General features: G+C 59.4%; 188 protein-coding genes and 2 tRNA genes. 102 read left to right on the top strand and 88 right to left on the bottom strand.

The features are described 5' to 3' along the window. Nucleotides 1–77, top strand: a tRNA-Asp gene (locus BMX75_RS06465). A gap of 130 nt (nt 78–207) precedes the next feature. On the opposite strand, the gene BMX75_RS06460 is transcribed toward BMX75_RS06465, so the two are convergent. The 5 genes from BMX75_RS06460 to BMX75_RS06440 all read right to left on the bottom strand — a co-directional run bounded on the left by BMX75_RS06460 (nt 208) and on the right by BMX75_RS06440 (nt 6,397). After that, entirely contained in the window at nt 208–609 is a 402-nt protein-coding gene (locus BMX75_RS06460) for a heme-binding protein (RefSeq protein ID WP_092826340.1), read from the bottom strand. A gap of 72 nt (nt 610–681) precedes the next feature. After that, the gene (gene glcF, locus BMX75_RS06455) at nt 682–1,911 is read right to left on the bottom strand and encodes a glycolate oxidase subunit GlcF (RefSeq protein ID WP_092826338.1); all 1,230 of its coding nucleotides are present in this window, start codon (nt 1,909–1,911) and stop codon (nt 682–684) included. 14 nt (nt 1,912–1,925) lie between these two features. Further along, the gene (glcE, locus tag BMX75_RS06450; protein ID WP_092826336.1) at nt 1,926–3,026 is read right to left on the bottom strand and encodes a glycolate oxidase subunit GlcE; all 1,101 of its coding nucleotides are present in this window, start codon (nt 3,024–3,026) and stop codon (nt 1,926–1,928) included. A gap of 33 nt (nt 3,027–3,059) precedes the next feature. Next, complete coding sequence (glcD, locus tag BMX75_RS06445) at nt 3,060–4,559, bottom strand: glycolate oxidase subunit GlcD (RefSeq protein ID WP_092826334.1); 1,500 nt, start codon at nt 4,557–4,559, stop codon at nt 3,060–3,062. Nucleotides 4,560–4,699: 140 nt separating this feature from the next. Then, the gene (locus tag BMX75_RS06440) at nt 4,700–6,397 is read right to left on the bottom strand and encodes an L-lactate permease (protein ID WP_092826332.1); all 1,698 of its coding nucleotides are present in this window, start codon (nt 6,395–6,397) and stop codon (nt 4,700–4,702) included. Nucleotides 6,398–6,786: 389 nt separating this feature from the next. Between BMX75_RS06440 and BMX75_RS06435 the strand changes: the two genes are divergently transcribed. Beyond that, nucleotides 6,787–7,482, top strand: a complete 696-nt coding sequence (locus BMX75_RS06435) for a glutathione S-transferase family protein (RefSeq protein WP_092826530.1) — start codon at nt 6,787–6,789, stop codon at nt 7,480–7,482. A 126-nt stretch (nt 7,483–7,608) separates the two neighbouring features. Next, entirely contained in the window at nt 7,609–7,965 is a 357-nt protein-coding gene (locus tag BMX75_RS06430; protein WP_092826330.1) for a phasin family protein, read from the top strand. Between the two features lie 105 nt (nt 7,966–8,070). On the opposite strand, the gene uraD is transcribed toward BMX75_RS06430, so the two are convergent. Further along, the gene (gene uraD / locus BMX75_RS06425; protein ID WP_092826328.1) at nt 8,071–8,619 is read right to left on the bottom strand and encodes a 2-oxo-4-hydroxy-4-carboxy-5-ureidoimidazoline decarboxylase; all 549 of its coding nucleotides are present in this window, start codon (nt 8,617–8,619) and stop codon (nt 8,071–8,073) included. Nucleotides 8,620–8,742: 123 nt separating this feature from the next. Between uraD and uraH the strand changes: the two genes are divergently transcribed. From uraH to BMX75_RS06410, 3 genes are read left to right on the top strand one after another with little or no spacing between them, the layout of a single operon-like run. Then, entirely contained in the window at nt 8,743–9,096 is a 354-nt protein-coding gene (gene uraH, locus BMX75_RS06420) for a hydroxyisourate hydrolase (RefSeq protein ID WP_092826326.1), read from the top strand. 15 nt (nt 9,097–9,111) lie between these two features. After that, complete coding sequence (locus tag BMX75_RS06415; RefSeq protein WP_092826324.1) at nt 9,112–10,323, top strand: urate hydroxylase PuuD; 1,212 nt, start codon at nt 9,112–9,114, stop codon at nt 10,321–10,323. A 16-nt stretch (nt 10,324–10,339) separates the two neighbouring features. Then, the gene (locus BMX75_RS06410; protein WP_092826322.1) at nt 10,340–11,053 is read left to right on the top strand and encodes a GntR family transcriptional regulator; all 714 of its coding nucleotides are present in this window, start codon (nt 10,340–10,342) and stop codon (nt 11,051–11,053) included. An 82-nt stretch (nt 11,054–11,135) separates the two neighbouring features. Here BMX75_RS06410 and BMX75_RS06405 read toward each other — a convergent pair whose 3' ends face one another. After that, nucleotides 11,136–11,423 (bottom strand): helix-turn-helix domain-containing protein, encoded by a 288-nt coding sequence (locus BMX75_RS06405; RefSeq protein ID WP_092826320.1) that lies wholly within the window; start codon nt 11,421–11,423, stop codon nt 11,136–11,138. Further along, on the bottom strand, nt 11,416–11,727 hold the full coding sequence (locus BMX75_RS06400; RefSeq protein ID WP_092826318.1) for a type II toxin-antitoxin system RelE/ParE family toxin: 312 nt from the start codon (nt 11,725–11,727) through the stop codon (nt 11,416–11,418). Before BMX75_RS06400 ends, BMX75_RS06405 begins: the two co-directional genes overlap by 8 nt. 73 nt (nt 11,728–11,800) lie before the next feature. Here BMX75_RS06400 and BMX75_RS06395 point away from each other — a divergent pair, with 73 nt between their 5' ends. Next, the gene (locus tag BMX75_RS06395; protein WP_092826316.1) at nt 11,801–11,947 is read left to right on the top strand and encodes a CcdB family protein; all 147 of its coding nucleotides are present in this window, start codon (nt 11,801–11,803) and stop codon (nt 11,945–11,947) included. A 154-nt stretch (nt 11,948–12,101) separates the two neighbouring features. On the opposite strand, the gene BMX75_RS06390 is transcribed toward BMX75_RS06395, so the two are convergent. From BMX75_RS06390 to BMX75_RS06380, 3 genes are all read right to left on the bottom strand, one after another. After that, nucleotides 12,102–13,583 (bottom strand): NCS1 family nucleobase:cation symporter-1, encoded by a 1,482-nt coding sequence (locus BMX75_RS06390; RefSeq protein ID WP_092826314.1) that lies wholly within the window; start codon nt 13,581–13,583, stop codon nt 12,102–12,104. Nucleotides 13,584–13,611: 28 nt separating this feature from the next. Beyond that, nucleotides 13,612–14,982, bottom strand: coding sequence for an NCS1 family transporter (locus BMX75_RS06385; protein WP_092826312.1), 1,371 nt, complete (start codon nt 14,980–14,982; stop codon nt 13,612–13,614). A gap of 119 nt (nt 14,983–15,101) precedes the next feature. Continuing rightward, nucleotides 15,102–15,860 (bottom strand): aspartate/glutamate racemase family protein, encoded by a 759-nt coding sequence (locus BMX75_RS06380; RefSeq protein ID WP_281244517.1) that lies wholly within the window; start codon nt 15,858–15,860, stop codon nt 15,102–15,104. 314 nt (nt 15,861–16,174) lie between these two features. On the opposite strand from BMX75_RS06380, the gene puuE reads away from it, so the two are divergent. The 13 genes from puuE to BMX75_RS06310 all read left to right on the top strand — a co-directional run bounded on the left by puuE (nt 16,175) and on the right by BMX75_RS06310 (nt 27,297). Continuing rightward, entirely contained in the window at nt 16,175–17,104 is a 930-nt protein-coding gene (gene puuE / locus BMX75_RS06370; protein WP_092826308.1) for an allantoinase PuuE, read from the top strand. A 23-nt stretch (nt 17,105–17,127) separates the two neighbouring features. Next, the gene (locus BMX75_RS06365) at nt 17,128–18,003 is read left to right on the top strand and encodes a MurR/RpiR family transcriptional regulator (RefSeq protein WP_092826306.1); all 876 of its coding nucleotides are present in this window, start codon (nt 17,128–17,130) and stop codon (nt 18,001–18,003) included. A gap of 305 nt (nt 18,004–18,308) precedes the next feature. Further along, nucleotides 18,309–19,163 carry a transporter substrate-binding domain-containing protein gene (locus BMX75_RS06360; protein ID WP_092826304.1) on the top strand — a complete coding sequence of 285 codons (855 nt, stop codon included), beginning with the start codon at nt 18,309–18,311 and terminating at the stop codon, nt 19,161–19,163. Between the two features lie 8 nt (nt 19,164–19,171). After that, nucleotides 19,172–19,849, top strand: coding sequence for an amino acid ABC transporter permease (locus BMX75_RS06355; protein ID WP_092826302.1), 678 nt, complete (start codon nt 19,172–19,174; stop codon nt 19,847–19,849). Continuing rightward, the gene (locus BMX75_RS06350; protein WP_092826300.1) at nt 19,846–20,502 is read left to right on the top strand and encodes an amino acid ABC transporter permease; all 657 of its coding nucleotides are present in this window, start codon (nt 19,846–19,848) and stop codon (nt 20,500–20,502) included. The genes BMX75_RS06355 and BMX75_RS06350 overlap by 4 nt, the downstream gene beginning before the upstream one ends. Next, nucleotides 20,483–21,211, top strand: a complete 729-nt coding sequence (locus BMX75_RS06345; RefSeq protein WP_092826298.1) for an amino acid ABC transporter ATP-binding protein — start codon at nt 20,483–20,485, stop codon at nt 21,209–21,211. Before BMX75_RS06350 ends, BMX75_RS06345 begins: the two co-directional genes overlap by 20 nt. An 86-nt stretch (nt 21,212–21,297) precedes the next feature. Continuing rightward, nucleotides 21,298–22,140, top strand: a complete 843-nt coding sequence (locus tag BMX75_RS06340) for a bifunctional allantoicase/(S)-ureidoglycine aminohydrolase (protein WP_092826296.1) — start codon at nt 21,298–21,300, stop codon at nt 22,138–22,140. Between the two features lie 9 nt (nt 22,141–22,149). Next, nucleotides 22,150–22,641 (top strand): ureidoglycolate lyase, encoded by a 492-nt coding sequence (locus tag BMX75_RS06335; RefSeq protein ID WP_092826294.1) that lies wholly within the window; start codon nt 22,150–22,152, stop codon nt 22,639–22,641. A gap of 82 nt (nt 22,642–22,723) precedes the next feature. Beyond that, on the top strand, nt 22,724–24,208 hold the full coding sequence (gene pyk / locus BMX75_RS06330) for a pyruvate kinase (RefSeq protein WP_092826292.1): 1,485 nt from the start codon (nt 22,724–22,726) through the stop codon (nt 24,206–24,208). Nucleotides 24,209–24,210: 2 nt separating this feature from the next. Further along, nucleotides 24,211–24,993 carry a molybdate ABC transporter substrate-binding protein gene (gene modA, locus BMX75_RS06325; protein ID WP_245748399.1) on the top strand — a complete coding sequence of 261 codons (783 nt, stop codon included), beginning with the start codon at nt 24,211–24,213 and terminating at the stop codon, nt 24,991–24,993. A 20-nt stretch (nt 24,994–25,013) separates the two neighbouring features. Then, nucleotides 25,014–25,661: a molybdate ABC transporter permease subunit gene (gene modB / locus BMX75_RS06320; RefSeq protein WP_245748397.1), complete on the top strand. Its 648-nt coding sequence runs from the start codon at nt 25,014–25,016 to the stop codon at nt 25,659–25,661. Next, nucleotides 25,654–26,760, top strand: coding sequence for an ABC transporter ATP-binding protein (locus BMX75_RS06315; RefSeq protein WP_245748395.1), 1,107 nt, complete (start codon nt 25,654–25,656; stop codon nt 26,758–26,760). The genes modB and BMX75_RS06315 overlap by 8 nt, the downstream gene beginning before the upstream one ends. A 15-nt stretch (nt 26,761–26,775) precedes the next feature. Beyond that, the gene (locus BMX75_RS06310) at nt 26,776–27,297 is read left to right on the top strand and encodes a DUF192 domain-containing protein (protein WP_092826284.1); all 522 of its coding nucleotides are present in this window, start codon (nt 26,776–26,778) and stop codon (nt 27,295–27,297) included. Here BMX75_RS06310 and BMX75_RS06305 read toward each other — a convergent pair. Beyond that, entirely contained in the window at nt 27,294–28,154 is an 861-nt protein-coding gene (locus BMX75_RS06305; RefSeq protein WP_092826282.1) for a DMT family transporter, read from the bottom strand. The genes BMX75_RS06310 and BMX75_RS06305 overlap by 4 nt on opposite strands. Nucleotides 28,155–28,380: 226 nt before the next feature. Here BMX75_RS06305 and BMX75_RS06300 point away from each other — a divergent pair, with 226 nt between their 5' ends. From BMX75_RS06300 to BMX75_RS06255, 10 genes are all read left to right on the top strand, one after another. Next, nucleotides 28,381–29,391: a DctP family TRAP transporter solute-binding subunit gene (locus BMX75_RS06300; RefSeq protein ID WP_092826280.1), complete on the top strand. Its 1,011-nt coding sequence runs from the start codon at nt 28,381–28,383 to the stop codon at nt 29,389–29,391. 61 nt (nt 29,392–29,452) lie between these two features. Then, nucleotides 29,453–29,932, top strand: a complete 480-nt coding sequence (locus tag BMX75_RS06295; RefSeq protein WP_092826278.1) for a TRAP transporter small permease — start codon at nt 29,453–29,455, stop codon at nt 29,930–29,932. Then, nucleotides 29,922–31,229, top strand: a complete 1,308-nt coding sequence (locus tag BMX75_RS06290; RefSeq protein ID WP_092826276.1) for a TRAP transporter large permease — start codon at nt 29,922–29,924, stop codon at nt 31,227–31,229. Before BMX75_RS06295 ends, BMX75_RS06290 begins: the two co-directional genes overlap by 11 nt. A gap of 281 nt (nt 31,230–31,510) precedes the next feature. Further along, nucleotides 31,511–32,497: a TAXI family TRAP transporter solute-binding subunit gene (locus tag BMX75_RS06285; RefSeq protein WP_092826275.1), complete on the top strand. Its 987-nt coding sequence runs from the start codon at nt 31,511–31,513 to the stop codon at nt 32,495–32,497. A gap of 136 nt (nt 32,498–32,633) precedes the next feature. Next, nucleotides 32,634–35,237 carry a TRAP transporter permease gene (locus tag BMX75_RS06280; protein WP_092826526.1) on the top strand — a complete coding sequence of 868 codons (2,604 nt, stop codon included), beginning with the start codon at nt 32,634–32,636 and terminating at the stop codon, nt 35,235–35,237. A gap of 12 nt (nt 35,238–35,249) precedes the next feature. After that, the gene (locus BMX75_RS06275; protein ID WP_092826273.1) at nt 35,250–35,678 is read left to right on the top strand and encodes a universal stress protein; all 429 of its coding nucleotides are present in this window, start codon (nt 35,250–35,252) and stop codon (nt 35,676–35,678) included. A 21-nt stretch (nt 35,679–35,699) separates the two neighbouring features. Then, on the top strand, nt 35,700–36,212 hold the full coding sequence (locus BMX75_RS06270) for a putative pterin-binding protein (RefSeq protein ID WP_340148045.1): 513 nt from the start codon (nt 35,700–35,702) through the stop codon (nt 36,210–36,212). Further along, complete coding sequence (locus BMX75_RS06265; protein ID WP_092826271.1) at nt 36,202–38,436, top strand: hybrid sensor histidine kinase/response regulator; 2,235 nt, start codon at nt 36,202–36,204, stop codon at nt 38,434–38,436. Before BMX75_RS06270 ends, BMX75_RS06265 begins: the two co-directional genes overlap by 11 nt. After that, nucleotides 38,417–39,580: a nitric oxide-sensing protein NosP gene (gene nosP / locus BMX75_RS06260; RefSeq protein ID WP_092826269.1), complete on the top strand. Its 1,164-nt coding sequence runs from the start codon at nt 38,417–38,419 to the stop codon at nt 39,578–39,580. The genes BMX75_RS06265 and nosP overlap by 20 nt, the downstream gene beginning before the upstream one ends. Further along, the gene (locus BMX75_RS06255) at nt 39,552–40,952 is read left to right on the top strand and encodes an ATP-binding response regulator (RefSeq protein ID WP_092826267.1); all 1,401 of its coding nucleotides are present in this window, start codon (nt 39,552–39,554) and stop codon (nt 40,950–40,952) included. Before nosP ends, BMX75_RS06255 begins: the two co-directional genes overlap by 29 nt. Here the strand turns inward: BMX75_RS06255 and BMX75_RS06250 are convergent. Beyond that, complete coding sequence (locus BMX75_RS06250; protein ID WP_092826265.1) at nt 40,949–41,638, bottom strand: response regulator; 690 nt, start codon at nt 41,636–41,638, stop codon at nt 40,949–40,951. The two genes, BMX75_RS06255 and BMX75_RS06250, sit on opposite strands and share 4 nt — an antisense overlap. Nucleotides 41,639–41,755: 117 nt before the next feature. Between BMX75_RS06250 and exaC the strand changes: the two genes are divergently transcribed. Further along, on the top strand, nt 41,756–43,276 hold the full coding sequence (gene exaC, locus BMX75_RS06245; protein WP_092826263.1) for an acetaldehyde dehydrogenase ExaC: 1,521 nt from the start codon (nt 41,756–41,758) through the stop codon (nt 43,274–43,276). A 94-nt stretch (nt 43,277–43,370) separates the two neighbouring features. Here exaC and dauA read toward each other — a convergent pair whose 3' ends face one another. Continuing rightward, entirely contained in the window at nt 43,371–45,095 is a 1,725-nt protein-coding gene (gene dauA, locus BMX75_RS06240) for a C4-dicarboxylic acid transporter DauA (RefSeq protein WP_092826261.1), read from the bottom strand. 81 nt (nt 45,096–45,176) lie between these two features. On the opposite strand from dauA, the gene BMX75_RS18040 reads away from it, so the two are divergent. Then, entirely contained in the window at nt 45,177–45,344 is a 168-nt protein-coding gene (locus tag BMX75_RS18040; protein ID WP_175474704.1) for a hypothetical protein, read from the top strand. After that, nucleotides 45,341–46,006 carry a methyltransferase domain-containing protein gene (locus BMX75_RS06235; RefSeq protein ID WP_092826259.1) on the top strand — a complete coding sequence of 222 codons (666 nt, stop codon included), beginning with the start codon at nt 45,341–45,343 and terminating at the stop codon, nt 46,004–46,006. Before BMX75_RS18040 ends, BMX75_RS06235 begins: the two co-directional genes overlap by 4 nt. Here the strand turns inward: BMX75_RS06235 and betT are convergent. Together betT and BMX75_RS06225 are read right to left on the bottom strand one after the other, a co-directional pair. Continuing rightward, nucleotides 46,003–48,042, bottom strand: a complete 2,040-nt coding sequence (gene betT, locus BMX75_RS06230) for a choline BCCT transporter BetT (RefSeq protein ID WP_092826257.1) — start codon at nt 48,040–48,042, stop codon at nt 46,003–46,005. The two genes, BMX75_RS06235 and betT, sit on opposite strands and share 4 nt — an antisense overlap. A gap of 250 nt (nt 48,043–48,292) precedes the next feature. Beyond that, the gene (locus tag BMX75_RS06225; RefSeq protein ID WP_092826255.1) at nt 48,293–48,679 is read right to left on the bottom strand and encodes a hypothetical protein; all 387 of its coding nucleotides are present in this window, start codon (nt 48,677–48,679) and stop codon (nt 48,293–48,295) included. A 131-nt stretch (nt 48,680–48,810) separates the two neighbouring features. Between BMX75_RS06225 and BMX75_RS06220 the strand changes: the two genes are divergently transcribed. After that, complete coding sequence (locus BMX75_RS06220; RefSeq protein WP_245748394.1) at nt 48,811–49,737, top strand: alpha/beta hydrolase; 927 nt, start codon at nt 48,811–48,813, stop codon at nt 49,735–49,737. Nucleotides 49,738–49,750: 13 nt separating this feature from the next. Here BMX75_RS06220 and BMX75_RS06215 read toward each other — a convergent pair whose 3' ends face one another. From BMX75_RS06215 to BMX75_RS06200, 4 genes are read right to left on the bottom strand one after another with little or no spacing between them, the layout of a single operon-like run. Beyond that, a complete protein-coding gene (locus tag BMX75_RS06215; protein WP_092826251.1) occupies nt 49,751–50,449 on the bottom strand; it encodes a response regulator in 699 nt (232 codons plus the stop codon). A 31-nt stretch (nt 50,450–50,480) separates the two neighbouring features. Next, a complete protein-coding gene (locus BMX75_RS06210) occupies nt 50,481–51,899 on the bottom strand; it encodes an ATP-binding protein (RefSeq protein WP_175474703.1) in 1,419 nt (472 codons plus the stop codon). Next, complete coding sequence (locus BMX75_RS06205) at nt 51,899–54,997, bottom strand: efflux RND transporter permease subunit (protein ID WP_092826249.1); 3,099 nt, start codon at nt 54,995–54,997, stop codon at nt 51,899–51,901. Before BMX75_RS06205 ends, BMX75_RS06210 begins: the two co-directional genes overlap by 1 nt. Beyond that, the gene (locus tag BMX75_RS06200; protein WP_092826247.1) at nt 54,997–56,202 is read right to left on the bottom strand and encodes an efflux RND transporter periplasmic adaptor subunit; all 1,206 of its coding nucleotides are present in this window, start codon (nt 56,200–56,202) and stop codon (nt 54,997–54,999) included. Before BMX75_RS06200 ends, BMX75_RS06205 begins: the two co-directional genes overlap by 1 nt. Before the next feature lie 214 nt (nt 56,203–56,416). On the opposite strand from BMX75_RS06200, the gene BMX75_RS06195 reads away from it, so the two are divergent. Continuing rightward, nucleotides 56,417–57,007, top strand: coding sequence for a TetR/AcrR family transcriptional regulator (locus tag BMX75_RS06195; protein WP_092826245.1), 591 nt, complete (start codon nt 56,417–56,419; stop codon nt 57,005–57,007). Here the strand turns inward: BMX75_RS06195 and BMX75_RS06190 are convergent. Together BMX75_RS06190 and BMX75_RS06185 are read right to left on the bottom strand one after the other, a co-directional pair. Continuing rightward, nucleotides 57,004–57,804 (bottom strand): helix-turn-helix domain-containing protein, encoded by an 801-nt coding sequence (locus BMX75_RS06190; RefSeq protein ID WP_092826243.1) that lies wholly within the window; start codon nt 57,802–57,804, stop codon nt 57,004–57,006. The genes BMX75_RS06195 and BMX75_RS06190 overlap by 4 nt on opposite strands. Nucleotides 57,805–57,912: 108 nt before the next feature. Beyond that, nucleotides 57,913–58,923, bottom strand: a complete 1,011-nt coding sequence (locus BMX75_RS06185; protein WP_092826241.1) for a zinc-binding alcohol dehydrogenase family protein — start codon at nt 58,921–58,923, stop codon at nt 57,913–57,915. Between the two features lie 285 nt (nt 58,924–59,208). Here BMX75_RS06185 and BMX75_RS06180 point away from each other — a divergent pair, with 285 nt between their 5' ends. The 3 genes from BMX75_RS06180 (at nt 59,209) to BMX75_RS06170 (ending at nt 64,169) form a co-directional block, all read left to right on the top strand. Further along, on the top strand, nt 59,209–61,392 hold the full coding sequence (locus BMX75_RS06180) for an OsmC domain/YcaO domain-containing protein (RefSeq protein ID WP_092826239.1): 2,184 nt from the start codon (nt 59,209–59,211) through the stop codon (nt 61,390–61,392). A 248-nt stretch (nt 61,393–61,640) separates the two neighbouring features. Next, entirely contained in the window at nt 61,641–63,104 is a 1,464-nt protein-coding gene (locus BMX75_RS06175) for an alanine/glycine:cation symporter family protein (RefSeq protein ID WP_092826237.1), read from the top strand. A 42-nt stretch (nt 63,105–63,146) separates the two neighbouring features. Continuing rightward, nucleotides 63,147–64,169 (top strand): asparaginase, encoded by a 1,023-nt coding sequence (locus tag BMX75_RS06170; RefSeq protein WP_092826235.1) that lies wholly within the window; start codon nt 63,147–63,149, stop codon nt 64,167–64,169. Between the two features lie 13 nt (nt 64,170–64,182). Here the strand turns inward: BMX75_RS06170 and BMX75_RS06165 are convergent, their stop codons facing one another. The 7 genes from BMX75_RS06165 to BMX75_RS06135 all read right to left on the bottom strand — a co-directional run bounded on the left by BMX75_RS06165 (nt 64,183) and on the right by BMX75_RS06135 (nt 72,317). Beyond that, a complete protein-coding gene (locus BMX75_RS06165; RefSeq protein WP_092826233.1) occupies nt 64,183–65,115 on the bottom strand; it encodes a LysO family transporter in 933 nt (310 codons plus the stop codon). Next, a complete protein-coding gene (locus tag BMX75_RS06160) occupies nt 65,116–65,832 on the bottom strand; it encodes a hypothetical protein (RefSeq protein ID WP_245748393.1) in 717 nt (238 codons plus the stop codon). A gap of 53 nt (nt 65,833–65,885) precedes the next feature. Next, nucleotides 65,886–67,235, bottom strand: coding sequence for a nicotinate phosphoribosyltransferase (locus BMX75_RS06155; protein WP_092826231.1), 1,350 nt, complete (start codon nt 67,233–67,235; stop codon nt 65,886–65,888). Next, nucleotides 67,232–67,801: a nicotinamidase gene (locus BMX75_RS06150; RefSeq protein ID WP_092826229.1), complete on the bottom strand. Its 570-nt coding sequence runs from the start codon at nt 67,799–67,801 to the stop codon at nt 67,232–67,234. Before BMX75_RS06150 ends, BMX75_RS06155 begins: the two co-directional genes overlap by 4 nt. Before the next feature lie 77 nt (nt 67,802–67,878). Then, the gene (locus tag BMX75_RS06145; protein ID WP_092826227.1) at nt 67,879–68,814 is read right to left on the bottom strand and encodes a 2-hydroxyacid dehydrogenase; all 936 of its coding nucleotides are present in this window, start codon (nt 68,812–68,814) and stop codon (nt 67,879–67,881) included. 122 nt (nt 68,815–68,936) lie between these two features. Continuing rightward, nucleotides 68,937–70,979, bottom strand: coding sequence for a CocE/NonD family hydrolase (locus tag BMX75_RS06140; RefSeq protein WP_092826225.1), 2,043 nt, complete (start codon nt 70,977–70,979; stop codon nt 68,937–68,939). Between the two features lie 36 nt (nt 70,980–71,015). Then, nucleotides 71,016–72,317 carry an ATP-grasp domain-containing protein gene (locus BMX75_RS06135; protein WP_092826223.1) on the bottom strand — a complete coding sequence of 434 codons (1,302 nt, stop codon included), beginning with the start codon at nt 72,315–72,317 and terminating at the stop codon, nt 71,016–71,018. Between the two features lie 356 nt (nt 72,318–72,673). Between BMX75_RS06135 and BMX75_RS06130 the strand changes: the two genes are divergently transcribed. The 17 genes from BMX75_RS06130 (at nt 72,674) to BMX75_RS06050 (ending at nt 94,054) form a co-directional block, all read left to right on the top strand. Then, a complete protein-coding gene (locus BMX75_RS06130; RefSeq protein WP_245748391.1) occupies nt 72,674–73,522 on the top strand; it encodes a cyanophycinase in 849 nt (282 codons plus the stop codon). Further along, nucleotides 73,519–76,155: a cyanophycin synthetase gene (gene cphA, locus BMX75_RS06125; protein ID WP_092826219.1), complete on the top strand. Its 2,637-nt coding sequence runs from the start codon at nt 73,519–73,521 to the stop codon at nt 76,153–76,155. Before BMX75_RS06130 ends, cphA begins: the two co-directional genes overlap by 4 nt. Further along, complete coding sequence (iadA, locus tag BMX75_RS06120) at nt 76,152–77,321, top strand: beta-aspartyl-peptidase (protein ID WP_092826217.1); 1,170 nt, start codon at nt 76,152–76,154, stop codon at nt 77,319–77,321. The genes cphA and iadA overlap by 4 nt, the downstream gene beginning before the upstream one ends. Before the next feature lie 196 nt (nt 77,322–77,517). Beyond that, nucleotides 77,518–78,717 (top strand): ectoine hydrolase DoeA, encoded by a 1,200-nt coding sequence (doeA, locus tag BMX75_RS06115; protein WP_092826215.1) that lies wholly within the window; start codon nt 77,518–77,520, stop codon nt 78,715–78,717. Between the two features lie 14 nt (nt 78,718–78,731). Beyond that, entirely contained in the window at nt 78,732–79,763 is a 1,032-nt protein-coding gene (gene doeB, locus BMX75_RS06110) for a N(2)-acetyl-L-2,4-diaminobutanoate deacetylase DoeB (RefSeq protein WP_092826213.1), read from the top strand. A gap of 8 nt (nt 79,764–79,771) precedes the next feature. After that, a complete protein-coding gene (locus BMX75_RS06105; protein WP_092826211.1) occupies nt 79,772–80,242 on the top strand; it encodes an Lrp/AsnC family transcriptional regulator in 471 nt (156 codons plus the stop codon). Nucleotides 80,243–80,549: 307 nt separating this feature from the next. Next, the gene (locus tag BMX75_RS06100; RefSeq protein ID WP_066322515.1) at nt 80,550–81,428 is read left to right on the top strand and encodes a carbon-nitrogen hydrolase family protein; all 879 of its coding nucleotides are present in this window, start codon (nt 80,550–80,552) and stop codon (nt 81,426–81,428) included. A gap of 188 nt (nt 81,429–81,616) precedes the next feature. Next, nucleotides 81,617–83,089, top strand: coding sequence for a biotin carboxylase (locus BMX75_RS06095; RefSeq protein WP_092826518.1), 1,473 nt, complete (start codon nt 81,617–81,619; stop codon nt 83,087–83,089). A 2-nt stretch (nt 83,090–83,091) separates the two neighbouring features. Beyond that, nucleotides 83,092–84,129 carry a C45 family autoproteolytic acyltransferase/hydrolase gene (locus BMX75_RS06090; RefSeq protein WP_092826209.1) on the top strand — a complete coding sequence of 346 codons (1,038 nt, stop codon included), beginning with the start codon at nt 83,092–83,094 and terminating at the stop codon, nt 84,127–84,129. 60 nt (nt 84,130–84,189) lie between these two features. Continuing rightward, nucleotides 84,190–86,967, top strand: a complete 2,778-nt coding sequence (locus tag BMX75_RS06085) for an aminotransferase class I/II-fold pyridoxal phosphate-dependent enzyme (protein WP_092826207.1) — start codon at nt 84,190–84,192, stop codon at nt 86,965–86,967. Between the two features lie 194 nt (nt 86,968–87,161). Continuing rightward, nucleotides 87,162–88,658: an NAD-dependent succinate-semialdehyde dehydrogenase gene (locus BMX75_RS06080; RefSeq protein WP_092826205.1), complete on the top strand. Its 1,497-nt coding sequence runs from the start codon at nt 87,162–87,164 to the stop codon at nt 88,656–88,658. A gap of 71 nt (nt 88,659–88,729) precedes the next feature. Beyond that, nucleotides 88,730–90,163: an aminotransferase gene (locus BMX75_RS06075; protein WP_092826203.1), complete on the top strand. Its 1,434-nt coding sequence runs from the start codon at nt 88,730–88,732 to the stop codon at nt 90,161–90,163. A gap of 115 nt (nt 90,164–90,278) precedes the next feature. Next, the gene (locus tag BMX75_RS06070) at nt 90,279–90,956 is read left to right on the top strand and encodes a haloacid dehalogenase type II (protein ID WP_092826201.1); all 678 of its coding nucleotides are present in this window, start codon (nt 90,279–90,281) and stop codon (nt 90,954–90,956) included. A 170-nt stretch (nt 90,957–91,126) separates the two neighbouring features. Further along, complete coding sequence (locus tag BMX75_RS06065; RefSeq protein WP_092826199.1) at nt 91,127–91,474, top strand: putative quinol monooxygenase; 348 nt, start codon at nt 91,127–91,129, stop codon at nt 91,472–91,474. Nucleotides 91,475–91,526: 52 nt separating this feature from the next. Further along, the gene (locus tag BMX75_RS06060) at nt 91,527–91,994 is read left to right on the top strand and encodes an S-ribosylhomocysteine lyase (protein WP_092826197.1); all 468 of its coding nucleotides are present in this window, start codon (nt 91,527–91,529) and stop codon (nt 91,992–91,994) included. 202 nt (nt 91,995–92,196) lie between these two features. Then, the gene (locus BMX75_RS06055) at nt 92,197–93,249 is read left to right on the top strand and encodes a CNNM domain-containing protein (protein ID WP_092826195.1); all 1,053 of its coding nucleotides are present in this window, start codon (nt 92,197–92,199) and stop codon (nt 93,247–93,249) included. 154 nt (nt 93,250–93,403) lie between these two features. Beyond that, nucleotides 93,404–94,054 carry a peroxiredoxin gene (locus BMX75_RS06050; RefSeq protein ID WP_092826193.1) on the top strand — a complete coding sequence of 217 codons (651 nt, stop codon included), beginning with the start codon at nt 93,404–93,406 and terminating at the stop codon, nt 94,052–94,054. Nucleotides 94,055–94,143: 89 nt separating this feature from the next. On the opposite strand, the gene BMX75_RS06045 is transcribed toward BMX75_RS06050, so the two are convergent. The 5 genes from BMX75_RS06045 to BMX75_RS06025 all read right to left on the bottom strand — a co-directional run bounded on the left by BMX75_RS06045 (nt 94,144) and on the right by BMX75_RS06025 (nt 97,879). After that, nucleotides 94,144–95,415: a methyl-accepting chemotaxis protein gene (locus BMX75_RS06045; RefSeq protein WP_092826191.1), complete on the bottom strand. Its 1,272-nt coding sequence runs from the start codon at nt 95,413–95,415 to the stop codon at nt 94,144–94,146. 223 nt (nt 95,416–95,638) lie between these two features. Next, complete coding sequence (locus BMX75_RS06040) at nt 95,639–96,295, bottom strand: DUF3047 domain-containing protein (RefSeq protein WP_092826189.1); 657 nt, start codon at nt 96,293–96,295, stop codon at nt 95,639–95,641. Between the two features lie 10 nt (nt 96,296–96,305). Next, the gene (locus BMX75_RS06035) at nt 96,306–96,506 is read right to left on the bottom strand and encodes a zf-HC2 domain-containing protein (protein ID WP_092826187.1); all 201 of its coding nucleotides are present in this window, start codon (nt 96,504–96,506) and stop codon (nt 96,306–96,308) included. 154 nt (nt 96,507–96,660) lie between these two features. Beyond that, complete coding sequence (locus BMX75_RS06030; protein WP_092826185.1) at nt 96,661–97,227, bottom strand: sigma-70 family RNA polymerase sigma factor; 567 nt, start codon at nt 97,225–97,227, stop codon at nt 96,661–96,663. Between the two features lie 94 nt (nt 97,228–97,321). Next, nucleotides 97,322–97,879 (bottom strand): carboxymuconolactone decarboxylase family protein, encoded by a 558-nt coding sequence (locus BMX75_RS06025; RefSeq protein ID WP_092826183.1) that lies wholly within the window; start codon nt 97,877–97,879, stop codon nt 97,322–97,324. Between the two features lie 232 nt (nt 97,880–98,111). Between BMX75_RS06025 and BMX75_RS06020 the strand changes: the two genes are divergently transcribed. Further along, on the top strand, nt 98,112–98,696 hold the full coding sequence (locus BMX75_RS06020) for a TetR/AcrR family transcriptional regulator (protein ID WP_092826181.1): 585 nt from the start codon (nt 98,112–98,114) through the stop codon (nt 98,694–98,696). Nucleotides 98,697–98,745: 49 nt separating this feature from the next. Further along, on the top strand, nt 98,746–99,525 hold the full coding sequence (locus BMX75_RS06015) for a ZIP family metal transporter (RefSeq protein ID WP_092826179.1): 780 nt from the start codon (nt 98,746–98,748) through the stop codon (nt 99,523–99,525). A gap of 12 nt (nt 99,526–99,537) precedes the next feature. Here BMX75_RS06015 and BMX75_RS06010 read toward each other — a convergent pair whose 3' ends face one another. Next, nucleotides 99,538–100,002 (bottom strand): MerR family transcriptional regulator, encoded by a 465-nt coding sequence (locus BMX75_RS06010; RefSeq protein ID WP_092826177.1) that lies wholly within the window; start codon nt 100,000–100,002, stop codon nt 99,538–99,540. Between the two features lie 68 nt (nt 100,003–100,070). Between BMX75_RS06010 and BMX75_RS06005 the strand changes: the two genes are divergently transcribed. Further along, nucleotides 100,071–102,209, top strand: coding sequence for a heavy metal translocating P-type ATPase (locus BMX75_RS06005; protein ID WP_092826175.1), 2,139 nt, complete (start codon nt 100,071–100,073; stop codon nt 102,207–102,209). A 12-nt stretch (nt 102,210–102,221) separates the two neighbouring features. Here BMX75_RS06005 and BMX75_RS06000 read toward each other — a convergent pair whose 3' ends face one another. After that, entirely contained in the window at nt 102,222–103,235 is a 1,014-nt protein-coding gene (locus tag BMX75_RS06000; protein ID WP_092826173.1) for an isocitrate dehydrogenase, read from the bottom strand. Nucleotides 103,236–103,769: 534 nt separating this feature from the next. On the opposite strand from BMX75_RS06000, the gene BMX75_RS05995 reads away from it, so the two are divergent. The 4 genes from BMX75_RS05995 to BMX75_RS05980 all read left to right on the top strand — a co-directional run bounded on the left by BMX75_RS05995 (nt 103,770) and on the right by BMX75_RS05980 (nt 108,477). After that, nucleotides 103,770–105,260 (top strand): SulP family inorganic anion transporter, encoded by a 1,491-nt coding sequence (locus BMX75_RS05995; protein ID WP_092826171.1) that lies wholly within the window; start codon nt 103,770–103,772, stop codon nt 105,258–105,260. 35 nt (nt 105,261–105,295) lie between these two features. Beyond that, the gene (locus BMX75_RS05990) at nt 105,296–106,156 is read left to right on the top strand and encodes a universal stress protein (protein ID WP_092826516.1); all 861 of its coding nucleotides are present in this window, start codon (nt 105,296–105,298) and stop codon (nt 106,154–106,156) included. A 151-nt stretch (nt 106,157–106,307) separates the two neighbouring features. Further along, a complete protein-coding gene (gene cfa, locus BMX75_RS05985; protein ID WP_092826169.1) occupies nt 106,308–107,468 on the top strand; it encodes a cyclopropane fatty acyl phospholipid synthase in 1,161 nt (386 codons plus the stop codon). A gap of 64 nt (nt 107,469–107,532) precedes the next feature. Continuing rightward, entirely contained in the window at nt 107,533–108,477 is a 945-nt protein-coding gene (locus tag BMX75_RS05980; protein ID WP_092826167.1) for an arsenic resistance protein, read from the top strand. 53 nt (nt 108,478–108,530) lie between these two features. On the opposite strand, the gene BMX75_RS05975 is transcribed toward BMX75_RS05980, so the two are convergent. Together BMX75_RS05975 and BMX75_RS05970 are read right to left on the bottom strand one after the other, a co-directional pair. Beyond that, a complete protein-coding gene (locus tag BMX75_RS05975) occupies nt 108,531–108,914 on the bottom strand; it encodes a fluoride efflux transporter FluC (RefSeq protein ID WP_092826165.1) in 384 nt (127 codons plus the stop codon). Further along, on the bottom strand, nt 108,911–109,300 hold the full coding sequence (locus BMX75_RS05970) for a fluoride efflux transporter FluC (RefSeq protein WP_245748388.1): 390 nt from the start codon (nt 109,298–109,300) through the stop codon (nt 108,911–108,913). Before BMX75_RS05970 ends, BMX75_RS05975 begins: the two co-directional genes overlap by 4 nt. Before the next feature lie 149 nt (nt 109,301–109,449). On the opposite strand from BMX75_RS05970, the gene BMX75_RS05965 reads away from it, so the two are divergent. Genes BMX75_RS05965 through BMX75_RS05955 form a run of 3 tightly spaced genes read left to right on the top strand, consistent with a single transcriptional unit; the run spans nt 109,450 to nt 110,914 of the window. Next, a complete protein-coding gene (locus tag BMX75_RS05965) occupies nt 109,450–110,304 on the top strand; it encodes a universal stress protein (protein WP_092826161.1) in 855 nt (284 codons plus the stop codon). A 15-nt stretch (nt 110,305–110,319) separates the two neighbouring features. Further along, nucleotides 110,320–110,517: a TraR/DksA family transcriptional regulator gene (locus tag BMX75_RS05960; protein ID WP_245748385.1), complete on the top strand. Its 198-nt coding sequence runs from the start codon at nt 110,320–110,322 to the stop codon at nt 110,515–110,517. Nucleotides 110,518–110,554: 37 nt separating this feature from the next. After that, nucleotides 110,555–110,914 (top strand): RidA family protein, encoded by a 360-nt coding sequence (locus tag BMX75_RS05955; RefSeq protein ID WP_092826157.1) that lies wholly within the window; start codon nt 110,555–110,557, stop codon nt 110,912–110,914. Here the strand turns inward: BMX75_RS05955 and BMX75_RS05950 are convergent. From BMX75_RS05950 to BMX75_RS05940, 3 genes are read right to left on the bottom strand one after another with little or no spacing between them, the layout of a single operon-like run. Beyond that, the gene (locus BMX75_RS05950) at nt 110,911–111,771 is read right to left on the bottom strand and encodes a MurR/RpiR family transcriptional regulator (RefSeq protein WP_066322417.1); all 861 of its coding nucleotides are present in this window, start codon (nt 111,769–111,771) and stop codon (nt 110,911–110,913) included. The genes BMX75_RS05955 and BMX75_RS05950 overlap by 4 nt on opposite strands. Beyond that, nucleotides 111,771–113,528: a GGDEF/EAL domain-containing response regulator gene (locus BMX75_RS05945; protein WP_092826155.1), complete on the bottom strand. Its 1,758-nt coding sequence runs from the start codon at nt 113,526–113,528 to the stop codon at nt 111,771–111,773. The genes BMX75_RS05950 and BMX75_RS05945 overlap by 1 nt, the downstream gene beginning before the upstream one ends. Next, on the bottom strand, nt 113,525–116,131 hold the full coding sequence (locus tag BMX75_RS05940; protein WP_092826153.1) for a GAF domain-containing protein: 2,607 nt from the start codon (nt 116,129–116,131) through the stop codon (nt 113,525–113,527). The genes BMX75_RS05945 and BMX75_RS05940 overlap by 4 nt, the downstream gene beginning before the upstream one ends. 241 nt (nt 116,132–116,372) lie before the next feature. Between BMX75_RS05940 and BMX75_RS05935 the strand changes: the two genes are divergently transcribed. The 12 genes from BMX75_RS05935 (at nt 116,373) to lpxL (ending at nt 126,895) form a co-directional block, all read left to right on the top strand. Further along, entirely contained in the window at nt 116,373–117,518 is a 1,146-nt protein-coding gene (locus tag BMX75_RS05935; protein ID WP_092826150.1) for a GNAT family N-acetyltransferase, read from the top strand. A 101-nt stretch (nt 117,519–117,619) separates the two neighbouring features. Further along, the gene (gene ftsB, locus BMX75_RS05930) at nt 117,620–117,961 is read left to right on the top strand and encodes a cell division protein FtsB (protein WP_092826148.1); all 342 of its coding nucleotides are present in this window, start codon (nt 117,620–117,622) and stop codon (nt 117,959–117,961) included. After that, nucleotides 117,954–118,661, top strand: coding sequence for a 2-C-methyl-D-erythritol 4-phosphate cytidylyltransferase (gene ispD / locus BMX75_RS05925; RefSeq protein ID WP_092826146.1), 708 nt, complete (start codon nt 117,954–117,956; stop codon nt 118,659–118,661). The genes ftsB and ispD overlap by 8 nt, the downstream gene beginning before the upstream one ends. Beyond that, nucleotides 118,661–119,149, top strand: coding sequence for a 2-C-methyl-D-erythritol 2,4-cyclodiphosphate synthase (gene ispF / locus BMX75_RS05920; RefSeq protein WP_092826144.1), 489 nt, complete (start codon nt 118,661–118,663; stop codon nt 119,147–119,149). Before ispD ends, ispF begins: the two co-directional genes overlap by 1 nt. Then, on the top strand, nt 119,142–120,176 hold the full coding sequence (gene truD, locus BMX75_RS05915; RefSeq protein ID WP_092826142.1) for a tRNA pseudouridine(13) synthase TruD: 1,035 nt from the start codon (nt 119,142–119,144) through the stop codon (nt 120,174–120,176). The genes ispF and truD overlap by 8 nt, the downstream gene beginning before the upstream one ends. Nucleotides 120,177–120,219: 43 nt before the next feature. Continuing rightward, the gene (gene surE / locus BMX75_RS05910; protein WP_092826140.1) at nt 120,220–120,966 is read left to right on the top strand and encodes a 5'/3'-nucleotidase SurE; all 747 of its coding nucleotides are present in this window, start codon (nt 120,220–120,222) and stop codon (nt 120,964–120,966) included. After that, complete coding sequence (locus BMX75_RS05905; protein ID WP_066322389.1) at nt 120,953–121,630, top strand: protein-L-isoaspartate(D-aspartate) O-methyltransferase; 678 nt, start codon at nt 120,953–120,955, stop codon at nt 121,628–121,630. Before surE ends, BMX75_RS05905 begins: the two co-directional genes overlap by 14 nt. After that, nucleotides 121,627–122,598, top strand: coding sequence for a DUF368 domain-containing protein (locus tag BMX75_RS05900; RefSeq protein WP_092826138.1), 972 nt, complete (start codon nt 121,627–121,629; stop codon nt 122,596–122,598). Before BMX75_RS05905 ends, BMX75_RS05900 begins: the two co-directional genes overlap by 4 nt. Nucleotides 122,599–122,605: 7 nt before the next feature. Further along, complete coding sequence (locus tag BMX75_RS05895; protein WP_092826136.1) at nt 122,606–123,637, top strand: peptidoglycan DD-metalloendopeptidase family protein; 1,032 nt, start codon at nt 122,606–122,608, stop codon at nt 123,635–123,637. Between the two features lie 148 nt (nt 123,638–123,785). After that, a complete protein-coding gene (gene rpoS / locus BMX75_RS05890; protein ID WP_092826134.1) occupies nt 123,786–124,754 on the top strand; it encodes an RNA polymerase sigma factor RpoS in 969 nt (322 codons plus the stop codon). A gap of 110 nt (nt 124,755–124,864) precedes the next feature. Beyond that, nucleotides 124,865–125,965, top strand: coding sequence for an alanine racemase (gene alr / locus BMX75_RS05885; RefSeq protein WP_092826132.1), 1,101 nt, complete (start codon nt 124,865–124,867; stop codon nt 125,963–125,965). Nucleotides 125,966–125,980: 15 nt separating this feature from the next. Continuing rightward, complete coding sequence (lpxL, locus tag BMX75_RS05880) at nt 125,981–126,895, top strand: LpxL/LpxP family Kdo(2)-lipid IV(A) lauroyl/palmitoleoyl acyltransferase (protein ID WP_066319495.1); 915 nt, start codon at nt 125,981–125,983, stop codon at nt 126,893–126,895. A 10-nt stretch (nt 126,896–126,905) separates the two neighbouring features. Here the strand turns inward: lpxL and speD are convergent, their stop codons facing one another. The 5 genes from speD to BMX75_RS05855 all read right to left on the bottom strand — a co-directional run bounded on the left by speD (nt 126,906) and on the right by BMX75_RS05855 (nt 130,511). Further along, nucleotides 126,906–127,700 carry an adenosylmethionine decarboxylase gene (speD, locus tag BMX75_RS05875; RefSeq protein ID WP_092826130.1) on the bottom strand — a complete coding sequence of 265 codons (795 nt, stop codon included), beginning with the start codon at nt 127,698–127,700 and terminating at the stop codon, nt 126,906–126,908. A 222-nt stretch (nt 127,701–127,922) separates the two neighbouring features. Next, complete coding sequence (locus BMX75_RS05870; RefSeq protein ID WP_066319734.1) at nt 127,923–128,342, bottom strand: OsmC family protein; 420 nt, start codon at nt 128,340–128,342, stop codon at nt 127,923–127,925. 95 nt (nt 128,343–128,437) lie between these two features. Beyond that, nucleotides 128,438–128,833: a gamma-glutamylcyclotransferase family protein gene (locus tag BMX75_RS05865; RefSeq protein WP_092826128.1), complete on the bottom strand. Its 396-nt coding sequence runs from the start codon at nt 128,831–128,833 to the stop codon at nt 128,438–128,440. Next, nucleotides 128,830–129,504, bottom strand: a complete 675-nt coding sequence (murU, locus tag BMX75_RS05860) for an N-acetylmuramate alpha-1-phosphate uridylyltransferase MurU (protein WP_092826126.1) — start codon at nt 129,502–129,504, stop codon at nt 128,830–128,832. Before murU ends, BMX75_RS05865 begins: the two co-directional genes overlap by 4 nt. Beyond that, nucleotides 129,501–130,511, bottom strand: a complete 1,011-nt coding sequence (locus BMX75_RS05855) for an aminoglycoside phosphotransferase family protein (RefSeq protein ID WP_092826124.1) — start codon at nt 130,509–130,511, stop codon at nt 129,501–129,503. The genes murU and BMX75_RS05855 overlap by 4 nt, the downstream gene beginning before the upstream one ends. 70 nt (nt 130,512–130,581) lie before the next feature. Between BMX75_RS05855 and BMX75_RS05850 the strand changes: the two genes are divergently transcribed. The 7 genes from BMX75_RS05850 (at nt 130,582) to BMX75_RS05820 (ending at nt 138,373) form a co-directional block, all read left to right on the top strand. After that, nucleotides 130,582–133,011, top strand: coding sequence for an LPS-assembly protein LptD (locus BMX75_RS05850; RefSeq protein WP_092826122.1), 2,430 nt, complete (start codon nt 130,582–130,584; stop codon nt 133,009–133,011). 38 nt (nt 133,012–133,049) lie between these two features. Next, a complete protein-coding gene (locus BMX75_RS05845; protein ID WP_092826120.1) occupies nt 133,050–134,066 on the top strand; it encodes a peptidylprolyl isomerase in 1,017 nt (338 codons plus the stop codon). Continuing rightward, on the top strand, nt 134,066–135,121 hold the full coding sequence (pdxA, locus tag BMX75_RS05840) for a 4-hydroxythreonine-4-phosphate dehydrogenase PdxA (protein ID WP_092826118.1): 1,056 nt from the start codon (nt 134,066–134,068) through the stop codon (nt 135,119–135,121). The genes BMX75_RS05845 and pdxA overlap by 1 nt, the downstream gene beginning before the upstream one ends. 91 nt (nt 135,122–135,212) lie before the next feature. Further along, on the top strand, nt 135,213–136,028 hold the full coding sequence (gene rsmA, locus BMX75_RS05835; protein WP_092826116.1) for a 16S rRNA (adenine(1518)-N(6)/adenine(1519)-N(6))-dimethyltransferase RsmA: 816 nt from the start codon (nt 135,213–135,215) through the stop codon (nt 136,026–136,028). After that, nucleotides 136,025–136,402: a Co2+/Mg2+ efflux protein ApaG gene (gene apaG / locus BMX75_RS05830; protein WP_092826114.1), complete on the top strand. Its 378-nt coding sequence runs from the start codon at nt 136,025–136,027 to the stop codon at nt 136,400–136,402. The genes rsmA and apaG overlap by 4 nt, the downstream gene beginning before the upstream one ends. Before the next feature lie 28 nt (nt 136,403–136,430). Beyond that, on the top strand, nt 136,431–137,255 hold the full coding sequence (locus BMX75_RS05825; protein WP_092826112.1) for a symmetrical bis(5'-nucleosyl)-tetraphosphatase: 825 nt from the start codon (nt 136,431–136,433) through the stop codon (nt 137,253–137,255). Then, nucleotides 137,252–138,373, top strand: coding sequence for a tRNA nucleotidyltransferase/poly(A) polymerase-related protein (locus tag BMX75_RS05820; protein WP_092826110.1), 1,122 nt, complete (start codon nt 137,252–137,254; stop codon nt 138,371–138,373). The genes BMX75_RS05825 and BMX75_RS05820 overlap by 4 nt, the downstream gene beginning before the upstream one ends. Nucleotides 138,374–138,383: 10 nt before the next feature. Here BMX75_RS05820 and folK read toward each other — a convergent pair whose 3' ends face one another. Both folK and folB read right to left on the bottom strand, forming a co-directional pair. After that, nucleotides 138,384–138,929 carry a 2-amino-4-hydroxy-6-hydroxymethyldihydropteridine diphosphokinase gene (gene folK, locus BMX75_RS05815; protein ID WP_092826108.1) on the bottom strand — a complete coding sequence of 182 codons (546 nt, stop codon included), beginning with the start codon at nt 138,927–138,929 and terminating at the stop codon, nt 138,384–138,386. Next, complete coding sequence (folB, locus tag BMX75_RS05810; RefSeq protein ID WP_092826106.1) at nt 138,926–139,306, bottom strand: dihydroneopterin aldolase; 381 nt, start codon at nt 139,304–139,306, stop codon at nt 138,926–138,928. The genes folK and folB overlap by 4 nt, the downstream gene beginning before the upstream one ends. A gap of 80 nt (nt 139,307–139,386) precedes the next feature. Between folB and plsY the strand changes: the two genes are divergently transcribed. Then, nucleotides 139,387–139,959 carry a glycerol-3-phosphate 1-O-acyltransferase PlsY gene (gene plsY / locus BMX75_RS05805; protein WP_092826514.1) on the top strand — a complete coding sequence of 191 codons (573 nt, stop codon included), beginning with the start codon at nt 139,387–139,389 and terminating at the stop codon, nt 139,957–139,959. Nucleotides 139,960–139,966: 7 nt separating this feature from the next. On the opposite strand, the gene tsaD is transcribed toward plsY, so the two are convergent. Continuing rightward, nucleotides 139,967–141,016 carry a tRNA (adenosine(37)-N6)-threonylcarbamoyltransferase complex transferase subunit TsaD gene (gene tsaD / locus BMX75_RS05800; RefSeq protein WP_092826104.1) on the bottom strand — a complete coding sequence of 350 codons (1,050 nt, stop codon included), beginning with the start codon at nt 141,014–141,016 and terminating at the stop codon, nt 139,967–139,969. A 200-nt stretch (nt 141,017–141,216) separates the two neighbouring features. On the opposite strand from tsaD, the gene rpsU reads away from it, so the two are divergent. From rpsU to rpoD, 3 genes are all read left to right on the top strand, one after another. Continuing rightward, nucleotides 141,217–141,432, top strand: a complete 216-nt coding sequence (gene rpsU, locus BMX75_RS05795) for a 30S ribosomal protein S21 (RefSeq protein ID WP_007113641.1) — start codon at nt 141,217–141,219, stop codon at nt 141,430–141,432. Nucleotides 141,433–141,623: 191 nt separating this feature from the next. Continuing rightward, complete coding sequence (dnaG, locus tag BMX75_RS05790; RefSeq protein WP_092826102.1) at nt 141,624–143,480, top strand: DNA primase; 1,857 nt, start codon at nt 141,624–141,626, stop codon at nt 143,478–143,480. Nucleotides 143,481–143,713: 233 nt separating this feature from the next. Beyond that, the gene (gene rpoD, locus BMX75_RS05785; RefSeq protein ID WP_092826100.1) at nt 143,714–145,558 is read left to right on the top strand and encodes an RNA polymerase sigma factor RpoD; all 1,845 of its coding nucleotides are present in this window, start codon (nt 143,714–143,716) and stop codon (nt 145,556–145,558) included. Nucleotides 145,559–145,638: 80 nt separating this feature from the next. On the opposite strand, the gene BMX75_RS05780 is transcribed toward rpoD, so the two are convergent. Then, complete coding sequence (locus BMX75_RS05780) at nt 145,639–146,292, bottom strand: hypothetical protein (protein ID WP_092826098.1); 654 nt, start codon at nt 146,290–146,292, stop codon at nt 145,639–145,641. A 125-nt stretch (nt 146,293–146,417) separates the two neighbouring features. Continuing rightward, a complete protein-coding gene (locus tag BMX75_RS05775; RefSeq protein WP_092826096.1) occupies nt 146,418–147,314 on the bottom strand; it encodes a LysR family transcriptional regulator in 897 nt (298 codons plus the stop codon). A gap of 200 nt (nt 147,315–147,514) precedes the next feature. Here BMX75_RS05775 and BMX75_RS05770 point away from each other — a divergent pair, with 200 nt between their 5' ends. From BMX75_RS05770 to mtgA, 4 genes are all read left to right on the top strand, one after another. Continuing rightward, nucleotides 147,515–148,495: an MBL fold metallo-hydrolase gene (locus tag BMX75_RS05770; protein ID WP_092826094.1), complete on the top strand. Its 981-nt coding sequence runs from the start codon at nt 147,515–147,517 to the stop codon at nt 148,493–148,495. 55 nt (nt 148,496–148,550) lie between these two features. Beyond that, nucleotides 148,551–149,660, top strand: a complete 1,110-nt coding sequence (locus tag BMX75_RS05765) for an S-(hydroxymethyl)glutathione dehydrogenase/class III alcohol dehydrogenase (protein ID WP_092826092.1) — start codon at nt 148,551–148,553, stop codon at nt 149,658–149,660. A gap of 72 nt (nt 149,661–149,732) precedes the next feature. Then, nucleotides 149,733–150,587 (top strand): S-formylglutathione hydrolase, encoded by an 855-nt coding sequence (gene fghA / locus BMX75_RS05760; protein ID WP_066319544.1) that lies wholly within the window; start codon nt 149,733–149,735, stop codon nt 150,585–150,587. A 10-nt stretch (nt 150,588–150,597) separates the two neighbouring features. Next, a complete protein-coding gene (gene mtgA / locus BMX75_RS05755; protein WP_092826090.1) occupies nt 150,598–151,320 on the top strand; it encodes a monofunctional biosynthetic peptidoglycan transglycosylase in 723 nt (240 codons plus the stop codon). 61 nt (nt 151,321–151,381) lie between these two features. Here the strand turns inward: mtgA and BMX75_RS05750 are convergent, their stop codons facing one another. Continuing rightward, on the bottom strand, nt 151,382–152,155 hold the full coding sequence (locus BMX75_RS05750) for an EAL domain-containing protein (RefSeq protein WP_479715023.1): 774 nt from the start codon (nt 152,153–152,155) through the stop codon (nt 151,382–151,384). 25 nt (nt 152,156–152,180) lie between these two features. Continuing rightward, nucleotides 152,181–153,119 (bottom strand): DMT family transporter, encoded by a 939-nt coding sequence (locus BMX75_RS05745; RefSeq protein WP_092826088.1) that lies wholly within the window; start codon nt 153,117–153,119, stop codon nt 152,181–152,183. A gap of 155 nt (nt 153,120–153,274) precedes the next feature. Between BMX75_RS05745 and BMX75_RS05740 the strand changes: the two genes are divergently transcribed. From BMX75_RS05740 to BMX75_RS05730, 3 genes are all read left to right on the top strand, one after another. Beyond that, the gene (locus tag BMX75_RS05740) at nt 153,275–153,664 is read left to right on the top strand and encodes a DUF4168 domain-containing protein (protein WP_092826086.1); all 390 of its coding nucleotides are present in this window, start codon (nt 153,275–153,277) and stop codon (nt 153,662–153,664) included. Nucleotides 153,665–153,872: 208 nt separating this feature from the next. Then, entirely contained in the window at nt 153,873–155,783 is a 1,911-nt protein-coding gene (locus BMX75_RS05735; protein WP_092826084.1) for a DUF294 nucleotidyltransferase-like domain-containing protein, read from the top strand. 1 nt (nt 155,784) lies between these two features. Further along, on the top strand, nt 155,785–156,510 hold the full coding sequence (locus BMX75_RS05730; protein ID WP_092826082.1) for a 3'-5' exonuclease: 726 nt from the start codon (nt 155,785–155,787) through the stop codon (nt 156,508–156,510). 88 nt (nt 156,511–156,598) lie between these two features. Here BMX75_RS05730 and BMX75_RS05725 read toward each other — a convergent pair whose 3' ends face one another. From BMX75_RS05725 to BMX75_RS05705, 5 genes are all read right to left on the bottom strand, one after another. Further along, nucleotides 156,599–158,242: a BCCT family transporter gene (locus BMX75_RS05725; RefSeq protein WP_092826080.1), complete on the bottom strand. Its 1,644-nt coding sequence runs from the start codon at nt 158,240–158,242 to the stop codon at nt 156,599–156,601. A 53-nt stretch (nt 158,243–158,295) separates the two neighbouring features. After that, on the bottom strand, nt 158,296–158,718 hold the full coding sequence (locus BMX75_RS05720) for a universal stress protein (protein ID WP_092826078.1): 423 nt from the start codon (nt 158,716–158,718) through the stop codon (nt 158,296–158,298). A 142-nt stretch (nt 158,719–158,860) separates the two neighbouring features. Further along, complete coding sequence (locus BMX75_RS05715) at nt 158,861–159,733, bottom strand: glycine betaine ABC transporter substrate-binding protein (RefSeq protein ID WP_092826076.1); 873 nt, start codon at nt 159,731–159,733, stop codon at nt 158,861–158,863. Between the two features lie 149 nt (nt 159,734–159,882). After that, nucleotides 159,883–160,713, bottom strand: coding sequence for an ABC transporter permease (locus BMX75_RS05710; RefSeq protein WP_092826074.1), 831 nt, complete (start codon nt 160,711–160,713; stop codon nt 159,883–159,885). 2 nt (nt 160,714–160,715) lie between these two features. After that, nucleotides 160,716–161,915 (bottom strand): quaternary amine ABC transporter ATP-binding protein, encoded by a 1,200-nt coding sequence (locus tag BMX75_RS05705; protein WP_092826072.1) that lies wholly within the window; start codon nt 161,913–161,915, stop codon nt 160,716–160,718. 512 nt (nt 161,916–162,427) lie between these two features. On the opposite strand from BMX75_RS05705, the gene BMX75_RS05700 reads away from it, so the two are divergent. After that, the gene (locus tag BMX75_RS05700; RefSeq protein WP_092826070.1) at nt 162,428–162,892 is read left to right on the top strand and encodes a hypothetical protein; all 465 of its coding nucleotides are present in this window, start codon (nt 162,428–162,430) and stop codon (nt 162,890–162,892) included. Between the two features lie 121 nt (nt 162,893–163,013). Here BMX75_RS05700 and BMX75_RS05695 read toward each other — a convergent pair whose 3' ends face one another. From BMX75_RS05695 to BMX75_RS05665, 7 genes are all read right to left on the bottom strand, one after another. Then, on the bottom strand, nt 163,014–164,420 hold the full coding sequence (locus BMX75_RS05695; protein ID WP_092826068.1) for a sigma-54-dependent transcriptional regulator: 1,407 nt from the start codon (nt 164,418–164,420) through the stop codon (nt 163,014–163,016). A gap of 5 nt (nt 164,421–164,425) precedes the next feature. After that, on the bottom strand, nt 164,426–165,871 hold the full coding sequence (locus BMX75_RS05690; protein ID WP_092826066.1) for a sensor histidine kinase: 1,446 nt from the start codon (nt 165,869–165,871) through the stop codon (nt 164,426–164,428). Nucleotides 165,872–165,912: 41 nt separating this feature from the next. After that, nucleotides 165,913–167,073, bottom strand: a complete 1,161-nt coding sequence (locus tag BMX75_RS05685; RefSeq protein ID WP_092826064.1) for a PQQ-dependent sugar dehydrogenase — start codon at nt 167,071–167,073, stop codon at nt 165,913–165,915. Between the two features lie 86 nt (nt 167,074–167,159). Next, nucleotides 167,160–168,038, bottom strand: coding sequence for an AEC family transporter (locus BMX75_RS05680; protein ID WP_092826062.1), 879 nt, complete (start codon nt 168,036–168,038; stop codon nt 167,160–167,162). Nucleotides 168,039–168,131: 93 nt separating this feature from the next. Further along, nucleotides 168,132–169,046 (bottom strand): LysR family transcriptional regulator, encoded by a 915-nt coding sequence (locus tag BMX75_RS05675; RefSeq protein ID WP_092826061.1) that lies wholly within the window; start codon nt 169,044–169,046, stop codon nt 168,132–168,134. Nucleotides 169,047–169,181: 135 nt separating this feature from the next. Then, the gene (locus BMX75_RS05670; protein WP_245748382.1) at nt 169,182–169,883 is read right to left on the bottom strand and encodes a sulfite exporter TauE/SafE family protein; all 702 of its coding nucleotides are present in this window, start codon (nt 169,881–169,883) and stop codon (nt 169,182–169,184) included. A 223-nt stretch (nt 169,884–170,106) separates the two neighbouring features. Further along, complete coding sequence (locus BMX75_RS05665; protein WP_092826058.1) at nt 170,107–172,260, bottom strand: TonB-dependent receptor domain-containing protein; 2,154 nt, start codon at nt 172,258–172,260, stop codon at nt 170,107–170,109. 244 nt (nt 172,261–172,504) lie between these two features. On the opposite strand from BMX75_RS05665, the gene BMX75_RS05660 reads away from it, so the two are divergent. The 5 genes from BMX75_RS05660 to BMX75_RS05640 all read left to right on the top strand — a co-directional run bounded on the left by BMX75_RS05660 (nt 172,505) and on the right by BMX75_RS05640 (nt 178,307). Then, nucleotides 172,505–173,431 (top strand): ABC transporter substrate-binding protein, encoded by a 927-nt coding sequence (locus BMX75_RS05660; protein ID WP_092826057.1) that lies wholly within the window; start codon nt 172,505–172,507, stop codon nt 173,429–173,431. A 32-nt stretch (nt 173,432–173,463) separates the two neighbouring features. Next, on the top strand, nt 173,464–174,432 hold the full coding sequence (locus tag BMX75_RS05655; RefSeq protein WP_092826055.1) for a FecCD family ABC transporter permease: 969 nt from the start codon (nt 173,464–173,466) through the stop codon (nt 174,430–174,432). 19 nt (nt 174,433–174,451) lie between these two features. Beyond that, nucleotides 174,452–175,567: a FecCD family ABC transporter permease gene (locus BMX75_RS05650; protein ID WP_092826053.1), complete on the top strand. Its 1,116-nt coding sequence runs from the start codon at nt 174,452–174,454 to the stop codon at nt 175,565–175,567. Further along, on the top strand, nt 175,564–176,367 hold the full coding sequence (locus BMX75_RS05645) for an ABC transporter ATP-binding protein (protein WP_092826051.1): 804 nt from the start codon (nt 175,564–175,566) through the stop codon (nt 176,365–176,367). Before BMX75_RS05650 ends, BMX75_RS05645 begins: the two co-directional genes overlap by 4 nt. Before the next feature lie 95 nt (nt 176,368–176,462). Continuing rightward, complete coding sequence (locus BMX75_RS05640; RefSeq protein ID WP_092826049.1) at nt 176,463–178,307, top strand: ABC transporter ATP-binding protein; 1,845 nt, start codon at nt 176,463–176,465, stop codon at nt 178,305–178,307. On the opposite strand, the gene BMX75_RS05635 is transcribed toward BMX75_RS05640, so the two are convergent. Continuing rightward, entirely contained in the window at nt 178,304–178,879 is a 576-nt protein-coding gene (locus tag BMX75_RS05635; RefSeq protein WP_092826047.1) for a hypothetical protein, read from the bottom strand. The genes BMX75_RS05640 and BMX75_RS05635 overlap by 4 nt on opposite strands. A gap of 144 nt (nt 178,880–179,023) precedes the next feature. Here BMX75_RS05635 and BMX75_RS05630 point away from each other — a divergent pair. After that, nucleotides 179,024–179,100 (top strand) — tRNA-Ile (locus BMX75_RS05630). A gap of 205 nt (nt 179,101–179,305) precedes the next feature. Here BMX75_RS05630 and BMX75_RS05625 read toward each other — a convergent pair. The 22 genes from BMX75_RS05625 to BMX75_RS05515 all read right to left on the bottom strand — a co-directional run. Next, nucleotides 179,306–179,740 (bottom strand): hypothetical protein, encoded by a 435-nt coding sequence (locus BMX75_RS05625; protein WP_092826045.1) that lies wholly within the window; start codon nt 179,738–179,740, stop codon nt 179,306–179,308. A gap of 35 nt (nt 179,741–179,775) precedes the next feature. Then, nucleotides 179,776–180,567 (bottom strand): DNA adenine methylase, encoded by a 792-nt coding sequence (locus BMX75_RS05620; protein ID WP_092826043.1) that lies wholly within the window; start codon nt 180,565–180,567, stop codon nt 179,776–179,778. Then, entirely contained in the window at nt 180,560–180,712 is a 153-nt protein-coding gene (locus BMX75_RS18400) for a Com family DNA-binding transcriptional regulator (RefSeq protein WP_092826041.1), read from the bottom strand. The genes BMX75_RS05620 and BMX75_RS18400 overlap by 8 nt, the downstream gene beginning before the upstream one ends. Before the next feature lie 245 nt (nt 180,713–180,957). Beyond that, nucleotides 180,958–181,617 carry a DUF4376 domain-containing protein gene (locus BMX75_RS05610; RefSeq protein WP_092826039.1) on the bottom strand — a complete coding sequence of 220 codons (660 nt, stop codon included), beginning with the start codon at nt 181,615–181,617 and terminating at the stop codon, nt 180,958–180,960. 11 nt (nt 181,618–181,628) lie between these two features. Beyond that, nucleotides 181,629–182,522: a phage tail protein gene (locus BMX75_RS05605; protein WP_175474701.1), complete on the bottom strand. Its 894-nt coding sequence runs from the start codon at nt 182,520–182,522 to the stop codon at nt 181,629–181,631. After that, entirely contained in the window at nt 182,516–183,109 is a 594-nt protein-coding gene (locus tag BMX75_RS05600; RefSeq protein ID WP_092826035.1) for a YmfQ family protein, read from the bottom strand. Before BMX75_RS05600 ends, BMX75_RS05605 begins: the two co-directional genes overlap by 7 nt. Beyond that, nucleotides 183,100–184,158, bottom strand: coding sequence for a baseplate J/gp47 family protein (locus BMX75_RS05595; RefSeq protein WP_092826033.1), 1,059 nt, complete (start codon nt 184,156–184,158; stop codon nt 183,100–183,102). The genes BMX75_RS05600 and BMX75_RS05595 overlap by 10 nt, the downstream gene beginning before the upstream one ends. 1 nt (nt 184,159) lies before the next feature. After that, complete coding sequence (locus BMX75_RS05590) at nt 184,160–184,597, bottom strand: phage GP46 family protein (RefSeq protein ID WP_092826031.1); 438 nt, start codon at nt 184,595–184,597, stop codon at nt 184,160–184,162. After that, nucleotides 184,597–185,187 carry a phage baseplate assembly protein V gene (locus BMX75_RS05585; protein WP_092826029.1) on the bottom strand — a complete coding sequence of 197 codons (591 nt, stop codon included), beginning with the start codon at nt 185,185–185,187 and terminating at the stop codon, nt 184,597–184,599. Before BMX75_RS05585 ends, BMX75_RS05590 begins: the two co-directional genes overlap by 1 nt. After that, on the bottom strand, nt 185,181–186,233 hold the full coding sequence (locus tag BMX75_RS05580) for a phage baseplate assembly protein (protein ID WP_092826027.1): 1,053 nt from the start codon (nt 186,231–186,233) through the stop codon (nt 185,181–185,183). Before BMX75_RS05580 ends, BMX75_RS05585 begins: the two co-directional genes overlap by 7 nt. Further along, nucleotides 186,226–187,389 carry a DNA circularization protein gene (locus tag BMX75_RS05575; RefSeq protein ID WP_092826025.1) on the bottom strand — a complete coding sequence of 388 codons (1,164 nt, stop codon included), beginning with the start codon at nt 187,387–187,389 and terminating at the stop codon, nt 186,226–186,228. The genes BMX75_RS05580 and BMX75_RS05575 overlap by 8 nt, the downstream gene beginning before the upstream one ends. A gap of 232 nt (nt 187,390–187,621) precedes the next feature. Beyond that, nucleotides 187,622–189,451, bottom strand: a complete 1,830-nt coding sequence (locus tag BMX75_RS05565; protein WP_092826021.1) for a phage tail tape measure protein — start codon at nt 189,449–189,451, stop codon at nt 187,622–187,624. Nucleotides 189,452–189,516: 65 nt separating this feature from the next. Next, nucleotides 189,517–189,957 (bottom strand): phage tail assembly protein, encoded by a 441-nt coding sequence (locus tag BMX75_RS05560; RefSeq protein ID WP_092826019.1) that lies wholly within the window; start codon nt 189,955–189,957, stop codon nt 189,517–189,519. Beyond that, the gene (locus BMX75_RS05555; RefSeq protein ID WP_092826017.1) at nt 189,957–190,307 is read right to left on the bottom strand and encodes a phage tail tube protein; all 351 of its coding nucleotides are present in this window, start codon (nt 190,305–190,307) and stop codon (nt 189,957–189,959) included. Before BMX75_RS05555 ends, BMX75_RS05560 begins: the two co-directional genes overlap by 1 nt. 39 nt (nt 190,308–190,346) lie before the next feature. Further along, complete coding sequence (locus BMX75_RS05550) at nt 190,347–191,831, bottom strand: phage tail sheath subtilisin-like domain-containing protein (RefSeq protein WP_092826015.1); 1,485 nt, start codon at nt 191,829–191,831, stop codon at nt 190,347–190,349. Nucleotides 191,832–191,834: 3 nt separating this feature from the next. Then, the gene (locus BMX75_RS05545) at nt 191,835–192,089 is read right to left on the bottom strand and encodes a DUF2635 domain-containing protein (RefSeq protein WP_092826013.1); all 255 of its coding nucleotides are present in this window, start codon (nt 192,087–192,089) and stop codon (nt 191,835–191,837) included. 2 nt (nt 192,090–192,091) lie between these two features. Further along, complete coding sequence (locus tag BMX75_RS05540) at nt 192,092–192,655, bottom strand: phage protein Gp37 (protein WP_092826011.1); 564 nt, start codon at nt 192,653–192,655, stop codon at nt 192,092–192,094. Beyond that, a complete protein-coding gene (locus tag BMX75_RS05535; protein WP_092826009.1) occupies nt 192,655–193,068 on the bottom strand; it encodes a gp436 family protein in 414 nt (137 codons plus the stop codon). Before BMX75_RS05535 ends, BMX75_RS05540 begins: the two co-directional genes overlap by 1 nt. 3 nt (nt 193,069–193,071) lie before the next feature. Beyond that, nucleotides 193,072–193,422 (bottom strand): HI1506-related protein, encoded by a 351-nt coding sequence (locus BMX75_RS05530; protein ID WP_092826007.1) that lies wholly within the window; start codon nt 193,420–193,422, stop codon nt 193,072–193,074. A gap of 65 nt (nt 193,423–193,487) precedes the next feature. Then, a complete protein-coding gene (locus tag BMX75_RS05525) occupies nt 193,488–194,390 on the bottom strand; it encodes a Mu-like prophage major head subunit gpT family protein (protein WP_092826005.1) in 903 nt (300 codons plus the stop codon). A gap of 14 nt (nt 194,391–194,404) precedes the next feature. Further along, on the bottom strand, nt 194,405–194,842 hold the full coding sequence (locus tag BMX75_RS05520; RefSeq protein WP_092826003.1) for a hypothetical protein: 438 nt from the start codon (nt 194,840–194,842) through the stop codon (nt 194,405–194,407). 40 nt (nt 194,843–194,882) lie between these two features. Beyond that, nucleotides 194,883–195,964, bottom strand: a 1,082-nt coding sequence (locus tag BMX75_RS05515; protein ID WP_092826001.1) for a phage protease, incomplete at its 5' end; no start/stop codon positions are given.

Below are 195,964 nucleotides of genomic sequence, written 5' to 3'. Positions count from 1 at the left end.
GGACCGGTAGTTCAGTTGGTTAGAATGCCGGCCTGTCACGCCGGAGGTCGCGAGTTCGAGTCTCGTCCGGTCCGCCATTTCGCAGCTTTCATCTCAAGCAGCCAAGATTATCGGTTTTAGACCGAACGAATTTAAAAAAACCCCGGATCAATGATCCGGGGTTTTTCGTATGCGCTTGATACAGCTGCACTTGGTACAGCCGCTAGCTCAGGCAAGCGCGCTCACGCCCGCTTTGGCGACCTGCACGTCCTGGTCCGGTTTGACGCCGGAAATACCCACCGAGCCGACCACCTGGCCGTCGACGATGATCGGCACGCCGCCTGAGAGCAGCCCCTGAAGCGGTGCGGATACAAAGGCGGTGCGGCCGCCGTTGATCATTTCTTCAAAGACCTGGGTCTCTTTACGACCCACTGCCGCGCTGCGCGCTTTCTGGGTAGCCACATCGGCGCTGAAGGGGGCCGCGCCATCCAGGCGGCGCAGGGCAAGCAGGTGGCCGCCGTCATCAGCGACGGCAATGGTTACCGCCCAGCCATTGCTGTCGGCTTCTTTCTGGGCGGCATCAAGTACCTGGGTAACGTCTGCTTGGGATAAGACTGCTTTAGTTTGCATCAGGTTGTCCTTTGGTGGGTTTGCCGTTAAAAATGCCCGTGCCATTCGCTGGGCACGGGGTGATGTGTGGGATCAGTGTAACGCAGCATCGACGATTTCCACCCAGTGGCGAACCGGCGTGCGGTTGGCACCGGCCAGATGGGTTTGGCAGCCAATGTTGGCGGTAACAATCATTTCCGGGTTGCCCGCTTCCAGGGCGTTGAGTTTATTGTCGCGCAGCTGGGTGGCCAGTTCAGGCTGGGTAATCGAGTAGGTGCCCGCCGAGCCACAGCAGAGGTGAGCGTCCTGCACCGGGGTCAGCGCAAAGCCAAGCTTGGTCAGTACGCCTTCTACCGCGCCGTTGAGCTTCTGGGCGTGCTGCAGCGTACAGGGGCAGTGAAACGCCAGGCGCTGGCTGGCTTGCACATCCAGTGACTCAAGCGGTTCGTCGCGCAGCACTTCGACGATATCCTTTGCCAGGGCGCTGATTTTCTCAGCCTTGTCAGCATAGTCCGGGTCGTCTTTGAGCATTTCGCCATACTCTTTGACGAAGGCGCCGCAGCCGCTGGCGGTTTGCACGATGGCCTCGGCACCTTGCTCAACGTGTGGCCACCAGGCGTCAATATTGGCCCGCACCCGGGCGAGGCCAGCTTGCTGGGCATTGAGGTGGAAATCAATCGCCCCGCAGCAGCCCACCTCGGATACCGGCGTCACGCTGATGCCCAGACGGTCCAGAATCCGCGCGGTGGCGGCATTGGTGTTGGGCGATAACCCCGGCTGCACGCAGCCTTCCAGCATCAGTACCTGGCGGCTGTGCTGGGTGCTGGGTCGCTGACCCGCGTCGACCGGCGCGCCCGGCATCTTGCTGCGCAGCTTGCCGGGTACCAGTGGTTTGAAGGTTTGACCCAGCGCCAGCAGTGCCTTGAAGCGCTGCGGGTCGACCAGCATCTTGCGTAGTGCATAACGCTGCGCCCGTTCGGCCGCGGGTCGCGGTACGCGGCGTTCGATTTCAGCCCGGCCAATGTTGAGCAACTTGTGATATTCCACGCCGGACGGGCAGGTGGTCTCACAGTTAAGGCAGGTGAGGCAGCGGTCCAGGTGCAGGCGGGTTTCCTCGGTCACCTGATCGTCGTCATCACGACTCTCAAGCAGTTCCTTCATCAAGTAGATGCGCCCACGGGGGCCGTCGCGCTCATCGCCCAGCAACTGATAGGTCGGGCAGGTGGCGTTACAGAAGCCGCAGTGGACACAGGTGCGCAGCACCCGGTCGGCTTCCTGGATGTGCGGCTTTTCAAGGTCGGCATCGGTAAACTGCGTTTGCATGTCAGCTCTCCTGATTAAAACGCCGCATAGAGACGTCCCGGGTTAAAAATACCCTGGGCGTCCAGTTCTGCTTTCAAGTTACGGTGGTATTTCTCCACCACGCTGGGCAGCGGCGTGAAGGGGCTCTGCGCGCCACCCTGCGCATAGGGGGTATAGCAGGTGGCGTGGCCTCCAGCGGTGCGGCAGGCATCGCGCAGCGTATCGGCATCCAGCGAGGTCTTCACCCAGCGCTGGCTGCCGCCCCAGTCGTAGAGCATATCGGCGTCGTCGATATCCAGCGCCAGAGGCGGCGTGTTGGGGGGCAGCGACAGCCGCCACAGCGCCTGGCCTTCGCTTGGGGTGAAAAACGCGTGCTGATGGTCGCGCAACTGCTGCCAGAAGCTGGCATCAAGGTCGTCACCCCCCAGGCGTTCACGCGTGGCCTTCACCGAGCTATGGCCCCCTTCCAGGCGGATAAAAAGCTCGTCCTGGTGCCATGCCGCCGCGGTGATTGGCAGCGGCTGGCGGCCCAGTTCGGCGAGCTTTTTCAGCGCATCATCGATGCCCATGGACAAGCGCAGGCTGTGGCTGGCGCTGGGCAGCGGCAGTACCTTGAAGGAGATATCCGACAGCACGCCCAGCGTACCTTGGGCGCCTGCCATGAGGCGGGAGAAATCGTAACCGGCGACGTTCTTCATTACCTCGCCGCCAAAGCGCAGCAGTTTGCCTTCCTGGGTAATGACTCGTGTACCGAGCACGAAATCGCGAGCGGCGCCTGCCCAGGGGCGGCGTGGGCCGGAAAGCCCGGTAGCCACAGCGCCGCCGATGGTGCTGGCCTCGCCAAAGGCGGGGGGCTCGAAGGCGAGCATTTGGTGGTTCTTGGCCAATTCGGCGTCTAGCGCACTTAACCGGGTACCGGCGCGAACGGTGACCACCAGCTCGACCGGGTCATAGTCGACAATGCCGCTATGACCGGCAAGGTTGAGCGCCTGGCCTTCCACCGGGCGGCCATAAAAGGCCCGTGTGTCGCCGCCGACAATGCGCAGCGGGGTGCGGGAAGCATGGGCCTCGCGGACCTGGTCGCACAGCGCCTCGGCGATGTCGCCATCCGCAGTCTGAGTCACGGTGTTAGTCATGGTCTTTCCTAGCCAGGGTCTTTGCCTGGCGCATTAGAAACGTGGCAGTTCAGGATGCGGTAATTCGTTGTTATGGACATGCATCGCGCCGAACTCGGCGCAGCGCGCCAGAGTAGGAATGTTTTTACCCGGATTGAGCAGCCGCAGTGGATCAAACGCCGCTTTCAGGGCATGGAAAACGCTCAGCTCGTCGGGTTGAAACTGGCTGCACATCTGGTTGATCTTTTCCCGGCCTACGCCGTGCTCGCCGGTGATCGACCCGCCAGCGGCCACGCACAATTCCAGGATCTTGCCGCCGACGTCTTCCGCCAGCGCCAGTTCGCCCTCCTTGTTGGCATCGAACAGGATCAGCGGATGCATATTACCGTCGCCAGCGTGGAACACGTTGGCCACCAGCAAGCCGCTTTCTTCGGACAGCGCGGCAATGCCCTTGAGCACCCTGGGCAGTTCACGGCGGGGAATAGTGCCGTCCATGCAGTAGTAATCCGGCGACATCCGGCCAACCGCCGGGAAGGCATTCTTGCGGCCTGCCCAGAACTTGGCACGTTCGGCCTCATCGCGGGCCTGCTGAATGTCGGTGGCCCCGGCATCGGTGAGCACCCGGCGAACGGTATCGCAGTCGTCGTCCACATCGGCTTCCACGCCGTCGAGCTCGCATAGCAGGATGGCCTCGGCGTCCAGCGGATAGCCCGCCTTGACGAAATCCTCGGCAGCCTTGATAGCCAACTTGTCCATCATTTCCAGGCCGCCGGGAATAATGCCCGCGGCAATGATATCGCCCACTGCGCGACCTGCTTTCTCGACGTCGTCGAAGCTGGCCATCAGGACCTTGGCGGTTTCCGGCTTGGGCAGCAGCTTGACGGTGATCTCGGTGACGACCCCGAGCATGCCTTCGGAGCCGTTCATCAGCGCGAGCAGGTCAAAGCCGGGGGCATCCAGCGCCTCGGAGCCCAGCGTCATGTGTTCGCCTTCGATGGTCAGTATGTCGACGCGCATCACGTTGTGAACGGTCAGGCCGTATTTCAGGCAGTGAACGCCACCGGCGTTTTCCGCCACATTGCCACCAATCGAACAGGCGATTTGCGATGACGGGTCCGGCGCGTAGTAAAGCCCATAGGGGGCGGCGGCTTCGGAAATCGCCAGGTTGCGTACGCCGGGTTGCACCCTGGCCAGGCGAGCCTCAGGGTCGACATTGACAATCTGATTGAAGCGGGACATGACCAGCAGGACGCCCCGCTCAAGAGGCAGGGCACCGCCGGATAGCCCGGTGCCAGCGCCGCGGGTGACCACGGGAACGCTCAGCGCGTGGCAGCGTTTCAGCAAGCTTTCGACCTGTTCGAGGGTCTCTGGAAGGGCGACCAGCATCGGCAAAATACGGTAAGCCGCCAGGCCATCGCACTCAAACGGTCGAAGGTCCTCCTCGCGGTGGAGCAGAGTCAGCGAAGGCACTGCTTGCTGCAGGTCGGTCAACACCTCGGTTTTGTCGCGGCGAACCAGTTCGCCGTCGAGGCGCTCATCAAAGAGGATATTCATGATAGCTCCTGAAGATGAGGAGAGCATGGGAAGTCAGTGGCTCTATATTATGGAAAAGATTTCCACAAATCCATTCTGGTGGTGGAAAGCTTTTGCATAATGTCGCCGGGGTTCTCCCGGCGACGTTATGGGGTCGAGGATTACGATCCGACAAGCGCGTCGGTGACGCCGAGTACATAAAAGGCGATCAAGCCGATCAAGCCTGTGGCAACCAGGTAGTAGATCGTCGGCAGGATCGTCTTACGAATGGTAGCCCCTTCGCGGCCTAATAGCCCAACGGTTGCCGACGCAGCGACCACGTTATGAATCGCGATCATGTTACCGGCGGCTGCCCCAACGGCTTGCAGCGCCACCATCATGGCGGTGGACAGGCCAAGGGTTTCCGCGACGCTGAACTGGAATTCGGCCAGCATCAGGTTGGACACGGTGTTCGAGCCGGCAATAAAGGCGCCCATGGCACCGACGGCAGGTGCAAAGAACGGATAGATATCACCCACACCGCTGGCAACGGCCTGCGCCATCATAACCGGCATGGAGGCGATATCGGCGCCGTTAACCCCTGAGTTGATCAGAATCCGCACCATTGGCACGGTAAAGATCAGTACGAAGCCTGCACCGAAGATGGTCTTGGTCGACTCCGAGAGCGCCGCGCTCATGTTGCGTGTGCTCATCCGGTGCAGGAAGAAGGTAACGGCGACCACGGCGATGATGATACCGCCGGGCAGGTAAAGCGGCTCGATGCTGCCGCTGATGCCTTCTTCGCCGAGAATGTTCGACCAGCTCATGCTGATCGACGTCAGCGCCGCTTTCAGCGGTTCGATGGTGCGTGAAGCGACCAGGAAAACGGCCAGCAGCACATAAGGCACCCAGCCCTTGAAGGTCGACATCGGTGCCTGCCCGACAACGTCTTCAAGCTTGATCTGCAGGTTGCCGATCCACTCGTCGGGCCATGAGGTCGACTCGGGGAAGTCCCAGGTGTCCTTGGGCAGCAGAAAGCCTTTGCGTGCCGCCGGTACGACGATTGCGAGACCCACCATGGCACCGATCATGGACGGGAACTCTGGCCCCAGGAACACGCCCACCAGCATATACGGAACCACGAATGAAATACCCGTGAAAATAGCGAAGGGCACAATCGACAGACCCTCTTTCCACGACTTGTTGGCACCGAAGAAGCGCACCATGATCGTGACCAGAATCAGCGGCATCAGGATGCCGACAATGCCGTGGGTGATGGCCACACCACTGGTTACCTGCTGGAAAAATATATCCCAGGTGGAACCGGCGGCTTCGAGCTCTGAGGTAATGCTCGAGCGGTTAAGGCCGCTACCCACGCCCACCACGATAGGCGTGCCCACGGCACCGAACGATACCGGCGTGGACTGGATCATCATGCCGACCACAACCGCCGCCAGCGCCGGGAAGCCTAAAGCAACCATCAGCGGTGCCGCCACAGCCGCGGGGGTACCAAAGCCGGACGCCCCTTCGATAAAGCAGCCAAACAGCCAGGCAACGATCAACGCCTGGACGCGACGGTCAGGGCTGATGCCCGAAAAACCGTTACGAATAGCAGTGATACCACCCGAGTGCTTGAGCGTATTGAGAAGCAGGATGGCACCGAAAATAATCCACAACAGCCCCGCCGTCTGGATCAGCCCCTGGATAGTCGAAGCCACTATCCGCGAGAAAGACATATCCCAAGCGGTCAGGCCGATAATGGCCGCCGCAAGGAAGACGATAGGCATGGCGATCTTGGCGGGTATTTTAAAGCCAATGAGCAATATTCCCGCCAATAACAGCGGTGTGAATGCCAGAAGTGCAAGAAATGATTCATTCATGGGAAGAACTCTACTCCTTGTTGTTGATCGTTTACTCCACAATGATGACTCGCCGTATTCAAGGCATCAGATGTCAGGACGAAAGATACGGCGCCACCGATATAATGACTACTGGTGGAAAATTGGTAAGACCAATAATGATCAGTCCATATATTCGCTGATAACCTGAGGAATGTTGTTTAATTATTTGTTTTTATTTGCTTTTATTGAACCATATTAAGCAGCTGTACAGTGCTTCTCATTAGACTAATAGACAGTACGGTTAGCCTATCAAGCGCAAGTGCCATACCGCTGATCGTGGATGCTTGCGCCGTGGAAGACTTGCGGCCATGGTTAACAGGTTAAGCTGTCCTACCATGATGACCAACAGCAACGAGGAGACGATGACGGTGGCAATAAAACTCTATGATCTGTGCGGCCGCGACGAGCGACTACGTTTTTCCCCCTTCTGTTGGCGAGTGCGCATGGCGCTGGCCCACAAAGGCCTTGAATTTACCACGCAGCCCTGGCGGTTTCTTGAAAAGGACGCTATCGCCTTTGCCAATCACGACAAGGTGCCGGTGCTGGTGGATGGTGAGCAGGTAGTGACCGATAGCTTTGATATCATGCGCTACCTTGACGATGCCTACCCCCAGGCACCGCTTTTTGGCGAAGGGGCCAGCTATCAGCGGGCGCGGTTCTTCAAGCATTATGTTGAACGTAGCGTGACGCCAGCATTGTTCAGGATAGTCGCGCTCGACTTGCTGGCGGCGATCCATCCCGATGACCGCGACTATTTCCGTGAAACCCGCGAGGCGCGTTTTGGCTGCACGTTGGAAGCGCTTCACCAGCCAGAGCAGGGGCGTGGGCTGCTCAAGCAGGCGCTAGCCCCGGTTTACGCTCAATTGAAAGATGCCGACTTTATCGATGGCGATTCGCCAGCGGGCGCTGATTACCTGTTGTTTGGCAGCATGATGTGGGCGTATAGCGTGTCCCAAGAGCCGCTGGTTGAGGACGAAGACGAGGTGGATCAATGGTTTAAGCGTATGCTCGCAGTACACGATGGTATTGCGGGGAAGGCCACCACGGTACGGGACATCGCCTAGTCGAAAATTTATGTTGCACTGCACAAAATCGCCTGCTAACGTGTGGTGTAGCAGAGGCGCCGACCTTACTGATGTTCCCTTTTCAAGGCGCGCCTATGTCGTTTCTCACTTCAAGGAGATAGCGCGATGAATAAAGCCGCCGAAAAAGCCAGCCAGCAAGTCGAGTCCATCTTTGTATCGCCGATGCGTTCTTACACGCTGACAGCGCTGGACTATTACGATCAGATCGTTAGTGCGCAGCTTGATGCTGTTCGTGCCTACTCGGATCTGAGCATTGCCCAGGCTCGCACCTGGCTGGACGTGAAAGATGCCGACAGCTTCAAGAAGGCAATAGAAAGCCAGCAGAAAGCCACCAGCGATCTAATGGAGCGCATGAAGGGGGATGGCGAAAAAGTCACTTCCATCAGCCAAAGCTTCATGAAAGACAGCCAGAAAATGGCCGAAGACACTACCAAGAAAGCGGTAGAGACGGCCAAGCAGTAAGCCTGGTCACTATCGTTTAACCGCTTGGTTTAATGACTGCGCTCTTTTTAGAGCGCAGTTTTTTATGGCGGGTGCTGTATACAACCGGGTGATAGGCCGCCATGCCTATTGCTGCTGTTCCGCGGCCCGCGCACGCAGGCGCAGCCGTGCAATGCGGATAATTTGCTCGATGGCGGTTTTGCGCTCCGTGGCCACGTCGTTCTCAAGGCGCTTTGCGAATGCCTCCAAAATGGCGTGTCGGTCCAGCCCTTTCACGGCGATCACAAAAGGAAAGCCGAATCTTTCCTTGTAGTCGGCATTAAGCTGCTCGAAGCGGGCAAACTCTGCAGGCGTGCATTGATCAAGCCCCGCCCCTGCCTGTTCACTGGTGGAATCCTGGGTCAATTTACCTGCCATGGCGGCTTTGCCCGCAAGGTCGGGGTGTGCCTGTATAACGCGGATCTGCTGGTCGCTACCTGCCTGCTGCAGTTGAAGGCCCATCGCATCGGCCAGGGCATCCGGGTGGTCGTGTGCCGAGGTCAGGCCGGTTTCCCAGGCAGCCTGTGCGACCCAGGGGGAATGCTCATAGATATCGCCGTAGTGTTTGATGAAGGCGTCACGGGATAGTCCGCTCGGGCGGGGCTGAAGGCATAATTCGGCGGCAGGTGACGACATGGGGCGCTCCGGGCTAGGCTGAGAGTGGATGGCTCAATGTATACAATAAAACAAGCTGGCGGTACTCTAAAACCATCGACACACGACGCTTAAACCACGATACAAAAGCAACAAGGAGCCACCATGGGATATCTGACCACGCACGTGCTGGATACCGCACTCGGCTGCCCTGGTCAGGGTATTGCCATCGACATACTGCGGCTAATCGGCAGCGAGCGGCACCATCTGCGCACCGTGATCACCAATCAGGATGGCCGTTGTGATGCACCGCTTCTTGAAGGCGATGGCTTTACACCCGGCGAGTACGAGCTGTGCTTCCACGCCGGCGACTACCTCCGCGCCAAGGGCGTCGACGCCGCTGAACCGCGCTTTCTGGATGTCATTCCCATCCGCTTCGGCGTGGCGGATGCCGAGCAGCACTACCACGTACCGCTATTGCTCTCGCCCTATGGCTATTCCACCTACCGTGGCAGCTGATGGCGGAGGCCCTTGATGCAAGCATATTTGATAGAGTCGGTGAATGTCCTGCTGCGCTGGTTGCACGTGATTGCGGCCATCGCCTGGATCGGTGAATCCATCTATTTCGTGATGCTGGACAACAGCCTGCGCGCGCCAAAGGCAGCCGCGGACCGCGAGAAGGGGATTTTTGGCGAGATGTGGGCCGTCCATGGCGGCGGCTTCTACCATAACCAGAAGTACACCACGGCCCCCGACAAACTTCCCAACGACCTGCACTGGTCGTTCTGGAAAGCCTACACCACCTGGCTATCCGGGTTTGCCCTGTTCGTCATCCTCTACATGGCCAACCCTGGCTTCTACCTGATAAACCCGGATAGCCCCTGGCAGTGGGCGGCCACCATGTCAGGCTGGCAGGCCAATCTGCTGGCGCTGCTGTTCCTGCTCGGCGGCTGGGTGGTTTATAACGAACTGTGCAAACGCATCAGCCCCACCATGCAGCGCGACGGCCTGTTGAGCATCGCCGTGGCGCTGATGATGGTGGTGGTTGCCTATTTAAGCACCCAACTGTTTGGCGGGCGGGCCGCCTTCCTGCTCACCGGGGCGGTGATGGCCACCGCCATGTCGGCGAACGTGTTCTTCTGGATCATCCCCGGCCAGCGACGCATGGTGAAAGCCATGAAAGCCGGGGAATCGCCCAACCCGCTGGATGGCAAGCGTGGCAAGCAGCGTTCGGTGCACAACACCTATTTCACCTTGCCCGTGGTACTGCTGATGGTCAGCAACCACTACTCGTTCCTGTATTCCCATGAGCTTGCCTGGGTGGCGATGTCGCTGCTTATCCTGGCAGGCGCCGTTATCCGCCAGTTTTTTGTGCTGCTGCACGCTGGCAAGCGGCAGTGGGGCTACCCGGCGGCTGGCGTGGTGCTGATCGTCCTGGCGTTTGGGGTGGCCGCACCGGATTTGCGAACCGCTGAGCAGCCAGATCGTGACACCCAGGTCAGCGATACCGGCGACAATCAGATAGCGAGGCTGATCGAAGAGCACTGCGTACAGTGCCACGCCAGCAACCCCGAGCATGCCGGTTTCTCGGCGCCACCGGCCGATTACGCCTTCGATGACTGGGACGACATTCTGACCCACAAGGCGGCTATCCAGCAGGTGGTTGAAAGCCGCTACATGCCGCTAGGCAACATGACCAAGATGACCGACGAAGAACGCGCTACCATAGCCGCCTGGGATGAATGATCAATGAGGAGAGTCGATGAGTAATGCGCAGGCGGTCAAGCGATCGGCATCAAAAGCGGAAGGCGATGAGCGCCACGAGGCGATTTATCGCGCGGTCAGCGACGCGATTGTGGAACAGCGGCTCAAGCCCGGCGCGCGGCTGCGCGAAGATGCCCTGGCCGATGTGTTCGGCATCAGCCGCACCGGGATTCGCAAGATCTTGCAGCGCCTGGCGCTGGAGCAACTGGTCACCCTGACGCCGCGCCGCGGGGCCAGCGTCACCCGGCCCACCGCCGACGAAGCCAAGGACGTTTTCGACGCGCGCCAGTTGATCGAGTGCGGGTTAATGCCCGACGTGGCGCGGCGCATGGGGGAAAAAGAAGCAGCAGAGCTGCGCGACATGGCCAAGCGCGAGCGCCAGGCGTTGCGCAACGGCGAGCAAAGTGTGGCGATACGCCTTTCGGCGGATTTTCATGTTCGCATAGCGCAGCTTTCGGGCAATGCGACCCTCGCGGCCTTCGTGGAAAGCCTGTGTTCCCGCTCATCGCTGATCCTGGCCGTCTATGGCCATCCAGGCCATTTAGGCTGCGAATCCCACGACCACGACGACCTCATCGGCTATCTGGAAGCCGGCAACGGCGAGCGCGCAAGCGCGTTTATGAGTCGTCACCTGAAAGCCATTGAAGCCTCACTTTCGATGGTCGAGGAGGAAGAAAGCGCGCCCGATTTGCATCAAATATTTGGGGGGTGAAACGTCCTGGCATCCACCTGATATTACCGCCGCGAAGCGCAATGGTTTGGCCGCCAGCTTAGAGCTTTACCTTCAACATTGGTTAGTGAAGCTGATCAAAAACTTCCGGGTGCTGCTCAGCAATGCGCAGCAGGGCAATCGCAGGGCCCTGGGGCTCGCGCCGCCCCTGCTCCCAGTCCTGGAGGGTTCGTACGCTCACGCCCATTAGGCCTGCAAACGCCGATTGTGACATGTTCAACTTGAGTCTGATCAATTTAGGCGGGGAGGGCTCTGAAAGTTCATGCGTACGAAGCGCCAGCTTACCTTTCTTGAACTGCTTGATTTCATTGATGCCGTCAAGAATCTCCGCGCCAAGGTTTCTATTACTCATTTTTGATGGCCTCCGCTATCTGTTTGAGCACATGACCAGGAATACTGGCGCGCTCTGATTTACTGTACAGCGTGAGCATCCATATCTCGTGGTCAGATACCTTCCAATAGCAAATGGCTCTAATACCGCCACTCTTGCCTGACCCTGCTGATGCCCATCGAACCTTGCGCACACCACCTGAACCTTTTATAAGGTCGCCCGCATCCGGCTTCTGTAGAAGGTACGTTTGAAGCCCACGGTATTCCTCATCCGTGAGGTAGTCCGGCAATAGCTTGGTGAACGTGGAGGTTTCGATGAATAGCATTCTTAAAATATACGGCTATGCCGTATAAATATCAAGGATGGATCAGGGCGTCATGTCTTGGTTAAACACTTGAATGCGCATGGCCGACCAGGAGTTTCTGCTCCTAACCCCACAAATCTCCGCTATGCCAGTGAAGCATCTCAAAAGCCCTGTTGGTTCGCACTCACATTTCAGAGATCAGATTATTGGCGCTCTGGACATGGCGATTACAGGTGTTTGACGCCTTACACGCCCTTGAGCTTGAGTTCGAACAGCGAAATCACGTTGCGCCCCAAGGTGTTATTTAGTCTTCGTGAAACAACAAAAAGCGCCATCGGACGTTTGCCGATGGCGCTTGTTCGAGCCGCTAAGCCTTCAGTGACAGATCAAAAGCCTCAACCTGCCTTCGGCCCAGCAAGGGTGGGGGCTACCTTAAACTGCCGCATCAAGCCGTAGTAGAAAAGCCCGCCAAGGCCCGCGCCCATCAGCCAGCCGTAGCCATTCAGGCTTGCAAGCGCGGGTACCAGCACGGTGGAAATCGAGAACAGTGCCGCTACGCCAAAAGCGATCAACGCCCGGGTATTCCAGCCGTTGGTGTAGTAGTAGGCACCGCCTGGGGCGGAGGAAAACAGCTCCTGCATATTCAAGTGCTGGCGCTTGATCAGGTAGTAGTCGACCACGATGATGCCGTAGAAGGGCGCGACGATGGCTCCGACCGCATTCACAAAGCCGGGTACGCCAATCTGGCTGATGACCGAGACCCACAACACGCCGACAAAAAACGCGATGATCGCCGTGATCAGGCCACCCATTTTGAAACTTACCTTGCTGGGAAACAGGTTGGCCAGGTCGTAGGCGGGTGGAATAAAGTTAGCCACCAGGTTGATCCCCACGGTGGCGGCGAAGAAGGTCAGGGCGGCGACGATGGTCAGTGCCAGGGTATCCACGCGCTCGACAATATCAGACGGGTTGGTCAATGCATCGCCGAACAAGACCAGCGTGCCTGCAGTGATGATCAACGCGATAAACGAGAAGAACGCCACGTTCAGCGGCAAGCCCAGCAGGTTGCCCAGCTTCATCTGGCGCTCGGTTTTCACAAAGCGGGTAAAGTCACCGAAATTGATTACCACCGCTGCGAAGTAGGCCACCATGGTGCCCACAATGGCCATGAAGGCGCTAACCGGGTGCGTGGTGGTATCGGCTTCACCACCGCTGAAAATCGTGTCGATCGCAGGTAATAATTCGCTGCCTGCCTTGACCCAGACAATGATCATGAGCGCGATCATCACCAGGTACACCAGCGGCCCGGCCCAGTTGAGGAAGTACTTGATGCGCTCGATACCCGCCCAGAAGATCATGATCTGGAATAGCCAGACGATGACAAAGGATACCCAGGCAATGCCGGATAATCCGAGGAAGGTGGCGCCGTCACCGCCGCCGAATAGCGCAGCCAGCAGCAGCGTCATGGCGGTCGAGGCAAAATAGGTTTGTACCCCGTACCAGAAGATCCCCACGATCGCCCGCAGCATCGCGGGCAGGTTGGCGCCGCGAATGCCCATGCTGGCGCGCACCATTACCGGAAAGGGAATGCCGTACTTGACGCTTGGCTTGCCGGTGAGGTTGACCAGAAACATGACGATCACCCCCGCCAGGATGATGGCGGCCATGACCGCCCAGCCGTTGAGGCCGTAGGTTAAAAACAGTGAAGCGGCCAGGGTGTAGCCAAACAGGCTCTGGATGTCGTTGGACCAGACGTTGAATATCTCGAACGCTCCCCAGTTGCGGTCCTGGGGTTTCAGTGGCGCAAGATCCCCGTTATACAGCGTGGGATCGATATGCTTGATATCCAGATCGCCGACGTCGTTACGCTTGTTCATGGCATTAGCTCTTGTAGTGGCAAAGGATTCATTGGTTAAAGCGCTGGCAGGCTGGCCAGTGCTTCATCAGCAGGAAGTAGGTCAGCCCGGCGGGAATCAGGCTGGCGTACCAGGAAACGGCTGAGAACAAAAGCGCCGCCACAATGCCCACGGCGGTGGCGATCAAGGCCGCCGCATTAACGCCTCGGTATGGGCCGCTGGCATCGTAAAGCTTGTCAATATCCAGCGTGCGGCGACGAATCACGTAATAATCCACCACCAGAATCGCGAAGATCGGGCCAAGGAAGGCAGAGTAGGTTTGCACGAAGAGCTGCAACCCTTCCGCAGACCCCGGCTGCACCAGCTTCCAGGGAAAGGTGGCGAATGCCAGCAGGCCGACGATCACGGTGGCCACGGGGAACTTGAGCTTGAAGATATCCATCAGCACGTAGGTGGGCGGAACGACATTGTTCAGCACGTTGGTCGTTACCTGGGCAAAGGCGATGAACAGTAGCGTGGTCATCAGCAGCGGAGTGTTATCCACGGCATTGGCGAAGACCTGGATGGGATCGGCGGTGCCGGTGGCTTCCGAGACCATGAAACCGATCAGCCCCATGAACAACGTGCAGGGCAGAATCGACATGGCGTAAAGCGTGGTCAACAAGCCCGGCCCCGAGCCGGTTTTATGCTCGCGGGAGTAGTCGCTGACGTTGAGCATCATGGTGCTGTAGATGCCCAGAAACAGCATGGTGGCGCCCCAGAACGGCATGCCCCAGGAGCCTTCCATGGTCAGCAGGTTTGCCGAGAGCTCATCGCCGTAGCGCTGAATGGTAGCCACAAACATGTAGACCAGTGACAGGAGAATGAACCCGCTGCCCAGGTTTTCCAGCCACTTGATGCCCTGAAAGCCGGTCACCGACAGAGCGATTTGCAGCAGTTGGAAGGTAATGAAGTAGAACACCAGATTATCAAAGCCAAACAGTGTCGCTGACACCATGTTCAGCGCCCCGGCGCCGATCCAGCTTTGAAACCCGTACCACACGATCGCCGGTACCGCCCGAACCAGCCCCGGCAGTCGGGTGCCCGCAAAGCCAAAGGCGCTGCGCGCCTGGACCATGAAGGGAATGCCGTATTTATAGCCAGCGGCACCGTTGAGCGCCAGGGCAATGCCGATTACAAAGCAGCCAATGGCAATCGCCAGCGTCGCCTGAATCAGGTTGAGCGTGCCGACCACGCTTGACCCCATGGCGAAGGTGCCGATGGACACGCAACCGCCAAACCAGGCAAGAAAGTAAGAGGCGCGCCCCATTATTCGCGTACTTTGGGGCGCGAGCGATTCGTCGCCTATGCTTTTCCGGCCGTCGCTGGGTGCGACGGTCGCTGGGTCGTCCGACGTCAGACCCGATGGTGATGCACTCATGGTGTGAACCTCGCAAGATGGCTGTTATTGACCCTCAGCGGTGCTGGGGATGCTTGCGGCTGGCGTGTGTTTTCGATGCGATCATTGTTATTGGCTGGCATCGTGATGGTGTTTGTGGGTTAACCTCCGGGCGGCAGCGTCAGGTTTGAAAAATCGGCAAACTGACCGGTAAACGGTTTGGGCCGCGGGTAAGCCAGGTCGCCGTGTTTGCTGGTAAAGAGCCCCAGGCCGATAAGGGATTCGGCAAGTTTGAGCCCTGCGCTGACCCCTTCGACAATGGGCAGTCCCACCTCGCGGCTGATTTCCTGGGTGAGGTTGGCCATGCCGCCGCAGCCCAGCACAATGGCGCCAATGCCGTCTTCATCGCGGGCTCGGCAGCATTCCTGCACGATGCGTCGATAGGCGGCTTCGGGGTGGTGTTCAAGGTCAAGAACGGGGATTTCGGCGGCGCGAATGCGTCGGCAGTGCTGCCGAAAGCCGTACTGTTCCAGCAGGTGCTCGGCAATGATGCCGGTGCGGCCAAGCGTGGTGACAATCGAAAACCGCGTGCTGATAAGCGTCGCCATATGAAAGGCGGCTTCGGCAATGCCCACCACCGGGGCTCGGGTCAGCTCGCGGGCGGCAAGCAGCCCAGGGTCGCCAAAACAGGCCACGACGTAGGCATCGATGTTACCTTCCTGCTCGCCCTTGATGACTTCCTGAGCGACGCCGACGGCGCTGATCGCCTCATCGAAGTGACTTTCAATCGACACCGGGCCTGCTTCTGGCTGGCAGGCGCTGACCTGTGTGCCCGTGGCAGCGTAGTCGTTGGCGGCACGGTAGATCGAGGCAGTCATCGAGGCCGTCGTATTGGGATTGATAAGGCGAATATGGGCCACCCGATTATCCTCTTGGTCGTGATATTTGAAGTTCAGGTAAACAATTTATCGATTATTGTATACAAAATAGGGCGGTTTTTTGCCAATCGCAAGTGCGGAATTGCGTCGAATATCAAGTTGTTAGTTGACCGATTGATCAACTTCTGGGCTTTTGGCGGCGTTTCTACGTACAAAAATGCTTCTGTCTCAAGCCAATAGCTGTGCTGTGCGTTGCGGTTAAGGTTTGATCGGGCTATTTTGTATACAAGTTAATAAAGCGTTGCTAATGATCACCTTACGTCGACGCATGTCAGGATTCATCCAAGGAGTCGTCTATGACACAGCCCCATTACCCTCGTGACTTGATCGGTTACGGGCGCAACCCGCCCCACGCCAACTGGCCCGGCAACGCCAAAATAGCGGTGCAGTTCGTACTCAACTACGAGGAGGGCGGCGAGAACTGCGTGCTGCATGGTGACTCAGGTTCCGAGCAGTTTCTGTCAGAAATCATCGGCGCACCGTCCTACCCTGATCGCCATCTGAGCATGGAGTCGATTTATGAATACGGCTCCCGCGCCGGGGTGTGGCGCATTCTGCGCGAGTTCGAGAAGCGCGATCTGCCGCTGACGGTGTTTGGCGTGGCCATGGCGCTTGAGCGCAACCCGGATGTCGCCCAGGCGTTCAAGGAACTGGGCCATGAGGTCGCCTGCCACGGCTACCGCTGGATTCACTACCAGGAAGTGCCCGAGCACGTTGAGCGTGAGCATCTACAGCAGGCCATGGAGATTTTTCAGCGTCTGTATGGAGAGAAACCGCTGGGCTGGTACACCGGCCGCGATAGCCCCAACACCCGGCGCCTGATGCTGGATGAAGGCGGTTTCCTTTACGATAGCGATTATTACGGCGACGACTTGCCTTTCTGGACCCAGGTAACCGATAGTCAGGGCAGTGATCATGATCACCTGATCGTGCCTTACACACTGGACAGCAATGACATGCGCTTTGCTGCCCCTCAGGGGTTTAATACCGCGGATCACTTTTTCACCTACCTGCGGGATGCCTTCGATGTGCTCTACGCGGAAGGGGAAGAGGCGCCCAAGATGCTATCCATTGGTATGCACTGCCGTTTATTGGGCCGCCCAGGACGTTTCCGTGCCCTGCAGCGCTTTTTGGATCACATTGAAACCCACGACCGCGTTTGGGTGGCCCGGCGGGTCGATATCGCCCGCCATTGGGCGGCACACCACCCGGCGCCCGCACGCTAACCAAATAGTTCAAACAGGATGCCATGACGCCGCATATCGGACAGCGAATTACCGCCCAGTTTGACGCGCTAAGTGCCCAGGAGCAGCGCGTGGCAAGCTTTATCCTCGATCACTTCGATGATCTGGCGGTATACAGCGCCGCCGATTTGGCGCGCTTGACCGGGGTCTCCAAGTCGACGGTCAGTCGCCTTTTCAAGCGGTTGGGGTTCGAAAGCTACCGCAGCGTTAAAGACCACGCCCGCCAACTGCGCAACCTGGGGGTGCCGTTGGTGATCGATGCCAATGCCATGCAGGATGAAGCGGGCGCGCCATTTCAACGCCATTTGCAGCGTGAGCAGGATAACCTGCAGCGCTGCCTGAATGGCATCGCGGCGGATCAGTTTGCCGCGCTGGTAGAACGCCTGGCTAACGCGCGGCATGTGGTCATGATCGGGTTCCGTAACAGCTATCCCTTGGCGCTGCATTTTCGCCAGCAGTTGATTCAGGCGCGCGCCCAGGTGCGGGTGGCCCCTCAACCCAACCAATCGTTGGCTGAAGAGATTGTCGATCTCAACGATCAGGATGTGGTGGTGCTGTTTGGCTTTCGCCGCCGTCCGGCAGCATTTGCCTCGCTGGTGAATGCCCTCGAGCGATCGCCTGCCAAGGTGGCGCTGATCGCCGACCCCACTGCGGTAAATTTTGCCTCCCAGGTTGACTGGCTGATGGAAGCACCGCTGGAAAGCCTCTCGGCATTTGACAGTTACGCCACGGCCAATAGCCTGATCTGCCTGCTCGCCAACGGCGTTTTGCATCGTCGTCTTGGTGAGGGACGAGAGCGGATCAGTGCGATCAGCGATAGTTACGCCGACCTTAGTGAACTGGAGTCACCCATCATGAGTGTTGATTGGAACGCCCAGTAGATGTCCCTCCTGTCGTAGTGCATACCGTTCTTATGTTGGGTTGAAACTGCACCAACACCATGCGGGCCTCCTTCCTTCCTGGCGCAGCGACCGCAGCGTCATCGCCCGTGGTTTCAATAAAGTGCTGTTATAAATGTGGTTAGCGACTTCTGGCATCGCAATTGCTTTTATGTGAGCAGGTGAAACGAAAGTTTCTTGTGTCTACTTTATGAAACAAAGCTTTCATTAGCCTTACGTGAATTGCCGCTTCGGCTTATGACAGACAACGCATCACTAAAAAAACGCATCCCTGCCAGGAGAGTCCTATGAAATTGTTATCGCAGCGTCTCAACCACGCTTTTAATGGCCGCTTAAAGCGACTGCAGTCCGGCATTATAGCAACGGGCTTGAGTGCCGCTGTTGCGTTAGGGGCTGTCGCCACAAGCCCGGACGTTCAGGCGGATGCCCTTGAGGATATCGAGTCCCGGGGGACTGTTCGCATTGCCGTGCCGCAGGATTTTCCGCCATTCGGCTCGGTGGGTACCGACCTGGAGCCGCGTGGCTACGATATCGATATGGCCAACTACCTCGCCGACGAGATGGGCGTGGAGCTTGAATTGATTACCGTGACCAGCGCCAACCGCATTCCCTATTTACAGACCGGTCAGGCGGACTTGGTGATTTCCAGCCTGGGTAAGAACCCGGAACGCGAAGCGGCGATTGATTTTTCAGATGCCTACGCGCCGTTCTTCTTGGGTGTGTTCAGCGCCGATGAAGATGAAAACGTGGAGAGCCCGGAAGGCCTGGCCGATAAAACCATTGGTGTAACCCGTGGTGCTGTGGAAGACATGGAACTTTCCGAGATCGCCCCGGATTCCACCACGGTGCAGCGCTTTGAAGATAACGCCACCACCATTTCTGCGTTTCTTTCCGGGCAGGTCGACTATGTCGCCACCGGGAACGTGGTAGCGGCCGAGATCGCCGAGCGCAACAGCGACCGAGCGCCCTCGCTGGTGTATCAGTTGAAAGATTCACCCTGCTACGTGGGTATGAACAAGAACGAACCGGCGTTGATGGAAGAGGTGAACCGCCTGATCGCCCAGGCGCTTGAAGATGGCACCTTAAACGAGATGTCCCAGCGCTGGTTCAGTGCCGACCTGCCTGAAAACTTCGGTAGCTGAGGGGCATCATGGGGCCAACACTCGATTTTCTTACCCTGTTGCCCTACGTCAGTGAGCTGCTCAAAGGTCTTACCACCACGGTCATCTTGACCGTGGTGACCACCTTGACGGGGCTGGCACTGGCGGTGGTCGTGGCCTACATGCGTGCGAACGCGCAGCCCTGGGTGCGTTGGGGGCTCGGCGGTTACGTCGAATTGACCCGTAACACACCCTTTATCGTGCAACTGTTTTTTATCTTCTTCGGGCTACCGGGGCTCGGCATCAAAATCGATGCCATTACCGCGGCGTTTATCGCCATGACGCTCAACCTGGCTGCCTACAGCGCCGAGATACTACGTGCCGGTATCAGTGCCACGGCCAAAGGGCAGCTGGAGGCCGGGCGGGCGCTGGGCATGACCACGCTGCAAAGCTATCGCCACGTGGTGCTGGTGCCCGCCTTTGCGCGTGTTTACCCCGCGCTCATCAGCCAGTCGATTATCGTCATGCTGGGTTCGGCGGTGGTGTCGCAGATTTCGGTGTTTGATCTGACCTACGCGGCGAACTTTATCCAGTCGCGCAACTTCCGCAGTTTTGAAGTCTACCTGCTGATCACGTTGATCTATCTGCTGCTCGCCTTTGGCATGCGGCGTAGCTTCATGCTGGTGGGCAAGCGCGTATTCGCCTATCAGCAAGGAGAGCAACGATGATCGAGTTCACCTTCTGGGATATTTTGCGCAACCTGCTGCTGGCGACTCGCTGGACCATCTTGCTATCGCTGATCGCGTTTGTCGGTGGCGCCACGGTGGGGTTGCTTTTGACCTTCATGCGCCTTTCCAGCAACCGCTGGCTGCAACGTTTGACCTCACTTTATGTCGACCTTTTCCAGGGCACGCCGCTGCTGATGCAGCTGTTTCTGATCTTCTTTGGCGCCGCCGCCATGGGCCATCAGATTTCAGCCTGGCTTGCGGCCTCCATTGCGCTCACGCTATTCACCAGCGCCTTTCTTTGCGACATCTGGCGGGGGTGCCTGGAGGCGGTGGCCAAAGGGCAGTGGCATGCATCGCAGGTGCTGGGGATGAACTATTTCCAGACCATGCGGCATGTGATTCTGCCCCAGGCGCTGCGCCTGTCCATTCCGCCCACGGTGGGGTTCTCTGTGCAGGTCATCAAAGGCACGGCACTGGCGTCCATCATCGGTTTTGTCGAGCTGACCAAGGCCGGCACCATGCTCAACAACGCCACCTTTGAACCCTTCACCATCTTTGCCCTCGTGGCCCTTCTTTACTTCGCGCTGTGCTACCCGCTTTCCTGCTATGCGCGCTATCTGGAGAAAAAGCTCTATGACGCTGGTCTGCGTTGATAACGTTCATAAAGCCTTTGGCGACCTGGAAGTGCTGAAAGGCATTAACCTTTCGGTTGCGCAAGGCGAAGTCGTCGCCATTATTGGCCGCAGCGGCTCGGGTAAAAGCACCCTGCTGCGCTGCCTGAATCAGCTCGAAAAACACGACAGCGGCCAGATCACCATTGCCGATAAAAAGCTTGATGCGGCTTCCATGTCGCCCAAGGAACTGAGTGAAAATGTCGGCATGGTGTTCCAGAGCTTCAACCTGTTTCCCCATAAGACCGTGGGTGAAAACGTCTGCCTGGCGCCCATCGTGGTGCGCGGCGAGGGAAAGGCTGACGTTGAAAAAATCGCTCATGAAGTGCTTGAGAAAGTCGGCCTCTCGGATAAATACGATGCTTACCCGGCGCAGCTTTCCGGTGGTCAGCAGCAGCGCGTTGCCATTGCCCGGGCGCTCGCCATGCGCCCCAAGGTGATGCTATGCGACGAGGTGACCTCGGCGCTTGACCCGGAACTGGTCGGCGAGGTGCTGCGCGTACTGGAAACGCTGGCGGCCGAAGGCATGACGCTGATTCTGGTCACCCACGAAATGAGCTTTGCCCGTGACGTGGCCGATCGCGTGGTGTTCATGCACGAGGGACGCATCCACGAAGAGGGGGCACCTGGCGAGCTGTTTGCCGCGCCTCAAACGGCCGAATTGAAGCAGTTCATCTCGGCGGTCCTCTAGCGTAATATCGTATACAAGGACGCATACATAACAATGCTGCGCTGGCTGGCGCAGCCCATGACATATCGCTAGCTGACGAGGATAAAATGCCCGAAACGCCTTCTCCTACCTACTACGCGCCCACCGGCGGGCATCCGCCGCAAACCCAGATAACCGCAGACCGTGCTGTGTTTACTGAAGCCTACGCGCTGATCCCCAAGGGCGTGATGCGCGATATCGTCACCAGTAATCTGCCGTTCTGGGAAGGTACCCGGCTGTGGGTGCTGGCGCGGCCGCTGTCCGGGTTTGCCGAGACCTTCTCCCAATACATCATGGAAGTGCAGCCGGAGGGTGGCAGCGACAAGCCGGAGTTGGACCCTCAGGCCGAAGGCGTGCTGTTCGTGGTCGACGGGGAGTTAACCCTCACGCTGGCAGGCGAGCGCCATACCATGCGACCCGGTGGCTATGCGTTTATCCCGCCGGGTAGCCATTGGCAGGTGCGCAACGAAAGCCGTGAGCCGGTGCGCTTTCACTGGCTGCGCAAGGCCTACGAGTATGTGGAAGGGCTGGAGGTGCCCAAGGCGTTTGTCACCAACGAGCAGGATATAGACCCCATCGAAATGCCCGGCACCGAAGGCCGCTGGGCGACCACGCGCTTTGTCGACCCGGCGGATGTTCGCCACGATATGCACGTCAATATCGTCACCTTCCAGCCCGGCGGCGTGATTCCTTTCGATGAAACCCATGTCATGGAACACGGCCTTTACGTGCTGGAGGGCAAGGCGGTCTATCACCTCAATCAAAACTGGGTGGAAGTCGAAGCCGGGGATTTCATGTGGCTACGTGCCTTCTGCCCCCAGGCCTGCTACGCCGCTGGCCCAGGGCCGTTCAGGTACTTGTTGTATAAAGATGTCAATCGGCATGCCTCTCTTAAACTGTCATCTCGCTAAGGAGCCGCAATGCTGGAACTCAAAGCCGAGCCGTTGACGCCGGAGGCCTTTGCCCCTTTTGGCGATGTGATCGATGCGCGTACTTCCGCGTCGTTTCCCATTAATGCCGGGCGCACCCAGCGCCACCATGACTTGGCCAAGGTGGAAACCCTGGGCGAAAACGCCCGTACCCTGATTAACATCTTCGTCAGCCAGCCGGTCACTCTGCCGTTGGAACTCACCTTCCTGGAGCGGCACCCGCAGGGCAGCCAGGCGTTTATGCCGCTGCATGAAGAACGGTTTATTGTCGTGGTCGCCCCGCCGGGAGAGCTTATTAAGCCTGGCGATGTGCGCGCCTTTGTGACCGATGGCCGACAGGGGGTGAACTACCACGCGGGCACCTGGCACGCCATTCAATCGGTGCTGGACCGCGAAGGCGAGTTTTTGGTGGTGGACCGGGGCGGCGATGGCAATAACTGTGACGAATATTCGTTGTCGTTGCGGATTCACCTCGCCGATTAACTTGCGGTGTTGCATAGCGGTCATGTTTCGAGCGTTATACTGTTAGGCTAGTGATCATCAACGTCAAGCGCCTGGGAGCTTTATGAACGCACTGCACCATTCCTCCATCCGCCGCACCAAAATCGTCGCCACCTTGGGGCCCGCAAGCGACCGCGAGGGCGTGCTGGATGCCATGCTCGCCGCGGGCGTCGATGTGGTGCGGCTGAACTTTTCCCACGGCAGCGCCGAGGATCATCGGCGCCGACTTCAAGAAGTGCGTAAAGCTGCCGCCAAGCTGGGCAGAAGTGTGGCCGCACTGGGTGACCTCCAGGGGCCGAAGATCCGCGTCGCGCGCTTCAAAGAGGGCGCGGTCACCCTTAAGGAAGGTCAGCCGTTTATTCTCGATATGGCAATGGACGGCGAGGCGGGCGACAGCGCCCGGGTCGGTTGCGACTACAAGACGCTTGCCGATGACGTGGTGGCGGGCGACCGCTTGTTGCTCGACGATGGCCGTGTGGTGCTGGATGTCACCGGCGTCGAGGGCACGCAGATTCACACCCAGGTCGTGGTGGGCGGCAAGCTCTCCAACAACAAGGGCATTAACAAGCAGGGCGGTGGGCTCTCGGCCCCGGCCCTCACCGAGAAAGACAAGGAAGACCTGAAAACGGCGGTCGAGATCGGTGTGGATTACCTGGCCATCTCCTTCCCGCGCTCAGCCGACGACATGCTCGAGGCACGTCGCCTGCTGGGGGAGGCAGGGAAAGATATCGGCCTGGTTGCCAAGGTGGAGCGCGCCGAGGCGGTGGCCGATGACGCCACGCTGGATGGCATTATCGAAGCCTCCGAGGCGGTGATGGTTGCGCGTGGCGACCTGGGCGTCGAGATTGGCGATGCCCAGCTGGTGGGCGTGCAAAAGCGCATGATCAAGCGTGCGCGTACGCTCAACCGCGCGGTTATCACGGCCACGCAAATGATGGAAAGCATGATTGCGTCACCGTTGCCAACGCGTGCCGAGGTGTTCGACGTGGCCAACGCCGTGCTGGACGGCAGCGACGCGGTGATGCTTTCGGCGGAAACCGCTGCGGGGGATTATCCCGTCGAGACCGTCGACGCCATGGCACGGGTATGCCTGGGGGCCGAGCGCGAAAAAACCGCCCAGGAGTCGGGCCACCGCATCCACGAAGGTTTCACCCGCCCGGACGAGACCATTGCGCTCTCCGCCATGTACGCGGCCAACCACATGCAAGGTGTCACAGCCATCGCCTGTATGACCTCGTCGGGCTATACCCCGCTGATTGCCTCGCGAATCCGCTCGGGGCTGCCGATTGTCGGTCTGGCGCATAACCCCATCGCCCAGCGGCGCATGGCGCTCTACCGCGGTGTGGTATCACTGCCGTTTGATACCTCTGAAATGAGTGCCACGGAGCTTAATGACCGCGCCCTTGAGCTGTTGGTAAAACAGGGGGTCGCCAAGCCTGGCGATTACGTGATTCTGACCCGCGGTGATCATATGAATGCTCATGGCGGTACCAACACCATGAAAGTGATGGAGATTACCGAACAACACCTTCCCCCACAGGCGGGCTAAGCGTGCGTGGCGTGTGTGGGTGTGGCCTGTGGATGGCGTGGCTGCTGGCGGTGGCGATGCCCGCCTCGGCGGGGACTGCAACGGTGGCGGCGGCGTCGGATTTGCAGTTTGCGCTGACGGAGGCCGCCGAACGCTTCGAGCATGAAACCGGCCACACGCTACGGCTGAACTTTGGCTCGTCGGGCAATTTTCGCCGCCAGATTGCCCAGGGCGCGCCCTTCGAGCTTTTTCTCTCCGCCGATGAGCGCTACGTAGAAGCGCTGCACGACGAGGGTTATACCCTTGATGAGGGGGTGATTTATGCCGTCGGGCGTTTGGTATGGCTGCAGCGGGCGGGGCAAGGCGAGGCGCCTGGCGAAGACATGCCATTGGCCGGGGTTGAAAAGGCGCTGGCGCGCTATGCGAACGGTGAACGGCCGCGCATTGCGCTTGCCAATCCCGAGCACGCACCCTATGGCGTTGCCGCGAAGCAAGCGCTTACCCATGCGGGGCTGTGGTCTCAAACCGAACCGCTGCGGGTGCTGGGCGAAAACGTTTCCCAGGCGGCGCAGTTCGCGCTTTCCGACGACGCCCAAGGCGGACTGGTGGCCTATTCACTGGCGCTGGCGCCGCCGTTAGCGGAGCGAAGTGAGTACATGCTCATTCCTGAGGGCTGGCATGAGCCACTGCGCCAGCGCATGGTGCTCACCCGCCAAGCGGGCGAGGCAGCGCAGGCCTTCTATGCCTGGCTCCAGCAGGCAGAGGGGCGGGCGATCTTTCAACACTATGGGTTTAGTACAGACTGATGGATTGGTCGGCGCTTTTTGTGTCATTCCGCCTGGCGGCGCTGACGTGTGCTTTTTTGCTGCCCTTGGGGATCTTTCTGGGCCGCTGGTTAGCGAGTGCCCGCTTTCGCGGCAAAGGCCTTTGCGAGGCGCTGGTGGCACTGCCGCTGGTGCTGCCGCCAACCGTATTGGGGTTTTATCTGCTGCAGAGTTTTGGCCGCGAAGCGCCGGTCGGCCAGCTATGGATGTCGCTCACTGGCGGGGGGCTCAACTTCACCTTCAGCGGTATCCTGCTGGCCTCACTGGTCGCCAACCTGCCCTTTGCCGTGCAGCCGATTCAGCGCGCCTTTGAGAATATCCCCCATAACCTGCGCGAGGCGGCGTGGTGCAGCGGGCTAAGTCCGTGGCAAACGCTGCTGCGCATCGAGTTACCGCTGGTGTGGCCGGGTATCCTGTCCGCTACCGCGCTGACCTTCGCCCACACCCTGGGCGAGTTTGGCGTCATTCTGATGGTCGGTGGGGCAATAGACGGCGAAACCCGCACGCTGGCGATTGCCATTTACGACCGGGTGCAGGCCTTTGACGAGCAGGGGGCGGCCCTGATGGCGGCGTTGTTGCTGTTGGTGTCGTTCACCACTCTGGGCGTGGTCTATGGCCTGGCGGGTCGCCGGAGGTGGGGGCGTGGCTAGGTTGATAGTGAGTACCCAGCAAAGCGGGCCGATTCCACTCAACGCCGAGTTCAGCTGCTTGCCCGGCGAGCTGTTGGCACTGGTGGGGCCGTCGGGGAGCGGTAAAACCACCTTGCTGCGCGCCGTTGCCGGGCTTTACCGCCCGCAGCAGGGGCGCGTCGAGTGTGCAGGGCAGACGTGGTTTGATTCCCGGGGTAAGCGCTCGCTATCGCCCCAGCAGCGCCGGGTCGGCATGGTGTTTCAGGACTATGCGCTGTTTCCTCACTTGACCGCTTTGGAAAACATTGCGCTTGCGCTGCGGCATTTGCCGTCCGCCAGGCGCCGACCTCAGGCGGAACAATGGCTTGAAACGGTGCGCCTGAAAGGCCTGGAACATCGCTATCCCAGCGAGCTCTCCGGCGGCCAGCGTCAGCGTGTGGCCCTGGCCCGTGCGCTGGCTCGCGAGCCTCAGGTGCTGCTGCTCGACGAGCCGTTTTCGGCGGTGGACCAGGTAACCCGGCGACGGCTGCAGCGCGAGCTGGCCAGGCTTCGCCAGCAAATCTCGATCCCCATCGTGTTAGTCACCCACGACCTGGAAGAAGCCGCCGCGCTGGCGGATCAGGTTTGTGTGCTGCATAACGGTCGCAGTTTGCAACAAGCGTCGCCTGACACCCTGTTCAGAACCCCTGCCTCGCCTAACGTCGCCCGGCTGCTGGATCGGCATAACGTCTTTGAAGGCCAGGTGGTCGAGGTCGGTGGAGCGCGCCGTTTGCGCTGGGGCAACGATCAACTGGACGTTGCCTCGGGGCTCGACGGGCTTAATATCAATGAGCATGTGGCATGGTACCTGCCCCCCTCGGATATCGTGCTCCATCGTCGCGGTCGTCCTTCGCTTGGCGATCGGGAAAACCCGATTGCCGCGACGGTCGATGAGCTGGTCGTGCTAGGCGGCATGACCTCGGTGGCATTGCGCGTTCAACACGGCGATCTGCTACGTTTCGATATTGCCACCCATGCGGCACGACGTAATCAATTGACCCCCGGCGCGGCGGTGCATGTATCGCTATTGGCAGGGGGCATTCACCTGATGCCCGGACACGGCGTTAATAGCGCCCGATAAGACAAGGAAAACATCATGACCATGAATCGCCGGTCGCTGCTGAAAGCATCCATCATACTACCGCTGTCGCTATGGCTACCCGGGGCGCCACGGTGGGCGCAAGCGACGCCGGACGACGCCGAAACGCTGTCGTTGGCGATCCATACCCAGCAAGGCCCGCATCGCCTGGATGTCGAACTGGCCGATACATTGGCTGAACGTCAGCGGGGGTTGATGCAACGCGAGCACCTCCCCGCAAAGCGCGGCATGCTGTTTGTTTTCGACAACGAACGGTCGGCCAACAATGGGTTCTGGATGTATCAAACGCTGATTCCGCTGGACATCGCCTTCATCGACGCCGCAGGGCGTATCGTCGCCATTGATACCATGCAGCCCTGCGAATCGTCGTCGCCAGCTGACTGCCCCTCTTATGCGCCGGGGGCTGCCTATCATGCGGCGCTTGAGGTCAATGCGGGTTACTTTGCTGAACGGGGAATTGGCGTGGGTGACTGTGTATCGGTACCCGCCCTGACCGGCTTTTGCCAGCCGGAAAATTAAGTTGGCCGGGTGCGAGGGCCGATATTAAGCACAATCAGGGCAATGCCTGCGACCACCAGGCCGCCGCCCGCCAGTTTATGCACGCCCAGACTGTCACCCATCAATAGCGCCCCGAGGCCGACCGCCAAAACCGGTACGAGCAGCGTCATGGGGACCACGCGATTGACCGGGTGGCGGCGTAACAGGGCGTACCAGATGCCGTAGGCAACAATCGATGACATCACGGCGGTGTAAATCATCGCCCCCCAGCCCAACCAGCTCGCCTGCTGGATTGCCTGCCATTGGCCGCTCTCAAACAGCCAAGACCCCAGCCCTACCTGAGGTACCGCGAACAGCGCGACCCAGCCCGCCAACGCCAGCGGCGCAATGGGTGGGCCGCGTTTGATTAACAGCTGCGATACCGCCCAGCCCATGGCACTGCACAAAAGAATCGCCAGGGGGAGAGGCGTCGGTAAAGTGGGGCCACCCGCCAATACGATAATGCCCGCAAACGAGAGCAGCAGCCCAATAACGCGTTTGGGGCCGAGCTTTTCTTTCAGAAAGATCACCGCCAGCAGCGTGGCAAAGGGCGTGCCCATCTGCACTAAAAGCGCACCCGTACCTGCCTCGGCCTGCTGTAAGCCAATAAACAGCAGGCCAAAATGCAGGCTGCCGAAGGTGAAGGAAAGTAATAGCAAAAATGGCAGTTGGGCTCGCGACACAGGATAGAAGGGCACCAGCAGTACAGCGACCAGCGTAAAGCGCAGCGTGGTCAGCAGCAGCGGCGGGAGTTCTGTGACGCCGACCTTGATGACGATGATGTTCAACGCCCAGACAGTGATGACAAAGAGGCCGAGCAGCAGGTCGCGTAGGGGCACGTTGATGTCCGTTGACAGATGGAGATGCTCGCCATTGTATCAGCTTGGGAGACTGCCAAAATGATAGTGCCGTAAGTCACCGCATTTCCGTCTCCTTCTAGGTGAACGATGCCGACCTTCGGTGTCTTCCTTTTGTGAGTGAAGTGCTTACAATGAAGCGGGGCACTGTCAGCGGCGTTGCGCCGCTGAACACGCCACCATAAAAACCGATAAAAAAGGATCTATCATGACGCTGACACGCTCAATGGCTTGCCTGTCTACCGGCTTGGCCGGTGCAATGTTGCTGTCTTTCTCGCTATCTGCCCAGGCGCGCGAACTCTCGGTTTCAACCGTTTTGTCTGACGCTTTCCCTTGGGGGCAGGCGGCGGAGAAGTGGGCAGAACTGGTCGAGGAACGCAGCGATGGCGAACTGACAATGCGGGTATACCCCAACTCTCAGTTGGTATCCGGTGATCAGACCCGCGAATTCTCGGCCATGCGGTCGGGGCTTATTGACGCTGCTGTGGGCTCGACCATCAACTGGTCGCCGCAGGTGCCCGAGCTCAACCTTTTCTCGTTGCCGTTTTTCATTCCTGACGAAGCCGCGGTGGATGCGGTCACCGGTGGTGAGGCCGGAGAAATGGTTTTTGAAGCGATCGAGTCACGGGGAGTTATTCCGCTGGCCTGGGGGGAAAATGGCTTTCGCCAGGTATCCAATTCACAAGGCCCCATCAGTGAGCCGAGTGATTTGGACGGCTTGAAAATCCGCGTAGTGGGCTCGCCGCTGTTCCAGGATACGTTCTCCGCGCTGGATGCCGACCCGACACAAATGAGCTGGACCGATGCTCAGCCAGCGTTGACGACCGGTGCGGTTGATGGCCAGGAAAACCCGCTCTCGGTATTTGATGTGGCGCGCATTGACCAGGTCGGCCAGGAGCATCTGACGCTCTGGAACTACATGAATGACCCGCTGATTTTTGCCGTCAACCAGCAGGTGTGGCAATCATTGAGTGAAGAACAGCAAACGCTGCTGCGCGAAACCGCGGTCGAAGCCGGCGAGTGGGAAATCGCCATGACCCGTGAACAGGAAAGCGAGCGGCTTGAGGCCATTAAAGAACGCGGCGTGACGGTGACGGAGCTTACCGATGCGCAGTACCAGGCGTTTGTCGACGCAACGCAGTCCGTCTACGAAAAGTGGGCACCCCGCATTGGCGAAGACCTGGTCGAGGCCGCACAAGCCGCTATCGACGCACGTTAATCACCCTTGATGTTGTGTCTCCCAGTCGTCAAGGCTGGGAGTTTTTCGCTGTGAGGCTGCCATGAAAGGCTTTCCTGATGCGCGACCTGAGCGCTGGCTGGGCGCACTGGCACTGATTATTATTGCATTGATTAGCCTGGGCAACGTGATCACGCGCTATTTAACCGGCGGGTCGTTTTCCTTCACCGAGGAGTTTTCGGTGTTCCTGCTGGTCGTGCTGACCTTCGCCGGGGCGTCGGTGGCGCTGCGGCGTAACCGCCATATCCGGATCAGCTTTCTGGAACGCGCATTGCCGTTTAAGTACCGCCGTGCCCTGATTCTTTTTCAGGCGCTCTGTGGTGCCATCGTACTGGGCTTGATCACTTGGTACGGCGGCAAGCTTGCCTGGCAGGAATACCAGTGGGAGTCGCTGTCGCCCGGGCTTGGCCTGCCGCAGTGGTGGTATATCGTCTGGCTGCCGGTGTTGTCTGCCGCCATGCTGTGGCGTTTGCTGGAGCAAACCCGCGAGCGTCTGACCGGGAGGTTTGGCGATGACGCCTGACGTGTGGATGATTCTGGCGTTCGCCGGATTGCTGATCGCAGGCGTGCCGGTAGCGTTTTCGCTTGCGCTTTCGGGGGCGGTGGGAATCGTTATAGGGCTGTCGCCGGATATGCTGGCAACCCTGGGCACCAACACCTACAACAGTATTGCCAAATACCCGCTGATTGCGATTCCGCTATTTATCTTAACCGGGCTGATTTTCGAGCGTGCCGGTGTCGCGTTGCGCCTGGTACGTTTTGCCCAGGCGTTGATTGGCCCGCGCCATGGCGGTTTGGCGCTGGTCGCGGTGCTGGTATGCATGATTATGGGGGGCATGAGCGGTTCTGGTCCCGCGGACGCGGCGGCGGTGGCGATGGTGATGCTGCCGAGCATGACCAAGGCGGGCTACCCAAAGCCGTTTTCCGCCACCCTGATTGCGGCCTCGGCTTCCACCGCGATTCTCATACCGCCCTCCGTTGCGTTGATTCTCTATTCCATTGTCGTGCCGGGTGTCGATCTGCGTGCCTTGTTTGCCGCCGGGTTGTTTCCGGGTTTGCTCGCGGGCCTGGCGCTGTTACTACCGGCACTGCTGGTAGCCAGACGCCACGGCTGGGAAGGCGGGACACCAGTGGAGGGCGCTGAGCGGCTGACGGTAAGAGACACCTTCAGGCAGGCATTGCCTGCATTATTCGCACCGGTGCTGATCCTGGGTGGGCTGCGCTCCGGGCTCTTTACCCCGACGGAAGCCGCGGTGGTGGCGGTCGCCTACGGCGCCGTAGTCGGGCTTTTTCTCACTCGCGAGCTGTCATGGCGGGACTTGTGGGAGTTGTTTGGCGAAGCGGCCATTATTTCAGGCGTGGTGATGCTGATTATCGCTCTGGCGGGTATCTTTGCCTGGGCGGGCACCATGCTGGGCACGTTTCGCCATTTGGCGGAGTGGATTATTGGCTTGACCGATAACGGCGTGCTGCTGCTGATTCTGGTGATGCTGGCCGTCCTGGTGGCCGGAATGCTGCTGGATGCGATCTCGATTTATCTGATCATGATGCCGATCCTGATTCCGGTCATGCAGCACTTTGAATGGAACCCGGTGTGGTTCGGCATATTGCTCGCCATGAATATTGCCATCGGGCAGTTTACGCCACCAGTGGCCGTGAATTTGATGGTCACCACGGAGGTGGCCAAAATCCGCCTTGAGCAGACACTGGGCTGGGCCTTGTTGTTCGTGGTGGCAATGGGCTGCGCGTTGGCATTGGTGGCCATATTCCCGAGCATTGCGCTGTGGCTGCCGCGTGTGCTGGGCTATAACGTTGACTGATACCGCACGGCCCATGCCAAAGCGGAATAGCGGTTAACGCTCCCTAAACGGTGAAGATCGCTACACTGAGCTTATGGATGGGTAAACGAAGTTCGCTGTCAGATGTATCTGATTTCGCCAACGAGGTTTTTTTTCGCTAAAGTAGTGAAAGCCGACAGAAACTGTCGATGCTGATAACAGATTGTCTTGAAAACGTTTTGGCCCCGTCACCCTGCATGTACCGAGCGCAGGCGGGGGGCCAACGCACAATGCTCATAACATCAAGATAAAGAGGTGTGTTCATGAAACGCCATGCATTTTCTACCGCTGCCTTCTCAGGTGCGCTACTCGCCGCCGCTGCCTTTGCATCTCCCGCAATGGCACAGGAAGACGAACAGTTCATTACCATCGGCACCGGTGGCCAGACCGGGGTTTATTATGTGGTCGGCCAGTCCGTCTGTCGCCTGGTCAACCGCGGCAGCGACGAGCACAACATCCGTTGTAACGCGCCATCGACCGGTGGCTCGGTTGCCAATATTAACGGCATCAAATCCGGCGAGCTGGATATGGGGGTTGCCCAGTCCGATGTTCAGTTCCAAGCCTACAATGGTACCGGGAACTTCGAGGGAGATGCGTTTGAGGAACTGCGCGCCGTCTTTCGTATTCATGGCGAGCCGTTGACACTGCTGGCCCGTCAGGACTCAGGTATCGAAACGCTGGATGACCTCGAAGGCAAACGCGTTAATATCGGCAACCCGGGCTCCGGTCAACGCAACACCATGGAAGTGGTGATGGATGCTAAGGGGTGGGAGCGAGACACCTTCTCCCTGGTCTCGGAGCTGGACGCCGCCGAGCAGGCTGCTGCCCTGTCTGACAACAACATCGACGCCATGGTATACGTGGTCGGCCACCCGAACGGTTCCATCCAGGAAGCGACTACCACGGTGGACTCACGCCTGATCCCGTTGAACGACGATGATATTCAGGGCATTGTTGACGAATACCCCTACTACTCCACGTCTGTGATCCCCGGCGGTCTGTATAAAAACAACCCCGATGATGTCGAGACGTTCGGTGTGGCGGCAACGTTCGTGACCTCCGCGGATGCCAGCGACGATGTGGTCTACGAAACCGTTAAAGCGGTATTCGACGACTTTGACCGTTTCAAGCGCCTGCACCCGGCCTTCGAAAATCTGGATGCCCAGGACATGGTGACGCAAGGCCTGTCCGCGCCTCTGCATGACGGTGCCAAGCGGTATTACGTCGAGCAGGGCTGGATCGAAGAGTAAGGCTATCGAGTCCGGGTGATGATCACCCAGTGAAAGTTGCGCGCGGTCTCTAACGGGGCCGCGCGCTGTGTTTGGGATGCCGCCAGGCATCAAGCGGGCACCTCACAGTGCCATCCATATTTTGCAGGGCATGCATATGACAACGGACAACACCAAGACCGGTGGGTCAAATGTTGATCTTGAAGATCTGGTTGCTTCTACGGACTCTGGGTCTCGTAAACCGGCGGGAATGCCCGGCAAGCTGCTGGTAGGGATTGCCGCGGTATGGTCCCTCTTTCAGCTGTGGATTGCGTCGCCACTGCCGTATATCGTCGGCTTCGGGGTATTTAACGCGACGCAATCCCGTTCGATTCATTTGGCTTTTGCGCTGTTCCTGGCGTACATGGCATACCCTGCGCTCAAGCGTTCGCCCCGCGATCGTATTCCGCTGCAGGACTGGGTGCTGGCCGCAGTGGCCGCATTTTGCGGCGCCTACATGTTCATTTTTTACGAGGGGTTGTCGAACCGCCCTGGTGCGCCGCTGTTGGTTGATGTTGTCGTCGGGGTGGCGGGGATCTTGTTGTTGCTGGAAGCGACACGGCGGGCCCTTGGGCCGCCGCTGATGATTGTTGCCTCCGTGTTTTTATTCTATTCGCTGGCCGGTCCCTGGATGCCGGGCATGCTGGCCCATGGCGGGGTGAGTCTTTTTGGGCTGGTAAATCATCAATGGTTAACCACCCAGGGGGTGTTCGGTATTGCGCTGGGAGTGTCCACCAGTTTTGTCTTCCTGTTCGTATTGTTTGGCGCGCTGCTGGATAAAGCGGGCGCCGGTAACTACTTTATTAAAGTCGCGTTTTCATTGCTTGGGCACTACAAGGGTGGCCCGGCCAAAGCGGCGGTGGTGGCGTCGGGCATGACCGGTTTGATTTCGGGGTCCTCGATTGCCAATACGGTGACCACCGGCACCTTTACCATTCCCATGATGAAACGCGTGGGCTTCTCCTCGGAGAAGGCAGGTGCTGTCGAAGTCGCCTCCTCGGTCAATGGGCAAATCATGCCGCCCGTGATGGGGGCCGCCGCGTTTCTGATGGTCGAATACGTGGGTATTTCGTATGTCGAAGTCATCAAGCACGCCTTTCTGCCCGCGCTGATATCCTATATTGCGCTGATTTATATCGTTCATCTGGAAGCCCTGAAAGCCAATATGCAGGGGCTGGAAAGCAGCAACCCGCCCAAGCCGCTCGTCCGCAAGGTGACGGGCTTTTTGGCTGGCCTGTTGTTGATGATGATCACGGCACTTGCGGTGTATTACGGCCTGGGCTGGTTGCAGCCAGTGCTGGGACCGGCTGCGCCTTGGGTGATTGGACTGGCGCTGGCGGCGGTTTATGTGGCATTGCTCAAACTGGCCTCGGGCTATCCTGAGCTGGAAGTCGATGACCCCAATGAGCCGGTGCTCAAACTGCCGCAAACCCGCCCCACGGTGCTGGTCGGTTTACAGTATATTCTGCCCGTGATCGTGTTGGTGTGGTGTTTGATGGTCGAGCGCCTGTCGCCAGGGCTATCGGCCTTTTGGGCCACGGTATTCATGATCTTTATCATGCTGACCCAGCGTCCGATTACCGCGTATTTTCGTGGCCGTAGCGATATTGCGCCCGATCTGCGTGAAGGCGCTATGGATCTGTGGAATGGGCTGGTGACCGGTGCCCGTAACATGATCGGTATCGGCATTGCGACGGCGACGGCGGGGATCATTGTCGGGGCGGTTTCCCAGACCGGGGTCGGACTGGTGTTGGCCGATGTGGTCGAAACCCTGGCGATGGGCAACCTGATGCTGATTTTGCTGTTTACCGCGGTACTCAGCCTCATTCTCGGTATGGGACTGCCGACCACTGCCAACTACATTGTGGTGTCGGCCCTGCTGGCGCCAGTGATTATTCAACTGGGGGCTCAAAATGGCCTGCTGGTCCCGCTGATTGCCGTGCACCTGTTTGTGTTTTACTTCGGTATCATGGCGGATGTCACGCCACCGGTGGGGCTTGCCTCGTTTGCGGCCGCTGCGGTGTCCGGGGGCGACCCGATTCGCACCGGTTTCCAGGCGTTTTACTACAGCTTGCGCACGGCAGCGCTCCCTTTCCTGTTCATTTTCAATACCGACCTGCTATTGATTGACGTGACCCTGCTGCAAGGGGTGTTGATCTTTGTGGTGGCGACGGTGGCCATGCTGATTTTTGCTGCCGCGACTCAAGGCTTCATGATTACGCGTAACCGCTGGTATGAGTCGGCCTTGCTGCTCGTGGTGGCCTTTGCGCTTTTCCGTCCTGGCTTTTTCATGGACATGATTCACGATCCTTATCGGTCGACGCCGCCAACCGAGTTCGTCGAAACCCTGGGTAACGTCGATGCGGGATCGTCGCTGAGAGTCCAGATTAGTGGTCTGGATGATTACGGCGACCCCATGACCACCTATATGCTGGTGCCCGTGCCGGAAGGTGATAGTGGTCAGGAACGCCTGGATAATCTGGGACTGATGCTGCTGACAGAAAACGATGAAGTCATGGTCGATATGGTGACCTATGGCAGTGATGCGGCAGATCTGGGCTTTGATTTCGATCAGGAAATCGTTGAAGTCCTGGCGCCGGTGGACCGCTGGACAAAAGAGTGGATCTGGATACCCGCTCTTGGCGTTTTCGCCCTGATCGTCATGCTACAGCGCCGTCGCCGGGATGCCGATGGCCGCACTACCAAGGCCAATGCCGCGTGAGGAGGGGCTGTCATGTACCACAAAATTTTACTGCCCGTTGATCTCAATGAAGAGAGTTCGTGGGGCAAGGCGTTACCCACGGCCATCAAGCTGTGCCATACGTTTGACGCGTCGCTTCACGTGGTGACGGTGCTGCCGGACTTCAAGATGCCCATGGTGGGGGCGTATTTTCCTAAAGACTTCTCCAAGAAGGCGCATGAGGCCGTCAAGGACGCCCAACATGCTTTTATAGAAGAGCACGTGCCTGAAACAATCAATACGCAAAGCGTGATTGTCGACGGTTCACCGTGGGAGGCGATCATCAAGGTCGGTAAACAGCTGGATATCGATCTGATCGTCATGGCCTCACATACCAAGCGCAAGTTTGTTGATTACGTACTTGGGCCTAACGCCGAGCATGTGGTGCACCATGCCAAGATGTCGGTCATGATTGTCCGCTAGTTGCCCGAAGGGGATATCGCAGTGAAGGCGTTTTTATTGAAAGCCGCCCTGCTGGCGTTCAGCATTCCGCTGGCGGGGGGCGCGTCCATGTCAGTTGAAAGCCATGCGCCGACGGGGCCGGTGATTCTGAAAGTTGTGGGCGATATTGCCCCCACAAATGTCGATGATGAAGCGCATTTTGATCGCAGGATGCTGGAGCAACTGCCGCAGCATGATTTTGCCACGACCACACCCTGGACCGACAGCCGCAATCATTATGAAGGCCCGCTGATGCGCGACCTGCTGGCGCATCTGGGTGTGGAGGATGGCAGCATCAATGTACTGGCGCTTAATGGTTACGAGGCGGAGATTCCGGTCAGTGATTTTTATGACTACGATGTCATTCTGGCCCACAAACGCGATGGCGAGGCGATTCCAGTCCGAGAATACGGCCCGCTTTGGGTCCTGTATCCCTTTGACCAGGATGACGCCCTGCTGAGTGAGAAAATGCGCTTTCGAGCCGTCTGGCAGGTGATGCTGATCAATGTCCTCTAGCGTTCCCTTGACGCATTATCCTCGCTTGCTGCGTTATCCATGGCGCTTCAAACTGGTTGCCATGGCCGCCGTGGTGCTGTTTGCGGCAGCCCTGGTCGTGGCGACAATCGCCGCCTGGCGGCAGGATAACCTGACCCAAACCCTGCGTGAGGACACTTCCTGGGTGGTTTACAAGCTGGACCGTGATGCGGTCCAGTTGCTCAATCAGCTACTCAACGCAACCCGGGGGCCGATAGCGCCGAGTGCTCAGGATGAGTTGGAACTGGGGTTTGAGCTGCTCTATAGCCGCCTTACCTTGCTCAATGAAGGGGAGGTCAGCGAGCTGCTCAACCGTATTGACCCTGCGCGCGAACTGCTCGATGACATCCAGCAGCAGCTAGACACTCTCGACCCGATGTTCGAGCCCCACGAAACTCTCCAGCAGATGCCGATCACCGCGCTGGAAACCGAACTGCGAGCGCTGACGCGGCTCACCGAACGGCTGGTGATCACCATCAACGGTTATCTGGCAGAGTCTGCCACGGAAGAGCGCGCCCAGCTTAGCCTGCTGTACAAGCTGTTGATGAGCCTGATTATGGCGATGAGCCTGGCGGCCTTGCTGGTGGTGGTGTTTCTGGTGCGGGAAATGCGCGAGAGCGCCGCTGCCCGGCGAGACCAGGAAGCGCTGAGCCGCCAGTTGGAAGTCACCGCCAAGCAGGCCCAGGCAGCCAATCAAGCGAAATCCGACTTTCTCGCCATGGTGAGTCATGAAATTCGCACGCCGCTCAATGGCGTCATCGGAATGAGCGAATTGTTGCGCGAGCCCGCCAATCGGGTACAGGTTGAAGATTACGCCAACACGATTTATGACAGTGCCAATCAGTTACTGGCGATGATCAATGAAATTCTGGACTTTTCCAAAATCGAAGCCGGTCATCTTCGTCTCGAAACGGCACCCACTGCGGTCAAGCCGCTGGTGGAAAGCGTCGTGGCGTTGTTCGAGCCAAGGGCTGAAGCCAAAGGACTGATGCTCACGACCGATGTGGATGAACGGGTACCTGCCTGGGTAATGGTTGATGCCGGTCGGCTACGGCAAATTCTGCTCAACCTGCTGGCTAACGCCATCAAGTTCACCGATGACGGGGCGGTCTCTGTACGGGTCTCCGCCACGGTTGACCATTTATTCTTCGACGTCAGTGATACGGGCTGCGGCCTGAGCGACGCACAACAACAGCGTCTTTTCGAGCCTTTCCAGCAGGCCGATGCATCGGTCGCCCGGCGTTTTGGCGGCACCGGCCTTGGGCTGGCCATTTCCAAGCGATTAAGCGACGCCATGGGGGGGCAGATGAGTGTTGATAGCCAGCCGGGTGAGGGCAGCACCTTCCGCTGCCAACTACCCCTGGAGGAAGCGACGCCCCAGCAGCGCACGGAGCTGCCGTCGTCTTCGACCCAGCCACATTTTGCCGGTACGTCGCTACTATTGGTGGAGGACAACGCTATCAACCGTAAAGTCGCCGTTGAGTTGCTGGCGCACTTGGGCTGCGATGTGGTCTGTGCTGAAAGTGGTCATGATGCGCTGGCCATGGTGGCGGCGCAGCGTTTCCATCTGATTTTTATGGATATTCAACTCCCCGATACGGATGGCCTGGATATCACCCGCAAGCTGCGTGCGCAGGGGGGGTGGCTGGTCGAGGTGCCCATCGTGGCCATGACCGCCGGCGGTGTTGAGGACGACCGGCAGCGTTGCCTGAAGGCAGGCATGAACGACTACATCACCAAGCCGCTATCAACCGATGCGTTGAGCAACGTTCTCGCTTTTCAGTTGGGTGAGGCTACGGACGCTTCGCCTCAATCCACAGCGCCTTCAAGCGATGACACCCTGCTCAATGAGGACACCTTGGCCAGCCTTTCCAGCAACCTTGAAGAGGATCATCTGCGCGAGCTTATTGCCCTGTACCACCGGCAAGTCGAGGATTATCTGGCACAGTTTACGGCCTACCTCGAGTTTGACACCTTGTCCGACGAGCACACCCAACAGGTTGCACGTCTGGCCCATCAACTGCGCGGTGAAGCGCTGAGTATCGGGGCGCAGCAGGTGGCGAAGTACGCCAAGCGGCTCGAGATATTGGTCGCCAAGACGACGGCTACCGGCGAGCTGAATCACGCCTTGGATAAGCTGCGTCAGACCGCCGCGCGTACGCATTTGGCGTTGGAGAAATGGCAGCGTGACGACTTCTCTCGCTAACCACGGCACTGTGGTGGTCGCCAGCCGATCGGCAAATGCCGAGCAGGCAGTGCAAGCATTGGCCGAGGGCCTCAGCCATGCCGATCTTGGCGGCGTCATTTTTTTCTGCAGTGCCGAGTATGATCTGGATCGGTTATCGGCCGCGCTGGACCGCGCTTTTCCGACGGTACCGGTCAGTGGCTGCACCACAGCAGGCGAGATTACCCCCGAGGGGTATGATCGCGGCAGCATTGTGGCGATTGGCTTTGATCATCGGGTATTCGCCATGGAAGCGTCGCTGGTCGACGATCTGGACCGTTTCGCGCTGAGTGACGCCCAGCCGCTGGTCGATGACTTGACCGAGCGCTGCCGTCGTCGGGCGCTGGCACCGGTGAACGAGCACAGTTTTGCGCTGACCTTGCTGGACGGGCTTTCAAGCCGTGAGGAGCAGGTGCTGGCGACCCTGGACGCAGCCCTGGGGCGTATACCCAGCTTCGGCGGCTCCGCCGGTGACGATAACCATCTTGCCCACACCCATGTGTATGCCAACGGGCGCTTTCACAGCCGTGCCGCCGTGGTCGTCATGATCAATACGTGCCTACCGTTTGAAGTGTTCTCGACCCATCATCTGTTGCCGTTGGCGCATAAGCTGGTCGTGACCGAAGCGGACCGCGATCGCCGGCGCGTGGTGGAGCTGAACGGCCTTCCTGCGGCCAGTGTCTACGCTGACTTGGTCGGCGTCCCGCTAGATGCCCTCGTGCCCGAGGTATTTGCGCGGCACCCCCTCGCGGTACAACTTGGGGGACAGCATTTCGTGCGCTCGATTCAGCGCGTGAACGACGACGGTAGCCTAAACTTTTACTGTGCGGTGGAAAACGGCATTGTCCTGACGGCAATGCAGCCTGCTCCGTTACTGGATGATCTCAATCGCATGCTTGACGGGGTGACGGCACGGTTGGGGCCACCATCGCTGATGATTGGCTGCGACTGCTTCTTGCGCCGCATGGAGCTGGAAGCGGTCGACCATCTTGAGCAGGCCTCGGCACTGCTGCGCCGCTCGCGGGTGATAGGGTTTAACACCTACGGTGAGCAGCACCACGGCATGCATGTCAATCAAACCTTTACAGGAGTGGCACTTGGCACTCTTCCAACTCTCGACGAGTGACGACACGACACTCAGCCCCGAGGCTTTACGCGAAGAAAATCGCCGTCTGCGCAAAGTGTGCCAGGCGCTGATGAGCCGCGTGGAATCGGGCAGCGGTGCCGATGGCGCGCCTTACGCGGCTTTCGAGCGCTCCGTTCTGCTGGCCGAACAGGTCAAGGAACGCACCGATGCGCTGCACCGTGCCCTGGATGAGCTGGGGCAGGCCAACGCCCGTCTACAGGCGGCAAAAGCCGATGCCGACGCCGCCAACCTGTCGAAAACCAAGTTTCTCGCGGCCGTCAGTCACGACCTGCTGCAGCCGCTTAACGCCGCCCGGCTGTTTGTCAGTGCCCTGGAAGCTCATTCCTTGCCCGAGGCATCGACTACCCTGGTCGGCCATGTGGGGCGCTCGTTGAAAGATGTCGAAGGGTTGCTGGGCACGCTGGTGGATATTTCGCGTCTGGATGCGGGGGTGCTGCACGCCGACAAGGCACCCTTTGCGGTCAGCACTCTGCTGGACGCCTTGGCGGAGGAATACCGTCAGGTGGCGGCCGTGCGAGGCTTGAGCCTGCATTACGTGCCGTCGCATGTCATGGTGGAGTCAGACCTGGCGCTGCTGGCAAGGGTGATCCGTAACTTCTTGAGCAACGCCGTGCGCTATACCGAGCAAGGCCACGTGCTGTTGGGCTGCCGCCGCCGCCCAGAAGGCGTGGAGATCATGGTCGGTGATACCGGCCCAGGGATTGCCGAACAGCAGCGCGAAGCGATCTTCCTCGAGTTTCAGCGCTCCCCGGAGGCCCAGCGCCATCACAGCCGAGGGCTGGGCCTCGGCTTGGCTATCGTCGACCGCATCAGCACCATGCTGGAGCAGCCGGTAACGCTGGCCTCTCGGTCCGGGCATGGCTCGCTGTTTTCAATCACCGTGCCGTATGCGTCTTCCCATGCCGCTTCGTCTCGACGTAGTGCTGAGCCGAGAGGGGCCGTGGCAGACGATGACCCCGGGTCGCCGCTTGCTGAGTGCGTGGTGTGGGTCATCGATGACGATGAGGCGATTATCGACGGCATGCAGGCGCTGCTGGGGAGCTGGGGCTGCCGGGTCAGGGCGGCGGCCACGGCCAGTGCGCTTGAAGCCACCAGTGATGGCGAGACCCCTGACGTCTTGCTGGTTGATTATCATCTTGGCGATCACCGGGAAACAGGCTTGGCGCTGGCGGCGCGCCTGCGCCGTCGCTATCCAGGCTTGGCAGCGGTGGTGATTACCGCCAACCATGATGCGCAACTCAGCCGTTCCGCCCGCGAGGCGGGCATGCACTGCTTGTTGAAACCGTTAAAGCCGATGCGCCTGAGGATGCTGCTGGTCAGCCTGTTAACCCCACAGGGCAGCCAGGGTTAGCGCGTCGTGCGGCTGGCCAAGTAAAGCGGCAGGTTCGCCTCGCCCGCCATCACGATGGCATGGACGCGGCTGGTGGCTTCCAGTTTGCGCAAGATCGCCGAGACGTGGGTTTTGACGGTCGTCTCGGCAATGCTTAGTTCGCGGGCGATCAGCTTGTTCGACATGCCCTGGGTCATGCAGCTCAACACCGCAAGCTGCTTGTCGGTCAACCGGGCGAGCTTGTCACCGGCCGGGGGTTCGGTGGCTGCCGATGGCCTGGATTCGGCCGGGGGCCTTGCGGAGGGAGGGCGGCGCATGACATCGGAAGGCAGATAGAGTTGCCCTTCGAGAATCTGGGTGAGCGCACTGATCATGGCCTCTCTAGGGGTTGATTTGGGGATGTAACCCACAGCGCCCAGGCTGATCGCATCCAGTACTAGCTGACGCTCCTGATGCGCCGAAATAATCGCCACCGGCAGCCAGGGAAACGCCGCGCGCAGGTGGGTCAGACCGTCGAGGCCTTCCGCATCGGGCAAGCTCAGGTCGAGCAGCAGCAAGTCCAGGCCGTCGTGCTCGCTAATCAGGGGGATGGCAGCGGCGAGGCTATCGGCTTCCAAAAGTTGGCTATGCGGCAAGCCGCTGCTGACCACCACCTGCAGCGCGTCGCGAAACAGCGGATGATCGTCTGCCACCAATAACGAATACATGGCGTCTCCTACCAAGGGATGAGGGCGCATCCTGCCAACGGGGTATATCGCGTTGCGCCCGTCTGACCAACACTGCATGAGCAACCTTTAATAATCATAATACGCAGGAGCTCAATAATGATATACGCCAATCCTGGTGATGCTGGTTCACTGGTATCATTCGAAAAACGCTACGGCAATTACATCGGCGGCGAGTTTGTCCCCCCGGTGAAGGGCCAATACTTCGATAACGTCAGTCCGGTTAACGGCCGAGTGTTTTGCGAAATTCCCCGCTCAAGTGCTGAGGATATCGACAAGGCCCTGGACGCAGCCCACAGCGCGGCACCTGCCTGGGGCAAAACGTCGGCACAAGAGCGCAGCAATATCCTGCTCAAGATCGCCGACCGCATCGAACAGAACCTGGAAATGCTGGCCGTTGCCGAAACCTGGGATAACGGCAAGGCGGTGCGCGAAACCCTGAACGCTGACCTCCCGCTTGCCGTTGACCACTTCCGCTACTTTGCCGGCTGCATACGCTCCCAGGAAGGCACGGCGGCGGATATAGACGGCAACACGGTGGCCTACCACTTCCATGAACCGCTGGGCGTGGTGGGGCAGATTATTCCCTGGAATTTCCCGATTCTGATGGCTACCTGGAAGCTGGCGCCTGCGCTGGCGGCGGGTAACTGCGTGGTGCTCAAACCTGCCGAGCAGACGCCAGCATCGATTTTGAAAGTCGTCGAATTGATTGGCGACCTGCTACCTCCGGGCGTGCTCAATATCGTCAACGGCTTTGGTGCTGAAGCAGGCCAGGCACTGGCCAGCAGCAAACGTATCGCCAAAATCGCCTTTACCGGCTCCACCCCGGTCGGCTCGCATATTCTGAAGTGCGCAGCGGAGAACATCATTCCCTCCACCGTGGAGCTGGGCGGCAAATCCCCCAATATCTACTTCGCCGATATCATGAACGCCGAGCCGACGTTCATTGATAAAGCGGTCGAAGGCCTGGTGCTGGCGTTCTTTAACCAGGGCGAGGTGTGTACCTGCCCCTCTCGGGCGCTGATCCAGGAAAGCATGTACGACGAGTTCATGGCCAAGGTCATCGAGCGTACGCAGACCATCAAGCGTGGTAACCCGCTGGATACCGACGTCCAGGTAGGCGCGCAGGCGTCTCAGGAACAGTTCGACAAGATCATGTCGTACATGGATATTGCCCGCGATGAAGGCGCCGAGTTCCTCACGGGCGGCAACAAGGAGACCCTGGACGACAGCATCAACAGCGGTTACTACATTCAGCCAACGCTGCTGAAGGGTAATAACCAGATGCGTGTCTTCCAGGAAGAGATCTTTGGCCCGGTGGTAGCGGTCACCACCTTCAAGGACGAAGAAGAGGCGCTGGCGATTGCCAACGACACCGAGTTTGGTTTGGGCGCCGGCGTGTGGAGCCGCGACATGAACGTCGCTTTCCGCATGGGCCGGGGGATTCAGGCCGGGCGTGTCTGGACCAACTGCTACCACCAGTACCCCGCCCACGCGGCCTTCGGTGGCTACAAGAAATCCGGCGTTGGTCGCGAAACCCACAAGATGGCACTGGAACACTATCAGCAGACCAAAAACCTGCTGGTCAGCTATGACATCAATCCGCTGGGCTTCTTCTAAGACTTAGCGATTTGTAACACGTCATCATAGGCATCCCGGCCATGTGTTCATTGCAATGACCGTCGGGATGCTTTTTGCTGTCCGCATCTGCCCGTTAGGCAGCGCTACCCAACCAACGGCGCGCCATGCGCTCGGCGTGGGCAAGGTTGCTGACGACCGCAAACTTACCCGCTTCGCGCTTAATGCCTGCGCGTTTGAGTTTCAGTGCCATCCGCGGCGGCAGCCCAACCAATATGACGCTTACTCCCTGTTCGCCCAGCTCTCGGCGCAAGGTATCCAGTGCCACCATGCCAGTGGTATCCAGGCTCGGCACATCGCGCATATCCAGCACGACCACCCGAACGCCGTGATCAATGACTCTTAGCGTGGCAATGGCCTTTTCGGCCGCGCCAAAAAACAGCGGGCCACTGACCTTATAAAGCGCCACTTCCGCCGGGAAGTATTCAGCGGTGTCGGGTGCGGTCAAGCGCCGGGTATGGGTCAACTGGGCCATACGGCGAATAAATAACGCCGCTGCCAAGCCAATGCCGACCGCCACCGCGATAACCATGTCGAAAATCACCGTCAATGCAAAGCAGATTACCAGCACGGCGACATCGCTGGCGGGGGCGCTTTTCAGCGTATGCACAAAGTGGCGCGCCTCGCTCATGTTCCAGGCAATGATAAACAGCAGGGCGGCCAGGGCGGCCATGGGAACGTAACCCAGTACACCCGCCAAAGCGACCACGGCGAGCAGTACCACCAGCGAATGCACCACCGCGGCGACAGGGGAGCAGGCACCGCTTTTGATATTGGTCGCGGTGCGGGCCAGGGCCGCGGTAGCGGTAATGCCGCCAAAGAAAGGCACCACCATATTGCCCAGGCCCTGACCAATTAGCTCGGCGTTAGGATCATGGCGGGTGCGTGTCAGGCCATCCGCCACCGCGGCACACAGCAGTGACTCAATGGCCGCCAAGAGCGCAATCGCCAGTGCCGGACCGAGTAACGACTGAATCAGCGCAAAGTTGATCTCAAGGGGTGTGCCATCCGCCCCAGGAAAATGCCATGGTGCTGAAAAACTAGGCGCGAAGGGGGGAATGCCACCGCCGGTTTGGCCTTCGAACTCCCAACTGAAACGTGAGGCGATGGTATCGACTTCAACGCCACTCATCATCAGCAGCGCGGCCATCAGCGTCCCCATCGCCAAACCGACCAGCGGGGCCGGGACGGGGGTATTCAGGCGGGGCCAGATGATCAGCGTCGCCAAGGTGATAAGCCCGACACTGACCTCTGCGGGTGAAAGACTGGGTAGCGCCTGGCCGATCAGCATCAGGTTATGCAGGGTGCTATCGCCAAGCTCGACGCCAGACAGGCCCAGAAAGTCCGGCAGTTGCAATAGCGCAATCACCACGCCGATACCCGCTGTAAAGCCGAGAATCACCGGATAAGGCACGTACTGAATCAGGCTGCCCAGCCGCGACACCCCCAGTGCGACCAAGATGGCACCCGCCATCAGTGTGGCAATCAGCAGCCCACCCAGGCCGTGGCTGGCCACGATGGGAAACAGGATGACCACAAAGGCGGCGGTAGGGCCGGAGATATTGAACCGCGAACCGCCAGTCAAGGCGATCACTGCGCCTGCCACGATGGCAGTGTAGAGCCCATGTTGAGGAGGGACGCCGGTGGCAATTGCCAGCGCCATGGAAAGCGGTACCGCCACTACGCCAATCGTGAGCCCCGCCAGTATATCGCGCTTCAATTTGCCAAGGGTGTATCCTTCACGCCAGGTGCGGATGAGTGCGCTACCAGGCACCGGAAAAATGTAACTCGAGCGGGACATGCGATAGGCCTCCTGGGTGGGCAAGCAAATCAACCTGTTACGTTACTCTGCTCATTGAATTTGCACAACGGGGCGTTATGCATGATGGGCATTGTGCGATGGTTTGCCGCAGGCAACTTTCCGGTGGACGTCCAGCTATTGCCGCTTGCGATGCAGTTGCATGGCGTTGCACAGGCTGACAGTTTCGCCAAGTTGTTCGATACGACCGATTCACAAAGGGCCTTTGACTTTACATTGGAGTCTGTGTGATCGATATAGAAACGCCGGATCTTCACCAGCAGCGCCTGCTTTACGTCGCCGAGCAGCTCCGTGCAACCCAGGCCCAGAACGTATTGGATTTAGGCTGCGGCTCTGGAGGGTTGTTGCAATACTTATTGCAGGTGGAGCAGTTTGAGCGTGTCGTTGGCGTGGAACTGGACGGTGAACTATTAGCGCAAGCCAAATTTCGTCTGGCGGATTTACCCCGAGCAAATCAGTGTCTAGAGCTAATCTGTGGCTCGTATACAGATGACAAACAACCGCTCAAGCACTTTTCAGCCGCGGCGATGGTGGAAACCATTGAGCATATCCCGCCTGCGCAACTGTCGGCTTTGGAAAAAGCGGTGTTTGCCAACTTTCGGCCTGCCTACCTGGTGATTACCACGCCCAATGCCGACTATAACCCGCTATTCGGGTTAGAAGAGGGCGAGTACCGAGATCCGGACCACAAGTTTGAATGGTCACGGGGGCGTTTTCAGCAGTGGGCAAGGGGCGTTGCCAAGCGCCATGGTTATCGAGTGCGCTTCACCGGTATTGGTGAGTGGCATGACGCACTGGGTCAGCCGACCCAGCTGGCCCACTTTACCCATCAGCTGACAGAAAAAACGCCCTCTCAGCCATCGGGCCGGGAGGGCGTGGGACGCTTGGTTTAAGGTTGAGTGGACTCTTCCGGTGGTTCACCGATAGTGCCCGGCATAGCCTGTTGATGGCCTGCCAGCGTCAAGAAGTGCAGGTGACGCTCGTACTCGGCCACCAGATCACCAATCACCTGACCACGGGTATAGCCGTTGAGGTCTTTATCCTGACCGCCTTCGGCAAGGAAGACATCCAGCCGCACGTAGAAGTCGTCGTCCGCCGGGATGAAGCTTGGCGTCCGCATGCGGTGCGGGCAGACCTGGTAGACAAAACTGGTGGCGTCGCCAAAGTCGACCTGCAGCATCAACTTGGGCAGTGATTCGCCCTCCAGCTGCTCTTCGCTGACGTTAGCGGTCTGTCCACGGCTTTCCAGTTCCTGGGCAAACTGCGTCATGGCCGGACGAATCGAGTGCTCGATGGTGGCCGCCGCACCTGCACGGTTGGAGGTGTCCAGCGCCCGGTCAAGGCGCTCGCGCCAGTCACCGCCAGAGGCGCCGCCGGCAATCATGCGGCGTGCGTCGGCCTTGCTGCCTTCAAGCTTCAGGGCTTTGACCATGCCCACCATGATGGCAAAAATCACCAGTGAGAACGGCAGGGCGGTAATCACCACGGCACTTTGCAGCGCGTTCAGGCCGCCTGCCATTAGCAGCGCAATGGTGATCAGGCCAATGATGGCGGACCAGAAAATGCGCAGTTTGATCGGCGCGTCGTGGTTCACGTCGCTGAGAATGGAGGTGAAGTTGGCCAATACCAGCGCGCCGGAGTCTGCCGAGGTAATAAAGAATACAATCCCGAGGATAGTGACCACAGCCGCCGTAATGCCGACGTACGGATAGTATTCAAGCAGGGTGTAGAGGGTGGTTTGCGGCGTATTGAGTGCCTGTTCGCCAAGCTCCGTGATGCCCTGGTTGGCGACGAGTTCGATACCGCTGTTGCCGAAGATCGACATCCATACCATCATGAACGCCAGCGGGATAAATAGCGCACCGGCAACGAACTCACGAATGGTGCGGCCACGTGAAATACGCGCCAGAAACAGGCCGACAAACGGCGTCCAGGCAATCCACCAGCCCCAGAAGAAGATCGTCCACCACATTTTCCATTCTTGAGCGCCTTCACCGTCAAACGCATAGGTGTTGAAACTGGCGGCCACAAACCCGGAAAGGTAATCACCCGCGTTGTTGACCACTTTATCCAGCAGCATCAGCGTATCGCCGGAAAACAGCACAAACAGCATCAGCGCCAGTGCCAACAGCATGTTGAACTCGGAGAGTCGGCGGATACCTTTCTCAACGCCAGTGACCACGGAAATCGTCGCTAACACCACGACCAGCACAATCAGGATGACCTGCACGGTGAGGGTTTCCGGCACGTTGAACATGTAGTTCAGGCCGTAGTTGAGCTGCATGACGCCAATGCCCAGGCTGGTCGCGATACCGAACACGGTGGAAATCACCGCGGTAATATCAACAGCGTTACCGATAGGCCCATGGATGCGCTTGCCCAGTATGGGATAGAGAGCGCTGCGAATTGCCAACGGCAGGCGGTGGCGGTAGCTGAAGTAAGCCAGCGCCATACCCATCAACACGTAGAGTCCCCAGCCGGAGAGTCCCCAGTGCAGATAGGTTTGAACGACGGCATGACGCATGGCGGCCTGGCTTTCCGGGGTCAGATCCGGTGGCGCCAGATAGTGGGCAACCGGCTCGGCAACGCTGAAGAACAGCAGATCGATACCGATACCCGCGGCAAACAGCATGGCCGACCACGACAAGAGGGAAAACTCCGGTCGTGAATGGTCAGGCCCCAGCCGAATGCTGCCGTAGCGCGACATGCCAATCAGCGCGACGAATACCAGGTACGCGACAATCGCCAGCATGTAATACCAGCCAAAGGTTTTGCTCACCCAGGCAAGGCCAGCATCAAAAAAGGCGCCGGCCTGCTCGGTGAAGAGCATGGTCAGTACCAGGAAGACCACAATGCCTGCCACACTACCGTGGAATACCACGGGGTTGAGGCGGTCTCGGGAGGGTAGAACGGGGTTGTCTTTCGCCATGGAGGCGGACTCCTGTTGTTAGACAAAGAATAGAGAAGCCATCTTTGATTGTTTTATTTTAAATGAACGTTCAAATAAAATACGCGCTTTACCCTTTGCCTTCAAGTCCGTGTTTCAGTTCTCCGTATTGCTGCGTTGACTGGCACCCAGGGCGGGCCTTGGGTGATCAAGCGCGCTAAATGGTCAGGCTAGAAATAGAAATGCCCGGCAGAACCGGGCATTAAGCGTATTGGCGATGACATAGATGCGCTTATTGGCTAGCGTCTTCGTCACCATGATGACGTTTGCCGTGGCCTTGGCGGTATTCTTCACGGGCCTCGTGCATGGCGTTGCGCAGTGCTTCCTGCTCGTCCTCGGTCAGAATCTCGGTCATACGCGTTTGATGGGCGTCGCGAACGTCTTTCATTTCATCACGAAATGTCTCGTGGGCCTCGTTCAGTGCTTGCTGCTTATCCTCGCTGAGCGCCGCACGCTCATAAACGTCCTGACGGTGTTCTTTCATTCGCTCTTCCATGCGCACGCGGTCATGATGAGGTTTCTCGCCGTTGTGATGGTCCGCCTGGGCGGTCGCGGCCAATGGCAATAAGACGGCGGCGAACAGCGCCGGGGCAACGAATTGACGAAGTGAAAGGGTCATGACGTATCTCCTGGTGGGTTGACGCTATGAGTATTGTCCGGCCGGGTGCAAACCCTTTGCAGGGAGTGTGCAATAATCGTGATCTTGGTAGGCTCGCTGCGGGGGCAGGGGATCTTTCAAGGAGAAATGCTGTGTCGAATATATTGCGGTGGTCCTGCTTACGACGTTGCAGTGCCGTGAGTGCCTTGGCGTTGCTGTTGAGCGGCTGCGGCGTCACGCATCTTGCCAGCCAAGGCGAGCCTGCCAGTAGCGCTGACGAAGATGCCCGTCAGCCGCTGTCCTATAAGCGCCTTCCGCCCATCCCCTATACGCCTGATGCATGGCCTGAAGCGCTCAACGCCGAGGTCTTTTTACCGGCGTCACCTAACCGGAGCCGTCGCCCCGCGGCGCTGATTGTCCACGGTGGGGGGTGGCGCAATCGTGGCCCAGACGATATGCGAGGGATTGCCGAGCAGCTGGCTGCGCAGGGTTATGTGGCGGTGAATATCGAGCACCGCTTTGCGCCGGGCTACAAGTTTCCCGCACAGTTGCATGACCTGCAGCAGGCGATGGCCTGGATACACACCAACGCGGATGAGTGGCAAGTCGATACGCAGCGCATCGTGGGCGTAGGCTTTTCATCCGGCGCGCACTTGGTGAGCCTGCTGGCACTGGCAGGATCGGAAGGGCCGCTGGCGGAGCCCTACGGAGGGGAGCAGAGCCGCTTAGCCGCTGTGCTGGCCGGTGGCCTGCCCAGCGATTTACTCAAATTTGATGACGGTCGCTTGGTGGTCGACTTTATCGGTGGTACCCGCGCTGAAAAGAACCAGGCGTATCGCCTGGCCTCGCCCGAGCGCCAGGTAACGCCTGACGCGCCACCGTTTTTTATCTTCCACGGCACCTGGGACCAGCTGGTGCCCGTTGATCATGCGCGGGATTTCTACCAGACGCTGATCGACAACGGCGTCGAGAGCGAGCTGTATTTGCTGCACGGCCGCGGCCATTTCGCCAGCTTTTTGCTGCGCGGTGGCGCGATAGAGGCGGGGATTGCGTTCCTCAACGACCAGGTTTCCCCCTGAGGAGCACTGGCTGCTAACCTTCCGGCTGGTACTTGTAGCCGACCCCGTACACCGAGCGGATAATTTCCTGCTCGGGGAGCGCTTCGTGGATTTTCTTGCGCAGCTTCTTGATGTGGCTGTCCACGGTGCGCTCCGAAACGATCCGGTTGTCTCGGTACATGTGGTCCATCAGCTGCTCGCGGCTGAAGATACGCCCTGGTGCCTGCATCATCACCCGCAACAGCTGAAACTCCACGGCGGTCAGCCCCAGGTCGTGGCCCTGTGCCAGCGCTTGCCAGCCGTCTTCATCAAGCGTTACCAGCGCCTTGCTCGCCGCTTGCGGGGTATTGTCGGCGGCCGCCTGGCTTCGCCGCAGTACCGCCTTGACACGGGCAACCACCTCGCGCGGGCTGAACGGCTTGCACATGTAGTCGTCGGCGCCCAGTTCAAGCCCCAGCAGACGATCCACCTCCTCGACCTTGGCGGTCACCATGATAATGGCGATATGCGGCCACTGGTGGCGAATTTCGCGGCACAGCGTCAGGCCGTCTTTGCCGGGCAGCATCAGGTCGAGCAGGATAAGGCTGGGGGTCTGCTGGTCAAGCCACGGCATCACATGGTCGCCATGTTCGAGGGTGGTCACCTCGAAGCCGTGGGTGGTCAGGTAGTCTGCCATCAGTCGGGCAATTTTGGGTTCGTCTTCCACGACCAGCAAAGAGGCATTATCCATCATGGGCAAGCTCGCTTTAAGAAAAATGACCGGATCAATTATCGGTGTTCAGCAACGGGAAGCGAAGTGTCCAGCATAATCCACCCAGCGTCGAATGAGAGGCCGAAAGGCTGCCACCATGGGCATGCACCAGGGCACTGGCGATCGACAGGCCCAGGCCGCTACCACCGCTTGAACGGTTACGCGAGCCCTCGACCCGATACAGCCGTTCAGTGAGCCGCGCAAGTTCGCTATCGGGCACCCCGGGCGCACTGTCTTGCCAGCTGACCACGGCCTCGTTCCCGTCCTGGGTCAGGGTGACGTCGAGTGAGCCCGGGGCGCTGGTATAGGCGCAGCTGTTATCCATCAGGTTATCCCATAGTTGGCGCAGGCGCTGGGCATCGCCGCGAATCATCATATCGGGGGCGATCTGCCGGGTCAGGCTCATGTCGCTGTCGTTCAGCCAGCGTTCGGCATCTTCCAGACGTCCCGCCAGGGCATCGCTTAGGTTCATTGGCGCCAACTGGATATCCAGCGCGCCAGCATCGCTTTGCGAAAGCAGACGCAGATCGGCGACCAGCCGTTCAAGCTGATCCACTTCCTGGCCGAGGGACCCAAGGCTCTCTTGGTTCAGCGGACGAATGCCATCCTGCATGGCTTCAATTTCACCGCGCAACACCGCCAGCGGAGTGCGGAGCTCATGGGCGGTGTCGGAGACCCAGCGGGCCCGGGCGTTGCGGCTTGCTTCCAGGGAGGCTGCCAATACGTTGAAATCGCGGGCCAGAAGCGAAAGTTCGTCGCGACCGCGCTCAGGCAGGCGGCTGTGGTAATCACCTTCGGTCAAGCGCTGGGTGGCAGTGGCCAGGGCCCGTGTGCGCCGCCCCAGCCACCAGGAAAGTCCGCCGGCCAGCAAGAATGAGGCGACGCCCAGCGAGAGTACGATAATCATCAGATTGCGCTGCTGGCGTTCCAGGAAGCGGTTTTCCATGCGCTCCATGACCTGCTGGGGCGGGCGAAACCCCAGTTCGCCGATCTCTTCGTCGTCGCTGCGTAGCGTGAGCCAATGCCAGTTGCTCTCACTGGCATTATGGGGCGGTATCACAAAACGTTCATCGGCATCGCGCAGCACAAAGTCCTGTGCCTCGCCAAGGGGGCTAGGGCGTTCGCGGTGCTCCTGACCCAGGGCGTGGCGCACGACCATTGGCCAGCGTTCCGGTGAGCGCTCGAGCCATGCCCAGCTTTGTCGGGGCTGCCAGCGCGTGACCAGGCTGTCGGCCAGCAAGGTGGCCCGGCGCTCCTGAGCCTGATTTAGATACTCAAGAAAGCCTCGGTCGATGCTGTACGAGACGGCCAGAAAGGCACCGGTTGAAATCGCCACGTTGACGCTCAGGATGATCAGGAACAGCTTCAAACCCAGCCGCGAGAAGCGCCAGCGAAAGCGCCCCAGGGGTGTGCGCAACGAGATCAACGACATTAGCTGGCTCCTGCCGAATGCGGCTGTGGCGGGGTGCGTGACCGCTCGCGCAGATTCTCGAGGCTCAGGTAGAGGCAGGGCACCAGAATCAGCAGAATCAGCGTGGCGAAAAGCATGCCAAAGCCCAGCGAAATCGCCATGGGAATCATGAAGCGCGCCTGCCGGGATGTCTCAAGAATCATCGGCGCCAGCCCCAAAAACGTGGTCAGAGTGGTCATCATGATCGGGCGCAGGCGACGGGTGGCAGCGGCGACGATGGCTTCACGCGCCGCCATGCCCTCGCGCCGCTTGCGGTTGGCGTAATCGATCAGCACCAGGGCGTCGTTAATCACCACGCCGGAGAGTGCCAGCATGCCGAGCAGGCTGATGATCGACAAGCCAAACCCCATCAGCATATGCCCGCCAATCGCCCCGACGATACCAAAGGGTATTGCGGCCATCACCAGTAGCGGTTGCAGATAGCTTTTGAAGGGTATCGCGAGCAGGGCATAAAGCGCGGCAATCATCAACCACATGGCGGTTCGCAGGGCGGCGAGGTTATCGGCGGTATCCTGCTGGCGACCGCCCAGGGTGACCTCAAGCCCCGGCCAGTTGGCTTCCAGGTCGGGGAAAACATCCGTCTGTAGGGTGGCGAGCACCTGGTTGATGGGGAGATCATCCTCGGCATCCGCCGTGACGGTGATAACCCGTCGGCCGTTAATCCGCTCAAGGCCGCTGGAGGCCTGGCCCAGGGCGATATCCGCGACCCGGGAAAGGGGCACGCTGAGGCCGTCGGGCGTGCGCACCGGCAGGCGGTAGAGTTCGTTCAGGCTATTGCGGTTTTCTTCGGGCAGGCGTACCTCGACGCTGACTTCGCTGCGCCCGACAAACTGTTCCAGGGCCGTGGCACCCTGGAGAGTGCCACGCAGGGCCTGGGCCAGGTCGCTGCCGGTAAGGCCCAGCGAGCGGCCTTCGGAGGAAAGGCGCATTTCAAGTTGCGGTTTGCCATCGCCCAGGCCGCTGTCGATATCGATCAAGCCGTAGTTGCTTAGTGAGTCGGCCAACTGGTTGGCCGCTTCTTCGAGCACCTGGGTGTCAGGGTGTGACAGGCGTAGGCTGAGCGCCGCACCGCTACCGGGCCCGCCTGCATCTGAAGCAAAGCGCACCGACTGAGCGCCAAGTAAATCGCCGGTTAGCGCGCGCCACTCCCGGGCAACTCGGGAAGGCGGCCAGTCCTCCAGGCTTTCTGGCGCAATCTCCAATTCTACCTGCAGACTCTCACCGTCCAAGCGGGTATGGGTACTGCTGAAGTGCAGAGATGCCTCGCGTTGACTTAGTTGATCGCCAGCCTTCAACAGCTGTTGGCTAAGCCCACGGCTAACGCTGATATGGCTTCCAATGGGCAGTGTGATGCTGGCTTCTACCTCATTGGACTCGACCCGAGGCATCAGCGAGAAGCCAAGGCGTCCGCTCATGCTCCAGGCAAGCGTCACCAGCAAGATGACGATTCCCAGCGCGACGGTCAGCCAGCGGACATTGAGTGCCCGCTGCAAGAAGGGCTCGAACTTATGATAGGTAAAGTGATGAAGCCCGCCTTGCATGCGTTGGCGCAAGGCTTCCAGCGGGCGTTGCCAGGTGGGTGTCTGGCGGGGTTTACGGCTATGGGCCAGGTGCGCGGGCAGAATGAACAGCGCTTCGGCCCAGGAAATCAGAAAGACGGTGATGACCACTACCGGAACGGTGGCAAAAATCAGCCCCAGAAAACCCGGCAAGAACAGCAGCGGTAGGAAGGCGACGATGTTGGAAAGAATCGCAAAGGTTAGTGGCGTGGCGATTTCCCGGGCCCCCTTGACCGCCGCATCGCGCAGCGAATAGCCCTCCTCACGGTAGCTGTAGATATTTTCACCCACCATGATGGCGTCGTCGACCACAATACCCAGCGCGATGATAAACGCGAACATCGATATCATGTTCAGCGACACGCCGATCCAGGGGAGGAATAGCATCGCGCCCAGAAATGCCGTGGGGATGCCCAGCGTGACCCAGAAGGCCAAGCGCGCTTCCAAAAACAGCGCCATCAAGACCAGGACCAACGCCAGGCCCATCCAGGCGTTTTTCAGCAGCAGGCTCAATCGGTCTTCGTAGACAGCCGAGCTGTCCCGGGAAATCTCCAGGCTGACACCTTCGGGTAGCCCGGCACGCAGGCGCTCAAGCTCGCCGTTGACGGCTTCTGAAATGCTGGTTGGCGTTTGGTCGCCAATCTGGTAGACATCCACCGAAAGGCCGGGTTGGCCGTTATAAAATTCCTCACGGTCGGTCTCGGCAAAGCCCTCGCGGACATCGGCGATATCGCCCAGTCGAATTGGCATACCCTGGGTGCTGGTGAGAACCGGCAGCTCGGCGAAGGCAGCGGCGCTGTTGCGTCGCCCCTGGTAGCGCACCAGCCATTCACCTTCGTCGGTGGTCAGTTGTCCGCTGGCCAGGTCCAGCGCTTCCTCACCAATCACATTGGCAAGCGCCTGGTGATCCAGGCCGTAGCGCTCAATGGCTTCATCATCCAGCAGTACCTGGATTTCCCGGGCGCGATTCCCCGATAGCTCGGCACGGGAAAGGCCGTCGGTGGCCTGTAGTTCGGCGCGGACGTTTTCCGCGGCATCGTGGAGCGTGCCCAGGTCGGCCTGACCGTAAACCTGCAGGCTCAATACGCTTCGCGCACGGCCGGCCAGGGTGAAGCGGGGTGGGTCAGCGGCGTTGGGCAGCGTCGTAATCGCGTTAACCGACTGCTGAATATCCTGATAGGCGCGCATCACGTCGATGCCATCCACCAGGGTGGCGCTGATATTGGCGCTACCCTCGCTGGCGCTGGATGTCAGTTCATCGATGCCTTCGACGTCGGAAACGGCTGCCTCAACGGGCAGCAGCAGGCTCTGTTCGATATCTTCCGGCGTGGCGCCCGGGTAGCTGATGGTGACCTGGACCACCTCGGTTTCAAATGCCGGGAAGATCTCCTTCTTGATCGCCAGCGACGCCATGAGCCCGCCGACAATAAACAGGATCATCAGCAGGTTTGGGGCAACGCCATGGTCGACCATCCACGCCAGGGGGCCTTTACGCAGCATCAGCTGTCACTCCCGGTGCCGTTCGAGGGGGTGTCGCTGCGCTGTCGGATACGAACGCGCTGACCTTCCCTGGGCTGGGCCAACCCTGCTGTCACGACGCGTCGGCCGTCGGCCAGGCCGCTGCTGACCAATGCCTGCTCCTGGCCGCGATAGGCCAGGGTGACGTGACTACGCTGCAGGCGGTCATCATCGTCGACCCACCACACCTGTTCGCCCGGCCGCAGCGCGGCGGAGGGTAGGGCGATGAGGTCAGGCCGGGGGCTGGTGGCAAACGAGACGCGCAGCACATCACCCAAGCGCAGAGCCGGGCCTTCGGTGTTAAGCGCCAGCGGGTCATCAACGGCAATCAGTAGCTGCGCCTGCAGGCCGTTTTCTTCCAGTGCGGGGAGAATGGAGACCAGCGTTCCTTGGCGCTGCGCGTCTGCAGGCCAGCCGCTGCTGGACAAGCTGACACGGCTGCCTTCCTGCAGCCAGTCAAGCCACTCTCCCGGCAGCGAGGCACGCACCCAGAACTGCTCGACGCCCACCAGATGCAACACCTCGGTGCCCTGGCTCAGCAGGCTGCCCGCGCCGACCAGGCGCTCCTGTACCATCGCCTGCCAGGGCGAACGCAGGGTGGCCCTGTCCAGGTTCAAGGCGGCCTGGTCGCGGGCAACGCGGGCCTGGGCAACCAGCGCCTGGGCCTGGCGCAACTGGGGTTCGCGGAGCACCAAGGCGCGGCGTTCGGCGGAAAGCTGGCGTCCGAAAGACTCATACTCACTGCGGGCGCGTTGCTGCTCTGCCTGTTCAAGTGCCAACTGCGCCTGGGCATCGGCTAGCTGAGCCTCGGCATCTTCCAGTGCCAACTTTAGGTCAGCCTGGTCGATGTACGCGACGGGGGTATCCTGTTCGACCACCTGTCCAGGCACCACGCCTTTGGCAAACCGTTCGAGCTGACCGGCGACCCGGCTGGCGAGCATGGCTTCCTGCTCGGCCTCAACGCGGCCAAAGCCCTGTAGATCAGGCGAACGGGCGGCGGATGATACGCTGACCACATCGACCAGGGGAGGCGTCGGTTCGGGCGGGGGCTGGCGTTCGATACGCGGGGGCTGAGTGACGATCCACCATGCCAGTGCCGCACCCCCTATCAAAACAAACAGCGCGACCACCGCGCTTGGCCGAATGCGACCATGTTGTGATGGTGAGGGAGGTTGATGATCTGTCATGGTCGCGGGTTATCCATTGGCCGAAATCGAAACTTAGAGCTATTGGGGCGTATCATGCTAGCATCACCCTGTGTCACGCAGCGATTAGGTAAGCAATGTGTAAATTGCGTGCAACTCGCCCCGCGCAGCGCCCATCTTGTCGCAACGTGGCTCAAGGCTACTTGGCTGACACTTTATTTGCTAACAATAGACTGACTGGTCTACTTTTGACGATATGAAAAATACCGCTACGCGCGACAAGCTCATTGAGACCGGTGCCGAACTGATTGGCCAGCATGGCTATAATGCCACGGGCATCAATGCCGTTTTAAAAACCTGCGGCGTGCCGAAGGGGTCGTTTTACCACTATTTCTCGAGCAAAGAGGCGTTTGGCCTGGCGGTGATCGATCAGTTTGCGACGGCCTATGATGCCCAGCTTGCCGAGCTTCTGGGAGACACCACAATACCTGCGCTTGAGCGGCTCAGGCGCTATTTTGCGGCGGGTCGTGAGCATATGTGCGATTGCAATCATGAGACCGGCTGCCTGATTGGCAACCTCGGACAGGAGCTTTCCGGGCAAAGCGATACCTTTCGCGACGCTCTGGATCGCGTTTTCCAGCGCTGGGAACAGTACTTTGTCGCCTGCCTGCAGGACGCTCAAAAGGCCGGCGAACTCAGCGCGGCGTTGCCTGCCGACCACCTGGCCAGCTTTATTCTCTCCGGCTGGGAAGGCGCGATTCTGCGTGCCAAAACGCTCAAGTCTGTCGAGCCGATGGAGCAGTTTGAGACGATCCTGTTTCAACAGGTGCTGGTTTCTGACAATTAATGCCTGGCTCTGAAGTGATGCTCACCAGCTGCCACATCGTTTTGGGTGGCAGCGATCAGGGCGTCATCCAGGGAAGGGTCTTCCGGGTTTATCAAGCCGCACTGTGCCAGCGCTTCGCGCAGGCTGACCTGTTCATCCAGGCGCTGATACACCACCCGCACACAGCAGGGCATGCGTTCGCTATTATCCGCCACGCCCATTTTCAAGCCCGTCAAACGCGTCACCTGGCTCTGAAAGCTCGGAAACAGAATCGTCTGGGTGATTTCATGACCGTTGAGCGTTTCGTGGTCGACCAAAAAGAGCCGATCAGCAAGCTTGACCGCGGTGCCTACATAGCGGTTGTGGCACGAGCGGGCGCCAGGCAGGGTCTGCATCCGCTCGGTACGCTGATAGACCACGCCGCCCTCCCGTGCTTCCAGGCAAACCAGGGTCCGCATTAACAGCCCCGGCCGCGACATCGAGCGATAAAGCTCAAAGTAGCGGCCGATATAGCGTTCCATGCCTTCGCGGCCGCGCTGAATCAGTGCGTTAGGCCATGGCAATGTGGTTGGGTCTTCCCTGTTGAGCTGTCCGGTTTGGACCAGGGCACGAAAATCAGAGTGGGGAAGGGCAATATCACCGGTGGTGACACCAAAAAAGTGGCAAATGCGCTGAAGCGCCGCGTGGCTGGGCCGATAGCGTCCACTCAGGTAGCGGTTAAACTGAGCACGATTGATCGCCAAACGCCGACAAACTTCAGCAATGGACGGGTAGTAGCTGCAGAGTAGGCGCAGATTGGCCACAAAATCGTCATGCATGGGGTGACTCGATTCTCTCAGTGTCGTGACATGTCTAATGTCAGGTTCACGCCTCAGAGTGCGACGGCCCTGGGCCAGGGCCGCCGCGTCAATTAAGCGGTAGCTTGATTAAAAGCCTTCCAAGACCAGTTTGCCGATCGTGCGGTTGCTTTCAATAAGTGCGTGTGCGCGTTTTAAGTTCTCTGCGTTAATGGGGCCTAACACCTCTCCCAAGGTGGTGACTAGCTTTCCATCATCGACCATGGCCGCCACTTCTGTGAGCAGATCGTGCTGCTTGGCAATGTCGTCAGTGGTGAATAACGGGCGGGTAAACATCAGTTCCCAATGCAGTGAAAGACTCTTCATTTTAAGCTTCCGCACATCGATCAGTTCAGGGTCATCAATCAGTGCCAGTTTTCCCTGGGGGTTAAGGGCTTCAATTATGGCATCGAAGTGGTGATCGGTTTGGTTAAGGCTGACCACCATATCCACCCCGTCAAAGCCCGCCGCTTTAAGCTCTTGATCAAGTGGCTGGTGGTGATTAATCACCGCGTCGGCGCCTAGTGACTTCACCCAGGCCTGGCTTTCGGGCCGAGACGCTGTCCCGATGACGGTAATGTCGGTGAGCTGTTTGGCAAGTTGCACCAGAATTGAGCCCACGCCGCCTGCTGCGCCAATCACCAACAGGCTTTTGCCTTGGGTGTTGCGCATACCCAGTTCCAGACGATCAAACAGCAGTTCCCAGGCGGTAATCGCAGTCAGCGGCAACGCGGCGGCTTGAGTGTCCGAGAGGCTTTTCGGCGCCAGGCTGGCGATTCGCTCATCGACCAGTTGAAACTCGGCGTTAGAGCCCTGGCGGGCAACGTTGCCCGCGTACCACACCCGGTCGCCCGGCTGAAAACGGCTAACCGCACTCCCTACGGCATCGACGATGCCCACCGCATCATAGCCCAGCACGCGCGGCTCGCCGACTTCCGGCAGGGCGCTACTGCGCACTTTGGCATCAACGGGGTTAACGGAAATGGCGCTCACTGCAACGCGAATATCGTGGGCTTCCGGGGCTGGGGTGGGTAAGTCGATAGTCTGCAGCGCATCGGGGTGATCAATGGGCAGGCTTTGGGTAAAGGCGATCGCTTTCATAATGGTGGGTTCCCGTGAGTTTAAGTAGCGCCATCATGCCTGGATATCGGGTTGCTAAAAAGGGGACTAGAGATTGCGCGCTCGGCCCGCGGTCATGGCTGAGCGCCACCCGCCGTTTGCGATCATCCCCGGCGAGCGCGCATTCTACTTGTTAACGCTACGGAATAGGCGATTCGCGAGACTCCCCAAGACGAAGCGGGTGAAAAACTGGATAATGGCGGCCATTCGCCGACCGGCTCATGTATTTAACCGCCCAGGCACACTCATTACCCCGGACACCCGCTCATGGAAATCAAAGTCAACTACCTCGACAACCTCCGCCTGGAGGCCAAGTTCGACGATTTTACGGTCACCTCCGACCAGCCGATTCGCTACAAGGGCGACGGCTCGGCCCCAGGCCCTTTTGACTACTTCCTGGCCTCATCGGCCATGTGCGCTGCCTACTTCGTCAAGGTGTACTGCAACGCGCGAAACATTCCCACCGAAAACATCCGCCTGTCGCAAAATAACATTGTCGACCCGGAAAACCGCTATAAGCAGATTTTCAAGATCCAGGTCGAACTGCCGGAGGATATCTCCGACAAGGATCGCGAAGGCATGCTGCGTTCCATCGACCGCTGTACGGTGAAAAAAGTCGTCCAGACCGGCCCCGAGTTTCAGATCGAGGTGGTCGAGAACATCGACGAAGACGCCCAGGCATTGCTGATGGGGGCGCCGGAAGGCAGCAGCACCTACATCGAAGGCAAGGACCTGCCGCTGGAACAGACCATTGCCAACATGAGCGCGATTTTCGCTGATCTGGGCATGAAGATCGAGATCGCCTCCTGGCGCAATATCGTGCCTCACGTGTGGTCGCTGCATATTCGTGATGCGGCCTCGCCGATGTGTTTTACCAACGGCAAAGGCGCCACCAAGGAGAGCGCGCTGTGTTCGGCGCTGGGCGAGTTCATCGAGCGCCTGAGCTGTAACTTCTTCTATAACGACCAGTTCTTTGGCGAAGAGATTGCGAACAGCGAATTTGTTCATTACCCCAATGAGAAGTGGTTCAAGCCGGGGCCGAATGACGAGCTGCCCGCGGAGATTCTCGACGAGCACTGCCTGGCGATCTATAACCCGGAAGGCGAGCTATGCGGCTCCCACCTCATTGATACCAACTCGGGTCGCGAAGACCGAGGTATTGTCTCGCTGCCCTATGTGCGTCAATCCGACGGCGAAATAGTCTACTTCCCCTCCAACCTGATCGAAAACCTGTTCCTCAGTAACGGCATGAGCGCGGGCAATACCCTGGTGGAAGCCCAGGTGCAGTGCCTCTCGGAAATTTTCGAGCGGGCGGTCAAGCGTGAAATCCTCGAGCAGGAGTTGGCTCTGCCGGATGTGCCCCAGGAGGTGCTGGCGAAATACCCCAGCATCGTCGAGGGTATCAACGCTCTGGAAGCCCAGGGCTTTCCCGTGCTGGTCAAGGATGCCTCCATGGGCGGTCAGTTCCCGGTCATGTGCGTGACCTTGATGAACCCGCGCACCGGCGGCGTGTTTGCCTCCTTTGGCGCCCACCCAAGCTTTGAAGTGGCGCTGGAGCGCAGCCTGACCGAGCTGCTCCAGGGCCGCAGCTTCGAGGGGCTGAACGACCTGCCGCTGCCCACCTTCAACTCGCAAACCGTGGCCGAGCCGAACAACTTCGTTGAACACTTTATCGACTCGGTGGGCGTTGTCTCCTGGCGCTTCTTTAGCGCCAAGCCCGACTTTGAGTTCAGCGAGTGGGACTTCTCCGGCAGCAACGAGGAAGAAGCCGAGACGCTGTTTGGTATCTTTGAAGAGCTGGGGGCCGAAGTCTATATGGCGATCCACGAAGACCTGGGGGCGCCGGTTTGCCGTATTCTGGTGCCGGGCTACTCGGAGGTTTATCCCATCGAGGATCTGATCTGGGACAACACCAACAAGGCGCTGGATTACCGCGAGGATATTCTCAACCTGCACCGCCTGGATGACGACCAACTCACCGACCTGGTCGAGCGCCTGGAAGACAGCCAGATGGACGACCACACCGATATCATCACCTTGATCGGTATCGAATTTGATGAAAACACCGTGTGGGGGCAGTTGACCATTCTGGAGCTGAAGCTGCTGGTCTATCTGGCGCTGCAGCGTCATGAAGAGGCGCTGGACTGCGTGCAGATGTTCCTCCAGTACAACGACAACACCGTCGAGCGTGGCCTGTTCTATCAAGCGGTGAACGCGGTGCTGGAAATCGCCCTGGATGACGAGCTGGAGCTGGATGATTACCTGCCCAACTTCCAACGCATGTTTGGCGAAGAGACCATGGCAGCCGTTGTTGGCTCGGTGGAAGGCTCCGTGCGCTTCCATGGCCTAACGCCCACCAACATGCGGCTAGAAGGCCTGGAACGCCACCAGCGCTTGATCGAAAGCTATAAGAAGCTTCACGCGGCACGCGCGGCGAGGGCGGAAGTGTAAAGAAATAACGCCACTCCTTATATCACGCTAAACAAAAAGTGCGCGGCCCCAAAAGGCGCGCACTTTTTTTGTGATGCACTCTGGTGCACCCGCTGATGCAGTCACTGCATACAACTGCAACGCTGCGCCAAATTTCATCCTGCCCCACGCTTGGTAAAACGTTCTCCGCGGCGCGCATTCCAAACGCGCGATTTTAAATAGCCACGTATTCCAACATAACGCTAATACAACAACGCGGAGAGAATCACATGCTCGATATGCTCAATGACCTTCTGTGGGGGAAGGTGCTGCTGGTGCTGCTGGTGGGGGTTGGCATCGGTTTTACCGTTGCGTCCCGCTTTGTGCAGTTTCGCTATTTCAGTGAGATGTTTCGTATCCTGGGCTCCGGCCAGGCCTTCAAGCGCAACCAACACGGCCATTTAAGCTCGTTCCAGGCGCTGGTGCTGTCTGTAGCCGGGCGTGTCGGTGGTGGCAATATCGCCGGTGTGGCGGTGGCGATTACGCTGGGTGGCCCAGGGGCAATTTTCTGGATGTGGCTGGTTGGCTTGATGGGCATGGCCACCAGCTTCCTGGAGTGCACCCTGGCGCAGACGTATAAAGAAGCCGAAGGCGACGGCACTTACCGTGGCGGCCCGGCATACTACATCGTTAAAGGGCTGGGTAAGCATTGGCGCTGGCTGGCAGCGTTCTACTCGGTACTGCTGCTGTTGACCTTCGGCTTTGCCTTCACCGCACTGCAATCTTATTCGGTGGCGACCTCTTTTGGTGACGCCTTCGGCGTGCCGGTATTGTATAGCGGCATCGGCCTTGCAATGCTCGTCGGGCTGATTATCTTCGGCGGTATCAAGCGGATTGCACGAATTTCCGAGTTTTTGGTGCCCTTTATGGCGGTGAGCTATATCGCCATTGCGCTGTTGGTCATTGCCATGAACATCGGTGAAATCCCGGGCATTATCGCGCTGATTGTGAAAAGTGCTTTCGGTCTTGAACCCCTGATGGGTGGCGGGATCGGCGCGGCCATCATGATGGGCCTGAAACGCGGCCTGTTTTCCAACGAGGCGGGCCTGGGTAGTGCGCCCAACGTGGCGGCCGTTGCCTACGTACCGCATCCGGCTAACCAGGGTATCGTGCAGGCATTTTCGGTCTTCATCGATACCGTGATCATCTGTTCCGCCACGGCGTTCTTGATTCTGCTTAGCGGCGCTTACGACCCCGCTGTGGGCGCTGGCGTTGAGGGGATCGCGCTAACTCAGGCCGCATTGGCCGACCATGTGGGCGAATGGGGACGCACCTTTGTCAGCCTGGCGCTGCTGCTGTTTGCCTTCAGTACCATTCTTTACAACTACTATCTGGGTGAGAACAGCCTCAACTTTTTCAGCCGTGACAACCAGAACCTGTTCAATGCCTTCCGCGTGGCCATCGTGCTGCTGGTGTGCTGGGGAGCGACCACCGATTTGGGCACCGTGTTCGGCTTTGCCGATGTCACCATGGGGCTTTTGGCCGTGGTCAACCTGCTGGCGCTGATCATGCTGTTCCAGCGCGGCCTGCGCATTTTGAAAGACTTCGACGGGCAGCGTCGTCAGGGCATCAAACAGCCGATTTTTGATGCTAACCAGCACCCGGATCTCGATCTGGATCCCAAAGCCTGGGAATTGGACCCCGAAGAGGCCGATGCATTAAAGCAGCGCCTGGAAGGGGTGCCTGCGAAGTAAGCCGTTAACTGGAACGTATTGCTAAGAAAAAGAGGAGAACCCATGCCCCGCGTACTGATGCTCTATACCGGTGGGACCATTGGTATGCAGCCATCGCCACAAGGTTATATACCCTGCGCGGGGCTGGCCGAACGCCTGGCGGCGCACTTGGCGCTGGGTGACCCTTACCGGCTGCCAGCGTTTGATGTGATTGAGATGCAGCCGCTGATGGATAGCGCCGAGCTAATGCCAGTTGCCTGGAACCGTCTGGTGGCGCTGCTGGAAAGCCAGTGGCCCCACTACGACGCCTTTGTGGTACTCCACGGCACCGATACCATGGCGTACAGCGCCGCTGCGCTTTCGTTTATGCTCGGCGCGCTTAACAAGCCGGTGATCTTCACCGGCTCCCAAATTCCCTTGGGTGAGCCAAGAAGCGATGCGTTGAATAATGTGGTCAGCGCGTTACAGCTTGCGGCTCACCCCGCGACACCTTGTGAAGTCAGCCTGGCGTTTCATGACCGGCTATTGCGCGGTAACCGGGCGCGCAAGGTGCGCACGCAAGGCCTGGATGCCTTCGACTCCCCCAACTTCCCCTGGCTCGCTGAACTGGGTATTGGCGTAAGTTTTCCCCAGCCCTCGGCGCTGCTGAGCGGTCTGCCTAACTTTGCCCCTATTGAGGTGGACGACGAGGCGGTCGCGGTACTGCCGCTGCATCCGGGGATGTCGCTGCGCCGGGCAAAGGCGCTGCTGGAGGATAAAACGCTGAAAGGGCTGGTGCTGTATAGCTACGGCGTAGGCAACCCGCTTAGCTTTGAAGGCGAGCTGCTTGACGCCCTGAAAGCGGCCAACGAGCGCGGCGTCGCGCTGCTCAACGTGACGCAGTGTGCCCAGGGCGAGGTGGTACAGGGCGCCTACGCCACCGGAGCCGTGCTCAATCAGGCGGGCGTGATCGCTGGAAGCGACATCACACTGGAAGCCGCCCTGGCAAAGCTCACCGTTTTATTCGGCCGCGGACTATCGGGCCTTGCATTGCGAGACTGTCTGAAAAGCGCGGTAAGGGGTGAATGCCGTCATACTGATCAATGAACGTCGGGTATCGCTAACCCGAAAGCGACAGAAAGAACAGAATAAGCGGCGGTGACAGCAGCGAGAGAATAAACCCGCTGACCACGGCGATGGGAACGCAGGCCACGCCGCCGTGTTGTTGAATGACGGGCAGGGTGAAGTCCATGGAGGTGGCGCCGCCGTAGCCGATGGCCAGCGCCGTGTGGCGGTGGATCACCAGCGGAATCAGGATAAATGCCAGCAGCTCGCGGGTCAGGTCGTTGAAAAACGCCACGCCCCCCATCAGTGGCCCCAACTGATCGCCAATCAGGATCGCCGACAGCGAGTACCAGCCAAAGCCTGCAGCCATGGCGAGGCCTTCGTTCCAACTGAGTGACAGAAGCGGGGCGGCCAACAGACCTGCCAGTAGCGAGCTAAGCGCCAGGGTGACGGCAATGGCCAGCCCCAGGCGATTGAGCAGGATCTGCTTGAGCGGCATGCCCGAGTTGCGCAGCTGGCAACCGATCAGCGCCAGAAGGCCATAGAGAACCCATTCGGCCAATAAATCGGCCTTGGAAAACAGCCCTTCCCCAAACCGCGGGCCGGCCAACAGGCCGGTCATCACCCCAGCCGCCACTACGGCAACCAACAATAACGAGCCCTGCATCGCGGCGAGCTTGCTGGTAGGCGCATCCTTGACCACCGGTGACTGGCCTGCCTTCAGCGCCACCCTGCGCGACAGCCACCATAGCGCGACCAGATTAAGCAGCGTGGTAATACTAAACAGGAGAAGGGCGTTGCCGCCCAGCTTGGCAAGCTGGTTGGACAGGTTTTCAAGCCCGGCCAGGCTAATGCCCATCAGCAGCAGGATGATGTAAACGGCACTGTTGACGGCATGGTTGATGCGCTGTTGCCAACGCAACGCGGGGACGGGTACCAGGTAACCCAGCAGCAGCGGGAGAAGGACAATCAGTAATCCGGAAAGCATTTACGGCGTGTCGCCCCCGCTTGGGTTGAAGTCAGTCAGGGCAATCTGCGTTTCGCGCTCGCCGTCCTTGAAATATTCCGCTGAAAGCAACAGTCCGGGCCAGTCCGGATGAAAGCTCAGGTGAAGCTCACGGTCATCTTTTTCTGCATTGAGCATGATGACATTCAACGCGTCGAACTCACCGGCGGGGACGTTGATGGGGGCTTGGCTTTCCATATAGTACTGGTAGTGCTCTTCTTCTCCCTCGTGATCGAGAAAGCGCAGATCGCAGGGGGCCGTTTCGCTGCAGTTTTCCTTCCCGGCGCGGCGGGATAGGTCGAACAGGGCCGTTTGCCGATCAAGCGTCGTGAGCTGTTCTTCCTTGAGCTGGTAGTCGTTGCCGATGCCAAACAGCGAGTAGCGGCTGTTATAAAGCAATGCGCGCGTGGCGTCGTCAGCGACGCTGAAGCGGCTGCGCTCTTCACCACTGACCACGGCAATCGAGAAGCGCATGTCGCTGCGCCAGTGGCTTTCTTCCTGGCTCAAATGGTGAGTAATGCTGGCACTTGGCCAGCCGTCGACCTTGAGCCGGTAGTGTGCCTCAAAAGGCTGCGGCGTCGAGAAAGCCGTGCCGGGCGACACGTCGGCGACGGCCGTCGTCAAGCCGGTAAAACAGAGTGTCACCGCTACCGCAAGGCAGCGCGGGTACGTAAGAGGAGGTAGTAGAGCGCATCGCATTTTGAGTTTCCCTGACAAGTAGTAGTCCAGCCAACGGGGGTAGCCTAGTGCTATCACACCGTGGACGATAGATGCTTCAGGGTGTCACTCAGTTCCACCGGGTAATCGCTTTCACCTTGCTCCAATGCCGTCACCGAGGCAGGAAAACGCGGTAGGGCATCCGCCACGCGAGCCCTGGCTTGATGTGCTTGTGCCATCGTGTCGGGGATGATAACACCGTTTTGTACCACCGGGCTCAGAAGGGCTTCTCCGGGAATGTGGGTGTCATCGCGTTGGGCAATCGTGTCGCCAATATACCGCCCGGCAGCATCCTGGCGGCGGTATATCTGTTTGCGTGTCGGCAGGCTGATTTTGCCGGGGGCGTGTTTGGCCCTTGGCTGCCCGGCGTATTCAACCAGCTTGTACGAGAGATCGATGACCGGGGCATCTGCCGAAACGCCCATTTGAGTACCTACGCCAAAGGCATCGATGGGGGCTTCCTGGGCGACAAGCTCGGCAATGCCATGCTCGTCCAGGCCGCTGCTGGCAATGATCTTGATGTCGGTGAAACCGGCATCGTCCAGCAAGGCGCGGGCCTTGCCTGCAAGCTGGCCTAGATCGCCGGAGTCGAGGCGAACGGCACCCACCGATAAATCGGGTAGGTCGCGGAGCATGTCAATCACATGCCTGACACCTTCCAGGGTATCGTAGGTGTCGACCAGTAAGGTGGTGTTGGGGTAGTGACGGGCGAATGCACGAAATGCCGACGGCTCATCGTCATGGGCAAGAACATAGCTGTGCGCCATGGTGCCACTCAGCGGCAGGTCATGACGCAGCCCGCCGAGCACATTGCTGGTACCGTTCAGCCCGGCGGTCTTGTAGGCCCTGACCCCACGCACGGCAGCATCGATGCCGTGTACACGGCGCATGCCAAAGTCGACCACCGGACGGTTGCCTGCCGCCCACACGATGCGGGCGGCCTTGGTGGCGAGCACGGTTTCCAGTTGCACGAGGTTCATGATGAGGCTTTCCAGCAGTTGTGCCTCGGCGATCGGCGCGTCCACTTCAAGCAGCGGCTGATGGGGAAAAAGCGGCGTCCCTTCGGGCACGGTCCAGATGTCCCCGGAAAACCGCCAGTTCGCGAGCCAATTCAGAAAGTCGTCGTCGAAGCGCCCGGTGGACGCGAGTTTTTCAATGGCCGCATCGTTAAAATGCAGCTGGCTGAGTTTGGCCGCAGCGTGCTGCTGGCCGCAGGCGAGGATAAAGCGGCGTGACGGGGGCAACTGGCGGAAGAACAGGCTGAAAGTGGCGGGCGTGTCATGTATGCCTTCCTTCCAGTACGCCTGGATCATGGTCAGTTGGTAGAGGTCGGTTAATAGCGCCAACTCCTCGTCTGCAACGCTCAGCGTTAAGGGTTCATTCATGCGCGTACCTCGGCCCCGGCAGCCTGCATTTCATGGCGGCAGCGCTCGACGGCGTCAGGGTCAGCCGCGGCGGATAGCGTTTCCAGCAACAGGGTCGTAAAGCCCTCGCGGCAGGCGGCAAGCACCGTGGCATGAACACAGACATCAAGCGCCAGGCCGCAGACCACGACGCGCTGGATACCGTTTTCGCGCAAGTACTCGCCAAGCCCGGTGCCATCGAATGCCGAGTAGGCGTCGGCGTTGAACGCCGTGGCCTTGCTGACGCGAATGACCTCATCGGGCAGGGTGAGGTCGGGGTGGAAAGCCGCTCCCGGCGTATCCTGAACGCAGTGTATCGGCCAGGGGCCGCCCCGGTGGCTAAAGCTGACATGGTCCACCGGGTGCCAGTCGCGGGAAGCCACCACGGTGGCACCGGCGTTCAGGGCGGCGGCAATCTCGGTATTAATGCCCGGCACCAGAGCGCTGCCGCCGTTAATCGCCAGCGCACCGCCTTCACAGAAGTCGTTTTGCATATCGACGACCAGCAGGGCGTCGTGGCGTTGATAATCATGGAGGGGCGACGTCATGGTACGTTTCTCCTTCGTTTACAAGGGTTTACTGCCTGTCCCGCAGGGCCGGGATAGCACGCCGTCTGTTTCGGCCTTCAGTAACCGGCCTCAGGGTCAATAGTGGTGACGGTTTCCCCTGCTTCAAAGGCCTTTACGTAATCAATCACCTGGTCGATGGCGTCACTGAGGGGCGTGGGGGCGGCCATGTGCGGCGTGATGAGGACCCTGGGATGCTGCCACAGCGGATGCTCGTCGGGTAGCGGCTCTTCCTCGAAGACGTCCAGCAGGGCACCGCGGATATGGCCAGGTTGGCTGTCGTTGCCCAGCGCTTCAAGCAGTGCCTGCTCGTCAATCAGGCTGCCGCGACCGGGGTTGATCACGCTGGCGCCATCGGGCAGCTTGGCAAGCCGCTCGGCGTCAAGAATATGCCGGGTGGCGGCGGTATCGGGCAGTATGGTGACCACCGTCTGCACCTGGCCCAAGAGCTCGTCAAGCCCGTCATCGCCATGGTAGCAGCGTAAACCGGTGATCTGTTTGGGTGAACGGCTCCAGCCAAGCACCGGGAAGCTCGCCTGGTGTAGCACATCGGCCACATAGCGGCCAATCGCCCCCAGGCCGAGTACGCCCACCGGCCATTGAGACTTCGCCACGACGTGCTGCGGTTGCCAGTTGGCGTGCTGCTGTTGAGCGGCATAGCGGTCCATGCTGCGGTAGCAGTGCAGCACGCCATACAGCACATAGTCGGCCATCAGTTCGCCCATGCCCGCATCGCGCAGCTTGACGATGGGCACATCCGTTGGCAGGCCCGGGGTTTTGAGCAGGTAGTCGACGCCTGCGCCGAGGTTGATAATGCCTTTAAGCTGGGTCTGCTCCTCGAGCAGATGCGCAGGCGCTTTCCAGACGGCCAGATAATCGGCGTTTTGACGCTGATCTGCCGGCGCATCGCTGGTGACGACCTGGGCATCAGGAAACGCATCGGCCAGCGCTTGTTGCCACTCTGCGGCCTCGTCTATGTGTACGACGATCTTCATTGCCTAGTCTCCCTCAGATGCTTGTTCGTTGCATCCATGATGGGGAGCTTCGTAGAGCGCTGCAAGCAGGGGTGAGCGTTTATGCGTCAGTTGCCCCTGCCATTCAGTGCGCCCGGATCGTCTTATACCAGATCCCGCGGGATCTCCTCGTCCCAACTCTTGGAAAAGACCCGGCTGTCGCCCTCGAAGGCATCCAGGGTGGCCCGCAAGCGAAAGCTGGTGGCATTGGAGGTCATCAAGGTGCGGGTCAGGCTGCGGACCTCCCAGTCACCGCGACGGAAACGACGCTCCCACTCGGTCCAGCCGCTGAGGCTGTCGTAGTTGCCGTAAGCATAGGTGTAGCGCTCGATCACCCGTGACGAAAGTTCGAGATCGATATCATCCAGGCGGAAGGTGCCTTCGTCATTGATGACCTCAAGCGTGGTCTGGTCCTGGGCCAGGTCGCGTATCACCCGCCAGCTTTCCTGACTGGGCTGTAACAGGCTCACGGCGAGTGGCGGTGCGCCTTCCGGCTCGCCAAAGGCGGGCAGCGCCGCCTCTTCCCGGGGCTGGGGCTCACGGCTGGGCAGGATCAACTGGCAGCCGGCAGGGTGCACGGTCAGCTTGACGGGAACCGGCGACGGCCAGGCCAGCGGCCAGTAACTGGTCGAGAGCGACAGCCGTATGGCGTGGCCGACGGGAAACTTCTGGGCGATGTGCTTGAGCGATACCCGCACGCGGTAACGCTTGCCGGGCTCCAGGGGCTGGGGGAATTCGTCGCTGTCGCGGTGGGTCAGGTTGAGCAGACCGTAGGAAATCCGGGTGGCCTTGTCATCCTCGGCAATATCGCTGAGCCGGACCGCCACCATCGCCACCGGCTGATCGGCTTCGATGTCGAGTTCCACAAACGGCTGCCCGCATATCTCGATGTCGTGATCGAGCCGGGCGGTCTGGAAGACTAACGCGCCGCCGTCCTCGTCGCGTTGATCGTGGGGTAAATCCGGGGGCGCATTATAAGAACACCACTTCCCGGCAAACAGGCCCACCGACAGCGGTGAACGTATGCTGAGCGGCACCTCGTCGTCCGCGCCCAGCCCGGCGGGGCTCTGCACTAAAGGCAGAAGATCGTGACCGCTGGTCAGCCGGAAGTGTTTGGGCTCAATCCGCGGCGAGGGCCAGCTCGGTTCGGCGACCCAGCGCCCCGGGCGTTCCTCGTAGCGGGCCGACGGGGGCACTGAATCCTGCATCCAGACGCGCAGCATGGGCTCGTCCATGATCCCTGTTTCCTTGCCTTTCAACCAATGGTCCCACCAGCGCAGCGTCTCCTGCAAAAAACCGATCGCCGGGCCGGGAACGCCAAGGTGCGGGTACTTGTGCGACCAGGGGCCCACCAGGCCTTTGCGCGGCACGTCGAGCCCCTCGAGCAGGCGGAAGACGGCGTTGCAGTAGCCATCGGCCCAGCCGCTGACGGCATAAACGGGGCAGCGAATGCGCGAGAAGTCTTCGCACACCGAGCCATGCTTCCAGTAGTCATCCCGGCGCTGATGCTGGAGCCAGGTCGACAGCCAGAGCCCGCTGTTTTCCAGGCGATCCATCCACATCTCACGCCAGCGCTCGCCGACCAACTGCGGGTCGGGGGGGCAGGTATTGCCATCGAACATGGTCGAGGCCCAGGACAGGTTGTCGCCCAGCAGGCAGCCGCCCATGTGGTGAACGTCATCGGCGTAGCGGTCGTCGGTGGAGCACAGCGTGATGACGGCCTTCAACTCGGGCGGCTGGAGCGCCGCGATCTGCAGGCCGTTGAACCCGCCCCAGGAGATGCCGATCATGCCGACGTCACCGGTACACCAGGGCTGTTTGCCGAGCCACTGCAGAATCTCGACGCCATCGTCGAGTTCCTGCTGCAGGTATTCGTCGGTCAGCACGCCGTCCGACTCGCCGCTACCGCGCATATCGACCCGCACCCCGGCGTAGCCGTGGCCAGCCCAGTAGGCGTGTGTCTGGGCATCGCGCATCGCCGTCAGGTCGCGTTTGCGATAAGGCAGGTATTCGAGAATGGCGGGTACCGGGTCGCTTTCGGCATCCACCGGGCGCCAGATACGGATGGCCAGTCGGCACCCATCGGACAGCGTGATCCAGTCTTCTTCTTCCTGCACGTTGCGCGGAAAATCGCTGACGATGTGCATGGGCCTGTTCCTTGTTGTGAAAAGTGGCGCAAACCCTCAGCCGACGATGTCTTCGAAGGCGAAATGGAGCTGCTCGGCAAGCCGCGCGTAGTTGTCTTCCAGGGCGAGGTCGTCGTCGGCGCCCATCCACACGTATGCCAGGGCATAACTGTAGCTGTCCTGCTCTGGCAGAGAGGATAAACGCATACCGGCTTCGACCTGGAGGGTGATCACGGTGCCGGGGAACGCCTGCTGCAGCGTTTCGATCTCCTCGGCACTGGGGACCTGGCTGACAGTGGCGTCGCTGAAGAATACCCGATAAAAGAACTTGCCGGCGACTTTAAAATCCCCTTGGCGGTGGGGCATGTCGGGCAACTGCCCCAGTGCCAGGTCCACCGTTATCTGCTGGTGACTGACCCCGTCGACCTTTTCGAACAGGTCGCAATGCGACTGGGCCACGCGGGTATTGATCTCCAGCAGCCAGATGCGGTCCTGCACTTCGTCCCAGAAATACTCGATGTTGAAGGCCGCATTGTCATAGCCGATATGGGCCATGATCTGACGCGTAAGCTCCTGCATCTTGGTTTGAATGGCATCGGGTAGTCGCGACGGATAGCGGTAGTAGAAAAAGCTCAGCACCTGCGGGTAGCGGATCGAATCCACAATGCCATACGGGACGACATCCCCCTGGAAGACGTAGCCCTCGACCGTGCATTGCCAGCCGCCGATGATTTCTTCCGCCATGCAGTGGCCGCCATCGACCGAGCGGACGTTTTCCGGCAGCCGGGCATGTTCCAGCACGTAATTAAACGGCTCAGAAATCGTCCCGATCCCTTCGCACAGCCGCTCGACGGCATAGGCGAAGTCTTCGGGGCTTTCGATACGAAAGCCCAGCCGTGAGCCTGACGACTTGATCGGCTTGACGAAGAAGGGCATATACAGCCCGGCTTCGCCGATGCGCTGAAGGGCATCGGGGTCGAAAGGGTCAAAGGCGGTGAAGCGGGGGATGTAGTCGCCGATCACCTCTTTCTGAACGAGTCGACTCCAGTACTTGTGCTCGCATTTGAGCAAGCTTTCAAGGCTGGTCGACGGCGTACCCAGCCGCTCGCAGAGCAGCGGCAGCATGGTCGAGACGGGAAAGTCCATATAGCCCACGATGGCATCGATAGGCTCGCCAAATGCTTTCAGCTGGGTTTCGGCTCGGGCCAGCATGTCTTCGATAGGAAAGATTTCCGTATCATTGACTTCCTCTGGCTCGATCACACCATGGAAGCGGTAATGTTCAGCCCCACGTAAATGCCCAAGCCGCTGACGGTTCAGTTCATCCAGCCCGACAACAAAAATATTTCGATGGCTCATGATCGCCTCCTGGCGAAAACTCAGCCTTCTCAGCACTCCATAACCCTGGATGAAAGGGGGATTAGACAGGGCAGAGCTTGTGCTGACCTGATTGACAGGCCAGGGCGCGAGGAAGGCCGCTTACCAGGAGTATAGCGGGTTATCGTTAGGGGGCCTGGTCAAATACGCAAGAACGCTGGATCCTTTCTGCGCTATTCACACGGTCGGGTCAGGGCGAGGGCCCATGATTAATCTGGCGAGGGGCGTTTCCAGCTGTTATAAGTGAAGGCATGGGTTAATACTCACGCGACACGACATTGCCGCTATCGGCAATGATTCAGCGTTCCTCAAAAGCGTCGCTGGGCGGCGAAAGGACTATGGCCTCTCCCATTTTCTCGGCATCCGGTCACCTCGTGGCCATTGGTGGTGCCGAGGACAGAACCTCCGATCTTGAAATCCTCAGGAAAGTCTTTTCGCTCATCCCCGACGGTAACCAGGTGGTCTCGGTCATTGCCACGGCCAGCGGTATCCCCGACCAGGTCCTGCCGGAATACCAGGCGGCTTTCTCGCGTTTGGGCGCAAGCCAGGTCCATGAGCTGAAAATACGCGACCGCCGGGAAGCCGCCGATGCGGAGACGGTGCGGCTGATCGAACAGAGCGGCCTGATCTTTTTTACCGGTGGTGACCAGCTGCGGCTGACCAATGTGCTCGGTGGCTCGCCGGTTCTGACGGCCATCCGCCAACGCCTGCTGGACGGCGCCGTGGTGGCCGGGACCAGCGCGGGCGCGGCGGCCATGCCGGGTACCATGATCTATAACGGCGCCGCCGCCGATGCCTTGCGCAAGGGGGCAGTTAACCTGACCTTTGGCCTGAGCTTTGTCGACGGCCTGGTCATCGATAGCCACTTTCTCGAGCGCGGGCGCTTTACGCGGCTGATGGAGGTTGGTGCCAGCAACCCGGAGCACCTGGGAGTGGGCCTGGGTGAGGATGCCGCCGTGATCATTCACCCCCACGGCATTCTCGAAGCCATTGGTCCGGGGCATGTCATCCTTATCGATAGCCGGGACCTGGCCAGTTCGAACATTGCCGACCTGGCCATGGGCGAACCCGTGGCCATTGAACACATGATCCTCCATGCGATGGTCAGCGGCCATGGCTTTGACGTCGAGGCCCGACGCTATCTTGTCCCCCATGAACTCAGCGCGATTCTCGCGGAGAACCCATGAACATTCTCGAGCACCGGGCCCTGCGCGGCCCGAATTACTATAGCCGCTATCCGGCCATTTTCATGCGCCTGGACATCGGTGAACTCGAGGAGCGGCCAAGCGACTTGGTCCCTGGCATCGTCGAGCGGCTGACAACGCTGCTGCCGACCTTTCAGGAGCACCGCTGCTCCGTCGGGCGCCCCGGTGGCTTTCTGGAACGCCTGGGGCGGGGGACCTGGGCCGGCCACGTCGTCGAACATGTGGCCATCGAGCTGCAGAACCTGATTGGCTTTTCGGTGGGTTACGGCAAGACCATCGACAGCTACGACACCGGTATCTACAACGTCGTCTATCGCTACCGGGATGAAGCCTGCGGCCTGGCTGTGGGCGTAGAGTCGGTTGACCTCGTCGAGCGCCTGTTCGGCGGTGAGGAGATTGACTTAGACGCTATCCTGATGCGTCTCAGAGAGGTGCGCGACGCCCACATGCTTGGCCCCTCGACGGCGGCCATTGTCGAGGCGGCGACCCAGCGTGGCATTCCTCATGCCCGCTTGAGCGAGGAAAACAGCTATATCCAGTTCGGTCACGGCCACCGGCAACAGCGTATCCAGGCAACGGTGACCGGTCACACGGACCTTATCAGCTACGGCATCGCCGACGATAAAGAGTGGACCAAGCAGGTCCTCGGCGATGCCGGGATTCCGGTGCCCCAGGGGCGGGTGTGTGGTTCTTTCGACGAGGCGCTGGAGGCCGTCCGTAGCATCGGCTACCCCGTTGCAGTGAAGCCGGTGGTCGGCAACCATGGCCGCGGGGTCAGTACCAATATCGAGGACGATCAGGCGTTGCGGGATGCCTTCGATGTTGCCGCTCATCGCAATCCCACGGTGATCGTCGAGCAGTACATCCGCGGCGAGGATCATCGTCTGCTGGTCATCGATGGCAAGCTCGTGGCCGCCGCCAGGCGTCGTCCGGCGCATGTGGTCGGCAACGGCGTTGCCACGCTCCAGACGCTGGTCGATGAGGAAAATCGCGATCCGCGTCGTGGCATCGGCCACGAGAACCTGCTCACCCAGATCCAGTTGGACGACCAGTCGCTTCGGCTGATCGGTCAACAGAACCTGACCCTGCAAAGCGTGATACCTGCTGGCGAGATCGTCTTTCTCAAGCCTACGGCCAACCTCAGCACCGGGGGCACGGCCACGGACGTCACCGACGATGTTCATCCGGAAGTGCGCTACGCGGCGGAGCGCATCGCGCGGCTGGTGGGGCTGGATATCATCGGCATCGACCTGCTCGCCGAGACCTTGACCCGACCGCTGGAAGAGCAGTCCGCCGCGGTGGTCGAGGTCAACGCCGGGCCCGGCTTTCGCATGCACCTCTCGCCCACCCACGGCGAGGGACGCGATGTAGGCCGCCCGGTGATCGACATGCTGTTCCCCGACAGCGAAACTACCGGGCGGATTCCCATCGCGGCGGTGACCGGCACCAACGGCAAGACCACCACCGTGCGGCTGCTTTCACACCTGATGCGCCAGGCGGGCCGCAACGTGGGCATGGCCTGCACCGGCGCCATCGAGATCGACAATCATGTGATTATGCGCGGCGACTACAGCGGCCCGCAGGCGGCGGCGATCGTGCTGCGCGAGCCCACGGTCGAGTGTGCCGTGCTGGAAGTCGCCCGCGGCGGTATCATGCGCCGCGGCCTGGGCTTTGACGAGTGCGACGTGGGCGTGCTGCTCAATATCGCCAGCGATCACCTGGGCGAGCACGATATTCATACCCTGGATGAGCTGGCGCGGTGTAAAACCGTCGTGATCGATGCCGTGCGCCAGGGCGGCACGGCGGTACTCAATGCCGACGACCCCCGGGTGCTGGAAGGCCAGCAGTGGGCTCGGGGGGATATTATCTTCTTCACCCTGGACCCCAATTCCCGCCCCGTCCGCCAGCATGTCCGCGACCAGGGCGTCGCCTTTACCCTCCACAACGAACGCATCGTGATGCGTCAGGGCCACGTCGAGGCCGAGGTGATTCCGGTAGTGGACGTGCCCATTACCTTTGAAGGTCATGCGCGCTTCAATGTGGCCAACGCCCTGGCAGCCAGCGCCGCCGCCTATGCGCTGGGCCTGTCCATCGCCGACATCCAGATGGGCCTGCAGACCTTCCACCCCACGCCGGGGCAGAACCCCGGGCGTACCAACCTGATCGATGCCGACGGCATGAAGGTGCTGATCGACTACGGCCATAACGTACCGGCGCTGGAGGCCCTGAGCGAGCTGGTTGGCTGCATCCCGGCCCGTCGGCGGATCAGCGTGGCCAGCGCCCCGGGCAACCGCCGCGACGAAGACCTGTTCACGCTGGGCACGCTGCTCGCCAAGATGCACGACGTCGTCTTCATCTACGAGACCGACCCCCGCGGTCGCACCCCCGGCGAGGCGGCCCGCCTGCTGCGTGAAGGCGCCGAATCCATCCCCGGTGACTGCCGGGTCGAGGTCATCATGGAAGAACAGCAGGCCGTGGAGCGCGCTTTCGAAGAGGCCAGTGAAGGCGACCTGCTGGTCTTGCTGATCGACGACGTTGATAGCGCCATTGAGCGTATCCGGGGGCGTCGCTTCCAGTCAGCCGCTGGCGCGGTACCCGATGGAGCGCCGTCATGATGCCTGTCGGCGCCCAGAACGACCGACTGCTGACCCTGTTGCGAGTAGGCAGTATTTACGCCCCGGAACGGCTGGAAGGCACCGATATTCTGATTGCCGACGGCCGGATCGCCGCCCTTGGGCGTGACCTTGAGATCCCGGCGGGCTGGCCCATCCGAGTCGTGGAGGCGCGCCATCTCACCGCCGTGCCCGCCTTTATCGACCAGCACGTTCACGTCACCGGCGGCGGTGGCGAAGGCGGCTGCGGTACCCGCTGTCCGGAAATTACCGCCCATGAGATCGCCTCGATGGGCATCGGCACGGTGGTGGGGGTGCTGGGCACCGACAGTATCAGCCGCTCCCCGGCGGATCTGCTGGCCAAGGTGCGGGGGCTCAGGGCCGAGGGGATATCGGCCTATATGTACACCGGCGCTTATCGCGTTCCACCGCCCACCCTGACCGGCGATATCCAGCGCGATCTGGCCTGGATACCTGAAGTGATCGGCCTGGGGGAAATCGCCATTTCGGACCACCGCTCCAGCCAGCCGCGTCAGGATGAAATCGAACGCCTGGTCAGCGATACCCGGGTGGGGGCCATGCTGGCGGGCAAGCGGGGTATCTGCCATTTCCATCTCGGTGACGGCAAGCGAGGGCTGGAACCCCTGCGCAGACTGCTCACTGACACCGAGATTCCCGCCGATCAAGTGATTCCCACCCACGTCAATCGCCATCCCGCCTTGCTCGAGGAAGCGGCCGCGTACGCATTAGCTTTCAACGCCTGTGTCGATGTCACCGCCTTTGAAGAACCCGGCGACGGTCTCTCGGGCTTTGACGCGGTGTCGCGGCTACTCGAGCGCGGCGTCCCCCCTGAGCGCATTACCATGAGCTCCGACTGCAACGGCAGTTTGCCCGAATTCGATGCCCAGGGGGTCTACCTGGGCATGAAGGTGGCCCGGAACACGGCACTCATTGCGGATTGGCAGCGCCTGGTGCGTGAAGGCGTGCTGCCGCTTGAGTCGGCATTGGGGGTCATTTCCACCAGTGTGGCCCGGGTACTTGGGTTGCATGACAGCAAGGGACGGATCGCCATCGGCTTCGATGCCGATGTGGCGCTACTCGACAGCGAGCTTCAGCCGCAGCAGACGTTCGTGGCGGGAAAGTGTGTTTATGACGTGGACTGTGTATAAAAGCTCGCGGGAGCGTCTTTCAGCACCGATTCGCATGCCGTATGCACATTTTGTAATAAAGGCTTTGACCGGCAACCAAGGGTGAGTGCTAGTATCGGCTCAAGACGACATTGGCGGGCCTACTGTGGCGGTGGCCAGGTCGATCCTGTGGCCCAGCGGCGCTGGTTCTTAGTGATCTTTAATGGCGAGTTGCCCGATGACTCAGGTTTCCCTGCCCTTCACTCGTGAAGAGTATGCTAACCGCCTGTGGAAGGTGCGTGCTGAAATGGCTGGCAGAGGCATTGACGTCTTGATCGTCAGTGACCCCTCCAACATGGCGTGGCTGACCGGTTACGACGGTTGGTCGTTTTACGTGCATCAGTGCGTGCTGGTGGGCCTCGAGGGCGAGCCGGTATGGTTTGGCCGCCGCATGGATGCCAACGGCGCGTTGCTCACCTGCTGGATTGATCCTGAGAACATCACCTATTACCCGGATTACTATGTCCAGAATCCGGATATGCACCCCATGGAATACCTGGCCCAGTCGATCATGCCCGATCGGGGCTGGCACCTGGGTGTGGTGGGCATGGAAATGGACAACTACTATTTCTCCGCTCAAGCCTACCTGAGCCTTTTGCGTTCGTTGCCCCACGCCCGCTTCATGGACGCCAACGCCCTGGTCAACTGGTGTCGGCAGATCAAGTCGCCCCAGGAAATCGCCTACATGCGGATTGCCGCCAGGATCGTGGAAGGCATGCACTCGCGCATTCTGGAAGTAATGGAACCCGGGGTACCCAAAAGCAAGCTGGTATCGGAAATTTACCGCGTCGGCATCGAAGGCTGGAAAGACGAAAACGGCAAGGTGTTCGGCGGCGATTATCCTGCCATTGTTCCGATGCTGCCGACGGGGAAGGACGCCGCGGCGCCGCACCTGACCTGGGATGACACGCCGTTTCGTGAAGGTGAAGGCACGTTTTTCGAGATCGCCGGCGTGTTCAAGCGCTACCACGCCCCGATGTCGCGCACGGTCTTTCTGGGCAAGCCGCCGATGGATTTTATCCGCGCGGAGTCGGCGCTGCTGGAGGGCATCGAGAACGGCCTGGCAGTGGCCAAGCCGGGTAATCGGACGGCGGATATTGCCATGGCGCTGGGGGCGGCCATGGATAAATATGGCTTTGACCGCGGCGGCGCTCGCTGTGGCTACTCGATCGGACTCTCCTATCCGCCCGACTGGGGCGAGCGTACCATGAGTCTGCGCCCGTCAGACGAGACCATCCTGCAGCCGGGCATGACGTTTCACTTCATGCCCGGCCTGTGGGTGGAAGACTGGGGCCTGGAAATTACCGAAAGCATCTTGATCACCGAAGACGGCTGCGAAACCCTGGCCAATTTTCCGCGCCAGCTGTTTGTTAAGTAATTAAGGAAGACACCATGACGATAACCTCCAGCCAACAGCGGCCCAGCCCGATTTCGGCCACCGTGGATTTTGACGCCGACGGCGTGCAGCACGGCTTTTTAAAGCTGCCCATCTCCACCGATGAATCCGCCTGGGGCGCGGTCATGATCCCGGTCACCGTGGTCAAAAACGGTGACGGCCCCACGGCGCTTTTGACCGGTGGCAACCACGGCGACGAGTACGAAGGCATTACCTCGCTGTTGAAGCTGTCTTCAACGCTGAAGGCGGAAGACGTCACCGGACGGGTGATTATCGTGCCGTGCATGAATACCCCGGCCGTCATGGCGGGCAAGCGCACCTCGCCGATGGATAAAGGCAACCTTAACCGCAGCTTTCCGGGGGACCCCAATGGCGGTGTCACCTCACAAATCGCCGACTACTTCACCCGCGTGCTGGTGCCGATGAGCGATGTGGTGCTCGACCTGCATTCCGGCGGCCGCACCCTGGATATCCTGCCTTTCGGCGCTTCCCACGTGCTGGACGACAAAAGCCAGCAGCAGGCAGCCCTTGAAGGCGCCAAAGCCTTCGGCGCGCCCCACGCCATGGTGATGTTCGAGCTGGATGCCGAGAAACTCTTCGATACCGCCTGCGAACGCCAAGGCAAGGTGTTTGTGGCTACCGAGCTTGGCGGCGGCGGCACCTCGACGCCCGAGAGCATCGCGATTACCGAGCGCGGCGTGCGTAATTTCCTGATCCACTACGGCCTGACAGAAGGCGAGGTAGAGATGCCCGCAGGTGGGCAGACGTATCTCGATATGCCCGATGCCAGCTGCTATGTGCAGAGCCAGCACTCAGGCGTGCTGGAGCTGTTGGTGGCGCTGGGTGACACGGTGACAAAAGGCCAGACCCTTGCCTACGTGTACGACATGACTCGCAGCGGTACCGAGCCGGTCGCTTACAAGGCGGAGCGCGACGGTATTCTAATGGCCCGCCGCGCGCCCTCGCTGATCAATATGGGGGACACCCTGGCGGTGATTGCCGATGTTGTTGAGCGTCTGGAGGCGTAACATTCACCGTGATGAAACTTGACCGTTACGATCTGAAAATTCTCGACATCCTCTCCCGCGATGGGCGGATCACCAAGTCGAAGCTGGCCGACGCGATCAACCTCTCGGTCAGCCCGTGCTGGGAGCGGGTAAAGCGCCTGGAAAATGCCGGTATCATTCAAGGTTACAGCGCCCGCATCGACACCGACGTACTGGTGCCGCGCAACCCCGTCTGGGTTCAGATCGAGCTCAAGCAGCATAACGCCGACAGCTTTGCGCGCTTCGAAGCTCTGGTGATGCAAACCCCGGAAGTCACCGAGTGCGTGGCGGTCGGGGGCGGTGTGGACTACCTGGTCAAGTTCGAAGCGCGCACCATTGATAGCTACCAGCGCCTGATGGACAAGTGGCTGGTCTCGGACGCGGGTATCGAGCGCTACTTTACTTATATTGTGACCAAGACCGTCAAGCGGGAGTCTATCGGCATCGATATTGATGTTTAGCGAGCCGCCGCATCAGCCGTTTAAAACGCATACTGGTGCGGCGAATTTGCCTTCCCTCATTTCGTTAGCCATTCTTCTAGTCCTCGCCCGAGCTTCGGCCCGGCAAGCTTATTGTGGCAGTGCGTCAAAAAGTTGAAATATTGATATTGCTAGGTGCTTGGTCAACGCCAATTCAGCGTTTCGTTGGCTTACTATGAGATAAATGATATTTCCTCATTCGCCTAATGGCATATACGCACCTGAATCATCGAGCTGTATCGTCAAGCTAAGCTTAAACAATTCGTTCGCCTAACGCAGAGAGAACCCGATGTCTTACTTCACCATTGCTGGTGTCCAAATGCATGCCCTGCACCACGGCGATAATACCGAAGCCATGCGTCATCGAGTTGACGCACTGATGGCCCGTTTTCCTCAGGTTCAGATGGTGCTGTTCAGTGAACTCATGCCCATGGGGGCTTCCCCCCATCATGCCCAACCCTTGCCCAGTGATACCGAGGCGATGTTCTGCCAACTGGCTTTGCAGCATCGCATCTGGTTGATACCGGGTTCCATGTTTGAGCAGGTCGGCGAACACATCTACAACACCTCCGTGGTCATCAACCCCATGGGTCAGGTGGTGGCGCGTTACCGCAAGATGTTCCCGTTCCGTCCCTTTGAAGCCGGTGTGGAAAGCGGCAGCGAATTTGTTGTCTTTGACGTTCCAAACGTCGGGCGCTTTGGGATCTCCATTTGCTACGACATGTGGTTCCCGGAAACGACCCGCACATTGGCCGCCATGGGCGCCGAGGTCATTCTGCACCCCACCATGACCGATACCATTGATCGGGACCTGGAGCTTTCCATTGCCCGCACCAACGCGGCGCTCAATCAGTGTTATTTCTTCGATATCAACGGGGCTGGGGCCTTGGGCAATGGCCGCTCGATTGTGGTCGGGCCTTCTGGCGACGTCATCCACCAGGCAGGCAGTGGTGAGCAAGTGATACCCATCGAGATCGACCTGAACCGGGTGAGACGCGAACGCGAGAGGGGCCTGCATGGCCTTGGCCAGCCGCTCAAGAGCTTCCGCGACCGGAAGGTGAACTTCTCCCTCTATGCAAACGAAGGCGGCTCTTCCGCCTTCCTGGATACCTTGGGGCCGTTGGTAAAGCCCGGACGCGCTGATCTAGAGACGCCTCCGGAACATTAATCCCGGCAATGGCCGGCAAAGGGAGACCATCGATGAAATTTCTGTTGGATCTGATGCGTCGGCTATTGCGCCCCGCGCAGAACAATAAGGCCGCCAGCAATGCTGTTGAGCCCTCAAGCGCTCCGTCGTCCTCACAGACGACGCTTGATAACACGCGCACTCCATCCGCCACCCAGGGAGCATCAACCATGAGCAAGATCACTTCCATTGCCGATGTTCGTCGTCACTTTCGCAATAACCAGGAACCGATTTACTTCATATCAGCGACCAACTTCAACCTGCTGGGGATTGGCGACTGGGTGAGCAATTTTCGCCATATCAACTACATCGACTGTTTTGAGGGGCAGCAGCGAAACGTTTTCGTGCCTAAAGAAAAATTTCCGCGTGATTTTGAAGGCATTGAAGATATCAACAACTACCTGCTGGAACATAAGGAGGTGATTGATTTCATTCAGTCGCGATCCACCGGTGATAACGCCGGTATTGCGTCCTTCCTGATGTTCGATGAGCATACCGAAGACATCTGCAAGCAACTGGGGCTAAAGATTGCCTTTCCCCCGGCGACGCTACGCCAACGCATGGATAACAAGATCGAGACGGTGCGCATCGGCAATAAAGCGGGCGTGCCCAGCGTGCCCAACGTATTGGCGAAGGTCGGCAGCTATCAGGAGCTGTGTGAGGTCAGCCAGGAGCTCGGCAGCGACCTGGTGGTGCAGACCGCCTTTGGCGACTCCGGGCATACCACTTTCTTCATTGCCAATGAAGAAGACTATTACAAGCACGCCGAAGAGATTGAAGCCGAGCCCGAAGTCAAGATCATGAAGCGGATCAATTGCCGCGGCTCGGCAATCGAGGCATGCGCCACCCGCTGCGGTACCGTCGTTGGCCCCTTGATGACAGAACTTGTCGGGTTCAAGACATTGACGCCCTACAAGGGTGGCTGGTGCGGCAACGAGATGTTTTCTGGTGCCTTTACCCAGGAGGTGCGCGACAAGGCGCGTGACTATACCTTCCAATTCGGTGAGGCGCTTCGCGAAGAAGGGTACCGCGGCTATTTCGAGCTCGACTTCCTGATCGACATGGATACCGACGATGTCTACCTGGGCGAGCTCAATCCGCGCGTTACCGGCGCCAGTTCGCTGACTAACGTGGCGGCGTTTGCCCACTCCGATATCCCGCTGTTTCTTTTCCACTTGCTGGAGTTTTCAGACCTCGATTTCGACCTTGATATCGATGATATCAATGAGCGCTGGGCGCATCCCGAAAGCGTCGACAGCTGGAGCCAGCTGGTCATCAAGCACACCGACGAGAGCGTGGACCTGCTTACCCAGGCCCCAAAGACAGGGGTATGGCGTATCAGCGACGACGGCAGCATCAACTATGACCACTACAGCTACCATCCCCACGCCGCTGAAAACGAGCAGGAAGCCTTCTTCATGCGCATTAGCGGTGCCGGTGACTTCCGCTACGAAGGCGCGGATCTTGGCATTCTCATCACCCGCGGTCGCCTGATGGACGACGATTTCAATCTCAATGAGCGGGCCAAGGCCTGGATCAAAGGCATTCGCGGTGAATATGCGGGTCAGGCGCTGCAAGATCCTGTGGTGGAGGGAGTTGCCGTCAGCCATGCGATCGGCGGTGGCAACTTCAAGATTCTGTGAGTATGGACGGAAATTTATCAGCGGGCCGTACGCCAGGGATCGAGCTGGACAAGGCGTTGACGTTTCGCACCGTTCATGAAGAGCAGGCGGGGCCCAAGTGGCAATCGTTGTTTGAGTACCACTGGCCTGCCTATGAGCCCTGGTACCTTTCCGAAGGTGAACGTGAACGGCCCTCCTATCTGGAGTGCTACAACGCTTTTCGTCATCACATGCCGGAGCTGCTGGATACCTATCGCACCCTGTGCACACTGACAGGTGGTGGCGATCTGGCATCGCGGCTGCTCAGTCTTTACCGGCCGCCGCCCTATATCACCGGCTGTTCCCAGGCGGTGTTGGCAAGGCCGACGTCTACCGTGCTGGCACGCAACTATGATTATCCACCGGAGCTGTGCGAGGGCACGATTCTCTACACCCGTTGGAATCAGCGCCGGGTGATTGCCATGTCGGACTGTCTGTGGGGCGTGCTGGATGGAATGAACGATTCGGGGCTTGCCGTCTCCCTGGCATTCGGTGGGCGCAAGGTGGTCGGGGATGGCTTTGGCGCGCCGATCATTCTGCGCTACATCCTTGAATTCTGCGATACGGTGCCCGAAGCGGCGGCCGTACTTGAACGCGTGCCCACGCACATGGCTTACAACATTACCGTGACGGATGCCTGTGGGCGCTATGTCACGGCGATGATTGCGCCGGACCGCCGCGCCAATATCCGGCGAGTTGCGGTTGCCACCAATCATCAAAAGAAAATCGAATGGTACGCCCACGCGCTGGCCTCGGAAACGCTGATCCGCGAGCGTCAGCTTTCGATTCTGGTGGACGATGACGAGACCACGAACGAGCGCCTGATAGCGGCGTTTTCCGCGCCTCCCCTGTTTCGCCACGACTACCAGCGCGGCCTTGGAACCGTCTACACCTCGGTGTATTACCCCAAGGAAGGGCGTGTTGAGTTTCGTTGGCCGGGCAGGGTGCTGGACCTGAGTTTCGATAAATTTTGCGAAGAACAAATGATCGTGCGCTACGGCTCGCGAGGGCTATACAGCTGATTGACGCGTTGCCCATGCCAATGCGTTGCTAGATAAATACCAACAAAGGATGGTGTCGTCATGTCAGAGAATAATCCCACCGAAACGTCCTACACCGCCCTGGGTTTTTATCACAAAATCTCCCAACTGCGGGCCGACACCTGGAATGCCCTTAAACGTGACCTGGGAATTCTGACCCGGCTCGACGACGAGAATCGCGCCAAGAACCTGATCAAGTCCATCGACGTCAAGCTGACTCGCCTGGAAATCATCGAGGATTATCACGCCTTTCCCTCCAAGGAAGATTTCCGCCATCTGTGGACACTCTTCAACCGGGGTGAATACGCGCTGCTGGATAAAGTCGTAAAACGTCTGGTAAGAGCGTTGATCAGCGAATCCTACCGTCGTCGCCATGTCGACCTCTCCGAGACGGATGCCGGGGCAGAGGACATGGAAGCACTCGATGCGCTCAATCAACTCCGCCGCGGACACCCGGCTTCCAACAGTTCGGCACAGCCTTATTTCGAGCTGTTGATCGTCGACAATCTTTCCAACCAGGAAGAGGAGGTGGTGCGCGAAGCGTTTCACAACATGCGTCGCCCCGAGGATCGTTTTGTCTATGACGTGGTGACGGTCAAGAGCTTCGAGGATGCGTTGATTGCCATCTTGGTCAACCCCAATATCCAGGCCTGCCTGATCCGCTACGAGTTTCCCTACAAGTCAAAATACAACCTCAGTGCCCTGCGTAATTACCTGGAAGGCCTGTCGGAAAAGGAACTGGAGCATCAAACGGAGGCCGAGCGCAGTATCCTGCTCAGCTCGATGATTCATGAGCTGCGCCCGGAAATCGATCAGTTCCTGGTCACCAGCGGTGATGTGGAGGCTACGGCGAGCCGGGACATTCAATATTTCAACCGTATCTTCTACCGTGAAACGGATTATATCGAGCAGCACCACACCATTCTGCGCGCGATCGATAGCCGTTACCGCACCCCCTTCTTTGATGCCCTGCGTGAATACAGCAAAAAACCCACCGGGGTGTTTCACGCCATGCCCATTTCCAGGGGCAAGTCGGTGACCCGCTCCCATTGGGCGGGCCACATGATCGACTTCTACGGCATCAATATATTTCTGGCTGAAACATCGGCGACGTCGGGTGGGCTCGATTCTCTGCTACAACCCTTCGGGCCGATTAAAAAGGCACAAGAGTACGCCGCCCGGGCCTTCGGCGCGCGTCGTAGCTTCTTTGTCACCAACGGCACCTCAACCGCCAACAAGATCGTGGTGCAAGCCCTCATCAAGCCGAAGGACATCGTGCTCATCGACCGCGACTGCCACAAATCGCACCACTACGGGATGGTGCTGGCCGGTGCGCATGTCAGTTATCTGGACTCCTATCCGCTCGACGACTACTCCATGTACGGTGCTGTGCCGCTGCGCGACATCAAGAAGACACTGCTTGACTACAAGCGCGCTGGCCAGTTGCACAAGGTGAAGATGCTACTGCTGACCAACTGCACCTTCGACGGCATTGTGTATAACGTTCGCCGCGTCATGGAAGAATGTCTGGCGATCAAGCCTGACCTGGTGTTCCTCTGGGATGAAGCCTGGTTCGCCTTCGCGGGCTTCAATCCCACTTATCGGCCGCGTACCGCGATGAACACGGCAAGCACCCTGCGGTATCGTTATCGCAGTGAAAGCTATCGTGAAGAATACGCGGCCTGGAAAGAGGAGTTCGACAAGCTCGACCCGCAAGATGAGGCGACCTGGCTCGACCAGCGACTGATGCCCGACCCGGATCAGGTACGCATTCGTGCCTATGCGACCCACTCGACCCACAAAACGCTGACTTCCTTGCGACAAGGCTCGATGATTCACGTCTGGGATCAGGATTTTCGCCAGAAAGTGGAAGCCTCTTTCCATGAGGCCTACATGACGCATACCTCGACTTCACCCAATTACCAGATTGTGGCGTCGCTGGACGTAGGACGGATGCAGGCGGAAATGGAGGGTTTCGAGCTGGTGCACGCCCAGGTCGAAACGGCGCTGTCGCTCCGTGAACAGCTGTATACGCACCCGTTACTGCAAAAGTATTTCCGCGTACTGAAAAATAGCGACATGGTGCCTGCGGCTTACCGTGAGTCGGGTGTCGAGTCTTATTACGACCCGGTAACCGGCTGGAACAAGATGGAGGAAGCCTGGGCGCGCGATGAGTTCGTGGTGGATCCTTCCCGCGTGACCATCGCGATCGGCAATACGGGGGTCGATGGCGATACCTTCAAGAACGAATACCTGATGAACAAGTACGGTATTCAAATCAACAAGACATCGCGCAATACCGTGCTCTTCATGACCAATATCGGCACGACCCGCGGATCGATTGCTTACCTGTTGGATGTGTTAATCAAACTGGCTAAAGAGTTCGAGTATCGCCTGGAAGACAGCAGTCGCCCTGAGCGCAAGATTATCGAACAGCAGGTGTATTCCTTGAATCATGACCTGCCACCCTTGCCGGACTTCAGCCGCTTTCATGATGCATTCCGTCCCAGTGCGGATACCCCCCAGGGCGATATTCGCACCGCCTACTTCCTCGCCTACGACGAGGAAAACACGGAGTATCTACGTTTCGATAACGGCAAATTGCAGGCGCAGATGCGTGAAGGGCGAGATGTGGTGTCGGCAAGCTTCGTGATCCCCTATCCGCCAGGCTTCCCGGTATTAGTGCCCGGACAGGTCATCAGCGAAGAAATTCTCGACTTTCTCCAGGCGTTGGATGTGACCGAGATCCATGGCTACCGGCCGGAGTTAGGGCTGGTGGTCTTCACCGAGGAGGCATTGCTGAACCCTTCAGACGACTGATCAACGGCGCTGCCAAAAAAACACACTGTTAAGTCACTGTTCGCCAAAAAAGGGCCAGAATTATCCGGCCCTTTCAAAAACACTTCGTGCGCAATCTCCCTTAGGCTAGACACATCGAAACACGACGGCTCAGGCCGTCATTTTTAATGTGCAACGGCTGTCGCCACGCTAGGCGTCAACCAGGGGAGGTTTCCATGACCACACTATCGACAACGCTCGCCAAGCGCCTGGAAGACCCACGCCTGTTCCGGCAGTATGCCTACGTGAACGGTAAGTGGACCCATGGTGAAGGCGGTCGCGAAGAAGCGGTGATTGATCCGGCAACCGGTGAAGCCATCGGCCATATTCCGCTGATGGAAGCTGGCCAGATCACCGCGGCGGTTGATGCTGCCGAGGACGCCTTTGTGCAGTGGCGGGCGCTGCGTGCCGATGAGCGCTGCGAGAAACTGCTGGCGTGGTACGACCTGATTCAAGCCAACCGCGAAGACCTGGCAACCATCATGACCTTGGAGCAGGGCAAGCCGCTGCCGGACGCGCGCGGTGAGGTCGAGTACGGTGCGAGCTTTGTGCGCTGGTTTGCTGAAGAAGGCAAGCGCACCTACGGCGATACCATCCCAAGCCCCATTCCCAATGCCTCGCTGGGCACCATCAAGGAGCCGGTGGGCATCTCGGCAATGATTACGCCGTGGAACTTTCCGCTGGCGATGATTACCCGCAAAGCCGCAGCGGCACTGGCAGCGGGCTGCCCGGTGGTTATCAAGCCCGCCAACGAAACCCCGTTTTCAGCCCTGGCGCTGGCGGAACTGGCCGAGCGCGCGGGTATTCCGGAAGGCATCTTCAATGTGGTGCTGGGCGACCCTGCGGAAGTGTCCAAGATTCTATGTGCCGAGCCGCGTATTCGGGCGCTGTCGTTTACCGGGTCCACCCGCGTCGGACGCATCCTGATCGAGCAAAGTGCCAACACCGTCAAGCGGCTATCGTTGGAGCTGGGGGGTAACGCACCCTTCATTGTCGGTCCGGATATGGACCCCAAGGAAGCCGCCTACGCAGCCGTTGCCGCCAAGTTCCAGACCGCCGGGCAGGACTGCCTCGCCGCGAACCGCATTCTGGTACATGAGTCGATTCATGATGCGTTCGTCGAGCAGTTCGCCGAGCGCATGGCAGCGCTTACCGTGGGCAATGGTCTGCAAAGCGAAATCGACCTGGGCCCCTTGATCCATCGCCAGGCGGTAGAAAAAGCCGCCTCGATCGTCGATGACGCCGTCTCTCGCGGCGCCACCATGGTAGCGGGTGATCAGAGCCAGGCGCCTGGCGAAAACTTCTTCATGCCCGTAATGCTGACCGGCGTCACGCCACAGATGAAAGTATGGCGGGAAGAAAACTTCGCCCCGGTGGCCGGTATTACCGCCTACCGCGATGATGACGAAGCGATCGAGATGGCCAACGACACCGAGTACGGCCTGGCGGCCTATATCTACACCCACGATATCCGCCGCATCTGGAAGCTGATGCGCGCGCTGGAGTATGGCATGGTCAGCGTCAACTCGGTGAAGATGACCGGCCCGCCGGTACCGTTCGGCGGTGTGAAGCAGTCCGGTCTTGGCCGTGAAGGCGGTGCCACGGGTATCGATGAGTACCTCGAAACCAAGTATTACTGCCTTGGCGCCCTGGGCTCCGTGTCCGGGAGCTAGCCCCAAAGGCTTGGCACACTTTCAACACCCTCCCCGCTGACCGGGGAGGTTTACCGTATAGAGGGAACACCATGAGCTTGCACCAGGATCTGATCGAACGTGACCGCAACGTCACCTTTCATGCCTCCACTCATCTGCGTGATTTTGCCCACGGCGATGCGCCGGGCCGGGTGATTACCGGCGGTAAAGGCATCAATATCGTGGACAAGGATGGGCGTGAATTCATCGACGGCTTCGCCGGGCTTTACTGTGTCAACATCGGCTATGGCCGCACTGAAGTGGCCGAGGCGATCTACAAGCAGGCTCTGGAACTCTCTTACTACCATACCTATGTGGGCCATTCGAACGAGCCGCAGATAGAGCTTTCCGAGCAGATTCTGAAAATCGCCGGCATGAACATGTCCAAGGTTTACTACGGCATGTCCGGCTCGGACGCCAACGAAACCCAGCTCAAGATTGTGCGCTACTACAACAACGTGCTGGGCCGCCCGCAGAAGAAGAAGGTCATTTCGCGGATGCGTGGTTACCACGGTTCCGGCATTGCCTCGGGCTCGCTGACCGGTCTGAAAGCCTTCCACGACCATTTCGATCTGCCGATTGAAACGATTCGCCACACCGAGGCGCCGCACTACTACCTGCGTGCCGCCGAACAGCACGGTATGTCCGAACTTGAGTTCTCCGCTTTCTGCGCCGACAAGCTGGAAGCGATGATTCTGGAAGAAGGGCCGGATACCGTCGCTGCCTTTATCGGCGAGCCGGTACTCGGCACCGGCGGGATCGTACCGCCGCCGGAAGGCTACTGGGATGCGATTCAGACCGTACTGGCCAAGTACGATGTGCTGCTGATTGCCGACGAAGTGGTATGTGGCTTCGGCCGCACCGGCTCTGATTTCGGCAGCCACCACTACAACATGAAACCGGATCTGGTGACCATCGCCAAGGGCCTGACCAGCGCTTATCAACCGCTCTCCGGCGTCATCGTTGGCGAGAAAGTCTGGCAGGTGCTCGAGCAGGGCACCGGCGAGTACGGCCCCATCGGCCACGGCTGGACCTACTCCGGCCATGCGCTGGGCTGTGCGGCCGGACTTGCCAACCTGGCGATCATCGAGCGTGAAAACCTGGTGGGCAACGCGGCCGAAACCGGCGCCTACTTCCAGCAGCAGCTCAAGGCCACCTTTGAAGGCCACCCGCTGCTGGGCGACGTGCGCGGCGTCGGCCTGATGGCCGCGCTCGAATTCTCGCCGGATGCCAAGCAGCGCCTGCATTTCGATCCGGCGCTGAAAGTGGGGCCCCGCGTAGCGGCGGCTGCCATGGAAGAGAACCTGATTGCCCGCGCCATGCCCCAGGGCGATATCCTCGGCTTTGCACCGCCGTTGACCATCAACCGTCATGAAGTGGACGACATGATCGGCCGCGCTAAGCGCGCCATCGACCGTGTTACCGATGAGCTGGTGCGTGCAGGCGACCTGAAAACCGGTGAAAAGGAAGCCGCGTTCACGGTGTGATTGAGAGGGCCCACAAGATAATGCCGCTGCCTGTGAACGGTGCAGCGGCATTTTTGTTTTTCAACGCCTCGACTATGCTAGATACACGTCACGTCCGTCAATCTAAGGAGTTTCCATGCAGCCCGTACTAGCCTTTGATGTATACGGCACGCTGATTGATACCCAGGGGGTCAAGGTCGAGCTCGAAAGACGTTTGCCCGACCGGGAAAAAGCGGCCGAATTCGCCCGCCGCTGGCGCGACAAGCAGCTGGAGTACAGCTTTCGCCATGGCTTGATGGGCGCCTATGTACCCTTTGTGGAATGCACCCGGGAAGCCTTGGTGTTCACCGACCGGGCCTTGCAGACCGGCCTCTCCGATAACGACTATGATCACCTGATGGCGGTTTATGCCGAATTGCCCGCCTTTCCGGATGTCGTGCCAGCCCTTGACCAGCTCCGCGATGCCGGTATGCGTTGCGTGGCCTTTTCCAATGGCACGTCTGACGCCGTCTCGGCGTTGTTGAAACGCGCAGGCGTGGACCAGCATATGGATGACGTTGTCAGCGTTGACGACATCAAACGCTTCAAACCCGACCCGGCGGTGTATGCGTTTTTAAGAACCCGGTTGGAAACCCGCCCTGAAAATACCTGGCTGATTTCCAGCAATCCCTTTGATGTGATCGGGGCAACCCATGCGGGGTTGCGCAGTGCCTGGGTACGCCGCAGCTCTGATGCCCCCTTCGACCCCTGGGGCATCGAGCCCGATATGACGGTCACCGATCTGGAGACCCTGGCTGCCCGTCTTCTCAAATAATGGGTTAGGAGACCCAATGCGTTGTGTTTAACGGGTGACGGTATGTATGACCTGGCAGAGCGCGCCGCCCAGTAAAACGGCCGAACCTTGGCCGAGCCACATTGCCACATTGTCCAGGTGGCGTGACCAAGCGCATAATAGTCAGCCGTTCAATGATTCAGGATCCAAGCATGTCAGAAAAAATCTATTGTGTGGCGGGTTTCAAGCCCAAGCCCGGTAAAGAGGAAGCGGTGTTTAAAGCGCTTCAGGCGTTAGAACCCAATGCGCATCGTGAAGATGCCTGCATCCACTACACCGTGACGCGTCAGATCGATAACCCCTTCGCGCAGGGCTCCAGTTACCCGATTGTGTTCCATGAGATCTGGGCCAGCCGCGAAGAGTTCGAGGCGCACTGCCAGCGCAAGGAAATCCAGGAGTTCTTTGCCCAGCACGTTGAAGCCCCCGACGGTGATATTGAAGACGCCAACGTCTGTGTTTACACCGACGAACCCTGGAACTTCGACGCGCCAAAAGTGTAGCTTGAAGGTGTAGAATAAGTCTTATCCAATACGCAAACGGAGAGGAGCCAACATGGCCGAGCAAAAAATGAACGTTGAAAGCTTTAACCTGGATCACACCAAGGTGAAAGCGCCCTACATCCGTTTAGCTGATATCAAAGAAGGCGAAAACGGAGATCGTATTCACAAATACGACCTGCGCATTTGCCAGCCCAACAAAGGCCATATGGACATGCCGGCGTTGCATTCCCTGGAGCACTTGCTGGCCGAAAAGTCGCGCAACCACACCGATAAAGTGGTGGATATCAGCCCGATGGGCTGCCAAACCGGCTTCTACATCGCGATGATCAACCACGATGACTACGATGAAGTGGTTTCCATCGTCGAGAAAACGCTGAACGATGTACTGGAAGCCACCGAAGTACCTGCCTGCAACGAAATGCAGTGTGGCTGGGCAGCCAGCCATAGCCTTGAAGGTGCCCAGGAGCTTGCCAAAGCCCTGCTGGAAAAGCGCAGCGAATGGAAGGAAGTGTTTGCCTGAGAGGTAATGAGCAGGACCTCAAGACGACTATCCAAACGCCTCCTGCCGGGAGGCGTTCTGGTTTCATGACGTCACCGTTCGGCGAATGCCTGGCGCAGCGGTTTTCGGTGCGACAGAGGCAAAGGTTCTTTATTCAACCGCCTATTGATTCTGGCGGTGCATGCCTCTATAACACATCCATCGCCCCTAACATGAGTCCTACATGGTCCTTCTGATTACGATTGCCGCGCTTGCTATCGGGTTGTCTTTCCTGTGTTCTATTCTGGAAGCGGCATTACTTTCCATCACGCCAAGCTACATCGCCAAGCAGAAAGAAGATAACCCCAGGCTTCATGCGTCGCTGGCGCAGTTGAAGGACAACATTGATCGCCCACTGGCGGCCATTCTGAGTCTTAATACCATTGCCCATACGGTAGGGGCCACCGCCGTGGGTGCCCAGGCTGCGGTCGTATTTGGCGAAGCTTCTATCGCCATTGTGTCGGCGGTGATGACCATGCTGATTCTGGTGCTTTCAGAAATTATCCCGAAGACGATTGGGGCGACTTACTGGCGGGGCCTATCGCCGATGTTGCCGCGCTTTCTCAAGCCGATGATCATCATTCTCCTGCCGTTCATCTGGGTGTCGGAGCAAATTACCCGTCGCCTGGGCAAGTCCGAACACGATGTCGACCTGCGCGATGAGATCAAGGTGCTTGCCCGGGTAGGACTGGAAGAAAAAGTGCTGGATGCCGATGAGGCGCGCACCATCGTCAACATGCTCAACCTGCACGAGATTCCGGTAGGCAAGGCAATGACGCCACGTACCGTCTGCAAGACGGTGCTGCCCCATCTTACGGTGGGAGAATTTGAAGAAGCCTACAGCCGTACACCGTTCACTCGCTTCCCGGTCATGGATAATGGTGAGCAGGCTTTTGGGTATGTGCATAAAGCGGATATGTATCATGCGGATGAGCACAGCATCATGAAAGACATGATGCATCCGATCGCCAGTGTGGATGTTTCGAGTAATGTGGAGCAGGTGTTTGCGTCAATGCTCAGTGACCGGCTGCATATGCGCGTGATTTACGACGAGCATGGCACCTTCGTTGGCCTGATTACCCTTGAAGACATCATTGAAACGATTCTTGGGCAGGATATCGTCGACGAGACGGACGATGTTGATAACCTGCGCAGCTACGCGAAGCAGGTGTGGCTCAAGCGGGTCAAGCGAGAAACCAACGCCGCTGAAAAGTCGGCCGGTTCGCATAGCGCCTAGTTTGATCTATCGTCCAGTGACGCCATGCCTTTGCCTGGGCCGTTTTTATCACGGTGAGACGGTTTTGATTGGCTTGCTTAGCACTTTATGTTCTATAGTGATGGACCTGAAAGACGCTTAAAGCATTAGGGTTTTTGACCCACAGGAGGAAAACATGTCACTACGTATCAATGCCGTGGTTCCCGATTTTGAAGCCGAAACCAGCCATGGGCCCATTCGCTTTCATGATTGGATTGGCGACAGCTGGGCGATCCTGTTCTCTCACCCCAAAGACTTTACGCCCGTGTGCACCACCGAATTCGGTGCCGTTGCCACCTTGAGCGAGGAGTGGAAAAAACGCGGTACCAAGGTGATCGGCGTCTCGGTAGACGGTGTGGAAGATCACAAACGCTGGGGCGACGACATTAAAACCGTGAGCGGCAGCGACGTGGATTTCCCGATCATTGCCGATGACGGCCTGACCGTCTCCAAGCTCTACGACATGCTGCCCGAAGACGCCTATCTGCCGGATGGCCGCACGCCCGCTGACAGCGCCACAGTGCGTTCGGTATTCATCATCGGGCCGGACAAGCAGCTCAAGCTGTCCATGACCTACCCGATGACCGTAGGCCGCAACTTCGCTGAAATCCTGCGCGCCTTGGATGCCTTGCAAGCCACGGCCAAGCATGGTGTAGCGACACCGGCAGACTGGACAGTCGGGCAGGATGTGATTATTCCGCCCAGCGTGTCAGACGAAGACGCCAAGCAAAAATTCGGCGATTACGAGACGGTGCTGCCGTATCTGCGTAAAACCACGCTGAAGTAGGTTGCATCTTGAAGGCGGGGTAATGAAAACCTGCCAAGAAAAAAGTGCCAGCCTTTAAGGGCTGGCACTTTATTATTTGGCCAGCAAAGCTAGCTGGCTTCCTTGAGCGTTAGTTGGTCGATGGATGACGATACATTACGCGACCCTGTCAGTATTTCATTTACGATCGTTTCTATTTCGCTGATGCTTGCCTGGCTCGACTCGCTGCGGTCTATGACTTGCTTCATGGTCTGAGTGGTGCGTGTCACAAGGTCACTGTTTTCCCTGAGCACCAGGGTAATGCTGTCGACCGCTTCACTCGACCCTTTGGCCAGCTGGCGAACCTCATTGGCAACAACGGCAAAGCCGCGCCCCTGCTCTCCGGCGCGAGCGGCTTCCACCGCCGCATTAAGCGAAAGTAAATTGGTCTGGTTGGCAATATTGGCGATGGCCTCAGTAATCATGTTGATATTTTTTGCCTGCTCGTTGAGCGATTCAACCAGGCGTTGCGCCTCAACCAGCGCCTGGGCTGATTGCTGGGCGTCCTCCAGTACACGCTGCAAGTGAGACAGGCCGCTCTGGGCAATCTGCTCGGTTTCCGATGATGTCGATTGCGCCGTCAACACCGCTTGATTGGCGGCATGGGCTTCCTGCATGGCCGAGGTGATATCGGTGGCAAACTTGACCACTTTGAATACCTCGCCGTTGGCATCCGTAATCGGGTTATAAGTCGCCTCCAACCAGAGGCTGTGGCCTTGCGAGTTCAATCGCTCAAACTTGCCTTGCTTGAACTCGCCTCTGCCCAGTTCTTCCCAGAAATGCGGGTGTTGCTGGTAAAACGAGGGTGGGCATAACTGGCGATGATGCGAACCTGCCAGCTGCTCGTTGGTATAGCCTACCGCTTTCTCGAAGTTGGTATTGGCGTTGATTATTTCGCCTGTCGGGGTGAATTCAATCACTGCCATGGAGCTATCAAGCGCCTGCAGAACAGCGTCCTTGCGCGCCGCCTCCTGGTGCTTGGCCGTCACGTCATTGGCGACCTTGAAGACGCTCACGACACGCCCGCGTCGGTTGCAAACAGGCACATAGGTTGCCTCGAGCCATATGTCCTGGCCTCTGGCATCTATCCGCTTGAACGTACCCTGGTGGCTTTCTCCTTCAGAAAGCGAACGCCAGAATGATCGATACGCGGAAGAGCTCGCCTTGTTTTCAGTGCAGAACAGTCTGTGATGCTGGCCCTTGATGGCGTCCAGCGAATAGCCAACCGCATCCAGGAAGTGTTGGCTGGCGGCCAGAATAATACCGTCAGGGGTAAATTCGATGCAGGCGGTGTGTTGCATCAAGGCACGTCGATGGGCGTTATTCGTGTTGTCAAGAATCATGTCGTAAGTCCCAGTGTCTTCTAAACCGCCTGAGTAATTAGTGTATTGCGACTTTTTTTAATAGTTACACACATCCTATACGAAAGCGGCAAGGCTGACATCCTCTATCACCTTGAAGGCCGAGCGGCAGGTCAAAAACTGTTTTATATACCTCAACGGTAATATCAATGGGCGGTATGGAGGCGTCTGCTATCAGGCGTTGGGGGAATTCGAGAAACCGTTTTTAAGGGCAGTTTGGCAGCTGTCTAGTCGCGGAGAACCCGAGTTGGCTAAACCAGGCGGTGGCGTCACTGCCTGAGTTGTCGCCATCGCTCATCAAGGCGACACCGTCAATGGTGGTTACTGTGTCACCAAACAAGGTGGCAAAGTCGGCGCGCACGTCGCGTACTTCGGCGACCCATTCGCCCACCTTCGAGGCGCCGCCTTGCAGGGCCATCAGCTCGGCGCGGTCGGTAAATGCATTCGTCCAGGTGTTGCCCGCGTCCTGCGTCGACGACCAGACATAATTGATGGATTGAACCTGCCAGGGCAGCAGCCCCGTTTTACGCGCCACATAGACGCGAGCAGGGTAGTCGTCACCCGCCTTGGTGGTCTCATCGAGTCCCGGGTAGGTGGAGTCCACCTGCCAGCACCAGTGCAGGTAGGGCGTTTCATCGAGGTCGATTTCGCGTTCCAGGTAGCGTGCCGATGCCTGGCCCTGTGATTGGGCCATCAGCACCCTGGCACCATCCTTTTCGACGATCTCGTAATGGGTCTCACCGTCAAAGCTGCGGGTGGGCCAGGTCATGATCTGGTTGGGTGTCAACAAGATATCGGCCGTGGCCGTGCTGCTGATCATCAGCAAACCGGCGATAACCGCAACGCCGTGAAGTGGGCGCATAGGGCAACTCCTAGTCATCCTGTGTCGATGACGGTTTCAAGGCAGCAGGATGGTGTTCACCGATGGCATGCAGAAGGTCGAACTGACGCGCGCAGGCACGGCAGGCACCACACATGGAAAGGTGAAAACGTAGCGCCGTTTTTTCCCGTAGGGTAAGCACCCGATCCTGTTTAAGCGACATCAAGCGTGTGGCTTCACGGCACATCAGCATGGTTAACTCCTCGGCGAGCTTGCAAATCTAGCACGATAAAATTGGACAAGGGGTGAGGTTTCGTTGTTGGAAGAGGTGAAACTTTACAGTTGACGTTGGATTTTTTGGGGAGGGCATGCAAGTGCCATGAGTAATCCGCTAATTGGTATATGGGTTACGTTAACCAGCCTTTCTCGATGCAGTCGCGCAACTTCAACCGCGCGCGGTGCAGGATGACCCAGCAGTTGGACTCGGAGATATCGAGCACATTGCATATTTCCGGTGTGGAAAGCTCCATGAGTTCACGCATCGTGAACACGCGGGCCGTGTTTTCCGGCAATGCCACCAGGCAGGCATCCAACACTTTCCAGAAAGCCGTGTTTTCGAGCACCTGGTCGGGGTCGCCCCATGGCACTGGACGTTTCGTCGCCTGCCAGCGGCCGTTGTCCTGAAACAGGTTTTCCAGTGCGTCGTCGTCACTTTGCTCGTCACTCTGCCACGCGACAAAGCGGCCTTGCTGGCGGAGCCTTTCGAGTATCTTGTTTTTGAGGATGCCGAAGACCCAGGTTTCAAACGCTGAGCGCCCGCCAAAGGTATCGTGCTTTTCCAGTGCGGTGATCAGCGTGTCCTGCACGGTATCCTCGGCAGCGGCGTTATCGCGCAGCTGTAAGCGAGCAAAGGCGACAAGCTTGGGTCGTAGCGCCGCAATATGTTCATCGGGTGAATGCGTGGCGGTTATCACGGTAGAGAGTCCTCATGGAGATCGGTTGCAGTAGCGTTCCCATTTCCAAGCAGCATCCGTCTGTGGCCGCAAGGCGGCCACAGGTAGACAGGCATTATGATGCGGGTGCTTCCCAAGCAAGCGGCTTGAGCTCTTCGTTGAGCGGCGTGCCGGCAAGGTGGTTGGTGTAGTTCGAGAGCGTTTTCAGCGCGCAGGCAATGACCAGCTCCAGCACCTGCTGATGGGTGAAACCTGCTCCAAGGAAGGCATCAAGCTCAGCTTGCTCGGCCCAGCCGCGCTGAGCGTTCAAGTGGCGTGCAAAACGCGTCACGGCCGCCAGCTTGGCATCGTTGGGTGTCTTGCGATCGCGCAGATCCTTGACGGTCTCGTCGTCGGCACCGGCTTGTTTAATGCCACCGGTATGGGCGGCGACGCAGAACGCACAGTGGTTATCGGCACTGATGGCGAGCAGGGCCGCTTGCTGTTCCACCGGGCTCAGGCTGGTCTTGGCATAGATGCCGTCAAGGGTCAGATAGGCTTCGAGAAGCGTCGGCGCCTCGGCCATCTTGGCAAAGATATTGGGCAGGAAGCCCATTTTCTTTTCGGCGGCTTTCAGGTTCGCTTGCGCTGCTTCGGGTGCGCTATCGGTGGTATGCAATGGAAAATCGGCCATTTCGCTCTCCTTGGATCGATAAAAACAGTTGATGCAGGATTGCTGTATTGTGCCCTTTGATTATGGAACATTCGGTACATAATTTACAGTCACGGCAACTGTAATTGAATCGATAGAAGGTGAGCGGAGATGCGTCTGACTCCCCTAATCCCCCTGCAACATGTTAAATTAATGTCCTAGAGAGTGATTTGTCCCGTTGAAGCGTGGGCGACAGTTTCCAAGAGTGGTGACAATGACCATCGGCAGACCCTTACAGCATCAGCCGGAAGAAGCGCTAAAGGCGGCGGTTAACACCTTCTGGCGCTCTGGCTACTATCATACGTCCATGCGCGACCTGCTGGACGCCATGGCGCTGTCGCGCAGCAGCCTGTACCAGGCGTTCGGTAACAAAGAGGCGCTGTTCCTGCTAGCCCTGCAGAATTACCGCCAAGAGCTGTTGGCGTCGCTGTCAGAGCAGTTGGACGCCGCCGATAGCGCCTGGTCGTTTATCGAGCAGCTGTTGTATTCAGCCGCCGATACCGACAGCCAACAGGCATCGCTTGGTTGTTTGCTGTTCAACTCCGCCACCGAGCTGGGCGGAGAAGACTCGCTGCCAGCGCAGACCGCGCGTGATAGCGTGGCGAGCGTGACGACTTTCTTTCATGGCGTCATCAAGCGCGCCCAGCGCGAGGGCAGTATCGCTGAGACCCGCGATCCGCAGAGTGCTGCCCAGTTTCTGACACTGTCGATGTCAGGGCTGCGGTTATTGATGAAGAGCGGAGCCTCGAAGCATCAGGCGCAGCAAACCGTCGACTTTATTCTGCGCGGGCTGGGTTAGCGATAAACCCCATCTCGATGCCTCTCTTGATACAAGGCCCTTTTGGCGCATGGAAAATACCGTCTTACTCGGATTCTTGGGTAGCCTTGCCGCTGGCTCGTTGACGGCTGTCGGTGCATTACCGGTATTGCTGGGCAAAACCCCTGACCGCGGGTTTCGAGACCTGGCGCTGGGTTTTGCCGCCGGTGTCATGCTGGCCGCGTCGTTCTTTTCGCTGATCATTCCGGCGCTGGATGCCGCCGAAATCTATTACGCCGGTGGGCCGGTACCCCCTGCCATTGTCTGCGCGGCGATCCTGCTGGGCATGGGGGCGATTGCCTTGCTCAATGAACGCCTGCCCCACGAGCATTTCCAGCAGGGTCGCGAAGGCCCCGAAGCCGCCTCGCTGCGGCGGGTATGGCTGTTCGTCTTTGCCATTGCCATTCACAACCTGCCCGAGGGCATGGCCGTGGGCGTGGGGTTCGGTGCCAACGGTCTCGAAGGCGGCATGCCGCTGGCGATCGGCATTGGCCTGCAAAACATGCCGGAAGGGCTGGCCGTGGCGATTGCGCTCATGGGTGAGGGGTATTCACGGGTTCGCTCGTGGACGATCGCTGCGCTCACCGGGTTGATCGAGCCCATCGGCGGCCTGTTCGGCGCCAGTATCATCAGCGTATCGCAGATATTGCTGCCTTGGGGCATGGCCTTTGCCGCCGGGGCGATGCTCTATGTGATCAGCCATGAAATCATTCCCGAGACGCACCGCTGCGGGCACCAGAAGAAGGCAACCTCTGGTCTGGCCATCGGCCTTGTGATCATGCTGTTCCTCGACGTGTGGCTGGGGGCGTAACGCGCCGCCGCATCAACGTAGCGCCTCCGCCCCGCCATGGGCAGCATCGTGGCTGCACAGCCGGTGGTCGCTCAACACCTCGATAATCCGGCACTGGGCCACGCTGTCGCCGTCGCACTGGGCAACCGTGCGCTTCAGCTCGTCGCGCAGAACCATCAGCCGCTGAATGCGCGACTCCACCTCCGCCAGGTGCCGACGTGCCAGCTGATCGACCTGGTCGCACGGCTGGCTCGGGTGGTCGGCCATATCGAGTAGCTCCCGCACGGCCTCCACCGAGAAGCCGAAATCCCGCGCATGACGAATGAACATCAGCCGCTGCACAGTTGCCTCGCTGTAACGCCGCTGGTTGCCCTCATTGCGCGGGGCGGCGGGCAGCAGGCCGATCTTCTCGTAATAGCGCACGGTTTCCGGCTTGCAGTGGGTGCGGCTGGCGAGTTCGCCGATGCCGATAGCGGCCTGGCTTGGCGTGTGGGTCATGGCTTGAACCTCTAGTGACTACAGGTATTACGCTGACCCCAAGATAGCCGACTGGGAAGGACGATGCCATGACCACTCGCCAGCAAGACACCCGCGACACCGCGCGCCTGAATGTCCAGGGCATGGACTGTGGCGGCTGCGAGCGCAAGGTAGAGGCAGCGCTTGAAGGCTTGTCGCAGGTTGAACGGGTCAGCGCCTCCAGCATGAGCGGTACCGTGAGTGTGACCGCCCATGCCGACCAGGCGCTGGACCATGACAGCTTGAAACACACGCTTTCCAGGCTCGGCTATCCGGTGATTGAAGCCTCGCCATCGACGGCATCGACGCCGCGCTGGTGGCACACGACCAAAGGACGCCTGGTGGTGGTCAGTGGCGCGCTGCTGGTCATGGCGTGGCTGTTGGCCTGGCGTCTGCCTGAAGTGGGTGCCTGGCCATTCGTATTGGCCACGCTGATCGGTTGGCTGCCGATCGGGCAGGTGGCCTGGCGCTCGCTGCGCATGGGCAATCCGCTGACCATTGAAATGCTGATGAGTATCGCGGCCATGGGGGCTTTAACCATCGGGGCCGCCGCTGAAGCAGCCATGGTGGTGTTCTTGTTCGCGGTGGGTGAGCTGCTCGAAGGCGTGGCGGCCGGGCAGGCGCGACGCCGTATTGCCGCGCTGGGCAATCTGACGCCAGCGACGGCGCGTCTGCTTGAGGGGGAGGCCACCCGCGAGATAGCGGCGGATGCGTTGACGCCAGGCCAGCGGGTGCTGGTGCGCCCCGGCGATCGCGTGCCTTGCGATGGACGTATCATCGCGGGTACCTCCCAGCTCGACGAGTCACCCATCAACGGTGAGTCGGTGCCCCGGCAGCGGGCCACCGGCGAGGAAATCTGGGCGGGCACGGTCAATCTCGACGCGGCGTTAGAGGTAGAGGTCACCCGGGGGGCTGCCGACAATACCATTGCCCGGATTATCCATCTGGTCGAAGAGGCGCAGGCCGCCAAAGCCCCGGTGGCGCGCTTTATCGATCGCTTTGCCCGCTGGTACATGCCATTGGTTGTCGGAGTGGCCGTGCTGGTGGCGGTGGTGCCCCTCTGGTTGACCGGGCTTGCCTGGTCCGAGTCGGTCTACCGGGCCTTGGCGCTGCTGCTGATCGCCTGCCCGTGCGCACTGGTCATCTCGACACCCGCCGCCATTGCCGCCGGGCTTTCAACCGCGGCGCGGCGTGGGCTGTTGATCAAGGGTGGCGCCGTACTTGAACAGCTGGGCAAGCTTCAGCGCGTGGCAGTGGATAAAACCGGCACCCTGACCGCAGGCGCGCCCAGCGTGACCGATGTGGAGGGCTGGGACGAGCCCAATGAACAAGAGGTCGTCCGCCTGGCCGCTGCACTGGAGCAGGACTCGAACCACCCGGTGGCGCAGGCCATTGTGCAGCATGCAGAGCAGTTGGGGCTGTCGCTTGGCAGGGCATCCGAGGGGCAGGCTCAGGCCGGGCAGGGGGTCAGCGGTCGGTTCGAGGGGCGGGCGTTGACCCTGACAAGCCCGCGCCATTGGCAGGGGACCGAGACCCAGTCAGCGCGAATTGCCGCGCTGGAAGCAGAGGGTAAAACGGTGGTCCTGCTGCTGGCTGAAGGAATCGCGCTTGGCGTCTTGGCGCTGCGCGACGAACCCCGTGAGGATACGCCAGCCGCGATTGAAGCGCTCAAACGCCTGGGCGTCAGCGTGGTGATGCTCAGCGGCGATAACGCGCGCACGGTAGCGGCCATGGGGGAACAACTGGGCATTGAGGCCGAGGGCGAATTGATGCCTGAAGCCAAGGCACAGCGGGTACGTGATTGGCAGGCACAGGGGCTTGGGCCGGTAGGTAAAGTCGGCGACGGTATCAATGATGCCCCGGCGCTGGCGGCGGCAGACGTGGGGATCGCCATGGGCGGTGGAACCGATGTGGCGCTGGAAACCGCCGATGCGGCCCTGCTGAAGAACCGTGTGATGGGGGTTGCCGAACTCATCGCGCTGTCCCGGGCGACGCTGAACAACGTCAAGACCAACGTGGCGCTGGCGCTGGGTTTCAAGGCGTTGTTTCTGGTGTCGACCGTGCTGGGCATCACCGGCATGTGGGTGGCGGTAATGGCTGACACCGGCGCTACCGTGCTGGTGACGCTTAATGCGATGCGCCTGTTGGGCTACCGGTTTCGCTCACCGGCCATTACGCAAGGCCGGTGAGCGGAAGCAGGATCAGCGGCCGACGTAGTCCACCAGTGCTTCGGCAAAGGTGTCGGTGGTGCCGGTGCCGCCCATGTCCGGGGTGACCATATCGCGGCGGTTTTCCAGCACGTCGCGAATCCCCTTGCGGATGGCGGTGGCTTTGTCGTCCATGTTCAGGTGGTCGAGCATCTGCGCCGCGGCCAGCAGCAGCGCGCAGGGGTTGGCGATCTTCTTGCCTTCGATATCCGGCGCGGAGCCGTGCACAGCCTCGAAGATCGCCGCTTTTTCGCCGATGTTGGCGCCCGGTGCCAGGCCAAGCCCGCCGACCAGACCCGCGCACAGGTCCGACATGATGTCGCCAAACAGGTTAGTGGTCACCACGACGTCGAACTGATGCGGGTTCATGACCAGCTGCATGCAGGCGTTGTCGACGATCATTTCCTGGAATTCGATGTCGGGGTATTCTTCGGCGATTTCCCGGGCAACGTCCAGGAAAAGCCCGGAGCTGGTCTTGATGATGTTGGCTTTATGTACGGCGGTGACTTTCTTGCGGCCGTTGCTTTTCGCCAGTTCGAAGGCATAGCGCACGATGCGCTCGGAGCCTTTGCGGGTCACCTTGATGACCGACAGGGCAGTATTGCCATCGTCGGTGTATTCCTGGCCATCGGCGAGGTAAGCCCCTTCGGTGTTTTCCCGCACGGTGATCATGTCGATGTCGTCGTAGCGTGACTGAGTGCCGGGAAAGCTGATCGCAGGGCGCACATTGGCGTAAAGGTCGAAGTGACGGCGAAGCTGCACGTTGATGGAGGAGAAGCCCTTGCCGATCGGCGTGGTAAGCGGGCCCTTGAGCGCGATACCGTGTTTTTCGATGGCGTCCAGCGATGCCTGGGGAATCAGCGTGCCGTGTTTGTCCAGCGCGCCCAGACCGGCGTCGATAAATTCGTACTCCAAACCGCAATCCAGGGCATCCAGCACGCGTAGCGTGGCGTCCATGATTTCGGGGCCGATACCGTCGCCTTTGATCACTGCTATGGAATGGCTCATCTACTGCTCCTCTTCTCTCGGCGGGGGCCGCTTCAACGTGGAAAGTTGGGACTCGATCAGTCGGTATATTGCATTGCAATGGTACGCCAAAGTGGTGGGCTTGGGCACCCTGCAGTCGTCGAACATGGTGCCTGCCTGACTGTTGTCAAGGAACGCCAACGGCCATGGCCGGGTGCAGGGTGGTAAAATTACTGTTAAAATCCTCCGCCTTTCGCTGGCGCCTTTCTGGTTCAGGCCAGGCCAACGAATCCGTGTAGATGACACAGTGACCTTGTTTATGACGTTACCGGCACTTGCCACCTCAGGGCTGATGACTCCGCCCTAGGCTTTCCTTCCTGTTTGCTGTGCATGACGCCTTCACCCGGCTGTCATCGCCTGGCGGTATCCTTGCATACCGTTTTTGCTATGCCCTGACGTCAGCGTACGTCGCTCTCTCAAGCACCATCATTGTATCAAGCGCTTCACGTGCCGCTGTCGGGTGTTCTACGCCCCGCGTTTGCGGCCTGTCGTTAACCTTCAACCATGGACCCCCGCATGTACGAAAAATTTAAACAGTCTTGGCTCTCGAACCCCAAGGGCGACACCCTGGCGGGTATCGTGGTGGCACTTGCCCTGATTCCCGAGGCCATCGCCTTCTCGATCATTGCAGGGGTCGACCCGAAAGTCGGCCTCTACGCCTCCTTCGCCATCTGCGTCATTATCGCTTTCACCGGCGGGCGCTCGGGCATGATCTCGGCTGCCACCGGGGCCATGGCGCTGCTGATGATCACCCTGGTCAAGGAGCACGGGCTCGAGTATCTGCTGGCCGCCACGCTGTTGACCGGGGTGTTCCAGATCATCGCCGGCTACCTGAGGCTTGCCGACCTGATGCGCTTTGTCTCGCGCTCGGTGGTCACGGGGTTCGTGAATGCCCTGGCGATTCTGATTTTCATGGCCCAGCTGCCTGAACTGACCGATGTGACCTGGCACGTATACGCCATGACGGCGGCGGGCCTGGCGATCATCTACGGCTTTCCCTATGTGCCCGTTATCGGCCGGATGATTCCTTCGCCTTTGGTGTGCATCGTGGTACTGACCGCGGTGTACATGATTACCGGCATGGAGATTCGCAGCGTGGGCGATATGGGCGAACTGCCCGATAGCTTGCCCATCTTTCTGTGGCCGGACGTGCCGCTGAACCTTGAAACCCTGATGATCATCCTGCCGTACTCACTGATGCTGACCGTGGTGGGGCTGCTGGAATCCATGATGACCGCGACGATCATCGACGATCTGACTGATACCAAAAGCGATAAAAATCGCGAGTGTAAAGGCCAGGGTATTGCCAATATCGGCTCGGGCCTGATCGGCGGCATGGCGGGCTGTGCGATGATCGGCCAGTCGGTGATCAACGTTAAATCCGGTGGGCGTCGGCGTACCTCGACCCTGATTGCCGGTGTTGCCCTGTTGTTGATGGTGGTGTTCCTCGCCGACTGGGTCTCGCAGATTCCCATGGCGGCGCTGGTTGCGGTGATGATCATGGTGTCGGTGGGCACCTTCAGCTGGGAGTCCATCCGCGATCTCAAGAAACACCCCATGAGCACCAATATCGTGATGGTGGCGACCGTGGCGGTGACCGTGGGCACCCACAACCTGGCGATTGGGGTCTTCGTGGGCGTGCTGCTGGCGGCGATGTTCTTCGCCAACAAGGTCGGCAACATCATGTACATCGGGTCTAAAGAAGTGGAACCCGGCACTGAGCGTGAATATCAGGTCGTGGGTCAGGTGTTCTTTGCGTCTTCCGAGCGCTTTATCGAAGCCTTTGATTTCAAGGAAAGCATCGACAAGGTCACCATCAATCTCTCCCGGGCCCACTTCTGGGATATCACCGCCGTGCAGGCGCTGGATCGGGTGGTGATCAAGTTCCGCCGCGAAGGCACCGAGGTTGAGCTGATCGGCCTCAACGAGGCGAGCGCCACCGTGGTGGATCGTTACGCCGTGCACGACGACCCCGTGGCGGTGGAAAAACTCATGGGCGGCCACTAACCAGCAAGGAGTGCACAATGTCTGATCAATTCTCAATGTCCGGTCAGGTACTGGCCGCCATCGACGGCTCATCGTTTTCAGAAAGCGTCTGCGATTACGCCGCCTGGGCCAGCCAGGCGCTGAATGCGCCGCTGGTGTTTGTTCACGTCGTGGACAACCATTCGCAAGCGCCCGAAGACCCCAATTTGTCGGGCAGCCTGCGCCTCGGGGCGCGGGAAAAACTCATGGAAGAGCTTTCCGACCTTGACGAGCAGCGGGCCAGGATCAACCGCGAGCAGGGCAAGCTGATGCTCGAGGCGGCCAAGGCGCGTGCCATTGAAGACGGCATCGCCGACCCCGCCACCCGTCAGCGCAACGGTACCCTGGTGGAAACCCTGGTAGAGCTTGAAAGCGATGTGCGTCTGCTGGTCATGGGCAAGCGCGGTGAAACCGCCGACCAGGCCAGCGGTCATCTGGGGTCAAACCTCGAGCGCGTGGTGCGCGAAATGCACCGGCCGATCCTGATGGTGCCGCGCGGCGGCTTTAAAGCCCCGGCAAAGGTCATGATGGCGTTCGACGGCAGCAAGACGGCGCGGAAGGGCATTGAAATGCTCGCCAAGAGCCCGCTGTTCAGCGGCATTGCCTGCCATGTGGTGATCGTCGGTGCTGACACCGGCGAGAACAGCTCGCAGCTCGAGTGGGCGCTGGCCACCCTGCGCGAGGCCGGCCACGAAGCCGAAGGGGCGATTCGCGCCGGTGAGGTGGAGGCCACGCTTCACGCCTACGCCAAAGACAATGGCATCGACATGATGGTGATGGGCGCCTACGGCCATTCGCGCATTCGCCACTTGCTGGTGGGCAGTACCACCACCGACATGCTGCGCAAGAGCACCATTCCCGTGCTGATATTGCGCTAAGCGCTGCCCCAACCGGCCCCTTCCGATGGAAGCGTGGCCGGTTTTTTGTGGCTGAAGAAAGTGCCGCCAACTTCACCAAATGTCGATCTTGGTTCTATGCTTAGTGAAGAGGTGTTACCAATTCACTCATAGGCAAAGGTGGGGTGTAACCTTGAATTTACCAACCTTGGATACGCAAAAAACGGTTTTTGACGAACGCTCATCATCCCATCGCTTCGTCGCGGATTTATTGAAACAGGCGGATATTGCGATTAATGGCCACCGCCCTTGGGATATTCAACTGAAAGCGCCAGGCGTTATCGATAGCGCCCTTTCGCGAGGCAATCTGGGGCTTGGCGAAAGTTATATGAATGGCGACTGGGATGCCAAATCTCTGGACCAGTTCTTTTATCGCCTGATGCGCGCCCAGCTCCACCAGCGGATCCGGCCCACGCAGCTTGTCTATCACTCACTGCGCTCCCGGCTGCTCAATCGCCAGAACGCCAAGCGGGCCTGGGAAGTGGGCGAAAAACACTACGATCTGGGCAACGAATTCTACGCGGCCATGCTCGACAAGCGTATGACCTACACCTGTGGCTACTGGAAGGACGCTGCAACGCTTGATGATGCCCAGGAGGCCAAGCTCGATCTGATTTGTCGCAAGCTGGACCTCAAGCCCGGTATGCGGGTGCTGGATATCGGCTGCGGCTGGGGGAGTTTCATGGCCTACGCGGCCGAACATTACGGCGTTGAATGCGTGGGCCTGACGATTTCCAAACAGCAGGCCGAGTTTGGCAAACGCTTGATGAAAGCCGGGCTGCCGGTTGAGTTCCGGCTGCAGGACTATCGCGATGAAACCGAGCAGTTTGATCGTATCGTCAGCGTGGGTATGTTCGAGCACGTGGGGCGCAAGAACTATCGCGAATACATGGAAGTCGCCAACCGCTGCCTGAAAGAAGATGGTCTCTTTCTGCTTCACACCATCGGTAAGAATTTAAGCACAACGTCAACCGACCCGTGGATTGATAAGTATATTTTCCCCAATGGCGAACTCCCCACCCTCGGTCGAGTGACCGACGCGGCGGAGGGGTTATTTGTGGTCGAAGACGTCCATAATTTTGGTGCCGATTACGACAAGACGCTGATGGCCTGGCATAAAAACTTTGAAGCCAACTGGGCGCAATTCAAGGAGCAGTTTGACCACACCTTCTACCGCATGTGGCGTTATTACCTGCTAAGCTGCGCTGGCGCTTTTCGTGCTCGTGAAACCCAGCTGTGGCAGTTTGTGCTCAGCAAGCAAGGTGTGGTGGGCGGATATGAGCGCGTGAGCTAACCATCTCTCGGGCATGACCCGCCCCCTGCAACGGCCATTTGACTCAGGAGCAGACGCTACCTTGATGCGCGACACCCTGGAAAAGTATCAAGTCTGGCTTTATCTGTTGGCCATTGTTGCCGGTATTGGTTTGGGGTCGCGTTGGGAAACGGTTCAGGCATGGGACATCGCCCTCTGGCCGCTACTTGGCGTGCTGCTATACGCCACCTTTACCCAAGTGCCCCTTTTGAATATTTCCCAAGCCTTCAAAGACCGGCGCTTTATGGGTGCACTGGCGTTGGGCAACTTCATCGTCATGCCGTTGGTCGTGTGGGGATTGACCACGCTTTTTGGGTTGGAGGGCGCTGTGCTGCTCGGTGTCCTGCTTGTTTTGCTGGTGCCCTGCACCGACTGGTTTATCAGCTTTACGTATCTTGGGCAGGGAGACAGTGCCAGGGCAATTGCCGCGACGCCCGTATTGCTTCTGCTGCAGATAGTACTTTTGCCGCTTTATGTCGCGTTAATGATGGGCGAGCAGTTTGTCGGTGCCCATCTGCTGAGCGACTTGTTGCCTGCCTTTTTAGGGCTGATCGTGACGCCGTTGCTACTTGCCTGGCTGACCGAAAAAGGGGCCGCGCAATCCGCTGCACTCAAGCGAGGCGTTGAGGTGATGGGGTGGCTACCCGTGCCTCTGCTGGCCACGGTGGTGTTCTTGATTGCGGCCTCGCAAGTACATGTGATTATTGAATCACAAGAAGTGCTTTGGCGAATCGCCGTGATCTTCGTGCTCTATCTGTTGGCGGCAGTCTTGGTCAGCAAGTCGCTTTACACACTCTTTCGTCTTCCCGCGGCGGCCGGCCGGACGCTGGTGTTCAGCCTCGGCACCCGCAATTCCTTTGTGGTACTCCCGCTGGCGATTGCGTTGCCCGATATCTGGGCCGCGGCGGTGGTGGTCATTGTCCTGCAGTCACTGGTCGAACTGCTGGGCATGGTGGTCTACCTCGCCTGGGTACCGCGGCTGGTAAAGTAAAACAATCACCGGCCGAGTCGAGAGCCGGTTAAGCGCGGATCAAGCTGGATAACTTAACCGCTATGGGCGCAGCGTTGCCCTGCCCATACGGCCACCAGCCATAAAGGCAGACTGACAGCGATATAAGCAAACGCCAGGAGGGGTTGGGTCTGGGCAAGTGAAACGACCTCTAGGCTGAACAGCGAAAAGGTGGTGAACCCGCCGCAAAAACCAGCCACCCAGAAGGGCTGCCAGCGTTTGCGTTGCGCATCGGGTGCCCGGGCAATGCGTCCGGCAAGCCAGCCGATCAGCCCTGAGCCGACGACATTGACCAGAAGCGTCCCCCAGGGAAAGGCGCTCCCGAAACTGCCTGCCATCGATAACGAGATGACGAAACGCAGCGCACTGCCCAGACCACTGCCCAGGCCAACCGCGGCATAGGTGGCAAGCGCCTTCATAGGCCCCCTCCCGCTAACCATGCACCTAAGCACAGCGCCGCCACGCCGAATGTCAGCGTGCTGATGATATTGGCAAGCGCCTTGCCTCCCATGCCGCTTTCCCACAGGCCCAGGGTTTGCAGGCTGAAGGACGAGACCGTCGTGAAGCCGCCCAGCAGCCCGACGGCGATAATCAGCCAGGCACCCCCTGAGGGTGGGCTGCCCTGATGGAGTGTGCTCGCCAACCCGCCAAGGGCAAAAGCGCCCAGCAGGTTAACGGCCAGGGTGCCCCAGGGAAAGGCGATACCCAGCCATTTGGCAAATAGATTAGAGAGGGCGACGCGGGCCATGCCGCCGAAAGCCCCGCCCAACGCCACCAGCATCATGCTACCCCAGCTAATACCCAAGATACGTCCCCTTGCCAATTCGCCCTAGTGGTCATCAAGCTTATCATGTTGAGGTGTCGGGGCCGTCGCTGTTGCCGGTCAATAAGTTCGTGTAAAAAGGTGGGCGACAACAATAATGTGTATTGCACCCGCTCAAGTGAGGTTAATCAATGTCTGATCGAGTATTGGCGGCTATCGACAGTTCCCAGTTTTCCGAAGGGGTATGCGACTACGCTGCCTGGGCGGCCAAGGCGCTCGATGCGCCGCTCGCGTTTATTCATGTGCTGGATAACCGCCCGCAAGTCTCCGAGCCTGACCTGACCGGCAACCTGGGACTGGGCACCCGCGAGCACCTACTGGAAAAGCTATCCGACGTCGAAGAACAGCATGCCAAACTGGCGCGTGAGCGTGGAAGGCTTGTGCTGGACGATGCCAAGCAGCGAGCCCTGAAAGCGGGTGTCGAAGCGCCGGATACCCTGCAGCGCAACGGTACCTTGGTGGAAACCCTGGTCGAGCAGGAAAAGAGTGTACGCCTGCTGGTGGTGGGTAAGCGTGGCGAAACCGCGCACCAGGCCAGCGGCCATATAGGCTCAAACCTGGAGCGGGTGGTGCGCGAAGTGCACCGGCCTATCCTGATGGTGCCCAGGACATTCACCCATCCCGAAAACGTCATGATGGCCTTCGATGGCAGCAAAACAGCGCGCAAGGGCGTTGAAATGCTCGCCAAAAGCCCGTTGTTTAACGGCACGACCTGCCACATTGTCATCGTCGGCGCAGAAACCGCCGAGCACCGTTCACAGCTGGATTGGGCGCTGTCGACCCTGACGAGCGCGGGCCATACTGCCGAAGGCGCCATTCGAGCGGGTGACGTCGAAGAAACCTTACGCGCCTACAAAGAGGAACATGGCATCGATATGCTGGTCATGGGCGCCTACGGCCACTCGCGGATTCGCCATTTGCTGGTTGGCAGCACCACCACCGCGATGTTGAGGAAGGCCCAGCTGCCGGTACTGATCCTGCGCTAGGGGCTGGCCGCTTGGTTGGCCAAGCAAGTAAATGCGGGCCAGGCCAAGGCCGAAGAGCAGTGTCGCCAGCAAAACGTGGCGCGTATCGCGGGCGCCTTGCAACGTCTCGAGCAAGGTGTCTTCGGTGAATGTATCGAATGCGGTGAATGGATTAACATTAAACGACTGGAAAGCGATCCGCTGGTGCTCAAGTGCATCGACTGTGCTGAGTAGCTGGATGACAACGGATTCAACGACAATGAGGAAACCAATGACGATTGAACGCCACGACACCAAAGCCCGCATGAGCCGTGCGGTCATCCATCAGGGTGTGGCCCACCTGTGTGGCCAGGTCGCCGGGCCAGAGGCGCGTTACGATGATATTACGGCACAAACCGAAAGCATGCTGACGCGGGTGGATGCTCTTTTGAGCGAGATTGGCTCGTCGCGCGAACAGCTGCTGACCGCCACGATCTACCTCAAGGACGGTAGCGATTTCGCGGCGATGAATGCCGTTTGGGATGCCTGGGTACCGGAAGGTTATGCCCCGGCCCGCACCTGTGTCTGCGCGCCGATGCCGGCCGACGAACTCAAGGTAGAGATTACCGTTTCCGCCGCGGTGACCGGTTAGGAGCTTTTGGGCACAGGGAAGCGTGTCTCCCTCAGGCTGTCCTTTATCTTTTTAAGGTGCGGCAGGAAATCCTCGCCGCGCCGGAGCGTTACCCCCGTGGCCAGCGCATCGATCAGCGTCAGCTGAATCACGCGTGACGTCATGGGCATGTAATGGTCGGTGTCTTCCGGCGTCGCGACTTCAAGAGTGGCGGTGCACTCCAGCGCCAGCGGTGAATCCGGTGCGGTAATGCCCAGTACGACAGCGCCCGCTTCCCGGGCGACGCGCGCGATATCGACCAGCTCACGGGTTCGCCCGGTGTAGGAAATGATCACCACCACATCCCCAGTGTGGCAGGCAGCGGCAATCATGCGTTGCATCAGCACATCGATGTGCACCATGACCGGCAGGTTGAAGCGGAAGAACTTGTGCTGGGCATCCTGTGCCACCGCACCGGACGCGCCGAGGCCGAAGAAGTGGATCTGCTTGGCCTGGGTCAGGTAATCCACCATGCGCTCCACGGCGCCCATGTCGACCTCACGTTGGGCTTCATCCAGGGCGGCAATGGTGGCACCAAAGATTTTCTGGGTGTACTGGGTGGCGGAGTCGCCAGGTTCCACCGCCCGGGTCACGTAGGGGGTGCCGCCCGCCAGGCTCTGGGCAAGTTTGATCTTGAAATCGGGGTAGCCCTTGGCGCCAAAATTACGGCAAAAACGGTTCACCGTCGGCTCGCTGACGCTCGCCGCCTGTGCCAGGCTGGCAATGCTCAGGCTGGTAGCGGCCGCAGGATCATCGATAATCACGTTGGCGACCTTACGCTCCGAGCGATTGAGATCTTCAAGGCGTTGGCGTATCCGGTCGAGCAAGTCGTGAGCCATTAAACGGTCTCCGTGGCTTTTGGTGGCAAGTGTGGCTGCCAATTATCGCACCAGGCGAGGAACTCGCTGGCCGGTAATGGCCGAGAGAAATAGTAGCCTTGCGCAGTTTCACAGCCAATACCCCGTAAGTACATGGCCTGATACGCGGTTTCAATGCCTTCCGCGACAACGTCACTACCCACGCTATGGGCCAGTTGGGCAATGGTGCGCGCCAGCTGGCGCTCTACGTCGCTTTCCTCCAGGTCCATGACAAAGGCGCGGTCAATCTTCAGCGTTGAAAAAGGCAGTGTCTTGATATACGCCAACGAAGAGTGGCCGGTGCCAAAATCATCGATGGCCACAGCGATATTTGCCTGGGTAAACTGCGCAAGCTGCTGGCGGGCGTTCTGCATATCGCTCATTAAACCGGATTCAGTGACTTCAATGGCGAAGAAGCGCGCGGGGATTTGGTGGTCTTCCAGCTGGCGCAATACGCTTTCGGCGAAATCCTTGCGCGCAAGCTGCCGGGCGGCTACGTTCACGGCGATGTGAAAGTCATCACCTAGCACGTTTTTCTGCCGCCAGTCGACGATCGTCCTGATGGCCTCTTCCAGTACCCACTCGCCAATCGAAAAGATATCTCCGCTGGCTTCGGCCAGGGGAATGAACATGCCTGGCGATATGTGCCCCAGGTCGGGATGGTGCCAACGCAGTAACGCTTCGGCACCGGTAATCCGCTGATCACTCAGGCGCAGCTTGGGTTGGAAGACGAGCGACATTTCACCGCGCTCGGTGGCGCCGCGCAAGGCTTGCAGGACGTGTAGCCGATGGCGCTGCTGGGCCTCGAGCGTTTCGCTATAGCACTGGACCGACCTGCCATTCTTCTGGGGCAGCGCCAAGGTCGCCATATGGACCAACCGCTCGATATCAAATGCCCCGCGGGCGCGGCTAATACCGACTCTTGCCTCCAGCGGCAGCAGCAAATCGTCAATCTGCTGGTCGGTTTCGAACGTTTCCATCAGGTGATGGGCCAGCGACAGAAGCTCGGGCTTGTCATCGGTGGCGCTAATCACCAACAGCTCGCTGCCACCCCATAAGCCGAGTGTGTGCGAATCGCCCAGGCGCTCAGCCAGGCGCTGGACGATATGGCTCATCAGTCTTTCGGCAATCCGGTACCCATGCAACCGAATGACATCATCAAAGCGGTCTAATGCGATGAACAATAGCCCGGTGGCATCGTTGTGTCTTGTCGCTTCGCTGAGGGCTTGGGTAAGGCCGCGCCGGTTGGGTAATTGTGTAATGGGGTCGGTGCATGATTGAAAATAAAGCGCCTGAGTGCGTTCATTGACCATGCGTTCCAGGGTGTCGGCCTGTTGGTCGCGGACGTGGTAGCGGTGCTCGACGTTGAGCACGTTGAGGATACGTTGCAGCACCTCGGCGTGCTTGAAAGGCTTGGTAACAAAGTCGCGCACGCCAAGCGCCAGCGCGCGCTGTCGGGTGTCGTCGTCAATCTGGGCGGTAAGGATGATGATCGGCGGCGTCTGCTGATCGAAGTGTGCGTTAAGCTGTTCGATAACCCCGTAGCCATCCAGATGCGGCATGCGGATGTCCAGCAATATCAGGTCGGGCAGTGACGCCTGGCAAAAGGCGAGCACCTCCCGGGGGTCGCTGATGCCGTGGGTGTTGTGAAAACCCTGATTCTCGAGCAAGTCGATCATGAGCTCGATGTTGACGGGGTTATCGTCAACGACCAATACGTGTTTGGAATAAAATGTCATGGCTCCTGCCTGGTGGGCGCCCCCAGCAACGGGTTAAGCGTGTCGGTAAACTGTTTAATGTCGATCGGTTTGGTTAAATAGGCATCAAACCCTGCTCTGAGGCCCTTTTTTATGTCGCTGGGCAGCGCATTGGCCGACAGGGCAATGACGCGCACATCGCGATAGATGGGCGTGTCACGCAGCTTGGCCAGCGCTTCATAGCCGCTCATGCCGGGTAGGTGCAGGTCCATTACCACCACGGCGGGGATGGCGTAACGCATCATTTCCAGGCCGATCTCGGCACTTGATGCGGTGCGTAGCGTCACGCCCTCCATGGCGTCGACAATATCTTCCATCAGGTGCTGGTTGGCGGGATTGTCTTCGATGTACAGCAGTGTTTGCTGGTTTGCGGTCTCGGGCAGGCGTCGTTGCTCGGAGCCTGCAGGGCGCTCGGCATCGGGGGAGGTCGACACCGGCAACGTAAACCAGAACGTCGACCCATGGCCTGGCTGACTGTCGACGCCGATCTCTCCGTGCATGCGTTCCACTAATTTCCGGGTAATGGACAATCCGATGCCCGTTCCTTCCACGTGGCTGCCTTCAGCATCAAGGCGGTTAAACGGTTCGAACAGCTCGCTGAACCGGCTGGTCTCGACGCCGGGGCCTGTATCGCTGACGCTGATCCTGACGACATCTTTCTGACGCTGCGCAAGAATATCGACCCGCCCGTTGGCAACGTTGTACTTGATCGCGTTGGACAGCAGGTTGAGAAGTATTTGCTTGGTACGTGTGTAGTCGGCACTGACCTTCAAGTCGCTATCGGGTAATGTGCAGGTCAGGGTGATACCGGCGGCCCCGGCGTTCGCTTCGAGGGTGCTGCAGGCATCTTCAAAGAGGCTGTTCAACGCAATGGCTTCAATGGAAAGCGACAGCTGGCTCGCCTCGATTTTGGCCAAATCCAGCACGTCGTTGATCAAACTAAGCAGATGGTGGCCGCTCTTTTCGATCTGGTTGACCTGGCGCTTTTGTTTGTCGTTCAGAGGGGCGCGGGGGTTGTGGCCGAGTACCTGGGCAAAGCCGAGAATCGCGTTGAGCGGCGTGCGCAGCTCATGGCTCATCGATGATAAAAATTCGCTCTTGGCTTGGTTGGCGCGTTCGGCTTGATCGCGGGTATTGGCCAAGTCCTGCATGACCTGCTCACGCTCCGCCATCTGGCGGTACAGGTTGATCAGTAGCACGCAGGTGTCGGTGAAGGGCTGTAGCCAGTCCAGCAAGTGCTGGTCCAACTGCTGGCGGCTGTTGGCGATGGCAAACATGCCGATAAGTTGACCGCGACTGAAAATAGGTACGCCCAGGTAGTTATCGAACTGCACCTGTCCCAGCGGGAACTCGCTGCGCTGGGTATACTCATTGACATCGTTGTCGATGACCACCTCGCCTCGGGCAAAGACGCGTCCCAACAGTGAGTCTGGATTCTTGAGCACCCGGTCGCCACTGAGCAGTTGCTCGATGTGATGACGCGATTCGGGACTCCACAACGGCCCTTTGATGGCATTGAGCTTCAGCGCATTGCTGGTGTCGCCGGGCAGCACCTCACCAATCAAGGCGTATTCGCTGTCGGTGAGTTCGCTCAGGGCTTCCGTCAAAAAGGTCCACAGCCGTTCGCCGGACATGAGCGCCTGATAGTCGGTAATCCCCTGATGCAGTACCTTCAGCAGGCTCTGTTCTTTTCGAGTGCGCCGATTGGCAGCCTGGACCTGGCTTAAATCGGTGATAAGGCCAATGAACTCGGTGACTTGGTCCGACTCGTCCTTGATGGCATTGACCGCCAGGTGAACCGTGACGCGGTGGCCTGCCTTGTGTTGAACCTCGACCTCGCAGCCGCGCCCCATTTCCTGGGGGTCTCCGCCGCCTAAAAATCGCGTAATAAAGTTGTTAAGGAGGTGGTGCGACTCTGAAGGGGCCAGCATGGCGACGTTTTGCCCCATGACTTCGTCTTGCGAATAGCCCAGCAGCGTCAGGGCAAAGGCGTTAATGCTCAGGATCAGACCGTTGCGGTCGATTCTCAGGATGCCGGTGGCGCTACCGTGAAACAGGGCATCATAGCGACGGGTCGTCTCGGCCAGGTCATGGCGTATGGCGTGCAACCGAAACAGCTCCTCCACCTGGCCCGCCAAACCCTTTAACAGCCTTAATTCCTGCTCGCCAAAGTCGCGGGAGCGGCTGTCCAGCAGGCATAGCGTGCCCAGGACAAAGCGGTCATCCGAGCGCAGCGGGTAGCCTGCGTAAAAGCGCAGGTACGGCTCACCGTGGACGAGGGGGTTGTCAACAAAGCGCGGGTCAAGGTGGGCATCCGACACGATCAAGGGCGCATCGGCGATTATGGTATGCACACAAAACGAGGTATCACGCTCGGTCTGGGTGATATCGAACCCCGGGTGCGACTTGAACCATTGGCGGTGCTCGTCAACCAGCGAGATGATGGCAATCGGTACGTCAAACAGCTCGCGGGCAAGCTGCGTAAGCCGGTCAAACGCCGCTTCGGCGGGGGTGTCAAGAACACGAAGCGCATGCACCGCTGCCAGACGCTGAGGCTCGTTATCAGGGGATGATGGTGCTGGCATCCTTGCTCCGTGATGAAGGTGTCAATGAAACCTTATATTAACATTATCGGCCGCTCGCTCCCCGGCTTAAATGGGACGGAACAATTTTACTGGCCAGCAACGGTAAGGTGGGTAACGTTGACTGACGGTAGGTGCGGGGCTGTTTATGGCGTTAAATCGCGCGCTTGTATCGTAGCAGGGAATAGGGCCTGCATAGTGTAGAGTAGCTTAAGTTAAGCCAATTCCAGGTTCGGGAGAGACTATGCCAGCGTCGCTATCGGTTGCGGTGTTATCCGCCATGGAGGCTGTGTCGGCCAGCCAGTGGGATGCCCTGGTGGATGCCGATCAGCCGTTTTTACGTCACGCCTTCCTGCATGCATTGGAAGCGAGCGGCTCGGTAGGCCCGGTGACCGGCTGGCAGCCCCGCCACTTAACCGTGTGGCAGGGTGATCAGCTGGTGGGCGCCATGCCGCTCTACGAGAAGCATCATTCCTACGGTGAATATGTGTTTGACTGGGGCTGGGCCGACGCTTTCGAGCGGGCCGGCGGGCATTATTACCCTAAAGCGCTGAGTGCCGTGCCGTTTACCCCGGTGCCCGGCGCGCGCGCCTTGGTGGCCCAAGGAGTTGATACGCAAGCCGTCTACACGGCCCTGGCCCAGGGCTGGCAGGCGCAGTGCCAGCGCCAGGACCTTTCGAGCTGGCATTTGCTGTTTGCTGACACGTCAGAAGTGGAAGCGTGGCAGGCCCAGTGCCCCGAGCTCATCAGCCGCGAGGGTGTGCAGTTTCAGTGGCGTGATCGAGACTTCGGCGACTTCGACGGGTTTCTCGCTGCGCTGACGTCCAAGCGGCGTAAAATGATCAAGCGTGAACGCCGTCTGGTGGCCGAGCAGGGCCTGGAGGTGGTGCGCTTGGTCGGCGAGCAGATCACGCCTGCTGACCTGGCGCATTTTTACAGCTGTTACGCCATTACCTACCAGGAACGCGGTCGGCCGCCTTATCTGACCCAGGATTTCTTTACCCGGATTTATCATGCCATGCCCGAGTCGCTGGTCTTGGTACAGGCGCGTCTTGACGGGCGACCCGTTGCGGCCGCGCTTTACTTTCGAGGTGCTCAGACGCTTTATGGACGTTACTGGGGCAGCGAAGTAATGGCCGACTGCCTGCATTTCGAAGCCTGCTATTACCAGGGCATCGAGTTTTGCCTGGAGCAGGGGCTTACCCTGTTTGATCCGGGCACACAAGGTGAGCACAAGCTGCTGCGCGGCTTTGCGCCCCATCGCGTGCGCTCCTTGCATTACCTGGCCCACCCCGGACTGGCAAACGCGGTCGCGACCTTTTGCCGTGAAGAGGGGCAACAAGTGGCCGCCTACCGCGATGCCGCCTTTGAGGCGCTGCCCTACAAGTGAAAGCAACTCGCTGGCCGAGCCGCTTAATGGCATAATGCGCGCCAATTTATCCATATAACCGGTTCGATGACCTTGGGTGGTCGGCTTTAAGGAGAGCGGTCATGCGCAGATGGCTATTGATTGCGCTGCTGCTGGTGCTGGGCATGCTGCAGTACCAGCTTTGGCTTGGCGATGGCGGCTGGCTTGACTTGCAGCGACTCGAGCAGCGCGTTGCCGCTCAAGAGGCAGAGAATGTGCCCCTGCGCGAGCGCAATGCCCGAATGGCGGCTGAAGTGACCGACCTCAAGGGCGGCCTGGATGCGATTGAAGAGCGCGCACGCAGCGATATGGGCATGGTACGCACCGACGAACAGTTTTTCTGGGTGCCAGGTGTTGCCATCGAGGAAGAATTGATCGGCATCAACGCCCGTTCGGTGGTCAGACCGGAGTCGCCAGATGAGTGATCCTTTATGGTTAGTGGTGCCCGCTGCCGGTCAAGGGCGCCGCATGGAGGCAGACAGGCCCAAGCAGTACCTGACGTTGCTGGGACGCCCGCTGCTTGTGCATACCCTGGAACGCTTGTACAGCGCCTTTCCGGACGCAAGGCTAATGCTGTGCCTGGATGACGACGACCACTGGTTCGCTGAAGAGTGGGTGCCGTTTGCCGACTGGCAGCGTGTCACCGGCGGCGAAGAGCGTATGGACAGCGTGCTCAACGCGCTCGCGGCCATCGATGCGGGGGATGATGACCTGGTGCTTGTCCATGATGTTGCCCGCCCCTGTGTAACCCGTGAGGATCTGCTGGCGCTCCACCAGGCCGTGCAGCGCCATGCAGCGGGCGCGCTGCTGGCAATGCCAGTGGCCGACACCATGAAACGCGCCAGCCCAAGCGGCGCCAGCCTGTGTAGTGAGCCCCGCGACGCGCTGTGGCATGCCTTGACGCCGCAGGGCTTTCGCTACCGCCAGCTTCACCGGGCGCTGGTCGAGGCGCGCAACCGGCATACGCTGGTGACCGATGAAGCCTCCGCCGTGGAGGCATTGGGTGATGCTCCCCAACTGGTGTCCGGGCGACGGGATAACCTTAAAGTGACCCACCCCGATGATCTGGCACTGGCGGCCGCTATTCTTACCTCACAGCGTGCTACCACCGAGAGGAGCCTTTAATGCGCATTGGTCATGGGTTTGACGTCCACCGGTTTGGCCCCGGCGATCATCTGATGCTTGGCGGGGTCAAGGTGGCGTTTGAGCAAGGGTTCATTGCCCACTCCGACGGCGATGTGCTGTTGCACGCAGTGAGCGATGCCCTGCTGGGCGCCTGTGCACTGGGCGATATAGGTCATCACTTCCCGGACACCGACCCGGCGTGGAAAGGGGCGGACAGCCGCGATCTCCTGCGCCAGGTTATCGCCCTGGTGCGCGCCGAAGGGTATAACGTTATCAATATCGATGCCACGGTGATGGCCCAGGCGCCAAAGCTGGCCCCCTTTGTGGGCGCCATGCGCGAGGTGATCGCGGCCGACCTGGGTGTGGCCACGGGCCAGGTGAATGTTAAAGCCACGACTACCGAGCGGCTGGGCTTTACCGGGCGCGGTGAAGGCATCGCTGCCGAAGCGGTGGTGCTGCTCGGCTCGCTTGAGAGGCCCCATGCTTGAATTGCCCCGTTGGCAACGCAGCCTAGATGCGACACTCGGCCCGCCAAAACCCGGCCGGTTTCGTCTGGCACCTGACGACTTTGTGGTCGACGAGGTGCTGGATTTTGTCCCGGAAGGCCACGGGGAACACCTTTGGCTGAATATTGAAAAGCGCAACCTGACGACTCTGGAGGTCGTTAAAATGCTCAGCCAGCGCTGTGGTGTTGCGCCCCGTGACGTGGGCTATTCGGGGATGAAAGACCGTGTCGCGGTGACTCGCCAATGGTTGAGCGTGCATTTGCCCGGCAAGGAGGCGCCTGAGGGGCTGATGCAGGCTCTCGCCGATGGCGGCGTCGATGTTTTGCAGCACGCCCGCCACCCCCGCAAGTTGAAGCGGGGCGTGCATCGTTACAATCGATTTCAACTGCGGCTTAGCGGTGAGGCGGTAGAGACGGACGATGTCAGTCAGCGTTGGCAGTTGCTATGTCAGCAGGGCGTGCCCAACTACTTTGGGACGCAACGCTTCGGGCCAGCGGGGCGCAATTTACAGCGCGCAGAAGCATTGCTGGCGCGTGGGTGGCGCAAGCGTGACGATCGTCACGGCATCCTGCTGTCCACCGCGCGCAGCTTTCTGTTCAACGAGTTGCTTAGCGAGCGAATTGAGAAAGGCCAGTGGCAACAGCCAGTTAACGGCGATACGCTGATGCTGGACGGCACCCGGAGCGTGTTCGATGTCGACCAGGTAGACGCCACGCTTTGCGCGCGTGCCGATGTACTGGATGTGCATCCGACAGGCCCCTTGTGGGGATTAGGTACTACCGCCCAGCAGGCGGCGGGCGACTACGAGGCAGTGCTGCTGGACCGTCATCCATCGCTGTGCGAGGGCTTGCTGCGCAGCGGGGTCAAGCGAGGGCAGCGGGCGTTACGCATGCGTTTGAGCGAGCCACAGCTAAACCGGGAAGCCCAGAGCGTGGTACTCTCATTCGCTCTGCCGCGGGGCAGTTTCGCCACTGCGGTGGTCCGTGAATTGATCGCGTCGCCGGACTGATGGGCGCGCGCCGGGGTGGGTGTAACCAACTAAGGAGTTTTCCATGCGGCGTTTGCTGCTATCCAATGACGATGGTGTTCATGCGCCGGGGCTCAAGGCGCTCTACGATGCGCTGACCAAGCACGCCAATTTGCGTGTCGTTGCCCCGGACCGTGACCGCAGTGGGGCGAGCAACTCGCTGACGCTCTCGCGACCGCTGGCGATGACCGCGCTGGACAGCGGGTTCTACAGTGTCGACGGCACCCCGGCGGACTGTGTCTACCTGGGGGTCAACGGCGTGTGGGATGAAAAACCCGACCTGGTGATTTCCGGCATTAACCATGGCGGTAACCTGGGCGATGACGTGCTGTATTCGGGTACTGTTGCCGCTGCCATGGAAGGGCGCAACCTGGGCATGTCGGCGATTGCCATGTCGCTCTGCGGCCACCGTCACTTTGCCACGGCCGGCCACCTGGCGGCGAGCCTGGTGGGGGCGGTGGACCAGCTGTCGCTGCCGCCTCGCACGTTGCTCAACGTCAACGTACCCGATGTGCCCTGGGAAGAAATCAAGGGGGTTAAAGTCACGCGGCTTGGCTATCGCGGCCCTGCCGAGCGACCGCAGGCCATTAAAGACCCGCGCGGGCGCACCCGTTACTGGATCGCCCCGGTGGCGGCCAATGCCGACGATGGTGACGACACGGACTTTGCGGCCGTCGAAGCGGGCTTTGTGTCGATTACCCCTTTGCAAACGGATTTAACGCGCCATCAGGCGCTCAACGACGTTCGAGACTGGCTGGATGCATTCGCCTGAACTGTCACCGGAAGAGCTGCGCGGCACTGGAATGACCTCGCAGCGCACCCGTGACCGCATGGTCCAGCGCCTGATGCGCCAGGGAATTGGCGATGCACGGGTGCTTGAGGTCATGGCCAAGGAACCGCGCCATCTGTTTGTGGATGAGGCGCTGGCCCACCGCGCCTACGAAGATACCTCCCTGCCCATCGGGTTTGGCCAGACGTTGTCGCAACCGCTCATCGTGGCACGCATGACCGAGCTGGTGCTGCGTGCCGAGCCCAAACGGGTTTTGGAACTGGGCACTGGTTCTGGCTATCAAACACTCATTCTGGCCCGACTGGTCGATAGGCTGTTTTCCCTTGAGCGCATCGAGGCCCTGCACCGGCGCGCCGCCTTCCGGCTTAGCCGCCTGGGGGCCAGGGCGTCGCTGGCCGTTGCTGACGGTGGCGAAGGCTGGCCCGGCGCCGCGCCATTTGACGTCATTCTGTTGACCGCCTGTGCCCAAACGCTGCCAGAGCCGCTACTCGAGCAGTTAAGCCCCGATGGCGTATTGATTGCCCCTTTAGAGGCATCCGACGGCAGCCAATGGCTTACCCAGATCAAACGCGTCGGCAACGCGTTTGAAAAACGCCGCCTGGAACCGGTTCGTTTTGTTCCCTTATTGCAAGGAGTGGTCGATTGAAGCGTCAACCCGTACGATTGTTATTAACCGGTGCCGGGATGGGTGCCGCTGACGCGGTGCCGGGGGTGTCAGGTGGGACCATTGCGTTTATCAGCGGCATTTATGAAGAACTGATATTGACCATCAAACAGTTTGGCCCGAGTGCCTTTGGCGCATGGCGTCAAGGCGGGCTGCGTGGGCTGAGCCAGCACCTTAACCTGGCATTTCTGGTACCGCTGCTTGCCGGTATTGTGATCAGCGTCTTCAGCGTGGCGCACCTGGCGCTGTGGTTGATGGAAGAGCACCCGCTGCTGCTGGACGGTTTTTTCTTTGGTTTGGTGGCCGCTTCGGCCGTCGTTGTGAGTGATTCGCGAACGCGCTTCAAGTGGCACTACCTGTTTCCGCTGGGGGCTGGACTGCTGCTCGCTCAATGGCTACCCGGTTTGATGCCCCTGGTGTCAACATTGGGTAATGAATCCCTGATATTGGTAGTGGCGGGAAGTATTGCCATCAGTGCCATGTTGCTGCCCGGCGTATCAGGCAGTTTTTTACTGCTCACCATGGGGCTTTACAGTACGGTGATGGAAGCTGTGCGCGGTTTTGATATGACGACCATCCTGCTATTCGGGAGCGGCTGTCTCATTGGCCTGGCGCTGTTCTCACGGATGCTTTCCTGGCTGCTTCGCCGCCATCGTGGTTCAACGCTTCAATTATTGTTAGGTTTTATCGTGGGGTCACTGCCCGTTATTTGGCCGTGGCGAGAACTGGTGCGATATCAACTGGGTCGTGATGGTGAAATGATCCCGTTGGACTATCGCTATTTATTACCCGGTGACTATGCGCAGTTGACGGGCGAGCCCGCCCAGCTGGTCGCTGTCATCGCGTTGATGGTGTTTGGCGCCTTGCTGGTTGTCATGTTACACCGGCGTGGGTTGAGGCGCACGCTGCCAACGTCTCCCCAAACCGCCTCCGCTGCTGAAAAGGAGTAGGCTTTGCATGCGTAAGATAGTAATGATGTCCGCACTGGCGCTGGCCGTTGCTGGCTGTGCCAATCAGCAGGGCGGCGGCCCGCAGGTGCGCGATTTGAGCGACGCCCGTGAAGCGGTCGAGCGCTCCCCAGAATACCAGGTCAAGGAAGGTGACACCCTGTACGGCATCGCCTGGCAGCATAATCTCGATTACCGTGACCTGGCGGCAATCAATGACATTGATCCTCCTTATCGCATCTATCCCGGGCAGACGGTTGCCCTGCGCGAGGGTGCGGCTTCAACGTCGGGGGGCGCCTCAGCGGATGAACGCTCAGGCGGTGCGGTGGCAAGAGGCCTTTCGCCCGGGGCTTCCACCTCCGCCTCGAGCGATGATCAGCAAATGGACTGGTTGTTGCCTGATGAGTCAGCCATCGAGCGTAACCAGCGGCTGACGGCTGAGCGTGATGCCAGAGACGAGGAAAATGTCACCACGCCTGACACTGCTCCTGAGACGCAGTCGGCTTCCGATTCGCCCCCCCCTCAACCTCAGGCTGAGCAAGCTCGGCCTGAACAGGCTGAAACGCAAACAGCGCCTGAACCGGAAGCCGAAACGGTTCCGGAACAGGCGCCGGCCGCTCGTGAGGACTCGGCGTCTGATCGCGATGGGCGCACCTATACGCCTGCCGAAACCATCGACTGGCGGTGGCCCAGCGACGGCGATGTGGTAGGCGAGTTCGGTCAGGGCGATAGCATCACCGCCGGTATTGATATCGCAGGTGAAAAGGGGCAACCTGTAAGAGCTGCTGGTCCTGGCATTGTGGTATATGCAGGCAGCGGTGTGCGCGGTTACGGTAACCTCATCCTGCTCAAGCACAACGATGAATTTCTCAGCGCTTATGCGCATAACGACAGCCTGAATGTCAGCGAGAACGACGTTGTGGAAGCCGGTGAGGTAATTGCCACTATGGGCGATAGTGACGCGGAAGACGTGAGACTGCATTTCGAGGTACGCCGCGAAGGGCAACCACAAGATCCCCTGGAGTTTCTACCGTCACGCTAACCGGTATCAGCCATGTACAGCGTACGTTGCCAAGACCCACTCGACAGGTAACGGCGTGAACGCTTTGTATAACAATAACGATGGGAAGCCCAAGCGACCCATTTGGCTTTTTTAAGGGCGGATAGGCGATATAACGGGGGTAAGACGCATGAGTATGCTGGAAAAAGATCTACAGGAAGTAGACCTGAACGCTGTGGAGGAAGCACTTGACGACGGCGAGGACGTTACCGCCGCTGAAGATGCCTTCGAAAAAGCGTTAGGGCGCGAGGACCGTCAGCATCAAAGTCTTGATGCCACACAGATTTACCTCAACGAGATTGGCTTTTCACCACTGCTGACGCCGGAAGAGGAAGTCTATTACGGGCGCCTGGCCCGCAAGGGGGATCCGCTTGGGCGCTCGCGGATGATCGAGTCCAACCTGCGCCTGGTGGTGAAGATTGCCCGTCGCTATCTCAACCGTGGCTTGACCCTGCTGGACCTGATTGAGGAAGGTAATCTGGGGCTGATCCGGGCCGTCGAGAAATTTGACCCCGAACGCGGCTTCCGTTTTTCCACCTACGCCACCTGGTGGATACGGCAAACCATCGAACGGGCGTTGATGAATCAGACACGCACCATTCGTCTGCCGATCCATGTGGTCAAGGAACTCAATATTTACCTGCGGGCTGCCCGTGAGTTGACGCAAAAGCTCGACCACGAAGCCACGGCGGAAGAAATTGCCGAGCACCTCGACAAGCCGGTAGGCACGGTGAAAAAGATGCTGGGGCTTAACGAACGGGTCTCGTCGGTTGATTACCCCATGGGCGGCGAAAGCGACAAGCCCCTCATCGACACGCTGTCTGATGAGGAGGACCACGGCCCCGAAGCCTCCCTGGTGGATGGCGATGTCAAGGAGCACGTTGACCACTGGCTCGACGAGCTCAATGAAAAACAGCGCGAGGTGGTGGTACGTCGTTTTGGGTTGCGTGGCCATGAAGCGGCGACCCTTGAAGAAGTGGGCGCCGAGATCGGCTTGACCCGAGAGCGGGTGCGTCAGATTCAGGTTGAGGCGCTCAAGAAACTACGCCGGTCGCTGGAGAAGCAGGGGTTGTCGCTGTCGTCGATTTTTGAAAGCTAACCGTCTTTCTCTAACCCTTGTGAGTTCCCCCAACACCGGGCCATGCGCCCGGTGGCTTTATTTAGCGATAATGTTCGACCCCGATTGGCAAGCAACAAGCGAGAAAACTCATGCGCCCGCTGGTGGCCCATATTGATTTGGACGCACTGCGTCATAACTATCAGCTGGCGTGTCAGTGCGCGCCACATAGCCGCTCCGTAGCGGTCATCAAGGCAGACGCCTATGGTCACGGCGCGCTTGAATGCGCGCGTGCCTTGGCGCACGATGCCTCGGCATTCGCGGTGGCGTGCCTGGAAGAGGCAGTGACGCTGCGCGAAGGCGGCATCACCGCACCGATTATCCTGCTGGAAGGTATCTTCAGTGCTGACGAGTTGGCGCTGGTGGATGACTACCGGCTATGGATGGCGGTGCACAGTGCCTGGCAGGTTGAGGCGCTGCTGGCTTTTTCGCCGCGCGCGCCGATTCCCGTCTGGGTCAAGGTGGATTCGGGCATGCATCGCCTGGGGTTTGCCCCTGAAGACGCCTGCGCCGTCTGGCAACGGCTCAGCGAGGCGCCCGAGGCCACAGGGCTGCACCTGATGAGCCACTTTGCCACCGCCGACGCCTCGGATAGCCGCTACTTCCAACAGCAGATGACGCTGCTGCAAGCGCTTGCCACTCAGCTTGATGCGCCGCTGTGTCTGGCGAATTCCCCCGCGACCCTCGCCTGGCCGGAGGCCCACGGCGCCTGGAACCGGCCCGGTATTATGCTGTATGGCAGTAATCCGCTGGAAACCGCTACCCCTGCCACGGACCGGTTGTGTCCGGTAATGACGCTGCGTTCTGAAATCATTGCCCTGCGTGACGTTGAGGCGGGCGAACCGGTCGGCTACGGCGGCCGCTGGCGGGCACCGCGTCCCTCGCGCATCGCGGTGGTGGCCGGGGGCTATGGCGATGGCTATGACCGCCACGCCCAGGATGGCACGCCAGTGCTGGTGAACGGTCAGCGCTGTTCGCTGGCAGGCAAGGTCTCCATGGACATGTTCACGGTGGATGTAAGCGGCGTGCCCGATGCCGTCATTGGCAGCGAGGTTGTGCTCTGGGGGCGTGCAAGCAATGGCACGGTGCTATCGGTGGATGACGTTGCTCGCCACTGCGATACCATCAGCTACACCTTGCTGACAGGGGTGTTGCCCCGCGTGCCGCGCCGTTATCATGGCGCTTTTGATTAAATGGCGACGAGACACATGTCAGGTTCATCGTATCCCCGTTCTTTCGCGCACCCGCGCTTTTGGCCCACCTGGGCGGCCATTGCGTCCATGCATGTCGTGGCATGGCTTCCCTGGCGATTGAACATGGCGATCGGGTCGGCAATCGGGCGTTTGGCCTGGCGCTTTGCCAAACGCCGCCGACACATTACCGACGTCAATATAAGGCTCTGTTTTCCTGAAAAAAGCCCTGACGAACAGCGCCGGTTGGTCAAGCAGACCTTTATTGCCAATGGCATCGGGCTGATGGAAACCGCTGTTGCGTGGTGCCGCAGCCCCGAGGACTTTCGCCATCGCGTCGCGTGCATCGGCGAAGAGAATCTGGCCAGGGCCCAGGCGCAGGGGAAGGGGGTGCTGATCATTGGCGTGCATTTTTCGCCGCTGGATCTGGGGGGCGCGCTGCATTCGCTGTTTTTCCGCTCGGACGCGGTCTACCGTCCGCACAATAACCCGCTGTTCGACCGCTTCATGACCCGCGCCCGTCGGCGGGTGTTCGATGAGATGATTCACCGTCATGACCTGCGCAGCGTTATACGGCGGCTGAAAGCCGGACACTCGGTATGGTATTCACCCGACCAGGACTTTGGCCGTGATGCCAGCGTGTTTGCCCCGTTTTTTGGTCAACAGGCCGCGACCGTGCGGTTAACTGCCAAAATTGCGCGGATGACCGGGGCGCAGGTCGTGCCGTTGATTTTCTACCGCAACCCCGATAACCGTACCTACACCTACGAGTGGCTGCCCGCGCTGGAAGATTATCCCAGCCACGATGAAGTGGCCGATGCCACCCGGGTCAATGCCTTTATCGAGCAGGCGATTCGCCAGCACCCCGAGCAGTATCTCTGGCTGCATCGGCGTTTCAAGACCCGGCCCGAGGGTGAGCCGGGGGTTTACTAGCCGCGCGTCTTCAGTCGAGGTTGCGCGAGTAGAAGATCTCGAGCATTTCCTTGCGCAAGCGGTCTTCGATATCGCGCGCTTCCTCGAAGGTGATATCCCGCCGAGAAGTGCCGAACAGATAGTTGTCCAGTTCGAAGTCCTTGAGCAGCATCTTGGTGTGAAACATGTTTTCCTGGTACACGTTCACGTCGATCATTTGATAGGCGTGCTTGGTGTCTTCGGCCAGGTAATCCTGGATCGAGGTGATGTCGTGGTCGATAAACAGCTTTTTGCCGTCCACGTCGCGGGTAAAGCCGCGAACACGATAATCCATCGTCACGATATCGGAGTCGAAGCTGTGGATCAGGTAGTTCAGCGCCTTGAGGGGACTGATATGACCACAGGTCGAGACATCGATATCCAGGCGGAAGGTGCTGATGCCGTTATCCGGGTGTGATTCAGGGTAGCTGTGCACCGTGACATGGCTTTTGTCCAGGTGCGCGACCACGGTTTCCGGCAGCGGCCCCGGCCCAGGTTCTGTCTGCTCGGGGGCCGTCTCGTCCAGCTCATGTTCGGCAATCAGTACCGTCACGCTGGCGCCGTGGGGCTCGTAATCCTGGCGCGAAATGTTCAGCACATGGGCGCCAATGATGTTGGTCACGTCTTTAAGAATCTGCGTTAGCCGTTCGGCATTGTAGAGCTCATCGATGTAATCGATATAAGCCGCACGCTGCTCTTCTGTCTTGGCGTAACAGATATCGTAAATGTTGAAGCTTAGCGAGCTGGTCAGGTTGTTAAACCCGTGGAGTCGGAGATTATCTGACACGTCCGAGCCTCCCTATGGCAGATGAAAACACCCCGACGAGCCAACGCCGGAACCGATCATGCGTTAGCGACGCATGGTGATGAGCACTCAAATCAGCACCTGATCATCCCAGGCGTTCAATAAGCGGGCGTATTATGCCCGCCCCGGACGCCGGATGCATCCAGCAGGGCAAGTTTTTTGGCTGCCTGCCTAAGCTTGAGCGCATTTTCAATGCAACAGCGCTCAGGCGTCGACGATCTCGTAAGAATGGGTGATCTCGACGCCGCCGTTGGTGAGCATGATCGATGCACTGCAGTATTTTTCTGCGGACAGCTCGACGGCGCGCTGGACCTGTTTTTCTTTCAGCGCGCGACCGGTGACCACAAAGTGCACATGAATACGCGTGAACACCGAAGGCACGCTGTCGGCCCGCTCAGCGTCAAGCTCTGCCACGCAGTCGGTGACGTCGGCGCGTGCCTTGTCGAGAATGTTCAGGATATCAAATGCCGTGCAGCTGCCCATGCCCATCAGCAGCATTTCCATGGGCCTTGGGCCGGTGTTGCGGCCGCCGTGATCGGGCGGGCCGTCAATCACCACGCTGTGGCCGCTGCCCGACTCAGCGACGAACTGGCGACCATCTGTCCATTTTACGCGTGCTTTCACGTTGCTCTCCTCATTCAGGCGGCTGGCTGATAAAAAGTAAGTCGCGCAGCATAACATCTCTTACCCGGTTCGCACCGCACTGTCTCATGGTGGCCTCATTTTGGGGGCCAGCCACCCTCGGCAATCATCACGCGGCCGTCGACGCTGGGGTTATAAATATACACCCAAGCCTTGCCGAAACGGGTCGTGAGCAGTTGGCGCTGGTACTCGCCCTGTTCAGGCGCCTCGTGGCGGTGATCTTCCAGAGCGTCCAGGTGGGCAAGCTGGCTGGCCGTCACGCGATACACCTCAAGGCTAATCCCGCGCGATGCCTGCCATTTTGCCCCGGGGTAGGGGCCGATGTCGTAGAGGGTCAGTGCCGTGCAGGTATCGCCGCCCAGCCGGGTTGCTGTCGACAGCCAGTGAGCGTTATTCAGGCCTTGCTTAAGCGTGCCGTATACCGCCACCAGGGGGGTCGTGGCGACGGCGGCTTCCAGGTGTCTGGCGGTCATTGGGGATGCCTCCGGTCTTGCAGGTGAGTGTCCAGCTCGGCAAGGCGTTCCGGGGTGCCCACATCGACCCAGTGCTGTGCGGTGTGTTCACCGCTGACGCGCTGGCTGTCGATGGCGTGTTTCAACAGCGGCGCCAGGGCAAAGGCGCCTGCCGGGTGATTCGCCACCAGCGCCGGGCGTATCAGGCTGATGCCCGCGAAGGTCAGGCGCGGGGCAGGGCCTTGGTAGACGCGATTGCCGCGCAAGGCGAAATCCCCGTCAGGGTGGTGCCCGGGGTTATCCACCAGCACCAGATGCGCCAGATCATCCTTCCCCAGGGCGCCCACATCTGGCAGGTGATCGCACCAGACATCGCCATTGATGAGTAAAAACGGGTTCTCGCCCAGTAAAGGCAAGGCGTGAAGAATACCGCCGCCGGTCTCGAGCGGGGTGGCTTCACGGCTCCACTGGATGTTGACGCCATGGGCGTGGCCGTCGCCCAATGCCTTGATAATCTGCTCGCCGCGGTAGCTGACGTTGATCACCACCTGGTCGATGCCCGCGCGTTTGAGCCGTTCAAGATGGTGGACGATGAGCGGCTTACCGGCAACGGGCAGCAAGGGCTTGGGGCAGTGGTCGGTGAGGGGGCGCATGCGTTTGCCGAGACCGGCCGCCAGAATCATTGCCTTCATTCGCCTACCTCACTTAAACGTGCCGTGATGGCGGGGCGCAGGGTGCTGGACGCCCAGTGGGCGAACTCGGCATGGACGGGCAGGCCGGCCAGGCTGTCGTCCAGGTGGTCCAGAAAGTGCGGCAGGCGCGCCAGGTAACCGGTTTTTTGGTCGCGCAGGGTAAGGCGGCAGAAAATACCCAGCACTTTAAGGGTCCGCTGGGCGGCCATGGCCTGGCTCTGGGTGAGAAACGTGTCGGCATCAAGGTGCTGCGACAGGCGGCCATCCTGTTGAGCCTGCGCGTGAAAGGCACGAATGAACGCCGCAAACTGCTGTTCGCTGAAACGAAGGTAGCGTCCCCGCAGCAGCGAGATGGCATCGTAGCTGAGTGGCCCGGCGACGGCGTCCTGAAAGTCGATCATGTAAAGGCGCTGATCCAACACCATCAAATTCATGGCGTCAAAGTCGCGGTGCACGCAGACCACGGGCTGGGCCAGGGACTGTTCAATGAGCTCGGCCCGCAATGCCGCCCAGCTCCCGGGCGCCTCGATACCCAGCCATTCGCTGAGGCACCACTCGGGAAACAGGTCGAGCTCCCGGCCCAGTAGCGAGGCGTCATAAACGGGCAGCGCCTCGGGCGATACACGATTTTGCAAATCGGCAATCAGCGATAGCGCCTGATTATGATAGCCTCTAATACGCGCATCATCTGTGAACAACTGCTGCAAGGGGGTGTTACCCAGATCGTCCAGCAGTAAAAAACCCTGCGCCAGGTCGGCCGCATGTACCTGAGGGACGGGTAATCCTGCGCTGCGAAAGCGTCGCGCGATGGTCACGAACGGTTGACTATCTTCCTGCAGGGGTGGGGCATCCATGATCACCCGGGTCGTACCGTCGGGTAGCGTGAGCCGGAAATAGCGCCGAAAACTGGCGTCACCGCCGGCCGGGGCAAGGGAAATAGCGTCTATGGAAAGACCGTGTTGTTGCGCGGCCCATGAAATGAGGGCGTTAATCCGCGATGAAGACATGCAAGCTCCTGGCTGGTCGGGCATGATGCGGACTGTATAATACCGATTCTCGATGCCAAGGATAACGAACATGGGCAAGCGATTTTCGCGCGCGGTGCCAGTGGCGCAAACATTGATGGGCAGTTTGCTGGCAAGCGCCTCTTTTTCCGTCGTGGCACAGAGCGAGCCATTCGCGGCGGAGGCGCTGGACTGGCAGCCTTGGGGACGAGAAGAAGCGGCAACCCAGCTATGCCGTGGGCGTTACGTGATGCCCGGCTACCGCCTGGCGGCACAGGACAACCCGGAAACGCTGGCGGCCGAAGCCACCGAAGCGGATTATGACATCGATGGGCAGACGATTCTGCGTGGTGACGTGGTGTTGCGGCGTGCCGACCAGGAAGTGGAGGCTGAGCGTGTCAGCATGCCTCCTGACCGTGATCGGGTGAACGCCGAGGGCAATATTGCGCTGCGTGATGGCACCTCTCTGGTGCGCGGCCACACCGCTGAGATCATGCTCAACGAGGACCGCACCCAACTGGACGATAGCCAATTCGTGCTTTACGACCAGCATCTGCGCGGTCAGGCCGTCCAGCTGGAACAACTGGAAAAGGACCAGTACCGTCTCCAGGATGCCAGCTTCACCACCTGCGACCCCGGCGAAAATACCTGGCAACTGGTGAGTAGCGATATTCGCCTGGACCAGGCGTCGGGTTTCGGCACCGCGCGTCATGCGCGTCTGGAAATCAAGGACGTGCCCGTGATGTACGTCCCCTGGGTGCGCTTCCCGATCGATGACCGTCGCCACACCGGCCTGTTGACCCCGGCGATTTCTGTGTCCGGTGACGGGGTAGACTATACCCAGCCGTTTTACTGGAACATTGCGCCCAATCGCGACGCGACCATCACCCCCCGCTGGATGACCGACCACGGGCTGCTGCTGAACGGCGAGTTCCGCTATCTGCAAGACGATATTGCCGGCACCGTAGAAGCGGGCTATCTGAACAGCGATGACGGCGGCTCGGGCGGTGCGGAAGGCCGTTTTGCGAGACAGGACCGCTGGTATTTCGAAACCCAGAATACCGGGCGCATCAACCCGCGTAGCGGCTACCGTTTAGATTACGGCGCCGCCAGCGACGGGCGTTACTTTGACGACTTCGGCGGTGAGTTCGGCAGCAGTGACCGTGTCAGTATGGAGCGCCTGGCGCAGGTTGATTACCGTGGCGAACGCTGGCAACTGGATGCCCGGGCTCAGGGGTTCCAGCGCCTGGATGACCCGCTTAACGAACGCAACAAGCCTTTTTACCGCCTGCCAAGCCTAACCGCCAACGCCCGTTGGCAACTGGGTAACGGCTTTTACAGCCAGTGGCGCTCCAACGCGACCTACTTCTGGCGGGATGTGAACGAACAGCGCGTCATTGAGCGCGAAGCGGCGACAGGGAGTCGCCTGCACCTTACCCCCGCCGTGGGTTGGCGGTTCGAGCGCCCTTGGGGGTATATCGAGCCCCGCACAGAGCTCTGGCACACCGACTATCAGTTGGACTACGGTAACCGGGCAACTGAAAACAGCGAATCGCCGAGCCGAAGCATTGCGGTAACGTCCGTGGACAGTGGCCTGGTGTTTGAGCGTGAACTGGCGCTGGGTGGGCGTGACTACCGGCAAACCCTGGAGCCGCGCTTGAACTACGCCTTTGTGCCGCGTACCGACCAGAGTGATCTGCCAAGCTTCGACAGCCGCGAGCGGCCCTTCTCCTGGAATCAGCTTTGGTCGGCCCAACGCTTTTCCGGCGCCGACCGGGTGGGTGATTTGAACCGATTGTCGTTGGGGGTCGAGTCACGGCTGCTTGCAGACGAAACCGGTCGCGAGCGCCTATCCGTGGGTGTAGGACAAAGTGTCTACTTCGACGAGCGAAGAATAGATATTGAAGGCAACGCCGATGAGCTGCCAGATAGAGGCACTGAAAGCCGTTATAAAGCTACCCGTGATCGCTCGCCGCTGGTAACGCAGGTTGACTGGCAGATTAATGATCGCTGGAGCACCGGCTACGAGTGGCTCTACGACGACAAGCGCGAGCGTACTGAAAGTTCTACCGTTGATCTACGCTATCGCCACCCTCAGGGCCACGTAGTGAACCTTGGCTACCGTTGGGAAATCGAAGACTTTAACCCGGGCGTGGAACCCAGCGATGACAGTTTCCGCAACTATGATCGTGAAGAATGGGACCTGTCCTTTGCCTGGAAGGCCAGTCCACAGATTGATCTGATCGGCCGTTACCTTCACGATCAAACCAATGATCGCTCGCTCGAGCAACTGGCGGGCGTGCAGTGGAACGACTGTTGCTATGGCCTGCAGCTGGTGTGGCGTGAATGGGTCGATGACAATGGTACCGCGCGCATCAATGACGATTTTAACGACCGCGGTATCTTCCTGCGCTTTGTGTTCCGCGGTTTGGGCGGCGTTGGCCAGAATGCCGGTGGGTTCTTTGAACAAGCCATTCCGGGTTACCGCCCGACGCCTTTATAAATTAGCCTTTCGAATGGCGACTGATTGAGACTGATGTTATGAAATTGAGAAAGACCTTGTTCGCCCGCGCCACCCTGCTTTCGCTGGGAGGCGCACTGGCCCTTTGCATGGCGGCCGCCGTGCCAATGAGTGTTCAGGCCCAGACCACCGGGCCCACTGAGCGCCAGGCGCTGGACCGTGTGGTTGCGGTGGTCAACGACGGCGTTATCATGCGCAGCGAGCTGAATAATCGGCTGGCGCAGATCGAAAGCCAGGCGCAGTCGCGGGGTGAATCGCTTCCTTCTCGCCAGCAGCTGGAATCACAGGTGCTGGAACGCATGGTGCTTGAAGAAATTCAGCTGCAAATGGCCCGCGATGCCAATGTCTCCATCGACGATACCGAGCTGAACCGGCAAGTTCGCGCGATCGCCGAATCCAACAACATGAGCCTTGACGAGTTTGCCGATGCGGTGGAAGCCGATGGCATGACGCTGGCCAGCGTACGTGAAGATGTCCGGCGCGAGATGTTGATACGCCAGGTTCAGCAGCGCCAGATAAGCAACCGGGTCAATGTCAGCGACAGCGAGGTTGACCGTTATCTGGGCCAGCAGATGGGGCAGGTAGGCGCAGAAGCCGTTATCCAGGAGACCCGTGCCCGTCACGTGCTCATTGAGCTAACCCCCACCCGCGGTGAGGACCTGGCGCGGGCGCAAGCCGAGGAAGTGCGCGCGCGCCTGGCACAGGGCGAAGATTTCGCCACGGTGGCCCGTGAAATGAGCGACGACGATGGCAGTGCGCTTAACGGGGGGGGGCTTGGCTGGTTGCGCCCCGGGCAGACGGTCCCGGCGTTTGAAGAAGCTATGCGGGGGCTAGCGGTCAACCAGATCTCCGAGCCTGTCCGTTCGCAGTTCGGTTACCACATTATCGAGGTGCTTGAGCGCCGTCAGCAAGATGTGACCCGGGAAGCCCAGCGTGAAGAAGTCCGCCAGGCGATTTTCCAGCGCCGCGCCAATCAGGAACTGGAAACCTGGCAGCAGCAAATCCGCTCGCAAGCCTTCGTTGATATTCGCCTTTGATGGAAACTCGTTGCGCAACGCCTTTGGCGATAACCACGGGTGAACCCGCCGGTATCGGGCCTGAATTGACGCTGATACTGGCAGCTCAGGGGGCCTTGCCCGCCGGTACCGTCGCGATTGGCGACCCGCAGTTGCTGCGGCAACGCGCCGCGGCCTTGTCCCTTGAGGTCGACATCATTGAGGTATCGCCGTCGCAAGCACTGCCTGCACAACGGGCGGCAACGCTTGCGGTCTGGCCGGTTGAGCTCGCCGAACCCGCGGTTCCAGGTGAGCTCAACACCGCTAACAGTCGCTACGTGCTTGAGACATTGGCGCTTGCCGTGACGGCTTGCCAGGCTGGGCAGGCGGCGGCGATGGTTACCGCGCCGTTGCACAAAGGCGTGATTATCGACGCCGGTTTTGCGGGCTTTACCGGGCACACCGAATGGCTGCGCGACGCCTGCGGCGTTGACGAGGTGGTCATGATGCTAGCCACCGATCGCGCTCTGCATGCGCAAGCACCTGGTTGGGAGGGCAGTGGTGATCTGCGCGTGGCGCTCGCGACCACGCACCTACCGCTGCGTGAGGTGGCGGATGCGATTACCGTTGAGGGTGTGATACGTATCAGCCGCCTGCTGGAGGCCGATTTACGCCACCAGTTCGGCCTTTCGACCCCGCGCATTGCGGTGTGCGGCCTGAACCCTCATGCCGGGGAAGACGGCCATCTCGGGCGCGAAGAGCTGGATGTCATTATTCCCGCCCTCGACAAGCTGCGTCAGACAGGCATGGCGATCAGCGGCCCTTTCCCCGCCGATACGCTGTTTACCCCGCGCCATCTGGCCGGTGTCGATGCTGTCCTGGCCATGTATCATGACCAGGGACTGGCAGTGCTTAAATATGCAGGCTTTGGGCAGGCCGCCAACATCACCCTGGGCTTGCCGATAGTGCGTACCTCGGTTGACCATGGCACGGCGCTATCGCTGGCAGGCAAGGGCGTTGCCGACCCCGGAAGCTTAAAGGTGGCGCTATCAGTGGCGCGACGGCTCGCCGACCAGCGCGCCGCTTCGTTGGGCTAGCACTGCGCGATTCAATAAACCTCGTTATTCTCGACAATGTAGTTATTCAGGCCTTATGGCCAACGACCGACCCCCCAAGGAACCGTGTTAGATGTCTCACGCGCCCCAGCAGCACCGCGCCCGCAAACGTTTTGGTCAGAACTTTCTCCGTGACCTGGGGATCATTTCACGCATTGTGCGGGCCATTGGCCCGCGCGAAGGCGACCGGCTGATTGAAATTGGCCCGGGTCAGGGCGCGCTTACCGAGCCGCTGCTGGAGGCCGCCGGTGCGCTGGAGGTTGTCGAGCTCGACCGCGACCTGATTCCAGGCTTGCGCGTGCAGTTTTTCAATTACCCGGATTTTGTCATCCATGAAGGTGACGCGCTGAAATTCGATTTCACCGCCCTCAAAGGCGATGGCCCCGGGCTACGTGTGGTGGGCAACCTGCCCTACAACATCTCGACACCCTTGATTGTGCACCTGCTGACCATGGGCGATGCCATTGCCGACATGCATTTCATGCTGCAAAAAGAGGTGGTGGAACGCTTGGCGGCCGAGCCAGGCGGCCCTGACTGGGGGCGCTTATCGGTCATGGCCCAGTATTACTGCCAGGTCGAGCAACTCTTTATTGTCCCGCCTGAGGCCTTTGTGCCGCGTCCAAGTGTCGACTCAGCCATTGTTCGCCTTACGCCCCATGCAACGCTGCCCCATCCGGCCGATGACCCAGCGCTGTTATTTGAACTGGTCAAGCTTGCTTTCGGTCAGCGGCGCAAAACGCTGCGCAATAACCTGAAAGGGCGAGTGAGCGCCGAGCTATTGGAAACGCTCGGTATTGACCCGGTGCGCCGCCCGCAAACGCTGACGGTGGCCGAGTTCGTGGCGATTGCCAACCGCGTGGCAGCGAGCGAAGGGGGTGTTACGCAATGAGCGACCTGGCGATCGATGTCACGGTGACTCCCGAATACCGTGCTGAAGAATCCAGTGAGGCAGAATCACGCTTCGTATTCAGTTATACCGTCAGTGTCCACAACGGCAGCCCGCACAGTGTTCAACTGATGGCGCGCTACTGGAAAATCACCCATGGCAGCGGCGAACACCAGGAAGTGCGCGGCAAGGGGGTCGTGGGTCAACAACCGCTGATTGGTCCGGGCCAGCAGTTTCGTTATACGAGCCGCGCCATGTTGCAGACGCCCGTGGGGGTCATGGAAGGCGTCTACACCTTGCTGGATACCTCGACCCAACGGGTTTTTGAAGTGGCAATTCCTACCTTTCGACTTGCGGTACCTTATCAACTGCACTGAAGACCCATGACCGGAAAGGCCTTTGACAATGAGTACCTATGCGATTGGCGACCTGCACGGCTGTTATGACGAATGGATGGCCTTGCTGGATAAGCTGAATTTCAATCCGGCGCAGGACACCCTCTGGCTGGTCGGCGACCTGGTCAATCGGGGGCCCGACTCGCTGGCCTGCCTGCGCGAAGCTGAAAGGTTGGGCAGTCGCGTTCGCTGTGTGCTGGGCAATCATGACTTTCACTTGCTGGTAGCCGCACGGGGCGGTGGCAAGGTCAAGAAGCATGCCAGCCTCGAGGCCGTATTGGCGGCGCCTGACCGTGAGCGTTTGCTCGACTGGCTTCAGAGTCAGCCACTGGCCTTGCATGAAGGGAACCGGCTGATGACCCACGCAGGCCTGCTGCCCCAATGGGATCTTGCCCAGGTGGCATCACTTTCCGGCGAAGTGCAGGCGGCATTGATGAGCGAGACCTCAGGGCGCTTTTTAAACCAGCTTTACGGTAACCACCCGGCGCAATGGGACAGCGCGCTTGACGGTATGGATCGCCTGCGCTGCATTGTCAATGTGCTCACCCGCATGCGCTTTATCGATGCCGCAGGGCGCCTGGATTTCGATGCCAATCAGGGGCTTGAAAGCGCTCCTCCGGGGTTTGCGCCGTGGTTCCAATTCCCCCGCGACGATGATCCTCAATTAGTGTTTGGCCACTGGGCGGCACTTGGTGGAGAAACGCCCGGTGCCCGTGTGCGAGTTGACGCCCTGGATACTGGCTGCGCCTGGGGCGGGAAGCTGACCGCCCTTGATCTGGCGACGGGGGAGCGTACCAGTGTACCAAGCCATCAATCACAAGGCTCACCACCATGACGGACGCCCGCGATCCGCGTATCGCCGGACTGGATGTTTACCGAGTAGGCGGGGCGGTGCGCGACAACCTATTGGGCTGGCCGGTCTATGACAACGACTGGGTGGTGGTCGGCGCCACGCCTGATGAGATGCTGAAGCGGGGGTTCAAGCCAGTGGGGCGCGACTTTCCGGTGTTTCTTCATCCTGAGAGCGCTGAAGAATATGCCCTGGCACGCACCGAGCGGAAAGCCGGGCATGGCTACGCAGGTTTCGAAGTGATCGCCAGCCCCGACGTCACTCTGGAGGATGACTTGCTGCGTCGCGATCTGACCGTCAATGCGATCGCGGAAGCACCGGATGGCACGCTGATCGATCCTTTTGATGGCCGGCAGGACATCGAGCGGCGACAGCTACGGCATGTCTCCCCCGCGTTTCGCGAAGATCCGCTGCGAGTGTTGCGCACGGCGCGCTTTCTGGCGCGCTACACAACACTTGGCTTTGTGATTGCGCCGGATACGATGGCGTTGATGGGTGAGGTCAGCCGCAGCGGTGAGTTGGCCTATCTGGCCGCTGAACGGGTATGGCGGGAAACCGAAAAGGCGCTGGGCGAAGAGCAGCCAGCAAGCTACTTCACCACGCTTGACCAGTGTGAAGCGCTGACTACCTGGTGGCCTGAATTAACGGGTGGTCGCTTGAGGGGTTGTCTCAACGCTATGTCGCCGGGGCTGGATGATGAGGCGCTGGCCAGTGCCGAATGGCGCTATGCGCTGCTGGTTTCGCCACTGGATGATGCCGCGCGCGAGTCGCTGGCCCGGCGGCTACGGTTGCCGAATGCGGTGGCACAGCTAGCGCGGCATGCGGCCCTGAGTCGCCACCTGGTCGAGGGTGCGCTCGATGCCGCGGCGGTATCTCACTGGCTCGAGCGCCTCGATGCCTGGCGGAAGCCTGCTCAGGTATCTACCCAGTTGACGCTGGTGGCGGCGTTGGCCCCGGAGCAAGTGGATGCCTTGAATGCCGCTTGGCAGGCCGCGCAACAGGTAAGTCCACAGTCGCTGATGGCCGAAGGTTTTCAGGGGGCCGAGCTTGGGGCTGCGCTAAAAGAGCGTCGTTACCTGGCTATCGAGAAGACGCTCCATTGACGTTGCCGGTTTAGTGGGCCAGTGCCTGGCGCAGTGGTGGATCGGCCCGGGAAACCCACCTGCCTTGCCATTCGAAATCGATGGCCCACAAGCGCTGGGCGCCCAGGTCAAATGCTGCCCAGAGCGATGCATAGGGGGTTCGACAGTGGGGGTGGCAGTGCGTGGGCAGAAGTTCGGCCAGGGGCTGCAAGACAAAGGCGTTGTAGTTGATTTCGGCGCGGGGTAGCGTGATCCCGTCGACGATGCCGCAGGCGTCACCCACCGTCAGTAGGTCGATATCCAGTGCGCGAGGGCTGTATTTTGTCGTCTCCGGCGTTCGGCCATGGTCGGCTTCCAACTGTTTGGCCCAGGCTTGAAGCTCGCCGGGTCGCCAGTCGCTCTGGAATGCCACCACCAGGTTGAAAAAATTGCGCCGATCGCTGAAGCCAACGGGCTCGCTCTCGAACACTCGGGAAACCGCGAGCGAACCGAAGGTGTCGGCCAGCGCATCAAGGCACAGGCGAATGTGTCTGGCGGGCTCGATATTGCTGCCCAGGCTCACGGTCACTAAGCTCATGGGGCGGGTGCTCCGGTTTCTTCGGTGAGCGTGCCGCGGGTGATTTCCAGGCCGACGCTGCGCGCATTGGGGACGGCGCCGGGTTTGTGGACGGTAAGTCGCAGCCAACTGATCGGAAAATCATTGCGTAGGCAGGCGGCCAGGCGCTCGGCGAAGGTCTCCACCAGGGCAAACTGATGCGTATCAGCAAACTGTTGAATACGCTGGCAAATGGTAGCGTAATCCAGCGTCAGCCGAAGGTCATCGGTGGCCGCTGCCGAGCGGATATCGGTCGCCAGGGTTAAATCCAGGCGCAGTGACTGATGAATAGTGCGCTCCCATTCGTAGACGCCAATAATGGTATCTACCTCAAGCGCTTCGATGAAAATGCGGTCCATGAGCCTTCCCCAACACAACGAGCGAGCGATTGTACGTGAGCAAAGCGCTCAGCAACAGTAGCCAACGTGAGCACAATGGCATGATATGGATACTAGTGGGATACGCGAGCGGTAGTTGGCTGGCGGCGCTTAGCGTCTGCCGCTGGGCAGGGGTGCCCGACCCCCGCCAGCACGGCTCGCACAACCCCGGCTTTTCCAATGTGCTGCGCTTGTACGGCGCCCGTCTGGCGGCAGCCACGCTGCTGCTGGATGCGCTGAAAGGCATGCCCGCGGTGCTCGCCGCCAAGCTGCTGGATTTTCCCGTCTGGCTTCAGGGGATGGTGGGGCTAGCCGTCTTGCTGGGCCATAGCTACCCGTTATGGCATGGGTTTCGTGGCGGCAAGGCAGTGGCCAGTGCATTCGGCGTGCTGCTGGTATTGGTGCCCGCCGTGGCGTTAATCAGTGCCCTGGTCTGGGCCCTGCTCGCCTGGCGGCTGAAAACAGCAGCGCTGGCGTCGCTTTGGAGCGCTATGTTGGCGCCCCTGGTATGCAGTTGGCTGGCACCGTCTTATGTGCTGGTGGTTGGCGGGTTCAGCCTGCTGGTGCTAACCCGTCATGCGCTGAATATTCGTCGGCTAAAGCGCGGTGAGGAGCCGCCATTTGGCGGCTCCTGAGAGGCGGCTAGGGCGCGGCCGGTGCCGCCAGGTCGGCGAGCGGCCAGCGCGGTGTGGCCTGCATGATGCCGCTGGCGTCCTGCTCGCCGGCGGCGAGGCGTTGGGCCCCCACATAGGCAATCATCGCGCCGTTGTCGGTGCAAAAACGCCCGCGTGGGTAGTAGGCCTTTGCCCGGCGTTTTTCACAGGCCTGGGCGAGTCGTTCGCGGAGACGATGATTGGCGCTGACGCCGCCCGCCACGACCAGGCGCTTAAGGCCGGTTTGATCCAGCGCCCGGCGGCACTTGATGACCAGGGTGTCGACCACGGCTTCTTCAAAGGCGCGGGCAACGTCAGCACGGGCCTGCTCATTTAGCTCGCCCGCCGCTTCCAACTGGCGAATCGCCGTGAGGGTGTGGGTTTTCAACCCGGAAAAGCTGAAATCCAGCCCCGGGCGGTCGGTCATCGGGCGGGGAAAGCGAAAACGCTCAGGGTCTCCCTGTTCGGCCAGCGCTGCCACGTGAGGGCCGCCCGGGTAGGCCAGTCCAAGCATTTTGGCGGCTTTGTCGAAGGCTTCGCCAGCGGCATCGTCGACAGACTCGCCGAGCAGCTGGTAGTGGCCAAGCCCCTGCACGTTCACCAGTTGGGTATGGCCGCCGGACACCAACAGCGCCACAAATGGGAAGTCGGGGGCATCGTCTTCGAGCATGGGGGCCAGTAAATGGCCTTCCATGTGGTGCACGCCAAGCACGGGAATGCCCAGCCCGCGGGCCATGCCATGGGCGGTGCTGGCGCCCACCATCAAGGCACCGACCAGCCCGGGGCCAGCAGTGTAGGCGATGCCGTCAAGGTCGTGGCGCTGGAGCCCGGCGTCGTCCAGAACTTGCTCGATGAGCGGCAGCAGCTTGCGGGTGTGGTCGCGGGAGGCCAGTTCGGGCACGACGCCACCGTAATCGGTGTGCATGGCAATTTGGCTGTAAAGCGCATCGGCGAGCAGGCCTTGGCCGCCGGTCAGCGAGGTGTCGTAAATGGCGACGCCGGTTTCGTCGCAGGACGTTTCAATGCCCAGTACGCGCATAGGACAATAGCTCTGTGAAAAAATAGTTGCCATAGTCTAACATTCTCAGCGCCAGGCGGGTGGTAGCATTTGCAAAGCGTGTCCAGCAGGATTAGAATATTGTGCGCTGTAAAACTGAGTCGTGCACTGCGCTCGCATAACATGCGTCACGGTGTACGTACTATCCGAACTCAAGACTCCTTAAGGTAGGTGAGTGCTTAATGCCTTCTGTAAAAGTACGTGATAACGAGCCGTTTGACGTCGCCCTGCGTCGCTTCAAGCGTTCTTGCGAAAAAGCTGGCGTTCTCTCTGAAGTACGTCGTCGCGAGCACTACGAGAAGCCGACTGCTGAGCGCAAGCGCAAAGCGGCTGCGGCCGTAAAGCGTCACGCCAAGAAGATTCAGCGTGAACAAAAGCGTTTCGAACGGCTCTATTGATCCGTACCGAAACACGCTGTGTTATGCATAGTGTGTTTCTAGAGGGATGCCGAGCGGCCGCCATCTAGGTGGCCGCTTGTTTTGCGTTTATCAAAGCGTGTTTAAGGTGATCGGGCATGGCCGTTTATGGCGATAGTGTCTGATGACGTTAGGTTCGCGAATCAGCGCCCCGCGCGAGGATGCCTGCATCCATGGCTGGCCAAATTCCACAGCGTTTTATCGACGATCTTCTGGGCCGCGTTGATGTGGTGGAAGTGGTCGGTGAGCGTGTACAGCTGAAAAAGGCAGGCCGCAACTACTCGGGGCTATGTCCTTTCCATCAAGAGAAAACCCCTTCGTTTACGGTGAGCGCCGACAAGCAGTTCTATCACTGTTTCGGCTGTGGGGCACACGGCAATGCGCTGCGGTTTTTGATGGAGTACGACAAGCTGCCGTTTCCCGAAGCAGTTGAGCAGTTGGCCGGGCGCTTGGGGATTGAAGTGCCCCGGGAAGGGGCTGATGACCCGCGCGCTCAGCAACGCGAAAAAAAGCGTAAAGAGGGCGTTAACCTGCTTGAGCTTGCCGCCAGCTTTTACCGCGAACGGCTTAAGATGCAGGAGGGTGGCGAAGCCAAGCGGTACCTGCATGAGCGTGGTCTTTCCAGTGATGTCATCAGCGACTATGGCATTGGCTATGCACCAGGGGGCTGGGAAGCGCTCAAGCAACATCTGAGCGAACGGGGTGTCAGCGAGTCGGTGCAGATTGAATATGGTCTGTTGATTCACCGTGAAGACACGGGGCGCACCTACGACCGCTTTCGTGACCGGGTCATGTTCCCGATTCGTGATCTGCGCGGTCGAACAATCGCTTTCGGTGGTCGGGTCATGGGGGATGGTCAGCCCAAGTACCTCAATTCCCCGGAAACCCCCGTGTTTCATAAAGGACGTGAGCTTTACGGCCTTTATGAAGCCCGCCAGGCTTCCAGCAGGCTTGAGCAGCTGGTGATGGTCGAGGGCTACATGGACGTCGTGGCGCTGGCCCAGTATGGCATCCATAATGCCGTGGCCACCCTGGGAACGGCCACCACGGAAGACCACTTGAGTCGCCTGTTCCGTCTTGTGGGGCGCGTGGTGTTCTGTTTCGACGGCGACCGGGCTGGCCGCGAGGCGGCCAGTCGGGCACTTGAAACCGCGTTGCCGATGATGATTGACGGCCGAGAGGCGCGCTTCCTGTTTCTGCCGGAAGGCGATGACCCGGATACGCTGGTACGCCGGGAAGGAACAGAGGCGTTTCAGGACCGTGTCACCTGTGCAATGCCGCTGTCCGAATTTCTCTTCGAGCAGGCAGCTCAGGGGCGTGACCTGAATACCGTGGAAGGTCGTGAACGGTTTGCCAGTCAGGTGCTTGAGGCATTGAACAAGGTGCCGGACGGCATGCTCAAGTCATTGATGCTTGAGGCGCTTGCCAAGCGTAGCGGCTTGGCTCAGGAGCAGTTGAAAGAACTGCTTGAAAAGCGTGTCAAGGCGGTGGCGCGCCAGCAGCAGACGCGTGGGGAGTCGGTTGAAGCCGCCGGTACGGCGGATTCCAGGCAGAAGAGCGCGTCTGGGCGTCGGTCGGTTCGTGAGCAGGCGCTGTCGCCGGTTGGGCGTATTATACAGCTACTGCTTCACGAACCCGGCCTGGTGGCGAGCCTGCCTGAGAGTGACGCCTGGTTGCCGGATAGTGACGGGCCGGAGGGTGGTGATGTGCGTCTCTGCCAGGAATTGCTGGCACTCTTGAGGGCCGGGCGTTACCGCAGTCCTCAGGTGATTCTGGCGCATTTTCAAGGCAGTGCGGAGGGCGCCCGGCTGGCTGATTTTGCAAAGCGGGAACTGCTGATTCCCAGGGCTACGCGGGAAACAGAGCTGACGGGGTTGGTGGCGCATCTGAGCCATGTACAGCGCCAGCAATCGCCGCGAGAGGAATATGACGCATTGCTGGCGCAAGAGCGCGACGGGCAAAAGCTCGATAAAGCACAGCGTCAGCGTCTGGCTAGCTTGGTAATGGAACTGTCCCGGCGACCGCATTAACGCTGCTTGTGCAGCATGACATGAAGCGAGGCGGGTTGAATTATTACCGTGTCGCCTCCAAATCAGTTGCCACGGGTTAAAAAGTGGCTAACCAATCAACCTAACACACCTGAATGACAGCGCAAATACACAAACTGGAAAAACTCAAGCCATTCACGCTATAATGTCAGGCTTGCAGGTTTTTACATCAGCGCTTCAGGTGCTTCATTCTTCTTCGTCGAGATAGGGTTTCTATGGCTGGAAATGCACAGCAGCAGTCGCGTCTGAAGGAGTTGATCGCGCGCGGCAAGGAACAGGGTTACCTGACCTATGCCGAGGTCAACGACCATCTACCCGAGGATATCGCCGACCCGGATCAAGTGGAAGACATCATTGGCATGATCAACGACATGGGTATCAGTGTCGTTGAAGAAGCGCCAGATGAAGACACTTTGATGATGTCGGATCACTCCACGGACGAGTCCGCTGCGGAAGAGGCCGTTGCGGCCCTTGCCGCCGTGGAAAGCGACGTCGGTCGCACTACCGACCCGGTGCGCATGTACATGCGTGAAATGGGTACGGTTGAGCTCTTGACCCGCGAAGGCGAGATTGAAATCGCCAAGCGGATTGAAGAGGGGACACGCGAAGTCATGTCGGCGCTGGCCTATTTGCCTGGTGCCGTGGCCTCTATTCTGGACGCCTACGACGCGACACAGGATGAAGAGGCTCCCGGTCGGCTGTCCGACCTCTTCTCGGGGTTTATCGATCCGGATGAAGGGATCCCCGGCGTGGCGGAAGCAGAAGTGCCAGAACCGGAGCCCGTGTCAGAGATTGATGACGACGTTGAAGGCGACGACGAAGACGATGACTCCACCGCAAGCGAAGGCGGCCCGGATCCCGAAGAGGCGCGTGCGCGTTTCGAACAGATTCGTGAGCAGAACGCAGCGGTGGAAGCGGCCTTTGCCAAGTACGGTCGTGGAAGTGCCGAGCTGAAAGCAGAGCAGGCGCGTCTGGCGGTGCTGTTCTCCCCGATCAAGCTGGTGCCCAAGCATTTCGAGCGGTTGGTGGGGCAGGTGCGCATTAGCATCGAGCAGGTGCGTGCCCAGGAAAAAGCCGTCATGCAGATGTGCGTGAAGAAAGCCAAGGTGCCGCGCAAGACCTTTATCAAGTCGTTTCCGGGTAGCGAGTCAGACCCGAAATGGCTGGATGCGTTTCAGTCCGAACAGCCCAAGTACGCCGACCGTCTGGAATCGCTGCGTGCCGATATTGCCCGCTGTCAGCGCAAGATTGCCTTTGAAGAGGACATGGTGCAGCTTAAAGTGTCTGACCTGAAAGAGGTCAACCGCAAGCTGTCGATCGGCGAAGCGAAAGCCCGCCGTGCCAAGAAGGAGATGGTGGAAGCCAACCTGCGTTTGGTGATCTCGATTGCCAAGAAGTATACCAATCGCGGTTTGCAGTTCCTGGATCTGATTCAGGAAGGCAATATTGGTCTGATGAAAGCGGTCGACAAGTTCGAATATCGCCGTGGCTACAAGTTCTCGACCTATGCGACCTGGTGGATTCGTCAGGCGATTACCCGGTCGATTGCCGATCAGGCCCGCACGATCCGTATTCCGGTGCACATGATCGAAACGATCAACAAGCTCAACCGCGTATCGCGTCAGATGCTGCAGGAAATGGGCCGTGAGCCGACACCGGAAGAACTGGGTGAGCGCCTGGAAATGCCGGAAGACAAGGTCCGCAAGGTGCTCAAGATTGCCAAGGAGCCGATCTCCATGGAGACGCCCATTGGTGACGACGACGACTCGCACCTGGGTGACTTTATCGAAGACGGCACCATGCTGCTGCCGATCGATCTGGCCACCGGCGAAGGCCTGGTCGAAGCCACGCGCAATGTGTTGGGCGGTTTGACGGCGCGTGAGGCCAAGGTGCTGCGCATGCGGTTTGGTATCGATATGAACACCGACCACACGCTTGAAGAGGTCGGCAAGCAGTTCGATGTGACCCGTGAGCGAATCCGCCAGATTGAAGCCAAGGCGTTACGTAAGCTGCGTCATCCGAGCCGCTCCGAGCCGCTGCGTTCGTTCCTCGACGAGTAACCCGGAAGGCTTGAAGTGGTATTAAAAAACCCCGCCGTTCATCAAACGACGGGGTTTTTCTGTATGGCGAGTATATAGGGCTACGCGGATGCCTGCTTGCGCGCTTGATGGACGCGGCGAGCAAGTAATAACAGCTCAATCATGGCAAATAAAATCAAGCTGTAGCCGAGCAGTTCGATCAACTCTTCCGCGATATCTTTGAAGTCCCGTACGTAGTTATCCTGCATGACAGCGCGCCAGAAATCCTGGCGGCCATACAGCCTGGAGAAGATATAGGTTGTCAGCACCCCGGCGGTAAACAAGCCAAATGAAAACGAGTTGCTGAAGTGGCTAAACTCTTCAAGAAAACGCCGCCGCTGGTAGATGACCCAGCTAATCGAAGGAATGACAATCAAGGCAACGATTACTTGCCATGCACCGTCTGCGACTTGGCGATCAAGCAAGAAATCCTGTTCGCGGACAAGTGACGCAGCGATAAATGCAAAAAGCAGCAAGGTGATGGTCGGCCATACTTTCAATACGTGGCGTACATAAATCAGCAACAGACAGCTCAACCCAAGCACTAGCGATTGCGTTAATTCGGTGAAACCCAGCTCAGTAAAGCGTACCTCGGGTAAATACAGTGCTTCCAGGTAAGCGCCCTGGGCAATAGCGCCGATCACGAGTAGATAAATGACGGCTTTGACTAATGTTGATCGGAAGCCAAGAGGCCAGGCGGGGGGAGAATCGGGCATGCCAACATCCTTCTAATGGGGTAAGGCCAGGCGTTAATAAACATCCATGAGTGAATGTTCATTATATCGTCACATTCCCGTGTTGGCACGTGGAGTTCATATGGTGTTGGCTGTGAGGCGAGCCGTTAACGGCATTGGCTATCAGGCAATAAGCTGTCGATATGGTCGACAAGGTAATCCACCAGCTGGCGTATCTTGGGGGAAAGGTGACGGTGGCGAGGGTAGACCGCCCAGACGGCGGTGTCGTGATGCTGGAAAGGCTCGAGCACGGCCACCAGTTCCCCGCTGGCGAGGTAAGGTTCGACGTAATAGTCGGGGAGTTGCGCAAGGCCAAGCCCCTTGCGGGTGGCATCGAGCAGCGCTGGCCCTGAGTTGGCCTGCCAGCAACCGTTGACCTTGACTTCACGCCGCTGGCCATTGACCTCAAACAGCCAGTTGGGTCGTGAACCCACCAGGCAGCGGTGCTGGCTCAGCTCGCCGAGCGTATGGGGCCGGGGCGCCTGGCGAAAGTAAGCTTGAGAGCCAACAATATACTCACGGCGTTTGCATAGGCGGCGGGCAATCAAGCTGGAGTCTTTAAGGATACCCATGCGAATCGCAATATCAAAACCTTCATCAATCAACTCGACCGGGCGGTTGGTGAAGTGCATCTGCACGTCCAACTGAGGGTGCAGACACTGAAAATCGTTGACCAGCGGCGCGATGTAGCGTTCGCCAAAGGTCGTTGCCGAGGTGAGTTTCAATACGCCGTGAGGTTTGCCCTGTTGTTCACTCAGTGCCTGTTCGGCATCACGCAAGCCGTCGAATAGATGTCGACAGTGTTCTACGTAGATAGAACCAGCATCGGTCAGGCGGATTTGTCGGGTCGTCCGGTACAGTAGCTGAACGCCCAGCTGGTTCTCGAGTTGGCTGACCAGGCGGCTGATGTGAGAGGTCGATACCTTCAGGTGGCGCGCTGCCGCCGAGAAGCTTTCCAGACGGACCACCTCAATGAAGGCTTCAATTCGGTCCCAGCGCTGCATACGACTCACCTGCTTGAGTTAAGATTGTTGCACAGTAGCAATAATCTTATGAGTGTATCCCGCTTTATTCTTGTCGGCTAGCTGACCTACACTGTCATTAGTTACGTCTTAGTGTACTGGCTTTGTGAAAGTAAGGCCGCCGTGAGTGTTGGGTTATCGCAACCTTTGGCGTAACAGCTTTTTAAACCAGGAGGTGATGGATGTCTCGCTATCAGTGGGTTCCGGCAGTAGGTAAAGCAGCGATGACGCTGACGTTAGGCGTGTCACTAAATGCGGCAGCAGCACCTGACCAACGGCCAGAGCAGGTATCGGGCTGGTTCAGGATGATGGTGGATGACCACGAAGTCACCGCGCTATACGACGGCTATACAGCGATTGAGACGCAATTGCTCAAGGGCATGGAGCAAGCGGAGATACGTGAGCATCTCAATGCGTTGTTCATCGACGCCGAAGATGGCGTTCAGACCGCCGTCAATGCGTTTCTGATCAATACCGGTGAAAACCTTGTCCTGGTGGATGCCGGGTCGTCGGCGTGTTTTGGTCCGACGCTTGGCCATGTTGAAGACAACATGCGTGCGTCCGGTTACCAGCCAGAGGACGTGGATACCATCCTGATGACCCACCTTCACCCGGACCATGTTTGCGGGTTGACCCGCGACGGTGAGGCGGTGTACCCCAACGCCGAGCTGCGGGCTAGCCAGCAGGATGCCGATTTCTGGCTGAGTGAGTCGCGTGCGGAAGCTGCGGGTGAGGGGCAGCGCGCCTTTTTCGAGATGGCTCAGGACGCCGTGGCACCCTACGTGGAGGATGGCCGTTTTACACCCTTTGAGCCGGGCGACGAGATGCTGATGGGCATCGTGGCGCAGGATACCCACGGTCATACCCCGGGCCACACCAGCTTCATGTTGAGTGGAGACGATGATGCCATGCTGGTGTGGGGGGATGTGGTGCATAGCTACGGCGTGCAGTTTGACGACCCCACGGTCGCCATCGAGTTTGATTCCGACCCCGAGCAGGCTATTGAAACCCGTCAGGCCGTGCTTGAAGAGGCCGTCAACGGCAAGCATTGGGTCGCTGGCGCACATATGCCGTTCCCGGGGATCGGGCATGTTATCGAGGACGGCGATGGTTATCAGTGGCTGCCCATTGAGTATCAACCGATTACGTCCGACGAAGAGTAAACACTGCGCCCGCGCTGAATGGCGCGGCGCTGACAGGCTGTAAAGGAGCAATAGAATGAAGTCACGTGCGGCGGTAGCACTGGAAGCGGGCAAACCCCTGGAACTGGTCGAGATTGACGTAGAGGGGCCCAAGGCAGGCGAAGTGCTGGTCAAGATGGCGGCAACCAGCGTTTGCCACACCGATGCCTATACGCTTTCCGGCGCAGACCCTGAAGGCAATTTTCCTTCTGTGCTGGGCCACGAAGGGGCCGGCATTGTGCAGGAGGTTGGCGAAGGCGTGACCAGCCTTAAACCCGGAGACCATGTCATTCCGCTCTATACGGCCGAATGCGGGCAGTGCAAGTTCTGCCTGTCGGGCAAGACCAACCTGTGCGGCAGCGTACGCGCCACTCAGGGCAAGGGGGTGATGCCCGATGGCACCTCGCGCTTTTCGCTGGACGGCAAGATGCTTCACCATTACATGGGAACGTCCACGTTCAGCGAATACACCGTGTTGCCCGAAGTCTCCCTGGCAGCGGTGTCCAAAGAGGCACCGATGGATAAAATCTGTCTGCTGGGTTGTGGCGTAACCACCGGCATTGGCGCCGTGCTGAACACTGCCAAGGTTGAGCCGGGCGCGACGATTGCGGTCTTCGGTCTGGGGGCGATCGGCCTGGCGGTGATTCAGGGCGCGGCCATGGCCAAGGCGTCGAAAATCATCGCGATCGATGTCAATCCGGATAAATTCGAACTGGCCAAGCAGTTTGGCGCCACGGACTTCGTCAACCCCAAAGACTACAGCGACCCGATTCAGCAGGTCGTGGTGGATATGACCGATGGCGGGGTTGATTACTCCTTTGAGTGTATCGGTAACGTCAACGTCATGCGTTCCGCGCTTGAGTGCTGTCACAAAGGCTGGGGGGAGTCGATCATCATCGGGGTGGCCGGTGCCGGTGAGGAAATTTCCACACGGCCCTTCCAACTGGTGACCGGTCGGGTCTGGAAAGGCTCCGCTTTTGGCGGGGTAAAAGGGCGTACCGAACTGCCCGGCTATGTCGAGCGCTACATGAACGGTGAGATCAATATCGACGACTTCATTACCCACGATATGCCGTTTGAGAAGATCAACGAGGCCTTCGACTTATTGCACGCGGGCAAGAGCATTCGTACCGTCCTGCATTACTGAGTATGATAGTACGAACAACACAGGGCGCGGCGGGGCTACCCGCCGCGCTTGCTGCTTTAAAGGAGCCTGCTCATGAGCATGAGTGAAACCCTGGAACTGGTGTCGGCCAACCGCAGCCACGGTGGCTGGCATAAACGTTATCGGCATTACTCCCGTGCGCTGGATTGCGACATGGTGTTTGCGGTTTATTTGCCGCCTCAGGCCGAGGAAGAGCGGGTGCCGCTGTTATGGTGGCTCTCGGGGCTAACCTGTACCGACGAAAACTTCATGCAAAAAGCCGGTGCGCATCGTCTGGCAGCGGAGTTGGGCATCGCGATCGTCTGCCCTGATACCAGCCCGCGAGGGACCGACTTGCCGGGCGAACACGATAGCTATGACCTTGGTTCTGGTGCGGGCTTTTACGTCAATGCCACCCAGGCGCCGTGGAAGCCGCAATACCGCATGTACGATTATGTGATCGAGGAACTGCCATCGGTGGTTCGTCAGCACTTTCCGGTGAATGGCCGCGAATCCATCAGCGGGCACTCGATGGGCGGTCACGGCGCCCTCATCATGGCGTTGCGCCACCCGGGGCGCTTTCGTTCGGTATCGGCATTTGCCCCGATTGTTAACCCGATGAACTGTCCGTGGGGTGAAAAGGCGTTTTCCAACTACCTGGGAGACGACCCGGCCCAATGGCGTCAGTATGATGCCTGCGAGCTGGTGGCCAATGGCGCTTCGCGGCAACGCCTGTTTATCGACCAGGGCGAAGCCGACCAATTCCTTGACGAGCAGCTAAAGCCTGAACGCCTTGAGGCCGTGTGCGAAGCCCATGATCATCCGCTTACTCTGCGTCGGCAACCTGGCTATGATCATAGCTACTTCTTCATTGCGACCTTTATCGACGACCATCTTCGCTACCATGCCGACCACTTGTTGAAGCGGTGAGGAAGCTTTTATGTTGAAACGTACGCTGCGTCGCTCGGCAAGCTGGCTATGGTGGTGGGTCTGGCGTGGCGTATTTCTGTTTGTGGTGCTGTCGACAAGCCTGGTGCTACTTTTTCGCGTGGTGCCCCCACCGGGGTCGATGGTCATGGTCGAGCGTAAAATCCAGAGCTGGGTGCACAGCGAGCCGATACAGCTGCAGCGCCAATGGCGAAGCTGGTCGCAACTCGCCGATTCGGCAAAAGTCGCGGTCATGGCGGCGGAAGATCAGCGATTTCCCCACCACCATGGTTTCGATATCACCGAGCTCCGCCGTGCCCTGCAGGTCAGCAAGGACGGTGGGCGCTTGAGGGGAGCCAGTACCATCAGTCAGCAAACCGCCAAGAATGTCTTCCTATGGACGGGCAGAAGCTGGGCGCGTAAAGGGCTTGAAGCCTGGTTTACCGTGCTCATCGAGCTGATATGGGGCAAACAGCGAATCCTCGAAGTCTACCTTAATGTTGCCGAGTGGGATGCCGGTGTGTTCGGGTTGGAAGCGGCCGCGCAGCACTACTTTGGTGTCCCGGCCAGCGCGCTGACCGATCGCCAGGCCAGTCTTCTGGCTGCCATATTACCGAGCCCGCTAACGCGCAGTGCCTCGCGTCCAAGCCCCCAGGTGGAGCAACGCAGCCAGTGGGTGCGTCAACAGATGCGTAATCTGGGCGGTGCCAGCTATCTGCAACACATCGCCGATTGATGACGCTGTGGCGTCAGCACCGGCGGCCGCCCGGCGCCACCGGTCTGGGTTGCCTGGCTGATTAGTCGTAAAGGGCGTCGTCGATGACCGCAAGCGCTTCCAGTTGCGGGCGGGCAAAGTAGAAACCCTGCTGTACCGGAATGCCCAGCGCCATCAGGCAGCGCGATTCCTCCCGGGTTTCCACGCCTTCCGCTACCAAATGGGTACCCAGCGTATCCGCCAGAGCCACCAGGCTGCGCAGAATCGCCTGGCGGCGCTTGTTGTTGTTGCAGTCCATGACAATCTCACGGTCAACCTTCAGGGTATCCGGGCGCAGGTCGGTAAGCAGATCCAGGTTGGCGTAGCCGTTGCCGAAGTCGTCAAGGGAGGTGGTAAAGCCCATCGCCCGGTAACTCTCGATAATGTTACGCATGTGCTGCCGGTCCTGAACGCGCTCGGTCTCGGTGATCTCGAAGTTCAGCCGCTCGGTAGGCCATCCCACCCGCTGGGAGGTTTCCAGGGTCGCCTGGATACACGCCTCAGGCTCGTAAACGGCATTGGGCAGGAAGTTGATCGATAATCGTGCCTGCATACCCAGCGTGCTGGCTAATTCAATCGCTTTTATGCGGCAGGCTTGATCGAACCGATAGAGTAAGTCGTCGGTGACCTTTTCAAGAATCGACCCTGCCGACTCGCCATCGGGTCCCCGTACCAGCGCTTCGTAATAAACCACCTGCCGCGCGGCGACATCGACAATGGGTTGAAAGGCCATGGTAAAGGCGAAGGGAACCGGGGTATCACACCGGTTACAGCGCCCATCCACACGCGCGCAATGGTGATGTTCATACGTCTTCATACTAGCCCTGAGAAACTCTATATCGTTATGTTGGTGATGCCTTGGCAGCGGGTTTGCGCACCGTCAGTACAACGCCGGTGATGGCAATGAACATCCCTCCGAGCCCTACCCAGGAAAGCCGTTCATCGAATAGCCACCACGCTTGCAGTGCGGTGACGGGGGGCACCAGATAAAACAGGCTCGCCACCCGTGATGCTTCGCCGCGCTTGATCAGCGCCATCAATAGAAGAATAGCGGCTATCGATAGAATCATTACTAACCAGCCAAGCGTCAAGATAAAAGTGATTGACCAGGTGACGTCGCGTGTTTCGAATAACAGTGCCCCAACGCCCAATACCCCACCCGCCGCAAGGTATTGAATGACGGCCCCCGAGAGCAGCGGCATACGCGTGCAAAAGCGTTTCTGGTAAAGCGTGCCCAGCGAAATGCCCATCAAAGCGGCCATCACACTCAACAGGGCGCCCAGCCCAAAACCACTGAACAGCGATTGCCCCAGCTCCAGTTGACTGCCAAGTACCGCACTGATGCCGAGCAAACCCAAACCCAGCCCCAGCCACTGCTGCCTGGCCAGGCGCTCCCCCAGCAGCGGGCCGGCACAGGCGGCCGTCAGCAGGGGTTGCAGGCCGACCAACAGCGACGCCAAACCGGCAGGCATGCCAAGCGAAATCCCATAGAAAACGCCACCTAAATAGGTACCGTGAACAAGGAGACCTGAAATGGCGATGTGGATCCATAACCTGGGTGATGAAGGCCAGGATATTTTCAGTATCCATACCAGTGGCGTCAGCAGCATCACCGTCAGCACAAAGCGAATGAATAAGAACGTGAAGGGCTCTGCGTAGGGAAGGCCGAACTTGGCGCCAATAAAGCCGGTGCTCCAAAGCAGTACAAACAGCACAGGCATGGCGAGTAATCCGAGTGATGCGGCATCCCGCTGGCGTACGAGTGATATAACACCTTTCATAGGGTTCTCATCATAAGGTTCTCAGTCTTCATATTGGGTTGAGGGTTTTTTTACTTATCGTTCTTGTTACATAACTTTACTCAAAAATTTGAACCTCGGCGCTGTGCCCGCGTCACACTAGGCACATTCACAACGTGTTAACTGAGGTTCTTTTTATGCAACGTATGACTGCCCTGTTTTCTGCCGCACTGCTCGCGACTGGCTTGATGACGGCAACGGCGCAAGCCCAGCAGGATCAAGAGTCCACACAGGGCTCGATGGCCACTCAAGAAGCGGCACCGACGCAAGATTTTTCTGATGAACAGCTTCAGCAGTTTGCCGATGCATCACAAGAAATTGCGGTCATCTCTCAGGAATACACTCAGCGTCTGCAAGAAGCCGACGATGAAGCCGCTCAGCAGGAAGTCCGTACCGAAGCCAATGACCGCATGATCGAAGTCGTTGAAGACAGCGGCCTAGATGTTGATACGTTCAACGCCATTGGTCAAACAATCCAGCAGGATCCTGAAATGATGCAGCGTGTTCAGGAAATGGCGGAATCGTAAGCAGTCATTGAGCGTTGCACCCAGTTGTAACGTCATTCTATGACATCGCTACGTAGCGGTCTTGAAGCCCGGCGCAAAAAGCGCCGGGCTTTTTCATGGTTGGGGTTTACGGGTCTTGTGCTTCGCGCCACACTTGTGTAAATGCCCGTATGAGCGTGGATACGAGGCCAGGTGTTGAAGTCCGGTTATACGGTCTGGGGAGAGAGCATTGGACGTCGAACTACTAGAAATACGCCAGCATATGGGGCAACACCCCCCTTTCGATAGGCTTTCGGACAGCTTGCTGGATGAAATCGCCAGCCGTGTCGAGGTCAGTTACTTCAAGACCGGCAGCGACATTCTGACGCTAAACGATACGGTGTCCGACCTGTGCTATATCCGTAGCGGTGCCGTCGAGGTGTATCGGCGGCAGGGAGACCTCTATAACCGGCTGGGGGAAGGCGATATCTTTGGCCACTTCAGCTTGTTGCGTAACCAGAAGGTGCGCTTTCCGGCCAAGGCTATCGAAGACACGCTGCTTTACTTTATCCCCAAGGCTGTATTTCAGCAGCTGTGCGAGGAGGACGAGGACTTCGCTGATTTCGTCGAAGTAGAACGTCCGCGACTGGAAACCGCCGCAGAGCAGCAAAAGAAATCCAACGACATGATGGTGACGCGGATCCGCAAGCTGGTGGTGCGTTACCCGGTCATGGTGGAAGCATCGACCACGGTGCAGCAAGCGGCCCAGCAGGTGAGTCAGGCTCAAGCCTCAGCCGTTCTGGTGCTTAAGGAAGGCAGCAGCAATCCACGTTACAGCTTCAAAGATAGCGAAGGGCAAACCTGGCAGGTATGCGGGATCTTGACCGACAGTGATTTTCGAACCCGGGTTGTGGCCGAAGGACTCTCGCCCCAAACGCCGGTGGGAGAGGTGGTCTCCTCACGGCTTATCACGGTTCAGTCGGACGTTTCGATCTACGAAGCAATGCTCACCATGCTGCGTAACAACGTTCACCACCTGCCGGTGCTTTATCGTCAGCGGCCAATGGGGGTGGTGCACCTCTCCGATATCATTCGCTATGAAACCCATAGCGGGCTTTATCTGGTGAGCAATATTTTCCACCAGTCGAGCATCGAGGGATTGGCGCGTTTGGCACCCGACGTGAGCGCCTCCTTTGTCAGGATGGTTCAGGAAGGGGCCAATTCCCACATGGTGGGCAGTGCCCTCTCGACCATCGGGCGCAGTTTTTCGCGCCGCCTGCTGGAGCTTGCCGAGGAGAAGCTGGGCCCCCCGCCGGTGGCCTACTGCTTCATGGTCAACGGGTCGATGGCGCGCAATGAGCAGAGCATCGTCACCGACCAGGATAATGCGCTGATTCTGTCAGACGACTTTATTCCCGAAGAGCACGATGAGTACTTCAAGGCACTGGCAGGCTTTGTAAGTGATGGCCTGGATGCCTGTGGCTATACTTACTGCAAGGGCGACGTGATGGCAACCAACTCACAGTGGCGTCAGCCGTTGCGCGTCTGGAAAAGCTACTTTACCGACTGGATCAACAATCCGACCCCGGAAAGGCTGCTGCACAGCTCGATCTTTTTCGATCTTGACAGCCTCTACGGCGAAGACCTTTTCGTGGAAGCGCTCCAGGACCTGATTGCGGAAAAGGCCCCCCAATCACCGCTCTTCTTGGCCGCCATGGCGCGTAATGCCCTGAATCGAACACCGCCGCTGGGCTTTTTCCGCACTTTTGTAATGGAAAAAGACGGTAAGCATAATAACTCCATCAACTTGAAGCGCCGTGGCACAGCGCCCATGGTCGACCTGATCCGCGTGCATGCGTTGGCCTGCGGCTCAAAAGCCCAGAACACTTTCCAGCGGCTGGACGACATTGCCAATACTCAACTCCTGGCCACCGGCATGAGCGACAAGTTGAGCTATGCGTTTGAGTTCATGTGCATGTCGCGCATTCGCCACCAGGTGATCGATCTGCAGGAAGAGCGCGTACCCGACAATAATATCGAGCCGGAAAACGTGGCCGATAGTGAACGACACAACTTGAAAGATGCCTTTCAGGTGCTCAGCAATGCGCAAAAGTTTCTGAAGTTCCGCTATCCCGTGCCATCTAACCGGGCGGGCCGTTAATATGACATTTATCCGCCCGCGCAGGAAAATCACCCAGGCAGACTGGGCGATGTACATGCAAAAACGTGCGCCGCTGGCGCAGGATCCGGCGATTCGGCGTTTTTTCGAGACACCGCCTCCGAGCCTTGAAACGCCCATTGCCGAGGTGCCGATGGTCGCGCTGGATATGGAAACGACGGGGCTGGATGAGCGTCGCCACGCCATTGTGAGCATCGGGCTGGTGCCGTTTACATTAGGGCGCATCAAGCTTGCCGAGCGGCGCTACTGGGTGGTGAAACCGCCGCGCCCTCTCAATGAGGCTTCAGTAACCTTCCACCACATCACCCACTCCGAGATTGCCAATGCCCCGGATCTGGAGGCCATTATCGATCCTTTGCTGGAAGCCTTGGCTGGGCGGATCGTGGTGGTGCATTTTCGCCATATCGAACGTCCGTTTTTGGATGCAGCGATCAAGGCGCGGCGCGGTGAGGGCGTCATGTTTCCGATGATCGACACGATGTCGCTTGAAGCGCGGCTTCATCGCCAGAAACTATGGGCGCGTTTTCGTCGCTGGTTGGGGCGCCCGCCGGTCTCCATTCGCCTTGATGCCAGCCGTCGTCGCTATGGGTTGCCGAGTTACCAAGGGCATCATGCGCTGATTGATGCCATGGCGACGGCAGAGCTGTTACAGGCACAGATTGCAACGCACTATGAGCCCAGTACGCCCTTAGGCGCCCTGTGGACGTGATGTCGCGAGTGTGACCAACGTTTGCTCCAAGGCATAAAAAAACGGGCAGCCCAATGGGCTGCCCGTTTAAGCTTGGTATGACAGTCTTCTAGACCGCTTTAGGTTCGGTCATCAACCCTTTGATAATGGCATAGGAGGCCACCAGCAGGATGATGGTGAACGGGAAACCGGTCGAAACGGCCATGGTTTGCAGAGCCGTCAAGCCACCACCGAGCAGCAGGGCGATCGCGAGTGCGCCTTCGATGATTGCCCAGAACACACGCTGGGGTTTCGGTGCATCGACCTTGCCGCCGGCGGTAATCGAGTCGATGACCAGCGAACCTGAATCCGACGAGGTCACAAAGAACACGATAACCAATACGATGGCCACGAAGGAAGTGATCTGCGACAGCGGCAACTGTTCCAGCATGATGAACAGCTGCAGATCAATCCCTGCTTCACGAACGGCTTCGATGCCCTGGCTGACGTACTGATCAATGGCTGTGCCACCGAAGGTGGTCATCCAGAGCACTGAGACCGTGGACGGCACCAGCATTACCGAGATGATGAACTCACGTACGGTACGGCCGCGCGAAACACGGGCGATGAACATGCCGACGTACGGCGACCAGGAAATCCACCAAGCCCAGTAGAAGGCTGTCCAGCCCTGGCTGAAGTTGGCATCTTCACGACCAAACGGGTTGGAAAGCGCCGGCAGGTGGATGGCGTAGTTGATCAGGTTTTCGAAAAAGCCGGTGGCGATCAACAGCGTCGGGCCAACCGCAATCACGAAGAATAGTAGCGCCGCCGCCATGGCGATATTGATCTTGGAGAGCAGCTGAACGCCCTTGTCTACCCCGGCCAGAATAGAGCCGATCGCAATAATCGTGATGCCGATAATCAGCAGAATCATGGTGACATCAGATTCTGGGGCACCAAACAGATAGCTCAAACCAGCGGCGGCCTGCGTCGCGCCCAGGCCAAGCGAGGTGGTCAGGCCAAACAGTGTGGCAAAAACAGCCAGAATATCGATTACATGGCCAGGCCAGCCCCAAACGCGCTCACCCAGGATAGGGTAGAATACCGAACGCATGGAGAGGGGAAGCCCTTTGTTAAAGGCAAACAGCGCCAAGGACAACGCTACAACCGAGTAGATAGCCCAAGGGTGCAAACCCCAGTGGAAGATGGTCGCCGCCATGCCAAGCGCTGCTGCACCCGCCTGGTCGCCTTCAGCACCGGCCAGTGGTGCCCAGCTGCCGCCATCAAAGGACGTGCCAAAGTGGGTCAGCGGTTCGTTGACGCCGTAGAACATCAGGCCGATACCCATGCCCGCCGCGAACAGCATCGAGAACCAGCCCATATAGGTAAAATCAGGCTTGGCGTCCGCGCCACCCAGGCGAATCTTGCCGAGTGGAGAGAAAACCAGGCCGATACACAGAATGACGAATATGTTGGCCGCCAGGATAAAGAACCAGGCGAGATTACCGGTCAAGAAACTAAATAGAGTGTCATAGATTGGCGCGATGGTGTCTTGCAGGGCCAACGTAAGTATGACGAACAGCAGTACGACGATGGAAGAAATGGTGAAGACCTTGCCGTGCAGGTCAAGGTTAACCCCCATCGTTTTGGTCGTGATGTTGTCCTGGCCGATAACGTAATCGGTATCGATCAGGTTGGCTGGCCCCTCCGGAGCAGGAATCCCTTCCGAAGGAGCGTTCTCATCTGGCGATTGGTCTTGCGATTTGTTATCCACAAAGTTGCTCCCTTAGCTATTTACAACAGTACGCCTTAGAACGGTACGCATTCTTATTTGCTCTGGCGAAGTAGGAAGACGGAGGCGTCGGTGTGTGTGGCCACCTTGCCGCCATGAGAGGGCATGACGATATCCAGATGGCTTGGCAAATGGGTCGCCATCATGACCAGGTCGGCGCCCGTTTCATCGATAGCTTTTACCAACAAGTCGTCGACATTGGCAATGGGGTCGGTCGAGCTGTAGACCTTGATGCTGACAGGTTGCCCATGCACCTTATGACGTTCCTGAGCGAAAGCGTCCAGCTTCTGCTCATACTCCTGGGGCGTGCGGGCGACGCTGGTGGGCGTATTGGCCGTGACGCTGACGTAAGTAATCGTCGCGTCATATTGTCTGGCCATGTCCGCGACGACGCTTAGAGCAGGCTCCAGCGTTTCCAGGTGGGCAAGGTCTACGGGCACCATAATGTTGTTAAACACGGCAATCTCCTCGCTATACTTCCGTAATGATCAACATCGGTAACATATATGCCGGTCATCGCTATGGTTTAGACGAGATTAAAAAACTGAACTGGTGCGCAGGTACGCACCAGTTCATTCCTTCTATCGTCCAGGCGAGAAATCAGTTGTTAAGCCATTCCTCGACGACGTCCTGGTTATCTGCAACCCACTGCTTGGCGTTTTCGTAGGGGTCGCTGTCATCTTCCTGATTCATGAGCATGACCTCGCCCATCTGTTCAGGCGTCCACGCGAAGGCATCAAGAATGGCATAGGCTTCCGGCATGTCTTCTGCCAGGCCATCGCGCACGACAGTGTGAATCTGCTCGGCGCCACCGTAGACGTTTTCCGGATCTTCCAGGTATTTCACGTCAAAGCGAGCGAACATCCAGTGCGGTGTCCAACCCGTGACGACAATGTCTTCCTCGTTTTCAATAGCGCTTGCGAGCGCGGCGGTCATGGTGGCACCGCTGCCGCTGCGCAACTGGAGATCAAGATCATAGGTATCCACAACCTCTTCGGTGAGGGACATCAGGCCCGCACCAGGATCAATACCGATAATCTCGCCGTTAAAGTCGTCGGCGTTGTCGTTCAGGTCGGCGATGGAATCGACATCGGTGTACTCGGGAACCACCAGGCCTAGTTTGGTGCCATCCAGGTTGGGTCCGAGGTCTTCAACATTGTCACCGACGCGTTCCATATAGTTTTCATGGGTCGAGGGCAGCCAGGCAGCCACAATCGCGTCGGCATCCCCGGTGGACAGCGCCTGGAACATGGCCGCCGCCGAGAGTGATGTCATGTCGACATCGTAGCCTTCTTGCTCAAGTACCGCGCGTACCACGTTGGTTGACGCGACTTCAGATGACCACTCCACGTAAGCCAGGTTGACAGTGCCTTTGTCCTGAGCCTGAACCATGCCACCAGCGGCAAGGCCAGCGCCTGAAACGAGTGCCAACGAGGCGAGACGGATACGGCGATTCAACATACGAGTTTTCATTCACTTGCTCCCTTGGATGGAGAGGTAGCATTAGCCACCTCAAACAAAGTCGTGTTTACTTCGTATCATTGACAGCATGGGCATGTATCCCATGCTGTGCAAGTCCCACCAGCTTGAACGCCGGTGCCGTAAAAGGCCAGTAGGGACTTTTAACGGCGCGACTTACTGAACGATTGGGTCAAGCGATCAAGCACCATGGCGAGAATAACAACCGCGATACCGGCTTCAAAGCCGTCACCCGGGCGTAGGCGCTGGATGGCACGCCATACTTCGCTGCCCAGACCATCCGCACCGATCATGGCGGCAATGACCACCATGGAGAGTGCCAGCATGATCGTTTGGTTAATACCGGCCATGACTGTCGGAAGTGACAAGGGCAGCTGCACCTTGAAGAGCTTCTGGCCACGGGTCGCCCCGTAGGCATCGGCGGCTTCAATCAGCTCGACGGGTACCTGTCGAATGCCGAGGGTGGTGAAGCGAATCGCTGGCGGCATCGAGAAAATGACGGTCGCAAAGATGGCCGAGACCGATCCGATGCCGAAAAACGGGATGGCCGGTATCAAGTACACAAACGCCGGCATGGTCTGCATGAAGTCGAGAATCGGCATGATAACGCGGTACAGGCGCTGAGATAGCGCGGCGGCGATGCCAACCGGAATCGCCATGACCACGGCCACCAGCGTGGCGATGACCACCAGCGTCAAGGTTTCGATCATGGGGTCCCAGAGTCCCAGGTTCCATATCAAGGCCATCCCGGCGGCCGCGCCGATGGCAAGGCGCGGCGAGGCGGCTTTCCAGCACAGCAGCGCGATAATGGCCAATAATGCCCATGGCGGAAGCCACATCAGGCCATCATTGAGACCGCCGATCCCGGTTTGTGTAACGCGAGAAATGGCCCGTGTGATCAGCGAATATTCGCTGGTCAGCCACGTCAGGCCGCTTTCAATCCAGTAACCTAACGGAATGCTTGGAATATCCATGATTATTCTCCTGCCCGAGCGAGTTCATCGAGTACTGCCCCTTTCACCACGACGCCGAGCAGCCGTTGCTGTTCGTCTATCACGGCGATTGGGAAGCTCTTGTCGCTGAACATGGCGAACAGATTTTGGAGGGGTTCGTCAGTGGTGACTTTTCGAAAGTCCTGGGTCATGTATTCGTTGATCGTATCCGCACCGGCCTCGATGGCGTGGCTGGCCGCGTCGGCTTCAAGAAGCCCGAGCAGCTTGCGGTCTCGATCGGTAACGTAAATGGAGTCGATGCTGTGGTCACGCATGCGGCGAAGCGCCGTGCGTGGCCCGTCGCTTTCACGAGCAGTTGAACGCACCGGGCGCATGGCACTCTCGGCCGTCAGAATGCGCGAACGGTCGACCCCTTCGATAAAGCGGCGCACGTAGTCGTCGGCCGGTTTGGTCAGAATGTCTTCTGGGGTACCAATCTGCACAACTTCACCGTCCTTCAACAGCACGATGCGGTCGCCAATGTTCAGTGCTTCGTCCAGGTCGTGAGTAATGAAGACGGTGGTTTTCTGCATCCTGGACTGCAGTTGCAGGAGTTCCTGCTGCATGTCCTTGCGAATCAAGGGGTCCAGCGCCGAGAAAGCTTCGTCCATCAGCAGGACGCTGGCATCGTTTGCCAATGCCCGGGCAAGGCCAACCCGTTGCTGCATACCGCCGGATAGCTGGTTGGGATACGCATCCTCCCAACCATCCAGGCCTACCTGGGTGAGTGACTCGCGCGCCTTTTTATCACGTTCGGCGGGCGCGATGCCGCGGATTTCCAAGCCAAACTGGGCGTTCTGCAGCACCGTTTTATGGGGGAAGAGGGCAAAATTCTGAAACACCATTGAAAAGTGCCGACGACGGCACTCGAGCAGGGCCTTCTCGCTCAGCGAAGGGATATGCTCATCGTCGATGAGTATATCCCCTTCGCTGGTGTCGATAAGTCGGTTGAGGCAGCGGATCAGGGTGGATTTACCCGACCCTGATAGCCCCATGATGACCAGTAGCTCGCCTTCATAAACATCAAAAGAGATGTCGGAAAGTCCCAGTGTTTGGCCCGTTTTTTCAAGAATTTCAGGGCGCTTTAACCCCTGGTCACGAAGCTTGAGCGCGCTTTTGGGATTTTTCCCAAAAACCTTGCTTACGCCTCGTACCTGAATTTTGACATTTCGTGTCTCGTCCATCGGCGATGCCTTTTGTTAACTGGGTTAGGTGCTGGCACCTGTTTGACCACCAAAAATGACCCACAAGGCCAGCGGCTACCGTCACCCATAAGTAAAAAGATGAGATGAAGTACTAAGAAGATTACCAATTACTATACATAAGTGTTTTGGGTGTGTCACAACGCCCCGCCTTGGGTGGCTGCATAGTGTCTCATGTGTCATTTTTCACCCACTGGCAAGCACTGAACAGGCCCATAAAGTATCGAATAATTTTATCTTAAGTTTATGAATATTATATATTTTATGATTTTACATCATGGTTTGGTGTGATGTTTGTAAGGGGTTTGGGCAATATGCGCTATGCTGACTTTGCTCGAGTCTTTAATGAACGGTAATCGCCTGATTAAACGCAATGTAAACGCATATTTAGTGAGCAATCCACACAGACGTAGATTGAAACTGCTGACTGTGAACTTGTTGCTCAATGCTGACGTCACAGGGCAGTAACGTTTTAGCTGGAATGGAGTAAGCGCGTGAAACTATATCGTTTTAATGGTCAATCGAGTGTCCTGGCAGCCTTGCTTTTGAGCGGTGCGCTACTGGCAGGCTGCGGTCAGGAAGAAGACGTAGAAGGCACAGCCGTGCCCGAGGCAACAACCCAGGACCAGCAGAATAACGAAGCAGCCGACGGAGCTTCCACCCAGGATGATCAATTCGTTTCTGAGCAGGAAAATGATCCGGCGATGGAAAGCGAAGCAGGCCTGCAAGGTGAACCGGGAATGGAAGGTGAACCCGCCAGTGGTGAGCCAGCTCAGGGAGATCAGTCATTAACGGGTGATGCCACTGAAGAGCCTGGCTTTGGTGATGGCACGGACCCAATGCCCGGTGACGGCGAGGATGCAAGCGATCTGTCAGCAAATGACTCAGATAGCGTTGATAGCAGCGGTGGCGATCAGTCAGAAAACGCGGATAGCGAGGAAGAAGATAGCAGCCAGTAAGTCAGTTTAGTTACCAAGTCCCTACGATGGTAAACCGTCCAACTGTTTGTTCCCTGCGGTTGTTTTCCCGGTTTATCATCCCTTCAGCCCCCGCGCCCGCGGGGGCTTTTTTTAGCTATCCTCACGACTCTTCGCTATCTTCCAGGCGACGGTAAAGCGTGCGGCGGGCGATGCCCAACACTTCTGCGGTGCGCCGTTTGTTGCCGCCTGTCGCTTCCAGTACCTTGCGGATGTAGCGCTTCTCCACTTCTTCCAGGCTGGGCCAGGGCGCTGCTGTGGCCGTTGGCATCCTGGGTGTGGGGAGCACTTCACCGGTAACCGTCGCGGTGGTCTGGGCGGCATCCTGAGAGAGTTGTTCGCGCAGTCGTTCAGGCAGGTGCTGATGGCGTAGCGTGCCATCTTCACTGAGCGTAACGGCGCGCATAATGGCATTTTCAAGCTCGCGTACGTTACCCGGGTAGGGGTAGTGGAGCAGGCAGTGCAGCGCATCGGGCTCGATTTGCTCAATCCGTTTGTGCTGAGCGTCGGCATGCTTGTCGATCAGGGTGAATACCAGGTGCTCAATGTCGGGACCACGCTCACGCAAGGGGGGAATGCGTAACGAGAAGGTTTCCAACCGGTAGAATAAATCGCTTCGAAAGTTGGCCTGCTCGATTTCCTTTTCCAAATGCCGGTGCGTGGCGGCGATGATCCTCACATCAACCGGTTCTTCGCGCTCGCCGCCAACAGGGCGGACGGTTTTTTCCTGCAGCGCGCGGAGCAGTTTTGCCTGGAGGTTGATCGGCATTTCGCCGATTTCATCCAGGAAGAGACTCCCGCCCTGGGCGCTGTGAAAGAGGCCCTGTCGTGCTTCGTTAGCGCCGGTAAAGGCCCCTTTGACGTGGCCAAAAAACTCGCTTTCCATCAGCTCAGCGGGAATGCTGGCGCAATTGACCGCCACAAAAGGCGCATCGTGACGCCAGCTTTCCTGGTGAATCGCCTGGGCCAGAAGTTCCTTGCCGGTGCCGCTTTCACCCAGCAGCAGAATGGGGGCATCACTTTTTGCCAGGCGCGAAGCGTCCTTGAACAGCGCCTGCATGGCGTCGCTTTGACCCACAATACCGTGAAAGTGGCTAGTGTCAGCCACGTGGGACACCGCCAGACGCTGGCGTTCCAGCACGCGAAATACCGATTCTCGCACGGCGTCGAGATCCAGTGGTTTGGTCAGGAAATCGTCGGCCCCGAGCTTGAGCGCTTCAACGGCCTGATCAATGGTACCAAAGGCCGTAATCACAATAATGCCCTGCTCACTGCCTTCATGACGAAGCTGCTGGAGCAGTTGAATGCCGCTGATACCCGGCAGGCGTACATCGGTAATGATCAGGGATACCGCCGTGTGGCTCAACAGGGCAATGGCATCCTCCGCGCTGGAAACACCATGGGTAGTGTAACCAGCGTCCTGTAACTCTTCTTCCAGCAGCTCGCGTATGGCGCTGTCATCTTCCACTACCAACAAAGGTAAAAAATGTTCCGGGTGCTTCACAGACATGGCCCTCATGCAGGTGTGGTGTCGTAAAGAGGCAGCGTGATTTCAAAACCGGCGCCGCCCAGGGGGCTGTTGAAAACGCCGATTGTGCCGCCATGATCGTTGATGATTCGGTGTACCATCGAAAGCCCCAGCCCGCTGCCCTGGCCAACAGGTTTGGTGGTAAAGAAAGGGTCAAATACCTGTTGATGGTGCGAGGTGGGGATACCAGGGCCGTCATCCTCAACCCATAAATGAAGCTCGTGTTCCTGCTGTTCGGCACGGACACGGATGTGACCAACGCCCTCAGCCTGGGCCGCATTGCGCAACAGGTTGGTCAGTACCTGAATAATTTGCTGCCCGTTGGCCAGCAATGTTGGCGTTGGGCGAGGCAAATGGGTTTCCAGATATACCCCACGGGGTTCCAGTTCATCTTCCACCAGGGCGCTGGCGTTGTGCATCAACTCGTCGAGGGGTTGCTGGTCTTTTTCAACGTTATGCTGGCGGCCCAGCTCCATCAGTTGACGGACAATCTCGACGATCCGTTCCACCTCGCCGCGAATACGGCTCAACCGGGCACGTTCGTCATCGCCGATGACATCACGCCGGGCCAGCCGCTGGGCCTGGCCGTTGATCACGGTCAGCGGGGCGCCTATTTCGTGGGCAACCCCCGCCGCAAGGACGCCAAGCTCGGCAAGCTTCTTGGATTTACGCAGCCGCTTTTCAAGCTCGATTTCGCGCTGTTGGCGGTCTTCGATGTCGTGATCTTTCTCGGCCATGGCATCCAGCATGCCGTTAAGCCCTGATGCCAGTCGGCGGTATTCCGCTGGCCCTTCAATGTTGGCGCGCTGACCGCGATCCCCCTCCTCGACACGCTGCATGACCATCAGCAAACGATTCAAGGGCCTTTCGATATACTGACGAAACCCCCACCAGATACTCAGCACAATGCCCGCAGCGCCAAATACAAAGACCAGCCCGGCCACGATGCTGAGAAACCCGGTGTAGTTTTCGATACCGGTATTCAAACGATTGACCTGCAGTACGCCACTTATTTCGCCATCCGGTGTGCGCAGGGGCTTGAGGGCCGAGTAGTAGGTCCAGCCTTCAAACTGTCGGTAGGCGCCGCGGAGTTCGTCGTCCTTGATTACCTGCTGGATATCCTCGCGGCTGAAGAGCTCACGGCCGAGCCCCAGGCCGTAAACTTCCCGCCCGTTGGTATCGAACACATAGGCCCCGTAGATGCGGTGAAAAGAGAAAGCGGCCTCCAGCGCTTCCTCGAGCGAGGCGTCACTTTCCCGGGCAACGGCATAGCCCAGCGTCGTACTTAGCGCATGGGTGATCATGTCGACTTCATTCTGCAGCTTCGAGCGAACGTTATCTTCCATGGACTTGATCGCCACCAGGCTGAACACCACTAATACAACGAATAGCGGGACAATGACGGTCAGAATAATCAAATTTCGTAAACGCATGCGTTAACCGGGGTGATGAATCGTCAATAAGCGAATAGCCGTTAATCGACGGGACGTAGACGATAAAGGCCGCCGTCGGCGGCATCCGTCAGTAGATAAATAGCCTCGTCAGGCCCCTGACGCACGTCGCGGATGCGGCCGATCTCTCCATCAAGGATAACTTCATGGCTAGCCACCTGATTATCTTCGATCTGCAGCCTGACCAGCTGTTCACTGCTCAGGCCGCCTGCTAACAGCTGGCCTTGCCAATCGCCAAAGGCGCTACTGGTGACTTCTGCCAGACCGGATGGCGCAAACCGGCCTTCAAATACGTACACAGGGTCAACCATACCGGGTTTGGAGGCTTCGCCAATCGGTTCGTTGGTCGCATAGTCATTGCCCCGGCTGACCTCGGGCCAGCCGTAGTTTTCACCCGCCATCAGGTGATTCAGCTCATCGCCGGTTCTGGGTCCGTGTTCCGTAGCCCAGGGTTCGCCATCTTGCCGTACCACCATGCCCTGAATGTTGCGGTTGCCCAGGGTGTAGATTTCATCAAGGGTGGACGAGTCGCCCACAAAGGGGTTGTCGTCGGGTGCGTTGCCGGTGTCGGTCAGGCGCAGTGTAGAGCCTGCGTGATCGTCATCAGCCTGGGCACGGGACGGCTCTTGGCCGCGATCGCCAATGCTCATCAGCAGGGTGCCGTCGGGCAGCCAGGCAAGGCGTGAACCGTAATGGCGTCCCGGTGAGGAAGCGCGATCCTGGGCAAACAGGTGTTCGACATCACTCAACTGATCCCCCTGCCACTTCACACGGGACAGCGCGCTGCGACTGCCCCCGTCCGCGGGTTCGCTCCAGGTGAAATAGACCCAGTCATGATCACCATCGCCAAATTGCGGGTGCAGGGCAATATCCAGGAGTCCGCCCTGGCCGCGCTGACTGACGTCGGGCAATCCGTCGAGGGGGCGCGGTTCGCCACCCTCGGCGTCAATCAAGTTCAGTTGTCCAGGCCGCTCGCTGACCAGAAAACGACCGTCCGGGAGTATGGCGACCGACCAGGGATTTTGGAGACCACCCGCGACCTTTTCGATCGAAACGGTGAGTTGATCGCTCTCAATTGGTGCCTCGAACATTTCCGCGGCGCTGACGGAGGCGCTGCCGAATAATCCAAAGAGTGCAGCGGTCAACCAGCGGTGACGTAATACAGAATCAGATAAGCGGCGCATTGGAACTCTCCCAAAAAAAGTGGCAGATGTTAGGGGCGTCCAGCAGAGACGCTTTTGGGGGCGATAGGTTCCCTTTTGACGTCGGGTCACGGCATCAGCCAGGCAAGTAACACCGGAAGATAAATCAATGACAGCAGGGTGGAGCAAAACACCAGGCTTGCCACATAGGCGGGTTCGCGCTGGGCGCGTTGGGCAAACAGATAGTTGAATACCGCGACCGGCATGCTCATTTGCAACACCAAAATTCCCTGGGCCAAAGGCGGTAGCCCCATTAGTCCGGCAATCAGCCAGGCTGCCGTCGCCGCGAGCGGAATACGCACCAGGCTAAAGCCAAGGCCTGAGCGAAGGCTTTTGACCTGAATACTGGCCAGTGACACGCCCAGGGTGATCAGCATCAGCGGCACGGTAAAGCCCGACATCAAATCCACACTGTTGGCCAGCCAAAGCGGCAGCTCGGTGTCGGTCAGCAACAACGCCATGGCAATGGCGATGGCGTAGACCGTAGGCGTCTTGGCCAGAGACTTGAGCGGGTTTCCCCGACTGGCCAGCATGGTGCCCACCGTAAATTGAAACAGTGAAACCGTCACCATCACGGTAATACCGTACACAAACCCGGCACTGCCAAAGGCGTAAAGCACCACCGGCAGTCCCATGTTGCCGGTATTGGGGTACATCATGGGGGACAGCAAGACGCGCCAGTCACGGCGCAAAAGCTTGGCCACAAAAAACGTCGCCCCGGCCATGCAGATGATCACCAGCGCGGTTGAGAGCATGGTGCGGCCAAAGGTGCTGGCGTCTATCTCCGCCCCGGCGAGCGACGCCAGCACCAGCGAGGGCGTTCCGATATTGAAGACCAGCCGGGTGACAAAATCGACCGGGTAGGGCTGGCCCAGTCTTACCCAGGTAAACCCCAGGCCAGCGCCCGCCAGCACGGGCGCCATTACCGCAAAAAGTTCCGCCAGCATGGCGCGTCCTTGGCAATGAGTGACCGACTATTGTGAATAGGTAGCGGACTAACTGGCAAGTCGAGAAGGTAAAATCTAGGGTCTGTTGACGTTCTAAGCCGCGGCCTCATTGTGCTGCCATTGGCGAGGCATGGTCTGGCGCAAAAATGCCAGCAGCGCCTTCACGCGCCGAGGCTGGTAGCCGTAGGCGTAGAGCAGCGTGATAGGAAGCGGCGCTGGCTGCCAATTGGGCAGGCAGGGAGTCAGTTCGCCGGGGTGATGGGCCTCGCGTTTGTCGGCCAGCCAGTGAGGCAGCAGGCCAATACCCTTGCCGTGGGCGATGGCATCCAGGTGCAGTGCTGTCATGTCCACCCGCAAGCGTGAGCGGGGCGGATAGAAGTGGTAATTGCCGTGGCTTTCATGGTGCAGCTGCAAGCCATCCTGAGTCGTGCTCAACAGGTCGATCCAGGGGTGGTTGGCAAGATCGCGCGGGTGTTCAAGCAACGGTTGCTGGCTGAGGTACGACGGGCTGGCATAGAGACCACGCGTCAGACTGCCTAGTGGCTCCTGGTGGAGGCCGTTTTCCGGCACTGGCCCAAGGCACACATGGACACTGTGACTGTTAAGCGAACTGGGCGGCTCATCCCGGGTACGCAAGGTGAGCTCGACTTGGGGATAGCGTGCCATGAAGGTATCCAGGACCTGCCCCATCCAGCCTCTTGCCAGCGCGCTGTGAACCTCCAGAGTCACCGTCCCGCTGATATCTTCACGCAGCTCGGCCAGCGCTTCATGGCTGCTTTCCGCCAGTGTCAGCATGTCCTGGCAGTAGCGATGGAAGACAAGCCCCGCCTCGGTGGGCAGCAGCCGATTGGCCTGGCGACGCAGCAACGGTTGCTCCAGGCGTGCTTCCAGATGGCTGATGCGTCGGCTCAGGGTGGATTTAGCCAGCCCCAACTTGCGCGCGCTGCGCGTCAGGCTGCCGGAGGCCATTACCTCAGCAAAGGCTTTGAGTTCGTCGAAATCGTGCATGGGGTACACCGCAGGAACGGAGAAACGGACATATTGTGCCAGCATTTTGAGCGAATAAAAATTATTGTGATTTATATTGCGACTTGACGCCTGTGCGCACGGGGTCTGCAGTTTTGATGCGAGAGAAACTGAGGCTTAACCGCTCAGCGCCTGCCAAACCAAGCGAGCGGCCAGCAGTGTTAGGACCCAATTGAAAATATGGGCGAAGCGGCGTTCCGGCATGTGCTTCAAAATACGCAGCCCAACCCAGGTGCCGATGGCACCGCTTGCGATCATGGCGCCCGCAAGCGACAGCCAAGGCACAAGGCTAAAGCCCGCCTGCTGAAAGACGAGGATTTTAATGACGTGCTGCACGCTCATGACCGCGGCCAGCGTTGCGACGATGGTGAAGCGTTGTTGATAGAGCTGCTTGAGATAGGCGCCGATCAGCGGCCCGGTTGCCCCGACAAACAGCGTCAAAAACGTTGTGACGGCGCCCATCAGGAGTGTGCCTCTGCGGCCCATGACGATTTTGGGTAGTGCCGGGCCCCAGCATAAATACACAATAAAGCTGGCAATGCTCAAATAGAGAAAATCAGACGGCAGGGAAATCAACACCAGGCTACCAAGCAACGCACCCACCGCCGCACCCGGCAAGAAAGCAACAACCATCTGACGGTCAATATCCCGCCAAAGCATCGCCGCCCGGTTGGCGTTGGAACCCAACTGCACCATGCCATGCAGCGGAATAATGGCCTGGGGCGGCACGATCTGGGCCATGATGCCCAGCAACAAGATACCGCCTCCCGCACCCAGGCAGGCGGTAAGCAGGGAAGTCAGAAAAGATGTGCCTATCAAGAGGCTCCATGAGAAGGGGGATAAGCCATTAAGTAAATGTTCCAGCGAGCCAACTCCTAGCCAGTACCTGCATGCACCCGTAACCAAAGCCGAATAATCTAGCAGATATTGGCCTATGATCGCCACGGCGGTTATCTGAAAGGCAGGGCCGTACAGAACCAAAAAAGCCCCGGCAATCGCCGGGGCTGAAGGAGAACACCAAAACAGTCGCGAGTTTAAACCGTCAGAACTCGTAGCGCGCCGAGAACCACAGGCGGCGACCTTCTTCACTGTTGGCGTACACGTTGCCATAGCTGGTTTGCGGGTTACCCGCACGGTCGGTGGATGCGTAGCTTTGGTAGTCGACAAAGTCCTTGTCGAACAGGTTATAGATCGTCGCGCTCAGATTAAGCTGGTCGGTGACCGCGTAATTACCGCCCAGATGGAACAGCGAATAGGCTTTAAAGTCGCCCAGATCATCAAAGGAAGGCGCGCCGCGTACGCTTTCACGGTTACGGTAACGCTCGCTGCGGTACTCTGCGGAAAGCCAGGCGTCCAGTTTGGCGGTGGCCTGCCAGCGCAGCGTGGCGTTAACGGCGTGTTCGGGGGTATCGGTGAGCGGGTCACCCTCGTTTTCGCCGCTTTTCTGTTCGCTATCGGTGTAGGTGTAGTTGGCGTTCAGGCGCCAGTCGGGGGTGAACTGGTAGCCGGTAGAAAGCTCAACGCCCTGGGTAATTGCCTCGTCGACATTGACCTGTTGGCTGTAAACACCGTCAGGAATCAAGGGGTCGTTGGTCACCTGCCTGTCGTTACCACTGGCGATTTTATCGTCAAACTGGTTGTGGAACAGCGTCGCGCTGGCGGTAAAGCCCTGCTGGTTATCGTAGTGGGCGCCGATCTCGCTGCTGGTGCTGGTTTCCGGCTCCAGGTCCGGGTTGCCGATGGTCAGTATGGTGCCTTGGCCAGTGACGCCATTGATACCGTCATGGAGGTCGTTGAGCGACGGCGTCTTGTAGCCGCGGCTGACGCCGCCCTTAAGCGTCCAGTTAGGGGTAGTGTTCCAGACCAGGTAGCCGCGCGGGCTGAACTGGCTGCCAAAGGCGTCGTGGTGGTCGTAACGCCCGCCGAGCGTGAGCGCCAGATCATCGCGTAGCATCCATTCGTCTTCAGCAAACAACGACCAGGTGGTCTGCTCAAAGGTTTCACCCGCCAATCCGTCATCCAGCTCGGCGTCCCACCACTGCATGCCCACGGTGGTCATATGGTCGCCCAGCGGCATGACGAATTTGCTGTCGAGAACCGTGTTGGTGGTTTCCAGCTCGCGCGGGTCACCGCCGACAATGCCCGGGAAGCCGTCATAAGCCTCGCCAATCGCACCCGGAATCGTACGCCCTTTGGTCTCGGTGGTGTTGCGCATCAGACTGGATTCCAGCGTGCCCGAGGCAAAACGCCCGGTGTGGCCGATGGCAATCTGCTCACGCTCAAAGCGCAGCTCGTCAGAGTAGCCAAATGCTTCGCCCGGATCGGGCTCACAGCTGCGCGTGCGGCCATCCAGAGTGCCGAGCTGGCAGTCGTCGTTGTTGTAGCGCTGGCGATTGACTTCACCGTCGAGCCACAGGTCGTGGTCATTGGTCGGCGTCCAGGTCAGCTTGCCGCCCAGGTTATAGGTGTCGTCTTCCACCGGACTGGGGCCGCGCTGGCTGACCTCGATAGGGTCGCCATTTTGGTCACTGTATTCCAGACTGGACGCATCGCGCTCATAGAAGCGTCCGCGTAATTGCAAGCCCAGGGTGTCTTCCACCAGGGGGCCACTGGTGTAGAGATTGATCTCGCGGCGGTCGCCAAAGTCCCGGTCTTCGTTATAGGTGTTCTCGACGCCAACCGAGCCGGTCCAATCGCGGCCGACCTTGCGGGTAATGATGTTGATCACCCCGCCCATGGCGTCGGAACCGTAAAGCGTCGACATCGGCCCGCGGATCACCTCGATGCGCTCGATGCTTGAAACCGGCGGAAAGAAGCTGGTGGAGGTCTCGCCAAAGCCGTTGGGTGTCACGCTACCGGCGGTGTTCTGGCGGCGGCCATCAATCAAGATCAGCGTGTAGTCGCTGGGCATGCCGCGCAGGCTGATGTTGCGCCCCCCGGTTTTACCCACTTGGCCACCCACGTCCACGCCCTCCACATCGCGCAGGGCATCGGCAATGCTGGTAACGCGCTTACGCTCCAGTTCCTCGCGGGACACGACAGAAATGCTGGCCGGTGCGTCGACCATGGCCTGCTCAAAACCACTGGCCGAGACGACGATATTATCGAGCTGGTCGCTTTGCTGGGCGTAAACAGCCGGGGAGGAAACGGTCAGCGCAACAGCGCTGGCCAGAACGGTACGGGTGAAGCGTGGCATGGAGAACCCCTTGGTAGATCAATTAACCTTGTATTGATATTCGTTATCAAATGCGATGAGGATTCTAAAAACAAAAGTTCCCAAATGCGAGATGAAAGAAGGGAACGACCCGTTGCATGGAATGGAACGCCGTTGACCGCTGGGGTGTTGCGTAGAAAGGAACACGCCATTCGAATGAATGTTGATGAAAGTGCTTTTGATAATCGTTATTATCCCTGCATCTCAAATCCAGTGAGGATAACGTATGCGAGCGAACGTACTGCGCGTCGGCATTGTGGGACTGCTGTTGAGTGGGCTTTGGGGAGGCGCTGCCCAGGCACGCACCCTGGATACCGCTTTCGGCGAGGTGGACGTCACCGGCACCCCCGAGCGTGTGGTGACGTTGTACGAAGGCGCGTTGGATGCCTCGCTGGCAGCGGGGGTAACCCCACTGGGCGCGGTGACCACCCGCGGCGGCGACAACGTTGCTGAATACGTTGAGGCCCATTTAGGCGATGAGCGTCCTGCCATCATGGGCGTGGTGCGCGAAATCAATACCGAAGCGGTGCTGGAGCAGCGACCGGAGTTGATATTGGCGCCCGCCCGGCTGACCGAGGCTCAGTACCGGCTGCTGTCGCAAATTGCCCCAACTATCGTTCCGCATAGTCAGCCGATTGCTCCGGATAACTGGAAGGACGAAGCACGGCTTTACGGTGAAGCACTGAATCGCCAGGAGGCCATCGAAGTCGCCATCAACGCGGTTGACGAGCGTGCCGCCGGGCTTGCCAGTGCGCTGGAAGAGGCGGGTGTGGGTGGTAATGCCTTCGTGGTGCGCTGGATGCCGGGCGGGCCCATGGTGATGTCGAAAAACCTGTTTGCCGCCGGGCTGCTTGATCAAGTGGGCCTGACGGTGGAAGACGCCGGGCTGGTGGGCGAGCGGGGCGTGCACAGCGATGTGCTGAGCCTTGAAAACCTCTCCCAGGTGGATGGCGACTGGCTGTTTTTGGCCACGCTGAATAAAGATGGACGGGAAGCGCTGGAAGCTGCCAAGCAAAGCAGCGCCTTTACTCGGCTTGATGTGGTCAAGCGCGATCAGGTCGTGCCGGTGAATGGCCAGCTATGGTCCAGTGCCAATGGCCCGTTGGCTGCCCAGGCGATTCTTGACGATATCGAAGCTGCCCTGTTGCCGTGATGCCGATCCGCGTCGCCCATCAACGAACGCAGATGACGTTACTCCTCACCGCCCTTGTGGCGGTGAGCCTCGTGAGCCTGCTGGTCGGTGCGGGTGAAGTTGGGCCGCTGCGTTCACTGGCGGCGCTGGCCGGTACCCAGGATAGCGACGCCAGCTTTGTGGTGTGGCAACTGCGGGCGCCGCGCACCTTGATTGGCATTGCTGTGGGCATGGCGCTGGGAGTCGCGGGGGCGCTGTTGCAGGCGGTGTCGCGTAATCCGCTGGCCGAACCCGGCCTGCTGGGCGTCAGCGCCGGGGCAGCGTTTGCCGTCGCGCTGACCCTGGTGATGGGCGCCAGTGCCGCGACGCTGCGTATTTCGGTTGCCCAGTTGGGGGCCTTGGTGGGCTGTCTGTGTGTGCTCAGCGTAACGCGGGTGCGCGGCGTCGGTAGTGACCCGGTGCGGCTGGTGCTGGCGGGGGCGGCGTTTTCGGGGCTGTTGGGCTCGCTGACCTCGCTGATGTTGCTGTATGACCAGCGCGCGGCGGACGAAATCCGCTTTTGGGTCATCGGCAGCCTTGCCGGGCGACGCCTGGATGACCTCGCCGCAATGCTGCCCAGCATGCTGGTCGCCGCCGTCGCGGTGGTGTTGATGGCGCGCCCGCTGGCGGCATTGGCACTGGGCGAGCGGGCAGCCTCAGGGTTGGGCCATCACCCCGGGCTGATTCGTTGGTGTGTCGTGGCCTGTGTGGCCTTGCTGGTAGGGGGCGCCACGGCAATGGCCGGACCCATTGCCTTTGTCGGCCTGGTGGTGCCGTTTGTCGCCCGGGCGATGGCCGGGCCGGATATTCGCCGCACGCTGTGGTTCTGCCTGTCGATTGGTCCCTTGATGGTGCTGGCAGCGGATATGATTGCCCGCGTGGCGGTGGCGCCGTCGGAGTTGCCGATTGGTGTTCTCACCGCGCTGTGCGGTGCGCCGGTGCTGGTCGCCGTGGTGCGCGCCAGGCGGCTGCCGTCTTTATAACCTCTGGCGTTGGCTTGTCATGAATTCAAACCCAAGTGATTTTTCCACATCGGCCTTTATGCCTGAGCACCGTCCACAGGCGGTGACCGCGCCGTCGGGCTACTGGCATATTGCATGGCGTTCCCCATGGGGCAACGCCTGCAGCGTGCTGGTTGAGCGACGTGCGCTGGTTGTCAGCACTGGGCTGTGCGTCGCGCTGCTCTGCGCCTGCGTGCTTTATTTGAGCCTTGGGAGCATGGCGCTACCCGTTAGCGCCGTATTGCCCGCGCTATTCGGCCGGGGCGAGATGATCAGCGTGTTCACCGTCCAGGAACTGCGCCTGCCCCGGTTGGTGGCCGCCTGTTTGACCGGGGCGGCTTTCGCGCTCGCCGGTGTACTGATGCAAACCCTGGCGCGCAACCGCCTCGCCACGCCGGGTATCATCGGTATCGATAACGGTGCGACCGCGTTTGCTGTGGCCTCGGTGGTGGGGTTGGGTGTCTCGCTGGCCCCGCCGGCCATGGCACTGGCGGGAGCCGCCACCGCCGCTGCGCTAACCTTTGGCCTGGTGGCGGGCGGTGGCACCCAGGGCTATCGGTTTATCGTCGCGGGCATTGGGGTAGGGGCGGTGTTTGGTGCGGTCACCCAGTTGATGCTGGCGCGGGTAGCGATCGATACCGCCAATGCGGCCTATCCCTGGACCGTCGGCTCACTCAATGCGCGCCCTGGCGGTGCGGTAGCGCTACTCGCTGCGGGATTGGTAATGGGTATGATCGCCGCTTGGATGGTCGCACGCCCGTTATCGCTGATGCGCTTTAAGGACGCCACCGCCTATGGGCTGGGCATCAACGTCAAAGCCCGCCGCTTCCAGGTGCTGATGCTCTCGGTCGTATTGACCGCGCTGGCGGTTGCGGTGGCAGGCCCTGTCGGCATGGTCGGGTTGATTGGCCCTGAAATCGCCCGCTCGCTTTCCAGCTCACGCCAGGTGCCGCTGGTGGCATCAACGCTTGCGGGTGCGTTGGTGATGGTCCTTGCAGATCTCGCCGGGCGTACCCTGCTTGCCCCGATTGAAATTCCCGTCGGCATTGTCACCGCGGTGATCGGCGGCCCCTGGCTGTTATGGATATTGATGCGCCCGCAACGGAGCCACGCATGATGCAGGTTGAACCATCCCCCACGCTCGCCACCGACGCGCTCGACCTGAGCTATGGCACGCGACGGGTTATCGCGTCGTTAGGCGTCAGCCTGCCAAGCGGCCAGGTCACCGCGATTGTGGGCCCCAACGGGTGCGGCAAGTCCACGCTGCTCTCGGGCCTTGCCCGCTTGCATAAACCCGACAAGGGCGCGGTGCTGTTGAGCGGCGAGGATATTCAGCGCCTGCCCGGTCGCGAACTGGCCAGAAAGCTCGCCTTGCTGCCGCAGGAGGCCGTCGCACCGGAAGGGCTCACTGTCAGCGAGCTGATTCGCTTTGGCCGCCAACCGCACCAGGGATGGCTGCGCCAGTGGTCGGCGGAAGACCAGCAAGTGGTGGAACATGCGTTGCACGCCGCAGGGCTTGAGGCGTTGGCCGAACGGCCTTTGGAGGCGCTTTCCGGCGGGCAGCGCCAGCGGGCGTGGATCGCCATGACCATCGCCCAGCAAACGCCGCTGTTACTTCTTGATGAGCCAACGTCCGCGTTGGACCTGGGTCATCAGATCGAGGTGTTTGAACTGGTACGCCATCTCGCCAGCCAGGGCCGCACGGTGGTCATGGTGCTTCACGACCTGGCAAGCGCCTGTCGCTACGCGGATTATCTCATCGCCCTGAATGACGGACAGATTGTCGCCCAAGGTGCGCCGGCAGCGATCGTCACGCCGGCACTGGTGCGTGCGCTTTACCAGGTTGACTGCACGTTGATCACCGACCCCGATACCGGCAGCCCCTTGCTTGCCAATGTGCGCCGCGCCTGTTCCTAAACCCGGGGCTCAAGCCCTGTCTCTTGCACCTCAGACAATGCTTGGAAAGTGTTACGATAGGCCGCAAACCTCGACCTCTAACCGCTCAGTAAGGAATGCTTGTGGCCTCTTCCACGCCCCGATCTCAAGCTAATGGTTCCCCGAATCAGAGCTTTCAGGCGCTAATGCGCCTTTTGCGCTACGCCAAAGGCTACCGGCGGCGGATTATCGCCGCCACCGTTTGCTCCATCGTCAACAAGCTGTTCGATATCGCCCCAGAGATTCTCATCGGCGTGGCGATCGACGTGGTGGTCAACCAGGAACAAAGCTTTGTGGCGCGGCTAGGCTTTGAAACGCCCCAGGAGCAGATCACCATTCTCGCCGTGCTGACCTTCTTTATCTGGGCGGGGGAGTCGCTGTTCGAGTACCTGTTCCAGGTGTTGTGGCGCAATCTCGCCCAACGGCTGCAGGCGGATATGCGCCAGGACACCTACGAGCACGCCCAACGGCTGGATATGGCGTTTTTTGAGTCGAAAAGTTCCGGCCAGCTCGTCGCCACCATGAACGATGACGTCAACCAGCTCGAACGCTTTCTCGATGGCGGCGCCAACGCGCTGATTCAGGTGGGCGTCACGGTGGTCGCCGTCGGGGCGGTCTTCTTCGTGCTCTCGCCGCTGATTGCACTGCTGGCGTTTACGCCTATCCCGCTGATTATCTGGGGGGCGTTCTACTTCCAGCGCAAGGCCGGGCCGCTTTACAGCGACGTACGTGAAAAGGTCGGCGATCTGGCCAGCCGCCTTTCCAATAACCTGAGCGGTATTGCCACCATCAAGAGCTTCACCAGCGAAGACCGCGAGGCCGAGCGCCTGCGCGCTGCCAGCGAAGCCTACGTGGATGCCAACCGTCGGGCGATTCAGGTCAGCTCGGCGTTTATTCCGGTCATCCGTATGGCGATTCTGGCGGGCTTTTTGGCCACCTTTACCGTCGGCGGCATGATGGCGCTCAACGGCAATTTGAACGTGGGCGCATACGGCGTGCTGGTGTTCTTGACCCAGCGCCTGCTGTGGCCGCTGACTGGCCTGGCCCAGGTGATTGACCTGTTCGAGCGCGCCATGGCAAGCACCAAGCGCATCCTCGACCTGCTGGAAGAGCCCATCACGGTGAAAGACGACAGCACTACACCGCTGGCCCAGCCCGTCCAGGGCGAGGTGCGTTTCGAGTCGGTGAGCTTTCATTACAAGTCAAGCGACGTCGGTGTTGACGGGATTGATCTCCACGCGCCTGCCGGGCATACCCTGGCGCTGGTCGGCGCCACCGGTTCCGGCAAGTCGACGCTGGTGAAGCTGTTACTCCGCTTTTACGACCCCGAAAGCGGGCGGGTGCTGATCGACGGCCAGCCGGTCATGGACGTGAGTATGCACTCGCTGCGCCAATCAATTGGCCTGGTCAGCCAGGACGTCTACCTGTTCGAAGGCAGCATTCGCGACAATATCGCCTACGGTAAGCCAGACGCTGATGACGAGGCGATTATCGATGCGGCCAAAACCGCCGAGGCGTGGAGCTTTATCGAAACCTTGCCCCAAGGTTTGGACACGCCGGTAGGCGAGCGGGGCGTGCGGCTTTCCGGCGGCCAGCGTCAACGGCTTTCGTTGGCCCGTGCGCTGCTTAAAGACCCGCCGATCCTGGTGCTGGATGAAGCCACCAGTGCGGTCGATAACGAAACCGAAGCCGCTATTCAGCGTTCGCTAAAACGTATCGCCCACGGGCGCACGGTGATCATGATCGCCCACCGGCTTTCCACCATCGTGCACGCCGATGAAATTGTGGTGATTGAAAAGGGCCGAGTGGTCGAGCGCGGCACCCATCAAAGCCTGCTGGCGGAAGACGGCCACTATGCCGCCCAATGGCGGGTGCAAACCGGCGAGGCAGAGATGGGAGACGCCGAAACAATAAGCGCTTAACGGTTAACCAGCCGCGCATCCAGCGTGACCGGCACGTGCTCGTCGATCTCCTGGTAGCCCAGCAGCGAGAGCACGCTGCGCAGCGTCGCGTTGGCCATCAGCGCGCGGCCATCCAAGGCCATGGGTTCGGCATGGGTGACGCGTACTTCATTCAGGCCCTCGCGGGTGAAGCGCAGCGGCACGGCTTCTTCCTGGTTGACCAGGTCGCTCTGTACGCGAAAGGTCAGCGTTTCCACCAGCGACTCGCCAATATCCAGCGCGTCCAACCGCTCGGGCGGCATTTGCGCCACCAGCGTGACCAGGGTGGTGTTGGCCAGCATCTCGGCCCAGGTGGGCAGCTCGCCAAAGCGCGTCAGCATATCCGTCTGGCTGAGCTTGAGCGGCAGGCGCAGCGTGCCATCGGCGGAGATATCGCCCTGCAGGTCGCGAACCTGATGGTGATGGGTTTGCGGTGCCTCGCCATTCAGCTGGGTAATGGAGGCCTGCACGTTCGAGCGGCCAGGGTCCAACTGCCAGTCCGCCTGTGCTGGCACCGCCAACAGCAGCGAAAAAAGCGCCATCAATGCTTTCAAAGCGTATCTCCTTATCAAGGGCCTTTCTAGAAAGGGCTCCTCTCAAGACCCGCTAACCGGCAAAAAGTGCCGCCTAAATGACAAGATAGCCCCAACGGGGGCTGGCCTCGCCCCACCACATTCGCTATGATATGCACGCCTTTCGGGCCCATAGCTCAGTTGGTTAGAGCAGGGGACTCATAATCCCTTGGTCGTAGGTTCAAGTCCTACTGGGCCCACCAATGAAATCAAGTGGTTACAGAGATTAGAGCTGGTTTTCGCTAGTGCTTGGTTGCCATTTGGTTGCCGATGCGCGGCAATCTGGCAACCACACCGTCCCATCTTGTTGGTGTAACCGCGCGCCGCATTTGGCACTAGGTTGCGGGATAATTGGCATAGAAGAATTGTGCCTAGCTTGCAGCATTTAGCGGGATAATTGGCATAGAGCTAAACTGGCCATACGGGTTGTGTGTGCTCGGCACTATAATCACATGCCGAGCATGAGTAATGATTCCTCCCTTTTGGCATAACTGATAGCTTGCCTTCTTCTTTACAGACTGGGCAAATATTGTGTGGCGGGTTATCTGCGGTTACGTACTCATCCTTAAGCTCTAAGATAAAACCACCCTGGGGCGTCTCCTTTAGACGGTACTGGTCAAAGCGCTCCTCCCTGCTCATCTTGGCCTTCAGCTCTCTGTTCTCGTCGATCAGCTCGAAGTGCTGCTGCTGTAGCTCCAGCAATGCAGATTGGGCATTCCCCAACGCATCCAGTACCTCGCTCACGGCAGTGTCCAGCTTGACCTTATCCGTTATGTCCTTTGCCGACCGAGCAAGGGCATAAGCTCCTCTTACTGCTGCTACTGCTTCACCAATACCTGTCATTATAAAATCCCCATCTCATTGATTTTAATTTGTCCTCAAAACAGCCCCGCTGGCTCCGCTTCCACATTCCAGCTGAAGATCAGCACCTCTTTGGCGTCTGAGCCTTTGCCGCCGCCGACGGTGTAGCGGATGTCGGTGGTTTCGATGTGGTAGTCCGCGAAGATCCGGCGGATGTCTGGGTGGTCGTTGAGGCTGATGATGGCCTTGCCCTTGAGCTTGGCCAGCATGCGTGCCATTTCCTCGTACTGTTCTATGCCAAAGGGTACCCCATATCCTTCTGTCTGCCAGTAGGGCGGGTCCATATAAAAGAGGGTGTGTGGGCGGTCGTAGCGTTCAATGCAGTCTTGCCAGCTTAGGTGCTCTATATAGGTACTGGACAAACGTAGGTGAGCGGCAGATAGCGACTCTTCCAGCCGCAACAGATTTAAGCCTGGCGTCGTGGTGGTAGCGGTGCCAAAGCTCTGGCCTTCAATGCGGGCACCGAAGGCGTTTTGCTGTAGGTAGTAGAAGCGGGCTGCCCGCTGGATGTCAGTGAGCGTTTCCGGCCGTGTCATCTTGAGCCACTCGAACACCTGGCGGCTGGAAAGCGCCCACTTGAACTGCCTGACGAACTCCTCAAGGTGGTTCTGCACGACACGGTATAGGTTGACCAGATCGCCGTTGACGTCGTTGAGCACCTCGACTTCGGCAGGTGCTGGCCGTAAGAAATAGAGCGCTGCGCCGCCTGCGAAGGGCTCTACATAGCATTGGTGCGGCGGCATTAGCGCAAAGATTTTGTCTGCAAGGCGGCGCTTGCCGCCCATCCAGGGAATGATTGGGTTAGCCACGAGGCATCTCCTTTGGTGGTTTGGAGCTCGTGGCTCTCTGCTGGTTTACGTGCTTACAACGCGGGCACTTTATTTCAATGAATCGATAGTCGCTGGCGGTGGCCAGCTTGCGGCTGCACTGTTTACAACGGATTTCAGTTAACACTCTGTCAAGCCTTCTAACGTTCTAACGTTTGGCTTAGACTCTCTAACGCCTCGCGAGGCGGGGGAGTCTTGGCCAGCTTGCAGGTGTGTTCTGCTTGTTGGTGGCCACTGTTGGTGTGTCCGCACCGCCGGTGGTCACTCCCTTCTGATGTTGGCCCCTTTTCAGGGGGATAAACGGGTGTTGATTTGCAGTATCCCGTGGCAGAGAACCACATCGTGCGGCCCTCTACAGGGATATTCTCTGTCTTAACCGTCTGTCCACGCGACGCTTTCCAGTGCCGCGCGGTCATCGGCCTCCAGGGCCGCATCGATCTGGGCGTTTAGCTCTCCCTCTTGGTTGATCAACTCGCTCCGGCGGGCGGCGATGGCGCGTAGTGCATCCCAGACGTCGGCAACAGAGTGGTCGATATGCCAGGCGTTATCGCTATCTTTCCAGCGTGCAAATACCTCTTGCCCTTTATCCTCGGCGGCTTCTAGCGCTTCGCGTATAGCCTGGCGGTTGCCAGGGTCGCCTGCGTAGCGGATACCGCTGACTTCGACACCTTGGGCCTCAGCAGACTTGCGGGCGCTCTCGATCTCGCGGCGCTTGCGAGCAGCGACGTCGGCCAGCGGCTCCGGCGGGGCTTCGTCGAGGGCGTCATCAGGTGGCTCTGTGCCGAGTTCTTTGATTTCGTGCTTCTTACAGTCGGCCGTCCAGTAGATGTGGCCACGGTAGTCAGCAACGACCTCCCACTCATTAGCGTCGAAATGAAACACCGCTTCTTCATGCTCGCCGGTTTCAGGGCGTTGGACGTTTGTAGCGCCCGCCGGTAGGCGCGGCGTCTCGCGCATCGGTTCGATAGGCGCGTTGCGGCCAGCGGGATTGATTGCGGTGCCGTCTGACGTGTTGATGTCCCAAATAAGCATAGTGGCCTCGTTTAAATTTTGGTGAGCCAGATTACTGCGTTGTTGCGTGGGTATGTGCTGTCGCCGGTTCTCGCGTCGGGAGAGTTTGCGGAGTCGAAATAAATTTTCTCATACGATCGATCGTTGCCCTGTGCCGCTCCGGAGTCTTCTATATACTGCCCAGAAAACGCGCCCTGCTCGGTCGTTAATCCAGCACCCCTCGTAACAAGATCTCCGACCGATCCCGTAATCTGCTGCATCTGATCCAGTTGATGGTCAGCGAGCACACGCCCTGAATCGACGCCTCGCCCATCATCCCAGCCCCTCTTGAACTCGCCCCTATCGTCAAACGTTCCAAACGTCGTTTCGCCGTCACCCTCGCCGTAAGTTGTGCCCCACGCATCAAAGATGCGTCGGTAGTCGTTTCGGCTGATGTCGTCGCCGATGATTTTGACGTAGCCCTCGGGGATTGTTTCGCTGCGCCATTCGATGACGGTGGCCGGGCGCACGCCGTCCCAGCGCATCCAGATGTGAGGCCTATTGGCACTGTCGGTGGGATCGACGTCTTGAACCGTGCCGTCACCATCGCGGTCGTAGAATTCGTAGAAGTGGCCGTCGGAGCCTCGGCAGGTTTCGCCGGTGGAGTAGGTGCGTAGGCTCGAATAGTTTTGAAATTGGGCGGTGCCCATGCCCATGGCTTGCAGTGCCTCGACAACTTGATCGAGATCCTCATGATCCGGCGTTAGGCCCGCTTCCACGACGACTCGCCGTAGGCTTTCGGTAATCATGTGGTACCAGTACGGCCCCGGTAGGGTTGCGGGGATGCCCTGGGCGGGGTTACCGGCGGTGGGGTAGCCGCTGCTCGGGTTGGTCGGTGGCTGAGGTGCCAAGTCTGAGGCGTTGCGTTCGTAGACACGATCTACCATGAGGTTTCTCCATAGGCGAAGATCAGGATGGAATGGGCGGGGGCGAGGCGCTCGAATACGCATTCGAGGCGCTCATTGCCCCAGGTGGCCAGGGCTTCGTTGACGCCGCTGTTAACGGTCAGCTGGCGCACGGTTTCTTCGGCGGCGCGGACGGTCCAGGCCCAACGCCAGTCGATGCCGCGTATCGGCTCGCTTACGTCACTGCCGACGGTGTGGGCTGTATAGTCCTCGACCTCGATGTCGTAGCCGAGATCGTCTGCGAGGCCAATAAAGTAGGGTCGTGATGCGCCGCCGGTGCCGGTGAGTACGCGCACCACGGCGTCTTGCCGTTCACTGACGGTTTGCTCGCCGGTGACGCAGGGATCGGGCATCGCCGTGACGCGCTCCCAATCGGGCAATAGCTCCGAGGTTGTGCGTGGGTCGGCTTCCTCATGCAGCGTTGCCGCACGGCCATCAACGCGTGAAAACGCACCCGCCCGCGCTTGGGTGAGCCGCTGCCATTGGCTATCCGACTCGCGGGGCAGTGCTCGCCCTGGTGGCGCTAGGGCGTTGAGCTGTCCGGCGTAGTCGTCACGGTTTAGAGCCATGTGGTCTCTCCAAGCACCGGGATCTTGTTAACGCTGTGGGTGACGTTGCCACTGGGCGAGTCCAGCTCGTGGCGGCTGTCGCCAGCGGCGACGTAGATAACGCCGGATAGCTGCTCGCGGTAGAGGGTGTCGCCGGGTTCAGCGGTCTGGCCCAGGAAGTCATCCAGGGCGGCCTGCACACGGCTGCGCGCCTCAGCGGTGTCTGGCGTGAGGCGAATGGCTAGGTTCAAGGGCTCGGCCTCGGGGGCCACGGCATAGAACCCGCGAGCGGTCACGGGGCGAACGTCGTCGACGTACTCATCCACCGCCTCTACCACGGCAGGGGTGGGGATGATGTCGGCCAGGTCGTCGCATACAAAGCGCACTGTGACTTCGCCGATGTCGGGCTTGTGGCGAGATACCCAGACGCGTGTGATGTCGGGGTGGGCTTCGCGTACCCACATGATGTAGTCGTCAGCGTTGCCGCCGTGGGGCTGGCGCTGGATGCGCTCCAGCAGGCGCTCACGCAGGCGTTCGTCGCTCTCTTGCTCGGCACCGCCGGTAAGGCCGTCAGCACCCACGGTGGCTTCTCCGTCGATGCCGCTGACGGCACGCACCAGGCGTAGGGTTTCACCGGCGGTCAGATTGGCTTCATCGCCCGCTTCAACGGCCGTTACGTTTCCGGTGGCCTCGCCGCTTTCGTCCAAAGTGACGGTGTCATCAAGCGTGTAACGAATGCCGTCTTGCTCGAATTCCTCACCTGCCAGCAGCTGCGCCTCTGGGTTACCGGTAAGCAATACCGGGCCAGTGGCCGCGACTTCGCCCTGGCGGTAGATGCGCCAAATGCTGGCCCACCGTTCAAGCCATTCGGCCTCGGCGGTATCGATAATCAGCTGCTTGGCTAGCCACGACAGGTAGCCGTAAAGGCCGTGAACGGCACCGGCGTCAACATCGGCAATCACGCGAAGCATGGCGCGGCGTAGCGCCGGGTTGGCGTCGGAGAGCCGCCCGCGCATGTCGGCACGGATCTGTTCGGCAAGCTCGGTTAGCGTTGGGGATTGCCAGGGCATATTAACTCCACACGTACTGGTAACGGTCGGCTAGGCGGCTGCCATCGCCGCGCTTGATGATCACTTTTAGCCAGAGCACGTCTCGGTCGAGCGTCTCTGCGGTGACGTCGATCTCGGTTGCCACGCCATCCTCCAGCAGCCAGTCGAGCGCCTCTCGGGCGTAGGCCTCGGCGCGGCGGCGCACTTCCGGCAGTTCTTTTTCGCGGCCTAGCAGCCAAAGGCGGCTGCCCCAACGGTCGCCGTCTTCATCGGCGATGGCATCGGCCCACCAGCCACGGCGGTTGTCGGTGCCATCGGGGATGATGTCGTCTGCCTCTGCTCGGCGGTCGCAGAGCAGCGAGAGCGCTACTGATGTGCGCAGGCCGTCGTCGGTGGCCAGGTCGCCGTCGATCAGCGCGACGTCCAACGCCTTATCAAGCCAATCCAGGGTGATATCCATTAGCTCATCTCCTGGTTAGGCGCGTCGGTCGGGCCAGCGCTGTCGTTTTCATCGTGATCGTGATCGTTATAGGTATCGCGCATGCGCTGCATGCTGCCGGTGCCGTCGCTGATATCGCCCTGGGCTTTGATGTTGCCGGTGGCAAACACGTCGGGCGTATCCAGGGTGATCGAGGTGCTGGCGGTGATCGTCACCTGGGGAGCGGTGACCTCGACTGCTGAACCGGCGTTTAAACGCACGATGCGGCCCCGGTTAAACACCAGTTCATCGCCTTCGTCCGTGTAGAGCGCGACTTCACCTTTAGCTAGCCCTTTCTTGCGATAGCGGCGGTCGGTGGCCACCAGTGCAACCAGGTGTCCACGGGCACCGCCTACGGCAGCGGCAACGGCTTCGGCACCTTGCAGCGGGCGAGCGGTGAAGCCGTAGGGCTCCATGTGTTCCACTTCGCGGGTTTCATCGCGCAGCAGGACGAGCTGGAGAATTTGCAGCCCTTTGGCACTGTCGGTGCGCGTCACCACGGCGCGGCTTATCAGCAGGCGCAACCGCCGCCACACCGGGCTGAGCAGCTTGGTTGTCTCGCGGCCTACCATACGTCGCTCTCCCGTTCCGGCTCTTGTGCGGCTTCAATGTCGTAGCTACTTAGCGGTGCGACGCGGATCTCGGCACGTTCGCCGCGCTCATCGAGCAGCAGCTGCACCTCGGTGATCAGCCATTCGACGGGTTCGTCGAACATCCAGGGGTCGCGGATCGGCACCAGGTCACCGGGTCGCCATAGGCCGTCTTGATGACGCCAGCCCGCGACGGTGTAGGTAATGCCGCGCGATTGGCCCCAGCGGCGGCGCACTTCCCACTCGGCACGCTGGCGGCAACTGGCAGAGTCTGTGCTGGTATCGCAGAGCACCAGGGTCGGGCGGTGGCGCTTGATGCCGTCGTCTTTAGCGCGGCCTGATGCACCGCTGGCCTGGGCACCGTTCCAGCTGTCATCGGTCGCGCCTTGGCCCTGGACGATCACCTCGCCAAAGCGGTCACGGTCGGAAAAACGGCCACGGGCTACGCGAATGTTCTCGCCCAGGGCCAGTTCAGTCTTAAGCGTGGCGCGCGGCGGGCGGGTCAGCACCAGGCGGCCTTGTTCGTCAGCCACTAATAGTAGGGCGCGGTAGCTGGCGATCTGGCCCAGTGCCTCGCCGAAGGTTTGACCCGGCTCGACTTCCAGCGCCCGCAGCGGTGCGCCGACGTCGACCTCGGCGATCACTTCAATATCAAACGGCTCGGCCACGCGCTGAGCCACCTGGAGAACGGTCTGGCCGGTTTCCCAAGGCTGTGCGGTGCTGGATGAATCGACCAGGTCGGCGGTTTTCGAGCGGCCGGAAACGACCAGGCTGTGCGAGCGGGCGTCGTAGCTCGGCAGCACGTCGTCAATATGGCCGGTGATCACCGGCTCGCCGTCGATCTCTACGACGACGGGCGCACCGGTGCGCAGGCGACGCGGCGCGACCGTTGAGCCGTCGCTCTTTGCCCACTTCTCAGAGAGCACCAGCTCGAACGAATCGGCCATCTCATCCAATGAGCGGCGTATCTGGATTTCCTTCCAGCCTAGGTGGCGGGTGTTGTCGACGATCAGCGCGAGTTCACTCACTCAGCACCTCCAGGCGTTCAGCCGGTACATCACCAGGGTGGCGCACGCGGTTGCGGCTGATGATGTCGGCATCGCGAGTGGCGTCGCCGTAGAGGCGATGAGCCAGCACCAGCGCGGGCAGGCGCGCACCAGGTGTGTAGTGCCGTAGCGATGGCAGCGCGGTTCCGCGACGGCGGAGATCCTGCACGGCGGCGGCGCGAAGCGAAACCAGGCGTTGGGTGGTTTGTGGCAGCGGCGGCACGCTGCCGCTTATCTGCTCGGTAATACCCCGATGCACCGCGTCGAGCGTTTCGCTTGCGGCATCCCGGGTTGGGTAGCTCCACTCGGCACTGGCCTCGGCCAGCTCGACCGCTGCTGCGCGGCGCACCAGGGCGACGGCGGCATTCTGGGCGCGTATCTGGGTGGCTTGGGGTAGCGGTGCGCTCGGCGGCACGGTGGCCACCTCGCCGTTATCAGTGCCAAACATCGCGCTATAAACGCCCAGGGCTCGCCCCGGCTCGCCGAACATGTGCTTGATCTGGCCAATGCTGGAAAGAATCGCCGCGCCCAGTTCGGCGGGGGTGCGGATCAGGCGGCTGATGGTGCCGGTGACGCCACCAATGACGCCTTCGATCTCGCTGATCGCGCCCAGTATGGTGGCTTCCACGGCCGCGACGCGGTCGACGGCCAGCTCAACGATCTCGAAGGCATCGATAAACTCATCCAGAATCGCCAGGCGTGACGATTCGGCGGCAGACGCTACGACTTGCTGGGTATCCGCCACGGCGGTGGGGTAGCGCGGAGCATCGTCGGCGCGTAGCACCGTGAGACTCACACGCGCCATGCCGCCTTCACGGGTGCTTTCCGTGATGCGTGGGTCGCCGGTGAGCACCACCCGATGGGTGCCGTAGTAGCTGTGGCGCATCTCGAACGCGCCGGGCAGTTCCAGAGCCTCGGCTAGCTGGTTGCGCTGGATGTCGTATTCTTCGCCAAGCAAGTAGCCGGTTACCTGCCACTCACGCGCCTTGCGGCCGAGGTCTTCCACGTAAGGCTCATCGCGCAGCGGGTATTCATGCACCTGCACCCGGCGGCCGGGGCTAATCGAGCCGCGTTCAAGGTACAGGGTGACGCCGCGAAACACCGCAGTGCCGTCGCCGATTCGATCACGCCAGCTCATTGGGCTACACTCCGTTGACGCAGGGAGGAAAATGAATGAACACAACCCAGAAAATCGCGCGAAACGCAGCCATCTTTGCCACGATAATCACGGCCTTGATGCTCTACTTTGTTCCAGACATGGTTTGGTGGGGCTATATAGTCACGTGGCTTTTCTTCGCTGTGATGTGGCATAGCTCGGGAATTAAGCGAGCTTCTAGGGAAAACTTGGCAAATCTTCGTGATAGATAAAATCACTGCCACGCCCTCCAGTTACCCAGATCCACATCGATCTCCGGCCCGCCCTGACCTCGCTCAGCGCGGGCGTCTTTAACTCGGCCGTCCTGGTCAACGAAGATGCGTAGCACGCTTTCGCCCGCATCGCGGAAGGTGTCCACTGAATTGCGCCCGTACTCCATGACGGCTTGCTTGGCCGACTCCCTGGCCAGCTCCACGTAGTTGCCGACTTTGCCGCCGGTTTCGGTGCGCTCTACGGCGTCCTCGATCAGCCCGCCGATCCCTTGAGCCGCCAGCACGGTGCTGATGGCAGGAAGGGATCGGCCAACGACTGCGCCCGTGCTGGTTCCAACTTTTAAGGCAGCGCTTAGCGCCTGGCTGGAGAGCCTGGGCTTTTGGGATGTAGTAGGCGTTGAGGTACTGCCACCGGTGCGGGTGCTGGGTGGGGTGTAGCCGCCACCCTTGCGAGTACCACCTGTGCGGCCAGGCGATCCACCGCCGCCCAGCGCACCCATGTTGGTGACAAATACCGGCACCGGGGCCATGCTGCTGGCAGCACCTAGCCCACCGGCGACGCCGCCGGACGTTGAGCGGTTTCTGAGCACACCGGCTCCACGCCCTAAATCAGCGCCCAGGCGGCCCAGCGAGCGCAGTGCATAAAGGCCCGCCACGCCACCTGCGGTGATACCGGCAATCTTCAGCCAGCGGTCGACGGTCTCTTGATCCAGGCTGTTCAGTGCATCGGCTGCTTCTTGTATCGATCCACTTAGATTCGAGTCTGCGAAGTCTTCCCATGCACTACCCAAGCTGCGAATAGAGGCAGCAGCTGTCTCTGATGAACGCGCTGATTTTGCAGTGATCTGCTCTCCATCACCTTGTATCTCCATCAGCCTATTCAAGTTGCGTATACCTTCATCACTGGTCAGAGCACCGAAAGCACGCGCCGCCTGCTCAGAAAAGCCCATGTCACCCAGCCGTAGGTTATGGTCACGACGAAACTCAGCAACTTCGCGCATTACATCAGTTAGCGCTCTTGCCTGACCTGCCTCATCTTCCATCGCGATACCATGTGAACGCGCTTTTTGTTGCCATTCTGGATCTGCAATCACTTCCATTACGCCACGCATTGAGCGCCGTGCGCGTGAAGGATCCATACCACCTTCGACGACAGTCGTCAGTGCTGCGCCTAGCTCAGTAATAGCCTGAGTGCCCTCTCGACCGTATCGCGAGTACTCTCCAAGCATCTCTGGTAGCACCTGCGCCATGCCTTGAATGCTTATTCGCTGCCCGTCTTGCTGGCGTTCTAACGTGTCAAATATACGGACCACATCTTGAGATTCAGCACCGAAACGATGCATCTCCAGCGCTAATTGACCGATGACATCACCGCTCTCTCCGGTAGCAGCAATGGCAACAGCCATGCCCTCCATGCTTTCACGAGCCCATTCAACGTCCTGAATGCTCTGAGCTACCAGTTCCACTGCGCTAGTGAGTTCGTTTGAATCAATCCTTACACCTTCCGCACGCGCAATATCTCTTAACTCGTGTCGCCAGGCTTCCATCTCCTCACGGTTTTTGCCGATGCTAATACCCAGGCGCTCCCAGCGCTCTTCAATACCAGTTAAGTTACGCACGACGCCCACACCAGCCGCACCGGTGGCCAGCGCCACCCAGCGGTTGCCAACGCGGTCGAGCTGGCGTCCGACACCGCCGGTTACGCGCTGCAAGCGGGTCATGTGGCGTTGGCCGTTATTGGCCATGGTACGCATGGCCCCCTCGTAGCGGCGTGACTGCCGCTCAAGGTTGCCGCGCAGATCCATCACCACTGAAGCGCGTAATTCGCTCATTTCAACTCCTGGCCTGGTTCATATAGCCGAGTAACCGGCGCAGCGTCATGCCGCGCTGATCGGCTTCACTCCACCCCGTTCTTGTCGCGATCACCCACATCAGCTTTGTCAGATGCTGGGCGATCGCTATCGCCTCGCCCCCGCTGTGTCGTTCCCTCCTGGGTCTGAGCAACGGCGGCACCGTCGAGCTGCTCGCTCTTGGCCAACAGCAGGTTGAGGTCTTCAGGGTCGAGCCGGTGCATCAGCTTGAGATCCAGCGGGCCGGAGACGTCGCCGATGGTGACGATCTGGCGGCGCAGCACCTCAACGCCGACGCGGGATGGGCTGACCACCAGCATTGGTTCAAAGCCACCTTCAGCGTTGGGCACCATCATCAACTTCTCGGCGGCTTCCTGTGCTTCAAGCACGTCGCCAGCGGTTGCTTCGCGCAATACCACGTCTTTACATACGGCCTCGCCGATCTTGAGGCCGTGAATCAGGGATACGGGTAGTTTTGTGCCTGCCATTAGAGTCTCTCCACGCCCATGCCGCCGAAGTTGAGACGGATATTGCCGCCGCTCAATTCGACTGTGTCGGTCACCGCTGCGCGGCGAAGCACATAGGCATCGCCGGTATCGGTGGTAAAGATCACCGTGGCGCCGGTGATACGACTCAGGCTAATCAGGTTGGTATTGTCGGTGTGGCGCACGGTGGACGTGAGCGAGGGTGCCTCGGGGGTTTCACGATAGCCTTGCGGCCCTCGGGGTCCGTTGATGAACTCCCGGCTAAACCCGCCGAGGTTCAGTGTTGAGTCGACGTCGGTGAGTAGCTCCGAGCCGTCGACCTTCACGGTGGCTTTGCCTGTCAGTTGCGTCATGATTTACGCACTCCTTAAACGGCGGTTAATAACGCGCCATTAGCGGCGGAATTGGGTCTGCATCGCGTGGATGCGGTACTGGCCAACGAGCTTCGGCGAGTCAATCACGTTAAGCCGCGCCTTGTTGTCGGGGTCGATGTTGGCGGTGAGGCTTGCGGCATAGCCCTCGTAATCCTGCACCCAACCCTTCTCAATAAAGTCGAGGTACAGATCAAGCAGCTCGGCCTTGCCGACGTTGGGCGTCATGATCGGTTGGCCAGCACCGTAGATGGCCGCGTCGGCGTCGGTTGCCAGTTTGTGGCGCGGGTATTTCGAGAGAATGCGGCTGATCTGCTCGTAGCGGATGCGCTCTAGCGTCTCGGGCGTCTGGATGTCCAGGTAGGCGTCACTTTCCACGCCCGCTTCGGTGACTTGGTAGGTGGTGATCTCGCGGTTGATCTGCACCGTGCCGTCGTCGGCGACCGTAAACGTCGCAATGCCATCAAACAGCAGCAGGTTGCGCTCGGGTTTGTCCCAGCGATCTTCTTTGCGTGGGCCGATCAGGCCGGGCAGCGCCAGGTATTGCAACGGGCGGGCCGGGTCGTTGGTCAGCGAACCGGCCGCGACCATGGCGTAGGTCGCTGCCCACAAGTACGTTGGGCTAACGGCCTGGCCGGTGCCCATCACGGTGAGGTGCGGGCTGTTGAGTTCGCTGCCGAAGGTACCTGTTTCTGAGTGAGTGCCCCGGTAGGCGGCAAACGCACGGCTGCCCATCTGCACCATCGGGCCGTAACGGCGGTCGAGCTCGGTGGTCAGCTCATCCAGGTTGGCGGTGTCGGTATACGGGCAGGCGATGTAGTGGTACCACTCATCGCCCATGGCGGCGATGGCATCGCCAATGTCCGGGTTCCCGTCGCCGCCGGTGAGCTGCGTGATCTCAAACGTGACGCCATCGAGCCCGCGCTCGCCCTTGGCGTTAAACACCAGGTGTATATCGTTGCCGGTGTTGCCTGCCCACTTGCAGTCCAGGTTGATCAATGAGGTGTCAGTACCTTCAATCGTCGCGGTGACGGGGACGCGGCCGTTGTCGTTTATTGCGTCGACCAGGGCTTGGGCGATCGTCTCGCTGTCGTCGCTGGCTTCAACACCGGCGCGCACGCGGTAGCCGCCAATGTAGAGCGCAGCGGTGCCGCCGCGTAGCGCGGTACCGGCCACGCTGATGGAGCCATTGGCGTTGGTACCTGCTGCCGCGTCGTCAAGCGCAAGGCCGTAGGTCTCCATATAGGGGTCGATCTCTAACGCGGCGCGCAGCATCTCGGCAATCATGGAGCCGCGCCCGTAGTAGCGGTCGGCCTGATCGCCACTGGTCACGCGGTCGAGGCTCAGGGCATCTTTCTCGCCTGAGTCGAAGCGCTGGCCCATGACCAGCAGGCGGGTTTGCCACACGCCCGAGTTGGCCAGGCGCGCGTCGAACTCGATAAACACGCTCGGAATACGCAGGGCGCTGGGGATGTCGTTGAAGACACCGGCGGTAATATCAGCCATGGGTTAGGCCTCCTGCTCGCCAGCATCGGCGGCGCTAGCGGTGGATTTTGCGGCGGCTTTGGCACGACTGGGTTTGGCCGGGGCATTGGCTTTCACCAGGTCGCCATCGCGCAACCGGCGACGGATGTAGGGGGTCAGCTCAACGTGCGCGCCTTTCTCAGTGATCGGCTTGCCGTTGCTTTCGCGGCGCACCAGCAGCACGCCCTGGTCGGGCTTCTTGGCATCGCGCAGGCGCGGTTTAACGTAAATGGATGGCACGGTTAGTCCTCCTCGGGTTGGGGTAACACGACGCGGCTTTCGGTGTCGGGATCGTCTTCGCCGCCGATGTGGTGAGTGCCGGTGTAAAGCTCGAAAGGGTTGAGGTCGTTAACGTCAAACGCTGCTGGCCATAGCACCTTCAGCCGGAATGCGGCGGCGTAAACCACCACGCCTTCCTTGTCGAAGTGATCGGAGTAGAGGTTGTCGATGCTCTCAAGTGTCAGGCTGCCCACATCAGGCACAGTGAGCGCATGCACGGCGGGCACCACGCGTTCGAGCAGTTCATAGGCACCCACCTGGCGGGCGTTGCCACGGCGGCGTTCACGCTCCCCGCTGGCGTGGCTAGTCACCACGTACACCACGTAGCGGTTCTGTGTGGTGGGCTGGACGAGGTCGCCGTCGCCCCGCGCACCGCCCCAGGCGACAAACACGCCAGGCACTTTGCGCAGCGCGGCCTTGAGGGTGTTCTTATTCCACTTGCCCGGCAGGTCTTCCACCGTCTTGACGTGATCGTCGAGCACACGTTTGCAGCGCTCGATAATGGCGTCTTCAATCTTGGCCAGCATTAGAAGCCACCCCCGCCAAACACGCGGCGGCCGGTTTCCATCATCACGTTACCGGCGCTTCCCGCTGCGCTTTCCGATGAGGCGATACCAAGCCGCACTTCGCCCTTTGCGACGCTGCGTAGGAACTTCACCGCGTCGTTGTAGCGTTTGGTGACCTGCTCGGTGGCGCGGTCATCGGATAGCCGATAACGGGCAATATCACAGGCGTAGGCGGTGATGATGCGCGGCACATTGGAAAGCGGCACCGTGTAGCCCGCTGCACTCACATAGCCGTCGATCTCGCCGCTGGCGTCGGCAATAGCGCCATCCACGACAGGGGCATCAATGGCCAGGCCGGTATCGTCGGAAGCCAGATCGAGCAGCTCGTTCTCGCCAAAGCGCTCGACCAGGTCGGCTTGAGTGCAGTAGGGCATGGGTTAGGCCTCCGGGGTGGTGTTGGCGTCATCAACCGGGAAGGTGCAGTCGGTCACTTCCAGGGCCGGGTCTTCGCGCAGTTGCTTCAACTGCTGTTCGCTCAGCAGCTCCAGCGAAATGCCGACCCCCTCGCGGTTGAAGCGAAAGCCCGCCCGGCGGCGGCTTTTGACGCGTCGCTTGGTGCGGATGAAAACGCCAGGCAGTTCCGTTGCCGGGGCTTGTTTGGCGCTCGTGGCACTCGGGGTGCTCTGGGCGCTCTTGGCGTTTGCATCCTGCTCCGCCTTCGGTGCGCTGGCTTGTGCTGGCGTTGCCGCCTGCTTGGCTTTTGCTGTGGTGGTTTTAGGTGCTGCCATGGGGATCTCCGTTGCGCAGTGCCCGCCGGGGCAGGCACTGCGAGTCATCACCGGTTAACGGGCCGTTAGGCGCTGGCTAACCAGGGGTTGAGAACAAGCGTCGAGGTATTGGCCCATTCGTTGGTCTCACCGCCGCTGGCCAAGGTGTTTTGCAGCACCTTGCGGGCCGCGCCTTCCATGCTGGTGGGCACCATGGTGTGCGTATGGCGTAGCCCTAAAGGTTTGCCGTAATCGCCCTTGAACTTCTGCAACTGCTCACGGGCTGCCTTGTAGTTGGCGGCATTGAATTCCTGGTTGGAGCGAACCGCGAGCATCCAAAGGCCAGGACCTGCATTGACTCGCGCATCGGTACCGAACATGAACTCATCGGTCATGAATATCTTGGAGTCCATGAGGTCGGTGAGGGCGCGAAAGTTGTAATCTCGGCGGCGTTGAAACACTACCGGCTGGATTGCCCTTGAGCAGTCCATCACGTACCAAGCATCACCGCTGCCACCCATGTCGTTGCTTACAGACACTTCCTTGCCATCCTTATCCAGCATGGGGTGGTCGGTATCAAACAACGGCTGTCCGTCAAAACACTCAGGATTGGCTTCGATCATCTCGACTGCCAACTCATTGGGGTGCTCGCGCGAACTGCGCCCGAACTCCTCGAAGACGGGAGCCCACAGGCCGTAGGTGTCGTCTTCGATATTGTCTCGGGGTACGCCAGCAGTTAGCTCGAACTTGCGGTTACGAATCGAGAAGTCGCTACCCTCTAGCCCGTGAATAACGCGGTCGCCCAACCATTCGCGCATACGGGGTAGGCTCTTGAGCCACGGGTAGACTTCAACAGCAGTGGTGGAAGGCACCACGGTACAGAAGGTTTCGTACAGCGACGCTTCTGGCCCCAGCGAGCTCTGGCCTTGTTGGAAGTTCGTGCGGTAACCCTTGAACAGGGCTTGTAAATTTGCGCTTGTCAGATCCATGCGAGTGTCCTCAATTACACGCTAGCGGCAACGCCGTTAGTCGGGTCGATGTTGACCCACACGCCCGCATCGTCGACGTCGTCGACAATGCCAGCGGGGGAGCGGGTATCGGTGTCGGAGGTTTTGGCCACCGTCTGGTCATCGACGATGTAGCAGACCTTGCCGATATCAGCGGCGGTGATTTCATCGGCACCGGCGGAGTTGGCCAGGTGGAAGTTGCCGCGTTTCACTTCCACGACTTCGTCACCATCCGCACCGTCGGTGTTGTCCTGGTAGTGTTCAAAAACACCAGCAGCAACGAGGCCGGTGGCCGTCTTACCTGGCTCTGTAAAACCAGTGGCATTGATGACGGCGATGGTGCCCGCAAAGCACTCGGCAGCAGCGGCGACTAACAGGCCGCGTGACAAGCCCAGGCGATGCGGTGTGTTTCGGTTCTTGGTTGCAGCGGTCACGGGGTGATCCTCTTGCCTATTGGGTTAGTGCTGAGCCTGCTTATTCAGCGGGCGCGGGATTGGCGGCGCGGTACTGTTCAGGCGTCAGGCCCATGGCTTTGCAGACGGCCAGCTCTGATTCGTTGAGCTTGTCGTCATCACCGCCCTTGCCACCGTCGGGTTGCTTGCCCTGGGTTTGGGTCTGGCCGGTTTTGAGCGCGGCGATGCTGGGCGCGCCTTCAAGGTGGGCTTTGCACGCGGCAATGCCTTGCTCGCGCAGCCAATCGGCGGTGGCTTTGCCGGGAATTCGCCCGTCGTCGAGGCCTTCCTTGATCAGCGCGTCCAGCTCGGCGGAGTTGCTATTAGCTTTCAGTGCGGCTAGCTGGTCGGTGGTCTCTTTGAACACCGCAATGGGCACGTACTGGGTCATGTCCGGCGGGGCAGTAGCGCTTTTTGACTTCAGGGCGGCTACCGCTTCATCCGGTTTTGCGTCGTCTTTGGCACCCAGAGCCTTGCGGAATGCGGCGGCATCGTCGGCGGCGGTTTTCAACGCGGCAATGGCGCTGTCGATCTGTTCGTCGGTGGCGTCCTTCGCCAGGCCGAGTGCGGCAATCAGTTGTTCACGGTCCACGGTGTCAGTCTCCTCGGAGGGTTCGTGCGTTACCGACATGCGCGCAGCGGCAAGCTGCGCGGCACCTTCGTCGATGGCGGGGGTGTTGGTTAACGCCAGGTGCAACAGGTCGAGCGGCACACCGTTGGCGTCGTACGGGAAAACAGGGGAGAGATAGAGGTATTCAGGCGGCTCGCCGTTTGGCCCCGGCGTGATCGCCGCGCGGGCTTTAGCCGTCCAGGCGATAGCGCCGTAAAGGCCATCGTCCCGCCATTCAAGCGAGCGCGGGTCAACCCAGCCAGCGGCAGGCGCAGGCTTGCCGTTCTGTTCGCTGTAAAGGGTTTGGTGTTCGTAGTCGATGGCGATGTCAGTACTGCGCGCAGCTGCCAGGCGGATAATCGCGGTGGCGGCTTCGGCAGACAGGTGCCACGGGCCAGTGCCCTCAGCAGCCCCACGCGGTGCGTGAAAGGTGCCAGCGGGCATCAGGCGCGTTTTGTCGTCGGTGATCTGCACGCGGAGGGCGCAGACGGCGA

The sequence above is a fragment of the Vreelandella subterranea genome (genome assembly GCF_900111305.1).
Lineage (GTDB): Bacteria > Pseudomonadota > Gammaproteobacteria > Pseudomonadales > Halomonadaceae > Vreelandella > Vreelandella subterranea.
The sequence above is the reverse complement of the archived record's forward strand: the minus strand, read 5'-3'. Positions and strand labels throughout refer to the sequence as shown.

Excerpts from the sequence above, each read along its gene's own strand:
- BMX75_RS05775 (WP_092826096.1), bottom strand. The coding sequence starts at position 147,314 with ATGCAGCGCTGGGACCGAATTGAAGCCTTCATTGAGGTGGTCCGTCTG.
- uraD (WP_092826328.1), bottom strand. The coding sequence starts at position 8,619 with ATGTCGTCACCTGCCGCCGAATTATGCCTTCAGCCCCGCCCGAGCGGA.
- BMX75_RS06205 (WP_092826249.1), bottom strand. The coding sequence starts at position 54,997 with ATGCTGCGTAAAGGCCCCCTGGCGTGGATGGTCGACCATGGCGTTGCC.
- BMX75_RS18040 (WP_175474704.1), top strand. The coding sequence starts at position 45,177 with ATGATGGGCATTGTGCGATGGTTTGCCGCAGGCAACTTTCCGGTGGAC.
- ftsB (WP_092826148.1), top strand. The coding sequence starts at position 117,620 with ATGCGCAGATGGCTATTGATTGCGCTGCTGCTGGTGCTGGGCATGCTG.
- BMX75_RS06095 (WP_092826518.1), top strand. The coding sequence starts at position 81,617 with ATGAGCAAGATCACTTCCATTGCCGATGTTCGTCGTCACTTTCGCAAT.
- BMX75_RS06140 (WP_092826225.1), bottom strand. The coding sequence starts at position 70,979 with ATGCACATCGTCAGCGATTTTCCGCGCAACGTGCAGGAAGAAGAAGAC.
- BMX75_RS06290 (WP_092826276.1), top strand. The coding sequence starts at position 29,922 with ATGACGCCTGACGTGTGGATGATTCTGGCGTTCGCCGGATTGCTGATC.
- BMX75_RS05780 (WP_092826098.1), bottom strand. The coding sequence starts at position 146,292 with ATGCCCGATTCTCCCCCCGCCTGGCCTCTTGGCTTCCGATCAACATTA.
- BMX75_RS05530 (WP_092826007.1), bottom strand. The coding sequence starts at position 193,422 with ATGGCAGCACCTAAAACCACCACAGCAAAAGCCAAGCAGGCGGCAACG.
- ispD (WP_092826146.1), top strand. The coding sequence starts at position 117,954 with ATGAGTGATCCTTTATGGTTAGTGGTGCCCGCTGCCGGTCAAGGGCGC.
- BMX75_RS06075 (WP_092826203.1), top strand. The coding sequence starts at position 88,730 with ATGAGCTTGCACCAGGATCTGATCGAACGTGACCGCAACGTCACCTTT.
- doeA (WP_092826215.1), top strand. The coding sequence starts at position 77,518 with ATGACTCAGGTTTCCCTGCCCTTCACTCGTGAAGAGTATGCTAACCGC.
- BMX75_RS06345 (WP_092826298.1), top strand. The coding sequence starts at position 20,483 with ATGACGCTGGTCTGCGTTGATAACGTTCATAAAGCCTTTGGCGACCTG.
- rsmA (WP_092826116.1), top strand. The coding sequence starts at position 135,213 with ATGTCTCACGCGCCCCAGCAGCACCGCGCCCGCAAACGTTTTGGTCAG.
- BMX75_RS05945 (WP_092826155.1), bottom strand. The coding sequence starts at position 113,528 with ATGACATTTTATTCCAAACACGTATTGGTCGTTGACGATAACCCCGTC.
- BMX75_RS06060 (WP_092826197.1), top strand. The coding sequence starts at position 91,527 with ATGGCCGAGCAAAAAATGAACGTTGAAAGCTTTAACCTGGATCACACC.
- BMX75_RS06080 (WP_092826205.1), top strand. The coding sequence starts at position 87,162 with ATGACCACACTATCGACAACGCTCGCCAAGCGCCTGGAAGACCCACGC.
- BMX75_RS06295 (WP_092826278.1), top strand. The coding sequence starts at position 29,453 with ATGAAAGGCTTTCCTGATGCGCGACCTGAGCGCTGGCTGGGCGCACTG.
- BMX75_RS06015 (WP_092826179.1), top strand. The coding sequence starts at position 98,746 with ATGGAAAATACCGTCTTACTCGGATTCTTGGGTAGCCTTGCCGCTGGC.
- BMX75_RS05845 (WP_092826120.1), top strand. The coding sequence starts at position 133,050 with ATGAAATTGAGAAAGACCTTGTTCGCCCGCGCCACCCTGCTTTCGCTG.
- BMX75_RS06410 (WP_092826322.1), top strand. The coding sequence starts at position 10,340 with ATGAGTAATGCGCAGGCGGTCAAGCGATCGGCATCAAAAGCGGAAGGC.
- BMX75_RS05740 (WP_092826086.1), top strand. The coding sequence starts at position 153,275 with ATGCAACGTATGACTGCCCTGTTTTCTGCCGCACTGCTCGCGACTGGC.
- BMX75_RS06355 (WP_092826302.1), top strand. The coding sequence starts at position 19,172 with ATGGGGCCAACACTCGATTTTCTTACCCTGTTGCCCTACGTCAGTGAG.
- BMX75_RS06300 (WP_092826280.1), top strand. The coding sequence starts at position 28,381 with ATGACGCTGACACGCTCAATGGCTTGCCTGTCTACCGGCTTGGCCGGT.
- BMX75_RS06215 (WP_092826251.1), bottom strand. The coding sequence starts at position 50,449 with ATGATGGATAATGCCTCTTTGCTGGTCGTGGAAGACGAACCCAAAATT.
- BMX75_RS06200 (WP_092826247.1), bottom strand. The coding sequence starts at position 56,202 with ATGACAGATCATCAACCTCCCTCACCATCACAACATGGTCGCATTCGG.
- BMX75_RS06390 (WP_092826314.1), bottom strand. The coding sequence starts at position 13,583 with ATGAACAAGCGTAACGACGTCGGCGATCTGGATATCAAGCATATCGAT.
- surE (WP_092826140.1), top strand. The coding sequence starts at position 120,220 with ATGCGGCGTTTGCTGCTATCCAATGACGATGGTGTTCATGCGCCGGGG.
- BMX75_RS05565 (WP_092826021.1), bottom strand. The coding sequence starts at position 189,451 with ATGAGCGAATTACGCGCTTCAGTGGTGATGGATCTGCGCGGCAACCTT.
- BMX75_RS05690 (WP_092826066.1), bottom strand. The coding sequence starts at position 165,871 with ATGCGTTTACGAAATTTGATTATTCTGACCGTCATTGTCCCGCTATTC.
- BMX75_RS06340 (WP_092826296.1), top strand. The coding sequence starts at position 21,298 with ATGCCCGAAACGCCTTCTCCTACCTACTACGCGCCCACCGGCGGGCAT.
- doeB (WP_092826213.1), top strand. The coding sequence starts at position 78,732 with ATGACGATAACCTCCAGCCAACAGCGGCCCAGCCCGATTTCGGCCACC.
- BMX75_RS05950 (WP_066322417.1), bottom strand. The coding sequence starts at position 111,771 with ATGGCTCACGACTTGCTCGACCGGATACGCCAACGCCTTGAAGATCTC.
- BMX75_RS06055 (WP_092826195.1), top strand. The coding sequence starts at position 92,197 with ATGGTCCTTCTGATTACGATTGCCGCGCTTGCTATCGGGTTGTCTTTC.
- BMX75_RS05595 (WP_092826033.1), bottom strand. The coding sequence starts at position 184,158 with ATGCCCTGGCAATCCCCAACGCTAACCGAGCTTGCCGAACAGATCCGT.
- BMX75_RS06135 (WP_092826223.1), bottom strand. The coding sequence starts at position 72,317 with ATGAGCCATCGAAATATTTTTGTTGTCGGGCTGGATGAACTGAACCGT.
- BMX75_RS05965 (WP_092826161.1), top strand. The coding sequence starts at position 109,450 with ATGTCTGATCGAGTATTGGCGGCTATCGACAGTTCCCAGTTTTCCGAA.
- BMX75_RS05665 (WP_092826058.1), bottom strand. The coding sequence starts at position 172,260 with ATGCCACGCTTCACCCGTACCGTTCTGGCCAGCGCTGTTGCGCTGACC.
- fghA (WP_066319544.1), top strand. The coding sequence starts at position 149,733 with ATGAGCATGAGTGAAACCCTGGAACTGGTGTCGGCCAACCGCAGCCAC.
- BMX75_RS05660 (WP_092826057.1), top strand. The coding sequence starts at position 172,505 with ATGCGAGCGAACGTACTGCGCGTCGGCATTGTGGGACTGCTGTTGAGT.
- folK (WP_092826108.1), bottom strand. The coding sequence starts at position 138,929 with ATGAGCTTAGTGACCGTGAGCCTGGGCAGCAATATCGAGCCCGCCAGA.
- BMX75_RS05585 (WP_092826029.1), bottom strand. The coding sequence starts at position 185,187 with ATGGTAGGCCGCGAGACAACCAAGCTGCTCAGCCCGGTGTGGCGGCGG.
- puuE (WP_092826308.1), top strand. The coding sequence starts at position 16,175 with ATGACACAGCCCCATTACCCTCGTGACTTGATCGGTTACGGGCGCAAC.
- BMX75_RS06460 (WP_092826340.1), bottom strand. The coding sequence starts at position 609 with ATGCAAACTAAAGCAGTCTTATCCCAAGCAGACGTTACCCAGGTACTT.
- BMX75_RS06365 (WP_092826306.1), top strand. The coding sequence starts at position 17,128 with ATGACGCCGCATATCGGACAGCGAATTACCGCCCAGTTTGACGCGCTA.
- BMX75_RS05825 (WP_092826112.1), top strand. The coding sequence starts at position 136,431 with ATGAGTACCTATGCGATTGGCGACCTGCACGGCTGTTATGACGAATGG.
- BMX75_RS05730 (WP_092826082.1), top strand. The coding sequence starts at position 155,785 with ATGACATTTATCCGCCCGCGCAGGAAAATCACCCAGGCAGACTGGGCG.
- truD (WP_092826142.1), top strand. The coding sequence starts at position 119,142 with ATGCTTGAATTGCCCCGTTGGCAACGCAGCCTAGATGCGACACTCGGC.
- BMX75_RS05605 (WP_175474701.1), bottom strand. The coding sequence starts at position 182,522 with ATGGTAGATCGTGTCTACGAACGCAACGCCTCAGACTTGGCACCTCAG.
- BMX75_RS06045 (WP_092826191.1), bottom strand. The coding sequence starts at position 95,415 with ATGATTCTTGACAACACGAATAACGCCCATCGACGTGCCTTGATGCAA.
- murU (WP_092826126.1), bottom strand. The coding sequence starts at position 129,504 with ATGAAGGCAATGATTCTGGCGGCCGGTCTCGGCAAACGCATGCGCCCC.
- BMX75_RS06415 (WP_092826324.1), top strand. The coding sequence starts at position 9,112 with ATGCAAGCATATTTGATAGAGTCGGTGAATGTCCTGCTGCGCTGGTTG.
- BMX75_RS05590 (WP_092826031.1), bottom strand. The coding sequence starts at position 184,597 with ATGGATATCACCCTGGATTGGCTTGATAAGGCGTTGGACGTCGCGCTG.
- BMX75_RS05850 (WP_092826122.1), top strand. The coding sequence starts at position 130,582 with ATGGGCAAGCGATTTTCGCGCGCGGTGCCAGTGGCGCAAACATTGATG.
- BMX75_RS06265 (WP_092826271.1), top strand. The coding sequence starts at position 36,202 with ATGTCCTCTAGCGTTCCCTTGACGCATTATCCTCGCTTGCTGCGTTAT.
- BMX75_RS05535 (WP_092826009.1), bottom strand. The coding sequence starts at position 193,068 with ATGCCCTACTGCACTCAAGCCGACCTGGTCGAGCGCTTTGGCGAGAAC.
- BMX75_RS06130 (WP_245748391.1), top strand. The coding sequence starts at position 72,674 with ATGGCCTCTCCCATTTTCTCGGCATCCGGTCACCTCGTGGCCATTGGT.
- BMX75_RS06165 (WP_092826233.1), bottom strand. The coding sequence starts at position 65,115 with ATGCTTTCCGGATTACTGATTGTCCTTCTCCCGCTGCTGCTGGGTTAC.
- BMX75_RS06070 (WP_092826201.1), top strand. The coding sequence starts at position 90,279 with ATGCAGCCCGTACTAGCCTTTGATGTATACGGCACGCTGATTGATACC.
- plsY (WP_092826514.1), top strand. The coding sequence starts at position 139,387 with ATGATATGGATACTAGTGGGATACGCGAGCGGTAGTTGGCTGGCGGCG.
- BMX75_RS05560 (WP_092826019.1), bottom strand. The coding sequence starts at position 189,957 with ATGGCAGGCACAAAACTACCCGTATCCCTGATTCACGGCCTCAAGATC.
- BMX75_RS05820 (WP_092826110.1), top strand. The coding sequence starts at position 137,252 with ATGACGGACGCCCGCGATCCGCGTATCGCCGGACTGGATGTTTACCGA.
- BMX75_RS06180 (WP_092826239.1), top strand. The coding sequence starts at position 59,209 with ATGGAAATCAAAGTCAACTACCTCGACAACCTCCGCCTGGAGGCCAAG.
- pyk (WP_092826292.1), top strand. The coding sequence starts at position 22,724 with ATGAACGCACTGCACCATTCCTCCATCCGCCGCACCAAAATCGTCGCC.
- BMX75_RS05745 (WP_092826088.1), bottom strand. The coding sequence starts at position 153,119 with ATGAAAGGTGTTATATCACTCGTACGCCAGCGGGATGCCGCATCACTC.
- rpoD (WP_092826100.1), top strand. The coding sequence starts at position 143,714 with ATGGCTGGAAATGCACAGCAGCAGTCGCGTCTGAAGGAGTTGATCGCG.
- pdxA (WP_092826118.1), top strand. The coding sequence starts at position 134,066 with ATGGAAACTCGTTGCGCAACGCCTTTGGCGATAACCACGGGTGAACCC.
- BMX75_RS05625 (WP_092826045.1), bottom strand. The coding sequence starts at position 179,740 with ATGACAGGTATTGGTGAAGCAGTAGCAGCAGTAAGAGGAGCTTATGCC.
- apaG (WP_092826114.1), top strand. The coding sequence starts at position 136,025 with ATGAGCGACCTGGCGATCGATGTCACGGTGACTCCCGAATACCGTGCT.
- BMX75_RS05715 (WP_092826076.1), bottom strand. The coding sequence starts at position 159,733 with ATGAAAACTCGTATGTTGAATCGCCGTATCCGTCTCGCCTCGTTGGCA.
- rpsU (WP_007113641.1), top strand. The coding sequence starts at position 141,217 with ATGCCTTCTGTAAAAGTACGTGATAACGAGCCGTTTGACGTCGCCCTG.
- BMX75_RS06285 (WP_092826275.1), top strand. The coding sequence starts at position 31,511 with ATGAAACGCCATGCATTTTCTACCGCTGCCTTCTCAGGTGCGCTACTC.
- tsaD (WP_092826104.1), bottom strand. The coding sequence starts at position 141,016 with ATGCGCGTACTGGGCATTGAAACGTCCTGCGACGAAACCGGCGTCGCC.
- BMX75_RS06195 (WP_092826245.1), top strand. The coding sequence starts at position 56,417 with ATGAAAAATACCGCTACGCGCGACAAGCTCATTGAGACCGGTGCCGAA.
- BMX75_RS05525 (WP_092826005.1), bottom strand. The coding sequence starts at position 194,390 with ATGGATCTGACAAGCGCAAATTTACAAGCCCTGTTCAAGGGTTACCGC.
- BMX75_RS06250 (WP_092826265.1), bottom strand. The coding sequence starts at position 41,638 with ATGTATTCGTTATTGGTGGCAGACGATCATCCGCTGTTTCGCGACGCG.
- BMX75_RS05645 (WP_092826051.1), top strand. The coding sequence starts at position 175,564 with ATGATGCAGGTTGAACCATCCCCCACGCTCGCCACCGACGCGCTCGAC.
- alr (WP_092826132.1), top strand. The coding sequence starts at position 124,865 with ATGCGCCCGCTGGTGGCCCATATTGATTTGGACGCACTGCGTCATAAC.
- BMX75_RS05650 (WP_092826053.1), top strand. The coding sequence starts at position 174,452 with ATGAATTCAAACCCAAGTGATTTTTCCACATCGGCCTTTATGCCTGAG.
- exaC (WP_092826263.1), top strand. The coding sequence starts at position 41,756 with ATGATATACGCCAATCCTGGTGATGCTGGTTCACTGGTATCATTCGAA.
- iadA (WP_092826217.1), top strand. The coding sequence starts at position 76,152 with ATGATGCCTGTCGGCGCCCAGAACGACCGACTGCTGACCCTGTTGCGA.
- mtgA (WP_092826090.1), top strand. The coding sequence starts at position 150,598 with ATGTTGAAACGTACGCTGCGTCGCTCGGCAAGCTGGCTATGGTGGTGG.
- BMX75_RS06145 (WP_092826227.1), bottom strand. The coding sequence starts at position 68,814 with ATGAAGATCGTCGTACACATAGACGAGGCCGCAGAGTGGCAACAAGCG.
- BMX75_RS06395 (WP_092826316.1), top strand. The coding sequence starts at position 11,801 with ATGCGCATGGCCGACCAGGAGTTTCTGCTCCTAACCCCACAAATCTCC.
- rpoS (WP_092826134.1), top strand. The coding sequence starts at position 123,786 with ATGAGTATGCTGGAAAAAGATCTACAGGAAGTAGACCTGAACGCTGTG.
- folB (WP_092826106.1), bottom strand. The coding sequence starts at position 139,306 with ATGGACCGCATTTTCATCGAAGCGCTTGAGGTAGATACCATTATTGGC.
- BMX75_RS06150 (WP_092826229.1), bottom strand. The coding sequence starts at position 67,801 with ATGACGTCGCCCCTCCATGATTATCAACGCCACGACGCCCTGCTGGTC.
- BMX75_RS06050 (WP_092826193.1), top strand. The coding sequence starts at position 93,404 with ATGTCACTACGTATCAATGCCGTGGTTCCCGATTTTGAAGCCGAAACC.
- BMX75_RS05865 (WP_092826128.1), bottom strand. The coding sequence starts at position 128,833 with ATGACCGCCAGACACCTGGAAGCCGCCGTCGCCACGACCCCCCTGGTG.
- BMX75_RS06225 (WP_092826255.1), bottom strand. The coding sequence starts at position 48,679 with ATGACCCTTTCACTTCGTCAATTCGTTGCCCCGGCGCTGTTCGCCGCC.
- BMX75_RS05695 (WP_092826068.1), bottom strand. The coding sequence starts at position 164,420 with ATGTCTGTGAAGCACCCGGAACATTTTTTACCTTTGTTGGTAGTGGAA.
- BMX75_RS06405 (WP_092826320.1), bottom strand. The coding sequence starts at position 11,423 with ATGAGTAATAGAAACCTTGGCGCGGAGATTCTTGACGGCATCAATGAA.
- BMX75_RS05750 (WP_479715023.1), bottom strand. The coding sequence starts at position 152,155 with ATGAAGACGTATGAACATCACCATTGCGCGCGTGTGGATGGGCGCTGT.
- BMX75_RS06440 (WP_092826332.1), bottom strand. The coding sequence starts at position 6,397 with ATGAATGAATCATTTCTTGCACTTCTGGCATTCACACCGCTGTTATTG.
- BMX75_RS05640 (WP_092826049.1), top strand. The coding sequence starts at position 176,463 with ATGCTTGTGGCCTCTTCCACGCCCCGATCTCAAGCTAATGGTTCCCCG.
- BMX75_RS06020 (WP_092826181.1), top strand. The coding sequence starts at position 98,112 with ATGACCATCGGCAGACCCTTACAGCATCAGCCGGAAGAAGCGCTAAAG.
- cphA (WP_092826219.1), top strand. The coding sequence starts at position 73,519 with ATGAACATTCTCGAGCACCGGGCCCTGCGCGGCCCGAATTACTATAGC.
- BMX75_RS05980 (WP_092826167.1), top strand. The coding sequence starts at position 107,533 with ATGCGCGACACCCTGGAAAAGTATCAAGTCTGGCTTTATCTGTTGGCC.
- BMX75_RS06335 (WP_092826294.1), top strand. The coding sequence starts at position 22,150 with ATGCTGGAACTCAAAGCCGAGCCGTTGACGCCGGAGGCCTTTGCCCCT.
- BMX75_RS06360 (WP_092826304.1), top strand. The coding sequence starts at position 18,309 with ATGAAATTGTTATCGCAGCGTCTCAACCACGCTTTTAATGGCCGCTTA.
- glcF (WP_092826338.1), bottom strand. The coding sequence starts at position 1,911 with ATGCAAACGCAGTTTACCGATGCCGACCTTGAAAAGCCGCACATCCAG.
- BMX75_RS06280 (WP_092826526.1), top strand. The coding sequence starts at position 32,634 with ATGACAACGGACAACACCAAGACCGGTGGGTCAAATGTTGATCTTGAA.
- BMX75_RS05975 (WP_092826165.1), bottom strand. The coding sequence starts at position 108,914 with ATGAAGGCGCTTGCCACCTATGCCGCGGTTGGCCTGGGCAGTGGTCTG.
- BMX75_RS05770 (WP_092826094.1), top strand. The coding sequence starts at position 147,515 with ATGTCTCGCTATCAGTGGGTTCCGGCAGTAGGTAAAGCAGCGATGACG.
- glcD (WP_092826334.1), bottom strand. The coding sequence starts at position 4,559 with ATGAATATCCTCTTTGATGAGCGCCTCGACGGCGAACTGGTTCGCCGC.
- BMX75_RS06275 (WP_092826273.1), top strand. The coding sequence starts at position 35,250 with ATGTACCACAAAATTTTACTGCCCGTTGATCTCAATGAAGAGAGTTCG.
- BMX75_RS05940 (WP_092826153.1), bottom strand. The coding sequence starts at position 116,131 with ATGCCAGCACCATCATCCCCTGATAACGAGCCTCAGCGTCTGGCAGCG.
- BMX75_RS06090 (WP_092826209.1), top strand. The coding sequence starts at position 83,092 with ATGGACGGAAATTTATCAGCGGGCCGTACGCCAGGGATCGAGCTGGAC.
- BMX75_RS06310 (WP_092826284.1), top strand. The coding sequence starts at position 26,776 with ATGACCATGAATCGCCGGTCGCTGCTGAAAGCATCCATCATACTACCG.
- dnaG (WP_092826102.1), top strand. The coding sequence starts at position 141,624 with ATGGCTGGCCAAATTCCACAGCGTTTTATCGACGATCTTCTGGGCCGC.
- BMX75_RS05935 (WP_092826150.1), top strand. The coding sequence starts at position 116,373 with ATGCCAGCGTCGCTATCGGTTGCGGTGTTATCCGCCATGGAGGCTGTG.
- dauA (WP_092826261.1), bottom strand. The coding sequence starts at position 45,095 with ATGTCCCGCTCGAGTTACATTTTTCCGGTGCCTGGTAGCGCACTCATC.
- BMX75_RS06035 (WP_092826187.1), bottom strand. The coding sequence starts at position 96,506 with ATGCTGATGTGCCGTGAAGCCACACGCTTGATGTCGCTTAAACAGGAT.
- BMX75_RS06085 (WP_092826207.1), top strand. The coding sequence starts at position 84,190 with ATGTCAGAGAATAATCCCACCGAAACGTCCTACACCGCCCTGGGTTTT.
- BMX75_RS05540 (WP_092826011.1), bottom strand. The coding sequence starts at position 192,655 with ATGCTGGCCAAGATTGAAGACGCCATTATCGAGCGCTGCAAACGTGTG.
- BMX75_RS06430 (WP_092826330.1), top strand. The coding sequence starts at position 7,609 with ATGAATAAAGCCGCCGAAAAAGCCAGCCAGCAAGTCGAGTCCATCTTT.
- BMX75_RS05675 (WP_092826061.1), bottom strand. The coding sequence starts at position 169,046 with ATGCACGATTTCGACGAACTCAAAGCCTTTGCTGAGGTAATGGCCTCC.
- glcE (WP_092826336.1), bottom strand. The coding sequence starts at position 3,026 with ATGACTAACACCGTGACTCAGACTGCGGATGGCGACATCGCCGAGGCG.
- BMX75_RS06100 (WP_066322515.1), top strand. The coding sequence starts at position 80,550 with ATGTCTTACTTCACCATTGCTGGTGTCCAAATGCATGCCCTGCACCAC.
- ispF (WP_092826144.1), top strand. The coding sequence starts at position 118,661 with ATGCGCATTGGTCATGGGTTTGACGTCCACCGGTTTGGCCCCGGCGAT.
- BMX75_RS06190 (WP_092826243.1), bottom strand. The coding sequence starts at position 57,804 with ATGCATGACGATTTTGTGGCCAATCTGCGCCTACTCTGCAGCTACTAC.
- lpxL (WP_066319495.1), top strand. The coding sequence starts at position 125,981 with ATGTCAGGTTCATCGTATCCCCGTTCTTTCGCGCACCCGCGCTTTTGG.
- BMX75_RS05555 (WP_092826017.1), bottom strand. The coding sequence starts at position 190,307 with ATGACGCAACTGACAGGCAAAGCCACCGTGAAGGTCGACGGCTCGGAG.
- BMX75_RS06005 (WP_092826175.1), top strand. The coding sequence starts at position 100,071 with ATGACCACTCGCCAGCAAGACACCCGCGACACCGCGCGCCTGAATGTC.
- BMX75_RS05855 (WP_092826124.1), bottom strand. The coding sequence starts at position 130,511 with ATGTCTTCATCGCGGATTAACGCCCTCATTTCATGGGCCGCGCAACAA.
- BMX75_RS05905 (WP_066322389.1), top strand. The coding sequence starts at position 120,953 with ATGCATTCGCCTGAACTGTCACCGGAAGAGCTGCGCGGCACTGGAATG.
- BMX75_RS06170 (WP_092826235.1), top strand. The coding sequence starts at position 63,147 with ATGCCCCGCGTACTGATGCTCTATACCGGTGGGACCATTGGTATGCAG.
- BMX75_RS05550 (WP_092826015.1), bottom strand. The coding sequence starts at position 191,831 with ATGGCTGATATTACCGCCGGTGTCTTCAACGACATCCCCAGCGCCCTG.
- BMX75_RS05955 (WP_092826157.1), top strand. The coding sequence starts at position 110,555 with ATGACGATTGAACGCCACGACACCAAAGCCCGCATGAGCCGTGCGGTC.
- BMX75_RS06400 (WP_092826318.1), bottom strand. The coding sequence starts at position 11,727 with ATGCTATTCATCGAAACCTCCACGTTCACCAAGCTATTGCCGGACTAC.
- BMX75_RS06385 (WP_092826312.1), bottom strand. The coding sequence starts at position 14,982 with ATGAGTGCATCACCATCGGGTCTGACGTCGGACGACCCAGCGACCGTC.
- BMX75_RS06350 (WP_092826300.1), top strand. The coding sequence starts at position 19,846 with ATGATCGAGTTCACCTTCTGGGATATTTTGCGCAACCTGCTGCTGGCG.
- BMX75_RS05655 (WP_092826055.1), top strand. The coding sequence starts at position 173,464 with ATGACGTTACTCCTCACCGCCCTTGTGGCGGTGAGCCTCGTGAGCCTG.
- BMX75_RS06210 (WP_175474703.1), bottom strand. The coding sequence starts at position 51,899 with ATGTCGTTGATCTCGTTGCGCACACCCCTGGGGCGCTTTCGCTGGCGC.
- uraH (WP_092826326.1), top strand. The coding sequence starts at position 8,743 with ATGGGATATCTGACCACGCACGTGCTGGATACCGCACTCGGCTGCCCT.
- BMX75_RS05575 (WP_092826025.1), bottom strand. The coding sequence starts at position 187,389 with ATGAGCTGGCGTGATCGAATCGGCGACGGCACTGCGGTGTTTCGCGGC.
- BMX75_RS06010 (WP_092826177.1), bottom strand. The coding sequence starts at position 100,002 with ATGACCCACACGCCAAGCCAGGCCGCTATCGGCATCGGCGAACTCGCC.
- BMX75_RS05990 (WP_092826516.1), top strand. The coding sequence starts at position 105,296 with ATGTCCGGTCAGGTACTGGCCGCCATCGACGGCTCATCGTTTTCAGAA.
- BMX75_RS06175 (WP_092826237.1), top strand. The coding sequence starts at position 61,641 with ATGCTCGATATGCTCAATGACCTTCTGTGGGGGAAGGTGCTGCTGGTG.
- BMX75_RS06000 (WP_092826173.1), bottom strand. The coding sequence starts at position 103,235 with ATGAGCCATTCCATAGCAGTGATCAAAGGCGACGGTATCGGCCCCGAA.
- BMX75_RS06185 (WP_092826241.1), bottom strand. The coding sequence starts at position 58,923 with ATGAAAGCGATCGCCTTTACCCAAAGCCTGCCCATTGATCACCCCGAT.
- betT (WP_092826257.1), bottom strand. The coding sequence starts at position 48,042 with ATGGCGAAAGACAACCCCGTTCTACCCTCCCGAGACCGCCTCAACCCC.
- BMX75_RS05895 (WP_092826136.1), top strand. The coding sequence starts at position 122,606 with ATGCGTAAGATAGTAATGATGTCCGCACTGGCGCTGGCCGTTGCTGGC.
- BMX75_RS05705 (WP_092826072.1), bottom strand. The coding sequence starts at position 161,915 with ATGGACGAGACACGAAATGTCAAAATTCAGGTACGAGGCGTAAGCAAG.
- BMX75_RS06025 (WP_092826183.1), bottom strand. The coding sequence starts at position 97,879 with ATGGCCGATTTTCCATTGCATACCACCGATAGCGCACCCGAAGCAGCG.
- BMX75_RS05610 (WP_092826039.1), bottom strand. The coding sequence starts at position 181,617 with ATGCTTATTTGGGACATCAACACGTCAGACGGCACCGCAATCAATCCC.
- BMX75_RS06155 (WP_092826231.1), bottom strand. The coding sequence starts at position 67,235 with ATGAATGAACCCTTAACGCTGAGCGTTGCAGACGAGGAGTTGGCGCTA.
- BMX75_RS05995 (WP_092826171.1), top strand. The coding sequence starts at position 103,770 with ATGTACGAAAAATTTAAACAGTCTTGGCTCTCGAACCCCAAGGGCGAC.
- BMX75_RS06160 (WP_245748393.1), bottom strand. The coding sequence starts at position 65,832 with ATGCGATGCGCTCTACTACCTCCTCTTACGTACCCGCGCTGCCTTGCG.
- BMX75_RS05680 (WP_092826062.1), bottom strand. The coding sequence starts at position 168,038 with ATGCTGGCGGAACTTTTTGCGGTAATGGCGCCCGTGCTGGCGGGCGCT.
- BMX75_RS05710 (WP_092826074.1), bottom strand. The coding sequence starts at position 160,713 with ATGGATATTCCAAGCATTCCGTTAGGTTACTGGATTGAAAGCGGCCTG.
- BMX75_RS05685 (WP_092826064.1), bottom strand. The coding sequence starts at position 167,073 with ATGCGCCGCTTATCTGATTCTGTATTACGTCACCGCTGGTTGACCGCT.
- BMX75_RS05600 (WP_092826035.1), bottom strand. The coding sequence starts at position 183,109 with ATGGCTCTAAACCGTGACGACTACGCCGGACAGCTCAACGCCCTAGCG.
- BMX75_RS05765 (WP_092826092.1), top strand. The coding sequence starts at position 148,551 with ATGAAGTCACGTGCGGCGGTAGCACTGGAAGCGGGCAAACCCCTGGAA.
- BMX75_RS06065 (WP_092826199.1), top strand. The coding sequence starts at position 91,127 with ATGTCAGAAAAAATCTATTGTGTGGCGGGTTTCAAGCCCAAGCCCGGT.
- BMX75_RS06040 (WP_092826189.1), bottom strand. The coding sequence starts at position 96,295 with ATGCGCCCACTTCACGGCGTTGCGGTTATCGCCGGTTTGCTGATGATC.